Consider the following 230,686-nt stretch of genomic DNA (forward strand, 5'->3'; position numbering starts at 1 on the left):
AACTGCATACGGCGATTGCCCAACTTTCCGGCACGGAGCTGGAATCCAAAGGGATGGCGTTTGCACTGCATTATCGTCAGGCACCGCAGCATGAAGACGCCTTATTGACGTTAGCGCAACGTATTACTCAGATTTGGCCGCAAATGGCATTACAACAGGGAAAGTGTGTCGTCGAGATTAAACCGCGAGGCACCAGTAAAGGGGAGGCTATTGCTGCATTTATGCAGGAAGTTCCCTTCATCGGCCGGAAGCCGGTGTTTCTGGGCGATGATTTAACCGATGAATCTGGCTTTGCGGTTATTAATCGACTGGGGGGAATGTCAGTAAAAATTGGTACAGGCGCAACTCAGGCATCATGGCGGCTGGCGGGCGTGCCGGATGTCTGGGGCTGGCTTGAATTGATAACCAACGCATTACAAAAACAAAAAAGAGAAAATAACAGGAGTGATGACTATGAGTCGTTTAGTCGTAGTATCTAACCGAATTGCACCACCAGACGAGCACGCCGCCAGTGCCGGTGGCCTTGCTGTCGGCATACTGGGGGCACTGAAAACTGCAGGTGGACTGTGGTTTGGCTGGAGTGGCGAAACAGGGAATGAGGATCAGCCGCTAAAAAAGGTGAAAAAAGGAAATATTACCTGGGCCTCTTTTAACCTCAGTGAAAAAGATCTCGACGAATACTACAACCAATTCTCCAATGCCGTTCTCTGGCCGGCATTCCATTACCGACTCGATCTGGTGCAATTTCAGCGTTCAGCGTGGGAAGGCTATTTACGCGTGAATGCGTTACTGGCAGACAAATTACTGCCGCTGCTGGAAGATGATGACATTATTTGGATCCACGATTATCACTTGTTGCCATTTGCGCAGGAATTACGTAAACGCGGCGTGAACAATCGCATCGGTTTCTTCCTGCATATTCCTTTTCCGACACCGGAAATCTTTAATGCGCTACCAATTTATGACACATTGCTGGAACAGCTTTGTGATTATGATTTGCTGGGGTTTCAGACAGAAAACGATCGTCTGGCGTTCCTGGATTGCCTTTCCAACTTGACGCGGGTCACGACACGTAGCTCGCGCAATCACACGGCCTGGGGCAAAGCATTTCGTACAGAAGTTTACCCGATTGGTATTGAACCGGATGAGATTGCTAAACAGGCTGCCGGGCCGCTACCGGCAAAACTGGCGCAATTAAAAGCGGAACTGAAAAATGTGCAGAATATCTTTTCTGTCGAGCGGCTGGATTATTCCAAAGGTTTGCCAGAACGTTTTCTTGCTTATGAAGCGCTGCTGGAAAAATATCCGCAACATCATGGTAAAATTCGTTATACCCAGATTGCGCCGACCTCGCGTGGTGATGTGCAAGCGTATCAGGATATTCGTCATCAGTTGGAAAATGAAGCCGGGAGAATTAACGGTAAATATGGGCAATTAGGCTGGACGCCGCTTTATTATCTGAATCAGCATTTTGATCGTAAATTATTGATGAAAATCTTCCGCTATTCCGATGTCGGGTTAGTGACGCCGCTGCGTGATGGGATGAATCTGGTCGCAAAAGAGTATGTCGCCGCTCAGGATCCTGCAAATCCGGGCGTACTGGTACTTTCTCAGTTTGCCGGTGCGGCAAACGAACTGACGTCAGCGCTAATTGTTAACCCATACGATCGTGATGAAGTCGCGGCGGCGCTCAATCGGGCGTTGAGCATGTCGCTGGCGGAACGTATTTCCCGCCATGCAGAAATGCTGGAAGTTATTATCAAAAACGATATTAAACACTGGCAGGAGTGCTTTATCCGCGACCTAAAGCAGGTAGTACCGCGAAGCGCGGAAAGTCAGCAACGCGATAAAGTCGCTACCTTTCCAAAGCTGGCGTAAGTGGAATTAATCCCCTTTAAGTGGAACTAACAGCACATCAACCTCACTTGAGGCAATCACACTTTTCGCTGAGCAGGACGCTCGCGAAAAGAAACTGTGATTATGGTTACCGCAAATCACCAAATCGAACTTATGTTTACGGCATACTGCCAGAATATGTTCGCTTAACTCTCCGTAAGCAATAAATGTCTCTTCTACCGGATATCCCGCATCCTGAATTAATTTATCAAGAAAGTTTTGTGTTTCTTCCTGCATCACGCTGCGTAAATCTTCAAGCATCGGCGCGGCTAATTGATTGAACATTTCCGGGTCGGAAGCGAGAGTGATTAAACTTATGCGCCCATTTACCGGACGGGCGATAGAAACCGCTTTTGCTAACAGTTGCTGACTTTCTGGTGAGACAGCAACAGCAACAAGAATATTGGTATAGCTCATAACCTGCTCCTTATTCTGTGAACTTCAGGTGTTATTACAGCTTTACTCTGAATGAGGTACTGATGCAATAACAACTCAGTCAAAACAGTAAATATTAGGCTGGTTATTAGTAAGTGAAGCTAATTAATAACGTGTAGTTATCACATGATTACAGATGAGGTTATAAAAACTAAAATTATCAATTCCCCGCATAGAACAAATGGATAATATTTATAGAACATTGTTGTAACATATGAGGTGTTCCCGGATTTATTTTCACTTGAAGAAACTCATGTTATGTAACTCTCTGTTTGAAAATAAGTTATAGGAGGTGAATATATTTATTTTATATGTAGCAGGTGGTTATTTACGGTGATTTATATTAACAGTGCGCAACATCATCATTTTATCTACCCACTTCATTTTTGAAGCCAGGCAAGCTGAAAAACTTTTTAACAGAATGAAATATGACCAAAACAAAAGTATGACTTATACATTAATGTTAAGTAATTGATTGTTTTGTGTGAACTGAGTCACACATTATCGAAAATCGCAACACCGCTCCGTTGTATGTGTGAGTGGTGACGAGTACAGTTGCGTCGAATTAGGAAAAATCTTAGATAAGTGTAAAAAACACTGTTCTCTGTAAGGGATTGTTTCATCTCTTACACTGCCTGTGTGTTTTTTCGTTGATCGCAACTATTCCATTGTTCTTTACTTTTTACCGGGATTTCCCGGCGACATCACGGGGTGCGGTGATACCGCATAAAAATAAAGTTAGTTATTCTGGATGGGAATAATGCATACCTCCGAGTTGCTGAAACATATTTATGACATTAATTTGTCATATTTACTTCTTGCACAACGTCTGATCGTTCAGGACAAAGCGTCCGCCATGTTTCGTCTCGGTATTAATGAAGAAATGGCAACAACGTTAGCGACGCTGACTCTTCCTCAAATGGTTAAACTGGCAGAAACCAATCAACTGATTTGCCATTTCCGCTTTGACAGCCACCAGACTATTAATCAGCTAACGCAGGATTCCCGCGTTGACGATCTCCAGCAAGTTCATACCGGCATCATGCTATCTACGCGTTTGTTGAATGATGTTAATCAGCCCGAAGAAGTGCTACGTAAAAAAAGGGCCTGACAATGAGCGAAAAAAGCATTGTTCAGGAAGCCCGGGATATTCAACTGGCAATGGAGTTGATCACCCTTGGCGCTCGTTTGCAGATGCTGGAAAGTGAAACACAATTAAGTCGTGGACGGCTGATCAAACTCTATAAAGAACTGCGCGGAAGCCCCCCACCGAAAGGCATGTTGCCATTCTCCACCGACTGGTTTATGACCTGGGAACAAAATGTTCATGCGTCGATGTTTTGTAATGCATGGCAGTTTTTACTGAAAACAGGGTTATGTAACGGCGTCGATGCAGTGATCAAAGCCTATCGTTTATACCTCGAACAGTGCCCGCAAGCCGAAGACGGTCCGTTACTGGCGTTGACCCGTGCCTGGACACTGGTGCGATTTGTTGAAAGTGGTTTACTACAACTTTCCAGTTGCAAATGTTGCGGCGGTAATTTTATCACCCATGCCCATCAGCCTGTTGGCAGCTTTGCCTGCAGCTTATGTCAACCGCCATCACGTGCGGTAAAAAGACGTAAACTTTCTCAAGACCCTGCCGATATTATCCCTCAACTGCTGGATGAACAGAGAGTACAGGCTGTTTAACTCACACGATGTGGCGAAACACTCCAGCAGCGGTAAGTGATTGCCGCTGCTTTTTTTTCCCAACGGTAAGTTAGCGTCTGACGACTGAACATCCTGTCATGGTCAACAGTGAAAGGATGATGTCGTGCTTATCTTATTAGGTTACCTGGTTGTTCTCGGTACAGTTTTCGGCGGTTATTTGATGACCGGCGGAAGCCTTGGAGCACTCTATCAACCCGCTGAACTGGTGATTATTGCCGGTGCAGGTATTGGGTCGTTTATTGTCGGTAACAACGGTAAAGCAATCAAAGGCACGCTCAAAGCGCTGCCGTTACTGTTTCGCCGCTCCAAATACACCAAAGCGATGTATATGGATCTGCTGGCACTGCTTTACCGACTCATGGCGAAATCGCGACAGATGGGCATGTTTTCGCTGGAGCGCGATATTGAAAACCCCCGCGAAAGCGAGATCTTCGCCAGTTATCCCCGCATCCTCGCGGATACCGTTATGCTTGATTTTATCGTTGATTATCTGCGCCTGATCATCAGTGGCCATATGAATACCTTCGAAATCGAAGCGCTGATGGATGAAGAAATTGAAACCCACGAAAGCGAGTCGGAAGTTCCCGCTAACAGCCTGGCGCTGGTCGGTGACTCGCTCCCGGCATTTGGTATTGTCGCGGCAGTGATGGGGGTGGTTCACGCGCTGGGATCGGCTGACCGGCCTGCCGCCGAACTGGGGGCGCTGATTGCTCATGCGATGGTGGGGACTTTCCTCGGTATCTTACTGGCTTACGGATTTATTTCCCCACTGGCGAGTGTTTTGCGCCAGAAAAGCGCAGAGACCAGCAAAATGATGCAATGCGTCAAAGTCATACTGCTTTCTAATCTGAACGGTTATGCACCGCCAATTGCCGTTGAATTTGGTCGTAAAACGCTCTACTCCAGTGAACGGCCATCGTTTGTTGAGCTGGAAGAACACGTTCGCGCGGTAAAAAATCCGCAACAGCAGACGACAACCGAGGAAGTATGAAGAATCACGCGCATCCAATAATTGTCGTCAAACGACGCAAAGCAAAAAGCCACGGCTCGGCGCATGGATCGTGGAAGATTGCTTATGCTGACTTTATGACCGCGATGATGGCTTTTTTTCTGGTGATGTGGCTGATCTCCATTTCCAGCCCAAAAGAGCTGATTCAGATAGCGGAATATTTCCGCACGCCGTTGGCGACTGCGGTAACGGGTGGTGATCGCATTTCTAATAGCGAAAGCCCAATTCCCGGCGGCGGTGATGATTACACTCAGAGTCAGGGAGAAGTGAATAAGCAGCCGGACATTGAAGAACTGAAAAAACGCATGGAGCAAAGTCGGTTGCGGAAATTGCGTGGCGATCTCGACCAGCTTATAGAGTCAGACCCGAAACTACGGGCGCTGCGTCCACATCTCAAAATCGATCTGGTACAGGAAGGTTTACGCATTCAGATTATCGACAGCCAGAATCGCCCGATGTTTAAAACCGGCAGTGCTGACGTCGAACCCTATATGCGCGACATTCTGCGGAGTATTGCGCCAGTGCTGAATGGTATTCCTAACCGTATCAGTCTCTCCGGTCATACCGATGATTTCCCTTACGCCAATGGTGAGCAAAGCTACAGCAACTGGGAGCTTTCTGCCGAACGCGCTAATGCGTCGCGCCGTGAGCTAATGGTGGGGGGGCTGGCTGATGGCAAAATTCTGCGCGTCGTCGGCATGGCGGCGACCATGCGTTTAAGCGATCGCGGACCTGATGATGCTGTCAACCGTCGAATCAGTCTGCTGGTCCTGAACAGACAGGCCGAGCAGGCCATTTTGCATGAAAACGCTGAAAGCCAGAATGAGCCGGTAAGTGTACTGGAAAAAACTGGGGGCGCTCCGCAGGTCAGTGTTCCCACAATGCCATCAGCCGAACCGAGGTGACAGCGTGAGCATGGATATAAGCGATTTTTATCAGACATTTTTTGATGAAGCGGACGAATTGTTGGCCGATATGGAGCAGCATCTGCTGGATTTGCAGCCAGAAGCGCCAGATGCCGAACAATTGAATGCTATCTTTCGTGCGGCCCATTCCATCAAAGGAGGGGCAGGAACTTTTGGTTTTACCGTGTTACAGAAAACCACGCATCTGATGGAAAACCTGCTCGATGAAGCCAGACGCGGTGAGATGCAGCTTAATACCGACATTATCAATCTGTTTTTGGAAACGAAAGATATCATGCAGGAACAGCTCGACGCTTATAAACAGTCGCAAGAGCCGGATGCCGCCAGCTTCGATTATATCTGCCAGGCCTTGCGTCAACTGGCATTAGAAGCGAAAGGCGAAACGGTGCCCGCAGTGACCCGGTTAAGTGTGGTTGCCAAAAGTGAATCGCAAAATGAGCAGAGTAACAGTGAGTCGCCGCGACGAATTATCCTTTCACGCCTGAAGGCGGATGAAGTCGATCTGCTGGAAGACGAACTGGAGCAGTTGACCACATTAACTGACGTGGTTAAAGGTGCGGATTCATTATCTGCAACAATGTCGGGAGATATTGCGGAAGACGACATTACCGCCGTGCTCTGTTTTGTGATTGAAGCCGATCAGATTGCCTTTGAAGCGGTAGAGCCTGCACCAACAGTATCGACCCCGCCAGTGCTGGAACTGGCCGCAACAGAAGCGCCAGCCGGACGCGTAGAGCGGGAAAAAACGACGCGCGGTAGCGAATCGACCAGCATCCGTGTGGCGGTAGAAAAGGTTGATCAACTGATAAACCTGGTCGGTGAACTGGTCATCACCCAGTCAATGCTCGCTCAGCGCTCCAGTGAACTGGACCCGGTAAATCATGGGGATTTGATTACCAGCATGGGGCAGTTACAACGTAACGCCCGTGATTTGCAGGAATCGGTGATGTCGATTCGTATGATGCCGATGGAATATGTCTTTAGCCGCTATCCGCGGCTGGTGCGCGACCTGGCGGGTAAACTCGGCAAACAAGTAGAACTCACGCTTATAGGCAGCTCCACCGAACTCGACAAGAGTCTGATAGAACGCATTATCGATCCGCTGACCCACCTGGTACGCAACAGCCTTGACCACGGTATAGAACTGCCGGAAAAACGCCTCGCCGCAGGTAAAAATAGCGTCGGAAATTTGATCCTGTCTGCCGAACATCAGGGCGGTAACATCTGCATCGAAGTGACCGACGATGGCGCGGGACTAAATCGTGAGCGGATTCTGGCAAAAGCCGCCTCGCAAGGGCTGCCTGTCAGCGACAACATGAGCGACGACGAAGTGGCGATGTTGATATTTGCTCCGGGTTTTTCCACGGCGGAGCAGGTTACCGATGTTTCCGGGCGTGGCGTCGGCATGGATGTCGTTAAACGCAATATCCAGGAGATGGGCGGCCATGTCGAAATCAAGTCGAAGCCGGGCACAGGTACAACGATCCGCATTTTACTACCGCTGACACTGGCGATCCTCGACGGTATGTCCGTGCGCGTTGCTGATGAAGTTTTCATTCTGCCGCTGAATGCTGTCATGGAATCACTGCAACCCCGTGAAGTCGATCTGCATCCGCTGGCAGGTGGCGAGCGGGTACTTGAAGTGCGTGGTGAATATCTGCCAATAGTCGAACTGTGGAAAGTGTTTAATGTCGCTGGTGCGAAAACTGAAGCCACCCAGGGGATTGTCGTGATCCTGCAAAGTGGTGGTCGTCGTTATGCCTTGCTGGTGGATCAATTAATTGGTCAACACCAGGTGGTGGTGAAAAACCTTGAAAGTAACTATCGCAAAATTCCTGGAATATCCGCCGCAACAATTCTTGGCGACGGAAGCGTAGCACTGATTGTTGATGTCTCAGCCTTGCAGGCAATAAACCGCGAACAATGTATGGCGAACACCGCCGCCTGATTGAGTAAAAAGGTAATAAATATGACCGGTATGACAAATGTAACAAAACTGGCCAGCGAACCGTCAGGCCAGGAATTTCTGGTATTTACCCTTGGTGATGAAGAGTACGGCATAGACATTCTGAAAGTGCAGGAGATCCGTGGTTACGACCAGGTCACGCGGATTGCGAATACGCCAGCGTTTATCAAAGGCGTCACTAACCTGCGCGGCGTCATTGTGCCAATTGTCGACTTACGCATTAAGTTCAGCCAGGTCGATGTGGACTATAACGACAACACAGTCGTGATCGTCCTGAATCTTGGCCAGCGCGTGGTCGGCATAGTGGTTGACGGCGTATCGGACGTTCTTTCGTTGACGGCGGAACAAATTCGCCCGGCACCGGAATTTGCCGTGACGCTTTCCACTGAATATCTTACGGGACTGGGCGCGCTGAGTGACCGCATGCTGATTCTGGTTAATATCGAAAAACTGCTAAATAGTGAAGAGATGGCGCTGTTAGATAATGCGACCGCAGACGTCGCGTAATTTCGCGTTCAGCAATAAATAAAGGCAGAACCCGATGATGCGCACATCGGGTTTTTTATTTTAAGTCATCTCTCTACGATTGATCTAAGCAATAAAGTTTCCCACCTTCCTGCCGATAACGGGATCAACTTGTTTTCAGGAAGGTGCCTTATGATTAACCGTATCCGCGTAGTTACGCTGCTGATGATGGTGCTGGGGGTATTTGCACTGTTACAGCTCATGTCCGGCAGTCTGTTTTTTTCTTCGCTGCACCATAGCCAGCAAAGCTTTGTGGTTTCCAATGAACTACGGGAACAACAGGGCGAGTTAACTTCAACCTGGGATCTCATGCTACAAACGCGCATTAACCTGAGTCGTTCAGCGGTGCGGATGATGATGGATCCATCCAATCAACAAAGTAGTGCAAAAATTGAATTGCTTGATAGCGCCAGGAAAACGTTGGCGCAGGCGGCTGTTCATTATAAAAAATTCAAAAGCATGGCACCGTTACCCGAAATGGCTGCCGCCAGTAGTCATATTGATGAAAAATACAAAAATTACCACACGGCATTAACTGAACTGATTGATTATCTTGATTATGGTAACACCGGAGCCTATTTTGCCCAGCCAACCCAGGGAATGCAAAATGCGATGGGAGAGGCTTTTGGGCAGTACGCCCGTAGCAGCGAAAAATTGTACCGCAATATCGTTGTCGACAATGCCAGTGATTACCGTTTTGCCCAGTGGCAACTGGCCGTTATCGCGCTGGTGGTGGTACTGATTCTTCTGGTGGCATGGTATGGCATTCGCCGCATGTTGCTTAACCCGCTGGCAAAAATCATTACCCACATCCGTGAAATTGCGGGTGGTAACCTGGCGAATAACCTGGCCATTGCTGGACGCAGTGAAATGGGCGAGCTGGCGCAGAGCGTTTCGCATATGCAACGTTCTCTGACTGATACAGTCACCCACGTGCGCGAAGGTTCAGATGCCATCTACGTTGGTACGCGTGAAATTACTGCAGGTAATACCGATCTCTCCTCCCGAACTGAACAGCAGGCCTCGGCACTGGAAGAGACTGCTGCCAGCATGGAACAACTCACCGCCACGGTGAAACAGAACGCCGATAATGCCCGCCAGGCCTCGCAACTGGCGCAAAGTGCCTCCGACACTGCCATGCACGGCGGTAAAGTGGTGGATGGCGTGGTGAAAACCATGCACGAAATTGCTGACAGTTCGAAGAAAATTGCTGACATCATCAGCGTTATCGACGGTATTGCTTTCCAGACCAATATACTGGCGCTGAACGCCGCCGTAGAAGCTGCCCGTGCCGGTGAACAGGGACGTGGTTTTGCCGTGGTTGCGGGTGAAGTGCGTAATCTTGCCAGCCGTAGCGCCCAGGCGGCAAAAGAGATTAAAGCCCTGATTGAAGACTCAGTATCCCGCGTCGATACCGGTTCGGTGCTGGTTGAAAGCGCCGGAGAGACGATGACCAACATCGTTAATGCGGTTACGCGCGTTACCGACATTATGGGGGAAATTGCTTCAGCCTCCGATGAACAGAGCCGTGGCATTGATCAAGTGGCGCAGGCCGTGTCGGAAATGGATCGTGTGACTCAACAGAACGCCTCGTTGGTGCAGGAGTCAGCCGCTGCAGCCGCCGCGCTGGAAGAGCAGGCCAGTCGTTTAACGCAGGCAGTATCCGCGTTTCGTCTGGCTGCCAGCCCGCAATCCCAAAAACCACCGCTTCAATCCCGGCCAGCCAGTGAAAAACCACCAACACAACCACGCCGGCATATCGCTGAACAAGCTCCAAACTGGGAAACATTTTGATGGCTATTTACTCAAGCACCATTGTTGCCAGATTGATCAGATGATGCAACAGAACGTCGCGCGTATCGTCTCTGATGGCGCTATTTACAAGTGGTTATACGACACAATCGGCGCAGTTACAGGCTGTGCCAGTGGTTTCCTGAAGTGACTGAGAAGGCGCTATGACATCATCTCTGCCCTGTGGGCAAACGTCTTTATTGTTACAGATGACCGAGCGCCTCGCGCTTTCCGACGTTCATTTTCGGCGGATAAGTCAATTGATCTACCAACGTGCGGGGATCGTTCTGGCCGATCACAAACGTGACATGGTCTACAACCGGCTGGTACGCCGTTTGCGTTCGCTGGGACTGGCAGATTTTGGGCATTATCTGAATATGCTGGAATCTAATCAGTGCAGCAGCGAGTGGCAGGCATTTATTAACTCATTGACGACCAACCTGACGGCATTTTTTCGTGAAGGGCATCATTTTCCGCTGATCGCAGCTCATGCCCGCCGCTGTTCTGGGGAATATCGCGTATGGAGTGCAGCGGCATCGACAGGCGAAGAACCGTACAGCATTGCGATGACGCTGGCGGACACATTGGGCACTGCGCCCGGACGCTGGAAAGTCTTTGCCAGTGATATCGATACCGAAGTCCTGGAGAAAGCTAAAAGCGGCATTTATCGCCATGAAGAGCTGAAAAACCTGACGCCACAACAACTCCAGCGTTACTTCATGCGCGGCACGGGACCGCATGAAGGGCTGGTGCGCGTGCGTCAGGAACTGGCGAATTATGTCGATTTTTCGCCGCTGAATTTGTTGGCGAAACAGTACACCGTACCGGGGCCGTTTGATGCGATCTTCTGCCGTAACGTCATGATCTACTTTGATCAAACGACTCAACAGGAGATTTTGCGTCGCTTTGTACCGCTACTTAAGCCCGACGGATTGCTGTTTGCGGGTCACTCTGAAAACTTTAGCCATCTTGAGCGCAGCTTCACGTTGCGAGGTCAGACGGTGTATGCGCTAAGTAAGGAATAACGATGAGCAAAATCAGGGTGTTGTCTGTCGATGATTCGGCATTGATGCGCCAGATCATGACGGAAATCATCAACAGCCATAGCGACATGGAAATGGTTGCGACGGCTCCTGATCCGCTGGTCGCGCGTGATTTGATTAAGAAATTCAACCCTGATGTGTTGACGCTGGACGTTGAAATGCCGCGGATGGATGGGCTGGATTTCCTCGAAAAATTAATGCGTTTGCGACCAATGCCGGTGGTGATGGTTTCTTCTCTGACCGGCAGAGGTTCCGAAGTCACGCTGCGCGCGCTTGAGTTAGGGGCGATAGATTTTGTCACCAAACCACAACTGGGTATTCGCGAAGGAATGCTGGCGTATAGCGAAATGATTGCCGAAAAGGTACGAACGGCGTCAAGAGCGAGCCTGGCCGCGCATAAACCGTTATCGCCACCGGCAACGCTGAAGGCTGGCCCGCTGTTGAGTTCAGAAAAATTGATTGCAATTGGTGCCTCAACGGGCGGAACAGAGGCGATTCGTCACGTACTGCAACCGTTGCCACTTTCCAGCCCGGCGCTGTTAATCACTCAGCATATGCCGCCCGGTTTCACCCGCTCTTTTGCTGACCGACTTAACAAGCTGTGTCAGATCGGCGTTAAAGAGGCTGAAGACGGTGAACGCGTCTTACCGGGACATGCCTATATCGCGCCGGGCGATCGGCATATGGAACTGGCGCGCAGTGGCGCGAACTATCAAATCAAAATTCACGATGGCCCGGCGGTTAACCGTCATCGGCCTTCGGTAGATGTGTTGTTCCATTCTGTTGCCAAACAGGCGGGGCGTAATGCTGTTGGGGTGATCCTGACGGGCATGGGTAACGACGGCGCGGCGGGAATGTTGGCGATGCGTCAGGCGGGGGCATGGACCCTCGCGCAAAACGAAGCAAGCAGCGTGGTTTTCGGTATGCCGCGTGAGGCCATCAATTTGGGGGGCGTCTGCGAAGTGGTCGATCTTAGTCAGGTAAGCCAGCAAATGCTGGCAAAAATCAGTGCCGGACAGGCGATACGTATTTAAATCAGGAGTGTGAGATGGCGGATAAAGAGCTTAAATTTTTGGTTGTGGATGACTTTTCCACCATGCGACGCATTGTGCGTAACCTGCTGAAAGAGCTGGGATTCAACAATGTTGAGGAAGCGGAAGATGGTGCCGATGCTCTCAACAAGTTACAGGCGGGCGGTTATGGGTTTGTGATCTCCGACTGGAATATGCCGAATATGGATGGTCTGGAACTGCTGAAAACCATTCGTGCTGATGGCGCGATGTCGGCGTTACCGGTGTTGATGGTGACCGCAGAGGCGAAGAAAGAGAACATTATCGCCGCAGCACAAGCGGGGGCCAGTGGCTATGTGGTTAAGCCATTTACCGCCGCGACGCTGGAGGAAAAACTCAACAAAATCTTTGAGAAACTGGGCATGTGAGGATGCGATTATGATGCAACCATCAATCAAACCGGCTGATGAACATGCCGCTGGCGATATCATTGCGCGCATTGGCAGCCTGACGCGTATGTTGCGTGACAGTCTGCGGGAGCTTGGACTGGATCAGGCGATAGCTGAGGCCGCTGAAGCCATCCCCGATGCCCGCGATCGTTTGTACTACGTCGTGCAGATGACTGCCCAGGCTGCGGAGCGTGCGCTGAACAGTGTTGAGGCGTCACAGCCACATCAGGATGAAATGGAGAAGTCGGCAAAAGCATTAACCCAACGCTGGGATGCCTGGTTTGCCGATCCGATTGACCTTGCCGATGCCCGTGAACTGGTGACCGATACGCGGCAATTTCTGGCGGATGTGCCTGTTCATACCCGTTTCACCAATGCGCAACTGCTGGAAATCATGATGGCACAGGATTTTCAGGATCTCACCGGCCAGGTGATTAAACGGATGATGGATGTGATACAGGAGATTGAACGCCAGTTGTTGATGGTGCTGCTGGAAAACATTCCGGAACAGGATGCGCGTCCGAAGCGTGAAAGCCAGAGTCTGCTTAATGGGCCACAGGTTGATAGCAGCAAAGCGGGTGTGGTAGCCAGCCAGGATCAGGTCGACGATTTGTTGGATAGTCTCGGTTTTTAATTTGTATTGCCTGATATGACGTGACCCGTCGTATCAGGCGGCCGGATGAGACGTTTACACCGCATCCGACAAACGCGGCACCACGCCTGATGTGCTGCGGTAAAAGCCCTAAATCCCGCCTGTTTTGCCCCTTACTCTAACCATTGAACGCTTTCCGCTCTGGCATTATTCACGCTTATCACTATTTCCAGGATTGGCGACGTGTCTGACGAGAGCGACGACAAAACAGAAGCCCCCACACCTCACCGACTTGAAAAAGCACGGGAAGAGGGACAGATCCCGCGCTCCCGTGAGCTAACCTCACTGCTGATTTTGCTGGTGGGCGTGTGTGTTATCTGGTTTGGTGGCGCGTCTCTGGCTCACCGGTTGTCTGGGATGCTCTCCGCCGGGCTGCATTTTGATCACAACATCATCAATGACCCCAACCTAATCCTGGGGCAGATTATTCAGTTAATCAGAGAAGCCATGTTGGCTCTGTTGCCGCTGATTAGCGGCGTGGTGCTGGTGGCACTCATTTCGCCAGTCATGTTGGGTGGTTTGGTATTTAGCGGCAAATCATTACAGCCGAAGTTTTCCAAACTCAATCCGTTACCAGGTATTAAACGCATGTTCTCAGCGCAAACCGGCGCAGAGCTGCTGAAAGCGATACTGAAATCCACTTTGGTCGGCAGTGTGACTGGTTTTTATCTCTGGCATCACTGGCCGCAGATGATGCGCTTAATGGCGCAGTCGCCCATTACTGCAATGGCTAACGCGATGGATGTTGTGGGATTGTGCGCGCTTTTAGTGGTGCTTGGGGTCATCCCAATGGTGGGATTTGACGTCTTTTTTCAAATATTCAGCCACCTGAAAAAGCTGCGTATGTCACGGCAGGACATTCGTGATGAGTTCAAACAAAGCGAAGGCGATCCCCATGTTAAAGGGCGAATTCGTCAGATGCAGCGAGCTGCGGCGCGGCGTCGGATGATGGCCGATGTGCCGAAAGCGGACGTCATTGTTAACAACCCAACTCACTACTCAGTGGCATTGCGATATGACGAAAACAAAATGAGTGCGCCGAAAGTGGTCGCCAAAGGTGCAGGGCTGGTAGCACTGCGCATTCGTGAAATTGCCGCTGAAAATAACGTCCCGACCCTTGAAGCACCGCCGCTGGCGCGTGCGCTGTATCGACATGGCGAAATAGGCCAACAAATTCCAGGCCAACTATACGCCGCTGTGGCAGAAGTACTGGCCTGGGTCTGGCAACTGAAACGCTGGCGTCTGGCCGGTGGGCAACGCCCTGTACAACCCACACATCTTCCGGTGCCGGAAGCCCTGGATTTTATCAACGAGAAACAGCCCCATGAGTAATCTGGTCGCAATGCTGCGCCTACCCGCAAACCTGAAATCGACACAATGGCAGATCCTTGCCGGACCGATTTTGATCCTGTTGATCTTGTCGATGATGGTGCTGCCACTGCCCGCATTCATTCTCGACCTGCTGTTTACCTTCAATATTGCCCTGTCGATCATGGTGTTGCTGGTGGCGATGTTTACCCAGCGCACGCTCGAGTTTGCCGCGTTCCCGACCATCCTGCTGTTTACCACGCTGTTGCGTCTGGCGCTCAACGTGGCTTCAACCCGTATCATTTTGATGGAAGGTCATACTGGTGCGGCGGCGGCGGGGAAGGTCGTTGAAGCGTTCGGTCACTTCCTCGTTGGCGGTAACTTTGCAATCGGCATTGTGGTATTCGTCATCCTCGTGATCATCAACTTTATGGTTATCACCAAAGGTGCCGGGCGTATTGCGGAAGTGGGGGCGCGCTTTGTTCTCGACGGTATGCCGGGTAAACAGATGGCGATTGATGCCGACCTCAACGCCGGATTGATTGGTGAAGATGAGGCGAAAAAACGTCGTTCCGAAGTGACCCAGGAAGCCGATTTTTACGGCTCAATGGACGGGGCGAGTAAGTTTGTTCGTGGTGATGCTATTGCCGGGATCCTCATCATGGTCATTAACGTCGTCGGCGGATTGCTGGTCGGCGTGCTGCAACATGGCATGAGCATGGGCCATGCGGCAGAAAGTTATACGCTGTTGACCATCGGTGATGGCCTGGTGGCGCAAATCCCGGCGCTGGTTATTTCTACCGCTGCGGGGGTCATCGTCACGCGTGTCAGCACCGATCAGGATGTTGGCGAGCAGATGGTGAATCAGCTTTTCAGTAACCCCAGAGTCATGTTGTTAAGTGCCGCAGTACTGGGGTTACTTGGTCTGGTGCCAGGAATGCCAAACCTGGTATTTTTACTGTTCACGGCGGGACTGCTGGGGCTGGCGTGGTGGATCCGTGGACGCGAACAAAAAGCGCCTGCCGAACCGAAGCCGGTAAAAATGGCGGAGAATAATGCCGTTGTTGAAGCGACGTGGAACGATGTGCAACTGGAAGACTCGCTGGGAATGGAGGTGGGGTATCGGCTGATCCCGATGGTTGATTTTCAGCAGGATGGCGAGTTGCTGGGGCGTATTCGCAGTATTCGTAAGAAATTTGCCCAGGAGATGGGCTTTCTGCCACCGGTGGTGCACATTCGCGACAATATGGATCTGCAACCTGCCCGTTATCGTATCCTGATGAAAGGCGTTGAAATTGGTAGTGGCGATGCCTATCCGGGGCGCTGGCTGGCGATCAACCCGGGGACAGCCGCCGGAACATTACCCGGCGAAGCGACGGTCGACCCGGCGTTTGGTCTGAATGCTATCTGGATCGAAAGCGCGCTAAAAGAACAGGCGCAGATTCAGGGATATACCGTGGTTGAGGCCAGCACGGTGGTCGCAACGCATCTTAACCACCTCATTAGCCAACATGCCGCCGAACTGTTTGGTCGTCAGGAGGCGCAGCAGTTACTGGATCGCGTCGCCCAGGAGATGCCAAAGCTAACGGAGGACTTAGTTCCTGGCGTCGTCACGCTCACCACGCTGCACAAGGTGCTACAAAACCTGCTTGATGAAAAAGTGCCGATTCGCGATATGCGCACCATCCTCGAAACGCTGGCGGAACATGCGCCCATCCAGAGCGATCCACATGAATTAACCGCCGTCGTCCGCGTGGCGCTTGGTCGGGCGATTACCCAGCAATGGTTTCCCGGTAAAGATGAAGTTCACGTTATTGGCCTGGACACGCCGCTGGAGCGTTTGCTGTTACAGGCATTGCAGGGCGGGGGCGGGCTGGAGCCTGGACTGGCGGATCGTTTGCTGGCACAAACTCAGGAGGCATTATCCCGTCAGGAGATGCTGGGCGCGCCGCCAGTGCTGTTGGTGAACCATGCGCTGCGGCCATTATTATCTCGTTTTCTGCGCCGTAGCCTGCCGCAACTGGTGGTGCTTTCGAATCTCGAACTCTCTGATAACCGCCAAATCCGTATGACGGCGACGATTGGCGGCAAATAATGAGGAGCTTATTAGCTATTTTGTTGTTTCCTATGCTTGTGCAGGCTGCCGGGGAGGGCATGTGGCAGGCAAGTAGCGCGGGCGTGACGCTAAATCATCGTGGTGAATCGATGTCGTCAGCGTCTCTGACTTCGCGACAACCGGTTTCAGGATTGGTGACGCTGGTGGCCTGGCGTTATCAGCTTATCGGCCCGACACCTGTAGGGCTGCGCGTGCGCTTGTGTTCGCTATCTCGTTGTGTCGAATTAGACGGGCAGAGCGGGAGTACGGTGGCATTTACCGGCGTACCTGCGACAGAACCGTTGCGCTTTATCTGGGAAGTTCCAGGCGGTGGGAGGTTAATTCCGCCGCTGAAGGTGCAGCGTAATGAAGTGATTGTGAATTATCGGCGGTGATAAAAAAGCCGATGTCCGTAACTGCGACATCGGCCTTTGACACATAACGCGATTACATACGCTCTACAGTCTCAATACCCAGCGTATCCAGACCCAGTTTCAGCGTCTTCGCGGTCAGTTGTGCCAGTTTCAGACGGCTGTTACGCACTTCTTCGTTTTCTGCGCTGAGGATCGGGCAGTGCTCGTAGAAGCCAGAGAACAGACCAGCCAGATCGTACAGGTAAGCACACATCACGTGCGGTGTACCTTCACGGGCAACCACCGTGAGGGTTTCTTCAAATTGCAGCAGGCGAGCGGCCAGTTGCGCTTCACGATCCTCACGGATGACAACCGGAGCCGCAGCCAGTTGATCTTCGTTAATTTCCGCTTTACGGAACACGGACAGCACACGGGTGTAGGCATACTGCATATACGGCGCAGTGTTACCCTCGAACGCCAGCATGTTGTCCCAGTCGAAGATGTAGTCGGTAGTGCGGTTTTTGGAGAGATCCGCGTATTTCACCGCGCCGATACCGACCGCATTGGCCAGTTTTTCCAGCTCGTCGGCTGGCATATCCGGGTTCTTCTCAGCCACCAGACGACGCGCGCGTTCCAGTGCTTCATCCAGCAGATCTGCCAGTTTCACCGTACCGCCAGCGCGGGTTTTGAATGGTTTACCGTCTTTACCCAGCATCATGCCGAACATGTGGTGTTCCAGCGGTACGGATTCTGGTACATAACCTGCTTTGCGTACGATTGCCCATGCCTGCATCAGGTGCTGATGCTGACGAGAGTCGATGTAATACAGCACGCGATCGGCATGAAGAGTTTCATAACGATACTTCGCACAGGCGATATCGGTAGTGGTGTAGAGATAGCCACCATCTTTCTTCTGAATGATAACGCCCATCGGCTCGCCTTCCTTGTTCTTGAACTCATCAAGGAATACAACGGTCGCGCCTTCACTTTCTACTGCCAGACCTTTGGCTTTCAGATCTGCCACGATACCCGGCAGCATCGGGTTGTAGAGGCTTTCGCCCATCACATCATCGCGAGTCAACGTTACGTTCAGACGATCGTAAGTGATCTGGTTCTGCGTCATGGTGATGTCGACCAGTTTGCGCCACATTTCGCGGAAGTATTCGTCACCGCTTTGCAGTTTTACCACGTAGTTACGTGCACGTTCGGCAAACTCTTCATCTTCGTCGTAATGCTTTTTCGCATCGCGGTAGAAACCTTCGAGATCTGCCAGCTCCATTTCACCGGCGTTTTCCTGCTGCTGTTTTTCCAGCCACGCAATCAGCATACCGAACTGGGTGCCCCAGTCACCGACGTGGTTAGCGCGAATTACGTTGTGACCGAGGAACTCCAGGGTACGCACAGCCGCGTCACCAATGATGGTGGAACGCAGATGCCCTACGTGCATCTCTTTTGCCACGTTTGGCGCGGAGTAGTCCACCACAATGGTCTGTTTTTCTGGTGTAGCAACACCGAGACGATCGGACGCCAGCGCCTGCTGAACATGTTCAGCCAGGAATACCGGATCAAGGAAAATGTTGATAAAACCTGGGCCGGCGATCTCAACTTTACTGGCGATACCGTTAAGATCCAGATGAGTCAGCACCTGCTCTGCTAATTGTCGCGGTGCCATACCCAGTTTTTTAGCAACTGCCATCATGCCGTTAGCCTGATAGTCGCCGAACTGAACTTTTGCTGACTGACGAACCTGCGGTTCGCAATCCGCAGGCGCGCCTGCCGCAATCATGGCCTGACGGACTTTTTCTGAGAGAAGAGCCTGAATATTCACCGGAATACCTTACATTGATGAAGCGAGCGAGAATTGCCCGCACCAGTTAAAGAAATTAGGGCGGGAGTATACTGCAAATGGCTGTTTTCGTCAGCAACGTGCGCGTGGCGTATTGCCGTTTTCACTATTGCACCGGGGACTGCGCGAAATCAGCAGTTGGTTGGCGCAGGGCAACAAGGTAAATTAACGCTTTTGCTGAAAGACGAAGAGTGATTATGGCTAACTGGCAATCTGTCGACGAGTTGCAGGATATTGCAACGGATTTACCGCGATTTATCCACGCATTAGACGAACTTTCCCGTCGTCTGGGGCTGGATATTACTCCGCTGAATGCCGATCACATTTCCTTGCGTTGTCATCAAAACGCCACCGCTGAACGCTGGCGTCGTGGGTTTGAACAGTGCGGCGAACTCCTGTCAGAAAATATGATCAATGGCAGACCGATTTGCCTGTTTAAATTGCATGAACCGGTACAGGTTGCTCACTGGCAGTTTTCGATAGTTGAGTTACCGTGGCCTGGGGAAAAACGTTACCCGCACGAAGGCTGGGAACATATCGAAATCGTTCTGCCTGGTGATCCAGAGACACTGAACGCCCGTGCACTGGCATTACTTTCTGATGAAGGGCTTAGTCAGCCGGGGATCTCGGTTAAAACCAGTTCGCCAAAAGGTGAGCATGAGCGATTACCCAATCCAACGCTGGCCGTCACCGACGGTAAAACCACGATTAAGTTTCATCCGTGGTCCATTGAAGAGATCGTCGCCAGTGAGCAGTCGGCGTAATTAAGGAGTAAAAATGGCATTACTGGAAATTTGCTGTTACAGCATGGAGTGCGCGCTGACGGCGCAGCAAAACGGTGCCGACAGAATAGAGCTGTGTGCGGCACCGAAAGAAGGTGGCTTAACGCCGTCGCTGGGCGTGCTGAAGTCTGTGCGTCAGCAGGTTACTATCCCTGTGCATCCGATTATCCGTCCTCGCGGTGGCGATTTTTGCTACAGCGACGGCGAGTTTGCCGCCATTCTTGAGGACATCCGCACAGTACGCGAATTGGGATTTCCTGGACTGGTGACGGGGGTTCTGGATGTTGACGGTAATGTCGATATGCCACGAATGGAAAAAATAATGGCGGCTGCCGGTTCGCTGGCCGTCACTTTTCATCGCGCCTTCGATATGTGCGCTAACCCTTTAAATGCACTGAATAATCTTGCGAAATTAGGCATTGCCAGGGTGCTGACATCGGGGCAAAAATCAGACGCGCTGCAAGGTTTATTAAAAATTATGGAACTTATTGCCTATGGTGATGCTCCAATCATCATGGCCGGAGCTGGAGTTCGTGCAGAAAACCTGCACCACTTCCTCGATGCCGGAGTGCTGGAAGTCCATAGCTCCGCGGGAGCGTGGCAAGCCTCACCGATGCGTTATCGTAATCAAGGATTGTCCATGTCATCAGATGCACTCGCGGACGAGTATTCGCGTTATGTCGTAGACGGGGCGGCGGTTGCTGAAATGAAAGGAATCATTGAACGCCATCAGGCCAAATGATTTTTACCGTTGCATCATGTCGCCCAATATGATGCTTGCTCGTACCAGGCCCCTGCAATTTCAACAGGGGCCTTTTTTTATCCTTGATCAGTATAAAAAATGAACCTGAAGGCAAAGACAAAATGGCGTGGCTGATCAGGCGCATAAGAAGTAAATAGCGCCCGGAAACGGGCGCTAAATTGCAGATAAAGTGTGCTTTATTCATGCCGGATGCGGCGTGAACGCCTTATCCAGCCTGCAAATTTGTGCAAATTTAACATATTGCAGGAGACGGGTAGGCCTGATAAGCGTAGCGCATCAGGCGGTTTTGGCGTTTGTCATCAATCCAGCGCTCGGAAACGGGTTACGGCTTACGCGCAATCAACACCGCGCGTTTAGGCGCAGGATAGCCTTCTACCGTTTTACTCGGATCATGCGGGTCGAGGAAATCAGACAAAGACTCGGTGACCATCCACTCGGTGCGGCGCTGCTCTTCTGTCGTCGTGACGCTCACGTCCGCAATGCGGATATCAACAAACCCACACTTCTTCAGCCAGTTTTTCAGCGCCAGTGCTGATGGAATGAAATAGACATTACGCATTTGCGCGTAACGATCGCCTGGCACCAGTACTGTGTGCTCATCGCCATCAACAATCAGCGTTTCCAGCACCAGTTCGCCTTCATTCACCAGTTGATCTTTTAACTGCCACAGATGTTCCAGCGGTGAGCGGCGATGGTACAGCACGCCCATCGAAAAGACGGTATCAAAGGCTTTCAGCGCCGGAAGTTGTTCAATACCTAACGGCAGCAGATGCGCGCGCTGATCGTTACCTAACAACTTACGCACCGCTTCGAACTGGCAGAGAAAAAGTTGCGTAGGGTCAATCCCCACCGCCAGATGCGCGCCTGCGCCAATCATGCGCCACATGTGATAACCGCTGCCGCAGCCAACATCGAGGATCGTGCGCCCGGTCAAATCAGAGAGATGCGGCAGAACACGATCCCATTTCCAGTCAGAACGCCATTCGGTGTCGATGTTAACGCCATACAGCGAGAACGGCCCTTTACGCCACGGCATCAGGTTGCGCATCAGTGTTTCAATGCGTTTAATCTGCCCGGCACTCAGCGGCTCTTTGCTTTCCGCCGTTACGCTATGCAGTAAATCAAGACGATACGGTTTAATTTCGGGCAGAAATTCCACCGCATTGGACCACTGTTTAAACAGACCGTGCTGCTGTTCACGTTGCCAGTTGGCAATCTGTGCAGGGAGGGTTTCCAGCCAGTGCGAAAGATGATTTTTGGCAATCAGAGAATAAAAGTTACCAAAGTCGATCATGCAGCGTCCTCTGCTTTCAATGCCACCAGTGAGCCAAAGTTAAAGCACTGGAACCATAACTCGCTATGTTCAAATCCGGCTTTATGCAGGCGTGCTTTATGGGTTTCCACAGAATCGGTCAGCATCACGTTTTCTAACATGCTGCGTTTTTGGCTGATCTCCAGCTCGCTGTAACCGTTGGCGCGTTTAAAATCGTGGTGCATGTTGAACAGCAGTTCACCGACTTTGGCATCTTCGAAACTGAATTTTTCCGAAAGCACCAGCGCACCGCCAGGATTCAGTCCTTGATAAATTTTATCCAGTAATGCCTGACGTTCAGAAGGCTCAAGGAATTGCAGGGTAAAATTCAGTACCACCATCGACGCGTTTTCAATGGCAATATCGCGAATATCACCCTCGATTACTTCTACAGGTGTTGGCGCTTTATAGGCGTCGATATGGCGACGGCAGCGTTCAATCATCGCCGGGGAGTTGTCGATGGCGATAATTTTACAATTATCATGATGAATATTGCGACGCACCGAGAGCGTCGCCGCGCCCAAAGAACAGCCCAGATCGTAAACCTGCGTACCAGGTTGTACGAAGCGTTCGGCCAACATGCCAATCATTGAAATAATATTGGAATAGCCGGGAACGGAACGCTGGATCATATCCGGGAAGACTTCGGCTACCCGTTCATCAAAGGTCCAGTCGCCCAGTCTGGCGATAGGGGCAGAAAATAACGTGTCGCGGTGAGACATAACGTAAAAATCCGGGAAAAAGAAAGTGGCGTATTGTGCGCTAACGCAGGGAGAAAACCAACTCCCAGGGCATATACCAAAGATTCGCCAGCACCATCAGCAACAGCGCACACCAGGTGGCGCTCATGCCGGAACGCCGCCAGCGAAACAGACGGTGATGAAAACCGTAATAATGCATCAGACGCCCGGCAAGCAGAACAATGCCGCAAATATGTACCATCCAGGTTTCTGCGCCATTCATTTCCATAAACAGCATCAATACAATCGCGATGGGAATATATTCCACCGCGTTACCGTGAATGCGAATGGCGCTTTGCAGTTCGCTAAAACCGCCGTCACCATAGGCAACGCGATATTGCATTCGCAGGCGAACAACATCAAAAGAGAACTTCATTAATAACAACGCACCTAAAACGGCATATAGCGCGCTTACCATACAAACTCCCTTTAAAATGGCCGATGGCTCCTGTCTATGATAGGTGGCAATTTCAGAAAAGAGAAGATTGCTGTGGAATAGCCGGAACTGCTCCGATCTCTGGAAGTGTCTTACGTAAGTCTTCCCAAAGGGTATGTACCAGTTCCGGTGCCTGGGCAATATCTGGCGTATGTAAAAAAAGATAAGGCGTGGTGGTCTGGTGCCACTGTGCTAATTTTTGTAACCAGACCTGAAATAATTCCCGATTTTGCGTCATATCATCGCTGCCGATAAAACGGATCAGTGGGTTTGTCGCTGTTAATACGGCATGAACCGGAACTTTGGGCTTTTTCCGTTGCGCGTCGCGAATGGCTTCATTATGCGGACGCGCTGCATGAACCGGACGGCTGTCTAAAATCACCCGATTAACGCCGCGCTGATGCAAACCGCGATTAAGCGTTTGTTCCTCTACCTCTTTGGCAAAAAACAGCGGATGACGAACTTCCACACCATAGGTAAATTCGCGAGGAAGGGAATCGAGAAAGTGCCACAGTGCAGACAGATCCCGGGGGCCAAATGTGGCGGGCAGTTGCAGCCAGTATTGCCCAATGCGCGGCGCTAACGGTGACATGCGGGTTAAAAATTCTGCTACTAAATCATCGCAATGTCGCAATGCAGCCTGGTGCGAAATGGTCGCCGGAAATTTAAAACAAAAACGAAAATCATCGCTGGTTTGCTCGCGCCAGCGCAGAACCACTTCCGGCTTTGGCAGAGCATAAAGGGTCGTGTTGCCCTCCACGCAGTTAAAATGGCGGGCGTACTCTTCCAGGCTGGAGATCCCCAACCGCACCCATTTTGGATGCGACCATTGCGGCAGACCGATATAAATCATAACGCGTTGAGGATCTCTTCCACGCGACGCACACGAGCAATGCGCGGGTAGATATGGTTGATGCTGTTGTTGTGCTGTTCGGTACTGGCGGCGCTACAGGCGTCTTCAGCGATCACCAGATTAAACCCTAACTCCCACGCGTTACGGGCGGTGGACTCAACGCCGATATTGGTTGAAATCCCACACAAGACAATGGTGTCAATGCCACGACGGCGTAATTGCAACTCCAGATCCGTACCGTAAAACGCACCCCATTGACGTTTAATGATTTCAATATCGCTGTCAGTTGCACCTAACGCCGCAGGATGCCGCCACCAGTTCTCCGGCAACGTTTTGGCAGGCGAAGGCGCATCAACCGGCTGTTTCAATGCTTCGGCATAATCGGCAGACCAGCCGACGCGCACCAGAAATACGGACTGTCCGTTTGCGCGAAATTTCGCCGCCAGTTTTCCGGCGCGATTAACAACATCTTCGGCAGTATGTGGGCCACCGGCAAAAGGCAAAATGCCTTCCTGTAAATCAATCACCACCAGCGCAGTGGTTTTAGCATTAAGCTCAAGCATGATCTCTCCTGATAAAACAAAATCGTACCTCTCACCTTAATGCGATTAGCCGATGGCAGGATGACAAATTTTGTTAATTTTTATGTGTTCAGGCAACACCTTTATAGCAAACAAGGGTAGAGTCTGATTCCAGGCCTGATATAAAGTGGTAACGAGTCGTTCCAGAGCGGGCCAGGCTCTTACGGTGCGGCAGAATTTCCAGTATAATAGCCGCCTTTTTTCATTCAGTTGTGACATACAGCTAACGCTGCGACTTAGGTCACCTGCGCAGCAGGGGACATCCGCCGGCAGCTAAGTTAAGGGATATCTCATGCGTACAGAATATTGTGGACAGCTCCGTTTGTCCCACGTGGGGCAGCAGGTGACTCTGTGTGGTTGGGTCAACCGTCGTCGTGATCTTGGTAGCCTGATCTTCATCGATATGCGCGACCGCGAAGGTATCGTGCAGGTATTTTTCGATCCGGATCGTGCGGACGCGTTAAAGCTGGCCTCCGAACTGCGTAATGAGTTCTGCATTCAGGTAACGGGCACCGTGCGTGCGCGTGACGAAAAAAATATCAACCGCGATATGGCGACCGGCGAAATCGAAGTGCTGGCGTCTTCGCTGACCATCATCAACCGCGCAGACGTTCTGCCGCTTGACTCTAACCACGTCAACACCGAAGAAGCGCGTCTGAAATACCGCTACCTCGACCTGCGTCGTCCGGAAATGGCTCAACGCCTGAAAACGCGCGCTAAAATTACTAGCCTGGTGCGCCGTTTTATGGATGACCACGGCTTCCTCGACATCGAAACTCCGATGCTGACCAAAGCGACGCCGGAAGGCGCACGTGACTACCTGGTGCCGTCTCGTGTGCACAAAGGTAAATTCTACGCGCTGCCGCAGTCTCCGCAGTTGTTCAAACAGTTGCTGATGATGTCCGGTTTCGACCGCTACTATCAGATCGTTAAGTGTTTCCGTGACGAAGACCTGCGTGCTGATCGTCAGCCTGAATTTACCCAGATCGATGTGGAAACTTCGTTCATGACCGCGCCGCAAGTGCGTGAAGTCATGGAAGCCCTGGTACGTCATCTGTGGCTGGAAGTGAAGGGCGTAGATCTGGGCGATTTCCCGGTAATGACCTTTGCGGAAGCTGAACGCCGTTATGGTTCTGATAAACCGGATCTGCGTAACCCGATGGAACTGACCGACGTTGCCGACCTGCTGAAATCCGTTGAGTTTGCGGTATTCGCGGGGCCAGCGAACGATCCGAAAGGTCGTGTTGCTGCTCTGCGAGTTCCGGGCGGGGCATCGCTGACCCGTAAGCAGATCGACGAATACGGTAACTTCGTCAAAATCTACGGCGCGAAAGGTCTGGCTTACATCAAAGTCAACGAACGCGCGAAAGGTCTGGAAGGTATCAACAGCCCGGTAGCGAAATTCCTCAACGCTGAAATCATCGAAGCCATCCTGGATCGTACCGCCGCACAAGATGGCGATATGATTTTCTTCGGTGCCGACAACAAGAAAATTGTTGCCGACGCGATGGGCGCACTGCGTCTGAAAGTCGGTAAAGATCTTGGCCTGACCGACGAAAGCAAATGGGCACCGCTGTGGGTTATCGACTTCCCGATGTTTGAAGACGATGGCGAAGGCGGCCTGACGGCAATGCACCATCCGTTCACCTCACCGAAAGACATGACTGCCGCCGAGCTGAAAGCGGCACCGGAAAATGCGGTGGCGAACGCTTACGATATGGTCATCAATGGTTACGAAGTGGGCGGTGGCTCTGTGCGTATCCATAATGGTGATATGCAGCAGACGGTGTTTGGCATTCTGGGTATCACCGAAGAAGAACAGCGCGAGAAATTCGGCTTCCTGCTCGATGCCCTGAAATATGGTACGCCGCCGCACGCAGGTTTGGCATTCGGTCTTGACCGTCTGACCATGCTGCTGACCGGCACCGACAACATCCGTGACGTTATCGCCTTCCCGAAAACAACGGCGGCAGCGTGTCTGATGACTGAAGCCCCGAGCTTTGCCAACCCGACTGCACTGGCTGAGCTGAGCATTCAGGTTGTCAAGAAGGCTGAGAATAACTGATATGAATAAAATACACGAAATCATTTGCGGTGCATCGAGGCGGCAACTGAGTGAACTCCCATGAGCATAGATAACTATGTGAATGGGATGAGCGAAAGCAGCCAACGAAGAGGCAGCGTGAAGGATAAAGTGTATAAGCGTCCCGTTTCGATCTTAGTGGTCATTTACGCACAAGATACGAAACGGGTGCTGATGTTACAGCGGCGTGACGATCCTGATTTCTGGCAGTCGGTAACCGGCAGTGTGGAGGAGGGTGAAACCGCGCCGCAAGCTGCTATGCGCGAAGTAAAGGAAGAGGTCACCATTGATGTTGTTGCTGAACAACTGACCTTAATTGACTGTCAGCGCACGGTAGAGTTTGAAATTTTTTCACATTTGCGTCATCGCTATGCGCCGGGCGTGACGCGTAATACGGAATCATGGTTCTGTCTTGCGCTACCACACGAGCGCCAGATTGTTTTTACTGAACATCTGGCATACCAATGGCTTGATGCGCCCGCTGCGGCGGCGCTTACTAAGTCGTGGAGCAACCGACAGGCGATTGAACAATTTGTAATTAACTTAGCCTGAGAAGGCGTATACACAAAATCCTTCGAGCTGTATCAAGGTGGTAAACGAGAGCCGCTAACGCAGGCAGCCTGAAGGATCAAGTGTATAGTTATTTTGGAGATATTTTTATGGCAGGTCATAGTAAATGGGCCAACACCAGACATCGTAAAGCTGCGCAGGATGCTAAGCGCGGTAAAATCTTCACTAAAATCATTCGTGAGCTGGTGACCGCAGCTAAACTGGGTGGTGGCGATCCGGATGCTAACCCGCGTCTGCGTGCTGCCATTGATAAAGCACTGTCTAACAACATGACCCGTGACACCCTGAACCGCGCAATTGCACGTGGTGTGGGCGGTGATGATGATGCGAACATGGAAACCATCATCTACGAAGGTTACGGTCCTGGCGGCACTGCAATCATGATTGAATGTCTCTCTGACAACCGCAACCGTACCGTTGCTGAAGTGCGTCACGCATTCAGCAAATGTGGTGGCAACCTCGGTACTGACGGTTCCGTGGCTTATCTGTTCAGCAAAAAAGGTGTGATCTCCTTCGAGAAAGGTGACGAAGACACCATTATGGAAGCGGCGCTGGAAGCAGGTGCTGAAGACGTTGTGACCTATGATGACGGCGCGATTGACGTTTACACCGCATGGGAAGAGATGGGTAAAGTACGCGACGCTCTGGAAGCGGCAGGTCTGAAAGCAGATAGCGCGGAAGTATCTATGATCCCGTCAACCAAAGCTGATATGGATGCAGAAACCGCACCGAAACTGATGCGTCTGATCGATATGCTGGAAGACTGCGACGACGTGCAGGAAGTTTACCATAACGGTGAGATCTCTGATGAGGTTGCAGCGACCCTCTGATGAGGCCGGCTAAACAACAAAACGGAGACGCGTGATGGCGATTATTCTCGGCATTGACCCGGGTTCACGCGTTACCGGTTACGGCGTTATCCGCCAGGTGGGCAGACAACTGTCCTACCTGGGTAGCGGATGCATACGCACCAAAGTGGATGATTTACCGTCTCGTCTGAAGCTCATTTATGCGGGCGTGACGGAAATCATCACCCAGTTCCAGCCAGATTATTTCGCAATCGAACAAGTCTTTATGGCGAAGAACGCCGATTCTGCCCTGAAACTGGGGCAGGCGCGTGGTGTGGCGATTGTGGCAGCGGTGAATCAGGAATTGCCGGTATTTGAGTATGCCGCTCGCCAGGTAAAGCAAACCGTGGTGGGTATTGGCAGTGCCGAGAAAAGCCAGGTGCAGCATATGGTTCGCACCTTGCTGAAACTTCCCGCTAACCCGCAGGCAGACGCCGCTGATGCGCTGGCAATTGCCATCACCCACTGCCATATCAGTCAGAATGCGATGCAGATGAGCGAATCGCGGCTGAATCTGGCTCGCGGGCGACTGCGTTAAATTATACTGCCTCGGTCAGTTCAGGCTGAGGCGTATCTACTCCTTCGGCATGAATCAACACCAGACCCGGATGATGCCACAAACTCGCTGGCGTTACGGTTTTTCGCGCCCACGGAATTGAGCCTAAAAACCAGAATTTCCAGAAAGTAAGTTTTGCATGTGGATTGCTGTGTAATAACTCTTCAAAAGTTTCTATCTCGCCTACCGGAATACATAATGCTTCTTTATAAATATCAAAGACAAACTTTGAGCAGAACTGGCGAGATGACTCATATTTAAACCCGGTGTGATAGAGCTTGCGCAGTCGAGAGGGAACCTGTTCTATCAGCCTTTGTTTTTGCTGTTCTGTCAGCCCTGCACCTAATCGCTTTACGGCATAGCGTTGGTGAGAAGAACGTTTAATAAAATGGGACAGTGTGGTGATGGTGGAGAGGGGAACACGGCTTTCTGCGACCAGAAAATCATCGCCGTCATGACCGATAATGATCCCGACGTGATTACTCCAGCAATTCGATGCGGCAGAAATTTGGCCGAATAATGCGGCACCTATACATGTAAATACAATATCACCAGTTTCATATTCAGCAGGATAATTAATATTCACTTTATCATTCCATCGAAATAAATTTGAATATGTTTAATAACATAAAATCTTTTTTATCGCAGGTATAGTCAAGTTTATTTTTTTTTGGTCTTTTACCTGAATATTTAATATATAAAATATTTGCTTTCAATATGACCTGGAGAATGAATTATGCAGTGACAATTCTCCGTTCATCGAGACGCCTCGCAATTTTTCTGCATCCTTCGCTGGATATCTATCCAGCATTTTTTTATCATACAGCATTATCTTTGATTCATTACGCAGGAGCGTCATGTGATAGGCAGGCTGAGAGGCATCATTCTGGAAAAACAACCCCCGCTGGTGTTACTTGAAGTGGGCGGCGTAGGCTATGAAGTGCATATGCCGATGACCTGTTTTTATGAACTCCCTGAAGCGGGCCAGGAAACGATAGTCTTCACCCACTTTGTAGTACGTGAAGACGCGCAGTTACTGTACGGTTTTAACAATAAGCAAGAACGCACGCTGTTTAAAGAACTGATTAAAACCAACGGTGTGGGGCCGAAACTGGCACTGGCGATCCTCTCTGGTATGTCAGCGCAGCAGTTTGTTAATGCCGTTGAGCGTGAGGATCCTGCAGCACTGGTGAAATTACCTGGCATAGGTAAAAAAACTGCCGAACGGCTGATTGTTGAAATGAAAGATCGCTTTAAAGGCCTGCACGGCGATCTGTTTACACCGGCTGCCGATCTGGTGTTGACCTCACCGGCAAGCCCGGCAACCGACGATGCCGAGCAGGAAGCGGTTGCTGCGCTGGTGGCGCTGGGCTATAAACCACAAGAAGCCAGCCGCATGGTGAGCAAAATCGCTCGTCCTGATGCCAGCAGTGAAACATTAATTCGCGAAGCCCTGCGCGCCGCGTTATGAGGTAAAGGATGATTGAAGCAGACCGTCTGATTTCTGCCGGTACGACCTTGCCGGAAGATGTGGTAGATCGCGCTATTCGCCCCAAATTACTGGAAGAGTATGTTGGTCAGCCGCAGGTCCGTTCGCAGATGGAGATTTTCATCAAAGCGGCGAAACTGCGCGGCGATGCCCTCGATCATCTATTGATTTTTGGTCCTCCTGGCCTGGGAAAAACCACGTTAGCCAACATCGTTGCCAATGAAATGGGCGTCAATTTACGCACAACGTCTGGTCCGGTACTGGAAAAGGCGGGTGACCTGGCGGCAATGCTGACCAACCTTGAACCGCACGATGTGCTGTTTATTGATGAGATCCATCGTCTCTCGCCAGTCGTGGAAGAGGTGCTGTATCCGGCGATGGAAGATTACCAGTTGGATATTATGATTGGTGAAGGCCCGGCAGCGCGTTCGATAAAAATCGATCTACCACCGTTCACCCTGATTGGCGCGACCACGCGTGCTGGCTCATTGACATCGCCATTGCGTGACCGTTTCGGTATAGTGCAGCGCCTGGAGTTTTACCAGGTGCCTGATCTGCAATATATCGTCAGTCGTAGCGCACGGTTTATGGGGCTTGAGATGAGTGACGATGGCGCACTGGAAGTCGCTCGCCGGGCGCGAGGTACGCCACGTATCGCTAATCGTTTGCTGCGTCGTGTGCGTGATTTTGCCGAAGTGAAGCATGATGGCACCATCTCGGCAGATATCGCCGCCCAGGCGCTGGATATGCTTAATGTCGATGCAGAAGGTTTCGATTATATGGATCGCAAGTTATTGCTGGCGGTAATCGATAAATTCTTCGGTGGTCCGGTTGGCCTGGATAACCTGGCTGCAGCTATTGGCGAAGAGCGTGAAACCATTGAGGATGTGCTGGAACCTTATTTGATTCAGCAAGGCTTTTTGCAGCGTACACCGCGCGGGCGTATGGCGACAGTGCGGGCGTGGAACCACTTCGGGATTACACCGCCAGAAATGCCGTAGAGCGGATAAAGCGTTAACGTCGCATCTGGCATTGAATTATTGACAGGATGAATCGATACAGGCGCTCCCGCAGGAGCGCCTGATTGATTAGCGACCAAACAGGTCACGTTTTTTCGCTTTAAATGGCTGGGAAATCACCACCAGCACTGCGACAATCAGGTAAGCAACAAAAATACCGAGCAACCACTGCGGCATATCCAGACCTAAAAACTCCCACTGACGCTCAGCGCAATCACCAGAGGCGACAAACACTTGTGGCACCCATTTATCCAGCGGCAGCCAGTCTGGGAAGCGAACCATGAAATCACAGGTCATAAACGGCGAAGGATAGAGCTGGAGCATGGTGTGTTCGTAAGTTAACTGCACACCACGAAACGCGCTATACAACCAGATAATCATCGCCACATAACGCAGCGGCGTTTTCGGGGCGATAGCGCCAATCAACGCGGCACCCAGAACACCGAATAACGCGCAGCGTTCATAAATACAGAGCACGCAAGGTTTCAATAACATCACATGCTGGAACCACAGCGCCGTCAGTTCCAGTGCCAGAGCGGTAAGCGCCATTAACAACCACGCACCCCGCCCCTGTGAACATTGGTTCAAAAATCGCAACATAATAATTTCCCTGCAATATGCATCGAATGCGCAGTTTAAACCAATTCATTCGTTGCGCCACCAGGAGGGAGTAAAAATAGGATGTAATTGAACAATTATCGGGCGGAAAGGCAAACCGGGCATGAATATGCCCGGTAAGTTGTTATCAAAGCGTTGCTATCCACCCCATTTGCATAAACCATTCAGTTACAGGGGCAAGAGTAAACTCTACGCAGAGTAGCCCGACGAGGGTCAGTACGAGGGTGTAGGGCAGAGCCATCCATACCATGCGGCCATAAGAAAGACGTATCAATGGCGCGAGAGCGGAGGTTAACAGGAACAAGAACGCAGCTTGTCCGTTCGGCGTGGCGACGGATGGCAGGTTGGTCCCGGTGTTAATGGCGACGGCCAGCAGTTCATATTGCTTCATACTGATAGCGCCGCTCTCCATTGCTGCTTTGGCTTCGTTGATATAAATCGTTCCCACAAAGACGTTATCCGAAATGGAAGACAGCAAACCGTTGAAGATATAGAACAGCGATAGCTGGGCGTGTTCTGATGACTGCAATACAAACTGGATAATTGGGGAGAACAGTTGTTGGTCGATAATCACCGCAACTACCGAGAAAAAGACCGTCAACAGTGCAGTGAATGGCAGAGATTCGGTGAAGGCTTTGCCGATAGCATGTTCATCAGTGACACCGGTCAGTGATGTAGTCAGAATAATGACAGACAAACCAATCAGGCCGACTTCCGCCAGATGCAACGCCAGCGCGGTGACCAGCCAGACGCCGATAATCGCCTGGACAATCAGGCGAATTTTATCCTGACGTGTACGCTGGTTACGGCTTTGATCGTCAAACTGCTGCAGCACTTCGCGGACTTTCTCCGGCAGCGTTTCACCGTAGCCAAACCAACGCATTTTCTCCACTAACAGGCAGGTTAACAAACCACAAATCAGAACCGGGACGGTTACCGGTGACATGCGCAGGAAGAAATCGCCAAAATGCCAGCCAGCAGCTTTCGCAATAATCAGGTTTTGCGGTTCACCGACCATGGTCATCACACCGCCTAATGCAGTACCGACACCCGCGTGCATCATCAGGCTACGCAGAAAACCACGGAACTGCTCCAGCACCACTTTGTAATGCTTGTCGATATGGCTGTCGTCTTGCAGATCGGTATCTTCGGCACGGGAAGAAGCCACTCGGTGATAAATACCATAAAAACCCACCGCAACGCTGATCACCACGGCCACTACGGTTAAGGCATCCAGGAACGCGGAGAGAAACGCAGCCGCCACACAAAAAGAGAGCGATAACAGCATCTTGGAGCGAATGCTTAACAGCAAGCGGGTAAAGATGAACAGCAATAGCTGTTTCATAAAATAGATACCCGCCACCATAAACATCAGTAGCAGCAAGACTTCAAGATTCGCCGCCACCTCTTCACGGACGTGCTCCGCGCTGGTCATGCCTATGAATACCGCTTCGATAGCCAACAGGCCGCCAGGCAGTAGCGGATAGCATTTGAGCGCCATCGCCAGGGTGAAAATAAATTCCGCTACCAACAGCCAGCCAGCAACAAAAGGGCTGATGAGGAAAATTAACGGGTTAACAATTAAGAAAATAATGAGGGCAAGTTTGTACCAGTCAGGTGACTGGCCCAAAAAATTGCGCCATAACGCGCGGCCCCAGGAGATCTCCATGATGGTTTCCCTTACCTTACAAATAATAAATGATGTTTTTATGTTAGAACGCAAAGCTTAACGGCCAGGCAGGAGTGAGGCAAGTCTTGATAGTCAAGCGGAAAGAGATGCGGAAAATGAAGCCCTGATCCCTTTTTTCTTCTTTTTGTCTGCTATCAGCGTAGTTAGCCCTCTGGTATGATGAGTCCAACTTTGTTTTGCTGTGTTATGGAAATCTCACTATGGTCATTAAGGCGCAAAGCCCGGCAGGTTTCGCGGAAGAGTACATTATTGAAAGTATCTGGAATAACCGCTTCCCACCCGGGACTATTTTGCCCGCAGAACGTGAACTTTCAGAATTAATTGGCGTAACGCGTACGACGTTACGTGAAGTGTTGCAGCGACTGGCACGAGATGGCTGGTTGACTATTCAACATGGCAAGCCAACGAAGGTGAATAATTTCTGGGAAACCTCCGGTTTAAATATCCTTGAAACACTGGCGCGACTCGACCACGAAAGTGTGCCGCAACTTATTGATAATTTGCTGTCAGTGCGTACCAATATTTCAACTATTTTTATTCGCACCGCGTTTCGTCAGCACCCTGATAAAGCGCAGGAAGTGCTGGCAACCGCCAATGAAGTGGCCGATCACGCCGATGCTTTTGCTGATCTGGATTACAACATTTTCCGCGGTCTGGCGTTTGCCTCTGGCAACCCGATTTACGGCCTGATCATTAACGGGATGAAAGGGTTGTACACGCGCATTGGTCGTCACTATTTTGCTAATCCGGAAGCGCGCAGTCTGGCGCTGGGTTTCTACCACAAGCTGTCGGCATTGTGCAGTGAAGGCGCGCACGATCAGGTTTACGAAACGGTGCGTCGCTATGGGCATGAGAGTGGCGAGATTTGGCACCGGATGCAGAAGAACTTGCCAGGTGATTTAGCCATTCAGGGGCGATAATCCATCCAGACTGATGACAAACGCGTAATTGCCTGATGCGCTATGCTTATCAGGCCTACGTTGTTCTTGCAATATATTGAATTTTCGATACTTTGTACGCCCCATCAGGCAAAAATGAGTCCTCCTCAAATGAGGAGGACTTTTTACAGATTTCCCATTCTTGGCGGGCAACGTTCCAGCAACTCGACGCTGCCATCTTCGTTTTGCTGCTCCAGCGTCACATCAAATCCCCACAAACGATGCACATGTTTCAGCACCTCTTTACGTCCCCGATCCAGCGGAGCGCGGTTATGCGGAATGTAGCGTAGAATCAGCGAACGGTCGCCGCGCAAATCCACGTTCCAGATCTGAATATTCGGCTCCAGATTGCTTAAGTTATATTGCGACGATAATCGGTTACGGATCTCCCGATAACCTTCCTCATTATGAATGGCAGAAATTTCCAGATAATTATGCCGATCATCATCCAGCACGGTGAAGAAGCGGAAATCACGCATTACCTTCGGTGACAGGAATTGACTGATAAAGCTCTCATCTTTGAAATCACGCATCGCGAAATGCAGCGTTTCCAGCCAGTCAGAACCGGCGATATCCGGGAACCAGTATTTGTCTTCTTCCGTTGGTGACTGACAAATCCGCTTAATATCCTGGAACATGGCGAATCCGAGGGCATACGGGTTAATGCCGCTGTACCACGGGCTGTTATACGGTGGCTGGAAGACCACATTGGTGTGACTATGCAAGAACTCCAGCATAAAGCGTTCGGTCACTTTCCCTTCATCGTACAGATGGTTAAGGATGGTGTAGTGCCAGAAGGTGGCCCAGCCTTCGTTCATCACCTGAGTCTGTTTTTGCGGATAAAAATACTGGCTCACCTTACGCACAATGCGCAGGATTTCACGCTGCCATGATTCCAGCAGTGGGGCATTTTTCTCCATAAAATAGAGCAGGTTTTCTTGTGGTTCGGAAGGATAGCGGCGCGCTTCGGCAACGGTTTTCTCTTCTTCGCGTTTCGGCAGGGTACGCCAGAGCATATTGACCTGACTTTGCAGATACTCTTCGCGGCTTTTCTGCCGGGCTTTCTCCTCTTGCAGCGAGATTTTTTGCGGGCGTTTGTAACGATCCACTCCGTAGTTCATCAGCGCATGGCACGAGTCCAGCAGCTTTTCTACCTCATCAACGCCATAACGTTCTTCGCACTCGGTAATGTATTTGCGGGCGAAAATCAGGTAATCGACAATCGAACTGGCATCGGTCCAGCTACGGAATAAATAATTGTTTTTGAAGAAAGAGTTATGGCCGTAACAGGCATGCGCCATCACCAGCGCCTGCATGGTAATGGTGTTCTCTTCCATCAGGTAAGCGATACACGGGTTAGAGTTTATGACAATTTCATAGGCCAGCCCTTGTTGGCCATGCTTATACAGGCGCTCAGTTTCGATAAACTTCTTACCAAATGACCAGTGCGGATAGTTAATCGGCATACCGACGCTGGAGTAGGCATCCATCATCTGTTCTGAGGTGATCACTTCAATCTGGTGCGGGTAGGTATCCAGCCGATAGAGTTTCGCCACCCGGTCTATCTCTGCCAGATAAATATCCAGCAGCTCGAACGTCCAGTCGGGTCCATCGCTCAAACGTGTGGTGTCCTTATTCATAGAATCGATCGTCGCCATACGCGCACCTCATTGTTGTCGGTACTCTCTGTGTGGAGGACCTCATTTCAAGCATAGAACACCCGTTAAAAACCGCGTCGCCGGAGAATTTTTTTCTTTGCGATTTCTTATTATCGTAGTGCCAATAATCAGCCTCTGAACGGAATTTTCTGCTGGATAAAAAGCACCTTCAGCAGGAGACACCAAAGACGGCATATTCCCACAGCGTCAGGGAGATGTGAGCCAGCTCACCATAAAAAAGCCATATGTTGAATAATATTTTCATCTAGGTTATCAAGATGTAATTAGATTATTGTTCTTTTACTGTATCTACCGTTATCGGAGTGGCTATGCGAGTTGTCATACTGGGAAGTGGTGTGGTAGGCGTTGCCAGCGCCTGGTATTTAAATCAGGCAGGACATGAGGTCACCGTTATTGATCGGGAACCGGGAGCAGCCCTGGAAACCAGCGCAGCAAATGCCGGGCAAATCTCGCCTGGTTATGCGGCACCGTGGGCGGCGCCAGGTGTGCCGTTGAAGGCGATTAAATGGATGTTTCAGCGCCATGCACCGCTGGCGGTTCGTCTCGACGGTACGCAATTTCAGTTGAAATGGATGTGGCAAATGTTACGTAACTGCGACACCAGCCACTACATGGAAAACAAAGGACGGATGGTGCGCCTGGCGGAATACAGCCGTGATTGCCTGAAAACATTACGTGCTGAGACTAACATCCAGTATGAAGGGCGGCAGGGCGGGACGCTGCAACTGTTCCGTACCGAACAACAATATGAAAACGCGACTCGCGATATTGCCGTTCTGGAAGATGCTGGTGTGCCGTACAAACTACTGGGATCCAGCCGTCTGGCGGAAGTGGAGCCAGCGCTGGCCGAAGTGGCACACAAACTCACCGGTGGCCTGCAACTGCCCAATGACGAAACCGGCGATTGCCAGCTCTTTACCCAGAATTTAGCGCGAATGGCGGAACAGGCGGGGGTTAAATTCCGCTTTAATACGCCAGTCGATCAACTGCTTTGCGACGGTGAGCAGATCTATGGCGTGAAGTGTGGTGATGAAGTGATTAAGGCCGATGCGTATGTGATGGCATTTGGTTCTTACTCGACAGCGATGCTCAAAGGCATTGTTGATATTCCGGTCTACCCGCTGAAAGGTTACTCGCTGACCATTCCTATTGCACAAGAAGATGGTGCGCCGGTGTCCACTATTCTCGATGAAACCTACAAAATTGCCATTACACGTTTCGATAATCGCATCCGTGTCGGCGGAATGGCGGAAATTGTTGGCTTTAATACTGAACTGCTACAGCCGCGCCGTGAAACGCTGGAGATGGTGGTTCGCGATCTCTATCCGCGCGGCGGTCATGTTGAGCAGGCCACGTTCTGGACGGGGCTACGCCCGATGACGCCAGATGGCACGCCGGTTGTGGGGCGTACACGCTTTAAAAATTTGTGGCTGAATACCGGTCACGGCACGCTCGGCTGGACGATGGCTTGCGGTTCTGGTCAGTTGTTAAGCGATCTGCTCTCTGGTCGCACGCCCGCTATTCCGTATGAGGATTTAAGCGTGGCGCGCTACAGCCGTGGATTTACGCCATCGCGCCCGGGTCATTTACATGGCGCGCACAGCTAAGGACGCGAGATGACCAGACCGATACAGGCCAGCCTCGATCTGCAGGCATTAAAGCAGAATCTGACCATTGTTCGCCAGGCCGCGCCGCATGCGCGTGTCTGGTCGGTGGTAAAAGCCAACGCGTATGGTCACGGTGTCGAGCGTATCTGGAGCGCGCTCGGGGCCACCGATGGCTTTGCATTACTTAATCTGGAAGAGGCGATAACGTTACGTGAGCGCGGCTGGAAAGGGCCGATCCTGATGCTGGAGGGATTTTTCCATGCTCAGGATCTGGAAATTTATGACCAGTACCGGCTGACCACCTGTGTACACAGCAACTGGCAGCTCAAAGCGTTGCAAAACGCGCGACTAAAGGCACCGCTGGATATTTATCTTAAAGTGAACAGCGGGATGAATCGGCTGGGCTTCATGCCTGAGCGCATGCTTACCGTCTGGCAGCAATTGCGGGCGATGGCGAATGTTGGCGAAATGACGCTGATGTCGCATTTTGCCGATGCGGAGCATCCTGATGGGATTTCTACGGCGATGGCGCGTATTGAGCGAGCAGCAGAAGGACTGGAGTGTCGGCGTTCGTTGTCTAACTCGGCGGCAACCCTGTGGCATCCGGAAGCGCATTTTGACTGGGTTCGACCAGGCATTATTTTGTATGGTGCTTCGCCGTCCGGTCAGTGGCGGGATATTGCCAATACTGGATTACGTCCGGTAATGACATTAAGCAGCGAGATTATTGGTATCCAGACACTAAAAGCAGGAGATCGTGTGGGCTATGGCGGTCACTATACCGCGCGCGATGAGCAGCGAATTGGCATTGTCGCCGCCGGATACGCCGATGGTTATCCGCGTCATGCGCCAACCGGTACACCTGTTTTAGTGGACGGAGTACGCACCATGACGATAGGGACAGTCTCGATGGATATGCTGGCGGTTGATTTGACGCCTTGCCCGCAGGCGGGAATTGGTACGCCGGTTGAGCTGTGGGGCAAGGAGATCAAAATTGATGATGTCGCCGCCGCTGCCGGAACGGTAGGCTATGAGTTGATGTGCGCGCTGGCGTTACGCGTGCCAGTTGTGACGGTGTAACTTGCTGTTAGCCGGATAAGACGCACAGCGTCGCATCCGGCGATACAAACTACATCAAATTTTAGATTCGGCTTCGTCCTCTGCCACCCGAACGCCGATCTTCAACACGGCATTATCTTCTTTCTCAGCCACCGTCCAGATCATCCCGGCAAACTCCACCTGGTCACCGACAACCGGTGCCGCGCCTAACAACTGCTGAACAATTTCACCCAGTGTTTGCTGTTTATCGCGATATTCCCGGCCGTCTTCCAGACCATATATCAGCGCCACATCAGCATATTTGGCGCTGGCTTCGAGAATGAAGTCACCAAAGAAGCGTTGATCCAGCGCGACTGGCGGCGACTGGCTGAACAGTTTACCGAGCGCCGGAAGATCGCGCTCCCGACCAATTACACACAGCACATCGCCTTCGCGCAGTCGGGTGCTGCCGGTGGGATGAAGCAACTGGTTATCACGAAACAGTGCCGCAATACGCGTCTCTTTTGGCATATGCAGATCGCGCAGTGCCGCACCCACGCACCATTTATCGGCACTTAACTGATAAACAAACTGCTCCCACGGGTTTTCCGGGTGAATATCCAGGCCAACGCGTGATACAGGACGTCCGACGGGCGGAACCACGACTTTGGCTTTTTTCGCTGCCCACGAGAGTGATGTTCCCTGTAATAGCAGTGAAACCAGCACCACGAAGAAGGCGACGTTAAAGAACAAGCGCGCATTTTCCAGCCCCGCCATCATCGGGAATACTGCCAGAATGATCGGCACCGCGCCGCGTAATCCCACCCAACTGATAAACACCCGTTCGCGCAGATTGAAGCCGCGGAACGGTAATAATCCGGCAAATACCGACAGGGGACGGGCGAAGAAAATCATCCATGCGGACAATATGAGCGCCGGAATGGCAATAGGCAGCAGGTCGCTCGGATTAACCAACAGGCCGAGCACGAGGAACATGGCGATTTGTGCCAGCCAGGCGAGGCCGTCGAAATTTTGCAGAATGCCGTAGCGGTTGCGAATCGGGCGATTACCCAGCAGAAAACCGCACAGATAAACTGCCAGAATACCGCTGCCTTCCAGCGCCGTGGTTAAAGAGAAAATCAGGATACCGCCGCTTAATGCCAGCAATGGATACAAGCCCGCAGGCAGAGCAATGCGGTTAATCATTTGCAGCAGTAAATAACCACCGCCAAGACCGATCACAATTCCCAGCCCAAATTGCTGCAGAATATCGACAACGAACATCCAGCTAATAGTGCTTTCATGATGCTGGATCATCGCAATCAAGGTAATCGTCAGAAAGACGGCCATCGGATCATTGCTGCCGGATTCTATCTCCAGCGTTGAGCCAACACGTTCGTTAAGTCCCTTGCCGCCAAGCAGAGAAAAGACCGCTGCGGCGTCGGTGGAGCCGACAATGGCACCGATTAATAAGCCTTCAATCAAATCAAGATTAAACAACCACGCCGCCATCATGCCGGTTAAACCGGAGGTGATAAGCACGCCGACTGTCGCCAGTGAAAGCGCCGGACCTAATGCAACGCGAAATGAGCTGGCCTGGGTTCGCATCCCGCCGTCGAGCAAAATAATTGCCAGCGCCAGATTACTTACCATGTAGGCAAAAGGATAATTATCAAACGGAATGCCGCCGACGCCATCGACGCCCGCCAACATGCCAATCGCCAGGAAAATAACCAGAATCGGAATGCCAAGGCGGGAAGAAAATGAACTAAGTAAAATACTACTGGTGACAAGGATGGAGCCTAAGATGAAAAGGCTAATGATTGTTGCGGCATCCAACGGTCGGTTACTCCTGATTACGCTGTCTCGTACTATAAACCCTACCATATTCACGGCAGAAACAGCGTTTTACTTGGCCCTGAAGCGTGATTTTTTTACGCTTTCAGAACAGGATGACCGCTTATTGTCATCCGTGTGCCTCTTTTATCGTTATTGAGTATGGCATGTGCGCCCAACGGCAGTGTAACCGTGCGTTGTTCATGACCAAAATCGAGGCCGGTGATGAGTGGGATCGACAGACGAGAGCGCAAGAACGCGTAAACTGACTCCAGGTTGTAACCCGCGTCATAATCATTTGGCGCGCTGCCACTGAAACTACCGAGAATGATCGCGCTCTGACGATGTAAAATACCTGCGTGATAAAGCTGTAACAACATGCGCTCGACGCGGAAAGGATGCTCGTTGATATCCTCCAGCACCAGAATGCCGTTCTCGATTTGCGGCATCCAGGGCGTACCAATCAGCGAAATCAACATCGCGAGGTTGCCTCCCCACAACGTGCCTTCGCTCTGACACGCCGGGCCTTCCCCTTGCCATTCAATGGCGAACGTTTCATTACGTAACGCCAGCCAGAAATGGTGCTCGGTAAAGGCGTTCAACTCATCCGCGCCAAAATTCGCCACCAGCATCGGTCCGCTAAAGGTGATGACATTGCCTTGCGCCAGAAGAGCGCACTGAATGGCCGTAAAATCGCTATGCCCGCAGATGAGCAACGGATCATGTTGTTGGCGAGTTACCAGTGCCTGCCAGTCAATGTCTGCCAGTAAGCGACTGGCACCGTAACCGCCGCGTACTGCCAGTACGATAGTGTTGGGTGACGTCAGCCTGGCAAGGGCATTGATATCCTCCAGTCGCTCCGTTTCCGTACCAGCAAAACGCTCACAGCGTCGGGCAATGACCTCTACGTTATTGACCTGATGACCTGCATCCGTCAGGCGTTGAATACCGCGCTGCGCGGCGTGCTGATTAATGCAGTAACCCGACGGGGCGATTAAGTGAAACTGAGACATGGCAATTCCTTGCTGACAACAGAAACGAATTGTATATCATGCCGCTTAGGTGTGCTGTTGTCACCTCAACGGCGATTCCAGGCTATAAGGATAGATGAAGTGAAATTGAGATGGTTTGCCTTTTTGATTGTGTTATTAGCGGGTTGTTCATCTAAGCATGACTACACGAACCCGCCGTGGAACGCGAAAGTTCCGGTACAACGTGCAATGAAGTGGATGCCAATAAGCCAGAAGGCCGGTGCGGCCTGGGGTGTCGATCCACAATTGATCACGGCGATTATCGCTATTGAATCGGGCGGTAACCCAAACGCGGTCAGTAAGTCGAATGCGATTGGTCTGATGCAGTTGAAAGCCTCAACGTCCGGACGTGATGTTTACCGCCGCATGGGGTGGAGTGGCGAACCGACAACCAGCGAACTGAAAAACCCGGAGCGCAATATCTCAATGGGGGCGGCTTACCTGAATATTCTGGAAACCGGCCCGCTGGCAGGAATTGAAGATCCGAAGGTACTGCAATATGCACTGGTGGTGTCATACGCCAACGGAGCTGGCGCGCTGTTACGGACTTTCTCATCAGATCGGAAAAAGGCGATCAGTAAAATCAACGATCTGGACGCTGACGAGTTCCTCGAGCATGTAGCGAAAAATCACCCCGCACCGCAGGCACCGCGCTATATCTACAAACTCGAGCAGGCACTGGATGCGATGTAACTCAGTCGCGTATTTTGTCTGCTTTCTCCCGGGCTTCCCGTTCGAGTGAGAAAATAATTCGCTGTAATTGCCGCTCCACCGTCGGGCCGACGTTAAGAAAACGAAAGCTCAGACGGGGAGTGGAGATGGTTTCATTTTTGCCATCAATCAATTTGCGTTCGCTGATAGCCAGTAACTGGGCGTCAAAGTGAAAAACTCCCCATTGTCCCATGTTGACCTCAATCTGTGCGAAGCGCATGCCTTCGTGCAATCCGGCTGGTTTTTCCGTTTCCAGCAATGCGCCCATGCCACCTAACGATAAATCATACAGGCGAAAACGTAACGTACTGTTATCTGCCAGTTTGGTCTGGCAATAATAAGGCGGATGAAGTGGGGCGGAGATGCGAAAATATCGGCGTCGTTGTACAAACCATAAGGCGGGAGGGAGTGTGGTGATGAACGCAGGAAGCTGCAAATACTCACTTTGCTGTAATTGTTCAACAGTAAACTCGACTTTCGCCCCCTGAGTTTCGGCGGTAATAGTAATGTGCTGCGCTTTAAGCGCTGCATTATTGTCTTCTGGTTGACTGCCGTGATCCAGCACCAGTTTATCAGGGCTTATTGCCAGTATTTTGCTGATCAACTGACCGCCTGACCAACTGATACGCAAGGGAACAGCGGCTTTGTGCAAATCGCGTAAAATGCCCAGGACTGCTAACGGATTTTGTTTCAGGAACTGCTCATGGTAATGACTCACGCGGAAAAACTCCTGACCGACAAACTGTCTTTGGTTTATCGGTAGTGATTAACAAAACTTAATACAAATGCGTGAATATTTTTTACACGTTGTTCTTAAATCAACCGACAGACGCCAGCATCGATCCAGCCCTTGCCTATACTTAGAGCGTTGACGTAAACATTTTCTGCGTCCGATTCATCGAAACGAGGGCCTGAACATGGGAATTATTGCCTGGATTATTTTTGGCCTGATAGCCGGCATTATCGCCAAGCTGATCATGCCAGGGCGTGATGGTGGTGGATTTTTCCTGACCTGTATTCTCGGGATAGTCGGTGCGGTTGTCGGCGGCTGGCTGGCGACCATGTTTGGCATTGGCGGTTCCATCAGCGGTTTTAATTTGCACAGCTTCCTGGTGGCGGTGGTCGGCGCTATCCTGGTTCTGGGGGTATTTCGCCTTCTGCGAAGAGAATAAGATTTTCATAAGGCGGATAGCGGTGCTGACGCCGCTATCCGCTTTCAAATCAGAACGTATACTCCACACCTGCCCAGAAATTACGCCCTTCTTCAATAAACCCTTCGCTGTAGGCATATTTCGTATCAAACAGGTTATTGACGGACGCATTGACGCTGAAGCCATGACCTAAGGCGTAATCGGCACGAATGTGGGTCACCGCAAAACCGGCGGCTTTTTGTGAACCGTCGCTGTTGCTGTAACTGGAAGAACGCGCCTCTTCCGACAGCGTTACGCTTAACGGCTCCCACGGTTTGAGTGTCATCCATGCAGTCATTGTCTGTGTCGGCAGATCGGTTATCTTGCCGATATCTTTGCGTTTGGCATCGGCATGAATCAGAGCGTAGCTCAATCCTACATCCAGTACATTGCTGATTTTCCCCTTAATACCGGCATCCAGGCCACTGTAATCTACCGTGCCGCTGTTCTGGTTTTGAATGGTATCGGCATCGATATTGTGTGAAAGGATGGCGTCACTTACCCGGTTATAGTAAACGCTGACTTCAAATCCCCAGGCGCGGGTGAAAGCGCCATTCCAGGTTAAATCCACTCCGCGAGCGCGTTCTGGCTTAAGTTGTGGATTAACAATGGCTATCTGGTTATACGCCGGTTTGGACGTGGTATAGCGTTCTTTCAGTGTCGGGAAGCGCGTGCGGTCATAGTATGAAAGCGCCAGCGTGTCTTCATTGGCAAAGTGGTATTTCCCCATCACCTGCCAGTTAAAAGCTGACTGATTGTTGTCGTCATAATGGGTGATGCTGCCATCTTTTTCGTGTTTTTTCGCTTCTACGCTATCACGCCAGTCATAGCTGATCCCGGCCACAACATCCAAATTATCAGCAGCAGCCCATTGATATTCACTGGCGAGCGACCAGGTACGATCTTCATAGCGATCGTAAGCGGCGTGAGGTGCACCTTTTTCCCGGTGTACGTCATCCTTCCAGTTAACGGCAAACGACAGCAGATCGTTTTCACGTACATCGGCCGCCAGTTGTAATCCGGCACCATCGCTGTAATCGGAATAGTGACTATAGCTACCGTTTTTACTTTTCAGATCGGCCAGCGAGTTGTACATCATGAGCGTATTTTCAAAGGTGTCGCGATACAGCCGGCTTTTCAGGGTAAAACGGTCGTTTAGCTGTGTGGTTCCCTGATAGTAAAAACTTTCTTTGTCATACTCCGGCCACTGCCAGTAGCGTGACTTTTGGCCACTGTTTCCGCTGTATGGCGGGTTGTCTTTTTCGCCATCCTGCTTAATGTAAGTCAGCGTGTATTCATCGTTTTCACGCGGTGTAAAACCGAGCTTCACAATGCCGCGTTTGTCATCGGCAGATGAGTTAATCATCTTGCCGTGCTTGCCTGCAATATCATTATTAACACCGTGTGGCAGGCCGAGAAAATCCTGTTTTAGCTGGCTGCCGCTGACTTGCAAGTATCCCAGATCGCTGCTGGCGGCAAATGAAGCGTGCATATCGTAGGCGTTGTCCTGACTACGGCTCCATCCCTGACGATATCCCAGACTCGCTTCCAGCGGTTTGGTCGGTTTCTGAGTGGTGATGTTTATGGAACCCCCCATCTGATTAGGTCCCTGTAGCAGTGAGGAATACCCTTTGGAAACTTCGACCGCGCCCAGATTGTTGGTTAAAATCCGCGCCAGATCGAGGTTACCATCATAGGGAACATAAATGGGGACGCCGTCGAAATAGACCGGCACCTGACGGCTATCAAAACCACGAACTTTGACCTGTTCTTCGTTGCGGCTGCCTGATTTTTGCAGCACCACGCCGGGAACGACACTTAATGCCTGAGCAACATTTTGTTTATCCAACTCCTTTATGGTGGGTTGATCGAGAATGGTGGTCGTCGTCGATGATACAGGGCTGGACCATACAGTCAGTGTATCGCTCTCTTGAGCTGCTACGGCCTGCTGGGCAAGTGCAATTGATAATGCTGTGCAGAGATAATGTTTTTTGAATCTCATAAAATAAATTCCGTTTAATAAAGAATTAAAAAGAGGCTTTGGGTTTCAGACTGACTTTGATATCAGCCGGTGCCGCGTAATAAGGCGCGGAGGTAATAAACAGTCGGATGCCACAATCGAGGTAATTTTTGAGAGTTGTCAGATTAATTCCACCCGTCAGAGCCAGCGTGCAGTGAGGAGCCAGTGACGGTGCTTTTTGCGCAATTTCCGTTGCCTGCTGCGGACTAAATTTGTCGAGCTGAAGTACGTCTGGTTGCGCGCGTAACGCGGCAATTGCCTCTTCAGGCGTATCGGCTTCAACAACGATTTTCTTCTCCGGTGCGTGGCGACGTAACTGAGCGATTGCGCCCGACCAGTCCTGCTTGTCGGCAAGAAAATGACGGTGGTTGGCAAACAATAATATGGTCTCCGCACATCCGGCACGGTGAATCAATCCCCCTGCGGCCAGAATTGCCTGCGCTGCCAGTAAACGGGTGCCGGGGATCGCTTTTCTGGTGCAGGCAATATTGCCATCGGAATAACGTTCGCGAAGCAGCATCAACATTTGAGCGAGATAATCAGACACGCCGCAACTCCACTCCAGCACGTTCTGGACTGCTTTCCACCCCTGATGAAGTGCTGCGGCATTGCCATGTGCCCGGATTAGACGCTGACCCGGGTTCGCTAGTGAACCGTCGCTGACAGCATCATCGATGGTTAATCCCAGCGTGGTTAACATCTTGCAAGCCACCGCCACGCCACTGACGCAGCCGCCCTGGCGGTGAAAAAAATCAATAACACCAGGCTGTTCACCGATGCCTAATGCACGTGTGGTCAGGTCACCTCCCTGGATATCCTCCAGAAGTAACGCATCGATTTGTGCCTGAGAAATGAAAATCATCGCAGTGCCTCCTGTGGCACGCTGTCCCACCAGATGAGTGCCCAGTCGCGGCTGGCAGGGGCGAGGGCGCGAGCATCCTGTTGTTGATACCAGCGATATAACCGTTCGCGTTCATCGTCGTTAAGCGTGCCGAGACTCCAACTGACGTTCTGCTCAAAACGTTCCCAGGTACTGTTATCCTGTTGGCAATTTTGCCCACGGATAAAATCAACGTGCGCATAAATTCCCATCTGATACAGCACGTTAAGTGCAAAGATATAGTTGGGTAATTCGATCACTTCCCGACCTGCCGCCCGCTGGATGGCAGGGGAGACGAACGAGGTACTGACAAGATGGGTGGTATAGACGCGTAACCGTGCCTGATTATTCAGTTTGGTCATCGCCTGGCGCATGTCAGCCACCAGCGTGGATCGGGAAGCCACGGCAATATCGCAGCGTGGCAGGTCACTCCAGTCCTCTTCCCAGGCGCGTTGGATCCAGTGGACATTGTCGGCCTTCATCGCGGCGGCGCGACGGGCGGCAACGTTCAGCATCCCCTGACTGTAATCAACGCCATAAACGGTAGTGACTTTATCAGCCAGTGCCAGTGACACAGTGCCCGGTCCACAGCCCATATCGAATAAGGAATTTGCGCCCTGCAGGTCAATTTTAGCGATCAGTTGTTGCAGATAGCTGTCCGTTGGCGAGGCGCAATTCTCGGCCATTTTTTCCGCCCGTTGATCCCAGTGATCTGGCGTTTTTTCTGTTCGGTGAGCCAGCTTTAATTGCTGAAGATAAAGGTCTGCAAAATCAATATCATCAATGAGCATGATTGTTCCTTAGCGTTTAATGGCAGAGAGGTGATGATGAATCTGGGCGGCGGAAACCCGATACAGGGCTGCCAGTTTGTCCATTGTCAGTTGTTCAGCCGGTAAGCCTTGTGTTACGCGTCCATCTGGCTCAACCCGGATAACGCTGTCGGCAATGGCGTTAGCATGTAGCGGATGATGGGTCGACATCAGCATCGTCATTCCGTTATTTTTTAGCTGCGCCAGGGTGTCCAGCAGTTGGATCTGATGACCAAAATCGAGGCTGGAGGCAGGTTCATCCAGTAACAACAAGCGTGGTTGCTGAAGCAGGGCGCGGGCGATTAATGCCATCTGGCGTTCACCGCCGCTAAGGGTATTCCAGCGCCTTGTCGCCAGATGCGAAATACCCAGCTTTTCCAGTTGCTCTGTGGCTTTCAGGCGTTCTTGCTTACCGGGGACGGAAAACGTCCCCATTATTGGAGTCAGTCCCATTAACACCATGTCCAGTACACTGAAAGCAAAAACACCGTCGTGCGCTTGCGGCACCCAGGCAATAGCTTGCGCGCGCTGGTGATGGCTAAGTTTCTGAACAGGTACGCCATCCAGCAAAATCTCGCCACCTGACAATGGAATCACGCCAAGAATGGTGCGCATCAGCGTAGTTTTACCGCAGCCATTGGCTCCCAGCAGGCAACAAATTGATCCCTGAGACAGGTTGAAGGAAACGTCGTGTAGCACCGGATGGCGGGAGTAACCCAGAGAAGCATGACGGACGGCAAGCAAAGTCACTGGCGACCTCCGCGTAACAACAACAGCAGAAAAAATGGTGCACCAACAAAAGCGGTCAGAATGCCGAGCGGGATTTCTGTTGTCCCAATGCTTCGCGCCAGTGTGTCGGTGAGCAGAAGCAGAATGGCACCTGTAGACATCGCCACAGGCAATAGTTGCTGATGGTTGTGACCAGTCAACAAGCGGGCAATATGTGGGACGACGAGGCCGATCCAACCAATAATTCCTGCTATTGCCACTGTGCTGGCGGTGATTAGCGTGGCGCAGATAATCAACCCTAACCTCAGGCGCGCAACATTCAGCCCCAGCGAGCTGGCTTCATCGTCGGAAAGTGTGAGTAAATTCATGCGCCAGCGGAGGAAAAACAGGGGCAGGGAGCCAATTAGAATGATCGGCGCAGCGTAGTAAAGATCACGCAAGGTTACGGTGGACAGCCCTCCCAGCAACCAGAAGGTTATTGAAGGTAACTGGGTGTAGGGATCGGCCAGAGTTTTTATTAGCGAAATTCCGGCTCCGCATAGCGTACCCAGCGCAATACCGACCAGTACCAGAGTTAAGACCGGATCGTGGCGGGTAACCCGGCGTGTAATCAACCAGACACCCGCGACGACCAACAGTCCGCCGCAAAACGCGTACAGTTGGATGTAAACAATCGATAATCCCCACAGGATTGCCGCGCAGGCTCCGAGTCCGGCACCCGCGGAGACACCCAGAATATCTGGTGAAACTAAGGGATTACGGAACATACCCTGATAGGTGGTTCCCGCCCCCGCCAGCGCAGCGCCCAGTAACAGCGCAGCAAGAATGCGCGGTACGCGGATTTGCCAGAAGACAATGTGTTCCTGCACTGGGACATCTTCTTGACGAAGAATGAGCGCCAGCAACTGCTGCATATCGAGATGATAAGCCCCACTTACGGCAGCAAAAGTGATGCTGATGGCTGCCAGCAGCAAAAGCAAAATAAACCCGTTCACTGTTCTCATTAGCTCACCACCATTTTTTGATAGTCGGCGTCACTTAATGTGCAATGCCAGAACAGTTGGGCGTAACGCTGCATATCATCTTTAAACTGGCTGTTGACTACGGGATCGAGCCAGGCATGCAATCGGCGTAACCCCAAAAGGCGATTGATTCCTGGTGGGGCATCCAGCCAGCCAAAGGGCAAACCAGTTAAAAATAAGATGCGTCGTTCCGCGACAGCTTTTACCCCCTGCCAGAGCGTGTCGTTACGGATAAAGTCAGCAGTGACGGGATCCTGAACCAGAATAATATCCGGCTGCCAGCGCAGCAGGTTTTCCATGGATACTTGCGCCAGCCCATGACGATCGGCAATTTGTGCAACATTGTGCAGACCTAATAATTCTGCCGCCTCAGTATGCAACGAACCTTGTAAACCTGTTTCCAGCCCCCGGGCACCACGCGCGGCATAAAAGCGAATGTTGGCAGCGGGCGAGGCGGCGAACGCCTGAGCTTCACGAACGAAACGGTTGGCGAGACTGGCTTGTTCTGCGGCGCGGTTTTCTTCGCCTAACGTTTTGCCCAGTGTTGTTAACTGTTCTGCGGATTGCTCCAGTTTCCCGTTAAGCAATAACCAGGGGATTTGTGTCTGCTCGCTAACCTGCCGGGCCTGGGAGATCCAGGTGTCATCTGTATTGCCGCAATCAACGACCAGATCGGGCTGCAATGCCATCAGCCCTTCCATCGAGAGCGAACTGGCGCGCCCGGCAAGCCGCCCAAGTTTAGGTAAATGGCGAATCGCCGGGGGTAATGGAATAGCCGCTTCGCGGGCAAAGTCAAAGGAAGAAAAACCGACCAGTTTTTCCGGAGCGACAGCCAGCAAAAGCAGATCCGCAGGCGCACCAGCGCTGACTGTGCGCGTAATCTTTTTGCGTCGGGGAGCATCGGTGAGGCCCAGAATTTAACGGGTTGTGCAAAGGACGGCAAATGATACAGGAGCAGGGTGGATGCAAGAGCCTGCGTAAACATCCGTCTGGTTAGTGGCATGAGTAATATCCTGACAATCAAAACCGCTATATATTTACATATATATCGATAAAGATCATGTTTGATATCAAGATTTATTTAAAGAAACAGATTGGTCTGCTTATTTGCTAAACAGCATTTTGTTTAACAAGAAAAATTATCAGGGAGAATGGGAGACAGACAAAAATATAAATAGAATCGTAATGATTAATAAATTGATAATGCAAGATTTAACGCTTGCTCTGATATAAGACGGCTAAGGTATAGAACGTATAATGAGCGATTTTTGATATTTCATGGAAAAAATGGGCAATGCCAATTTAATGTGCGGAATGACATTGCCCGATATACAGTAAATTTAAGGCGTAGGTTCCGCCTCTTTTTGTTTAACCGGCGGTGTTGTTGATTTACTGAGTGGGCGACTTGCCGGAACGTTGTCACACGGTTGCGCTTTCGGGCAGATCAAATCCAGCATTTTCAGCGTCACGCCGTTGGTCCAGCCAAAGCCATCCTGCAACGGATATTCGCCACCGCCGCCACCTGTTCCGGTGGTGCTGACATCATATTTTTCGACCAGCTTTTTCTCCCGGTCATAAGTGTGTTGAACATTGGTCAGGAAATTCCAGCTAATATCCATCGCCACCTCATTTTGCCCGTAGTTTTGTAATCCTTCGGTAGCAACCCATTGCAACGGTGCCCAGCCATTTGGCGCATCCCATTGCTGTCCACTTCTCACCGAGGTGGTGTTCAGTCCGCCAGGTTGCAGCAGATGCGTTCTGGTCGCCGTTGCCATTTTGCTGGCACGATCTTTCGCCGCAGCGTTGACATACAGCGGGAACAGGGCGGCGGCAGTTAACTGATTGCGTACTTTATGGCTCTTCAGATCGTAATCGGCATACCAGCCTTGCTGGTCGTTCCACAGGTATTTTTCGATCCCTTGCTGACGGGCATTGGCTAATGTTTCATATTGACTGGCCATCGCGTTATCCCCGGCGGCTTTACTGGCGCTGGCGAGAATTTTTTCCATTTTATACATCAGACTATTAAGATCGACCGGCACAATGCTGGTGGTGCGCAAGGTATTTAACTGCTGTGGATTATCCATCCAGCGCGAGCTGAAATCCCAGCCAGATGCGGCGGCGGAACGCAGGTCGCGATAGATTTCCGTAGCGGGGCGACCGGGATTGCTTTTGGCTGTGGCGATATCTTCCACCCACGATTCCGGACGCGGTGTATCGCGGTCGTCCCAGTAGCGGTTAAGGATAGTGCCATCCTTGAGCTTTACAACGCGTTTTTCCTGTTGCCCGGCTTGCAGGTTTTCAACGCCGTCCATCCAGTAAGCATATTCTTTTTGCAGTTGCGGCAGATACTGTTTCAACGCTGCATCGCCTTCATGTTGTGCCAGTAACTCCACCATCAGGGCAAAGAAGGGTGGTTGTGAACGGCTCAAATAATAGCTGCGATTACCGTTTGGAATATGTCCGTAAGTGTCTATTTCATAGCCAAAATTCGCCACCATATCCGCAACTTTATCCCAGTGACCGCTTTCAGCAAGCCCCAGCATAGTGAAGTAGCTGTCCCAGTAATATACTTCCCGGAAACGCCCCCCCGGCACGACATAGGGTTTCGGCAACGGCAGCAGAGAGTCCCATTTTTCGGTGCTTTCGGTTGTGCGGGTTAATACCGGCCAAAGCCCATCAATATGTTCACGTAGCGACTGTCCCTTTGGTGGGATGTGTTTCTCGCCTTCTTTTGGCAGGGAGAAATTGACTTTCACGAAGTGACGCAAATCAAACCCGCTCTGGTTCTGTTGCATCCGGTAATCAGCGAGGATCATCAGCGGATCGCTGTTTGGCACGGCGTCGGCAAAGGTTTTTTGATCCGGAAAAAGTTTGGCGTTTTGTACATCGTCAAACAACGGTCCCAACAAAATATCAGGCGATTGTGGTGTGACGGCAATTTCTTCCGCCTGTGCCGATAGCGCGGCAAAACACAAAAAAAGTGTGGTGGGAATTAACGCCATTCTTTGTGGATGACGAGGGACACGTGGTTTCATCAATCATTCTCCTTTGGCGATACCGAACAAAACGGTATTCAAGTATCAGAAAACCTTAGTTCAGGATCGCCGTAAGGACATGATTGAAATCTTATTCTGCGAACTGACAGACAAATCTGACGGAGAATCTAATTTAACTCTGATGCCTGAAGCGTTGTGCTTTTACATCCAGGGTTAATGTCTCTTCAGGTTGTAGCGCATACAGTTTCTCGCCCTGCTGACAAACCCAGCCAATGCCCAGTTCACGGGCAATTAAGGCGCTGTGGGATACCGGGCTTCCGGCGCTAAGACAGATGCCTTTAACGACAGTCGGGTCCAGTTGCAACATGGTGGAAGGGTAAATATTCTCCGCCAGTAAAATAGTCGGCGCGCTAAATTGCGGCAGTTCTTCTTTCGTCTGTGTCAGGTGGAGCAGGGTACGATGCAGAAGATCGTCTACATCAATATAGCGAGCTTGCAAATATTCATCATCAAGCTGCTGATATTGCTGGCTAAGTTCTTTAAGAACCTGCTGCCAGGCATATTCTGCTGTGCAGTGTTCATGCTGAAGGAGTTCGCTTGCCGCCGCCAGTAGCTCAGGATCGTCTAACAGAGTATGGTGGCCGGAAAAGATCGCGGCGATATCGTCGAGCCCGTTTGCCTCTGCCTTTGCCGATAAGGCCATCAAATCTAACAATGTGAAGTCAATCGCCTGGCGTAATCGTTCCTGTTCTTGTTCCGCTGTCAGAGTTGATTTCGCCTGCACTGTGCATAAAACCGGTTGATAATAGAAGGCTTTACCCGTGACAGGAGGGACTGGGCGCAGAGTCGGTGGCGCTATCTCTTCCGTTTCACCAAAGTTATCTTCAGCCAACTGGCGGAAAGCGGCCAGCGCCTCTTCAGCTTCAGGCCCTTTCACAATCAGGCGCAGAGTATCGTTATAGCGGACTTGTAACAGCGCAATCTGGTTAATACTTTCCGGCGTGACGCATTTACCGTTTTTCTCCAGCAACATGTCCGCATTAAATACCGATAAGGTATAGACCAGTCGGGAGGCCGGGCGCACGTGGAGGCCGTTACGGTTTTTAATCACCACCGCCAGAGAACGAGCTTCTTCATCGTGCGGAGGGCATATGTCAGAGATTTCACTGTCGGATGACGGTAAACCCAGTTGTTCGCGTTTGGCTTCCAGCGCATGCATTGCGTCATGGATAACCTGGTTGATATCCGCACCTGACGCCGCGCTGACCGTCGCAGCCAGCGTCCCTTCAACCAACGGTGCGGCGCACAACCGTACTTTTGCGGCGATCTCTGGCGCAAGCAATTCCAGTGCGGTTTCTGCACTCAATAACGCGCTCCCCATATCCATCATGACCAGCACATGGTCGGCATCGGCAACGGATTCGATGGCTTCCATCACTTTGACGGCATCGGTGCCGATGGGATTTTGTGGATCATCAATCCCCGCGGCAACGGCGATTTTACAACTATCGCTCATCAGCATCTGACGGGCTAATTCACCAACACCTTCTCCCAGTCGGGCGCTATGTGAAACTATGACCAGGTTTACCATCACCAATTCCTTACTCTTTCGCGGCTAAAGCCAGCATTTTCATCATAAACATCACGGAGGTCGCGCCAGGATCCTGGTGACCGATACTGCGTTCACCGAGGTAACTGGCACGGCCTTTGCGGGCTTGCATCGTAATCGTGCTTTGTGCAGCGGATTCAGCGACGCTGCTGGCAGCGTCGAGCGCCGCCGGAACAGAGAGATTTTGCTCGCAGGACTGACGTAACGACTCAACCACCGGCACCCAGACATCGCACATGGTCTTATCGCCGGGCTCGGCTTTTCCCCGGCTGATTACGCCATCCGCACCATCGCGGAACATCTGATAAAGCTCTTCCAGCGTCAGGCTTTGTCGTGCCTGAGTTACCTGTGCGGCGCGAATAAAAAACGTACCGAACAGCGGACCACTGGCACCGCCGACGCTGGAAAGCAACGTCATACCGGTATTTTTGAGGATGAAACCAATATCCTTGTCCTCGATGGCGGGTAGTTTCTCCACCACTTTGCTAAAGCCACGATTCATATTCAGCCCGTGGTCAGCGTCACCAATTTCACGGTCAAGGCTGGTGAGATAATCGCTCTCTTTGCTGAAAATTTCTCCACAGCGAGTGAGCCAGTTAACAATCTGTGTTCTGCTCAGTGACATCATCATCTCCTTATTTACCCCAGTTGAGTGCCGGGGTATGGACCGGGGCGTCCCATAGTGCCAGCATTTCGTCATCAACTTTCAGTAAGGTGATAGAAAAGCCGGACATATCCAGTGAGGTGCAGTACGCGCCAATTAAATTACGCTCGATAGTCAAACCCGCTTGCTGACAACGCGTGGTCAGGCGGTTATAGACGCCGTATAGCTCAGAAAGCGGTGTGGCACCAAGATTGTTGACCAGTGCAATCACCCGATCGCCAGACTGTAGCGGCTGTTTGGTTTGCGTCTGTTCCAGCCAGTTTCCTTGTTGATAATCCCAGAAACGCAGCGTGCGATGATATGCGCCATTTTCCAGCAGGGTATCGAACATTTCATCGACGGTTTGATTAAGGGAAGAGAAGGGGCGACGGTCAATACCTGGTTCACCATGAATGCCAACGCCAAACTCCATCTCATTATCCGCCAACGTAAAAGACGGTTTGCCTGCGGCAGGAACGGTACAGGCACCGAGGGCGATACCAATTGAGTGACCCTGATTATTCAACTTACGCCCCAGTTCTGCACAGGCGTCCAGTGAGTCGCCACGTTCCGCCGCCGCACCCACCAGTTTTTCAATTAATACCGTGTTGGCAACGCCGCGCCGCCCGGCGGTGTAAAGACTGTCTTTCACCGCAACGTCGTCATCGACAACCACTGTGGTGACTTTTACGCCGCTGTCGTGCAGTAATTCTGTTGCTGTTTCGAAGTTAAGAATATCGCCGGTGTAATTTTTGATAATCAGCAGCACACCTTCGCCGCCATCAATTTGCATGGCACATTCAAAGATTTTGTCTGGCGTCGGAGAGGTGAATATTTCGCCAGGACATGCCCCCGAGAGCATTCCCTGGCCGATATAACCGCAGTGCATCGGCTCGTGTCCGCTGCCGCCGCCCGACAGTAGAGCGACTTTTCCTGCAACGGGTGCATCAGCTCGGGTGACATACAGTGGGTCCTGATGCAGCGTCAGCGAAGGATGGGCTTTCGCCAGCCCTGCCAGTTGTTCGTTCAGTACGTCTTGCACATCATTGATCAATTTTTTCATTATTTTGCTCCAGCATTTACGGTAGGGCATGGATGATGTTCAACGATACGGCGACCACTGACTGCCGATGAATCCATTGTGCATCAGGCAAGGGAAAAGAAAATTAACCCAAATTGCGTTTCATAATGGAACATATGCTTTAATGAATGTTTCATATTGAAACTTGGATGTGTCTTAATACTAAAAATTGCGAGCCGGAACACCTTTTGTCATAAGTGAGCGGAATATGAATGGCAGTTTTAACGACGATAGCCGGGGGCTTTCTCCCTTAATTGCAGCCTCCTGGGAGCGATGCTGTAAGCTGATGAAACGGGAGTTATGGAGCAAACCGCACCAGGCACAGGGCGTAACATTTGCTTCTATTTGTCGGCGTAAAAAGGCGATGCTGACGCTCGGGCAAGCGGCGCTGGAAGATGCCTGGGAATATATGGCACCCCGAGAGTGCGCCCTGTTTATCCTTGATGAAACGGCCTGCATTCTTAGCCGTTATGGGGATCCGCAGACGTTGCGCCAGCTCAGTCTGCTGGGATTCAGCGACGGTACATATTGTGCTGAAGGGATCATTGGCACTTGTGCATTATCGTTAGCGGCTATCTCCGGTCAGGCTGTGAAAACGAAGGCCGATCAACATTTTAAGCAGATGCTTTGGGATTGGGCATTTTGTGCAACGCCACTGTTTGACAGCAAAGGGCGATTGACGGGGACGATAGCCCTGGCGTGTCCGGCTGAACAATCAACGGCAGCCGATTTGCCGTTGACGCTGGCAATTGCTCGCGAGGTGGGGAATTTACTGCTGACGGACAGTTTGCTTGCTGAAACTAATCGGCATTTAAATCAGCTTAACGCCCTGTTAGAAAGTATGGACGATGGGGTGATTAGCTGGGACGAGCAGGGTAATTTGCAATTTATCAATGCTCAGGCGGCGCGTGTTTTGCGTCTGGACGCGACGGCAAGTCAGGGCAAGGCGATCACTGAACTGTTAACGTTACCCGCCGTTTTGCAACAGGCAATAAAACAGGCGCATCCGCTCAAACATGTGGAAGCGACCTTTGAAAGCCAGCATCAGTTTATTGATGCGGTCATTACCCTTAAACCGATAATAGAAACGCAGGGAACCAGCTTTATTCTGTTGCTGCATCCGGTGGAACAGATGCGGCAATTGATGACCAGTCAATTAGGTAAAGTTAGTCATACATTTGCCCATATGCCGCAGGACGATCCGCAAACCCGCCGCTTGATTCATTTTGGCCGTCAGGCGGCGCGCAGCAGTTTTCCTGTTCTACTTTGTGGGGAAGAGGGCGTTGGTAAAGCCCTGTTAAGTCAGGCAATTCATAATGAAAGCGAGCGGGCAGCAGGGCCTTATATCGCCGTCAATTGCGAGTTATACGGTGATGCGACGCTGGCGGACGAGCTTATTGGCAGCGATCGCCCGGAGAACGAAAATGGTCGCCTGAGTCGGCTGGAACTGGCGCACGGCGGCACGTTGTTTCTTGAAAAAATTGAATATCTGGCAGTGGAGTTACAGTCTGCTTTATTACAGGTTATCAAGCAGGGGGTTATCACGCGGCTGGATGCGCGGCGTTTAATACCGATTGATGTCAAAGTCATTGCTACAACGACCGCGGATCTGGCAATGCTGGTGGAACAAAATCGCTTTAGCCGGCAACTTTATTACGCGCTGCATGCGTTTGAAATTACTATCCCGCCGCTGCGTATGCGGCGCGGCAGTATTCCGGCGTTGGTGAATAACAAGCTGCGCAATCTCGAAAAACGTTTCTCAACCCGCCTGAAAATTGATGACGATGCGCTTGCCCGCCTGGTTTCTTGTGCATGGCCCGGCAATGATTTTGAACTGTACAGCGTCATCGAGAACCTTGCCCTGAGCAGCGATAACGGGCGAATTCGCATCAGTGATTTGCCTGAACATCTGTTTACCGAACAGGCGACAGATGATGTCAGCGCCACACGTCTTTCAACCAGTCTGTCATTTGCGGAAGTCGAAAAAGAGGCAATTATTAATGCAGCTCAGGTTACGGGCGGACGTATTCAGGAAATGTCTGCATTACTGGGGATTGGTCGCACTACGCTGTGGCGAAAAATGAAGCAACATGGCATTGATGCGAGTCAGTTCAAACGCCGTGGATAGTGGGAGAGTATGTACTCTCCCGTCTATGACTTACTAATTAATAGCGACTATGACCAGGGCTGCCATGATTTGGCCCACCATTTGAGGGGGGCATTGGCTTACCGGAGGCCGCAGGGCCACGAGGGCCATCGCTGTGGCGGTGATGATGGTGAGGAACACAAGCACTTAACAGGCTGGCGAAGACAATTGCTAACAGGCTGAAGGTAAATGTTTTTTTCATGACAAACTCTTGAACGGTTAATGCACTGTGATTGTTATCACATAAAAGCCATATTGTTAATATTGCCAGGAGTCTGATTATGAATTTCGGTAACTCAGAATTGGAAGTAGCAGCGTAGCAGGTAAAAAAAAAGCCATTATGTGCAACTCACATAATGGCTCATTATTAACCGCTCGGGTATTACGCGGAATTAGACGTTGAACAGGAAGTTCATCACATCGCCATCTTTAACGATGTAATCTTTACCTTCTGCACGCATTTTGCCCGCTTCTTTCGCGCCTTGTTCACCTTTGTAAGTGATGAAATCTTCAAACGAGATGGTTTGTGCACGGATAAAGCCTTTTTCAAAATCGGTGTGGATTTTGCCAGCAGCCTGCGGAGCCGTTGCACCAACCGGAATGGTCCATGCGCGCACTTCTTTCACCCCAGCGGTGAAGTAAGTTTGCAGATTCAGCAGTTTATAACCAGCACGGATCACACGGTTCAGACCCGGCTCTTCCAGTCCCAGTTCCTGCATAAACTCGTCACGTTCTTCGTCGTCCAGTTCGGCAATGTCTGCTTCAACAGCAGCACAAACCGGAACCACGATAGAGCCTTCTTTCGCCGCAATCTCACGCACCTGGTCAAGATACGGGTTGTTTTCAAAACCGTCTTCGTTGACGTTGGCGATGTACATCGTCGGTTTCAGAGTCAGGAAGCTCAGGTAACGAATAGCCGCTTTCTCTTCTGCGCTTAAATCCAGCGCGCGCAGCATACCTGCGTTTTCTAGCTGTGGCAGACATTTTTCCAGAACCGCCAGTTCGGCTTTCGCGTCTTTATCGCCACCTTTGGCCTTCTTCTGTACGCGATGAATTGCACGTTCACAGGTGTCGAGATCCGCCAGTGCCAGTTCGGTATTGATAACGTCAATATCGTCCGCCGGGTTAACTTTGCCGGAAACGTGGATGATATTGTCATTTTCAAAGCAACGAACAACGTGGCCGATCGCTTCGGTTTCACGGATGTTGGTCAGGAACTGGTTACCCAGACCTTCACCTTTCGACGCGCCTTTTACCAGACCGGCGATATCGACAAATTCCATGGTGGTGGGAAGCGTGCGCTGCGGTTTTACGATTTCAGCCAGTTGATCCAGGCGTGGATCGGGCATTGGTACGACGCCGGTGTTCGGCTCGATGGTGCAGAATGGAAAGTTGGCCGCTTCAATACCGGCTTTGGTCAGCGCGTTGAACAGGGTAGATTTCCCGACGTTGGGCAAACCGACGATACCGCATTTGAATCCCATGATTTAAATCACCTTAATATCTTAATAATCAACCTGTTATCGTAAACAGATTGTAGAAATGGAAATAACTTTGCCTATTATACACGGCACTCGGCAAAAATGCCGCAGACAACGACTTATTGCGCTTTAAAGGCGTGCAATCGGTTCGTTGCTTTGGTCAGGCCATCTGTAAACCACATTTCAGTACAACGTGCCGCTTCGTCGATGGCGTCATCAATTAACTTCTGTTCACTAACAGGTGGTTTGCCTAACACAAAGCCGACAACTTTGTTTTTATCGCCCGGATGACCAATTCCGATGCGTAAACGGTGAAAGTTAGGGTTATTACCTAATTTACTGATGATGTCTTTCAGTCCATTGTGACCACCGTGGCCACCGCCCAATTTAAATTTGGCGACGCCAGGAGGCAGATCCAGTTCGTCGTGGGCGACCAGAATTTCATCCGGGTTAATGCGGAAAAAACTGGCCATCGCTGCGACTGCTTTGCCGCTGAGATTCATAAATGTAGTCGGGACTAACAGGCGGACATCTTCTCCTCCGAGAGTCACTCGTGAGGTATAACCGAAGAATTTAGCTTCTTCCCGTAGAGGGGCGCGTAAACGCTCCGCCAGTAAGTCAACGAACCAGGCACCAGCATTATGTCGCGTTGCTGCATATTCAGCGCCGGGGTTCGCCAGGCCGACAATCAATTTAATCGTCACGTTTTTTGTCCTGAGTGAGTACATAACTGGCGCGTAGTTTACTGGTTGCGGCCCCGCTTGACAAAAAACAGCGCCTTATATGCTGACAACACAATAATTGCCTCTACAGACTATTAGAAAGTCAGGGTGTTCAGATGGTTATTTGTAAAGTTTTGTTGAAATAAAGGGGGTAATTGTGATCACACCCGCACATAAGCCACAGGGTGTTGTCTATACTTTACACATAAGGATGAGGGGTATTCCCTGTTACAACCCAGAAAGTTCCGGAGGTGACATATGAAACGCAAAAACGCTTCGTTACTCGGTAACGTGCTCATGGGGTTGGGTCTGGTGGTGATGGTGGTTGGCGTGGGGTATTCAATCCTCAACCAGTTACCACAGTTTAATATGCCCCAGTATTTCGCACATGGTGCAGTGCTGAGTATTTTCGTCGGTGCCATTCTCTGGCTGGCGGGTGCCCGTGTTGGTGGGTATGAACAGGTGTGCGACCGTTACTGGTGGGTTCGCCACTATGACAAACGTTGCCGCCGTAGCGATAATCGTCGTCATAGCTAATGTATAATGCAGTTTACTGACCAGTCAGTTTGTGCTGACTGGTCAATTTAATGCCTTTCTTACAGATCAGCCATCGCTGCGCTGCGATTCGGGAAGAACGCCAGGCGTCCCGGAATCGGTTGAATACCGGATCGAGCCATTGTGCGCAGAGGCTGAAATTCCACGTTACACACGCGCAGTTCACACCCTTCAGGCAGTCGCTTCACAAAACGCTGGAACGCATCAAGACCACCGGCATCAAGCACCGGAACGGCATCCCACTTCAGAATAACAATTCGTTTTCCTTCCAGACGTGATTCCAGTTCAGTGAACAGACCTTCAGCCGCAGCGAAAAACAGCGGGCCGATAACACGCAGAACCAGTACATCGTCAGGCACGTCTACTGCTACCGGAGCCAGGCGAGTCATACGGGCGATACGGCGCATAAACAGCAGCGATGCCAGCACGATCCCTACGCTGATGGCAATAACCATATCAAACAGCACGGTCAGTGACATGCACAGCAGCATGACGATGATGTCATCCTTCGGCGCATGACGCAGCAAATCGACTACTTTATGCGCTTCACTCATGTTCCACGCCACCATCAGCAGCAGGGCAGCCATGGCGGAAAGCGGCAGCCAGGAAAGCAGCGGTGCCAGTACCAGCAGGGCAAGAATAACCAGAATAGAGTGAATTACCGCCGAGATGGGGGAAGTCGCCCCGGCACGGACGTTAGCGGCAGAACGCGCGATCGCGGCTGTAGCGGTAATACCGCCAAAGAATGGGGCAATGATATTCCCCAGCCCCTGGCCGACCAGCTCACTATTCGCTTTGTGTTTCGTTCCGGTCATACCATCCAGTACCACAGCGCAGAGCAGAGATTCAATCGCCCCGAGCATTGCCATTGAGAATGCTGCAGGCAGAAGAGTGCGAATGGAGTCCCAGCTTAGCGTGAATTCTGAATTGGGCAGATCCCACGGTAGCACCAACTGCGGCAGCAGTTGCGGGATACCGTTACCCTGGGAGCCATCGGCCAGAACGTAGTGGAATTGCGAGCCGATGGTAGCAACATGCCCGCCGAGCAGGTTAACAATTCCCATCACCGCACAACCGGCCAGCAATGCTGGAAGGTGACCAGGTAAACGGATGCCCAGGCGCGGCCAGAAAATCAGGATCCCAAGCGTAACAATACCAATTGCGGCATCACCCACGTTAATCGTCGGCAGCGCCATAAATAATGCGCCAACTTTTTGCAGATAATGTTCCGGGACATGAGCCATTTGCAGACCGAGAAAATCTTTAATCTGCATCGTACCGATGGTGATCCCGATACCCGAGGTGAAGCCTAAGGTAACGGAAACCGGAATATACTCAATCAGGCGACCAAAGCGTGCCAGCCCCATCAGGATCAAAAAGATCCCAGACAACAATGTCGCAACCAGCAGGCCTGCCAGTCCAAACTGTTGCGAAACAGGATAGAGAATTACCACAAATGCCGCAGTCGGACCGGAGACGCTAAAGCGCGACCCACCCGTCAGAGCAATGACAATCCCTGCAACAGCAGCGGTGTATAAACCGTACTGTGGAGCTACGCCACTGCCAATTGCTAACGCCATCGCCAGCGGAATAGCAATAATCCCGACGGTAATCCCGGCAATCAGGTCACGGGTAAACCGTGCGGCAGTGTATTTTTCTTTCCAGCAAGCGTCGATCAGAGCGCGGAAAGGCATCACATGTGAGGAGAATATTTTGTTCACAATAATGTTTCATCCGTGAGCGCATCATCTGTCAACTAAATGGCAGGTGAAGGAGGCATAGGTCATACAAATGGATATTACAGACAAAAAAACCCGCCGCAGCGGGTCTTTGAGCCGGGTTCGATTAATGTTCGAACATAGCAGAGATCGATTCTTCGTTGCTGATACGACGAATCGCTTCGGCCAGCATACCTGACAGGGTCAGAGTACGCACGTTCGGCAGTAATTTGATTTCATCGCTCAGCGGAATAGTATCGCAGACAACGACTTCATCAATTACAGAGTTACGCAGGTTGTTCGCCGCGTTGCCAGAGAAGATCGGGTGAGTCGCATACGCAAATACACGTTTAGCACCACGTTCTTTCAGCGCTTCAGCAGCTTTACACAGCGTACCGCCAGTGTCGATCATGTCATCGACCAGTACGCAGTCACGACCTGCAACGTCACCGATGATATGCATCACCTGGGAAACGTTCGCACGCGGACGACGTTTATCGATGATTGCCATATCGGTATCGTTCAACAGCTTAGCGATAGCGCGGGCACGCACAACGCCGCCGATGTCCGGAGAAACCACAATCGGGTTATCCAGATTCAGCTGCAGCATGTCTTCCAGCAGGATCGGGCTACCAAATACGTTATCAACCGGAACGTCGAAGAAACCCTGAATCTGTTCAGCGTGCAGATCCACTGTCAGCACACGGTCAACACCGACGCTGGAGAGGAAGTCTGCAACCACTTTCGCAGTGATTGGTACACGAGCGGAACGGACGCGACGGTCCTGGCGCGCATAGCCAAAGTAGGGGATAACAGCGGTGATACGACCTGCGGAAGCACGACGCAGGGCATCAACCATAACGACTAATTCCATCAGGTTGTCGTTAGTAGGGGCACAAGTGGACTGGATGATGAAAATATCACCACCGCGTACATTTTCGTTGATTTGTACGCTGACTTCGCCGTCGCTAAAGCGACCTACAGCGGCGTCGCCGAGTGAAGTGTACAGGCGGTTGGCAATACGTTGTGCTAGTTCCGGGGTGGCGTTACCAGCAAAAAGCTTCATATCAGGCACGAGAAGAACCTCAGGCATGCGTCCATTGGTGGAAAGAATCTGCCGAAAACTGTGCGGGCCAGGCAATATTCTTTCCAGGCGGTGTATTAAAGAGCGCGATGCAACGTCTGGAACAAGGTGACGTTGTCACCGAAACTCAGCTTGCCCGGCTTAAAGCATGGCTCTGTGCAATGGGGAAAGGTTGACGCCTTTCGCCACAAAGCCATTGAGCCATTCCGGGGCTTGCTCTAGCACCTGGCGGGCTTCAGACTCTGTATCAAATTCAGCAAAGACACAGGCCCCTGTCCCAGTCAGGCGCGACGGGGCGTATTCTAACAGCCAGGAAAGCACCGCATCAACCTCGCGAAAACGTTTTCTTGCGATAACCTCGCAATCATTGCTAAATTCACATTTTAGCAACGTTTCTATTGACCTTTTCGGCGTGTTGCGCGGGAGTTCGGGATCTTTAAAAATTACCGGTGTCGGAATACTCACACCAGGGTGCGCTACCAGATACCATTTTTCTGGCGGTTCCACCGGTGTTAATATTTCGCCAACGCCTTCGGCAAAAGCAGCATGACCACGCACAAAGACAGGCACATCAGCGCCCAGCGTCAGCCCCATTTTCGCCAGCTCCTCGATGCTGAGTCCACATTGCCAGAGATGATTTAACGCCACCAGAACAGTCGCGGCATTGGATGAACCGCCGCCCAGACCACCGCCCATCGGCAAACGCTTGTCAATACTGATATCTGCACCGCTTCCCGCCGGAAGACGCCCGCTGGCGGCTGCTGTTTTCATCAGCAAGCGTGCCGCGCGAACAATCAGGTTATCTTCGTTTTCCACGCCTTCAACGGGCGTTAACAGGCGAATTTCCCCATCGTCACGAAGTTCAATGTTGATGGTGTCGCCGTAATCAAGAAACTGAAACAGCGTTTGCAACGTGTGGTAGCCGTCCGCACGCTGACCGGTAATGTATAAAAACAATTAAGTTTTGTCCGGAGAAGGCCACTGAGTCCGCATTATTTCACTATCCAGTTATCCATTTTTAACTTGATGCGCTGACCGCCGTCGGTGAGCTCCATATTGGCAGGCATCGCTGGTTGCGTTTTAGTGTCATAACCACCGTATACCACTTTCCAGTTTTTGCCGTTCTGGCTGTAGGTGATTTCACTCAGGCGATATTGATCGTCCAGTTTGTAGTCGGTCGCGTCTCCCGGCAAACCTAAAATCCACTGACGCAGACAATTGAGCGGTATTGGCATCCCGGTCAATTTGCCTATCATCTCTTCGGCATCATCAGCGGTGTAGCGCTGGCCTTTGTTATCCACTAACTGCACGTTACCTGGTTGCGCATTCAGCTCCAGCTCGGTGCTGCCCAATGGGTTAGTCAGCAGCAGACGGTAACGATCCTGACCGGTTTGCTGCCAGAAAAAGCGGGCGTAGACTTTCTGTTGATCGGAAATATAAGCAAACGCACCGCGAGTCTGATACTGATTAAGATTACGAACGTCTTGCTGATGCTGACGCCACTGTGGTGAATCCGGGCTTTTGCCTGGACCTTTGGGCGTGGTAACGGAACAGGCAGTGAGCACGAGGGCTGCCAGCGGTAGCAGGCGGATAAGACGAAAATCGGGCAGGGGCATAATGATGACAAGTCCTTGAGATACGTTGCAGTTATAACCCTTAATGCTAGCGTTACCGTCCGCTATCGTCTATGTTCAAGTTGTCTTAATTGCCAGAATCTAACGGGTTTCGGCAATTACTCCAAAAGGGGGCGCTCTCTTTTATTGATCCCGCGCATCCTGTATGATGCGAGCAGACTAACCATATCAACGTTGGTATTATTTCCCGCAGACATGACCCTTTTAGCACTCGGTATCAACCATAAAACGGCACCTGTATCGCTGCGAGAACGTGTATCGTTTTCGCCGGATAAGCTCGATCAGGCGCTGGACAGCCTGCTCGCGCAGCCGATGGTGCAGGGCGGCGTGGTGCTGTCGACGTGTAACCGCACAGAACTTTATCTTAGCGTTGAAGAACAGGATAACCTGCAAGAGGCGCTTATTCGCTGGTTGTGCGATTACCATAATCTTAATGAAGAAGATCTGCGTAATAGCCTCTACTGGCATCAGGATAACGATGCGGTTAGCCACTTAATGCGTGTCGCCAGTGGTCTGGATTCACTGGTTCTGGGCGAGCCGCAAATTCTCGGCCAGGTGAAAAAAGCGTTTGCCGATTCGCAAAAAGGCCATATGAAGGCGAGCGAACTGGAGCGCATGTTCCAGAAATCTTTTTCTGTAGCGAAACGCGTTCGTACCGAAACAGATATTGGTGCCAGTGCCGTGTCTGTCGCTTTTGCGGCTTGTACACTGGCGCGACAGATCTTTGAATCACTCTCTACGGTGACGGTATTACTGGTGGGGGCGGGCGAAACTATTGAGCTGGTGGCACGTCATCTGCGCGAACATAAAGTGCAGAAGATGATTATCGCCAACCGTACTCGCGAACGAGCACAAATTTTGGCAGATGAAGTTGGCGCGGAAGTGATTGCATTGAGCGACATCGATGAACGTCTGCGTGAAGCCGATATCATCATTAGTTCTACCGCCAGCCCATTGCCGATCATCGGTAAAGGCATGGTGGAGCGTGCATTAAAAAGCCGTCGCAATCAACCGATGCTGCTGGTGGATATTGCCGTTCCGCGCGATGTCGAGCCGGAAGTCGGCAAACTGGCGAACGCCTACCTTTACAGCGTTGATGATCTGCAAAGCATCATTTCGCACAATCTAGCACAGCGTAAAGCTGCCGCCGTGGAGGCGGAAACCATCGTCGCTCAGGAAGCCAGCGAATTTATGGCGTGGCTGCGTGCACAAAGCGCCAGTGAAACCATTCGCGATTATCGCAGTCAGGCAGAGCAGGTTCGCGATGAGTTAACCGCCAAAGCGTTAGCGGCTCTTGAACAAGGCGGCGACGCGCAAGCCATTATGCAGGATCTGGCATGGAAACTGACTAACCGCCTGATCCATGCGCCAACGAAATCACTCCAACAGGCCGCCCGTGACGGGGATAACGAACGCCTGAATATTCTGCGCGACAGCCTCGGGCTGGAGTAGCAGTACATCATTTTCTTTTTTTACAGGGTGCATTTACGCCTATGAAGCCTTCTATCGTTGCCAAACTGGAAGCCCTGCATGAACGCCATGAAGAAGTTCAGGCATTGCTGGGTGATGCGCAAACCATCGCTGACCAGGATCGTTTTCGCGCATTATCTCGTGAATATGCGCAGTTAAGTGATGTTTCGCGCTGTTTCACCGACTGGCAACAAGTGCAGGAAGATATCGAAACCGCACAGATGATGCTCGACGATCCAGAAATGCGTGAGATGGCGCAGGATGAACTGCGCGAAGCGAAAGAGAAAAGCGAGCAACTGGAACAACAACTTCAGGTTCTTTTGCTGCCAAAAGATCCTGATGACGAACGCAACGCCTTCCTCGAAGTGCGCGCCGGAACCGGCGGCGATGAAGCCGCGTTGTTTGCTGGCGATCTGTTCCGCATGTACAGCCGCTACGCGGAAACCCGTCGCTGGCGTGTGGAAATCATGAGCGCCAGTGAGGGTGAACATGGTGGTTATAAAGAGATCATTGCTAAAATCAGCGGCGATGGTGTGTATGGTCGGTTGAAATTTGAATCCGGTGGTCATCGCGTGCAGCGTGTCCCTGCCACGGAATCGCAGGGGCGGATCCATACTTCTGCTTGTACCGTTGCTGTAATGCCGGAACTGCCAGAAGCGGAACTGCCAGATATCAACCCGGCGGATTTGCGCATTGATACTTTCCGCTCTTCAGGAGCGGGAGGTCAGCACGTTAACACCACCGATTCGGCAATCCGTATTACCCACTTGCCGACCGGCATCGTTGTTGAATGTCAGGATGAACGTTCACAGCATAAAAACAAAGCGAAGGCGCTTTCAGTGCTCGGTGCTCGCATCCATGCGGCGGAAATGGCAAAACGCCAGCAGGCGGAAGCCTCGACCCGCCGTAACCTGCTGGGGAGTGGCGATCGCAGCGACCGTAACCGTACCTATAACTTCCCACAGGGGCGCGTCACCGATCACCGTATCAACCTGACGCTCTACCGTCTGGATGAAGTGATGGAAGGTAAGCTGGATATGCTGATTGAACCGATTATTCAGGAACATCAGGCTGACCAACTTGCGGCGTTGTCCGAGCAAGAATAATGGAATATCAACACTGGTTGCGCGAAGCAATAAACCAACTTCAGGCGAGTGAAAGCCCGCGGCGCGATGCTGAAATTTTGTTGGAACATGTTACCGGCAAGGGACGCACTTACATTCTCGCCTTTGGTGAAACGCACCTGACTGACGAGCAACGAGAGCAACTCGACGCGCTGCTGGCGCGTCGTCGCGCCGGTGAACCCGTTGCTCATTTAACCGGTGTGCGTGAATTCTGGTCGTTGCCGTTGTTTGTTTCGCCAGCGACTTTGATTCCTCGTCCGGACACCGAATGTCTGGTAGAACAGGCGCTGACACGCTTGCCTGAACGGCCTTGTCGCATTCTCGATCTTGGTACTGGCACCGGGGCGATAGCCCTGGCATTGGCCAGTGAACGCCCGGATTGTGATGTTACGGCGGTTGACCGAATGCCTGATGCAGTTGCCCTTGCAAAGCGCAATGCACAGCATCTGGCGATTAAAAATATCCATATCCTGCAAAGCGACTGGTTTAGTGCACTTGACGAGCAGCAGTTTGCGATGATTGTTAGCAATCCACCGTATATCGACGAGCAGGATCCACATCTTCAACAAGGCGATGTCCGCTTTGAGCCGTTGTCGGCGCTGGTTGCGGCAGACAGCGGTATGGCTGATATCGTTCACATCATCGAACAGTCGCGTAATGCACTCGCATCCGGCGGATTTCTGCTTCTGGAACATGGCTGGCAGCAGGGCGAAGTGGTGCGGCAGGCATTTATGCAGGCGGGTTATCGTGATGTCGAAACCTGTCGTGACTACGGTGATAACGAGCGCGTGACGCTTGGTCGCTATTATCGATGACAAGTTTCAACACGCTGCTTTGCGTTCATCTCATCAGTATCGTGCTTTCTGTCGGCTTTTTAGCCCTGCGTTTTTGGTTACGCTACCAGGAGCATTCACTGGCATTTGCTCGCTGGACGCGAGTATTGCCGCCAGTTATTGATACAGTGTTATTGTTCAGCGGCGTTGCGCTGATGGCTAAAGCGCACATCCTGCCATTTTCCGGGCAGGCACAATGGCTGACTGAAAAGCTGTTTGGAGTTATCATTTATATCGTTTTGGGTTTTATTGCTCTCGATTACCGTCGGGTGCACAGTCAGCAGGTGCGCATTATTACCTTCCCGCTGGCGCTGGTGGTGCTGTACATCATCATTAAACTCGCCACCACAAAAGTACCGTTACTGGGGTAAGTCATGAGATCGTTAGCTGATTTCGAATTTAATAAAGCGCCGCTGTGCGAAGGCATGATCCTGGCTTGCGAAGCAATCCGCCGCGATTTTCCCTCGCAAGATGTATACGACGAACTGGAGCGTCTCGTTAGTCTGGCGAAGGAAGAAATTAACCAGCTTCTACCTTTAGAAGAGCAGTTGGAAAAATTGATCGCGCTGTTTTACGGCGAATGGGGGTTTAAAGCCTCACGCGGTGTTTATCGCCTCTCCGATGCTTTATGGCTTGACCATGTGTTGAAGAACAGGCAGGGCAGTGCGGTATCGTTAGGTGCCATTTTGTTGTGGGTCGCTAATCGTCTCGATTTGCCGCTACTGCCGGTGATTTTCCCGACGCAGCTTATTTTGCGCATTGAATGTTCGGATGGCGAAATTTGGCTGATTAACCCTTTTAACGGTGAATCGTTAAGCGAACATATGCTGGATATATGGTTAAAGGGAAATATCAGCCCATCTGCGGAACTGTTTTATGAAGACCTGGATGAAGCAGATAACATTGAGGTTATCCGCAAGCTGTTGGATACGCTGAAAGCATCACTGATGGAAGAAAACCAGATGGAACTTGCATTACGCACCAGCGAAGCCTTGTTACAGTTCAACCCGGAAGATCCGTATGAAATTCGCGATCGCGGGTTGATTTACGCGCAACTGGATTGCGAACACGTTGCGTTGAATGATTTAAGTTATTTCGTTGAACAGTGTCCGGAAGACCCGATCAGCGAAATGATCCGTGCGCAAATTAATAACATCGCGCATAAACATATTGTGCTGCATTAATTAATCGACATTTTACTTAAGATTAAGGCGATCCTATGAAACAAAAAGTGGTTAGCATTGGCGACATCAACGTAGCAAATGACCTGCCGTTCGTGCTGTTTGGCGGTATGAACGTGCTGGAATCCCGCGATCTGGCGATGCGCATTTGCGAGCACTACGTAACCGTGACCCAGAAATTGGGTATCCCTTACGTGTTCAAAGCCTCTTTTGACAAAGCCAACCGCTCCTCCATCCACTCTTATCGTGGGCCGGGCCTGGAAGAAGGGATGAAAATCTTCCAGGAGCTGAAGCAAACTTTTGGCGTAAAAATTATCACCGACGTTCACGAGCCAAGCCAGGCACAGCCTGTTGCTGATGTTGTGGATGTGATTCAGCTACCGGCGTTTCTTGCTCGCCAGACCGATCTGGTGGAAGCCATGGCGAAAACTGGTGCGGTAATTAACGTCAAGAAACCACAGTTTGTCAGCCCAGGCCAGATGGGTAACATCGTTGATAAATTCAAAGAAGGCGGCAACGAAAAAGTTATTCTTTGCGATCGTGGCGCTAACTTCGGTTATGACAACCTGGTTGTCGATATGCTGGGCTTCAGCGTAATGAAGAAAGTGTCTGGCAACTCGCCGGTAATTTTCGACGTTACCCACGCACTGCAATGCCGCGATCCGTTTGGTGCAGCTTCCGGTGGTCGTCGTGCCCAGGTGGCCGAACTGGCACGTGCCGGTATGGCAGTAGGTCTGGCTGGTTTGTTTATTGAAGCGCATCCGGATCCGGAACATGCGAAATGCGATGGTCCATCCGCGCTGCCGCTGGCGAAACTGGAACCATTCCTCAAGCAGATGAAAGCAATTGATGAGCTGGTTAAAGGTTTCGAAGAACTCGATACCAGCAAGTAATCTTTTTGCTTAAAAACAAAAACCTTAGCGTTTTGGCTGCACCCCAAAAGTTGGACACCCAACTGATTAAGGTGCAGTTTTTTATGGCCAAAGGATACAAAAAAGGCCGCAGGTTGTTACTCCTGCGGCCGGTTTCGGGCGCATATTGCCATCACGGCAGCCTGACACCCGTCTTCACCTTATTTCCGGTTACGCCACCAGCCGACAATCGCTGCGGTGATAATTCCCGCAAGGATCGGTGCTGCCAGGTCGTGCCAGAAAGTCATGGCAAACTGCGCGAGCGTCATATAGCCGCCTTTTTGTTGTAATGACAACGTTTTGCGGCTATTCTTGAGGTGTCTGGTTTCAAGATTAGCCCCCGTTCTGTTGTCAGGTTTGACCTCTCAACGTGCGGGGGTTTTCTCTTTCCAGCAACCAATGCCGCCAGGGATAAAGCCCCCACAACATTGCGCCTCACCGGATAACTCCGGCTTGGCGTGGATACTACACTTCAAATCTTCTTTACTTCACCCCTGAAACGTTCGTAATGAAGAGTACATTCCGGATTTTCACCAACTGTTGCAGTGATTTCGTGCAAGCGGTGGCACAGGCTCGCAATTCTGATTAATGAATTACTCAGGAAGGTCAAAAGAGATGAAACACGGAGGGATTTTTCTTATCTCCCCCGATCTCTGTCATCAGGGGAGATATCAATGTCAGGCAAATATCGTAATCAAATAGGCGGCAAACAGAGCCAGATGCGCTGCGCCGTTGAGGACGTTAGTACGCCCGGTGGAGAATGAGATATGACACAGTACTAAAGAGGCCACCATCACCACCATCTCCGGTGCACCAAGAGCAAACTGCAATTCGTTGCCCGTCAGAAAGGCGATCAGCGTCACGACAGGTACGGTCAGCGAAATTGTCGCTAATACCGAACCAAAGAACAGATTCATCGCACGCTGGACCTGGTTGTTTAATACGGCTTTTAACGCCCCTAAACCTTCCGGCGAAAGAATCAACAGTGCCACCAGGAAACCGGTAAAGGCCACCGGGGCATTCATGCTGGTGAGGAGCGTTTCCAGTGGGCTGGCGTTCATTTTGGTGACTGCAATCACCGCTATCAGATGGATAATCAACCAGACAGCATGCCACAGACTGCTATGGGCAGACGGTTTGCCGTGGTGCGGATCGTCATCATCGCTGTCATCCTCGTGCTCATAGACAAACAGACTCTGGTGCGTTTTGGTCTGAATCAGCAAAAATACGCCGTACATTGCCGCGGAAATTAAAGCCACCAGTAACGCCTGACCGGTTGAGAAATTCGCCGCAGGCAGAGCCATCGGGAATACCAGCACAATAATTGCCAGCGGAAACAGGGCGATCAAATACTGTTTAATACCAAACAGATTCATATATTGGGTGGCAAATTTGCGTCCGCCCAACAGTAATGAAAAACCAACCAGCCCACCGGTAACAATCATAATGATTGAATAGAGCGTATCTCGCATTAACGTCGGCGCGGCATCGCCGGTCGCCATTAAGGCTGAGATCAGACTGACTTCAAGAATAACCACGGAAAGGCTAAGAATAAGAGAACCATAAGGTTCACCCAGGCGATGCGCTAATACGTCAGCATGACGGACAACACTAAAGGCACTGCTTAAAATACCAATAAGCGCAAGAAGGTTGATGGCAATGACCACTGGTAGTGTCTGAGCGCTTCCCCACAGGAACAGCACCACCAGCGCCAGAACCGGGAAAATAAGCGAGGTCTCCTTGTGGCGGGTTTTTACCGCCTCGTGAGCATTTGTCATTATGGTTATCCCTTTGCAGATGAATTTGTCGGAAATGTAATAAATCGGTGGAAAAAATAACAGAAAGTGTCTGGATATCGGTAACATTTTACGAAATTTTACCCCGCTGCCGCTTTTTTACTCTTTGGGGGATAAAAATAATCAACGCGTTTAGCCAATGTTTGTATTAGCGTCTCTTAAGAAGATTCTAACGTGGGAATTCTTATACGCTGGCAAGCGTGGGTATTGTTGACCACACTTAAAGTTCACCTTTAAAAAGGAGTCAATAATGCCGTATAAAACAAAAAGCGATCTGCCAGAAAATGTAAAACACGTTCTACCGTCTCATGCCCAGGATATCTATAAAGAGGCATTCAACAGCGCCTGGGATCAATATAAAGATAAAGAAGATCGGCGTGATGACGCCAGTCGTGAAGAGACAGCGCATAAAGTGGCCTGGTCCGCAGTGAAACATGAATATGCCAAAGGGGATGATGATAAATGGCATAAAAAAGAGTAATCCCCGGAGATGAACTAAAGCTATTCGTGCGGCGTCGCCTTGCAAGTGGTCTGAGAAATGCATATTGTCCCGAGAGTGGTTTCAAAATGAGCAGTAAAAATGTCCGGAAGACACCAATAAGTTGTCGCAAGGAAGTATGCAGTGGCGGAGGTATAAGGTGATAACGCGTGATTTCTTAATGAATGCCGATTGTAAAACGGCATTTGGTGCCATTGAAGAATCACTCTTATGGTCAGCAGAACAACGGGCGGCCTCGCTGGCGGCGACGCTGGCTTGCCGTCCTGATAACGGACCGGTGTGGATCTTCGGCTATGGGTCGCTGATGTGGAATCCGGCGCTGGAGTTTATCGAGTCGTGTACCGGTACGCTGGTTGGGTGGCACCGGGCGTTTTGCCTGCGTCTGACCGCGGGGCGCGGGACAGTGCACCAGCCGGGACGGATGCTTGCCCTGAAAGAGGGCGGTCGCACCACAGGGGTGGCGTATCGCTTACCGGAAGGGTCGCTCGAGCAGGAACTGACTTTGCTGTGGAAGCGGGAGATGATTACTGGCTGTTATCTGCCAACCTGGTGCCAGCTTGATCTTGATGACGGGCGCACAGTAAACGCACTGGTATTTATTATGGATCCACGGCATCCAGAATATGAATCCGACACTCGTGCTCAGGTCATCGCGCCGTTGATTGCGGCAGCGAGCGGTCCGCTGGGAACCAACGCACAATACCTGTTTTCACTGGAACAAGAGCTTATCAAGCTGGGGATGCAGGATGACGGGTTAAATGATTTGCTGGTGTCGGTGAAAAAACTGCTGGCGGATAATTTTCCGGATGGTGTGTTACGGCCAGGATTTGCCTGATGAAACATCTGTCATAGTGGGGCGTCGGACGCCCCGCCAGACATTAAAATGTGAGCACTTTATCGGCTGCCAGCGTCCATTGCGCCAGTTCGACCAGAGTGCCAATTTCAACCCCGTCAATCAGCGGAAGTGGGCTGATGCCGCGACCATCGGTGCAGGTCTTGCACAGTTTCACGGGTACATTTTGCGCCGTGAGGATCTCCAGCATTTGCTGAATATTGTAGCCTTCCCCTGGTTTTTGTCCGCGCAATCCGGCAGTGACCGCATCAGACATCAGAAACAGACGCAGATCCAGGTCGCTCTTCTGCTCTCGTAGCGCAATGGCCAGCCGCAGGCTGTTAAATAAGGATTCACTCCCGTAGGGGGCTCCATTGGCAACGATCACGATTTTTTGCATTATTCACTCCTGTATTCAGAGAATTAGACTTTCTATTTATATCTTACTGTTTTTGTGCTGTCTGACTAATTTGCCGCATTTTTAGGATTTTCCATAAAGCGTGAGAAAGTACGAGAAAAGTTACCAGTAATCGTTATTCTATAAAGTAATGAGTGTTCATTTTTATCGGAAACTACTGACGTTTTGAGCCGTATCGTCTTTCGTGTTATCCCGCTTTTTTTACTCTTGCTGCTGGCAGGCGGTATGGCTGATGCACAGCCATCCTTTGAGCAGCAATCGGCAAATCCTTTTGATAACGATAATGATGGTCTGCCGGATTTAGGAATGGCACCGGAAAATCATGACGGTGAAAAACACTTCGCTGAAATTGTGAAAGATTTTGGTGAAACCAGTATGACTGATAACGGTCAGGATACAGGCGAACAAGCGAAAGCCTTTGCGCTGGGAAAAGTCCGTGATGCGCTTAGCCAGCAGGTTAATCAGCATGTAGAATCCTGGCTTTCGCCGTGGGGGAACGCCAGTGTTGACGTCAAAGTGGATAACGAAGGACATTTCACCGGAAGTCGGGGAAGCTGGTTTGTACCGTTGCTGGATAACGAGCGCTATCTCACATGGAGCCAGGTTGGACTGACCCAGCAGGACGATGGTCTGGTAAGTAATCTTGGCGTGGGTCAACGCTGGAAGCATGGCTCGTGGTTGATGGGATACAACACGTTTTATGACAACTTGTTGGATGAAAATCTTCAGCGGGCAGGCTTTGGTGCTGAAGCCTGGGGAGAATATCTGCGCCTGTCGGCAAATTATTATCAGCCTTTTGCCTCATGGCGTGAACAGACAGCTTCGCTTGAGCAACGTATGGCGCGCGGTTACGATCTGACCGCCCGAATGCGAATGCCGTTTTACCAACATATCAACACCAGCGTCAGCGTCGAACAATATTTTGGCCAGAGTGTTGATCTGTTTAACTCTGGCACGGGGTATCACAATCCAGTTGCCTTGAGTCTGGGGCTAAATTACACACCTGTGCCACTCGTCACAGTGACCGCCCAGCATAAACAAGGCGAAAGTGGAGAACGCCAAAATAACCTCGGACTGAATATTAACTACCGTTTTGGCGTGCCGCTCAATAAACAACTGTCTGCTGGTGAAGTTGCGGAAAGTCAGTCGCTGCGCGGTAGTCGCTATGACAATCCGCAGCGAAATAATTTGCCGGTTATTGAGTATCATCAGCGTAAAACTTTAACGGTGTTTCTGGCGACGCCGCCCTGGGATCTTAAACCCGGCGAATCTGTACCGCTGAAATTACAAATCCACAGTCGTTACGGTATTCGCCAATTGATCTGGCAGGGAGATACGCAGATGTTAAGTCTGACGTCGGGAGCAACTGCCAACAGTACGGATGGCTGGACGCTGATCATGCCGGACTGGCAGAGCGGGGAAGGGGCGAGCAATCACTGGCGATTGTCGGTGGTGGTGGAAGATAACCAGGGACAGCGTGTCTCCTCCAATGAGATCACGCTAACGCTTGCCGAACCTTTCGATGCGATGGCAAAGGACGAACTGCGCTGGGAACCATAATCAGAAAATACGTTCCTGATGCACCCATACCGCGGCTTCCACACGAGATTTGAGCTTCATTTTTTTCAGCATGTGCTTCACATGTACTTTTACCGTGCTTTCTGTGATGTCCAGGCGGCGGGCAATCATCTTATTCGGTAAGCCCTGAGCAATCAGCTTCAAAATATCGCGCTCGCGCGGCGTTAACTGGTTGACGTCGCGTTCAGTAGTCGCGCGGTTAGCACGCAGGCTGGCGGCCAGAACGGGGGTTAACGCCTCGCTTAATACCATTTCGCCAGCAGCAGCCTGATGTAACGCTTTCAACAGATCTTCCGGCTCCATATCTTTTAACAGATAGCCATCTGCGCCGCGTTTCAGGGCGGTGACCACGTCCTCTTCATGGTTAGAGACGCTGAATACCACAATGCGACCGGATAAAGATTTTTCACGCAGTTTATCCAGCGTTTCCAGACCGTTCATGCCGGGCATATTCAGATCAAGCAGAATCAGATCCGGATCGAGAGATTCCGCCAGTTCAATACCCTGCTCGCCATTACTTGCTTCGCCAACCACGGTGATATCGGGGGCCATGCTGATAAGCTGTTTTACGCCAGTTCGCAGCATCGGGTGATCGTCGATCAGCAGGATAGTAGCCGGTTCCTGATTACTCATGGGTATCTCCTTGGACGTCTGTGAAATTTTTTTCGGGAATAAAAGTGACCACCACTTCGGTGCCACCTGATTCACGACGGCGGACGCGGCAGTCGCCACGCAGACTTTGCGCACGGTCACGCATAATTATCATGCCGTAGTGATTGCTGCGGATGGCATTTTCAGGCACTCCGCAGCCGTTATCCTGGACGGTCAGTTTGACCTGATTATCGTTTTGCGCCACTGTTACCACGACCTCGCTCGCTTGCGAATGTTTGAGGGCGTTACTTAATGCCTCACGGGCAATTTGCAACAGATGGATTGCCTGATGCGAAGGCACCAGGCGCGGTGGCAATTGGTAATCCAGCTTCACCGGAAAGCCAAATTTTGCGCTGTATTCTTCACAACTTGCTTCCAGTGCCGGGCGTAACCCCGGTTCGGTGAGCTGTAAACGGAATGTGGTGAGCAGCTCACGCAACTGCGCCCAGGAAGCATTCAGTTCGTTACGGATCTGGCTTAACAGGTCGCGGCTGCTTTCTGGCAGCGCGTCGCCTTGCATCTGTAAACAACTCACCTGCATCTTCATGCAAGAGAGAGATTGGGCAATAGAATCATGCAGTTCGCGCGCAATGGTGGCACGCTCTTCCATCACGATCAACTGCTGCTGGCGTTCCTGATGGCGATCCAGTGCCAGAGTGGCGGTTAATTGCTCAACCAGCGTATCCACCAGTTGCTGTTGATCATGGCTTAGATGGCGGCCCTGCGGCAGAGTCGCCAGCAAAATTCCGTACTGCATATGAGAATCGGTCAGTCGCCATTTCAGGGTCGTGCCGCGATCGCCAACAGGTAATACGCCGCGCGGGCAGAGTTGGCAGCCTTTGTCGTCGCAGGTCATATCCGACTGGCAGGTGAACTCCTGATGGTTCTCTTCATCTTCAGTGTCATACACCCGCAGTTCGATATCACGCAGTAGGGTTAAATTTTGTAAGCCGTTGAGTACGGGAGACAGGCGTTCACACAGCGGGGCGCGAGAATGCAAACGACGGTTAGCCTGCCACAAAAAAGAGAGTATCTGATTTTTATGTTCCAGACCGGCGGTTTTTTCCCGTACTCGCTGCTCAAGTACGGCATAACTCTCCGCCAGTTCCGCAGACATATTGTTCAGCGCTGTTCCTAACATCGCCATTTCATTGCGACCGCTGATATGTGCCCGCTGGCTAAAATCACGGTGACTTACCGCACTCGCCATCGCCAGCAATTGCCGCCACGGTTGCAGCAGTCGCGCTCGCAGCCAGATAATGGTGAAGACCAAGAGCAATGTCATAAACACCGCCATTACCCGGTGGACCATCACTACCGTCTCAATGCGCATTTCAGTGGTGTGATCAAAACCTGAGACTAACTGATCCAGCCCGGCAACAAACTGACTGACGTCTGCCGATACGGTTTCTCTGGTTTGCGCACGTAATAGTCCTGGAACGAGTTCATTGCGCCAGTACTCCTGCAAACTTTTTAGTTGTTCCTGTTGCCCGTCGCGTTCTGCGGCACGGCTTAATTCTGGGCTAAAGGCGGTTTGCTCCATCTCTTTTAGCAACGGCGTGTCTTTCTCGCTTAATGGCACCGCTGCCAGCAGGCGGTAACTTTGCATACGCAGCGATCCTGCTTTGTTGATGGCATGAGCGCTGCCCTGAACGCCTTGCACCAGCCAGCCAGAAACCGCCATCCCCGCCAGTCCAATAGCGGTAGAAAGCAAAACAATAAGCGCAACCTGATTGACCAGGGTGAGCGGAGAGAGACAACGTTTAAGCATGTAAACCTCTTCCTTCAGGCTTTGAATGAGCAATAACCTTAATGAATGTGATGATACATTCTGAAATGGCATTATTCTCAGCTATTGGCTGAAGTATACCCATACCCGGAAAGAGTTACTCCTTATTTGCCGTGTGGTTAGGCGTTTTACATCAGTAAGGGTAGGGATTTTACAGCGCCGTGAAAAATCTCATAATTTTTATGAAATCTCTGTACTCACTATGGGTAATGATAAATATCAATGATAGATAAAGTTATATTGTCGTTTGATTTATATCAAATTACCTTTAGCTACAGCCACTAAGGTGGCAGACATCGAAACGAGTATCAGAGGTGTCTATGAGTCACTCATCCGCCCCCGAAAGGGCTACTGGAGCTGTCATTACAGATTGGCGACCGGAAGATCCTGCGTTCTGGCAACAACGCGGTCAACGTATTGCCAGCCGCAACCTGTGGATTTCCGTTCCCTGTCTGCTGCTGGCGTTTTGCGTATGGATGTTATTCAGTGCTGTCGCGGTGAACTTACCGAAAGTCGGCTTTAATTTTACGACCGATCAGCTATTTCTTTTAACCGCACTACCTTCGGTTTCTGGCGCATTATTGCGGGTGCCATACTCCTTTATGGTTCCAATCTTCGGTGGGCGTCGCTGGACGGCGTTTAGTACTGGTATTCTGATTATTCCTTGTGTCTGGCTGGGTTTTGCCGTGCAGGATACCACTACGCCATACAGCGTATTTATCATCATTTCTCTGCTGTGCGGCTTTGCTGGCGCGAACTTCGCTTCCAGTATGGCAAACATCAGCTTCTTCTTTCCGAAGCAGAAACAGGGTGGCGCGCTGGGCCTGAATGGTGGTCTGGGTAACATGGGCGTCAGCGTTATGCAGTTGGTTGCTCCGCTGGTGGTATCACTGTCGATTTTTGCTGCATTTGGTAGCCAGGGCGTAACACAACCGGATGGCAGCGAATTGTATCTGGCTAACGCCTCCTGGATATGGGTGCCGTTCCTCGCCATCTTCACCATTGCGGCGTGGTTTGGCATGAACGACCTTGCTACCTCGAAAGCCTCCATCAAGGAGCAGTTGCCGGTACTCAAACGGGGTCATCTGTGGATTATGAGCCTGCTGTATCTGGCGACTTTCGGCTCCTTCATCGGCTTCTCTGCGGGTTTTGCCATGCTGTCAAAAACGCAGTTCCCGGATGTGCAGATTCTGCACTACGCCTTCTTCGGACCGTTTATTGGCGCACTGGCACGTTCTGCGGGGGGGGCTCTATCTGACCGTCTCGGCGGCACTCGTGTAACGCTGGTGAACTTTGTCCTGATGGCGATTTTCAGCGGCCTGCTGTTCCTCACCTTACCGACTGACGGGCAGGGCGGAAGTTTCATGGCGTTCTTCGCGGTCTTCCTCGCGCTGTTCCTGACGGCGGGGCTGGGGAGTGGTTCCACCTTCCAGATGATTTCCGTGATTTTCCGTAAACTGACGATGGATCGCGTGAAAGCAGAAGGTGGTTCTGACGAACGCGCTATGCGTGAGGCAGCAACCGACACTGCAGCGGCGCTGGGCTTTATCTCTGCCATTGGTGCTATCGGTGGCTTCTTTATCCCGAAAGCGTTCGGTAGCTCACTGGCATTAACGGGTTCGCCAGTCGGTGCAATGAAAGTATTTTTGATTTTCTATATCGCCTGCGTGGTAATTACCTGGGTGGTATATGGTCGGCATTCTAAAAAATAAATCGTAATATTTGATTATCCTTTGCGCGGCGTAATGTCGCGCTTTTTTTATTTGTCATTTAGTTACAACATACTTTCAGAGGGATAATTATTTCAACGGCGTCATTAAGCATCATTAATATGTCATCCATGGGGGATACTCCTTAATACCCACCTGTATAAAAATCCGAAGCGTTTAAATGTGCTTAGATGTAAAAGTTATTAACTTACAATATGTTAGGTGAAACATTTTAATTACCCCAAAGGGGTATATTAGGAAATTACTTTATTTTTCATCCCCTCCACACTTGATCGTTATCAATTCCCACGACGTTTCAGAGCGTTACCTTCATTTTAAACATTAGCAATGTCGATTTATCAGAGAGCCGACAGGCTCCCACAGGAGAAAACCGATGAGTAAATTCCTGGACCGGTTTCGCTACTTCAAACAGAAGGGTGAAACCTTTGCCGATGGGCATGGCCAGCTTCTCAATACCAACCGTGACTGGGAGGATGGATATCGCCAGCGTTGGCAGCATGACAAAATCGTCCGCTCTACCCACGGGGTAAACTGCACCGGCTCCTGTAGCTGGAAAATCTACGTTAAAAACGGTCTGGTGACCTGGGAAACCCAGCAGACTGACTATCCGCGTACCCGTCCGGATCTGCCAAACCATGAACCTCGCGGCTGCCCGCGCGGTGCCAGCTATTCCTGGTATCTCTATAGCGCCAACCGCCTGAAATACCCGATGATGCGCAAACGCCTGATGAAAATGTGGCGTGAAGCGAAAGCGCTGCATAGCGATCCGGTTGAGGCATGGGCTTCTATTATTGAAGACGCCGATAAGGCGAAAAGCTTTAAGCAAGCGCGTGGACGCGGTGGTTTTGTTCGTTCTTCCTGGCAGGAAGTGAACGAACTGATCGCCGCGTCTAACGTTTACACCATCAAAAACTACGGTCCGGACCGTGTTGCTGGTTTCTCGCCAATCCCGGCAATGTCGATGGTTTCTTACGCATCGGGTGCCCGCTATCTCTCCCTGATTGGCGGTACTTGCTTAAGCTTCTATGACTGGTACTGCGACCTGCCTCCAGCTTCTCCGCAAACCTGGGGTGAGCAGACTGACGTGCCGGAATCTGCTGACTGGTACAACTCCAGCTACATCATTGCCTGGGGTTCTAACGTTCCGCAGACCCGTACTCCAGATGCTCACTTCTTTACCGAAGTGCGTTACAAAGGCACCAAAACCGTTGCCGTAACGCCTGACTATGCTGAGATCGCTAAATTGTGCGACCTGTGGCTGGCACCGAAACAAGGCACCGATGCGGCGATGGCGCTGGCGATGGGCCACGTAATGCTGCGTGAGTTCCATCTTGATAACCCAAGTCAGTATTTCACCGACTATGTGCGTCGCTACACCGACATGCCGATGCTGGTGATGCTGGAAGAACGCGATGGTTATTACGCTGCGGGTCGTATGCTGCGTGCCGCTGATCTGGTTGACGCGCTGGGCCAGGAAAACAATCCTGAATGGAAAACCGTGGCCTTTAATACGCAAGGCGAAATGGTCGCGCCGAATGGTTCTATTGGCTTCCGCTGGGGCGAGAAGGGCAAATGGAATCTGGAGCAACGTGACGGCAAAACCGGCGAAGAAACCGAACTGCAACTTAGCCTGCTGGGTAGCCAGGATGAGATTGCTGAAGTGGGCTTCCCGTACTTTGGCGGCGACGGCACTGAACACTTTAACAAAGTGGAACTGGAAAACGTTCTGCTGCACAAACTGCCGGTGAAACGCCTGCAACTGGCTGATGGCAGCACCGCGCTGGTGACTACGGTTTATGACTTGACGCTGGCAAACTATGGCCTGGAACGTGGTCTGAACGACGTCAACTGCGCAACCAGCTATGACGATGTGAAAGCCTACACTCCGGCCTGGGCTGAGAAGATCACCGGTGTCTCACGTTCGCAAATTATCCGTATAGCCCGTGAATTTGCTGACAACGCTGATAAAACGCACGGTCGTTCGATGATTATCGTTGGTGCCGGTCTGAACCACTGGTATCACCTCGATATGAACTATCGTGGTCTGATCAACATGCTGATTTTCTGCGGTTGTGTCGGTCAGAGCGGCGGCGGCTGGGCACACTACGTAGGTCAGGAAAAACTGCGTCCGCAAACCGGCTGGCAGCCGTTGGCGTTTGCTCTTGACTGGCAGCGTCCGGCACGTCATATGAACAGTACCTCTTATTTCTATAACCACTCCAGCCAGTGGCGTTATGAAACCGTCACGGCGGAAGAGCTGCTGTCACCGCTGGCGGATAAATCCCGTTATACCGGCCACATGATCGACTTTAACGTGCGTGCTGAACGTATGGGCTGGCTGCCATCTGCTCCGCAGTTAGGCACTAACCCGCTGACCATCGCACGTGAAGCAGAAAAAGCCGGGATGAATCCGGTTGACTATACGGTGAAATCCCTGAAAGACGGTTCCATTCGTTTTGCTGCGGAGCAGCCGGAAAACGGCAAAAACCATCCGCGTAACCTGTTCATCTGGCGTTCTAACCTGCTGGGTTCTTCCGGTAAAGGTCACGAGTTTATGCTCAAGTACCTGCTGGGGACGGAACATGGTATCCAGGGCAAAGATCTGGGGCAGCAGGGCGGAGTGAAGCCGGAAGAAGTGGACTGGCAGGACAACGGTCTGGAAGGCAAGTTGGATCTGGTGGTGACGCTGGACTTCCGTCTGTCGAGCACCTGTCTCTACTCCGACATCATTTTGCCGACTGCAACCTGGTACGAAAAAGACGACATGAATACTTCGGATATGCATCCGTTTATTCACCCGCTGTCTGCGGCGGTCGATCCGGCCTGGGAAGCGAAAAGTGACTGGGAAATCTACAAAGCCATCGCGAAGAAATTCTCCGAAGTGTGCGTTGGTCATCTGGGTAAAGAAACCGACATCGTCACGCTGCCGATCCAGCACGATTCTGCCGCTGAACTGGCGCAGCCGCTGGATGTAAAAGACTGGAAAAAAGGCGAATGCGACCTGATCCCAGGTAAAACCGCACCGCACATTATGGTCGTAGAGCGCGATTATCCGGCAACTTACGAACGCTTTACCTCTATCGGTCCGCTGATGGAGAAAATCGGCAACGGTGGTAAAGGTATCGCCTGGAACACCCAGAGCGAGATGGATCTGCTGCGTAAGCTCAACTACACCAAAGCGGAAGGTCCGGCGAAAGGCCAGCCGATGCTCAACACGGCGATTGATGCGGCAGAAATGATCCTGACGCTGGCACCAGAAACCAACGGTCAGGTGGCCGTGAAAGCCTGGGCGGCACTGAGTGAGTTTACTGGTCGTGACCATACGCATCTGGCGCTGAATAAAGAAGACGAGAAGATCCGCTTCCGCGATATTCAGGCACAGCCGCGTAAAATTATCTCCAGCCCGACCTGGTCTGGTCTGGAAGATGAACACGTTTCTTACAACGCCGGTTACACCAACGTTCACGAGTTGATTCCGTGGCGCACGCTCTCTGGTCGCCAGCAGTTGTATCAGGATCATCAGTGGATGCGTGATTTCGGTGAAAGCCTGCTGGTCTATCGTCCGCCGATCGACACCCGTTCGGTGAAAGAAGTGATGGGGCAGAAATCCAACGGTAATCCGGAAAAAGCCCTCAACTTCCTGACGCCGCACCAGAAGTGGGGGATCCACTCCACTTACAGCGACAACCTGTTGATGCTGACCTTAGGTCGCGGTGGCCCGGTGGTCTGGCTGAGCGAAGCTGATGCGAAAGAGCTGGGTATTGCCGATAACGACTGGATTGAAGTCTTCAACAGCAACGGTGCGCTAACTGCCCGTGCGGTTGTCAGCCAGCGTGTTCCGGCAGGGATGACCATGATGTACCACGCGCAGGAACGTATCGTTAACTTGCCTGGTTCAGAAATCACCCAACAGCGTGGGGGCATCCATAACTCGGTCACCCGTATTACGCCGAAACCGACGCATATGATCGGTGGCTATGCCCATCTGGCATACGGCTTTAACTACTATGGCACCGTAGGTTCTAACCGCGATGAGTTTGTTGTAGTGCGTAAGATGAAGAACATTGACTGGTTAGATGGCGAAGGCAATGACCAGGTACAGGAGAGCGTAAAATGAAAATTCGTTCACAAGTCGGCATGGTGCTGAATCTCGATAAGTGCATCGGCTGCCACACCTGTTCAGTTACCTGTAAAAACGTCTGGACCAGCCGCGAAGGCGTGGAGTACGCGTGGTTCAACAACGTTGAAACCAAGCCGGGTCAGGGTTTCCCGACCGACTGGGAAAACCAGGAAAAATATAAAGGCGGCTGGATCCGTAAAATCAACGGCAAACTGCAACCGCGCATGGGTAACCGCGCCATGTTGTTGGGTAAAATCTTCGCTAACCCGCATCTGCCGGGGATCGACGATTATTACGAGCCGTTCGATTTTGACTATCAGAACCTGCATACCGCGCCGGAAGGCAGCAAATCGCAGCCGATTGCTCGTCCGCGTTCGCTGATTACTGGCGAACGGATGGCGAAAATCGAAAAAGGGCCGAACTGGGAAGATGACCTGGGCGGCGAATTTGACAAACTGGCGAAAGACAAGAACTTCGACAACATCCAGAAGGCGATGTATAGCCAGTTCGAAAACACCTTCATGATGTATCTGCCGCGCCTGTGCGAACACTGTCTGAACCCGGCATGTGTGGCGACCTGCCCGAGCGGTGCGATCTACAAGCGTGAAGAAGATGGCATTGTTCTGATCGATCAGGATAAATGCCGTGGCTGGCGTATGTGCATCACCGGATGCCCGTACAAAAAAATCTACTTCAACTGGAAGAGCGGTAAGTCTGAGAAATGCATTTTCTGTTATCCGCGTATTGAAGCGGGTCAGCCGACCGTGTGTTCAGAAACCTGCGTGGGTCGTATCCGTTATCTCGGCGTGCTGCTGTACGATGCGGACGCTATTGAACGTGCAGCCAGCACCGAGAACGAGAAAGATCTCTACCAGCGCCAACTGGAAGTGTTCCTCGATCCGAACGATCCGAAAGTCATTGAGCAGGCAATTAAGGACGGTATTCCGCTGAGTGTTATTGAAGCGGCACAGCAGTCGCCGGTTTATAAAATGGCGATGGAGTGGAAGCTGGCGCTGCCGCTGCATCCGGAATATCGCACGCTGCCGATGGTCTGGTACGTTCCGCCTCTGTCACCGATTCAGTCTGCGGCAGATGCGGGCGAACTGGGTAGCAATGGCATTCTGCCAGACGTTGAAAGTCTGCGTATCCCGGTTCAGTATCTGGCGAATCTGCTGACCGCCGGTGATACCCAACCGGTGCTGCTCGCGCTGAAACGTATGCTGGCAATGCGTCATTACAAACGAGCTGAAACCGTTGACGGTAAAGTCGATACCCGTGCGCTGGAAGAGGTCGGTCTGACCGAAGCTCAGGCGCAGGAGATGTACCGTTATCTGGCGATTGCTAACTATGAAGATCGCTTTGTGGTGCCGAGCAGCCATCGTGAACTGGCGCGGGAAGCTTTCCCGGAGAAAAATGGCTGCGGTTTTACCTTTGGTGACGGTTGCCACGGCTCAGATACGAAATTTAATCTGTTCAACAGCCGCCGTATCGATGCCATCGACGTGACCAGCAAAACGGAGCCGCATCCATGATCGAACTCGTGATTGTTTCGCGCCTCCTTGAATATCCGGATGCTGCCTTGTGGCAGCATCAACAAGAGATGTTTGAGGCTATTGCCGCGTCGGAAAACTTACAGAAAGAAGATGCCCATGCGCTGGGCATTTTCCTGCGTGATTTAACCGCGCTTGATCCGCTGGATGCGCAGGCGCAGTACAGCGAACTGTTTGACCGTGGTCGCGCCACATCGCTACTGCTGTTCGAACATGTTCATGGCGAATCCCGCGATCGTGGCCAGGCAATGGTTGACCTGTTGGCGCAGTACGAGCAGCACGGCTTGCAGCTAAATAGCCGTGAATTGCCGGATCATCTGCCGCTGTATCTGGAGTATCTGGCGCAGTTGCCGAAAAGCGAAGCGGTAGGGGGCTTGCAGGACATTGCGCCGATTCTGGCGTTGCTGAGTGCTCGTCTGCAACAGCGTGAGAGCCGCTACGCGGTGTTGTTTGATTTGCTGCTCAAACTGGCGAATACCGCTATCGACAGCGACAAAGTGGCGGAAAAAATTGCCGATGAAGCACGCGATGATACGCCGCAGGCGCTGGATGCCGTCTGGGAAGAAGAGCAGGTTAAGTTCTTTGCTGACAAAGGCTGCGGTGATTCGGCAATCACTGCCCATCAACGTCGCTTTGCGGGTGCCGTCGCGCCGCAATATCTGAATATCACCACCGGAGGACAGCACTAATGCAATTCCTGAATATGTTCTTCTTTGATATCTACCCGTACATTGCAGGGGCGGTCTTCCTGATTGGTAGCTGGCTGCGCTATGACTACGGGCAGTACACCTGGCGCGCGGCGTCCAGCCAGATGCTGGATCGCAAAGGGATGAACCTGGCGTCGAACCTGTTCCATATCGGGATTCTGGGGATTTTTGTCGGTCACTTCCTCGGTATGCTGACGCCGCACTGGGTTTACGAAGCGTGGCTGCCGATTGAAGTGAAACAGAAAATGGCGATGTTTGCTGGTGGTGCCAGCGGCGTGCTGTGCCTGATTGGTGGTGTGCTGTTACTGAAACGCCGTCTGTTCAGCCCGCGCGTGCGTGCAACCACTACCGGAGCAGACATCCTGATCCTGTCACTGTTAGTCATCCAGTGTGCGCTGGGTTTGCTGACCATTCCATTCTCCGCTCAGCATATGGACGGTAGTGAGATGATGAAACTGGTTGGTTGGGCGCAGTCAGTAGTGACCTTCCACGGTGGCGCTTCTCAACACCTCGACGGCGTGGCGTTTATTTTCCGTCTGCACCTGGTGCTGGGGATGACTTTATTCCTGCTGTTCCCGTTCTCGCGTTTGGTACACATCTGGAGCGTACCGGTAGAGTATTTGACGCGTAAGTATCAGTTGGTGCGTGCTCGCCACTAAGCCAGAAAAATAAGTCGTCTGGCGCAAAATGGCAAAGTGCCTGATGCGCTGCGCTTATCAGGCCTACGAGAATTCTGCAATATATGGAATTAGCTCATTTTTGTAGGCCTCACGCCGCATCCGGCATAACGCAGAGTACGTTGTCAGCCTGCTGAAATTGCCAGTTACACACTGTCAATTTTTTCGGATTGTAGGGAAACGTATCCCACCTCTATGATATGTCCCCCTGGAGCAGTGAAGGAGCACTGACCGTGGATCGACCTAATCAACCGACGATCTCCGCGGCGTTAAAAATAATCGCCACGGGGATCGCCTTACCACCGAATAAAATCACTTCTCAACAACTGGATGTTCAGCTAAATAAACCTGCGGGCTATGTTGAGCGACGTTCCGGCATTTGCTGGCGTTATTTCGCCAGTAACGACGCCAGTCAGGCCGAACTGGCAGCAGAAGCTTTGCATAATGCGTTGTCGACTGCTGCGTTAAAACCGTGTGATATTGATCTGTTAATTTGTGCGTCAGCCGTTGCTGTACAGGCATTACCCTGTAGCGCAATTCATATTCTCAAAGCCGCAGCCATGCCTGCAGGCATTGCCGGGTTTGATATCAACAGCAGTTGCGTTAGCTTTATTTCTGCACTGGAAGTGGCTGCCGGATTATTAAACAGCGGAGCATATCGGCGGATCGCCATCGTTTCGGCGGATATCGCTTCACGCGGTATTGACTGGAACCATGAAGAATCGTCATTAATTTTTGGTGATGGTGCGGCGTGCGCGATTGTTGAGCGGGGCAATGGTCGCAGCGGGATTATTGCCAGCCTGATCGAAATGTACCCCGAAGGCAGCGAACTATGTGAAATACGCGCTGGCGGCACGCGGTGTAATCCACGCTCAGGCGTCAGTAACAGCGACTTTCTTTTTCATATGCAGGGGAAACCGCTGTTTCGTTTTGCCTCTTCGCTTATTGAAGATTATTTTTCGCGCTTACTGCAAAAAAGCGACCTGCGACTGAGTGATATCGGCACGGTCGTTCCTCACCAGGCCAGTCATCTATCCCTTGAACATATGCGAAAACGGCTGCAAGTGCCGGGACCCGCGCTCGTCGATGTCTACCGTTTCTACGGCAATCAGGTGGCGGCCTCTATACCCACAGCGCTGCATGAAGCGGTGATTAGCGGTCGTTTCACTGCAGGTAGACCTGCGATGTTGATTGGCACGGCAGCAGGATTAACACTGGCTGGTCTGGTGCTTTTACCGTGAAGATCCTCGTGACGGGGGCAACCAGCGGCCTGGGGCGAAATGCCGTGCAATATTTGTTGCAATCGGGTGTGTCGGTAGTGGCGACAGGGCGAAATTGCGAGGTCGGTAAAAATCTGACAAGCGCAGGCGCACAGTTTGTGGCTCTCGATTTAACCCTGGCAACTGAGGATGATTGCGCACGGCTGGTAGAAGGCTGCGATGCTGTCTGGCACTGTGCGGCGAAGTCTTCGCCCTGGGGCAACAAAACGGCATTCTGGCTCGCCAATGTCAAAGCGACCCACACTCTGGCACAGGCGGCAGGCAGGCTGAGGATCCCCCGGTTTATCCATATCTCTACGCCTGCGGTTTACTTTGATTTTCAACATCACTATGACTTGCAAGAAACCTATCTTGCGCGAGCATTCTCCAGCCATTACGCCCGCAGTAAATACGCCGCTGAGCAGGCTATTGCCAGGGCAGTAGCTCAATATCCTGCCACGAGGTTTATTCTTTTGCGTCCCCGTGGTTTGTTTGGCCCTCATGACCAGGTGATTGTTCCCCGTCTGATGCAGCAACTGCAACAGGGCGGCGGCTGCTTACGTTTGCCGCGGGGTGGTGAAGCGTTACTGGATCTCACTTTCGTGCAGAACGTGGTGTATGCCATGCAACTGGCAACGCAGGTTGCAGGCTTACGCTCGGGCAGTATTTACAACATCAGCAATCATCAGCCGCAGAAATTATCTGTAATGCTTGACGCCTTGCTGCACCAGCAATTGGGCTTGAGCTACCGAATTGCTGCCGTTCCCTGGCCATTGCTTTCTGTGGTTGCGCGAGGCCTGGAACTGTACGGGAAATGCGTTAATCAGGAACCTGTCATCACACGTTACAGCGCCGGAACACTCTGTTTTGATATGACGCTGAGTGCGCAAAAGGCCATTACAGAGCTGGGATATCACCCGCGCTTTTCGATGGAACAAGGTATTGCAATCACGGGACAATGGCTGAGGGAACATGGCAAAAATAACCGCATTTGAAACGGGCTGGTGTACACATATTGGCTGTATTGCGCTGAAAGGGGCAGGGCTGAAAGTGTGTAAATTCCCCGCCCGTGCGTGGCTGCTGGAAGCGGGTGAGAAACGCTGGCTGTGGGACACTGGCTATTCTTCGTGGTTTGCACATTACACGCAAGCCGGCGTATTTCGCTTTTATCGTCAGGTCACTCCGGTATATTTCGATCCGCAACAAGCGCTGGTACGGCAACTCTCCGCACAGGGACTGATGGCGAAAGATGTTGATACGATTATTCTGTCGCATTTTCACGCCGATCATATTGCTGGCCTGCGAGATTTCCCTAATGTCGCCTGCATCTGTTCTGGTGAAGGCTGGCGGCAGGTAAGAACTCTGCGTGGTGTCGCTGCGCTGCGCCAGGCCTTTGTGCCAGGGCTAATCCCGGAGAGTTTTGAGTCCTCACTCCGTTTTATTGAAAGTTTTGAAGCGGTAAGTTTGCCCGCACAACTGGCACCGTTTGAGCATGGTTACTTGCTACCAGAAAGCCGTGGTGAAGTCATTCTTGTACCGCTGCCGGGCCATGCTGCCGGACACATTGGGGCGTTTGTTCTTACTGATGACGGCTGGATTTTACTGGCTGCCGATGCCGCGTGGGCACCTGCTAGCTATCGGGAACTGCGTGGGCCGTCACCGCTGGCGCATCTGGTTATGTCTGACAGCCACGCCTACTACCGCACGCTTGGGCAATTACATCAGCTTTGGCAAAACGGCGCAGTGGATATTCGATTATGCCACGAGGGGGAACTATGATCCCGCTGATGTTGCTCTGGCGCTACTTTCGTACCCGCAGGCTGCATTTTACCGATCGTCAGGCGCTGGAAAACTGGCAGGCAAAAAGGTTGCATTTGTTCCGGCAAAATACCTTGTCTAAAAGTCTGTGGTTTCAGCGTTATCTGGCGTTGCCCTTTAACCAGTGGCCATTGATGGACAAAGCGTTAATGATGACGCATTTCGATGAGATGAATACCGCAGGTTTAAAGCGCGATGAGCTTCTCGCCTGTGCGATGCGCAGTGAGCAGAGCCGTGATTTTAAACCCTGTGTTGGCAAGTTCAGCGTTGGACTTTCATCTGGCACATCGGGGCGTCGTGGGTTTTTTGTCGTTAGCCCACAGGAGCAGCAGATTTGGGCCGCAGGTGTGCTGGCAAAAGTGTTGCCCGATGGATTGTTTGCCAAAGAGCGAGTAGCACTGTTTCTGCGAGCAGATAACAACCTCTATCAAAGTGTGAATAATCGCTGGTTAAGCCTCGATTTTTACGATCTGTTAGCGCCATTCCAGGCGCAAACCAAACGGCTGGAACAACGTTCGCCTACGATCATTGTCGCACCAGCTCAGGTATTACGCGCACTCGCGCTGGCGGTCATTGCGGGAGATCTGACGCTGAAGGTCAAAAAAGTGGTTTCGGTGGCGGAAGTTCTGGAGCCGCAGGACAGGGAATTACTGCGCAGCGTGTTCAGCAATGTGGGCGAAATTTATCAGGCGACAGAAGGGTTTCTCGCTTCTACCTGCCGTTGTGGCACGTTACATCTCAATGAAGAATTTATTCACATTGAACCACAATGGCTGGATGAACGCCGTTTCGTACCGATCGTCACTGACTTTACTCGCACCACACAACCGGTGGTGCGTTATCGACTTGATGACGTGTTGGTGGCAAGCGAACAGCCATGCCCCTGTGGCTGCGCGACAATGGCGATTGCGCGTATCGAAGGGCGGCAGGATGATCAACTGCAACTGCCGACAAGATCTGGTGATGTTCAGACCGTTTTTGCCGATGCCTGTAGTCGTGTGCTGGCGATGACGTTGCCGCTAACAGCCGATTATCGACTGCTACAAACCGGAGCAGCACAGTTGACGTTATTAGCTGATTGCGAACTGCGGATGCTGGTGCATTGTCGGGAGGCGTTGAATGCCTTGTTTATGCGCCAGAATATCGCGGTAGAGCAACTGATATGGTCGCTGGAATCGCAAACTGTGCCCGTTGCTTTTACAGCCAAGCGGCGGCGGATTGTGCGTCAGTGGGGGCGGGAATGAGCAATCTGTTGCGACGCCTGAAACAGATGCTGTTTGGCTGGGGAACTGTTGGGGTTATCTACAACTTTAGCGATCGCCTGCAAGGTGAGGGATGTCAATTAACGCCTTCCGTGATTGATAATCTGATTCCATTTTCCCCTTCAGCCGTGTGGTTGTATCTCTCGTTTTTTCTTGTTGTACCGTTAGGCTATTTATCAACACCACTTTCCCACCTGCGCTGGCTGGCCCGGTCAATGCAACTTTCGGCACTGGCGGCTGGTGTGTTTTATCTTCTCTGGCCCACAACAATGCAATATCCCCCGTTTGTGCAGTCTGGGGTATCTGCGGGTGCACTAAACGGGCTGATAGCGATTGACTCAAGCCAGAACTGTTTCCCTTCTTTACACGCTGCGCTCACTCTGTTGACAGTATGGGCAATAGCCAAAAAGGGGAACCGTTGGCTGACGCTGATGAGCGTGGTTTGGGCGATAGCTATCGCCTTTTCAATTCTGCAATTACGCAGGCATTTATTTATTGATTTAGTCGGTGGCGTGATGTTGGCGTTGATTTGCGGTTGGATAGCTGCGTGGCTGGATATGCGCGACAGGCGAGAAAGGAATATGAATCATGAGTGACTTATTAACCCCTATTATCCTGATGATGTTATTTGTGTTAGTCGAAGCCGGAGTATTGCAAGTATCAGGACGACAGAAAATCGACTGGCTGGACGTTATTTTCAATATCAACTCCGGACATATGATGCTGTGGCTATTTCGCTGCCTGGAAGTGCTCTGCTATAGCCTGGTGGTCAATCACTTTAGCTTTGGGCTGTTTGATAATGCGCCCGTGATCCTGCTGTGGCTGTTTACTTTGCTGGTGTGGGATTTCGGTTTTTACTGGCTACATCGATGGCATCACGAGGTGCGCCCGCTGTGGGCGGTTCATGTAGTGCATCATCAGGGGGAACACTACAACCTGTCATTAGGTGTACGTAACTCGTGGTACTCCTCATTGACCTCAATTCCGTTTTTTATGCTGCTGGCGCTGCTTGGAGTACCACTAAGTGTCTTTCTGGCAGTTTCCATCGCACATTACAGTTGGCAGTTTTTTAACCACAATGCGCTAACGCCGAAACTGGGTTGGCTGGAAAAGGTGCTGATCACGCCTTCTCACCATCGCATCCATCATTTGAATGAAAAACAATATGCCGATACCAATTACGGTGGCACCTTTTTGTTGTGGGATAAACTTTTTGGTTCGTATAGCGCCGGGCCGGATCATGGCAATGTTGCCTATGGCGTAAAAAATAGTCGATTATCCTGTAATCCGATGCGCGAAAGTAATCTGCCTTTTTTACGCTTAATGGGGTTTCACTCTGTTGGCAAAGCGATTGAACGCCGATACCAGAGTTCTCCGTGGGCTGTGGGTGCAGGGGTTATTCTGCTGTTTATGATGGTGCTGGGCTACATCCAGCAATATGGCTATGGCATTGAGTATATTACCAGTGAGCAGGCTGTATTATTCGTGTTACTGGTGGCAGGCTCAGTAGCTCTGGGGGGCATGGGCGATGGACAACGTTGGGGAATGATTTTGTGGTGCTCTGTGACGTTGTCACTGCTTTATTTTATTCTTTATATGTGTTCATGGAGCACTCTGCTCTGGAAGGGATTAGCTGGCGTTTTGCTGGCCCATTGTGTGTTATTCGTGAGTGGTGTGGGGCGTAAGTCGCTAAGGAAACACTATGAACCTGTTTAATCCCAACAGGTTAATCACTTTTCCTGCCGATGATCCGCACCTGGTAAAACAGTTGCAAAAGGGTACGAAAGCGTATCTGGCAAAATCAGGTGATCATCGATATGCCGACGGATGGGCATTCGCCAAAATGGTGACACTGATTATTGCTTGCCTATCCTGTTATTCACTGGCGTTGTCTCAAAGCCAGTGGGTGTTATATCTATTGTGGTATCTGGCGATGATATTTTGCGCCATGTTGTTAGCAGTCAATGTGGTGCATGACGCTTCGCACGATGCATTTTTGCGTGGTAAAAAGGCCAATGCCTGGCTTAATCGGGTGGTTGCTTTTCCGATGGGGCTTGATCCTGACTGCTGGCGGGTGCGCCATGTACGCTTTCATCACGGTTTTACCAATATCGAATTTTACGATCCTGACACCGCAGAAAATGGCATTCTTCGCCAGACGCCATGGCAACGGTGGCGACCTTTTATGCGCCAGCAACATCGCTACTGGCCGCTGGTCGCGGCGCTAACCTTTCCCTGGTATATCTGGGTAGTGGACTGGCTCGATCGTGGAGGGTTCACGCCGGTAACGCCACATCTGGCATTGCGTGGTTTTACTGGCTGGGGGTATTTTTTAGGCGGCAAACTGGCGCATTTCGCCATGTGCCTGCTGCTTCCTTTCTGGCTATTGTCCGATGTGTTTAGTTTTAGGGCTATTCTGCTGATTTATTTGCTCAGTCAAATGCTCGCTTCTCTGATCTTTGTCATGCTGATCATAGGAACACATTGGGCAAAGGGGAATACCCAGTTGCCGCCAGAAGAGGGGAAAATAGCAGTGGGCAGGCTGGCTCATACTTTCGCTACAACCTTTGACTGGACGCCACAACCGGCATCGCTTGGTTATTGGTTGGGCGGGATTAATTTGCATCTTACCCATCATCTTTTTCCCCACTGGAATCATCGCCACTATCCGGCGTTAAGTCGCATTATTGCGGATATCGCAAAGCAGAAGGGGCTGGATTACCAGTTACTGACGTTATCGGATTTGTTGGGGCTACAGCAGCAATTTTTACGGCGAATGGGTGAGAAGCCTAAGAATTGAGATAAGAACTAAGTGATGGTGGTGGGGGAAGGATTCGAACCTTCGAAGTCGATGACGGCAGATTTACAGTCTGCTCCCTTTGGCCGCTCGGGAACCCCACCAGGGGAAAGTAACGCTTGAGATGGTGGTGGGGGAAGGATTCGAACCTTCGAAGTCGATGACGGCAGATTTACAGTCTGCTCCCTTTGGCCGCTCGGGAACCCCACCACGGGGTAATGCTTTTTACTGGCCTGCTCCCTCATTGGGAAGCGGGGCGCATCATATCAAATGACACGCCGCTGTAAAGTGTTACGTTGAGAAAAATGAACTAGTTGCGTAATTTTCATCCGTAACGGATTAAAGGCAACCAGTTCTTTTGGCTGGCGATTAAAGAATAATCGTCCGGTTACCGTAAACAAAAACGCGCTGGGCCAAAACCTGGTAAAGCGCGCGGCTTAATACATTTTTCTCGACATCACGACCTGCCCGCATCATATCTTCAGCAGTGTAAGTATGATCCACATGAATAACGTCCTGCATGATGATTGGACCTTCATCCAGATTGTCATTTACGTAGTGTGCTGTTGCACCAATAATCTTCACCCCGCGCTCATACGCCTGATGGTACGGGCGTGCGCCAATAAATGCCGGCAGGAATGAATGGTGAATATTGATAATCTTATTCGGAAAGCGCGCCACGAACTCCGGCGTTAATACACGCATATATTTCGCCAGCACCACGTAATCAGGCTGATAAGCATCAATAGCATCTGCCATCTTCTGATCGTGTTCGTTACGACTTAATCCTTCATGGCTGACCAGTTCAAACGGGATATCAAAACGCTCCACCAGTGAACGCAAAGTGTCGTGGTTGCCGATGACTGCCGCTATTTCCACATCCAGTCCGCCATAAGTGGCTTTCATCAGCAGATCGCCAAGGCAATGTGCTTCTTTAGTGACCAGAATGACTATCCGACGACGACCGGCGGGAGTGAGCTCACGCACAGAACCTTCCGGCAATGCGCTATCGAGATCCGCCAGCAGGGTGGAATCATTAAATATGCCTTCCAGCTCCGTGCGCATAAAAAAGCGCCCGGTGCGGTGATCAACAAATTCATTGTTCTGCACGATATTTAACTCGTGCTTGTAGCAAATATTAGTAATACGCGCGATCAGACCCTTTTGATCCGGGCAAATGGTACGCAAAACTTTTCGTTGGAGTGAATGCATTGCTGGAAAAACCTTGTTGAGAGTGTTTGCTTAACCGTACCGTCAACCATTATTGGCCGCAGCACTTTTTAAATTTTTTACCTGAACCACAAGGGCAGGGATCGTTGCGGCCAAACTGTGGACGTGTACCGTCAATATAGTACCACTGACCGTTTTCTTTCAAAAATCGCGAACGTTCAATTATCGCTCCTGTTTTACCCTGTTCGGTAAATCGAGCGACAAAACTAACATAACCTACGTCATCACCTTCATGGTATGAGCGCTCAAATACGGTCAGCCCCAACCATTCGGTATGCGCAAATCCGGCCATCAATTCGGTACGCAACGCTGCAGCGCCACAGGATGGATGCCAGGTCTTTATTAAATAATCTGCGTCTTGCATCACAAAAGCGCAGTAACGCGAACGCATGAGATGTTCAGGATCAGGTGCAACCTTTTCACCAGACACATAAGGGTGGCAACATAGGCTATACTCGACAGCACTACCACAGGGACAAAGCTCAGACACAAATAATCTCCCTGGAAACAATAACGGCGTATTAATCGCCTGCGTAGCACTATGTTAACCGAGCAGTAGCGATGTGGCTACGGCTGCATTCCAGGGGAAGCTTGCAGGAATAATGAGAAAGATAAAAATAGGGCTGGCGCTAGGATCCGGCGCGGCGCGAGGATGGTCGCATATTGGCGTCATTAACGCGCTAAAAGAAATGGGCATTGAAATAGATATCGTTGCAGGATGTTCAATCGGTTCGCTGGTGGGCGCAGCCTATGCATGTGATCGCCTGTCCGCGCTGGAAGAGTGGGTCACCTCTTTTAGCTACTGGGATGTTTTACGGCTGATGGATCTCTCCTGGCAGCGTGGCGGATTGTTGCGCGGTGAGCGTGTATTCAATCGGTATCGCGAAATTATGCCGGAAACAGAGATAGAAAATTGTTCACGCCGTTTCGCTGCGGTCGCCACAAATTTAAGTACGGGGAGAGAACTGTGGTTTACCGAAGGCGATCTCCATCTTGCTATTCGAGCATCATGCAGCATTCCCGGCCTGATGGCACCGGTCGCTCATAACGGCTATTGGCTGGTTGATGGCGCAGTTGTTAATCCGATTCCTATTTCCCTCACGCGTGCGATGGGCGCTGATATCGTAATGGCGATTGAGCAGGAAAAAGGCAAACTTGCCGGGCAGGTGGAAACCCTGAACGGAAAACTCAGCGAGCTGGAAAATCTCAAAAGCGACCTTGAAAAAGAGCTGCTTGAGCTGAAACGTCCGGCAGGTGGTGCGCAAAATAAACTGGCCACCGAGCATAAAGAGGCGTTTGTGGGCTTCCTGCGTAAAGGCCGTGAAGACGGTCTGCGCGATCTGGAGCGTAAGGCATTGCAGGTGGGTACCGATGAAGACGGTGGCTACGCCGTGCCGGAAGAACTGGATCGCAACATTCTTAACCTGCTGAAAGATGAAGTGGTGATGCGTCAGGAAGCCACGGTGATCACCGTTGGCGGTTCCGACTACAAAAAACTGGTGAATCTGGGCGGTACGGCTTCCGGATGGGTGGGGGAAACGGATACGCGATCCAAGACTGCCACCTCCAGACTGGAGCTGATTGAACCTCTCATGGGGGAAATTTACGGCAACCCGCAGGCTACCCAGAAAATGCTGGACGATGCCTTCTTCAACGTGGAGGCCTGGATCAACAGCGAGCTGGCAACCGAATTTGCCGAACAGGAAGAAATTGCCTTTACCTCAGGCGATGGCACCAAGAAGCCGAAAGGGTTCCTGGCGTATGAATCCACTGATGAAACCGACAAGGTCCGGGCGTTCGGCAAACTTCAGCATATTGTATCCGGCGAAGCGACCGCGGTGACCGCAGACGCCATTATCAAACTGATTTACACGCTGCGTAAGGCACACCGCACTGGCGCGAAGTTCATGATGAACAACAACAGCCTGTTTGCCATCCGTCTGCTGAAAGACACCGAGGGTAACTATCTGTGGCGTCCTGGGCTGGAACTGGGGCAGCCATCCTCTCTGGCGGGTTACGGTATCGCTGAAAACGAGCAGATGCCGGATATTGCCGCGGATGCGAAAGCCATTGCATTTGGTAACTTCAAACGGGGTTACACCATCGTTGACCGTATCGGCACCCGCATTCTGCGTGACCCGTACACCAATAAACCGTTTGTCGGTTTTTATACCACCAAGCGCACCGGCGGGATGCTGGTCGATTCGCAGGCCATCAAACTGCTGAAGATTGCAGCGGCGTAATCACTCAGGGGCGCGGAACCGCGCCCCCTGTTCTGACGGGTGAAGAATCATGATCCTGAAACAAGATCTGAAATGGTCACCGGACGGTATGCGTGTTGAGGTCATTCGGGCCGGTGAGTATGACGACGGGGCGCTTCCTGCCCGGGTGCAGGAGATTGCACTTCAGGCCGGGTTAGCAGAGCGCGGAACCAGTGCAAAAAGCAGTAAAGCGACAAAAGAGAAAAAAGCCACGACCAGTAAAGAGGGCTGAGTATGCTTCTGACAATGGAAGAGATTAAAGCCCAACTCCGGCTGGATGAGGATTTCGATGCTGATGACCGCCATCTGCAACTACTGGCCTGTGCGGCGCAAAAGCGGACGGAAACGTATCTGAACCGGAAGCTCTATGCACCGGATGAAACCATTCCGGAGAGCGATCCAGACGGGCTGCACCTGCCGGATGATATTCGTCTGGGGATGCTGATGCTTATCAGCCATTTTTACGAAAACCGCTCGTCGGTTACGGAAGTGGAGAAACTCGACATGCCGCAGAGTTTTGGCTGGCTTGTCGGCCCGTACAGGTACTTTCCGCAATGAAAATTCGTCAGGCGCAGACCAGCGCAACCTACATTCTGCCGGACCCCGGTGAACTGAATAAACGCGTCCTGATCCGCCAGCGGGTGGATATGCCCGCGGATAACTTTGGCGTGGAGCCTCAATACCCGGTTACGTTCCGGACATGGGCGAAGGTTATCCAGACCAGTGCCACCACCTGGCAGGAAACCGCGCAGACCGGGGACGCCATCACCCATTACATCACCATTCGTTACCGCCGGGGGATCACCGCTGATTATGAGGTGGTCTGCGGTGACAGTGTGTACCGGGTGAAACGTCAGCGCGATCTGAACGGGGCGCGGCGCTTTCTGCTGCTGGAGTGTACGGAGCTGGGCGAATGTAGGCAGAGTCACGGAGGCAGCAATGGCGACTCCCTTTTTTCACGTTGATGTTCAGCAGCCCGCCGAGATGCGCTTTAACCGCGCCCGTGTCCGGCGGGCGTTTGTCACGATTGGGCAGCGTCATATGCGTGATGCCCGTCGGCTGGTGATGCGCCGTGCGCGGTCGGCACCGGGTGAAAACCCCGGTTATCAGACCGGACGCCTGGCTCGTTCGATTGGTTATATGGTGCCGAGAGCCAGTAAAAAGCGAGCCGGTTTTATGACACGCATTGCCCCTAACCAGCGCAACGGGAAGGGGAACCGGATGATCTCTGGTGACTTCTATCCGGCGTTTCTGTTTTTTGGTGTCCGGGGAGGAGCAAAACGTCGTCGTAGTCATCATCGTGGTGCATCCGGTGGCAGCGGCTGGCGACTGGCTCCACGTAATAATTTCATGGTGGAAACTCTTGAAAAGAACCGCAGCTGGACACGCTATTTTCTGGCGCGGGAATTGCGTAAATCACTGAAGCCGGAGCGACGACACAGATGAAACTGACGCCTGTTATTGCTGCGCTGCGTGCCCGCTGCCCGTATTTTGAAAACCGGGTGGCAGGCGCGGCACAGTTCAAAAATCTGCCGGAGGTCGGAAAGCTGAGACTCCCGGCGGCGTATGTGGTACCGGGTGATGACTCTCCGGGAGAAAACAAAAGCCAGACCGACTACTGGCAGGAGCTGAAAGAGGGCTTCTCCGTGGTTGTCATACTGAGTAACGGGCGTGATGAGCGCGGTCAGTTTGCCTCGTATGATGTGGTGGACGATGTCCGGCAGATGCTCTTTAAGGCCCTGCTGGGCTGGAACCCGGAAGCGTGCGGTAACCCGATTACCTATGACGGCGGCACGCTGCTGGATCTGAATCGTCATGAGCTGATTTATCAGTTCGATTTTTCGGTCATCAGCGAGCTGACTGAAGACGATACCCGCCAGCAGGATGATCTGAACAGTCTGGATGAACTTCAAACGCTGGCGATTGATGTTGATTATCTCGAGCCCGGTAACGGGCCTGACGGCGATATCGAACATCACACCGAAATAACCCTTCCTTCCTGAGGATCCTCATGTTTGTCAAACCTGTTAAAGGGCGGTCAGTGCCTGACCCTGCCCGCGGCGACCTTTTGCCCGCCGAAGGGCGAAATGTTGACGAGAACAACTACTGGCTGCGCCGTGAAGCCGCGGGTGATATCCGGCGCGTGAATAAAAAGGTGAACACCGATGACGATAAGCTTTAACACCATTCCGTCGAATACGCTGGTTCCGCTGTTTTATGCGGAAATGGATAACTCGGCGGCGAATACTGCACAGGACAGCGGAGCATCGCTGCTGATTGGTCATGCCAATAACGGTGCAGAGATTGTTGCCAACAGTCTGGTACTGATGTCGTCGGCAGACTATGCACGCCAGATTTGTGGTGCGGGAAGTCAGCTGGCGCGTATGGTCGAGGCTTATCGCCAGACTGACCCGTTTGGCGAGCTGTATGTGATTGCCGTTCCGGAAGCCACAGGCGCGGCGGCAACGGTTACGCTGACGGTGACCGGGGCGGCAACCGAAACCGGCACGGTGAATGTTTATGTGGGACGTACCCGCGTGCAGGCACCGGTGACCAACGGCGATAACGTCACGACGATTGCCGGCAGTATCAAAGATGCCATTAATGCCGTTCCGACTCTGCCGTTTACAGCTTCATCTTCGGCTGGTGTTGTCACGCTGACCGCGCGTCATAAGGGGTTTGCGGGAATGAAATTCCTGTCAGCCTCAATTACTACGGCTTTGGTGGGGGCGAAGTGCTGCCAGCGGGTGTACAGATTGCCGTGGCGACGGGGACCGCCGGAACGGGCGCTCCGGTTCTCACCGGTGCGGTGGCTGCAATGGCGGATGAGCCGTTTGATTATATCGGTCTGCCGTTCAACGACACGGCCTCCGTTAACACGCTGGTGACCGAGATGAACGATACCAGCGGTCGCTGGAGCTATGCGCGTCAGCTGTATGGTCATGTGTATACGGCAAAGATCGGCACGCTGTCAGAACTGGTGACCGCAGGTGACCAGTTTAACCAGCAGCACATCACCCTGGCGGGGTACGAAAAAGAGACCCAGACGCCTGCCGACGAGCTGGCGGCAAGCCGTACCGCCCGCGCAGCGGTGTTTATCCGCAACGATCCGGCACGTCCCACGCAGACCGGTGAGCTGGTGGGTATGCTGCCTGCGCCGAAGGGGAAACGGTTCACGATGACCGAGCAGCAGACCCTGCTGTCTCATGGCGTGGCAACGGCGTATGTCGAAAGCGGGGTGCTGCGCATTCAGCGTGATGTCACCACGTACAGGAAAAACGCTTACGGGGTTGCGGATAACAGTTACCTCGACAGTGAGACGCTGCATACCAGCGCGTATGTACTGCGCAAACTGAAATCCGTCATTACCAGTAAGTACGGGCGTCACAAGCTTGCCAGTGACGGTACCCGCTTTGGTCCCGGTCAGGCGATTGTCACCCCGGCGGTGATCAAAGGGGAACTGCTGGCAACCTACCGTCAGCTTGAGCGTGCGGGGATCGTGGAAAACTACGAACTGTTTAAGCAGTACCTGGTTGTGGAGCGTGATGCCAGCGATCCGAACCGCCTGAACACGCTGTTCCCGCCTGACTATGTTAACCAGCTGCGTGTCTTTGCCGTGGTTAATCAGTTCCGTCTTCAGTATTCAGAGGAGTCTGCATAATGGCCCGTATCGGGGGAACCTGTTATTTCAAAATTGACGGTCAGCAGCTATCGCTGACCGGCGGCATTGAGGTGCCCATGAACAAAACGGTTAACGATGACATCATCGGCCTGGACGGTTCAGTGGACCGCAAGGAAACTCACCGTGCGCCTTATGTCAAAGGGACCTTCAAGGTGCCGAAGAATTTTCCGGTAAGCAAAATCACCTCGTCTGATGAGATGACCATCACTGCCGAGCTGGCGAACGGTCAGGTCTATGTACTGTCGTCTGCCTGGCTGCACGGCGAAGCGAACCATAATGCCGAAGAAGGCACGGTTGATCTTGAGTTCCACGGTGAAGAAGGGGATTACCAGTAATGAAAGAGCTTGAGTTAAAGAAACCGATTACTGCTCATGGCGAGACACTCTCCGTACTGGAGTTTGATGAACCCACCGGGAAGGATGTCCGCGAGCTGGGGTATCCCTACCAGATGAATCAGGATGAGTCAGTCAGACTTCTGGCGCATGTGGTGTCGAAATACATTGTGCGGCTGGCGAAAGTGCCGCAAAGCTCTGTCGACCAGATGTCTCCGGCAGACCTGAATGCAGCGGCGTGGCTTGTGGCTGGTTTTTTCCTCCAGGCCTGACGGCTGAATACCTCACTGATCGCTTCTTTGACTGCGCCAGCTACTGGCGCATTAATCCTTTCGAATTGCTGAATATGCCGATCAGTGAAATTCCCTTGCTGGTCAGTCAGGCAAACAGGATAGAGCAGGAGAAACGCACACATGGCGGAATTTGAGCTTAAGGCGTTGATCACCGGTGTCGACAGGCTTTCTCCCGCGCTGTCGAAAATGCAAAAGAAAATCCGGGGATTTAAACGCCAGGCGGAAGAAGCGTCACAGGGTGGGCTGGCGCTTGGTGGCGGACTGGCAGCGGGTCTGACGCTTTCCCTGAAATCTTATGCCGATCAGGAAAACGCCGCCACCGGGCTGAAAGTCGCCATGATGGATGCGAATGGCGAGGTTGGAAAGAGCTTTCAGGACATCAATAAACTGGCTATTGGCCTGGGTAACCAGCTACCCGGTACAACGGCTGATTTCCAGAACATGATGCAGATGCTGGTGCGTCAGGGGATCCCGGCAGAAAACATTCTTGGCGGTGTGGGTAAAGCGACAGCTTATCTTGCGGTACAACTGAAAAAAACACCGGAAGCGGCTGCTGAGTTTGCTGCAAAGATGCAGGATGCTACCGGAACGGCGTCAGAAGACATGATGGGGCTGTTCGACACTATCCAGAAGGCGTTTTATCTGGGCGTTGACGATACCAACATGTTGTCCTTCTTCACTAAAACCAGTTCTGTTCTGAAGATGGTGAACAAGGACGGTCTTCAGGCTGCACAGAGCCTTGCCCCCATCAGCGTCATGATGGATCAGATGGGGATGAACGGGGAGTCGGCAGGTAACGCCCTGCGAAAAGTTATCCAGTCCGGATTAAGCGTTAAGAAAATCAGGGACGTCAATAAAATCATGGCCCGCCAGAAACTCGGGGTACAGCTCGATTTTACTGACGGCAAAGGAAGTTTTGGCGGTCTTGATAACATGTTCAGGCAACTGGCAAAGCTGCGAAAACTGACCGACGTTAAGCGAACAGGTGTACTTAAGGCAATATTTGGTGATGATGCCGAAACCCTTCAGGTGGTCAATGCACTAATCGATAAAGGAAAGGATGGCTACGATCAGATCCAGCAGAAGATGAATAAACAGGCCAGCCTGAATAAACGTGTTCAGGCCCAGCTTGGTACGCTGTCCAACCTGTGGGAGGCAATGACGGGGACCGCAACTAACGGCCTTGCGGCTATTGGCGGCGCATTTTCTGGTGACGCCAAAAATATCACGCAATGGCTGGGGGAGTTAGGGGAAAAATTCACGAAGTTTGCGGATGAAAATCCCCGGGTTATTCGCGGCGTCGTCGGGCTTGCTGCCGGTCTTGCGATTCTGAAACTGGGATTGATGGGCGTTGGCGGTGCCATCAGTATTGTCAGCAGGATCATGTCGATGACGCCGATTGGAATGATTGCGACGGCGATAGCCCTGGCTGCGGGATTAATTATCACTAACTGGGATGTTGTCGGACCTTATTTCAAGAAGCTCTGGGAAACCATTGGTCCTTATTTTGAGGCTGGCTGGGAACTTCTGAAGAAGGTTTTTGCCTGGTCGCCGCTGGGGATGGTGATCAATAACTGGGGACCGGTTGTTAAGTGGTTTCAGGATATGTGGGATAAGCTGAAGCCAATTATTGAGTGGTTTACCGACAGTTCCGGTGACACGGTCGATGCCATTAACTCTGCGCAGTGGGGCGCGGGTGCTTATGATGCTTATGGGACGGGAATACCGGCACGGGGATACACACCTTATCAGGCGGTAGATCCGGCTCAGTCAAACAACGCCTCCGGTGCCACAGGCCCGAATCCCTTCATGATTAACAAAGCTTCTGCGCCAAAAGTTGATGGTGAGATCAAGGTCTCTTTTGTGAATTCGCCTCCGGGTATGCGGGTTATGGAAACGCGATCCAGCGGTTTTGATGTCAGCCATGATGTTGGCTATACGCGCTTTGGCTGGTAATGAAAAATTAATCTGTTAATGAGTCCCACTCCGGTGGGATTTTTTATGTACGGAGTTTATATGACGTGGAAAGACAGACTTCAGGACGCGTCATTTCGCGGTGTGCCGTTTAAGGTTGAAGAAGAAAATGCGGGAACCGGTCGTCGTGTGGAAACGCACGAATACCCGAACCGCGACAAACCCTATACCGAAGATTTGGGAAAAGTCACTTTCCGCCCGTCCATCACGGCTTATGTGGTGGGAGATGACTGCTTTGACCAGCGCGATCGCCTGATTGACGCGCTGAATAAACCCGGTCCCGGCACGCTTGTCCATCCGACATACGGTGAGCTGAAAGTCTGTGTTGACGGGGAGGTTCGGGTCAGCACATCGAAGAGTGAAGGGCGTATTGTCCGCTTTGACCTGAAGTTTGTCGAAGCGGGAGAACTCTCTTACCCCACATCAGGTGCGGCGACGGCGCAGACGCTGATGTCATCCTGTTCTGCACTGGATGACTGCATCAGTGACAGCTTCAGTGGTTTCAGTATCGATGGCGTGGCAGATTTTGTGCAGAACGACGTCGTCGGTAATGCCAGCACAATGCTTGGGTATGTTTCTGATGCGATGAAAGTGGTGGATTCTGCCGTATCGGATGCCGCCAGGCTGTTGCAGGGGGATATCTCGGTACTTCTGCCGCCACCATCGTCAGGCAAAAATTTCGTTGAGCAGGTGCAGAAAATGTGGCGTACCGGGAAACGCCTTTATGGTAACGCCAGCGACCTGGTCACCATGATCAAAACGCTTTCCGGTGTCAGCCTCGGCAGCGATCTGCAACCGCGCGGCGTCTGGAAAACGGACAGTAAAACCACCGCCACGGCGACGCAGCAGCGTAACGTGGTTGCCAGCACCCTTCGTACGACCGCAATCAGCGAAGCGGCGTATGCCGTCACCCGATTGCCTGCGCCAACAACTTCCGCGGTGATGCAGAATGCCGCAGATGTCCCGACCGGCAGCAGATACGGTCAGCCAGCCGGGCACAATGTCCGGGCAAAATCAGGTTTAAACTGTTCGCTACTGGATCAGGACTGGTATGAAATGCGCCGTCAGCTTGAGTACAAGCATTTCGGCATGAAGGTCTGATGATTAAGGTTCCGCCAGCATATACAAGCCAGCGTTGCACGTGTTGTGGTTATAGAGCGAAAGAAAGCCGCCTGTCACTAAGTAAATTCGTGTGTCAGGTGTGTGAATATACAGCGAACGCCGATGTAAACGGTGCCGGTAACATTTTAGCGGCGGGGCCCGCTGTACCTGTCTGTGGAGGGATGGAGTAGTCAGGCCATCCGGTTGAAGCCCCCCCACCGAAATGATTCAGGCGATAGCCTGAATATAGCAGAGATCGATATCCTTCAGGGCGTGGAGGATGTCAATAGCCAGAGTCTTGACTACTCTTCATCCAGAAACCTTGTTTATTTGATACCCGGCTGAACATTTCAGAATTCGTTAAGTATATCTGTCTGTTTATAAACTCTTCTGACAGCACTCTTTTTCCATCTTATCACTTTTATTGGGCTCCATTATTAAGCTTACTTTTTCTTATATGGTAAGGTGGAAAACTATTTTTTTGTTGATTATTTGCTGATTATTTTTGATTCTGTTGTTTATTGGCAAGGAGATACTTTTGTTGTTTAGTATTTTTATGTTTTTTATAAAAAGAAATAAGTGTTTTTTGATTGTTGTCAGAGTTTTGTTTTTTTTATTTTCTTTCAGTCTGTTCTGTTCGCTCTCCAAATAACGATCTTTTTTACTATGTTTTCTTTTGTTTTTTGGTGTTTTTATCTGTTTTGATTTGTTTTTTCAGTGTTAATTGTTGTGGTGGTTGTATTTTTTGATTTTAAAGATCGTGCACTTCATGTTTTTCAGCATAAATCGCCATGTTAATCTTATGCGTAAGCAGAATGTTGGTTTTGAGTTGCAAGTACCTGAATTGAGTACTTTACGAGCCGATTTTGTTGGTTTTTGTGGGTTTTTTCAGTGAACGGTCATTGTTTATACCAGTCGAAAGTACATGTCGGTGGGCTATCACCCGGACAGATGCAGGAGCATCACTTTTGGTTATTGGTTGAAATATCACCAATACATAGTGAGAAAGTTATTAATGCACTCAGGGATTTTTTAGTTCTGGGATATACCCGAAGAGAGGCCTGTGAGCGTCATGAGGTTTCGCAGGGGTATTTTTCTGGTGCGCTGAGGCGTTTTCAGATGATTAATCAGGCTGTGATTAAATTAATTCCTTTTTATATACAAAAGGAGTTGCATTCAAAAACTGTAGTTCAGTAAAACACTTTGCTTAATTTTCTTTCTTCAGAAATGGAAGTTTTTTGCTGCCTGTAATTTTCAGGGCAGTTCGCCACTTTAAACTTCTTTTACTGAATAAAAGAGAAATGAGTATTACTTTGATTTTTTGTGTTCGTACGGCTCGGGTATTGGCTGACGTGGTTGCGTTGTTTCAGCGTAACCACACCAGTTATTACAAACTGGGTGATTGACTTTATTATTTTTTTATTAATGGGATTTTTATGAAAATGGTAAAAACAATTATGGCTGGCGCGGTTGCCATGGCTCTGGTTTCTTTTGGTGCAAATGCAAATCAGGGGCAGGGCCAGGTGAACTTTAAAGGGACTGTTATTGATGCGCCGTGCGGTATTGCTCCTGAATCTGCAGACCAGACTATCGACTTTGGTCAGATTTCCAAATCGCATTTGGCTGATGGCGGTACATCCCAGCACAAAAATGTAGATATCAAGCTGGTTAACTGTGATCTTGCGAGCCAGAAAAAAGCTGTAACTATTACTTTCTCTGGTTCATCTGTGGCGAGCGACAAGCTTGAGGAGCTGGGGACTTCTGGTGGAACCGGTACGGCTATCAAGATGTCCACTGCTGCTGGTGACTTTGTGAAGTTTGATGGCTCAACTCCAGCAGGCGTCTATAACCTGAAAGATGGTGACAACACCATGCGTTACAGCGCTTGGGTGCAGAAATCAAGTGCTGATAGCGCAACTGTAACCGAAGGTGACTTTGCTGCTGTAGCCAACTTCAATCTGACCTATAAGTAATTTATTGTTTTCTGGGATTACAACCAGAGATGCCGGGGCGATGCCCCGGCTATTACCGGTAAGAAAGAAGGAATACTGCATGTTCCGGCGCATGATCCTTTCGGTAGCATTTTTCTGGTGCTCGGCTGCTCAGGCTGCTCAGGCTCCTTCCTTTCCTCCGCCGGGGATGACCCTGCCGGAGTACTGGGGAGAGGAGCATGTCTGGTGGCATGGCCGGGCGAGTTTTAAGGGGCAGGTGATTGCTCCGGCCTGCACGCTGGCGATGGAAGATACCTGGCAGGCGATTGATATGGGTGAAACGCCGGTTCGTGACTTACAGAACAGTTTTACCGGACCTGAAAAAAAGTTTCGTCTGCGGTTGCGTAACTGCGAACTTGCAGGAACAGGTAAGCGGGTTTATACGGCGAGCCGTATCCGCATGACCTTTGATGGTCTGCAGGGTGAAACACCTGATAAATTCTCACTGATCGGTCAGGCAGAAGGTATTAATCTGCAGATACTGGATAACCAGGGTTATCCGGCCCGTGTCGGTAAAGTGATGCCACCGTTATTACTGAGCGGAAATGAAGAGGGACTGGATTATACCCTGCGGCTTGTTCGTAATGGTCAGCCGTTAAAGGCGGGGGATTATTATGCCGCATTACGTTTCAGAATGGATTACGAGTAACTGAGTTAATAAAGAATACCAACCGGTAACAGACGGAAGTTTCCCGATATTTAATTAAATATTCCGTCAGAGGAACTGAAATTAAATCCTGCATGCAGGAGGGAATTTTTTTGTCTTTATTTTCGGGAGCAGTCTGTATTAAAGGTGGTGGCTGATAATGAAAAATAAAAATAGTGCCTCTTTTGCTGTTAACAGCATTACATATGCGCTGATGCTTTCCCTGGCAGGCACACCGGCTTATGCCGTCGACTTTAATACAGATGTTCTGGATGCAGCAGACAGACAGAATATTGATTTTTCCCGGTTCTCCCAGGCGGGATATATCATGCCCGGGCAGTACCAGATGGACATTATGGTGAATGACCAGGGCATTTCTCCGTCGGCATTTACGGTGACATTTCTGGAACCGCCGGTTTCCGGCACAGACGGGAAGAAGCCGTTACCACAGGCCTGTCTGACGCCGGAGATGGTCAGCCGGATGGGACTGACAGATGCCTCTCAGGAAAAAGTTACGTACTGGAATGACGGACAGTGTGCAGACTTCAGCCAGTTGCCGGGAGTGGAGGTACGCCCGAATCCGGCAGAAGGGTTGCTGTACATCAATATGCCGCAGGCCTGGCTGGAGTATTCCGACGCTTCCTGGTTACCGCCGTCCCGCTGGGATAACGGTATTCCGGGACTGTTGTTCGACTACAACATCAACGGCACAGTGAACAAACCCTATAAAGGTAAGCAGTCCCGTTCGCTGAGCTATAACGGGACTGCAGGTGCCAACTTCGGTGCCTGGCGTCTGCGTGCGGATTATCAGGGGAACCTGAATCACTCTTCCGGCAGCGGGCAGGGGACGGACAGTCAGTTTACCTGGAGCCGTTTTTACATGTACCGCGCCATCCCGCGCTGGCGCGCAAATCTCACGCTGGGTGAGAACTATATCAGTTCAGAGATTTTCAGCTCCTGGCGCTATACCGGTGCCAGCCTGGAAAGTGATGACCGCATGCTGCCACCAAAACTGCGCGGTTATGCGCCTCAGGTCTCAGGGATTGCGGACACGAATGCGCGCGTCGTGATTTCGCAGCAGGGACGCATCCTCTATGACTCCACCGTGCCGGCAGGTCCGTTCACCATTCAGGACCTGGACAGCTCCGTGCGTGGTCGCCTGGATGTTGAGGTTATCGAGCAGGACGGGCGGAAAAAAACGTTCCAGGTGGACACGGCGTATGTGCCGTATCTGACCCGTCCGGGCCAGATACGTTACAAGCTGGTTTCCGGTCGTTCGCGTAATTATGAACACACCATGGAGGGACCGGTTTTTGCTGCCGGTGAGGCATCCTGGGGTATCAGCAACACATGGTCACTTTACGGTGGCGGTATCGTTGCCGGGGATTACAACGCCCTGGCTGTGGGGCTGGGCCGTGACCTGAATGAGTTCGGTACGGTATCTGCTGATGTGACCCAGTCCGTGGCCCGCATTCCGGGAGAAGAGACGAAGCAGGGGAAATCCTGGCGTCTGAGTTACTCCAAACGTTTTGATGACGTGAATGCGGATATCACCTTCGCGGGTTACCGCTTCTCTGAGCGCAATTACATGACGATGGACCAGTACCTCAATGCCCGTTACCGGAATGATTTCTCCGGAAGGGAGAAGGAAATGTACACCGTCACGCTCAACAAGAATTTCGAGGACTGGAAGACATCGGTCAACCTGCAGTACAGCCACCAGACTTACTGGGACCGCCGGACATCAGACTATTACACACTGTCGGTGAACCGTTATTTCGATGCCTTCGGATTCAGGAACGTCTCCCTGGGGCTGTCCGCATCCCGTTCGAAATACCAGAACCGGGATAACGACTCAGCATTTATACGTCTGTCAGTACCCTGGGGAACCGGTACGGCCAGCTACAGCGGCAGTATGAGCAATGACCGTTACACCAATACGGTGGGATACAGCGATTCCCTGAATGAAGGGCTGAGCAGTTACAGCCTGAACGCCGGTGTGAGCAGCGGTGGTAACCAGCCCTCACAGAGCCAGATGAGCGCGTATTACAACCACAGCAGCCCACTGGCGAGTCTGTCAGCCAATGTTTCTGCTGTTGAGAAGGGGTACTCATCATTCGGCATGAGTGCATCCGGCGGTGCAACGATAACCGCAAAAGGCGCGGCCCTGCATGCAGGGGGCATGAACGGAGGAACCCGTCTCCTGGTGGACACCGATGGTGTCGGAGGCGTGCCGGTTGACGGTGGTCGGGTCTCCACCAACCGGTGGGGAATTGGTGTGGTGACGGATGTGAGCAGCTATTACCGCAACACCACCTCAGTGGACCTGAACAGGCTGCCGGAAGACATGGAAGCCACCCGCTCGGTGGTGGAATCGGTCCTGACGGAAGGGGCCATTGGTTACAGGGAGTTTGAAGTCCTGAAAGGAAGTCGTCTGTTTGCCGTGCTGCGTCTGGCAGACAACAGCCATCCGCCGTTTGGTGCCAGCGTGACAAACGCGAAAGGCCGTGAGCTGGGGATGGTGGCAGACAGCGGTCTGGCCTGGCTGAGCGGGGTGAATCCGGGTGAAACCCTGAATGTCAGCTGGGACGGCCGGACACAGTGTGTGGTGGATATCCCGGCAAAACTGGACCCGGCACAGCAACTGCTGCTGCCCTGCCGCAAGGCGAACTGACGGAACAAGGGGCTGACTGCCGGTTGTCTTCACTGGCCGGCGGTCAGTAACCCGGAACAGGCATAAATCGATAAGCGGACGGTGTTGCACCACAGGTAACACCGGAACCAGAACTGAGAGAAGAAAAGATGCTGAAAATGAAACCGGCGCTGAAAAAAACGCTGATGGCGGTAGCGTGTCTGAGCGCAGTACCTGCAGCCCAGGCAGCTGTCTCCCTGGACCGTACGCGTGCGATTTTTAATGGCGGTGAGAAATCGATGACGCTGAATGTGGCCAATGATAACAAACAGCTTCCGTATCTGGCCCAGGCCTGGATAGAGAATGAGAAGCAGGAAAAAATCACCACCGGGCCGATTGTGGTGACGCCGCCAGTGCAGCGTCTTGAGCCGGGAGCAAAAAGTATGGTCCGTCTGGCCAGCACCCCGGATATCAGCAAACTGCCACAGGACCGGGAGTCTCTGTTCTATTTCAACCTTCGTGAAATTCCTCCGAAGAGTGATAAGGCGAATGTGCTGCAGATAGCCCTGCAGACCAAAATCAAGCTGTTTTACCGCCCGAAAGCCATTGAGGCGAAACCCAATGCAGTCTGGCAGGACCAGCTGGTGCTGAACAAAACCAGCGGAGGTTACCGGATTGAAAACCCGACCCCATATTACGTGACGGTAATTGGTATTGGTGGCAGTGAAAAACAGGCAAAGGAAGGTGAGTTTGATGCAGTGATGCTGGCACCGAAGTCCACGCAGACGGTGAAATCCGGAACATACAGCACGCCGTACCTGAGCTACATCAACGACTACGGCGGACGTCCGGTTCTGCAGTTCAGCTGCAGCGGAGACCGTTGTACGGCGGTAGAAAAAGTAGCACGCAGTCACAGGATTAACCAAAGGTGACCGGAAATGAACAGGACAACAACAGGGCTCTGTCTGAGTGCGCTGCTGGTCAGCTGCAGTATGACCAGTTCGTTGCGGGCTGATGAACTGGTCATGCGGGATAACTTCTTTGTGGCAGATGAGTCCCGTCATCAGTGGGTAAATGAACGTAATGGTCGTACCGGGATGCTGACAGTCAGCGGCGCCCTGCTGTCATCTCCGTGCACACTGGAGACGAATGAGGTGGAGCTGCCACTGCCGGTGCAGAAGGCGGCGGGCGTGACGCGTTATGTGCTGAAACTGAATCTGCAGGGGTGTGGTGACGGTGGCGCAGTGACATCAGCCAGTTCGGTGGCCGGTCGTGACAGTATGATGGTGATGCAGAGAGCCCTTCTGACTGGTGTGGAGGATGGCATGCTGCAGCCGGAGCAGCGGATGGTCAGTACAGGACCTGCTGTTGTGTACGGAGGGGCGAATCAGTTCACCTGGTGGCTGAGCCGGGCACAGCACCAGGCTCTGATAACGGAACCGGATAAGGGAAAACACGCTGTGAACCCGCGTCGCAACAATGCCTTATTGTCTCTGCAACTGGGTTATGAATAAAAGGAGGGGCCGTGAAAAGAATACTCTGTGGGTTATTCAGTACCCTGTTGTCAGTGACATTTTTGTCCGCTCCTGGCTTTGCTTCGGAGCTTGCTTTCAGCGGTAATTTGTTGGATCGCCCCTGTCAGATAGATCCCGCAGAGACATCCCGGGAAGTGACCTTTATGGATACGGCCGCACGTCTTTATTACAGCTGGCCGGGAAAAAGTTATGAAGAGAAGTTCCGTGTGAAGCTGATTAACTGCCATGCCAGTACCATGGGAAAAGCCGTGAAACTGACCTTCAGTGGTACGGAAGAAACTGCACTTCCCGGTTATCTGCAGGTTACAGGTGTAAACCGGGGGCGACTGGGCATTGGCATCATTGACACTGATGGCAGCAGTTTGCTGAAGCTCAATCAGGTTCATAATCGTGGACAGGGAAATAAGGTGGAAGCAGACAGCATTACGCTGAACTTTAAAGCGTTTGTGCAGGCCACTCCGGAGGCTGTCAGAAATAAAACGGTTCAGCCCGGGGATTACTCTTCAACGGTAACGTTTGAGCTTTTATACGAATAAGGAGACAGGAATACCGGTATGAAGAAAATATCATTAACTGTGCTGAGTGCAGTATTTTTGATATCCGCGTCAGCTGTACAGGCAGTGGAAGTTGCCCATAATCTGCAGTTCAGTGGAAATCTGATAATTCCTGACTGTACTGTGAATGACGGTAATCCGATAAAAACAGAGTGGAAGGATGTGGAAATCCAGACGCTGGGGACTGCCAGTACACCGTCGCATGAACAGGAACTGCGTATCCCCGTAAAGTGTCCTTATTCTCTTGGTACGCCGAAAATGACATTGAAAGGGGAGTTTACATCCGTGGAAGGAAAGCAGGGATTGCAGACCAGTAAACGTGATGAGGGACTGCTGATTTTTTTACGCACAAAAACACCGGGTAGCTGGATCACTGGCGAAACCATGCAGATCCAGGACGGGAGTATTACCGGAGATGGTGCAGATAAAATCCTGACCATGTATGCCGCGCTGGGATATTCAAAAAAAATGGAAGATTTGACACCAGGCGAGTTCAGTGCGGGAGCGACGTTAGAAATGCGTTATGAGTAACGGATTTATATGCCAGTCAGAAAATTTTATTTATTCAGGCGCCTGCCGGGTTTTTGGGAAAGTTGTTTTCTGGGACTGTTGTTCTGTCTGACGAATAATGCGCTGGCCGGTGAGGATGAGAATATTCCCGGCATTATGCAGTATATCCGGGAGCAGGAGATGACACAGAATGACGGAGTGTCCCGTCTGCATAACTCCGGACAGGACAGCACATATATTGCCGGCGCGGAGTTAAAGCGTCAGCTTTCCCGGAATGCAGCAGAGCGCCGACAACTGAAGGAAGATAATCGCCAGTTACGTGCAGAACTGAAGGAAATGGAGGCAAAGATAGCAGGGATGCCTGTGGTGGATATGGAGCAGCTTAACTCACCAGAAAAACAGCAGGCTTATGCTGCCGGAGTGATGATGGGCAGGGACATATTATCACTGCAGGCTGCAGATGCTCTGTCGGGCATTACAACAGATAATCGTGTTCTGCTGGCCGGCGTGTGGGATGCGCTGAATCACCGGGAACAGATGAGTGAAAATGTATTGCAGGCTTCGTTGTCACAGGCAGAGCAGAGTATTCATGAAGCCCACCAGAAAACAGCCCTGAAATGGAAGAAAGCAGGTTCTGACTGGCTGAAGTCATTTAAAAAGCAGAAAGGGGTGCAGCAGGACAGAAGTGGCTTCTGGTACCTGATTGAACATGGAGGAGATGGCGGGCTGATTAGTGGCGACAGCACCGTTGTTGACGTGGTTGTCGTGGAGAAACTGACTGACGGTACAGTTGTTGAGGATATGGATGCACGGGGTACGGTCGTCTCCCGGCCTCTGGGCGACTATCCACCATTATTTCGTTCTGCACTATTGTTGCTGAAAAATCATGGAACAATAACTGTGGCAGCCCCGCCGGAGCTGGCTTATGGCGATGCAGGATACCCACCGAAAGTTCCTCCCGGAGCCACAATGATATATACCATTCGTGTTGAAAATGTACGCGAGGAAAAAGTATCCCCGGAGGGGCAGAAACAGGAAAAAACGGCTCAGTCAAATAAGGCAGAAGAGGCCAGGAAATCATGATACTGAATAAATGCAGGCTTATTGAAACAGTGGCCGCCGGGCTGTTATTTGTCTCCGTACAGTCGGTGGCAGTGGATGTACCGGTTAAAATTACAGGGACAATTTTGATTCCTCCATGCAAGGTTAATAAGGGAGAGATGATCGTTGTGGAGTTTGGCGATATTTCTGTGACGGATGTTGCCAATGAACGTAACCGCCGCAAAGTCACAGTTCCTGTTACGTGCGATTATGCACAGGGCAGGGCGTATGTGAAGGTGACGGGTAGCCAGCTTGGCAGTAATACAAATGTGCTGGCTACCGATGTGAGTAATTTTGGTATTGCTCTTTATCAGGGGGACGGGACATCCACACAGCTGATTCTGGGGAACGGAACGAATAACGGTCAGGATTACATTGGTTTTCCGATACAAACCGGGCTTTCCGGTAAAGAGAGAGGAACATTTACTTTTACTGCTATTCCTTTTAAAGAAGGGAGTAAAGAACTGGAAGCGAAGGCATTCACGGCTTCAGCGAACATGAGTATCAGTTATTTTTGATGATGGTTTATCCTGACTGAGTTAAGTAAAAATAGTGCAAAACTAAGACTAATGGTATTTATGTTTTATGTAAGAATTATTTTTATTGAATTTTAAATGAGTAAAGATTAAACATGTAAGTTGTTTTATATCAACTTGTAAGTATGCAGTCGTTATTAGTTTACAGGTAGCGTCGATATATGTTATCGAGAAGAGTGGAGTATGCCATGCCTGAATTATCCATGAATAAAAACAGTGATTAGGGGAGTTATGTTTAAACAAATATTTGCTGCTAGTTGCGTTCTTTTTTCTGTTTGTGGGACTATTAAAATAGCCAATGCTAAGCCGTACTGCAATATACTATGGGCCAATAATATTACGCCTGGGGCTGAACCTTTTAGTATAAATATGGATGGAACAACAGCGGATGTAATAAGAGCCTTCGATATAAATGCAGGGGGAGGGAGTACTGCAATTGTTCAATATGCAGAAGATGAAAATGATAAGGAGGATATTTCAGGTCATAGAAGATACTGGATACAATATCAGACAGAGTGGCAAAATATTAATGGCTTACGATATAGAGTTTTAGATGATAATATGGAGCTTGCTCAAGTGCAGGTTCCTGGTGCAAAAACAGTTGTTACTCCTCATGAAAGAAGAACATGGGTAGGGGGGATCAAGGGCTGTAAGGACGTTGGTTCACAATATGTTTTTGGCTATAAAAAAGTCAGTGGGCTAAAGCTTCAGATTGATCGTGGATCGGCCTTTCCTGGAGTATATAAGATAAGTTTACCTGTTAAGGTCGCTTATGAAGAGAATAAAGGTAATTATCAGGGTGATGCAGGAGGAGGATGGAGAGAGTATGCATCAGCAATGCAATCTTTTCAGGTTATTGATTCTAACAACATATCTATCTCAATAATGAGTAAATGTTCTGTATCAACAAGAGAAATGAATGTGGATTTTAAAGAGATTACTGCTGAACGCGCTTTGTCTGGTATTGATAAGAATACCAGTTTTAATATAACGTGCGATGCACCAACAAAAGTAAAGCTCAGTCTGCAGGGTGGAGGTGTTGATGGGGCAAAAAATAAAACAAAATGTGGTTCTGGTATATGTACTCTTACACTGGATGGCAGTGATGAAAAAATAATAACATTTTCATCAGCAGGATCCAGAACGGTTGACTTGAATACATACTTTAAAACCAATAAGTTATTTTCTGGTGAGTTTTCTGGCTCTATGATTCTTTCAATGGATGTCTTGTAGGAAATATCATAAATATTCGTTTTTATAATATCTATCCGCTGATAGAATTAGGCTAACTAATCTTTTTTCTCTAAGCTGATTGGGTATTCGGAATGAAGATCTCAAGAGTCGTTTTAATATTCTAATTTATGGAGTATGTGGAATGCGTAAAAGTGGGCTAATTTCTCTTTTCTTGTGCATGGTTCTTTCTGGTCCGGTATATGCGCAGAATGGAGCAACATATTCGCTACTGAATAAACCTGTGGAGAGTGCCGTTCAGGATAATGAAACGGTAGCTGAGTTTTTCTCTTTCTATTGCCCCCCCTGTTATGCCTTCTCACAGGATTATGGTATCGACAAAGCTATCCGGAAAAGCCTTCCTCCGGGGAAAAAAATGGTCAAGTATCATACCGGTTTCCTGGGGGAGCTGGGTGAGGAGCTGACCCGGGCATGGTCAGTAGCGATGGTTCTGGGCGTGGAGGATAAGGTGGAACCGTTGTTATTTGATGCTGTACAGAAAACACGGAGACTGAAATCCGCGTCAGACATCCCGGGGATTTTTATTCGTGCAGGAGTTTACCCGGGAGAGTATTCGAAGGCGCTTGCCAGTAAGGAAGTGGCAGAACTGACTGAGAAGCAGAAACGTCTGTTCAGGGAGTACGGTGTGACCGGCACCCCATCCGTATTTATTAATGGCAAATACCGTATTGAAAACAGTGCCTTTCATGCAGACAGCGTGGACGCTTTTCGTGAAAGTTATGTTGCAGCAGTAAAATCACTTTTGAATATGACAAATAATTAAAATATTTAATTTTAACATTATATTATTTTCATACTTATACTGAAAATGTTTGATGGCTCCCTGATATTTACTGAATATTACTTTAGTATGAAAATAAATAAACGAAATACTGAAAACCAGCCCGCAGGCACGAAAAAAGTGGCCGGGACTGGGAAATGAGGTGACAGCCCGCCTGCTGACCGTGACGCGCAAAGGAAAAGTCTGCCATCTGCTGACGTCGATGACGGACGCCATGCGCTTTCCCGGAGGAGAAATGGCGGATCTGTACAGTCATCGCTGGGAAATCGAACTGGGATACAGGGAGATAAAACAGACGATGCAACTGAGCAGGCTGACGCTGAGAAGTAAAAAGCCGGAGCTTGTGGAGCAAGAGCTGTGGGGTGTCTTACTGGCTTATAATCTGGTGAGATATCAGATGATTAAAATGGCGGAACATCTGAAAGGTTACTGGCCGAATCAACTGAATTTCTCAGAATCATGCGGAATGGTGATGAGAATGCTGATGACATTGCAGGGCGCTTCACCGGGACATATACCGGAGCTGATGCGCGATCTTGCAAGTATGGGACAACCAGTGAAATTACCGACAAGAAGGGAAAGGGCCTTCCCGAGAGTGGTAAAGGAGAGGCCCTGGAAATACCCCACAGCCCCGAAAAAGAGCCAGTCAGTTGCTTAACTGACTGGCATTAAGGCCGCCGGGGACGTTTTTTTACCACCGGGACTTCGGACATAACGGTGTTTTCAGTAAGTACGACAGGTACTGTGGAGGCACTCCCGTAAAGACGGGCATCAAGTTCTCGCTCCGACATACCTGCGGGCAGAGGCCATGAAAGGCCAGCCTTGCGGAAGCGCACGAACATACCACAAATTGTTGATTTTGGTACGCCCAGGCGACGTCCGGCCACAATCCGTGGTAAATGTTCTTCAAAGTGAAGACGTAAAGCTTCAGTGATCCAGGTCCGGTATTCCATACGATAGTGTCCATTAAAAATGATGGGCATTATTTTTGTGGAGCCGGAGGAAACAGACCAGACGGTTCAGATGAGGCGCTTACAGAGAACAAGCCAGCCTGGCATGATAATCCTCAATTTTGACTGAATGCCTCATCGTTAAAACAACAAAAGGGAACGTATGTGGATACTGATATTCTGGCTTTCAAACCTCTTCTCAGGCTCATCGAATATGACTCGACAGCCAACACTGGCCCTCCATTTGCAGGAATCTGGCAGCGAAATTTCCCTCCCCTTTTGACTGGACTCTTCTGCTTGTCCTTGCATCCCCCGTTTCTGCTGGCGAAGTGTAATTCAATTTTGTTAGACTTTATTAATAGTTGAGCATGAATATCGCTCAACTATTATATGGATTTATAATAATGACTCTGCTAGTAATTTACTATGCATAGGTGTTCTCTTAAAATCATCATATTCACATGCAAGTCTTAACTCATTTTCAACTCTTTTTGGATTGGTCTTTATAAATGTAACTTCATTTAAATACAACGAAAGAAAATTGGTTATATCATGTCCACGAGACAATGACCACGGAGTCTTGAATTTAATATTTAATGAATTAGCCTCTTCAATCAAATTATCCACATAAAGAGGATAATTAGACCAGGAAGGCATATCTTGCATAAGTAAATCTTCATTAAAAATCACATTTTTCGCATCAAAATAATTTTCCACACTACATCCATTAAATATACTTGAGCGCAAATTTTGTTTGTGTACTGTTATTTCGTCTGCTGCTCGTATTTTACCTATAGCTCTGGTTGCGGCTTCCAATTTTTGTTTAAAAAAATTAAAATCATCGATATTTACATCATATGATATTAATACTTTATTTAAAGCTTTAGTATTTACTAAAAAAGATTCCAGGTCGTTATAATAATATTGACCGGTATTTAAACAATATGAATTGCATAAAAAATGTTCTTTTTCTGGTAAAGGTATTGAATGTATAAGATCCCAATCTAAATCTACACAAAAAAACATAGCTTTTGAGCTACTTAATGATGTTCTTTTATATTTATCATATAATGAATATATATTATCTTTTCCATCTAAGGACACAAATCTAACTTTATTATTTTCTGAAAACCACTGCTTAAAAAACTTTACATCTGACGGCCCTTCTACAGCAATAGTTTTACGGCGTGTTGCACCATATAACATCGATCGTGCTGTGGTTAACACAGTTGAAAGCTTATAATCACTTAGCCTTTTAGTACTCATTTTGATCCTCGAGACGTAAATTATCTGAAAGCTCAATAATTTCAATAGGATTGTATTGATCAGCCAATTCAACTACATTATCCCAATAATCTTCCCCTATTAATATCGGTGAATGAGTTGCTAAAATGACGTCAAAACCATTCATCTTTTTTATCTCGTTGAGTATTTCAATAAATTTTTCTTGCCATTCTGGATGGAATGATATTTCTGGTTCATCAATTAGAACTAAAGAGTCATTACTTGTTTCAAAAACAAGTCGGCCAATTAAAACAATTAGATGTTGTTCACCTGAGGAAAGGCTATCTAAAGCTATCGTATTTTTTTTACCATCAACCATCCGTACATAAAAGCCATCGTCGATCGATGTTTTTATCTCCTTGAACGAAATTAATTTATTGACAGAGGATGAAAATATATCTAATTTTTTTGCTAAAATATCAAGAAGTGACAGCTTTTCAAAAACATCGTCTAAATATGTTTTCAGTACAAGTAGTCCAGCACCACTGTCTGATGTAGTCTTAATATGAGTATTGAATTGTTGTGTTGTTTCAGTATCAGGTATTAAGCCAAGATCGCTATAATGATCTTCTATTTCTTTTAATTTTTGAATCGAATGTAAAACGGATTCTTTAGATGGGTAGTTCCCTTTTGCTAAATAGTTCATAATTCTTGTTGGGAAGTTTGTTTCCTTCTTTCTACCTTCCTCAAATTGGTCTCTTATGGCCCCACCTATTTTTTCCTTAATGTTTTTGGCTATATGATGAACCATAGATTTATCTTCATCACCATTTGATAATCTATTAGTAGAAATAGTGAATACAGCTAATGAAGAAATAACAGACTCCAACCATGATATTTTATTTCCTACTCTTTTTCTGAGAGCTGGATGTTTTTTGTATCTGTTTAAAATATCCTGAAAGTTTACAATGTCACCTTCTCTTTCATCTCTCCATGTTCTAGGTCCCACACGTCGTAAGTATGGGATATATTTTTCGATAATATTAACCCAATGAATGAATTGATTATCATTTAATGGGTCGTTTATCGTATTGCTATTCTCACCGTCAGTTATAATTATATCTTGCTCAGAATTGTCACTTTTTTTTATGATCTGAATAACTTTCCCATAAGATAAATAAAAACGAACCTCTTTGAAACTTTCCCTGAAAAATATAAAAAAATCTCCTTTTGAAAAGGAATCTATCATTTTTAATATTGTTGTTTTACCATAACCATTTGGAGCAGCAATAATTGCTAAACCTTGGTTAATGTTAGAAAGCTCAATTGTATAATCAAATCTATCAAATAATCTGTCTACTTCAAACTTCTCTATTTTCATAGTGAAATCGACCTTTTTATTAGTCCATCATTAATGTTACGATGCAATACTGAATGATATATACACCTCATCAGTATACAATTGAAGAGCTATTTATGCAAAAACATATATGAATCAATCAAATAGTAATGTAAGATCATCTGTGCCTACCACGTTTCGTGGCCCTATTTATTATTCATGAGTTGTAATTAGCTTGTCATTAAAGTCATAAACGCTAATTAACTATATTGTGCTGCGTGAAAACTGGCGGGGTTACAGGGGTGTACTGGCCAGAATTCACGTAGCGCAACTCTCCTCTCTGTGTATTCGTCTCCTTTCTTTGCGATCATCTTTGCCCTGGCATTACCCCAATTCTCCCAAAAACGGCAAACCAGTCCTCAACCCGCGCCATGACTGGCTTAAGACGGGATCCCTGCTGCAAAACGCGCCTTTACGTATTTGGTTTTACCCGCAATAATGCGTGATAAGCAAACAAAAGGATCCGCGTGCTGCGATTTATTGTCGTGGAAGGATCCGGGCGTTCAGGTCAGAATACCTGTATCCATAAACAGTGCGTGTGCTACGTGAAAAATAACTTATGAACAATGTCATTCCCCTGCAGAATTCACCAGAACGCGTCTCCCTGTTACCCATTGCGCCGGGGGTGGATTTTGCAACAGCGCTCTCCCTGAGAAGAATGGCCACCTCCACGGGGGCCACACCGGCCTACCTGCTGGCCCCGGAAGTGAGTGCCCTTCTCTTCTATATGCCGGATCAGCGTCACCATATGCTGTTCGCCACCCTCTGGAATACCGGAATGCGTATTGGTGAAGCCCGGATGCTGACGCCGGAATCATTTGACCTGGATGGTGTAAGACCGTTTGTGCGGATCCTGTCCGAAAAAGTGCGTGCGCGACGCGGGCGCCCTCCAAAAGATGAAGTCCGCCTGGTCCCGCTGACGGATATAAGCTATGTCAGGCAGATGGAGAGCTGGATGATCACCACCCGGCCCCGGCGCCGTGCACCGTTATGGGCTGTGACGGATGAAACGATGCGGAACTGGCTGAAACAGGCAGTGAAGCGGGCCGAAGCTGACGGGGTGCACTTTTCGATTCCGGTCACACCACACACCTTCCGGCACAGCTATATCATGCACATGCTCTATCACCGCCAGCCCCGGAAAGTCATCCAGGCACTGGCTGGTCACAGGGATCCACGTTCGATGGAGGTTTATACACGGGTGTTTGCGCTGGATATGGCTGCCACGCTGGCAGTGCCTTTCACAGGTGACGGGCGGGATGCTGCAGAGATCCTGCGTACACTGCCTCCCCTGAAGTAACGGCACTTCCTTATATAAGCAGTGGTAAGCAGAACAGACATAACATAAGCTGGAGCAGGTAGATAATCTGTAGTGAGTAAACCATGTTTTATGAAGGGAGCGATGCCTCAGCATCAGGTTACGGGGTGACTCACGTAAGGGACTGGCAGATGGCAGCTCAGCTACAGGCAGCACTGCAGGAAACTGAATATAAACTGCAGTGAGCAGACCACTCACTGCACCTGATAATATAAGCTGTAGTCAGTAAAGGAACACTCTTCACTGACTACAGCTTATGTTCAGCGGGATTTGAAGAGTTTTTCCAGGTCATCCAGCGTGATGCCCAGTTTTTCAAGCAGGGCAAGTTTCTCCGCCATCTCCGGACTGACTTTTTCCGCAGGTGAAGGTTGCAACGGATTTTCCTTACTCTCATCATTCGGTGCTTTTAACCGGGGACGCCGGTAGTGAATGCAGAAGAGTTTTGTCCGCCCCCGCTGGATCTCCGTGTAATCAAGATATCCAATCTCGCGCAGCTGCTCCATTGCCCGTCTGACCGTCTGGTTCTGGGAAAATACAGGAGACTTCAGATTGAGGCGTGCACGCAGCCGCGCCAGCGATATCGGTGCCGGATCCCGGGGCAGGCTCTCTATAAAGGTGTAGAGTGCCTGGGCGGACTCCCGTCGCTTCAGGGCATTAATCGCCTTAAGCTGGAGAAGGACTTTTCTGTCAAACTGGTACAGTTCAAACAGGCGGGGATCAGCCTGTAACTGAACAATATCCCGCTCAGTATCGTAGTAGGCTGACTGTACCAGATGGGTGATGTATTCCCGGGTGTGCTTCTCATCGGTACGGGAAAACGAGATCACGGTACCGGCAATGCGCTTCAGGGAAGGGCTGATGCGCTCACGCAGCCTGCGGGATGACTGGCTTGAAGGTATACCACACAGTTTTGCAAACTCAACAAAAGGCAGTTCAACTTTGTCACCAATCACGTTATGGCGGGCAAAGGAATGAATGATCCCCACCCAGGTCTTGAAATCGTTATCCATATCCAGGCGGGGGCCGGTGATCTCAACCTTATCGAATCCCTCAGCACGGGCCAGGGAAAGACGTGTCAGCTCTTCCGTGGCATCAGTACGTGACAGTGTATTTTTTTTACTGTTCTTCAGTGATTTAAGGGTCGGTACAAAGACGCCCAGACGCATCAGCGCCACAGGTTGTACGGTGTTGTTATTGTTTGGTGTCAGTGTCACCAGTTCACCGGACGACTTATCCACCTCGCCGAACAGTTTTTTGATGTCTGAATTTTCGTTTTCCAGAAAGCCTCCAGCCTGTGGACAGTAAAAGAATAAACAGAAAATCGTGTGTCAGAACTCCGCTAACTGACTGAAGAAAAACCTGCAGCCTGTATTTAACAACTGAGTCTGGCGTACTGACCATAGTTTATGTCATTAACTTACTTCAGTATATGGATTACTGAATACAGCTTATCATTAGCATGTTACAGTTTATCAGTAACATGCCACCGCTTATGTGATCGTGGTCCCGGCCCATGAGTGACAAGGTTTGCAGCGATATGGGGATCTTTAATGGATCATTTGTTGATCATTCATGGATCTGTTTACTGGATCGGACCGCCGGATATGTGGATAAATCATTCCGGAAGGACAGCGCACACAACCGTTTTATGAAAGGGCTTCAGGGCGTACCTGCTCACTGTAACTACAGATATATTGCGCTTCCTCGCCGGTTCGCGGGCTTCGCCGGTCACCGGTCTGCGGCGAGCACCGACAACATACAGACAGAAGTCGCCTGATATACCGATAATGTATATATACCCCTCCTATACTGCGTACTCTCTGAGGATGTGCAATGTGATTTATGCAGTGGCGTTCGTCAGGAATGTGTAGTGGATCATAAAATCAGGACACTGGAATAACCTGTTTCCATTTTTCTTCATGCGGCAAGGCGATAAACCACCATTGTTTGTATGAGGTCGATAAACGTTGTAATAAGCATTTATCCACTGATTTATTCGTGTACTGCATGGCAATCACCATAACCACCTTTCGGAAGCCATTCACTTTTAAGGCTGCGAAAGACTCTTTCCATCGGCGAATTATCCAGACAATTCCCTCTGCGACTCATACTTTGCATTACCCCATAACGCCAGAGTAACTTTCTGTATTTATTGCTTTTATACTGAACACTTTGATCTGAATGAAACAGCAGGCGACCATCACGCGGTCGTGTTTCCAGTGCATTACACAAAGCCCTACACACCAACTCAGCATCAGCGGTTAATGAGAGGGCTGAACCGATAATCCGCCGTGAATTATCTCATTCTTTCACTGGCAAGATTATAAACGTCACTGCGCTCACGTTTACCCACAGCTACAACAGCGATAATTAATTGTTCGTCAATCACCTGATAGACCAGGCGAAAACCTGACGCACGTAATTTTATTTTGTAGCAGTCCTTTATCCCGCGAAGTTTTGCGGAAGGAATATGCGGATTGTCACAGCACTTTTTTAGCTTTTTCGCAAACTGTTGCTGAATAGTCTTGTCCATTTTTTGCCACTCTTTCAGCGCATCTTCCCTGAATTTTACCTGATACCTCATAGGTATTTATCCAGGTCTACATCATGCAGCGGTTGGTTGCTGCGTTCGGCTACCAGTTTAACCAGCTCCTGATCGTCTAGGGCATCGAGCATCTTTTCGTACAGCTCTGCGGGTACACAGTAGAAAGCAGGCTGATTACGGTTCAGGATAGCGACCGGGAAACCATCACCGGCGCTGACTGTCGCCATCGGATTTTTCTTCAGCTCGCTGACACTGGCGCTTGTATCACTGAGAATAATGTTAGGCATAGGCCACCTTTCAAGACTATTTAACCAGTCTCAAAGATACTCCTTATATGACCTGTTAACAAGTCTTTTTGTTGTTTTTTATACAGATGGACAGAATCACCTGAATGTCCCGGTAGTGCGGGAATTAAACAAGGGGCGTAAAAAAGGCCGCTTGCGCAGTCTGATGATGGCATTCAGCTCTGATAGAGCCGAACCCACTCGATGATCTCGTTAAGCTGGTCGTTATCCAGTTCCGCGCAGTTCGCAAAAATTGCTTCCGCCACGCGCCCCTGATGCTTTTCAGTCGTGGAACCGATACCCGCCACGCCGCCCATACCTTGTTGTCCGTTGTCAGTAAGGACTTGCCGCCCCGTTGATGTGACAAACTGTTGAGCCTTGATTTCCATCATATTATCCCTGTTTAAGCACTTTGCCGTGGCATCACTATACCAGGGGAGATCTCGCGCTGCCAGCAGAACTGGACGGAATAACCTGAACGTCCATTCTGGCATGGCATCAATGAATGTCCGTTCTGTGCCAGAGGTGGGTGTCACCTACCCGTATCCTAATATAACACTCTGACGCGCCCAACGGTCTTGTCTAACCCCTCGCCTGCTCAGAGACAATGTCTAACTATGCGGTTTGATGTGAATGGTGACTTGCAACGTACGATAATTTAATGGCAATGCAAAATATGTTGTACGTCTTTCATGTTTGTGTACAATGTGATTGAACTTTGTACGCAATATATGGGCAGGGAATCTATCTCAGAGGAAAACTATGAAACGAGATTACGGTAGTGTCGGTACCATAGCGCTCAGAGCAAGTGCTCTACTTCAGGCCATGAGTCGGGATATTGAGGAGCAAAGAAAAGAATTCAATCTGACAGAGTATCATCAAACATATACTCGTAATGCGGTCGCAAAATTGCCGAAGCTGAGCCGACGCATCGTAGAACTGGCCGTTAAAGAAATGGAAGAAAGTGGCTATGAATTTAATAAAAAGCGGGTAGGCAACGTCGAGCAATATGCATTAACAATTCAGAACGTTATTGATATTTACGCTCACCGACAGATACCAAAATATCGCGATGTTCATAAAGAACCTTACGTAATTTTTGTCGTCAACTTGAAAGGTGGGGTTTCAAAAACCGTCAGTACAGTAACGCTGGCGCATGCACTACGAGTACATCCGGATTTGCTGCGTCATGACCTTCGTATCCTTGTGATCGACCTTGACCCGCAGGCGTCCAGCACTATGTTTTTGGACCATACCCATAGTATTGGTACAGTCCTTGAAACTGCCGCCCAGGCAATGCTAAATAATCTCGATGCTGAAACACTGCGAGAAGCGGTTATCCGACCCACTATGATTCCTGGCGTTGATGTCATCCCTGCTTCTATTGATGACGGCTTCGTAGCAAGCCAATGGGAGTCTTTGGTTGCTGAACACCTTCCTGGTTTTAAGCCTTCTGAAGTACTCAGGAAAACCATCATTGACCGTATCGCTGATGATTATGATTTTGTCTTTATTGATACTGGCCCTCATCTTGATCCATTTCTTCTCAATGGCCTGGCGGCGAGTGATTTACTTCTCACCCCTACTCCCCCGGCGCAAGTTGATTTCCATTCAACTCTCAAATATTTGACTCGTTTACCTGAAATGCTAGAACGTTTGGAAGAAGAAGGCGTTGAGCCCCGCCTGAGTGCGAGCATAGGGTTTATGTCCAAAATGACCAGTAAGCGCGATCACGAAACTTCCCATAGCCTGGCTCGTGAAGTGTATGCGAGTAATATTCTTGACTCATCGCTTCCGAGACTGGACGGGTTCGAACGATGTGGTGAATCTTTTGACACTATCATCAGTGCTAACCCTGTTTCATATCCTGGAAGTGCAGAGGCATTGAAAAAAGCTCGTACCGAAGCGGAACGATTTACTAAAGCCGTTTTTGACCGCATTGAATACATTCGGGGAGCATCTAAATGAAAAAGGTTTTAGCTCGAGGGCGAGTTCTCGGCAATAGCAATTCAGAGTTCGCTCGCATGCTTGAAGGTGACGGAGAGATCAAAACGTTTACTCTTAAGTCTGGGAAACAAGCAAAATTCATTAAAACGGTTGTATTAAGCGGAGATATAGAATCTAAAACGTTCGTTGATGCATCTGTTAATGGACGCGATCAGACTATGCTTTCGCGTGAGTCAGTTAGTGACATAACTCGTACGATTAAACTTCAGCAATTTTTTCCGGCTATTGGTCGGGAAGTAGATGGACGAATTGAAGTATTAGACGGTACGCGTCGTCGCGCTGCCTGTATCTATAACAACGTAAAATTCGAAATACTGGTTACAAAAGACAGTATTGATATTGCCGACGCGAGACAACTTGCAAAAGATATACAGACAGCCAGAGAGCATAGCCTCCGAGAACTAGGAAAACGCCTTGAAGTTACTTATGGGGCAAGTATGACAAAAGAAGAGATCGCTCAGGCTGAAAGCATCTCTCCGGCAAAAGTAACACGCGCATTTCAGGCGGCATCAGTACCGGATGAAATGATCTCTGTATTTCCGGTAATCAATGATATTTCGTTGTCGGACTATCAATTTTTGTTGAAACTGTCTGAAAAGGCAACCAACAAAAAAATGTCAGTGGAAGAGTTTATGGATAGAGTTCGCCAAAAACTGATGGCTTTACCCGACTATCCAACAATTGAGAAAAGCAAAATCCTGGCGGTCTTCAGGTCTGAAGGAAAATTGCTTACAGACCGGCCTGTAAAAACAGTTGAAACTGAGAAGTTGAAAGAGTTTTCTGATCGTAACCAATTTGCCAGAAAGAAGACTGACCCCAGAAAGCGTCTTGTTGTTTATGAGTTCTCCCGCATATCTAATGAGGTGCAGTTAGAAATCGATGAGGCTATAAAAAACATTCTAAGAAAACTGCCTGAATAGGGTATGCCGGGTTAATATCAGGATGCTAAATGGCATCCTTTTTTTGCAATTTTCACCACGCTTTTTTCATGCTTATTTCACTGAATATAAAGTATTTTTTTTAATTCTTTCATAGTGAAATCACCATAAATTTCTTTTTTTCAAAGTCTGGCGACCGGTAGTTCGTTCCAGCGGGTAGTGTATGCCGGTGACAACATCTCACGCTTTATCTGCCTTTCTGGCGCAATGCCTCGGCCTGCAAACCACACTTTCCCCAGACCGGAATGGTTAATGCTGTCCACGACTTTCAACGGCTGGTTACTGTTGCTCCGGGGAGCAGTCACTTATGTGGCCGCCGTGTCGTGTGCTGGCGGTGCCGCGGAATATGTGAACAACGGAGGAAATCCCATGCAGTATGCAAAATCTGTCATTCTGAACGTTGAAGAAATCGACCGTCTGTCTTTTCTGCCTTACCTGTTTGGCAACGATTTTCTGTATGCCGAGGCATCTGTGTACGCGCTGGCGAAAAAAATGATGCCGGAATATGAAGGCGGATTCTGGCACTTCATCCGCCTGCCGGACGGTGGCGGTTACATGATGCCGGATGGCGACCGTTTTCATCTGGTCAACGGTGAAAACTGGTTTGACCGTACGGTCAGCGCCGATGCCGCAGGCATCATTGTGACAGCTGCGATACTGTGGCAAAGTGCGGGTCAGTTCATTGAGTGTTGAGCCGAGATAGGCCAGCATAAGCACCATCGCCATTACGATGATGGTCATTAAAATCGACACCGCCAGTACGCGCGGTACTCGCCAGCGAACCATGCGTTGTACCAGCGGGTTAAGAATGACTGCGATAAATAGGGCGAGGATAAAGGGGACGATGATATCGGCGGCAAACCGGATACCGCAGAGAATAATGACCAGCATTCCCAACATAATGACGATTTTTAGGCCATTGAGCGTGATGATCGGCTTTGCCATGTTTATCCCCGTTTTTTTCTTCGCGAATAATATTTTTTCTGCGGCATTATAACGAAAATCAAACTACTCAGGTAAAGATATGAAAATGTTTTGAGTTAATTCTTAAGCTATGATACAAATCAGGCGTGTACAACTACCGAGGACAATTATCATCCGCGATGACGAGAAGCAACACTGCGGATAATTGTAATATTATGGACAATTTGTTCAGGACGTTATTTTCTACATTTACCCATCTTCGTACCTCATCCAGCATCTTGCTCGCAGGCGAGCAACACTGGCGCAACGCGCTTTAGTCCTTTCTTCTGTCAAAGCTGGCGCTCTGCGCTGGACTGAATACTTTTCTTTGGTTTCGCTGAATTCAGCGAACATTAAAATAATTCTCTTGCAGGGGAAGGACGATGTATATTTATTGGGCTTTATTAGGTCTGGCTATTGCCACAGAAATTACCGGAACGCTGTCAATGAAATGGGCGAGCGTCAGTAACGGTAACGGTGGATTTATTTTAATGCTGGTGATGATTTCACTGTCATATATATTTCTTTCTTTCGCCGTGAAAAAAATAGCGCTTGGTGTGGCTTATGCTCTGTGGGAAGGCATCGGTATTTTATTTATTACGCTATTTAGCGTTCTGTTATTCGATGAAAGCTTATCGCTGCTAAAAATTGCCGGGTTAACAACCCTGGTTGTCGGGATTGTGTTGATTAAATCTGGTACACGCAAAGTACGTAAACCCTCGCTGGAGGTGAACCGTGGCGCAGTTTGAATGGGTTCATGCCGCCTGGTTGGCACTGGCAACTGTGCTGGAAATCATGGCTAACGTCTTTTTGAAATTTTCTGACGGCTTTCGCCGCAAAGTTTATGGCTTGCTCTCGCTGGCGGCGGTGCTTGCTGCCTTTAGCGCGCTTTCGCAGGCCGTTAAAGGGATCGACTTGTCTGTAGCCTATGCATTGTGGGGTGGGTTTGGTATTACCGCCACTTTAGCTGCGGGGTGGATCTTGTTTGGTCAACGTTTAAATCGCAAAGGCTGGGTTGGCCTGATCTTGCTATTGGCCGGAATGATCATGGTGAAACTCGCCTGATGACCACGCTGCCCGACAATGCGGGCAGCGTTTGAACATTATTGCCGGGTCAGTTCTTCTAACTTGTCGCGAAAACCGGTGACAGAAATGGCCCGGTTATCGGCGCGCCAGCGATCTTTCGCTGCAGGAGCTGAACTTTGCACACCAATTAACTGCCAGCCGTCATCAGTATGCAGCATCAGTGGCGAACCGCTGTCACCCGGCAGGGTATCGCACTGATGCGACATCACCGAGGTTTGCGCCCAGCCAGTCACTTCGCAATTTTGATGGCTGTATAAGGTATCAAGATGATCTTCGGGATACCCCGCCTGAGTCACTTTACGACCAGCCGCTTTTAATGCGGCGGTAAGCGCGGCTTTATCTCCCTCAAATAATGGCAACGGCGTAATGCCAGAAGGGGGATTGCGCAGCACAATCAAACCGAAATCCCACGGCGCGGCTGCGGGCGGGACAATCCAGCCATCACCATCAGCCTTTAACCGTTTCCCTAGCGTCGGATCAACACGACCTTCAATATCGTGGATCTCATAGCGCCATAGCCCTTTATTCGAAACAAAACGCAGCGCAATTGCTTTGTCTGGTTTACCTTTTGGTGGCGTTAATAAACAGTGGCCCGCAGTTAATGCGAGATTAGGGGCAATCAGCGTCGCCGTACATAAATTGCCGCTGGCCGTTTCCAGTTGCCCAACCGCATCCCACGGCGATTGGGTCGTGTTATTTACCGGTACACGATCATCATGACCAAAAAATAGGGTGCTGACCTCATCATGAGCCGATTTAGGATCGTCCGGTTTATCCGCAAACACAAATGCAGATGTCAGACTAATTGCACCCAGTACTACAGCAATGGTTGTACGCATATCACACTCTGGCGAGTAATTATGATTATTAAAAGCAAACCCTCGTAAATACTATAGACGGGACGGGATGAAAGTGGGAGTAAAATCAGATAACTACGCTCAGGAAAGATAAAAACGGGCGGCAATCAGCGCACATAAAATAAGGATGATAAGAATGAACTCAAAGCGATAACGGCCCACCATAGTACCCTCCGCTAAAGGCGGTGCTAAACGTTACCCGCTTAGCACCGTAATTTTCAGGCGCGAGGGGGCGCGCCACTATTGCTGTCGAAAACTTATGCGGCTGGCTGTGCTGCAGGTTTTGTCGGTTGTTGCTGGCTGTGTTTTTTGCTGTGCTTTTTGGCGGCCTGTGCTTTTTGCTCAGGTGCTTTCTGTTCAGTTTTTGCTTTTTTATGATGTTTTTTAGCCGCTTGCGCTTTCTGGGCGGGCGCTGCTTTATGCTGTTTTTTATGATGAATGGTTTTTGCAGGTGCTGCTTTGGTAGCAGCAGTCGGAGCAGGCGTGGTCGCAGTCTCTGCGGCAAAGGCAGCAGAAGAGAGACCCATAGCAGCGGCAACAACCAGAGCTAATACTTTTTTCATTGTCATACCCTCAATTTGGTTTTTTATGCAACCCCACTGCGGGGCCGATGTAATGACTATATCTCTGGAAATAGCAGGCTTCCGTGAGTGGTTGGTTTCGGCATGTAACGATATGTACAAAGCGAGTAGCGATGACGTGAGAAATAATAACGCATTGTGACTTAAGGAGATTTTCCCACCAATATCGGTAGTATTGATTGACTTAACTTTTTCATTACCTATAAATTGGTAGAATCACCGTGTATTAACAATAAATGACACACAGCAAAATGAATCCGTTTATTTGGGTGCTTATTATCCTGATGGCGTTAGATGCACTGCGGGAAATGGCCGGCACTTCGTCTATTTTGGGATGGTTATTAACGTTGAGTTGAGCAGACAATAAGCCCGGACAGGTTTTAACTCAGTCCGGGCTTATTTTTCAGGCGTGCAGGCGATGATGTAAACGTGTTCCGACCAGAATAGCGACCACCAACATCACGGCAATAAATGCACCGACGCCGTTCCAGCCATAGTTATGCCAGAAGACGCCACCTAATGTCCCTGCAATACTTGAACCCAGATAGTAACAAAATAGATACAGCGAGGAAGCCTGGCCTCTGGCGCGTTTAGCACGTGGGCCAATCCAGCTACTGGCGACAGAGTGAGCGGCAAAGAATCCTGTAGAGAAAAGCATCATACCGGCAAAAATCAACCACAGTGGGTTGAACAATGTCAGGAGAAGGCCAAAAAGCATGACACCTGTCGAAAATAACATCACCGGACCACGACCGAAGCGGGTAGTCATGGTGCCTGCTTTTGGCGAACTCCAGGTGCCAGTCAAATAGACTAGCGATAATAAGCCAACCACGGCCTGACTGACATGCCAGGGGGGAAGCATCAACCGATAACCAATGTAATTAAACAGAGTGACGAACGACCCCATCAGCAAAAAACCTTCGACGAATAATAAGGGTAATCCCTGATCACGGCAGTGCAGACGGAAGTTAATAAACAGCGTTTTTGGGCGCAACGAGGATGGGCGGAAATGGCGTGACTCCGGGAGGATTTTCCAGAACATTAACGCTGAGGTCAGAGCGAAACAGCCAATAACCGCCAGAGCAATTCGCCAGTTAAAGAAGTCAGTAAATACCCCGCTGATTAAGCGCCCACTCATACCGCCAATTGAGTTGCCGCTGATGTACAGCCCCATTGAAAATGCCACAAAACTGGGGTGGATCTCTTCGCTAAGGTAGGTCATGCCAACGGCAGCTACGCCGCTTAACGACAGACCAATCAAGGCGCGCATAATCAAAATACCGTGCCAGCTAGTCATCATCGTCGAAAGTAACGTGCAGATGGAGGCCAACAGTAGTGCCGTCACCATCACCGGCTTGCGACCTATGGCATCGGAAAGTGGGCCAGTAAATAGTAAACCAATGGCAAGCATGATCGTTGAAATTGACAGTGAAATACTACTGTTAGCAGGCGTTAAGCCAAATTCTTGCGAAAGCACCGGAAGAATAGGCTGCACACAATAAAGAAGCGCAAAGGTTGCCAGCCCGGCCGAGAATAGAGCTAGAGTAACACGCATAAATTGCGGCGTACCGCGTTTAATGAATTCGTTTGTCCGGGAAAGGTTTTTCTTGTCAGTGTCACTTGCCGGAGTGCCATCAACAGTTGTAGTACGACTCACTTGAAATCCTTGCTAAATATGCCCGTGATGTGGGATTAGGAATAGATTAGGAAAATCGAATTGTTATGTCTAATATATTAATAGTCTCAAATAAGATGTTTAAAATATGAATATTGAATTGCGCCACCTTCGTTACTTCATTGCTGTTGCGGAAGAGCTGCATTTTGGTCGCGCTGCTGCCCGACTGAATATTTCACAACCGCCGCTAAGCCAGCAGATTCAGATACTGGAGCAACAAATTGGCGCGCGACTGCTGGCACGAACCAATCGCAGCGTAATGCTGACGGCAGCAGGGAAGCAGTTCCTTGCTGATAGTCGGCAAATCCTGTCTATGGTGGATGACGCTGCCGCTCGCGCTGAACGCCTGCATCAGGGAGAGGCGGGAGAGTTACGCATTGGCTTTACCTCATCAGCGCCATTTATTCGCGCAGTATCTGATACCTTATCGCTGTTTCGTCGCGAATTTCCTGATGTTCATTTGCAGACACGCGAGATGAACACCCGCGAGCAAATAGCACCCCTTATCGAAGGGACGCTGGATATGGGGTTGCTACGAAATACTGTGTTGCCGGAGACGCTGGACCACGCGGTCATTGTGCATGAACCACTTATGGCGATGATCCCGCATGATCATCCTTTGGCCAATAAATCGAATGTAACGCTGGCAGAACTGGCAAAAGAACCCTTTGTTTTTTTGATCCGCACGTAGGGACGGGGCTGTATGATGACATTCTCGGCCTGATGCGACGTTACAATCTCACCCCAGTCATCACCCAGGAAGTCGGCGAGGCGATGACTATCATCGGCCTGGTTTCCGCGGGTCTTGGCGTTTCGATTTTGCCCGCATCTTTCAAACGCGTACAACTCAATGAAATGCGTTGGGTATCTATTGCGGAAGAGGATGCGGTTTCTGAGATGTGGCTGGTTTGGCCAAAACATCATGAACAAAGCCCGGCAGCACGTAACTTTCGTATTCAGCTACTGAATGCTCTCTGATGAGGAAAAATTCAGCAAAAAATCCCGAAAAATGTGCTGTCAATCACATGGCTAAGTAAAAATTTGACGTTACGCATTGAAGTGCTTCACCATAGCCTACAGATTATTTCGGAGCGCGAAAATATAGGGAGTATGAGGTGGTTGCTGAAAACCAGCCGGGGCACATTGATCAAATAAAGCAGACCAACGCAGGTGCTGTATATCGCCTGATTGATCAGCTTGGTCCCATTTCGCGTATCGACCTTTCTCGCATGGCGCAGCTCGCGCCAGCCAGTATTACCAAAATTGTCCGCGAAATGCTTGAAGCGCACCTGGTGCAAGAGCTGGAAATTAAAGAGGCTGGAAACCGTGGCCGTCCGGCGGTGGGGTTGGTAGTAGAAACGGAAGCCTGGCACTATCTTTCTTTGCGTATTAGTCGTGGCGAGATTTTTCTTGCACTGCGTGATTTAAGCAGCAAGTTGGTGGTGGAAGACTCGCTGGAGTTGGCGCTGCAGGATGAATTACCGCTGTTGGATCGCATCATTACTCATATTGATCAGTTTTTTATTCGCCATCAGAAAAAACTCGAGCGCCTGACTTCTATTGCCATTACCATGCCGGGAATTATTGATACGGAAAATGGTATTGTACATCGTATGCCGTTCTACGAGGACGTAAAAGAGATGCCGCTCGGTGAAGCGCTTGAGCAGCATACCGGTGTACCGGTTTATATTCAGCATGATATCAGCGCATGGACGATGGCCGAGGCCTTGTTCGGCGCATCCCGCGGAGCGCGCGATGTGATTCAGGTGGTTATCGATCACAATGTGGGAGCGGGTGTGATTACCGATGGTCATCTGTTACACGCAGGAAGCAGTAGCCTTGTGGAGATAGGCCACACTCAGGTCGACCCCTATGGAAAACGCTGTTATTGCGGTAACCACGGCTGCCTGGAAACCATCGCCAGTGTTGACAGCATTCTTGAACTGGCGCAATTACGTTTGAATCAATCCATGAGTTCGATGTTACACGGACAGCCGTTAACCGTGGACTCATTGTGCCAGGCGGCACTGCGGGGCGATCTGCTGGCAAAAGATATTATTACCGGTGTGGGGGCGCATGTTGGGCGCATTCTTGCCATCATGGTGAATTTATTTAACCCACAAAAAATACTGATTGGTTCGCCGTTAAGCAAAGCGGCAGAAATCCTGTTCCCTGTCATTTCTGACAGCATCCGTCAGCAGGCGCTTCCTGCCTACAGCCAGCACATTAGCGTCGAAAGCACTCAGTTTTCTAATCAGGGGACGATGGCGGGAGCCGCATTGGTAAAAGACGCTATGTATAACGGTTCTTTGTTGATTCGTCTGTTGCAGGGTTAACATTTTTTAACTGTTCTACCAAAATTTGCGCTATCTCAAATTGGGGCAGGAAAGCATAACTTAGACTTCCAAAGTTGAATTATTTTCCTGGCTTATATTTGTGAAGCATAACGGTGGAGTTAGTGATGCTGAAGCGTTTCTTTATAACAGGTACAGACACTTCTGTAGGGAAAACGGTGGTTTCCCGCGCATTGCTACAAGCGTTAGCCTCCCAGGGAAAAACGGTTGCGGGGTATAAACCCGTAGCGAAGGGGAGCAAAGAGACACCCGATGGGCTACGTAATAAAGATGCCCTGGTGTTGCAGAGTGTTTCATCTATTGAACTGCCTTATGAAGCAGTCAATCCCATTGCGTTAAGCGAAGAAGAAAGTAGTGTGGCGCACAGTTGCCCGATCAATTACACCCTCATTTCAAATGGTCTGGCTAACCTGACGAATAAAGTCGACCATGTGGTGGTCGAAGGCACTGGCGGCTGGCGTAGTCTGATGAATGACCTGCGTCCGCTCTCTGAATGGGTGGTTCAGGAGCAGCTACCGGTGTTGATGGTGGTGGGCATTCAGGAAGGCTGTATTAACCATGCGCTTCTGACCGCACAGGCGATTGCGAACGATGGTCTTCCGCTCATTGGCTGGGTGGCTAACCGTATCAACCCAGGGTTAGCACATTACGCTGAAATCATAGATGTATTGGGTAAAAAACTCCCGGCACCGCTCATTGGCGAACTGCCTTATTTGCCGCGCGCAGAACAGCGTGAACTGGGGCAATACATCCGCTTACCCATGCTGCGCAGTGTGTTGGCGGTAGATAGAGTCACGGTGTAACGTCCGCGACGTTACTGACGCAATCACACAAGCAATTAATAAACCGGGGAGTAGCTGATACTCCCCGGTCATTTCGCATATCATCAATGTCGACATAATTGGCGCATGCGTGGTTGCAGCCAGTAGTGTTGCCATCCCGGTTAGCCCGAGTAACAGCGTAATTTCTTCTCCGCCAGGAAGCCATAACCCCAGGCTACGACCATACAGCATACCAATAGCCAGTCCGATAAATAGTGTTGGCGTAAACACACCGCCTGGCGCGCCGGAACCACTGCTGGCCAGCACGGCAAAAAGTTTGCAAAGAAAGATCCCTGCAATGACCGTAAGCAGTGGCGGGGCAGTTAAAAAGGATTGTACCGTACTATAGCCGTTGCCCCACACAGCCGGTGTGAGCAGGGAAAGCAGTCCCACGATCAAACCTCCCAATGCCAGTTGCCAGGGGGGCGCAAGTTTGAGATTAACAAAGCCCCGATGACTGGCGTTCATTAGCTTTAAAAACAGTGGACCGCACAGTCCCATCAGTACACCAGTACTAATAATCAGCGCATAGTCACGGGTCTTAACTATTACTGAGAGTTGCACGCTGTAGAGCAAAGCATCGCTATTATTAAGAAGATGGCTGACAAGCAGTGCCACTACGGCGGAAATTACCACCGGACCGAGAGAGGCCAGCATCATGGTGCCAAACAGCACTTCAGCAATAAACAAACTTCCGGCAAGCGGGGCGCGATAGGCCGCAGCCATCCCCGCAGCAGCGCCACAGGCAATCCACAATTTCCACTCTTCACGCGGTGTAAGACGTTGTGCAAACCAGGAGGCGGCAAGCGCTGCCAACAGGATCATCGCACCTTCACGTCCAATGGCACTGCCGCTCGTCACCACCAGCAAAGACGCGAAAGATTTGACCAGACTGGTGGCATAATCAAACTGCCCATCGGTTTGTAATGCCTCCATATAATCGGTAGGCGCGTGAGGGCGTTGTTGCGTGAATTTCTGCCATCCCATCAGCAATAGACCTGCTGCCAGTCCGCCAAGTGCCGGAGTTAGCAGGCGACGCCACGGCGAAAGGTTCATGGCAGCATTAACCAGACTTCCGGAATCATTGTTCAGGAACAACCACTCCAGCAACAGCATCGCATGATGAAACCCTGCGACGGCAAGAGCCGCGAGAATACCGATCACCGTCGCAATAAACAGACGGCGGAACATGGTGCGTAGATCCGGGTAGATGTGTAGATGATGCATGAGCAGAAATGGCAAATTAAACACAGGCATCTATTTTGCGGGAAAAGGGGTCTGGAGCAAAAGCTGTATGTGCTTTATGAGAAATTAATCGTGACGTTGTCACTTATTTTATCCGAAAGGCGTGCAGTTACCGCCTTTCGGTCATACTAACGATTATTCAACGAAACAGAGGCTTAACCGCGACAGGAATTAACAATTGTGACTGCCATTGTGCCAGTGTTAAACGGGCCAGCTCACCGAGTGAGCGATAAAAAGGGTGTTCTGCTTTTTCGATAAACACCTCAAGGAAACGTGTCGACCACGGTAAAAGGTGCCACGCCAGCAATTCTTCGCACTCGGTCTGGCGACCGTTCTCTGCCAGCCATGCTGCCATCAATAGCAGTGAACCAAAATGATCTTCCGGTTCGTTTTGTTTCATTTCAAACTGAATGCCTTTTTCGCGCATCCATTGACGGAGCGCCAATGTAGAATCGCCAAACAGCACCGATTCGCGATCCAGCCAGACAGATCCCCACGGCGGTGACGGTAGCGCATACGGGCCGACAAACAGCCGTTGCCAGGCCTGATTACGCGACTCTTCACACTCTTCCTTAAAAGTCGTTACCAGCGGTGCTAATGACGTTTGTGACAAGGGCCACTGGGTATCCCAGCCGTCGCCGGTTAACGCAGAAACCAGCGGAGAGGCTTCTGCACTCTCTGGAGCGTAATAAAACAGCGCGCCCAGCACGCGCGCCGCGACAGAAAAATTATCTTGTTGTGAAAAATGCGTCATTCTTATCATCCTGAAACGTGCGGGGTAACCCGCACTAATTTGTTAACCTGCGACGGCCATTCCGACGGTCATATGCAGGCCATAAAAGAGCGCACGCCCGATCATCTCGCCATCAGGTATGAGGATTCATTCCCGCACAAACCCGGCAAGGGTTATGGCGTGGATTAGTGAACACAGCCTGCATCTTAGACCAGTGCATAACAATACCACACGCGCCAGACCTGGACGTAGACCTGATAAGACGCGTAAGCGTCGTATCAGGCAGCCACAGGTTTATTGCTGCGGTTCGGCAGGGCCACTATCATGGGTTGGTTGAGAGTGGGCAGAAACATTACCGCTGGTGGTGCGGGTATAGAGAATTTTATGCGTGTCGTTGGCACAATGCCCGACGACCTGTGAATCAGGCTGATCAACCTGATCATTCGGCACAATACTTAAAGTGAAGCTGCTTTCCGGGACGCCGTTATTGATAATGCGCTGTGAAATATCGCTTTTTATACGCTCACAAGAATCCGACGCGGCGAGCACTGTGGATGAGGCCAGGGCGAGCAGAAGTGCGGCACTACAGGCGACGTTTTTCATCATTGGCTCCTTACATGAATATTACTACCTAAGCATAGCATTTCACGTGTAAATTACTGTATTTGCTACTATGATTGAGAATCATCTTTACTGTCAGGTGACTGATGTGAATGCCAAATTACTGCCATGTTTGCTCGCGATAACGCTTACAGGATGTGACCGCACAGAAGTAACGCTCTCTTTTACGCCAGAGATGGCCAGTTTCTCTAATGAATTCGATTTTGATCCGCTGCGTGGTCCGGTTAAGGATTTCACTCAGACATTAATAAATGAGCAAGGGGAAGTAACGAAGCGCGTTTCAGGTACTTTATCGGAAGAAGGCTGTTTTGATTCTCTCGAATTGCTGGATCTGGAGAATAATACTGTAGTTGCCCTGGTGTTAGACGCAAATTATTACCGTGATGCACAGACGCTGGAGAAGCGAGTACGTTTACAGGGGAAATGTCAGTTAGCGGAATTACCTTCCGCAGGGGTGAGTTGGGAAACCGATGATAATGGCTTCGTGGTTAAAGCCAGCAGTAAACAGATGAAGATGGAGTATCGGTATGATGGCCAGGGGTATCCGCTGGGTAAAACGACAATAAGCAACGACAAAACGTTATCTGTCACCGCGACACCGTCAAAGGATCCGATCAAAAAACTCGATTATACGGCCATTACTTTGCTGAATAATCAACAGGTTGGTAATATCAGGCAGACCTGTGAATATGACAGCCACGCCAATCCGGTGGACTGCCAATTAATCATTGTGGATGAGGGGGAAAAACCCGCTGTCGAACGGGTTTACACCATCAAAAATACCATTGATTATTATTAATGCTATTGCGCGGTCGGTTTCAGTAGAGTCTGCCCCTGCGTTTTATGTTCCGCCAGATACTGATGCTGGAATATGCACATGCGAATGGCATTGCGATATTGACCGTTAATAAAGAATTCATGCATCAGTTCACCTTCGACCGTAAAACCGAGCTTACGGTAAATATGAATCGCTTTTTCATTCTCTTTATCGACGATCAGATAAAGTTTATAGAGATTAAGAACAGTGAAGCCATAATCCATCGCTAATGTCGCGGCGCGGGTTGCCAGACCTTTACCCTGGTATTCCGGGGAGATGATTATCTGAAATTCAGCGCGGCGATGGACATGGTTAATTTCCACCAGCTCCACCAGACCGGCTTTTTCGCCATCACATTCCACGACGAAACGGCGTTCACTCTGATCGTGAATATGTTTATCGTACAGATCAGAGAGTTCAACGAAGGCTTCGTAGGGTTCCTCAAACCAGTAACGCATTACGCTGGCGTTATTGTCGAGTTGATGCACATAGCGTAAATCTTCACGCTCCAGCGGACGTAGCTTAACACTGTGGGCGCTTGTCATAACGTGTCCTTACATTCCTTATATCAATAACAGGTTAGGGGATGATTACGCGGCCAGTACGACGGTCCAGACAGCGTAAAGTATTCGGCTCCCAGTAGGCATTAATGTTGGCACTCTGCTCACATTTATCGCGGTTATCGAATGCGGCGTCAGCTTTATCCCATTCTTTCTCGGTGCGTTTGTTGACTTTCTGACGCAGATTACGCGTGTCATTCCATTGCTCTTTTTCCATCGCCGCCTGCTGGCGACTCTGTGCGCTGTCGCCAGATTCAATCACCAGTTTGTTAGTTTCTGCATGAGTAGTTGCGCTAAATGCCAGTGCGCAAGGCAGCAGAAAAGCGAGCAGGCTGAGTTTTTTGCAGAGAGTGATATTCATGATTCATTCCTTGTATGAATGATTAAAGGCGATTTTACACGATCCACTGTGAACACGAAACGTAACAGAAGGATGTATATGTTGATGATATTATGTCGCCCTATAAATATACATGATGTCAATAAGTGACAAAGATGATTAAAACAACGTTACTGTTTTTTGTTACTGCCCTGTGTGAAATCATGGGTTGCTTTTTACCCTGGTTATGGCTGAAACGAAATGCCAGCGTCTGGCTGTTGGTTCCGGCGGGGATTTCCCTGGCGCTGTTTGTCTGGCTGTTAACGTTACATCCCGCAGCAAGTGGGCGAGTTTATGCGGCTTATGGTGGCGTTTATGTCTGTACGGCGTTGATTTGGCTGCGTGTGGTGGATGGGGTGAAGCTCAGTCTCTACGACTGGACAGGCGCGATAATTGCGCTTTGCGGTATGTTGATTATTGTTGCTGGCTGGGGACGTGCCTGATTTTTCTGGTCTATAAGATATTTTATTATCAATGACATACGCGTTTTCAGGGCACTGAAAAACAATAAGCTTTGACTATTTTTAGAACTATTCATGGCGCAAATATGCGCTTTTTTTTGTGATCGTTCTGGCTTTTTTTGATCTTCATACTTGTATGGTAGTAGCTCAGTTGCGTAGATTTCATGCATCACGATAAGCGATGCAAGGAATAGAACATGAAGATTGTAGGGGCTGAAGTTTTTGTTACCTGTCCGGGGCGTAATTTCGTCACCTTAAAAATCACCACCGAGGACGGTATTACCGGTCTTGGTGATGCCACTCTCAACGGACGCGAGCTTTCCGTTGCGTCCTATTTGCAGGATCACCTGTGTCCGCAACTTATAGGCCGCGATGCCCACCGTATCGAAGATATCTGGCAGTTTTTCTATAAAGGCGCTTACTGGCGTCGCGGTCCGGTGACTATGTCGGCCATTTCAGCCGTTGATATGGCGCTATGGGACATTAAAGCCAAAGCTGCCAACATGCCGCTTTACCAGTTACTCGGCGGCGCGTCTCGCGAAGGGGTGATGGTCTATTGCCATACCACCGGTCACAGTATTGATGAGGCACTGGATGATTATGCCCGTCATCAGGAACTGGGATTCAAGGCCATCCGCGTGCAGTGCGGTATTCCTGGCATGAAAACGACTTACGGTATGTCCAAAGGAAAAGGGCAGGCCTATGAACCTGCAACCAAAGGGCAGTGGCCAGAAGAGCAGTTGTGGTCAACGGAAAAATATCTCGACTTCATGCCAAAACTGTTCGACGCGGTACGTAACAAGTTTGGTTTTGATGAACATTTGCTGCATGACATGCATCATCGCTTAACGCCTATTGAAGCGGCGCGCTTTGGTAAAAGCATTGAAGATTTTCGCATGTTCTGGATGGAAGATCCGACCCCCGCAGAAAACCAGGAGTGTTTCCGTCTGATTCGCCAACATACCGTCACGCCAATTGCGGTGGGTGAAGTATTCAATAGCATTTGGGACTGCAAACAGCTCATTGAAGAGCAACTTATCGACTATATCCGTACCACGCTGACCCATGCAGGCGGCATTACCGGTATGCGTCGGATTGCGGATTTTGCTTCGCTTTATCAGGTGCGCACAGGCTCACACGGCCCTTCCGATTTGTCACCAGTCTGCATGGCTGCGGCTTTGCACTTTGACCTGTGGGTGCCGAATTTTGGCGTACAAGAATACATGGGCTACTCAGAACAAATGCTCGAAGTGTTCCCGCACAACTGGAGCTTCGATAACGGCTATATGCATCCGGGTGACAAGCCAGGTATTGGCATTGAGTTCGATGAAAAGCTGGCGGCGAAATATCCCTACGAACCTGCTTATCTGCCAGTCGCACGTCTGGAAGATGGCACGTTATGGAACTGGTAAGGTAAAAAACTTGCGACATGGATGTTGATTATTCCTCAATCCTACAAAGGTATATTTTTATGGTTAGTTCCGTCGATATAAAAAATGAAATCAAAAATACACCTGTCGTTCGACGTGTTGCGTCGGCTTCAGCGATTGGTACTGCTGCTGAATACTACGATTTTTTTGCTTATGGCACAGCGGCAGTATTATTTTTCGGTCATTTATTTTTCCCCAGTGATGATCCTTTAATTAGTACACTGGCCGCGTTTGCCACATATGCTGTTGGCTTTCTTGCTCGACCTCTGGGAGGGATTGTATTTGGGCATATAGGTGATAAAGTCGGAAGAAAAAAAGCATTGGTTATTACGATCTTAATTGTTGGATTGGGCACTTTTTGCATTGGGTTACTACCAACCTATGAAGAGATCGGTATATGGGCTCCGGCATTATTAATATTTATACGAGTCTTACAAGGTTTTGGGGTTGGAGGCGAACAGGCTGGTGCTGTATTGATGACTGCTGAATATGCTGAGCCCAAACGACGTGGTTTTTTTGCCAGTTGGGTTCAGATTGGTGCTCCAGTAGGCTTTTTACTTCCGATGGCATTATTCGCAATACTCAATGCGACGTTAACTCCAGAAGCGATGATGGACTATGGTTGGCGTATTCCATTTTTATTGAGCCTGTTACTTGTAATCGTAGGATTATTTATTCGTTTAAAAATTGATGAGTCTCCTGTATTTGCTCAAATTAGGGAAACAAAAGCAGAGGAGTCTCGCCCTCTAATTGAAGTTATACGTGATTATCCTGGCATTGTAGCAAAAGGCGTTTGCGCAAAACTGATTGAAGCCTGTACATTCGCGATGTTTACTGTAATTGTATTGGCTTACGGGAAAGCTAACAATCTGGATGCTAATATTTTAATGGAGACGATGATTGTCGCCGTCATTATAGAAGTGTTCGCAATTCCTTTAATGGGGGCGCTTTGTGACAAGATTGGTCGTAAACCTGTTTATATTATGGGCGCTTTATTACAAGTTATCATGATTATTCCTTTTTTCCTGGCTATCAATCAAGATAACTTCTGGCTAACACAGTTGGTAATGATAATTGTCATTAGTTTTGGTCATAGCATGTGTTATGCACCGCAGGCATCTTTTTTCCCTGAGTTATTCCCAACCCATATTCGGTGCAGTGGTATTGCTCTAATTTGGCAATTAGGTTCATTAATAGGTAGCGGAGTATTGGGGTTGGTTGCAGTAAAAATCCTTCAGGTTACCGGTGGTCATTATTATGGCATGGCTATTTATGTGATTGTTCTTGGTGTTATTTCTATTGGTGGTTTGATTCTGATGCCAGAAACTGCGCCACGAAAATTAAAATCAGAATATCAGGAGTGGGCAAAGCATTAATATAAATTATTCAAGGTGACAAGTGTCACCTTGATTTTTATGAGGCATGTAAGCGTTTTATTGTTAAATGTGTAAAGCAGAATTACATATAGTCAAGAATATTATTGACAATTAGGATATGGGATCATGGGAAATAATTTGTTATCAGCGAAGGCTACGCTTCCTGTCTATGAGCGTAATAATTTGATACCTCGAATTGTTCATTTAGGTTTTGGCGCATTTCATCGCGCGCATCAAGGCGTGTATGCCGATATTCTTGCCGCTGAACATTTCAGTGACTGGGGATATTATGAGGTCAACTTAATCGGCGGGGAACAGCAAATCGTCGATCTAAAGCAGCAAGATAATCTCTATACCGTTGCGGAGATGTCCGCAGATGCCTGGACTGCTCGTGTCATTGGCGTAGTGAAAAAAGCGCTGCATGTGCAAATCGACGGTTTGGAAGCGGTACTGGCTGCCATGTGTGAACCGCAAATTGCTATTGTCTCCCTGACAATTACGGAGAAAGGTTATTTCCACTCACCGGCGAGCGGCCAGTTAATGTTGGATCACCCAATGATCGTCGCTGATCTGAACAATCCTCACCAGCCCAAAACGGCACCAGGGGTTATCGTCGAGGCGTTGGCACGACGTAAAGCGGCAGGGTTACAGGCATTTACGGTGATGTCGTGCGATAACATGCCTGAGAATGGTCATGTTATGCGTGACGTTGTCACTTCTTATGCGCGTGCTGTCGACGAAAAACTGGCGCAATGGATTGTAGAAAACGTGACTTTCCCATCGACAATGGTGGATCGCATTGTACCCGCGGTCACGGCAGAAACACTGGATAAAATCGAACAACTCGCCGGTGTGCGTGATCCGGCAGGTGTTGCCTGTGAACCTTTCCGCCAGTGGGTGATTGAAGATAACTTTGTTGCCGGACGCCCGGAATGGGAAAAAGCGGGAGCCGAACTGGTTAGTGATGTACTGCCATATGAAGAGATGAAACTGCGTATGCTCAACGGCAGCCATTCCTTCCTGGCTTATCTGGGATATCTGGCGGGTTATCAGCATATTAATGATTGTATGGAAGATGATAATTATCGCCGTGCAGCGCTTACATTAATGTTGCAGGAACAGGCACCGACGCTGAAAGTGCAGGGGGTGGATCTGCAAGATTATGCTAACCGATTGATTGAGCGCTACAGTAACCCTGCTTTACGCCATCGAACCTGGCAGATTGCGATGGATGGTAGTCAGAAACTGCCACAACGTATGCTGGATTCTGTGCGCTGGCATTTGGCGCATGGCAGTTCATTTAATCTCCTGGCGCTTGGTGTCGCGGGTTGGATGCGTTATGTCGGCGGTGTAGATGAGCTGGGTAATCCAATTGAGATCAGCGACCCGTTATTGTCTGTGATCCAGCAGACCGTACAAAATAGTGAGGAAGGGAAAGAACGCGTGCGGGCATTGATAGCGATTGAGGCGATCTTTGGTAACGATTTGCCGAACAATGCTTTATTCACAGATAAAGTAACAGAGGCGTATTTGTCTTTATTGACTGAAGGCGCGAAAGCAACCGTGGCAAAATATACCGTGGCGTAAAAACAGCAATGCCGCCATCGGCGGCATTCACACGCTTAGTTCATGCCGAGACGAATCAGGTCCAGAGGCGCGAGTTTTTCATCACAACCTTCAACAACCACGGTTTTTCCGCGGCGGATTTGCTCTGCGGTCAGACCTTCAGTATCAATCGACAGGATCTTGCCAGTGTGACCGGTGCCGCTAACCATAACACGGCTGCCAGTGGTGATTGCGTTACGGTTACGATCGTAGGTCGTCATAGGTGTTTTCTCCTTTCTGATTTACAGTCGAAGCCCACGTAACGGGCGCAATATAAATACTCCTGTCGAGTGAATATTTTTTTGTTTATGATCAAGTTCACATCTTTTTTGATGCTTGCATGAACCAGAAGAAGGGAATGGAGTCTCATCCCGGGTGGGATGAGAGGACATGAATTACTCTTCGCTAAACCAGTCGCTGTTTTCCTGGCGGATTTGCTGCACGGATTCACTTATTTCCTGCAAATGCAGTGTCATTGCTTTTTCTACCGCAGTGACATCATGCTTTTGTAGCGCAGTAAAAATATCCATGTGTTGGCGCAGCAACATATCTGGTGGCGAGACGTGGTCAAAACTCATATAGCGTACCCGGTCAATGGTCGCTTTCAGGTTTTCAATGGTGTCCCACGCGAGTTGACAGTCGGCAATCTGCGTCAGGATTTGGTGGAAGTTATCATCAAGTTCAAAAAAATCATCCAGTTGTTTGCGTTCAATGGCTATACGTTGCTGGTGGAGATTTTGCTCAAGCAGGTAGCACTGGCTATCGGTAATCATGGTCGCCGCTCTGCGGACTACGGCGCACTCAATGGCCTGGCGGATAAAACTACCGTTGCGTACCTGAGTCATGGAGATTTTATTGACGTAGCTGCCACGTTGCGGGCGAATTTGAATCAGGCCATTTTCCGCCAGCTTAATGAAGGCTTCACGAACTGGCTGGCGCGACACATTGAAACGAACAGAAACTTCTTTTTCCGATAACGGCGTACCCGGTGCAATCAGACAATGCACAATGTCGCGACGGAGAATACGATAAATCTGTTGATTGACTGGTTGCGTGGGATTGAGTTGTGTTTCGACGGTCATTCGTTCTTGCTTTTGAGTGGGTTAACTGAGCAAGTCTACCACTTTTTTGTGACAAACAATAACCCGGCGGTTAGGCCGGGTATAAAAATTAATGGCGATGGATATTCAGTCCGGCATAGCTCTGGGTAACTGGCATCATTTCCAGAGTATTGATGTTAACGTGAGCCGGGAGAGTCGCCACCCACCAGACGGCTTCACAGACATCTTCTGGCGTCAGCGCAACGGTGTTTTGATAGGTTTTTTCCGCTTTACCGTCATCGCCTTTAAAGCGGACATTGGAAAATTCAGTACCGCCGACCAGACCTGGCTCGATGTCAGTGACACGAACCGCAGTGCCATGCAGGTCAGTACGCAGATTCAGGCTGAATTGACGAACGAATGCTTTTGTTGCGCCATAAACGTTGCCACCAGCATATGGCCAGCTACCTGCCGTTGAACCAATGTTAATAATATGACCACGATTACGCTCAACCATGCCAGGCAGCACGGCACGCGTCATATACACCAGGCCTTTATTGTTGGTATCAATCATTGTTTCCCAGTCTTCGACACTGGCTTTATGTGCAGGTTCCATACCCAGCGCCAGCCCGGCGTTATTCACCAGAATATCAATGTCACGCCAATCGGCAGGAAGCGATTCCATCATCTCTTCAATAGCGGCGCGATTACGAACATCGAGCTGGGCGATATAAAGGTTATCGCCCAGCTCGTCTTTTAACTCCTGCAACCGCTCCTGGCGTCGACCCGTAGCGATAACTTTATGGCCTTGTTGAATAAAACGACGAGTAATGCATTCACCAAAACCTGCCGTTGCTCCAGTTACTAAAACGATCATCTCACTGTTCCTCAACGCTTTTGTGTGTCCCTTAACATAGCACGTGATGCTTAAGAGCAGGTAATACTGGTTTGCACTCCGTTACCAGTCAGCCTACGCTATGGGACACCTCGCGTTCAGGAGAAGAAAATGACAACAATGAACCCTTTCCTTGTGCAAAGCACACTGCCGTATCTGGCTCCCCGTTTTGATCAAATTGCAGATCATCACTATCGTCCGGCTTTCGATGAGGGGATGCGGCAAAAGCGGGCTGAGATTACCGCTATCGCGATCAACCCGCAGACACCTGATTTCACTAACACGATTTTGGCGCTGGAACAGAGCGGTGAATTGCTTACCCGCGTCACCAGCGTCTTTTTTGCCATGACAGCGGCGCATACCAACGATGAGTTACAGCGTCTTGATGAACAGTTTTCCGCCGAACTGGCGGAACTGGCTAATGATATCTATCTGAACGGCGAATTATTCGCGCGGGTGGATGCAGTCTGGCAGCGCCGCGGATCCCTGGGGCTTGATAGTGAATCCATTAGACTGGTTGACGTTATTCATCAGCGTTTTGTCCTTGCCGGAGCCCAACTTGAAGATGCGGATAAAGCAAAATTAAAAGTGCTGAACACCGAAGCCGCGACGCTGACCAGTCAGTTTAACCAGCGCTTATTAGCTGCGAACAAATCCGGTGGAGTGGTGGTTGACGATATTCAGCAACTGGCAGGCATGAGTGAGCAAGAGATTGCCCTGGCGGCCGGGGCGGCTCGCGAGAAAGGTCTGGATAACAAATGGCTTATCCCGCTGCTGAACACTACGCAACAACCGGCGCTTGCGGAACTCCGCGATCGTTCCACACGTGAAAAACTGTTCACTGCAGCCTGGACGCGTGCGGAAAAAAACGATGCCAACGATACCCGCGCTATCATTCAACGGCTGGTGGAGATCCGCGCACAACAGGCAACATTACTTGGCTTCCCTCATTATGCCGCATGGAAAATAGCCGACCAGATGGCAAAAACGCCAGAAGCGGCACTCAACTTTATGCGGGAAATTGTTCCGGCGGCGCGTCAGCGTGCGAGCGATGAATTAGCGTCTATTCAGGCGGTTATCGGAAAACAGCAAGACGGTTTTAGCGCACAGCCGTGGGACTGGGCGTTTTACGCCGAACAGGTACGTCGTGAGAAATTCGATCTTGATGAGGCGCAACTCAAACCTTATTTTGAATTAAACACGGTACTGAATGAAGGGGTATTCTGGACCGCCAATCAGCTTTTCGGCATTAAGTTTGTCGAACGGTTTGATATACCGGTATATCACCCGGATGTGCGGGTCTGGGAAATCTTTGATCATAACGGTGTTGGACTGGCGCTATTTTACGGTGACTTCTTCGCCCGTGATTCAAAAAGTGGCGGCGCGTGGATGGGTAATTTTGTCGAGCAATCTACGCTCAATGAAACGCGCCCGGTAATTTATAACGTTTGCAATTATCAAAAACCAGCCGCTGGTGAGCCTGCCTTGTTGCTGTGGGATGACGTTATTACCTTATTCCATGAGTTTGGACATACATTGCATGGTCTGTTTGCCTGCCAGCGTTATGCCACGCTTTCCGGCACCAATACGCCGCGTGATTTTGTTGAATTTCCGTCGCAAATCAACGAACACTGGGCAACGCATCCGCAGGTGTTCGCCCGCTATGCCCGACATTATCAAACCAGAGAAGCCATGCCGGAAACTCTGCAACAGAAAATGCGCAATGCCAGCCTGTTCAATAAAGGCTATGAGATGAGCGAACTGCTTAGTGCTGCGCTTCTCGATATGCGTTGGCACTGTTTGCAAGAGAATGAGGCGATGCAGGATGTGGACGATTTCGAACAGCGGGCGCTGGTGGCGGAAAATATGGATCTTCCTGCTGTACCGCCACGTTATCGCAGCAGTTATTTCGCCCACATTTTTGGCGGCGGATATGCGGCGGGTTACTACGCGTATCTGTGGACGCAAATGCTGGCAGACGATGGTTATCAGTGGTTTGTTGAGCAGGGCGGATTAACGCGTGAAAATGGGCAATATTTTCGCGAGGCAATCCTCTCTAAAGGCAACAGCGAAGATTTAGAACGTCTGTATCGTCAATGGCGCGGTAAGGCACCACAGATTGCACCAATGTTGCAACATCGCGGGCTGGATGTTTAACTCTCCCATATTGCCCCGGACTGATTCCTGCCCGGGGCAATATATACTATGTTATTCATTTCTGTTTTTAGTTTCCCACTGCTATGTCTGGAATTGTTATTCGGTATCTCCGTACATTTGTAGAATTATAATACTGCCAGATGCTCTAATCCATCTGGCCATTGTTTTCCCCCCTTCGGCATAATCAGTATTATATCTTCTGGCTTAAATTGAACCTGTTTTGCCAGATTTAATTATTTTTTTCTGCGTATTTTGTTTTAAATCACGCGGTTATGTTTTTATCCATTAGTAAATATTTTTCTATGGAATTGTTGACATAAGTTTTCTTTTCTCCCGTTACAATAGAACGCACAAGGAACTGTGAAAAAGGAGTGGCAATGATCAAGAAGACAACGGAAATCGATGCCATCTTGTTAGATCTCAATAAGGCTATTGATGCCCATTACCAGTGGCTGGTGAGTATGTTTCACAGCGTGGTAGCGAAAGATGCCAGTAAGCCAGAAATTACAGATAACCATTCTTATGGGCTGTGCCAGTTTGGTCAGTGGATTGATCATCTGGGGCCACTCGATAACGATGAATTACCTTACGTTCGGCTAATGGATTCTGCGCATCAGCATATGCATATCTGCGGACGGGAGTTAATGCTGGCTATTGTTGAAAATCGCTGGCAGGAAGCGCATTTTGACGCATTTCAGGACGGGTTACTTTCTTTTACCGCGGCATTAACCGATTACAAAATTTACCTTTTAACTATTCGTAGCAATATGGATGTTCTGACTGGCTTACCCGGTCGTCGGGTTCTTGATGAGTCCTTTGATCATCAATTACGCAATGCTGAGCCGTTGAATCTCTATTTAATATTGCTGGATATAGACCGATTTAAATTGGTTAATGATACCTACGGGCATTTAATAGGCGATGTGGTATTACGCACGCTGGCAACTTACTTAGCTACCTGGACGCGTGATTACGAAACGGTTTATCGCTATGGCGGCGAAGAATTTATCATCATCGTCAAAGCTGCTAATGATGAAGAGGCATGCCGTGCCGGAGTTCGTATTTGCCAGTTAGTCGATAACCATGCAATTGCACATTCTGACGGGCATATCAACATAACCGTGACCGCTGGAGTCAGCCGGGCATTTCCTGAAGAGTCGCTGGATGCGGTAATCGGAAGAGCAGACAGAGCAATGTATGAAGGTAAGCAGACCGGAAGAAACCGCTGCATGTTTATTGATGAACAGAGCGTGATTACTCGAGTTTAAACATCGTTTAACATTCATTGAGAAACGTGATGCTACTGTGTCAGCGATCCGCTACCAGTGCAGGAAAATGCCTGTTAGCGTAAAAGCAAAACACAAATCAATCCATGCAAGCATTCACCGCCGGTTTACTGGCGGTTTTTTTTCGCCGTCAGAAAAATCAGGCCCCTTGTACACAACTGTAACAAGGGGCCGGTTAGGTGAGGGATTATCTCCGTTCATTAGTCATCCCATTTGTGGCTGAAATACGCGGCCAGAAAACCAGAAAATAAAATTATTCCCAGTACGGCGATAAAAACATTCATATTACCCAGCATTATTTGCCTCCGTTTATGGTGTGGTGTATTTCCTCGCTTACCTTAATTTTCATCTCAATGAGGAAGATATTAGCAGAGGTAACCTAAACGAAGGCTGAATTAGGTGGTTAATGTGATGGTGGTCGGTTGTTTTTCCGATATTGTGAAGGGGATAATAAAAAACGCTGGTGAAAATGATGACGCAGTAACGCTGAATGACTAAACCCCGTCAGCTCGGCAATTTTATCGATGTTAAAAGCCGAATTTTGCAGATAATCCTGTACGCGTATTAATCGCCGTTGTCGCAGGAAAATAATCCGCAGCGCCGTACCACACTGGCACGGCTCGTCCGTCAACAAAGCACCGGCTGCCCCCACGTTCTGGTGCGAATACCTTTTAACATCAGCATCCACGCCGCAATGATCACCAACGCTAAGATGACAAACAGCGAGGAAGGCGGCATGGTAGTGAGCACGATACCACTCACCAGTGGATTTATCGCTGCGCCAAGCCAGCCTAATGACTGGGCGGAAAAATAACTGGCTTTCATCCCCGGCGGCGCAATATGGTCAATCAACATGTACTCACCAGGGGCATAAATGATCTCACCGAGGGTAAATACCGCGGCTGAAATTCCCCAAAGTAGCAGGCTGTTGCCGGAAAAGATAAACCCGATCAGACCGACGACAAAACAGAGGGTGCCCACCGTCATTAATGCGCGAATGTTGGTCGGATTAATGCGACGACCCACGGAATATTGCAACGTAACCACCATCGCAGCATTAACCGGAAGAACAACCGCGACCACCTTTTCGGCAAAATCGCCATCAGCAATCACCATCACATATTGTGAAATGCACGAGGCAAAAGCACCGCTCACGAAAGAAGCAAGAAAAGCAGAGCAGGTGAACCACAGCAGAGCTTTATCCTGTAACAAAACTTTTGGCGACCAGACGCTACCCGCCTCTGTGGCGATGATTTTCTCGCTGCGCTTTACCCAAATTTGAATGAAAAGCATGGGGAACGCGGAACAGATGGCGGCCAGCCAAAAGGGCAGATTGATGCTTTGCATCACCAATAGCGTGCCGAGCGGTGGGCCGATGGTCCAGCCAATGTTGAGCATGGTGTAGTTGATCGAGAAGATCTTCGTTTTGCTGGTGGATGAAAGATTATCGGCAAACCAGGCTTTCAACACGGTAGCAAAAACGGAATAGGCGCAGTTGATGAGAGCAAAGAACAGCACCACCAGCGTTACGCTGTCCACCAGGGGAATGGCGATAAAACCGCTGGCGAAGGCGGTAATTGCCAGTAACATATAACGTTTCTTGTCGAACTTATCCGCCAGAATGCCAAATCCAAGGCTAAAAACCACGCCGATGGTTAGTGCAATTGTCATCGCATAACCGATCAGATCGACTCCCAGACCGTACTGGCGACTCAAATAAATGGTCATAAACGGTAGCGTGGCACCCCGTCCGATGGTTAATAACAACGATGAGGCGAGAAGGGCGCAGGTAGAGCGTCTCAGGGATAAGTTCATTTGGCTGTCCGGCGGTGCATTTTGTTATGTTTTGTTTTCGAGATGTAAAGAAATAGCATGGCAAAAATCCGAAGTATAGCGACTTATTTGCCATTAATGCCGTCGGAAACGATGGCTAACGAATCAACTGTTAAAGAAAAGTAAATTCAGCTAAGTTGATTGCTTACAAAAGATGAAAATTCAGAGGCGGTAGAATGTCGCGAAAAGATGGGTTATTGGCGCTACTGGTTGTGGTGGTGTGGGGGCTTAATTTTGTGGTCATCAAAGTGGGACTTCACAACATGCCACCGCTGATGCTGGCCGGTATGCGCTTTATGCTGGTCGCTTTCCCGGCTATCTTTTTTGTCGCACGGCCGAAAGTACCGCTGAATTTACTGCTGGGGTATGGTTTAACCATCAGTTTTGCGCAGTTTGCCTTTCTCTTCTGCGCCATTAACTTCGGTATGCCGGCTGGACTGGCCTCGCTGGTATTACAGGCTCAGGCGTTTTTTACTATCGTGCTTGGCGCGTTTACTTTCGGTGAGCGACTGCATGGCAAACAACTGGCGGGGATCGCCTTAGCGATTTTTGGTGTACTGGTGTTAATCGAAGATAGCCTGAACGGTCAGCATGTAGCGATGCTCGGCTTTATGTTGACCCTGGCGGCAGCATTTAGCTGGGCGTGTGGCAACATCTTCAATAAAAAGATCATGTCGCATTCATCGCGTCCGGCGGTGATGTCGCTGGTGATATGGAGTGCATTAATTCCCATTATTCCGTTCTTTGTCGCTTCACTCATTCTCGATGGTTCTGCAACCATGATTCACAGCCTGGTCACTATCGACATGATCACCATTTTATCTCTGATGTATCTGGCGTTTGTGGCGACAATTGTCGGTTATGGGATCTGGGGGACGCTGCTGGGTCGCTATGAAACCTGGCGTGTTGCACCGTTATCGTTACTGGTGCCGGTAGTTGGTCTGGCAAGTGCGGCATTATTGCTGGATGAACGATTAACGGGTCTGCAATTTTTCGGTGCGGTGCTGATAATGGGTGGGCTGTATATCAATGTGTTTGGTTTGCGCTGGCGTAAAGCAGTGAAGGTGAGAGGCTAATAAGCCCCGATATCCCGGGGCCAGAATTAATTACATGGTGTGTTGATTATAATAAGGCACGCCCAGCGCATCCGACTTATCACTGCCTGTCCCCATGTGATTTAAATCGAAAGGGGGTTGTTCCTGCGATGGAGGAACAATCACTTCATCGCCGCAGGGAGTAACGACCGGCTGCGTAGTTTGTTCCGCAAATCCCTGCGCGGAAAAGAGAATAAGCGCGGTTGCTATTGCGGATAAAAGTGGTTTCATGATTGCCTCAAGTGACGTTGTCACGTTTTAACTAACTATTGTAATGATTCAACGGATGTAAAAAGCGCGATTCGCCCTGTATATTCGCCATCCGATATTTATGCGGCGGAACATCAAAATAGTTTTTGAAGGTGCGGGTCAGGGTTTGCTGGGACTCGAAACCATAACGTTCTGCCAGATAGAGTATTGGCTCGTTACTTTCTTTCAGCTTTTGCGCGATTTCCGTCATTTTACGGCTGCGGATGTATTGACCTAATGAATGGCCAGTTTCTTTTTTAAACATCCGTTGCAGGTGCCATTTGGAGTAACCTGAACGCTCTGACACTTTTTCCAGTGACAGTGGTGATTCCAGGTTGTCCTCGATCCAGTCCAAAATGCTATGAATAGTAATAGCGTCAGTATTGCGTCTGGACATCGTCATACCTCTTTTTTTGTTTACGGCAGGACTTTCTTAAGCAAATGCTCAAGCGTTGCCACTTCGTCCGCCGTCAGGTTTTTTGTTAATTCTTGATGCAGGTCCTGGCCAACTAATTGATGGCATTGTTCACATATTGCCGCGCCGCTGGCGGTGAGCTTTACCAGCACGCCGCGCTTGTCATTCGGGTTAGGCAACCGTTCCACCCAACCTTTACAGACCAGGCGATCCAGCATACGGGTCAGTGCTCCCAGGTCGACCGACAACACTTTTTTCAGCTCGACCGGTGTAATGCACGCTGCGCAGCGGATAGAGCAGAGCACCTTAAACTGTGCCGCAGTGATATCCAGCGGTGACAGATAATCGTTAAGCAGACGGTCTTTCTTCTGATTAACCATATAGATTAAGCGACCCAATGGGATGATTTCATTGAACAGGTCGCTGGTACTTTTCACATTAGTTGCCCTGGCAAGTAATTAGTTGCGGGGGATAATATTGCCCAGGCAAGTATAAGTCAAATGAATGGGTTGGCAGATGCCACGTTTTGCTAAATCGGTTCAAGTTTTGGTCAGCGCAATGCAAGGAAAGTTAAAGAGTGAAACTTTCTCCTTGTTTACCCTTTATACTTTTCGCTGATAACTAAGAGACACAGGATAACAATCACCAATGTTAGATTTGTTTAAAGCGATTGGTCTGGGGCTGGTGGTGTTACTGCCGTTAGCTAACCCGCTTACTACCGTAGCGTTGTTTCTCGGTCTGGCAGGCAACATGAACAGTGCCGAACGTAATCGCCAGTCGTTGATGGCCTCAGTGTATGTATTTGCCATCATGATGGTGGCGTATTACGCCGGGCAACTGGTGATGGATACCTTCGGCATTTCGATTCCCGGTCTGCGGATTGCAGGCGGACTAATCGTTGCGTTTATCGGTTTTCGTATGCTCTTTCCACAGCAAAAGGCAACGGACTCTCCGGAGGCAAAAAGTAAATCGGAAGAACTGGAAGATGAACCCAGCACCAATATTGCTTTTGTGCCGCTGGCAATGCCAAGTACCGCCGGGCCGGGAACCATTGCGATGATCATTAGCTCGGCGTCCACTGTGCGTCAGAGCTCAACTTTCGCGGACTGGGTACTGATGGTTGCGCCGCCGCTGATCTTTTTCCTGGTGGCGGTCATTTTATGGGGAAGTCTGCGTAGCTCTGGTGCCATTATGCGGCTGGTGGGCAAGGGAGGAATTGAAGCGATCTCCCGCCTGATGGGGTTCTTACTGGTTTGTATGGGTGTGCAGTTTATTATTAACGGCATCCTGGAAATTATTAAAACTTACCATTAAAAAAGGCCCGAATGGGCCTTTGAGACTGATAACAAAAGCAAAATTGCCTGATGCGCTACGCTTATCAGGCCTGACCTCTGCAATGTATTGAATTTGCGTGGTTTTGTAGGCCGGATAAGGCGTTCCCGCCGCATCCGGCACCGCGTTCGGGCCTTCCAATTATCGTGTCTGTTCTTCGAGTGCCACAGGCCAGCGGCGGAATATTATGATCGACCATATCAATGCGGCGAGTGCCGGAACTGCGCCCACATAACCAATCATCGACATCGACCAGTGCAGACTGACCTGATTACCCACCAGCGCCCCGGCACCAATGCCAATATTAAATATCCCGGAGAATAGCGCCATCGCAACGTCGGTGGCATCCGGTGCCAGCGCCAGCACTTTAACCTGCATCCCAAGCCCGATGATCATCATCGCGATCCCCCAGAAAATGCTCAGTACGCCGAGGTGTATCTCGCTACTTGCCGAAGGTAACAGTAACGCCAGGCACACCAGCAACAGCGCAATCGCAGCACTGACCAGAATAGATGCATACTGGTTACCAAGCTTACCGAAAATCAGGCTACCAATAATGCCCGCGCCACCGAGCATCAACAGCAATGCCGTGGCAAAGTTGGCGCTGAATCCCGCAACGTTTTGCACAAAAGGTTCGATATAGCTGTATGCCGTGTAATGGGCGGTAACGACCACCACAGTCAGCAAATAAATGCTTATCAATGCCGGGCGGCGGAACAGTTGCGGAAGGCTTTTTAATGAGCCGGAATGTTCGCTGGGCAGTAATGGCAGTAGCTTGATGAGGCACAGAAGGGTAAGAAGCGCCCCGATACCGATCGCGAGGAATGTCGTTCGCCAGCCGAAATATTGCCCCACAATGCGCCCGATAGGTAAACCTAATACCATTGCCAGTGCTGTGCCGGTGGCAATTAAACTCAATGCCTGCGCTCGCTTTCCGGCGGGTGCCATACGGATCGCCAGTGACGCCGTAATCGACCAGAAAATAGCATGAGCGAAAGCTACGCCAATACGGCTGATCACCAGAACAGTAAAACTCCACGATAAAAACGACAGGATGTGGCTGGCGATAAACACCACAAACAGGCAGATCAGCAACTTGCGGCGTTCGACCTGGCTGGTCATTAGCATAAAAGGCAGTGACATTAGCGCCACTACCCACGCATAAATGGTCAACATGATACCGACTTGTGCGGTTTGCATATGGAAGCTTTGCGCAATGTCAGAAAGCAGACCAACAGGAACAAATTCAGTGGTATTGAAGATAAAGGCGGCGACTGCCAGCGTAACTACCCGTAGCCACGCCACTTTGCGGGAAACAATATTCGTTGTCATAACAGATTATCGGGTGAGTTGCGAAAAGGTAATGAAATGATCTTAAAACGGTTAATGATCTGAATACAATGACTTTGTGACCTGTGTCGCGTTTTGCCGCTTCATGTTGTGCCAACTACTGCGTGAGTGGCAGGTACAACATACAGAGCAGAAAATTTTTTCATCATGCTTAGTCTGGCACATCCAGCAGCTCAATAAATGCCTCAAGCGGACGTGTTTTCGCACCGCGACGCCAGACCAGCCAGGTTGTTAACCAACGCCATTGCTCACCTAACGGCCAGGCTTCAACCTGATGATGCCCTGGCATACTTTCCAGCATAGAGCGAGGGATAAGCGCAATGCCTGCACCCGCGATAACACAAGCCAGCATGCCGTGATATGACTCCATCTCATGAATAGTCCCCGGCGCTGCGCCGTCAGCATGAAACCAGCGCTCAAAATGGCGGCGATACGAGCAATTGGCACGGAAGGCATAAATGTTACAGCCATTAACCTGACTGGCGCGGGTTACTGGCATATGCCCTTGTGGCGTGACGATCATCAACTCCTCGCGGTAAACCGGTATCCCGTCGATGGCAGTATGGCTGATTGGCCCATCGATAAATGCCGCATTCAGTTTCCCCTCCAGTACACCGTCCAGCATGGTGCCGGATGGGCCGGTAGAGAGTGAAAACTGAATTTTAGGGTAGCGACGGTTAAATTCAGCCAGCGTTGCCGGAATACGCACAGCGGCGGTGCTTTCCAGCGACCCGAGAGAAAACAGACCTTGCGGCTCATCGCCAGCTACAACGTTCCGCGCCTCATCCACCAGCGCGAGAATTTGTTGGCTATAGCGTAAAAAATTATGCCCGGCGGGAGAAAGCCGTAACCGCTGATTCTCGCGAATAAACAGTTCAACGCCGAGTTCTGTTTCCAGTTGGCGTATACGGGTCGTGAGATTAGAAGGTACACGATGCACTTTTGCCGCAGCCTGGGTAATGCTGCCTGCCTCAGCAACGGCGTTAAACATCTCCAGTTGGGTTAGATCCATAGTATTCTCAATTCGTGAATAAGTGGCTTAATATTATTCATTTTAAAGTAAGAGTAAATCTGCGTATCTTTTTACCCTGACTCATGAAGGAGATACCCCGATGACCATCACTCCGGCGACCCATGCCATTTCGATAAATCCAGCCAATGGTGAACAACTTTCTTCACTGCCGTGGGCTGGTGCTGACGATATTGAAAACGCTCTTCAGCTTGCGGCGACAGGCTATCGCGACTGGCGCGAGACGAGCATAGATTACCGGGCGAAGAAACTGCGTGATATCGCTAAGGCTCTGCGTACGCGTAGCGAAGAGATGGCGCAAATGATCACCCGTGAAATGGGTAAGCCCATCAAACAGGCGCGTGCCGAAGTGGTGAAATCAGCGAATTTGTGCGACTGGTATGCAGAGCATGGCCCGGCAATGCTGAAAGCTGAACCTACACTGGTTGAGAACCAGCAAGCGGTCATTGAATATCGCCCAATGGGGACAATCCTTGCGGTTATGCCGTGGAACTTCCCGTTATGGCAGGTTATGCGCGGTGCTGTTCCTATCATTCTTGCGGGTAACAGTTACTTACTTAAACATGCGCCGAATCTGTCAGGTTGTGCACAGTTAATTGCCCAGGTATTTCAAGATGCCGGTATCCCACAAGGCGTATATGGTTGGCTGAATGCTGACAACGATGGTGTCAGCCGGATGATTAAAGACCCGCGTATTGCAGCGGTCACGGTGACCGGCAGTGTCCGTGCGGGAGCGGCTATTGGCGCACAGGCCGGCGCAGCGCTAAAAAAATGCGTACTGGAACTGGGTGGTTCGGATCCGTTTATTGTGCTTAACGATGCCGATCTGGAACTGGCCGTGAAAGCTGCGGTTATCGGACGTTATCAGAATACCGGGCAGGTATGTGCGGCGGCAAAACGCTTTATCATCGAAGAGGGAATTGCTTCGGCATTTACCGAACGTTTCGTAGCGGCTGCAGCGGCGTTAAAAATGGGCGATCCACGTGACGAAGAGAACGATCTCGGCCCGATGGCACGTTTTGATTTGCGTGATGAGCTACATCATCAGGTGGAAAAAACACTGGCGCAGGGGGCGCGTTTGTTACTGGGCGGAGAAAAGATGGCAGGGGAAGGTAACTACTATCCGCCAACGGTTCTGGCTAATGTCACCCCCGAAATGACGGCGTTTCGTGAAGAGCTTTTTGGCCCCGTTGCCGCAATCACCATAGCAAAAAATGCGGAACATGCGCTGAAACTGGCTAATGACAGCGAGTTCGGTCTTTCTGCGACGATCTTTACCGCTGACGAAACACGAGCCAGACAGATGGCAGCACGTCTGGAATGCGGTGGCGTGTTTATCAATGGTTTTTGCGCCAGCGATGCGCGAGTCGCCTTTGGTGGTGTGAAGAAGAGTGGTTTTGGTCGTGAGCTTTCCCATTTCGGTTTACATGAGTTCTGTAATATCCAGACGGTGTGGAAAGACCGGATCTGACGTCACATATTTAGCTCTGTTATACTCGCAGGTCTTTTCAGACCTGCGAGCAAGGAGCAGAGTGTGGCTGTCGCCATGGATAATGTAATTTTAGAAAACATCTTGCGGCAAGTGCGGCCGCTAATTGGTCAGGGTAAAGTCGCAGATTATATTCCGGCACTGGCAACCGTCGATGGCTCCCGCCTGGGAATTGCCATTTGTACCGTTGATGGGCAGCTTTTTCAGGCCGGAGACGCGCAAGAACGTTTTTCCATTCAATCTATTTCCAAAGTGCTCAGTCTCGTTGTCGCTATGCGTCATTACTCCGAAGAGGAGATCTGGCAACGCGTCGGCAAAGATCCGTCTGGATCGCCGTTCAATTCCCTGGTGCAACTGGAAATGGAGCAGGGCATTCCACGCAATCCGTTTATTAATGCCGGTGCGTTGGTCGTCTGCGATATGCTGCAAGGGCGGTTAAGCGCCCCGCGGCAGCGTATGCTGGAAGTGGTGCGCGGCTTAAGCGGCGTGTCTGATATTGCCTACGATACGGTGGTGGCGCGTTCCGAGTTTGAACATTCTGCGAGAAATGCGGCGATCGCCTGGCTGATGAAGTCGTTTGGTAATTTCCATCATGATGTAACTACCGTTCTGCAAAACTACTTTCATTACTGCGCACTGAAAATGAGTTGTGTTGAGCTGGCGCGGACGTTTGTCTTTCTGGCGAATCAGGGGAAAGCTTTTCATATCGATGAGCCAGTAGTGACGCCGATGCAGGCACGGCAAATTAATGCGCTGATGGCAACGAGCGGAATGTACCAGAACGCGGGTGAATTCGCCTGGCGAGTGGGGCTTCCGGCGAAATCTGGCGTTGGCGGCGGTATTGTTGCGATCGTCCCGCATGAAATGGCTATCGCGGTATGGAGCCCGGAACTGGATGATGCGGGCAACTCTCTTGCCGGTATCGCAGTACTTGAACAATTGACGAAACAATTAGGACGCTCGGTTTATTAATGCAGTCACTTGATCCACTCTTCGCGCGTTTATCCCGTTCAAAATTTCGCTCCCGCTTTCGTTTGGGTGTGAAAGAGCGTCAGTATTGTCTGGAGAAGGGCGCGCCGGTTATAGAACAACATGCGGCGGATTTTGTCGCTAAGCGTCTTGCTCCGGCATTACCGGCGAACGATGGTAAGCAAACCCCCATGCGTGGGCATCCGGTGTTTATCGCTCAGCACGCCACCGCGACCTGTTGCCGTGGTTGTCTGGCTAAGTGGCATAACATTCCGCAGGGTGTTTCGTTAAGTGAGGAACAACAACGTTATATCGTGACGGTTATCTACCACTGGCTGGTTATACAGATGAATCAGCCATAAGAATGGTGGTAAAAGCCAAAAGATCATCTGACTGATATCTTTCCTTGTCGCCGCTGTCAGCGAACATGCTATCCTTTATGAGAATTTACTTATTGCGTTGAGATAATTGCCATCCGCAATTGTATGGACAGATAATTAATGTATGTACACCCCATATCCACTTTCCGTTTGTTCCAGGAAGGTCATCTGCTACGTAATAGCATTGCAATTTTTGCGCTAACGACGCTGTTCTATTTTATTGGTGCAGAGCTACGCCTGGTTCATGAACTCTCTCTTTTCTGGCCGCTCAATGGTGTAATGGCGGGGGTATTTGCCCGCTATGTCTGGCTTAATCGTCTGCATTACTATGCTATCTGTTACGTGGCAATGCTGGCTTATGATGCCATGACCACCGAATGGGGGCTGGTCTCGCTGGTTATTAATTTATCCAATATGATGTTTATTGTGACCGTTGCTCTGTTGGTGGTACGGGATAAGCGTCTGGGGAAAAATAAATATGAACCAGTAAGTGCCTTACGGTTATTTAATTACTGTCTGATTGCCGCTTTATTATGTGCCATCGTCGGCGCGATTGGTTCGGTCAGTATTGATAGTCTTGATTTCTGGCCTTTGCTTGCTGACTGGTTTAGTGAACAATTCTCAACAGGCGTGTTGATTGTTCCTTGTATGCTGACGCTGGCAATTCCGGGAGTATTACCGCGTTTTAAAGCAGAGCAGATGATGCCTGTCATTGCGCTGATCGTGTCGGTCATTGCCTCAGTGGCGATTGGCGGTGCAGGGAGTCTGGCATTTCCGCTGCCGGCATTAATCTGGTGTGCGGTGCGCTATACGCCACAGGCTACGTGTCTGTTGACCTTTATCACCGGAGCGGTAGAAATCGTGCTGGTGGCTAATTCGGTGATTGATATCGCCGTCGGTTCGCCGTTCTCGATTCCGCAAATGTTTTCCGCTCGTCTGGGCATTGCCACGATGGCCATTTGCCCAATTATGGTTTCTTTTAGCGTGGCGTCGATTAATTCACTGATGAAGCAAGTTTCTCTGCGTGCCGACTTTGATTTTCTGACACAGGTGTACTCACGATCCGGTCTTTATGAGGCGCTGAAAAGTCCATCGCTGCAACAGACACAACATCTGACCGTCATGCTGCTTGATATCGACTATTTCAAAAGCATTAACGACAACTATGGTCATGAATGTGGCGATAAAGTCTTAAGCGTATTTGCTCAGCATATTCAGAAAATTGTGGGCGATAAAGGGCTGGTGGCGCGGATGGGGGGAGAAGAGTTTGCCGTTGCTGTACCTTCAGTGAATCCCGTCGATGGTCTATTGATGGCGGAGAAAATCCGCAAAGCTGTCGAACTTCAACCTTTTACCTGGCAACAAAAGACGCTCTATCTTACGGTCAGCATCGGTGTCGGTAGTGGATGTGCTTCATACAGCACACTAACTGATGACTTCAATAAATTGATGGTTGAAGCTGATACGTGTCTCTATCGCTCGAAAAAAGATGGGCGTAACCGCACCAGCACCATGCGTTATGGTGAGGAAGTTGTCTGACAGCTTTATTATTTTTCCGCTGTTTCAGAATAATGTGTTCTACCACTCTGGCGGTTGAATAAATACCGTCAGAACCATGATCTGCGCCACATTTTTCTCTTAAACCTGCTAATTAATCACCACGAGTTGATCAAAACAGGGGTTCAGCGTATTAAAGTTTGCTAATCTGTTATACCAATTCAAGCAGGTTGTATGACTAATCAAAAGGGAACCCATTGTGAAAACACTAAATCGTCGCGATTTTCCCGGTGCACAGTATCCAGAACGTATCATTCAGTTTGGTGAAGGTAACTTTCTGCGCGCCTTTGTTGACTGGCAAATTGATCTCCTGAATGAGCACACCGATCTGAATTCTGGTGTGGTCGTTGTTCGTCCGATTGAAACTTCATTCCCGCCGTCACTTAGCACTCAGGATGGTTTGTACACCACCATTATTCGTGGCCTGAATGAGAAGGGCGAAGCAGTCAGCGATGCGCGTTTGATTCGTTCTGTAAACCGTGAAATTAGCGTCTACGGTGACTACGATGAATTCCTGAAGCTGGCGCACAATCCGGAAATGCGTTTCGTCTTCTCTAACACCACCGAAGCGGGCATCAGCTATCATGCGGGCGACAAATTTGATGATGCGCCAGCGGTAAGCTATCCGGCAAAACTGACGCGTTTGCTGTTCGAACGTTTTAGTCATTTCAACGGTGCGCTGGATAAAGGTTGGATCATCATTCCGTGTGAACTGATTGATTATAATGGTGATGCGCTGCGTGAACTGGTGCTGCGTTATGCGCAAGAGTGGCAGCTACCGGAAGCGTTTGTTCAATGGCTGGATAAAGCTAACAGCTTCTGTTCTACGCTGGTGGACCGTATCGTTACCGGTTATCCGCGTGATGAAGTAGCGAAACTGGAAGAAGAACTCGGTTATCACGATGGTTTCCTCGATACCGCTGAACACTTTTACCTGTTTGTGATTCAGGGACCGAAATCCTTAGCGTCTGAATTGCGTCTGGATAAATATCCGCTCAACGTACTGATTGTTGACGATATTAAACCGTATAAAGAGCGCAAAGTAGCAATCCTTAATGGCGCTCACACCGCGCTGGTGCCGGTGGCGTTCCAGGCTGGGTTGGATACTGTAGGCGAAGCGATGAACGATGCAGAAATCTGTGCATTCGTTGAAAAAGCCATTTATGAAGAGATTATTCCGGTACTGGATCTGCCGCGAGATGAGCTGGAATCTTTCGCCAGTGCAGTCACCGGGCGTTTCCGTAACCCGTACATTAAGCATCAGTTGCTGTCCATTGCGCTCAACGGTATGACCAAGTTCCGTACCCGCATCCTGCCGCAGTTGCTGGCAGGGCAGAAGACGAATGGTAAACTCCCGGCTCGTCTCACTTTCGCGTTAGCGGCACTGATTGCATTCTATCGCGGTGAGCGTAACGGTGAAACCTATCCGGTGCAGGATGATGCTCACTGGCTGGAGTGTTATCAGCAATTGTGGAGTCAGCATCGTGATCGTGTCATCGACACCCAGGCGCTGGTTGCTATTGTGTTGGCAGAAAAAGACCACTGGGAGCAGGATCTGACGCAAGTGCCTGGTCTGGTAGAGCAGGTGGCCAATGACCTGGATGCGATTCTGGAAAAAGGGATGCGCGAAGCTGTACGTCCGTTGTGCTAATAATTGCATTATTTTGTAAGCCGGATAAGGCATTTATGCTGCATCCTGCCACACTTTTCCAACTAACTGAAATCACTAGCTAGTTGGAGGCGCTGATAAGCGCAGCGCATCAGGCAATTAACGGCGCAATCTCTGAACCCGGTTTCGGCCGGGTTTGTTATTATGCATTATTAGTTACAACATCCTATATGCACCTTATCATAACCAGGTGCCACATGTCGCATCTGTGATTGTTGTAGTCTTGTAGGTAATTTGTAAATTGACACTTGAGAACGTGATCGCAATCACGTTTAATAGGGCGACTTTTCCATGTTTGAAGATAATCATGATTGTTCGCCCACAACAACACTGGTTGCGCCGTATTTTTGTCTGGCACGGTTCAGTATTATCCAAAATATCCTCGCGCTTGCTACTCAACTTTCTTTTTTCTATCGCGGTTATTTTCATGCTGCCCTGGTATACGCATCTGGGCATCAAATTTACCCTCGCGCCGTTCAGCATTCTCGGTGTTGCTATCGCCATTTTTCTGGGGTTTCGTAATAACGCGGGGTACGCTCGTTATGTTGAAGCGCGCAAACTGTGGGGACAGTTGATGATTGCCTCACGGTCATTATTGCGTGAAGTAAAAACGACGTTGCCCGATTCAGCAAGCGTAAAGGAGTTTGTCCGGCTACAAATTGCCTTTGCTCACTGTTTACGCATGACATTACGCAAACTGCCACAGGCAAAAGTGCTGGCACATTACCTCAATGAAGAAGATCTTCAGCGGGTGCAGGCTACAAACTCCCCAGCTAATCATATTTTGCTGATGATGGGGAAGTGGTTAGCTGTTCAGCGCCGGAATGGGCAACTTTCTGACATTCTATTTATTAGTCTGAACGATCGGCTCAATGATATTTCTGCGGTGCTGGCAGGATGTGAGCGCATCGCATATACACCAATTCCTTTTGCTTACACACTCATTTTGCATCGTACCGTTTACCTGTTTTGCATCATGCTACCGTTCGCGCTGGTCGTGGATCTGCATTACATGACGCCTTTTATCTCAGTACTGATTTCCTACACCTTCATTTCGCTTGATTGTCTGGCGGAAGAGTTAGAAGACCCGTTCGGTACAGAAAACAATGATTTACCGCTTGATGCCATCTGCAACGCTATTGAAATTGACCTGTTGCAGATGAACGATGAAACGGAGATCCCGCCGAAGATTCTTCCCGACCGCCATTACCAGTTGACGTAACAATTACTCTGTTCGCCGGGCAACAATGAACAAGCGCGGAAATGCCAGCAGTATTTGACCATCCTCCTGCAGTGGATACTGCTCTTCCAGCATCTGATGGTAGCGCGTAAGAAAATGCTGCTGTTCACTCTCAGTCAGATCCTGCAACCACGGGCGTAATCCGGTGGCGGTCACCCAGTCAATAATCGCCTGGTGAGATGGCATCTGGTGATAGTAGGTGGTTCGCCAGATATCAACCTCACATGCGGTTTCACTCAGAATATCGTAGTAAGCATGAACGCCTGCCAGTGGTTCGCGTCCACGATCCGGATAATGCTGCTCCCAGGCGACTTCGCGCATTAATACATGTGTCGGCTCCAGCCAGTTGTCCGGCATTTGTACCGCCAGTACGCCATGCGGATTGAGTAACGACACAAGATGTGGAAACAGTTCGTAATGATCAGGCAACCATTGCAACGAGGCGTTGGCGAAAATCAGATCGAATGCGTGATCCGGTTGCCAATTGCGGATATCTACTTCAACAAACTGACATTCTGGCAACACTGCACGCGCTTCAGCAATCATCGCCGGAGACGAATCAATGCCAGTAATTTTTACCATTGGCCAACGTTGATGTAGCAGGGCGGTGCTGTTGCCTGGGCCGCAGCCGAGATCGGCTATTTGCCGGACGTTTTCCAGAGGAACTCTGGCAAGCAGTTCTACCGCTGGTCGCGACCGTTCGGCGGTGAAGTGCAAATATAAAGAGGGGTTCCAGTCAGCCATTTTTTTACTCCCGTCAGCGCGTTAACCCAAGTGTAGATAAAATTGATGAATTCGCCTCACGTCATCAATCCACCGAACACGCGCATTAAATCAAGGATACCTAAAAGTGATTGACTACGTGCTGCTCAAGATTCATCAGAGATATTTATTAATCAATAAAATATTAGAGCCTAACGGGGTAGGGAAGAGTAAATTTCGCATAAAATCAATTTAAAACAAATAAAGCCTCCTTCTTGTTGTTTTTATTCATTTCATATAAATATATTAACATGCAATATATTCAAAATTAATATCTATCTGTGGATAGTGAATAATCACAAAGTGACTTTTTTTTGATACCCTTAGGACAGGAACCAGGTTTGAAGTTTTTTGTGTGAAACTCCTGGCATTTTGGACGCTAACTCTATCGGATATAGCGATATAAAATATGACGAGAAAATTTGCATTCAACATTATATATATCATCGATGTTTTAGGTGATGAAGATCTTGACTCCTCGAGTGACATCAAAATTAACACCAATAGACCAGATGATATAACACTTAAAAGCAATACCGCTTCAAAACTATTTAAATCGATCTCAAGCTTGAAAGTCCCCATCCCCATTGTGTTTGTTAAGATCCATAATATCCCCATGCTAATATCTTTCTTTAAGGAGCTGGAAAAAGGAGTCATAAAAAAAGGTTTAATTCCGATAGTGCATTTTGAGTGTCATGGCTCACCCGATGAGGGAATGTTTTTCCCTGGCATTAAAAAGTATATATCCTGGAGTGAGATGAATGATCTATTTTTAATGATAAACAAACATACAATGAATAATCTACTCGCCATAGTCGCTGGATGTGATAGTTTCAAATCAACAGAAAACATTGACTTTGCAAAAGGAAGTCCTTATGGCTGCTATATTGGCGCAAATAAAGTTACCGACGCAAGCATAATTAGTAGGTTTAAGGATTTTTACCGTTATATCTTTATATATAACGATTTCGATGGGGCTTGTGATCTTTTAGGTTCCGATTTTTCTATGGTTTTTTCATATGATATCTGTATGCAAAGATTCTTACTTCCGTTAGTTTTAAGTTATTTCGGAGAAGATAAAAAAGAGTTTGTTGAGTATACAATCAACCGCCTAATAGACAATGGGCAGCAGGGGTCTATAGGTGAAATAAGAAAATTAGCAAAATACAGGTTAAAGCATATTGATAAATATTATGAACGTTCTGGCGTTCAATTTTTACATGGGCAAAGACCGCTTGCATTTACGGAATTAAAACGCATTGCGCTTGATCTTAAGGACAACCTCAGTGACGAGGCTAAATTCAATATCGAACTGAGGAATGCCATTAAATTGAAAAGAAATATAATCATGGGAAAAGGCGCCTGATCCCGAAGTGCCAGACTTGCCGCGAGTGTACATCAAGAATGGTGAGATCGCTGTGATGAGGCTTGTAATGCAGCTTAAATCAGCAACCTCAAATGGCACGTCAGCGCCGTTTTTTAAATCCTCCATTTTATCCGCGATCGGGGATATCGCAGTATTTATCCCGTAGAGCGGATAAAATGCGTTTACAGATTGACTTTATCCTCACTAAAGGATAAAACTGAAAATATCCCCTAAAGCGGATAAAATTCTTGTGGATGTATGGCATGATGAGCTTTCCGATGATCTATAGCCCAACGCAATTAGCAAATGCAATGAAACTGGTTCGTCAGCAAAATGGCTGGACGCAGAGCGAGCTGGCGAAAAAAATCGGCATAAAACAGGCGACTATTTCCAATTTCGAAAATAACCCTGACAACACCACACTAACGACATTTTTTAAGATATTACAGTCACTTAATCTCTCGATGACGCTATGCGACACGAAAAATGACTCGCCAGAATCAACCGATCAGCAAGATCTGGAGTGGTAATGCCAAAACTTGTCACGTGGATGAACAACCAGCGGGTAGGCGAGTTGACGAAGCTGACCAACGGTGCCCATACCTTTAAGTATGCGCCGGAGTGGTTGGCCAACCGTTATGCCAGGCCATTGTCGCTTTCGCTGCCATTGCAGAGGGGGAATATCACCTCTGATGCCGTATTTAACTTCTTCGATAACCTGTTACCCGATAGCCCGATTGTACGCGACCGCATCGTTAAACGTTATCATGCTAAATCCAGGCAACCGTTTGATTTATTGTCAGAAATAGGGCGAGATAGCGTTGGCGCCGTGACGTTATTACCAGAAGACGAAACCGTGACGCGCCCAATAATGGTATGGGAAAAGCTTACTGAAGCCAGACTTGAAGAAGTATTAACGGCTTATAAAGCAGATATCCCGCTAGGCATGATTAGGGAGGAAAATGACTTTCGCATCTCGGTTGCTGGCGCGCAGGAGAAGACTGCGCTGCTCAGAATGGGCAATGACTGGTGCATTCCGAAAGGAATAACGCCGACGACGCATATCATTAAATTGCCGATTGGTGAAATCAGACAGCCCAATGCGACGCTCGATCTCAGTCAGAGTGTTGATAATGAGTATTACTGTCTGCTGCTGGCAAAAGAATTCGGGTTGAATGTTCCCGACGCAGAAATCATTAAAGCGGGAAGGGTGCGCGCGTTAGCGGTCGAACGCTTTGACAGGCGCTGGAATACTGAACGAACGGTTTTACTTCGCTTGCCGCAGGAGGATATGTGTCAGACATTCGGTTTACCTTCATCGGTGAAATATGAATCTGACGGAGGCCCAGGCATCGCGCGGATCATGGCTTTTTTGATGGGGTCCAGCGAGGCGCTTCGCGATCGTTATGATTTTATGAAATTCCAGGTATTCCAGTGGTTGATTGGCTCGACAGACGGCCATGCGAAAAATTTCTCAGTGTTTATCCAGGCCGGTGGCAGTTATCGACTCACGCCATTTTACGACATCATTTCAGCATTTCCGGTATTGGGTGGCGCGGGAATACATATCAGCGATCTCAAACTGGCAATGGGGCTTAACGCATCCAAAGGCAGAAAAACGGAAATCGATAAAATATATCCGCGACATTTTTTGGCGACAGCAAAGGCACTGAAATTCCCGGAAGTGCAGATGCATGAAATCCTGAGTGACTTTGCCAGAATGATTCCCGCAGCATTGGATAACGTGAAGGCTTCATTACCGGCAGATTTTCCGGAGAACGTGTTGACGGCAATTGAAACCAATGTGTTGAGGTTGCACGGTCGGTTAAGCAGAGAATATGGAATTAAGTGAGATATGGGGTTTGGCCGGTTTTAGCGAGCAAGACAATCTCGACCGCGAAAAATGAGTCCGGTGAAGTACCGGCAGCATCCTGGGATCACAACATAACAGCCCAGGGAAACCTAGCCGCGCAACATTAGAATATTGCAGTTATAACCTTGGTGCGCATAATGTATATTATGTTAAATGAATAGTATCAGAATGCACTCAGCCACTGTGGCCACCTCATAGCGTGATGTTCATGACACCTCCCCCATGTTATTGGCCAAAACCACTTTTATGGCATTCACGATTACCCGGCAAAATGAAGATGCACTATCAATCGTTTGTTTAGCCTCGGGCATTTCTGTTTTTGATATACTCAAAGTCATTGTCGCAAGGAAAATGTGCAAAGTGACTAAAGATAAATGGAGAATGTTATGATCAGGCAGAAGATTTTACAGCAGCTCCTGGAGTGGATTGAGTGCAATCTCGATCACCCTATCTCAATCGAAGATATCGCACAGAAATCTGGCTACAGTAGACGCAATATTCAACTTCTGTTCAGAAACTTCATGCACATGCCCCTGGGATCATACATCCGCAAACGAAGACTTTGTCGGGCAGCCATTCTTGTCAGACTTACAGCTAAATCAATGCTTGATATTGCACTATCTTTGCATTTTGATTCACAGCAGTCATTCAGCCGCGAATTTAAAAAGTTGTTTGGATGTTCTCCCAGAGAATATCGACTCCGTGACTTTTGGGATCTCACCAACATCTTGCCTCCTTTATTAACGCGTCAGTACCAAAAGACTGATTGCAGATTAATCAATTTACCTGAGACACGTATTTGGGGTAATTCATTTAAATATGACATTGAAATCTCTAACAAACCACCAGATGAAGAAGTAAAACTGCGGCGTAATCATTTATCCAGATGTCTTCAGAATTTGAAGACGGATATCTATTACGTCTCAACATATACACCATCTACAAAATCGGTAGATTTGCTCACAGTTGAAACCTTCGCCGGTACAGTATGCGACCATGCGGATACGGAGATGCCAAAGGAATGGATAACGGCTGGAGGGCTTTATGCCTCTTTCCGCTATGAAGGAGATTGGGAGTATTATGCGAGCTGGGTGCGGAACCTCTATCTGATAGAACTGCCTGCCAGGGGGTTAGTCAGAGTAAACGGTTGTGATATCGAACGTTTTTACTGCAATGAAACTTTTGTAGAAAAGAATAACAACTATGTTGTTTGCGAAATTTTTATCCCCGTTCGCCCGGCTTAGCCTGTATCTATATCTCATTGAGGATTACCCTACCCTGCTACTGTCTAATCAGTATCAGGGTAGGTGTTCAGTAAATAATGGCGTTGTGTGTGTCAACGCCATTATTCTTTATTACAGCGAATTTTTCATTCCTGGAGAAATTATTTTATTGCCTCCTCACCTTCTTCAGTAGCAGCCTCCACTGCGTTAATTGTCACCGTCACTGGCTGCATTTCGTACCCACCATACGTCAGAGTGTTGAATGTGAATGTATATACCCCTGGCTTAGTAGTACTGAATTTACGCGTGATTTTTCCGCTCACAAAATGATCGGCTTTCGATGGCAGGAACTGGTAATCATCCTCCGTCACCCCTTCCGGAGCCTGAATGTCGACCCACATACTCCCCCCAACAGGGTTGCCTGCCGACATCAGAGAGATCTCCAGTGTTGCGGTCGCCACCCCGTCTGCCACCAGAGACTCTACTCGTTCAGGAGAGACCGCAAGTACCGCATTTTTATCATCCGCGACGAATCTGGATTCGGCTGTTTTCGTCGATACCTGACCGTCAGTCCGATTCACTTTCGCGGTTAGCGTATATATCGCCGCTTTAGTGGTAGAGGCGGTGAATACAGCCTGCCCCTGCTCATTGGTTGTTGCAGTCCCGTTCGGCTCCAGGTCTAACGTTGCTGGCTCGGCGCTCAGCGTCACTTCACTATCTTTCACGATATTGTTATTGGCATCAGTAACCGTGACTTTATAAGTCTGTTTGGCTTTACCATCTGCCAGTGCGCGGTTGCCAATCACCTCAATGTTCGAGATGGTTGCCGTAGCCTTGTCGGCCACAAACGTGATGCTCTGCGCATCCGAAGTCTGGTCATTTCCTGCCGTGGCTGTGATTGCATACGTTCCTGCAACCACAGAAACAACACGCAGCTCGGCTTTACCTTCATCGTTAGTCTTCACCCAGGTACTCTCGTCATTAAGCGGTGTGACGCCCCGGGGAAGATTAAAGGCGACCATAGTTCCGGGAACAGGGTTGCCGTGTTTATCCTCAACAGTTGCCGTCAGCGTAAAGGCATCATTGCCGTTTGCTGCTTTTTGGGCGGTATCAACCTGAAGGCTTGCCTGGCCAGTTTTGGCATCCGCTTTGAACTTCACCGTGGCAGTCTTCTGGGAGTTTTTCACCGAAGCCGTGATTTTGTGTTCCCCGGCAACGGTTGATATCAGCTCAATATCGGCTTTACCTGCAGCATTCGTTGTTACCTTATTCCCCGTCTTACTGCTCACTCCCTCCGGCAGAGTCAGCGTTACAGTTTGATCCTGCAACGGGTTACCATAGGAATCCGTTACGGTCAGAGTAACCTTGTTGGCAGACTGTCCATCAGCCAGTTGGTTATCAACATTCACTGAAATATCGTGAATGTTAGCCTCAGATGCGTTACCCACAACGTTCAGCAGTAGCGGTTGCGAAGCAGCATCTTTGCCATTCACCCGCGGCCAGATAACCAGTTGGCCGGCTGCAGAGCCTATAGTTAACGTCGTAACATAAGTGCCATCACTTTGTTCCGTCCAGGCTCCTGCCGAAGGTTGCTCCGTCCCTGTGCTGGCTGCGCCACTAATTTCTGGAGCATCAGGTTTCAGACCTCTGACTGGGTTACCGTTCGCATCCTTCGCCGTGAAGATCAGTTGTGTCGTTGTTTTGATCATCGGGGCATCGTTATCAGCTACGAACGTGGAGTTCACTAATGACATCTCCCCGGCGGCAATGGTGACAGAAACCGCCTGTTTCAGAGCGTCAGAGCCATCAACTCGCGGCATGATAGTCAGCTCACCAACTCCCGTTGCGCCAGCAGTCAGCACCGCCGTATAGGTTCCATTGCCCTTATCCGTCCACTGACTGACGGATGGACGCTGCTGGTTGATGTTGTATGCATCACCACCAAATTGTGGTGTTTCAGGCGTAATGCCGGTGATTGCGTTGCCGTATTTATCCGTCATCGTCAGCGTCAGTGTGACGCTTTCACCAACGGTAATCGACGTTTTCGATACCGTCATTTCCGCGTGGTCAACCGAAACAGTACCCGCTTTAACATTAATCGGAGTTGCCTTTGCTGTAGCGTTTTTGCCATCAATCTGCGGCATAATGTTCAACGCGCCTGCCCGTGTTCCCGAACGCAGAATAGCCGTGTATTCGCCGTTGCCTTTATGGCTCCAGCCTGTAACCGAACTACCAGACGCGGCATCACCGGAAAGCGATACACCAAGTTTAGCAGTGTCGATATCGGTAAGCGCATTTCCAAACTGATCTCTGGCGGAGAAAGTCAGTTCCGTTGTGCTTTCAACAGCAAGAACGCTATCTTTTACCGTCAACGTTGAGTTAGAAACCGCCTGATCCCCCGCAACAACGGTCAACTGCGCAGCGTCGGTGGCTGCTGGCTGGCCGTTGAATAGCGGCATGATGTGAAGATCACCCGTCTTTCCGCCGGTAGTCAGCGTAGCAACATAGGAACCGTCGCCTTTCTCAGTCCAACTGGAAACGGTCGCTCCTTCAGACGCGGCACCCGTCAGACTTGCTGACAGGGAAAGACCGCTGATAGCGTTACCATGCGCATCTTTTGCCACAAGCGTCACTGTCGTGCTTTCCCCTGCTTTAATGCGATCCGCTGCAACGGATACTTTCGACTGGCCTGAAGATAAAGCATCAGCTACCACAGTCACTTTAGCCGCATTAGCTGCTGCATCCTGACCGTTGATCTTCGGCATAACAATTAATTCACCCGCCGTAGTACCCAGAGAAATTTGCGCGATCCACGTCCCGTCGCCATTATCCGTCCAGCCTGAGACTGAAGAACCCGCAGCGGCTGCACCCGTTAATGACGGTGTATCTGGAGTAAGGCCGGTCACTGGGTTGTCATAGGCATCTTTTGCCGCCCAGGTTACCGTAAGCGTGCCGCCAACCACCGGTTTATCCGGGTTCAGAGTGATGGTTGAGCGCGCTGCATCAAGCGGTCCGGCAACAAACTTCAGCGTTTGTTGTAACGTGCCCAACTGATACTGCTCGCTAAAGGCACGCACAACAATGTTTCCGGCACGGGTCGAAGAAACCGTGGCGCTGTAGACCCCCGGCTTTATCTCCGAAATGGTGCCAATGGTAACACCGCTGTTGTCCTGTGGAACAAAGCGCAAACGGCTGGCTTCTCCCTCCACCGGGTTGCCATCGGTATCCACCGCAGTAAGCGTCAACGTGTAAGATTTCTGACCATCGGCAATCACATCACCTGACGTCTCATTCACACTCAGAGTCGATTTTGTCACATCCATCATAGTGGCACGCAGTTCAGCCGTGACGGTTTTGCTCATGCCATCAACGCTCACAGTAATGGTTGCTTCACCTGATTGCGTACCGGTGGTGAAGACGGACTTGTACACCCCGGCTTCTGTTTCGGTGATCTCACCCAGTGTTGGCTGTGCCTGTGATTTAGCGGACTTAAGGGCCCGCGTTACGATGTTTCCGGCAGGTTTAAACGTCAGTTCAGTTTTGATCTGATCTTTCATGCCCGTGATTGGCTGTCCCTCGGCGTCTCGCAGAGACAGAACCAGCGGCTTTTGCGCACTCCCGTTAGCAAGCATTTGGATACGGCTCTGGCCATCAAGCGTTAACGTAGTACGATCGGCGCTCATACCCGCTCCGGTAATGACCACCGCTGTCTGCACGCGTTTCGAGGCATTGCCTTTGTTATCGTATGCGACCGCAGAGATCGCGTAATAATTGTCTTTGCCTGCACGATAAGCCGGGAGCGTCACTTGCCACTGGTTACCCTGACCGGTAATTTTACCGCCTGCGGCCAGCAAAGACGGCGCTTCCCATTGCACATTTTTCAGGCCGTGAGTTGCTTTGCTGACCACGAGGCCAAGAGACACCGTCTGCCCGCCCTTACCTTCAATACGGTCTGGCAAGGCAATACGGATCACCTCAGCTTTGCGATACTCAAGAACGATATTGTTATTACGTTCAACCAGATCATAGCGGCTGCCTGCCAGTACCCGACGCTCGCGAATGCTATCCGTATCGAGTTGTTTCTCCAGAGGTTCGCCAATCCGGTAGTTAACTTCCAGGCCAAAGCGAGTGTCATTCTGACCGCTCTTGCCCTGTTTGTGCTCTGCACTCAGTGTCAGAAGAGGCACTGGCGTATAGTTCACCTCGGCAGAAATGGCATGTGGATCTTTCTGGCGTTTATCTTTACCAAACAGACCTACCTCATCGCCATAATACTGTTCATACATCAGGCTTGCGCCAAGCTGCGGCCAGGCCGGTAAATAGCCCTCGGCGCGGATATCCCAACCATTAGCCGGACGCTCCTGATAATCCTCAATATCCGGCGATTTTTTCCAGCCAGATGCCCGGATATAACCGTTGGCGCTCAGTTTCAGATAATCGCGCCAGTATTCCGCACCAACACCAATGCGGGTATGGCTACGGGATAAATCATGATCGATAAATGTGTTCAGCCCCGCCATCCAGTCATTGCCTGAAAAATGACGCCAGCCGAAACCAATATTTGACTGAGTACGATCGTCGGTACGATGTATTGCCCCCTGAGTGAACAGCATATCTGTCGGGGTATCATAAATTGGATAAAGCATTTCCAGCGAAGAGTCCTTCAGCGAGAAATCTTTATCGGCATTCAATTTGACTCGAGCCGTACCATATTTGCCAAGCCACTCCTGGATTTCCTGAGTAGCCTTCGCTGTGGCCATTCCGGTAACAAAATTGCGTGTCGCATCGCTATCCGGCTGACTGCTTAAAAATTTACCGGCATTCGCGGCAAACGACGCGATGTTTTTGTCTGCATTATTGTCAGTAGCAACCGCAGTATTTTCCGTACTTAGACGTGGCAGAGCCGCATTATGCGCTCGCGCCGTCATTGTCGGTGTAAAGGTAACAGCCAGTGGGAAAAGAACCTGAATAGAGATGTTTGCCCACGCCACGCAGTGGGCCAGGGCTGAATAACGAAAACGTGGTTGTTTATAAGCCTTTTTTAAACGTGACATTGAGATAATTTCCTGATGAACGAATTAACGAACATAAGCAAACGCAAATAAAACGTTTGCTTGTCAGAAAAACCGGGTATTTCCCGGTTTCCTTTTCCGCAGAAAAGGAAATACCTTTATGAAAGAAAGCGCATCGTCACCCTGAATATTCAGTGGTTGCGACTACTCGCCGGATGACAGGGCCGGGATTATATTTTTGTTTGTGAGTGCAAATTTAGCTTTTTGTGCAAGCCGTAAAATATATTCTTACGTTCTATTTTTTGCTAAAAAATCGCAGCAACTTCATTATTTAAACAGCGTGAGATGAAATATTTTTGTGGTAGAGCTAATTTGGCTTTTATTGATAGAAACATATTTCACAGTGATAAGGAGATAAAATAGCAAGAACATTTAAATTATAAAATAAAAGCATGCGTTAGAACGCTTAATTAATAAAGTATCTATAAGCGCACCCCTTTTTATCTTCCCGACGCATCAGTTTATATTGTGATGAACATCACAACTTTATGCACCGGAGTGGAAAGTTGCAATAAAAAATATGAAGCAATAATGTTTGCATTGCGCTCGACGCCAAAAAATATCCAATCTTTTCAATATGATAGTTATTTGGCAATCAGAATTTACTTAGTTAACATCTTTCATTTGTCAACCAATTATGGCCTTTAGTTTGCTTATTTTTAGTCAAATCTACTGTCCCTTAATGTGACTTACTTCACTTACATTCACTTATTTTTCTTCGTAAAATTACTTTGGAATTAAGTACAATAAAAAGAGGAAATTTTATGACGTCTGCACTAAAAAAAAGTGTTGTGAGCACATCTATATCCTTAATACTGGCATCAGGTATGGCCGGATTCGCGGCTCATGCAGCAGAAGATGTAAAACTGAAAGCAACAAAAACTAACGTGGCTTTTTCGGATTTTACGCCAACTGAATACAGTACCGAAGGAAAGCCGAATATTATCGTACTGACCATGGATGATCTTGGGTATGGACAACTACCGTTTGATAAAGGGTCTTTTGATCCAAAAACAATAGAAAACAGGGAAGTTGTCAATACCTACAAAATAGGTATTGATAAAGCCATCGAAGCGGCTCAAAAATCAACGCCAACTCTTCTTTCTTTAATGGATGAAGGTGTACGTTTTACTAATGGTTATGTCGCTCACGGTGTTTCTGGTCCATCCCGTGCTGCAATTATGACGGGCCGAGCGCCTGCCCGTTTTGGTGTTTACTCCAATACCGATGCTCAGGATGGTATTCCCCTGACAGAAACTTTCCTGCCCGAATTATTCCAGAATCATGGCTATTACACCGCGGCTGTGGGTAAATGGCATCTGTCTAAAATCAGTAATGTCCCGGTTCCGGAAGATAAACAAACCCGTGACTATCATGACAACTTCACCACATTCTCCGCGGAAGAATGGCAACCACAAAACCGCGGCTTCGATTACTTTATGGGGTTCCATGCAGCGGGAACAGCCTATTACAACTCACCTTCGCTGTTCAAAAATCGTGAACGCGTACCTGCAAAGGGTTATATCAGCGATCAGTTAACGGACGAAGCAATTGGTGTTGTTGACCGGGCTAAAGCACTCGACCAACCATTTATGCTTTATCTGGCTTATAACGCGCCGCATCTGCCGAATGACAATCCAGCACCGGAGCAATATCAGAAGCAATTCAATACCGGTAGCCAAACTGCAGATAATTACTACGCATCGGTTTACTCCGTCGATCAAGGTGTAAAACGGATTCTCGAACAGTTGAAGAAAAATGGTCAGTACGACAACACCATTATTCTCTTTACGTCTGATAATGGTGCGGTCATCGATGGCCCACTACCGCTAAATGGTGCGCAAAAAGGCTATAAGAGTCAGACTTATCCTGGCGGAACGCATACGCCGATGTTCATGTGGTGGAAAGGAAAACTTCAGCCAGGAAATTATGACAAGTTAATTTCTGCTATGGATTTCTACCCTACTGCTCTGGATGCTGCCGATATCAACATTCCAAAAGATCTTAAACTGGACGGCGTTTCATTACTCCCGTGGTTGCAAGATAAGAAGCAAGGCGAACCCCATAAAAACCTGACCTGGGTAACGTCCTACTCTCATTGGTTTGATGAGGAAAATATTCCATTCTGGGATAATTACCATAAATTTGTCCGCCATGAGTCAGATGATTATCCTCACAATCCGAATACCGAGGACTTAAGCCAGTTCTCTTATACGGTGAGAAATAATGATTACTCTCTTGTCTATACCGTGGAAAATAACCAGTTAGGTTTGTACAAACTCACCGATCTACAACAAAAAGAGAATCTCGCTGCTGCTAAACCACAAGTTGTTAAAGAGATGCAAGGTGTGGTAAGCGAGTTTATCAACAGCAGCCAACCGCCGCTTAGTCAGGTGAATCAGGAGAAGTTTAACAATATTAAGAAAGCACTTAGCGATGCCAAATAACTAACCCCTTATGCGGCGGAGATTTTCCGCCGCCTTATTGAGTGAGATAGCAATGCACGTTACAGCCAAGCCCTCCAGTTTTCAATGTAATCTCAAATGTGATTACTGTTTTTATCTTGAAAAAGAGTCGCAATTTAGTCATGAAAAATGGATGGATGACAGCACTCTGAAAGAGTTCATTAAACAATACATTGCTGCCTCAGGTGATCAGGTCTATTTTACCTGGCAAGGCGGCGAACCTACTCTCGCGGGTCTTGATTTTTTTCGTAAGGTTATTCACTACCAACAACGCTATGCTGGGGGAAAAGGTATTCATAATGCGTTACAAACCAATGGTATTTTATTGAATAATGAATGGTGCGCCTTTCTCAAAGAGCATAAGTTTCTGGTCGGTATTTCAATTGATGGCCCGCAAGAATTACATGATCGTTACAGACGCAGTAATTCTGGTAATGGGACATTTGAAAAAGTCATGACGGCAATTGATCGTCTGAAGAAGTATAAGGTTGAGTTTAATACGCTAACTGTCATTAACAATATTAACGTCCAACATCCTCTTGAGGTTTATAACTTTTTAAAATCTATCGGTAGTAAGCATATGCAGTTTATAGAACTACTGGAGACGGGGACACCGAATGTAGATTTTACGGGCAATGGTGAGAATACGTTCAGTATCATCGATTTTTCTGTTCCACCCACCGCCTATGGCAAGTTTATGTCAGCTATTTTTATGCAGTGGGTTAAAAATGATGTTGGTGAAATATTCATTCGCCAGTTTGAAAGTTTTGTCAGCCGTTTTCTGGGAAATGGGCATACTAGCTGTATTTTCCAGGAGTCATGTAAAGACAATCTGGTAGTGGAAAGTAATGGTGATATTTATGAATGCGATCATTTTGTCTACCCGCAATATAAAATTGGCAACATCAATAACGCTGCACTAAAAACGATGAAAAGCGTGCAGTTGACTGCACAAAAAAAGTTGATATCAAAAAAATGCCAGCAATGTGTTTACAAGCCAATTTGTAATGGTGGTTGTCCTAAACATCGCATCACAAAAGTGAATAATGAGGTAGTATCGTACTTCTGTGAAGGTTATAAAATCCTATTTACAACTATGGTGCCATATATGAATGCAATGGTTGAACTCGCTAAAAATAAAGTCCCCCTTTATCACATTATGGATGTCGCAAAACGAATGGAGAGTAATAAATAATACTCCTGCATTCACTCCGGTCATATCATCCTTCTTACGACTTCAGCAGAACACCCGGCACAGACTCAGGCCGGGGGGTTCAGCCATCATTATCTGTTGTTCTGGAGGAGCGTCTTCAGACATGCTTTTGCAATACTCTTGATAATCAAGGGCATGAAAGTAACCAGTACAACAATAATTATCAATACATATCATATAGTTACAGACACTTAAGTAAATTTCATCAGTAAATCATTGCTATAGCCAATCATTGGGTGGCACAATCAAATTTCGTTAATGATAATTGTTCCCATTACCATTTGTATGCTAATTGCAAAGTACCTCTGCTTGCTGAAGCCTTTTTGGCTACGTAAGAATAATAAAACTTCAGTATTATTAATCATTATTATCCTCGCCATGATCCTTGGCGTGGTTAAAATTCAGGTCTGGTTGAATGACTGGAACAATGATTTTTTCAATGCGCTAAGCCAGAAAGAAACCGATAAACTTTGGCAGCTTGTCCTGTGGTTTCCTGCTCTGCTGGGGATCTTCGTATTAATATCCGTTAACAAAACATGGTTAATTAAACTACTGACTATTCGCTGGCGCGAATGGTTAACAGATTACTACCTCAATCGTTGGTTTACAGATAAAAACTACTACTTCACACAGATCTACGGCGAGGATAAGAATACCGATAATCCTGACCAACGTATCGCTGAAGATATCCTTCTATTGATCAGCAAAACACTTAGCCTTTCATTCGGATTCATTCAGTCACTGAGTATGCTGATTACCTTCACCGTTATTCTGTGGCAAAGCGCGGGGACACTCTCATTCACGGTTGGTGGAACGGAGTGGAATATCCAGGGTTATATGGTTTATACCGTCGTGCTCATTGTTATTGGTGGCACGTTGTTTACCCATAAAGTGGGTAAACGTATCCGCCCGCTTAATGTGGAGAAGCAACGTAGCGAAGCGACTTTTCGAACTAACCTTGTGCAGCATAATAAGCAAGCGGAGTTAATTGCATTAAGCAATGCTGAAACGCTGCAACGTCAGGAGTTGAGCGACAATTTTCATACAATAAAAGACAACTGGCACCGTTTAATGAATCGTCAGCGTTGGCTTGACTATTGGCAGAATGTTTATTCACGCTCGCTTAGTGTTCTCCCCTACTTTCTATTGCTACCGCAGTTTATCAGCGGGCAGATCAATTTAGGTGGGCTGATGAAATCACGTCAGGCATTTATGTTGGTATCCAACAATCTGAGTTGGTTTATTTATAAATACGATGAACTTGCAGAGCTGGCAGCGGTTATCGATCGGTTGTATGAATTTCATCAACTTACTGAACAGCGCCCGACAAATAAACCCAAAAATTGCGATCATGCCGTTCTGGTTGCTGATGCCAGTATCCGTACCCCCGATAATAAAGTCATATTAGAAAACCTGAACTTTCATGTTTCTCCAGGTAAATGGCTACTGCTGAAAGGATACTCTGGTGCGGGAAAAACAACGCTGCTTAAAACATTATCCCACTGCTGGCCGTGGTTTAAAGGTGATATTTCTTCTCCTGCAGACAGTTGGTATGTGTCACAAACGCCGTTAATCAAAACCGGCTTACTGAAAGAGAACATTTGTAAAGCACTTCCGCACCCTATAGACGATGAGCCGTTGAGCGAGGTGTTGCATCAGGTTGGGCTGGGTAAATTGGCTACGCGCATTAATAACCACGATCGTTGGGGAGATATTCTTTCCAGCGGCGAAAAACAACGTATTGCGCTGGCTCGGTTAATTTTACGACGTCCGAAATGGATATTTCTCGACGAAACAACGTCACATCTGGAGGAGCAAGAGGCTATCCGTTTACTGCGTTTAGTGCGCGAAAAATTACCTGAAAGCGGTGTGATTATGGTGACCCATCAGCCTGGTGTTTGGGATCTGGCGGATGATATTTGTGACATTAGCGCGGTTTTATAAAAACGATAAATGCCCTGCTATACGGAGATAAAAATAAATGAAGCGAGTTCTTATTTCTGGCGTCATTTTATGTGGCGCTGGCGCTGATATGGCGCAGGCCGTCGACGACAAAGACAAGTATATGCCTGTTTTTGAAGAGATGACAGTCTATGCCCCTGTCCCTGTGCCCGTAAACGGTAACACGCATTACACCAGTGAAAGCATCGAGCGTTTACCGGCAGGTAATGGCAATATCAGCGATTTATTAAAAACAAACCCAGCGGTGCGTATGGATTCAACGCAAAGCACCTCGTTGAATCAGGGGGAGATCCGCCCGGAGAAAATATCCATTCACGGTGCATCGCCCTACCAGAATGCCTATTTGATTGATGGTATTAGCGCCACCAATAACCTGAACCCGGCGAATGAATCGGATGCCAGCAGTGCAACCAATATTAGCGGGATGTCACAGGGTTATTATCTTGATGTCAGCTTACTGGACAATGTCACGCTTTATGACAGTTTTGTTCCGGTTGAATTTGGTCACTTTAATGGTGGGGTGATAGATGCAAAGATCAAACGCTTTAATGCTGATGATGACAGCGTAAAGCTGAGTTATCGCACAACGCGTTCGGACTGGTTAACGTCTCATATCGATGAGAATAACAAGAATGCATTTAACCAGGGGGCTTCAGGAAGTATTTATTATTCTCCCGACTTTAAAAAGAACTTTTACACCTTGTCATTTAATCAAGAACTCACTGATAACTTTGGCGTGACTGCTGGTTTCTCTCGCCGCCAGTCTGACATTATCCGCGCAGATTATGTTTCGAATGACGGTATTGTTGCAGGTCGGGCGCAGTATAAAAACGTTATCGATACAGCATTAAGTAAATTTACCTGGTTTGCCAGTGAGCGTTTTACCCACGATTTAACCTTTAAATATACCGGTTCTCGCCGGGATTATAATACCAGCACCTTCCCCGAGTCTGACCGCGAAATGGGCAACAAATCTTATGGCCTGGCATGGGATATGGACACACAACTCGTATGGGCCAAACTGCATACCACTGTCGGCTGGGATCATATCAGTGACTATACCCGTCACGACCATGACATTTGGTACACCGAACTCTCATGCACATATGGTGATATTACAGGACGTTGCACCCGTGGCGGGCTGGGGCATATTTCGCAGGCTGTTGATAATTACACCTTCAAAACACGACTTGACTGGCAAAAAGTTGAAGTGGGCAATTTCTCGCATCAGCCTTACTTCGGTGCGGAATACATCTATTCCGATGCATGGACTGAACGCCATAATCAGTCTGAATCTTATGTAATTAATGCCGCAGGAAAGAAAACTAACCATACCATTTACCATAAAGGTAAAGGTAGCCTTGGAATTGACAACTACACGCTGTACATCGCGGACCGTATTAGCTGGCGCAATGTGTCGCTGATGCCTGGCGTGCGTTATGACTATGACAACTACCTGTCAAACCACAATATCTCTCCCCGCTTTATGACGGAATGGGATATTTTCGCTGATCAAACCTCAATAATTACCGCCGGATATAACCGCTATTATGGCGGAAATATTCTCGATATGGAGTTACGAGACATCCGTAATAGTTGGACAGAATCAATTTCAGGCAATAAAACTCTCACCCGTTATCAGGATTTGAAAACACCCTATAATGACGAACTGGCAATAGGTTTGCAGCAAAAGATCGGTAATAACGTTATTGCGCGGGCAAACTATGTTTACCGTGAGGCGCATGATCAAATCAGTAAAAGTAGTCGTACCGACAGCACAACGAAAACAACGATTACTGAGTATAACAATGACGGTAAAACTAAAACCCATTCGTTCAACGTGAGTTTTGAACTGACAGAACCTCTGCATGTCAGCCAGGTGGCTATTAATCCGCAAATTGTCTTCAGCTATATCAAGAGCAAAGGCAATTTGTCATTGAATAATGGTTATGAAGAGAGCAATACCGATGATAACAAGGTAGTTTACAACGGTAAACTTGTCTCTTATGACAGCGTCCCGGTGGCGGATTTTAATAACCCGTTAAAGATTTCCTTAAATATGGATTTCACTCATCAACCAAGCGGACTGGTGTGGGCGAATACACTGGCCTGGCAAGAAGCACGCAAAGCTCGCATCATTCTGAGTAAGACGAACGCGCAATACATCAGCGAATATTCAGATTACAAGCAGTACGTTGACGAGAAACTGGATAACAGCCTGACCTGGGATACCCGTTTATCCTGGACACCCCAATTTCTTAAGCAGCAAAACCTGACGATTAGCGCCGACATTCTGAATGTGCTGGATAGCAAAACCGCTGTTGATACAACAACCGCCGGTGTGGCGACTTACGCCAGCGGTCGTACTTTCTGGCTTGATGTCAGCATGAAATTTTAAAACTTCGGATTTTACTTTACCGGGTAAATTCACCTGGTTTTCGCATGGAGATGATTATGAGAAACCTCTGTTTCTTACTGACTTTAGTGGCAACACTGTTGTTGCTTCCTGGACGACTTATTGCCGCGGCATTACCACAGGATGACAAGTTAATTACCGGGCAACTGGAAAATGGCTTGCGATATATGATCTATCCACATTCACACCCTAAGGATCAAGTGAATTTGTGGCTGCAAATTCATACCGGTTCATTGCAGGAAGAGGACAACGAGCGCGGCGTGGCGCATTTTGTTGAGCATATGATGTTTAACGGTACAAAAAGCTGGCCTGGTAATAAAGTCATCGAAACTTTTGAATCGATGGGGCTGCGTTTTGGCCGCGATGTTAATGCCTATACCAGCTATGACGAAACGGTGTATCAGGTAAGTTTGCCAACAACGCAGAAACAAAATTTGCAAAAAGTGATGGCAATCTTCAGTGAATGGAGCAATGCCGCCACCTTTGAAAAACACGAAGTAGACGCTGAACGTGGCGTAATTACCGAGGAATGGCGCGCGCATCAGGATGTTAAATGGCGCACATCTCAGGCGCGTCGCCCTTTCCTGTTGGCAAATACACGCAATTTAGACCGTGAACCGATCGGTTTGATGGATATTGTCGCAACGGTCGCGCCGGAACAACTGCGCCAATTTTATCAACGCTGGTATCAGCCGAATAATATGACCTTTATCGTCGTTGGTGATATCGACAGTAAAGAAGCGCTGGCGTTGATAAAGGAAAATTTAGGTAAACTTCCGGCAAACAAAGCGGCTGAAAATCGCGTATGGCCAACGGAAGCAGAAAACCGCCGGCGCTTTAATATCATTAATGATAAAGAAAATCGGGTGAACGGTATCGCACTCTATTATCGCATGCCAATGGTTCAGGTGACCGATGAACAAAGCTTTGTCGAACAGGCAGAATGGAGCATGTTGGTTCAGTTGTTTAATCAGCGATTACTGGAACGGATCCAGTCCGGTGAGTTGAAGACTATTTCCGGTGGCACCGCGCGCAGTATTAAAATTGCGCCTGATTATCAGTCGCTGTTTTTCCGTGTAAATGCGCGGGACGATAATATGCAGGATGCTGCGAATGCATTAATGGCAGAACTGGCAACTATCGACCAACATGGTTTTTCCGTTGCAGAGCTTGATGATGTAAAAGCCACCCGTCTGACCTGGCTGAAAAATGCGGCTGAGCAACAGGCTGAACGCGATCTGCGGATGCTGACCAGCCGCCTGGCATCCAGCTCGTTAAATAATACGCCATTCCTTTCACCGGAAGAGACATACCAGCTTTCTAAACGCCTGTGGCCACAAATTACCGTGCAAAGCCTGGCGAAAAAATGGCAGCAATTAAGAAAGAACCAGGACACATTTTGGGAACAAATGGTCAACAATGATACTGCAGCCCAAAAAGCATTATCTCCTTCAGCCATTACGGCGCTGGAAAATGAATATGCCAACAAGAAACTGGCGGCTTATGTCTTCCCTGGCAGAAATTTATCTTTAACGGTAAACGCTGATCCGCAAGCAAAAATAACCAGCCAAAAAAGACTGGCTGAAAATCTGACGTCACTGACCCTTTCTAATGGCGCAAACGTCATTCTGGCAAAATCTACGGGCGAAGAAGAAAAGCTGCAAATTATTGCCGTCTCTGATAAAGGCGATTTGAGTTTCCCTGCGGGACAAAAATCACTTATTGCGCTGGCAAATAAAGCCGTTAGCGGTAGCGGAGTTGGCGATCTCTCCTCTTCCAGCCTGAAACGCTGGAGCGCAGAAAACTCAGTGACCATGAGCAGTAAAGTCAGTGGCTTGAATACACTACTGTCTGTTAGCGCACGGGCTAATAATCCTGAACCCGGTTTTCAGTTAATTAACCAGCGGATCACCCGCAGCACAATTAACGACAACATTTGGTCATCGTTACAAAATGCTCAAATTCAAGCGTTGAGAACGCTCGATCAACGCCCGGCAGAGAAATTCGCTCAGCAGATGTACGAAACACGCTATGCCGATGAGCGCACGAAATTACTGCAAGAAAAACAGATTGCACAGTTTTCTGCCGCAGACGCATTGGCTGCCGATCGTCAGTTGTTTTCTTCCCCAGCAGATATCACTTTTGTGATTGTCGGTAATGTGGCAGAAAACAAACTCCTGCCGTTAATTACGCGTTACTTAGGATCAATCAAACGTTCTGATTCAGCATTGGCAGCAGGTAAACCATTAACCCGCGCGACGGATAACGCGGCTGTTACTGTAAAAGAACAAAATGAACCTGTAGCACAAGTTTCACAGTGGACGCGGTATGATCCCCGGACACCTATTAACCTGGCGACACGCATGGCACTGGATGCATTCAACGTCGCATTGGCAAAAGATCTGCGGATAAATATTCGTGAACAGGCATCCGGAGCATACAGCGTTTCTTCTCGTCTCTCGGTTGATCCTAAGGCCAAAGATATCAGCTATTTGCTGGCTTTCACCTGTCAACCTGAACGTCATAGCGAACTGTTAACATTGGCGAATAAGGTAATGACTAAACGTCTGACTAAAGGGATCAGTCAGCAAGAGCTGGACGAATATCAGCAAAATATTCAACGCAGCCTCGATATTCAGCAAAATAGCGTTCAGCAATTAGCGAACACTATTGTGAATAGTATTATTCAATATGATGATCCTGCTGTGTGGATGACGCAGGAGAAAGTGTTAAAGAATATGACTGTGGAAAATGTTAATGCTACAGTTAAAGAATATCTGAGTAAACCCGCGAATACCTACACTGGAGTATTGCTGCCAAAATAATAACTTACCCCCGCCAACTTTGTTGGCGGGGTATTCTGTATAATTAACGTGTTTGTTTGACAACCTTTGAAAGTTTTTCAAAAAATTAACCGCGAACTAATAATGATATTTTAAAGGCCAATTTTTATGTGATAATTTCGGAGGGTAATAGAACGGACTAAAATAACAATAAAAAGAGTGATGTTATCATTGATTATCTTCCTATCTTATTGTTTTTACTTGTCAAAATAAAAAATCCATTTTCAAACAACAAAATAAAATTAGGATTTTGTTATTTGAAACCGAGGCCTTTACGCTTGCTTACTTTATCAATAAATCCTACTTTTTTTAATGCGTTCCAATCATTTTAAGGAGTTTGAAATGGATAAGAAGCAAGTAACGGATTTAAGGTCTGAACTACTCGATTCACGTTTTGGCGCGAAATCTATTTCCACTATCGCGGAATCGAAACGTTTTCCGCTGCATGAAATGCGCGATGATATCGCCTTCCAGATTATCAATGATGAATTATACCTGGATGGCAATGCCCGACAAAACCTCGCCACATTTTGTCAGACCTGGGACGATGAAAATGTTCATAAGCTGATGGATCTGTCGATCAATAAAAACTGGATCGATAAAGAAGAATATCCGCAGTCCGCAGCAATTGATCGCCGATAACATTTGACGCAATGCGCAATAAAAGGGCATCATTTGATGCCCTTTTTGCACGCTTTCGTACCAGAACCTGGCTCATCAGTGATTTTCTTTGTCATAATCATTGCTGAGACAGGCTCTGTTGAGGGCGTATAATCCGAAAAGCGAATACGCGTTTCGATTTGGTTTGCCTCGCGATCGCGGGGTGAAAATGTTTGTAGAATACTTCTGACAGGTTGGTTTATGAGTGCGAATACCGAAGCTCAAGGAAGCGGGCGCGGCCTGGAAGCGATGAAGTGGGTCGTTGTGGTGGCATTGCTCCTGGTGGCAATTGTCGGCAATTACCTTTATCGCGACATTATGCTGCCGCTGCGTGCGCTGGCCGTAGTAATTCTGATTGCTGCAGCGGGTGGTGTCGCGCTGTTAACGACAAAAGGTAAAGCAACCGTTGCTTTTGCCCGTGAAGCGCGTACCGAAGTCCGTAAGGTCATTTGGCCGACTCGCCAGGAAACATTGCACACCACGCTGATTGTGGCTGCGGTTACCGCAGTAATGTCACTGATCCTGTGGGGACTGGATGGTATTCTGGTTCGCCTGGTATCCTTTATCACTGGCCTGAGGTTCTGAGATGTCTGAAGCTCCTAAAAAGCGCTGGTACGTCGTTCAGGCGTTTTCCGGTTTTGAAGGCCGCGTAGCAACATCGCTGCGTGAGCATATCAAATTACACAACATGGAAGAGTTGTTTGGCGAAGTCATGGTCCCGACTGAAGAAGTCGTTGAGATCCGTGGCGGTCAGCGTCGCAAAAGCGAACGCAAATTCTTCCCTGGCTACGTCCTCGTTCAGATGGTGATGAACGATGCGAGCTGGCACCTGGTGCGCAGCGTACCGCGTGTGATGGGCTTCATCGGCGGTACTTCCGATCGTCCGGCGCCAATCAGCGATAAAGAAGTCGATGCGATTATGAACCGCCTGCAGCAGGTTGGTGATAAGCCGCGTCCGAAAACGCTGTTTGAACCAGGTGAAATGGTTCGTGTTAATGATGGTCCGTTCGCTGACTTCAACGGTGTCGTTGAAGAGGTTGATTACGAGAAGTCTCGTCTGAAAGTCTCTGTTTCTATCTTTGGTCGTGCGACCCCGGTAGAACTGGACTTCAGCCAGGTTGAAAAAGCCTAACACAGCGATCAAAAAAGCGGCGATTAAATCGTTGCACAAGGCGCGAGATTGGAATACAATTTCGCGCCTTTTGTTTTTATGGGCCTTGCCCGTAAAACGATTTTTTATATCACGGGGAGCCTCTCTGAGGCGCTATTACCCAACTTGAGGAATTTATAATGGCTAAGAAAGTACAAGCCTATGTCAAGCTGCAGGTTGCGGCTGGTATGGCTAACCCGAGTCCGCCAGTAGGTCCGGCTCTGGGTCAGCAGGGCGTAAACATCATGGAATTCTGCAAAGCGTTCAACGCAAAAACTGATTCCATCGAAAAAGGTCTGCCGATTCCGGTAGTTATCACCGTTTACGCTGACCGTTCTTTCACTTTCGTTACCAAGACTCCGCCGGCAGCAGTTCTGCTGAAAAAAGCGGCTGGTATCAAGTCTGGTTCCGGTAAGCCGAACAAAGACAAAGTGGGTAAAATTTCCCGCGCTCAGTTGCAGGAAATCGCGCAGACCAAAGCTGCCGACATGACCGGTGCCGACATTGAAGCGATGACTCGCTCCATCGAAGGTACTGCACGTTCCATGGGCCTGGTAGTGGAGGACTAAGAAATGGCTAAACTGACCAAGCGCATGCGTGTTATCCGCGAGAAAGTTGATGCGACCAAACAGTACGACATCAACGAAGCTATCGCTCTGCTGAAAGAGCTGGCGACTGCTAAATTCGTAGAAAGCGTGGACGTTGCTGTTAACCTCGGCATCGACGCTCGTAAATCTGACCAGAACGTACGTGGCGCAACTGTACTGCCGCACGGTACTGGCCGTTCCGTTCGCGTAGCCGTATTTACCCAGGGCGCAAATGCTGAAGCTGCTAAAGCTGCAGGCGCTGAGCTGGTAGGTATGGAAGATCTGGCTGATCAGATCAAGAAAGGCGAAATGAACTTTGACGTTGTTATTGCTTCTCCGGATGCAATGCGCGTTGTTGGCCAACTGGGCCAGGTTCTGGGTCCGCGCGGCCTGATGCCAAACCCGAAAGTGGGTACTGTAACGCCGAACGTAGCTGAAGCGGTTAAAAACGCTAAAGCTGGCCAGATCCGTTACCGTAACGACAAAAACGGCATCATCCACACCACCATCGGTAAAGTGGACTTTGACGCTGACAAACTGAAAGAAAACCTGGAAGCTCTGCTGGTTGCGCTGAAAAAAGCAAAACCTACTCAGGCGAAAGGCGTGTACATCAAGAAAGTTAGCATCTCCACCACCATGGGTGCAGGTGTTGCAGTTGACCAGGCTGGCCTGAGCGCTTCTGCAAACTAATGCCTTTACGTGGGCGGTGATTTTGTCTACAATCTTACCCCCACGTACGTTAACGAAAGTTAGCGGCTAAAAAGATTTGTTCGTTGGAGCCTGGCCTAATCCAGGCCTCCGTCGAAGACCGCAGGTGTTTCGTAAGAGACTTAATACCCTGCGTAGACGGTGACAGAACGCTAAGATTATTCTTTTATATTCTGGCTTGTTTCTGCTCACCGTAATTAAGACGCTCTCTCCGTTTGGAGGAGTGAAGTGAGTTCCAGAGATTTTCTCTGGCAAACATCCAGGAGCAAAGCTAATGGCTTTAAATCTTCAAGACAAACAAGCGATTGTTGCTGAAGTCAGCGAAGTAGCCAAAGGCGCGCTGTCTGCAGTAGTTGCGGATTCCCGTGGCGTAACTGTAGATAAAATGACTGAACTGCGTAAAGCAGGTCGCGAAGCTGGCGTATACATGCGTGTTGTTCGTAACACCCTGCTGCGTCGTGCTGTTGAAGGTACTCCGTTCGAGTGCCTGAAAGATGCGTTTGTTGGTCCGACCCTTATTGCATACTCTATGGAACACCCGGGCGCTGCTGCTCGTCTGTTCAAAGAGTTCGCGAAAGCGAATGCAAAATTTGAGGTCAAAGCCGCTGCCTTTGAAGGTGAGCTGATCCCGGCGTCTCAGATCGACCGCCTGGCAACTCTGCCGACCTACGAAGAAGCAATTGCACGCCTGATGGCAACCATGAAAGAAGCTTCGGCTGGCAAACTGGTTCGTACTCTGGCTGCTGTACGCGATGCGAAAGAAGCTGCTTAATCGCAGTTATCTGTTTAACGCATTCGCTTACGTATAAACTTATTCTGATATTCAGGAACAATTTAAATGTCTATCACTAAAGATCAAATCATTGAAGCAGTTGCAGCTATGTCTGTAATGGACGTTGTAGAACTGATCTCTGCAATGGAAGAAAAATTCGGTGTTTCCGCTGCTGCTGCTGTAGCTGTAGCTGCTGGCCCGGTTGAAGCTGCTGAAGAAAAAACTGAATTCGACGTAATTCTGAAAGCTGCTGGCGCTAACAAAGTTGCTGTTATCAAAGCAGTACGTGGCGCAACTGGCCTGGGTCTGAAAGAAGCTAAAGACCTGGTAGAATCTGCTCCGGCTGCTCTGAAAGAAGGCGTGAGCAAAGATGACGCTGAAGCACTGAAAAAAGCTCTGGAAAGAAGCTGGCGCTGAAGTTGAAGTTAAATAAGCCAACCCTTCCGGTTGCAGCCTGAGGAATCAGGCTGATGGCTGGTGACTTTTTAGTCACCAGCCTTTTTGCGCTGTAAGGCGCCAGTAGCGTTTCACACTGTTTGACTACTGCTGTGCCTTTCAATGCTTGTTTCTATCGACGACTTAATATACTGCGACAGAGCGTCCGCTCTGTGTAAATCGCAATGAAATGGTTTAAGCGTGATAGCAACAGGCATTGCGGAAAGTATCCATTTTCCGGTCAACAAAATAGTGTTGCACAAACTGTCCGCTCAATGGACAGATGGGTCGACTTGTCAGCGAGCTGAGGAACCCTATGGTTTACTCCTATACCGAGAAAAAACGTATTCGTAAGGATTTTGGTAAACGTCCACAAGTTCTGGATGTGCCTTATCTCCTTTCTATCCAGCTTGACTCGTTTCAGAAATTTATCGAGCAAGATCCTGAAGGGCAGTATGGTCTGGAAGCTGCTTTCCGTTCCGTGTTCCCGATTCAGAGCTACAGCGGTAATTCCGAGCTGCAATACGTCAGCTACCGCCTTGGCGAACCGGTGTTTGACGTCCAGGAATGTCAAATCCGTGGCGTGACCTATTCCGCACCGCTGCGCGTTAAACTGCGTCTGGTGATCTATGAGCGCGAAGCGCCGGAAGGCACCGTAAAAGACATTAAAGAACAAGAAGTCTACATGGGCGAAATTCCGCTCATGACTGACAACGGTACTTTTGTTATCAATGGTACTGAGCGTGTTATCGTTTCCCAGTTGCACCGTAGTCCGGGCGTCTTCTTCGACTCCGACAAAGGTAAAACCCACTCTTCGGGTAAAGTACTGTATAACGCGCGTATTATTCCTTACCGTGGTTCCTGGCTGGACTTCGAATTCGATCCGAAGGACAACCTGTTCGTACGTATCGACCGTCGCCGTAAACTGCCTGCGACCATCATTCTGCGTGCCCTGAACTACACCACTGAACAGATCCTCGACCTGTTCTTCGAAAAAGTTATTTTCGAAATCCGTGATAACAAGCTGCAGATGGAACTGGTGCCGGAACGCCTGCGTGGTGAAACCGCATCTTTTGACATCGAAGCTAACGGTAAAGTGTACGTAGAAAAAGGCCGCCGTATTACTGCGCGCCACATTCGCCAACTGGAAAAAGACGACGTAAAACTGATCGAAGTCCCGGTTGAGTACATCGCAGGTAAAGTAGTTGCTAAAGACTATATTGATGAGTCTACCGGCGAGCTGATCTGCGCAGCGAACATGGAGCTGAGCCTGGATCTGCTGGCTAAGCTGAGCCAGTCTGGTCACAAGCGTATCGAAACGCTGTTCACCAACGATCTGGATCACGGCCCGTATATCTCTGAAACCTTACGTGTCGACCCAACTAATGACCGTCTGAGCGCACTGGTAGAAATCTACCGTATGATGCGTCCTGGCGAGCCGCCGACTCGTGAAGCCGCTGAAAGCCTGTTTGAGAACCTGTTCTTCTCCGAAGACCGCTATGACCTGTCTGCGGTTGGTCGTATGAAGTTCAACCGTTCTCTGCTGCGTGAAGAAATTGAAGGTTCTGGTATCCTGAGCAAAGACGACATCATTGATGTTATGAAAAAGCTCATTGATATCCGTAACGGTAAAGGCGAAGTCGATGATATCGACCACCTCGGCAACCGTCGTATCCGTTCTGTTGGCGAAATGGCGGAAAACCAGTTCCGCGTTGGCCTGGTACGTGTAGAGCGTGCGGTGAAAGAGCGTCTGTCTCTGGGCGATCTGGATACCCTGATGCCTCAGGACATGATCAACGCCAAGCCGATTTCTGCAGCAGTGAAAGAGTTCTTTGGTTCCAGTCAGTTGTCTCAGTTTATGGACCAGAACAACCCACTGTCTGAGATTACGCACAAACGTCGTATCTCCGCACTCGGCCCAGGCGGTCTGACCCGTGAACGCGCAGGCTTCGAGGTTCGAGACGTACACCCGACTCACTACGGTCGCGTATGTCCAATCGAAACCCCTGAAGGTCCGAACATCGGTCTGATCAACTCCCTGTCCGTGTACGCACAGACTAACGAATACGGCTTCCTTGAGACTCCGTATCGTAAAGTAACCGACGGTGTTGTAACTGACGAAATTCACTACCTGTCTGCTATCGAAGAAGGCAACTACGTTATCGCCCAGGCGAACTCCAACCTGGATGAAGAAGGCCACTTCGTAGAAGATCTGGTAACCTGCCGTAGCAAAGGCGAATCCAGCTTGTTCAGCCGCGACCAGGTTGACTACATGGACGTATCCACCCAGCAGGTGGTATCCGTCGGTGCGTCCCTGATCCCGTTCCTTGAACACGATGACGCCAACCGTGCATTGATGGGTGCGAACATGCAACGTCAGGCCGTTCCGACTCTGCGTGCTGATAAGCCGCTGGTTGGTACTGGTATGGAACGTGCTGTTGCCGTTGACTCCGGTGTAACTGCGGTTGCTAAACGTGGTGGTGTCGTTCAGTACGTGGATGCTTCCCGTATCGTTATCAAAGTTAACGAAGACGAGATGTACCCGGGCGAAGCAGGTATCGACATCTACAACCTGACCAAATACACCCGTTCTAACCAGAACACCTGTATCAACCAGATGCCTTGCGTGTCTCTGGGTGAGCCGGTTGAGCGTGGTGATGTGCTGGCTGATGGCCCGTCCACCGACCTCGGTGAACTGGCGCTCGGTCAGAACATGCGCGTAGCGTTCATGCCGTGGAATGGTTACAACTTCGAAGACTCCATCCTCGTATCCGAGCGTGTTGTTCAGGAAGACCGTTTCACCACCATCCACATCCAGGAGCTGGCGTGTGTGTCTCGTGACACCAAGCTGGGGCCAGAAGAGATCACCGCTGATATCCCGAACGTGGGTGAAGCTGCGCTCTCCAAACTGGATGAATCCGGTATCGTTTACATTGGTGCGGAAGTGACCGGTGGCGACATTCTGGTTGGTAAGGTAACGCCGAAAGGTGAAACCCAACTGACCCCAGAAGAGAAACTGTTGCGTGCGATCTTCGGTGAGAAAGCGTCTGACGTTAAAGACTCTTCTCTACGTGTACCAAACGGTGTATCCGGTACGGTTATCGACGTTCAGGTCTTTACTCGCGATGGCGTAGAAAAAGACAAACGTGCGTTGGAAATCGAAGAAATGCAGCTCAAACAGGCGAAGAAAGACCTGTCTGAAGAACTGCAGATCCTCGAAGCGGGTCTGTTCAGCCGTATCCGAGCTGTGCTGGTAGCCGGTGGTGTTGAAGCTGAGAAGCTCGACAAACTGCCGCGCGATCGCTGGCTGGAACTGGGCCTGACCGACGAAGAGAAACAAAATCAGCTAGAACAACTGGCTGAGCAGTATGACGAACTGAAACACGAGTTCGAGAAGAAACTCGAAGCGAAACGCCGCAAAATCACCCAGGGTGACGATCTGGCACCGGGCGTGCTGAAGATTGTTAAGGTATATCTGGCGGTTAAACGCCGTATCCAGCCTGGTGACAAGATGGCAGGTCGTCACGGTAACAAGGGTGTAATTTCTAAGATCAACCCGATCGAAGATATGCCTTACGATGAAAACGGTACGCCGGTAGACATCGTACTGAACCCGCTGGGCGTACCGTCTCGTATGAACATCGGTCAGATTCTGGAAACCCACCTGGGTATGGCTGCTAAAGGTATCGGTGACAAGATCAATGCCATGCTGAAACAGCAGCAGGAAGTCGCGAAACTGCGCGAGTTCATCCAGCGTGCCTACGATCTGGGCGCTGACGTTCGTCAGAAAGTTGACCTGAGTACCTTCAGCGATGAAGAAGTGATGCGCCTGGCTGAAAACCTGCGCAAAGGTATGCCGATCGCAACGCCGGTATTCGACGGTGCGAAAGAAGCGGAAATTAAAGAGCTTCTGAAACTTGGCGACCTGCCGACTTCTGGTCAGATCACCCTGTACGACGGCCGCACTGGTGAACAGTTCGAACGCCCGGTAACCGTAGGTTACATGTACATGCTGAAACTGAACCACCTGGTCGACGACAAGATGCACGCGCGTTCTACCGGTTCTTACAGCCTGGTTACTCAGCAGCCGCTGGGTGGTAAGGCACAGTTCGGTGGTCAGCGTTTCGGGGAGATGGAAGTGTGGGCGCTGGAAGCATACGGCGCGGCATACACCCTGCAGGAAATGCTCACCGTTAAGTCTGATGACGTGAACGGTCGTACCAAGATGTATAAGAACATCGTGGACGGCAACCATCAGATGGAACCGGGCATGCCAGAATCCTTCAACGTATTGTTGAAAGAGATTCGTTCGCTGGGTATCAACATCGAACTGGAAGACGAGTAATTCTCGCTCAAACAGGTCACTGCTGTCGGGGTAAAACCCGGCAGCGGATTGTGCTAACTCCGACGGGAGCAAATCCGTGAAAGATTTATTAAAGTTTCTGAAAGCGCAGACTAAAACCGAAGAGTTTGATGCGATCAAAATTGCTCTGGCTTCGCCAGACATGATCCGTTCATGGTCTTTCGGTGAAGTTAAAAAGCCGGAAACCATCAACTACCGTACGTTCAAACCAGAACGTGACGGCCTTTTCTGCGCCCGTATCTTTGGGCCGGTAAAAGATTACGAGTGCCTGTGCGGTAAGTACAAGCGCCTGAAACACCGCGGCGTCATCTGTGAGAAGTGCGGCGTTGAAGTGACCCAGACTAAAGTACGCCGTGAGCGTATGGGTCACATCGAGCTGGCTTCTCCGACTGCGCACATTTGGTTCCTGAAATCGCTGCCGTCCCGTATCGGTCTGCTGCTCGATATGCCGCTGCGTGATATCGAACGCGTACTGTACTTCGAATCCTATGTTGTTATCGAAGGCGGTATGACCAACCTGGAACGTCAACAGATCCTGACTGAAGAACAGTATCTGGATGCGCTGGAAGAGTTCGGTGATGAATTCGACGCGAAGATGGGTGCGGAAGCTATTCAGGCACTGCTGAAGAGCATGGATCTGGAGCAAGAGTGTGAAACTCTGCGTGAAGAGCTGAACGAAACCAACTCCGAAACCAAGCGTAAAAAACTGACCAAGCGTATCAAACTGCTGGAAGCATTCGTTCAGTCTGGTAACAAGCCAGAGTGGATGATCCTGACCGTTCTGCCGGTTCTGCCGCCAGATCTGCGTCCGCTGGTTCCGCTGGATGGTGGTCGTTTCGCGACTTCTGACCTGAACGATCTGTATCGTCGCGTCATTAACCGTAACAACCGTTTGAAACGTCTGCTGGATCTGGCAGCGCCGGACATCATCGTACGTAACGAAAAACGTATGCTGCAGGAAGCGGTTGATGCCCTGCTGGATAACGGTCGTCGCGGTCGTGCGATCACCGGTTCTAACAAGCGTCCTCTGAAATCTTTGGCCGACATGATCAAAGGTAAACAGGGTCGTTTCCGTCAGAACCTGCTCGGTAAACGTGTTGACTACTCCGGTCGTTCTGTAATCACCGTAGGTCCATACCTGCGTCTGCATCAGTGCGGTCTGCCGAAGAAAATGGCGCTGGAGCTGTTCAAACCGTTCATCTACGGCAAGCTGGAACTGCGTGGTCTTGCTACCACCATCAAAGCTGCTAAGAAAATGGTTGAACGTGAAGAAGCTGTCGTTTGGGATATCCTGGACGAAGTTATCCGCGAACACCCGGTACTGCTGAACCGTGCACCGACTCTGCACCGTCTGGGTATCCAGGCATTTGAGCCGGTACTGATCGAAGGTAAAGCTATCCAGCTACACCCGCTGGTTTGTGCGGCATATAACGCCGACTTCGATGGTGACCAGATGGCTGTTCACGTACCGCTGACGCTGGAAGCCCAGCTCGAAGCGCGTGCGCTGATGATGTCTACCAACAACATCCTGTCTCCGGCGAACGGCGAACCAATCATCGTTCCGTCTCAGGACGTTGTGCTGGGTCTGTACTACATGACCCGTGACTGTGTTAACGCCAAAGGCGAAGGCATGGTGCTGACTGGCCCGAAAGAAGCTGAGCGTATTTATCGCGCTGGCCTGGCCTCTCTGCATGCGCGCGTTAAAGTGCGTATCACCGAGTATGAAAAAGATGCTAACGGTGAATTAGTCGCGAAAACCAGCCTGAAAGACACGACCGTTGGCCGTGCCATTCTGTGGATGATTGTACCGAAAGGTCTGCCTTACTCCATCGTCAACCAGGCGCTGGGTAAAAAAGCAATCTCCAAAATGCTGAACACCTGCTACCGCATTCTCGGTCTGAAACCGACCGTTATTTTTGCGGACCAGATCATGTACACCGGCTTTGCATATGCAGCGCGTTCCGGTGCATCTGTTGGTATCGATGACATGGTCATCCCGGAGAAGAAACACGAAATCATCTCCGAGGCAGAAGCAGAAGTTGCTGAAATTCAGGAGCAGTTCCAGTCTGGTCTGGTAACTGCGGGCGAACGCTACAACAAAGTTATCGATATCTGGGCTGCGGCGAACGATCGTGTATCCAAAGCGATGATGGATAACCTGCAAACTGAAACCGTTATTAACCGTGACGGTCAGGAAGAGAAGCAGGTTTCCTTCAACAGCATCTACATGATGGCCGACTCCGGTGCGCGTGGTTCTGCGGCACAGATTCGTCAGCTTGCGGGTATGCGTGGTCTGATGGCGAAGCCGGATGGCTCCATCATCGAAACGCCAATCACCGCGAACTTCCGTGAAGGTCTGAACGTACTCCAGTACTTCATCTCCACCCACGGTGCTCGTAAAGGTCTGGCGGATACCGCACTGAAAACCGCGAACTCCGGTTACCTGACTCGTCGTCTGGTTGACGTCGCGCAGGACCTGGTGGTTACCGAAGATGATTGTGGTACTCATGAAGGTATCATGATGACCCCAGTTATCGAGGGTGGCGACGTTAAAGAGCCGCTGCGCGATCGCGTACTGGGTCGTGTAACTGCTGAAGACGTTCTGAAGCCGGGTACTGCTGACATCCTCGTTCCGCGCAACACACTGCTGCACGAACAGTGGTGTGACCTGCTGGAAGAGAACTCTGTCGACGCGGTTAAAGTTCGTTCTGTTGTATCTTGTGACACCGACTTTGGTGTATGTGCGCACTGCTACGGTCGTGACCTGGCGCGTGGCCACATCATCAATAAAGGTGAAGCTATCGGTGTTATCGCGGCACAGTCCATCGGTGAACCGGGTACACAGTTGACCATGCGTACGTTCCACATCGGTGGTGCGGCATCGCGTGCGGCTGCTGAATCCAGCATCCAGGTGAAAAACAAAGGTAGCATCAAACTCAGCAACGTGAAGTCGGTTGTGAACTCCAGCGGTAAACTGGTTATCACTTCCCGTAACACCGAACTGAAACTGATCGACGAATTTGGTCGTACCAAAGAAAGCTACAAAGTGCCTTACGGTGCGGTACTGGCGAAAGGCGATGGCGAACAGGTTGCTGGCGGCGAAACCGTTGCAAACTGGGATCCGCACACCATGCCAGTTATCACTGAAGTAAGCGGTTTTGTTCGCTTTACTGACATGATCGACGGCCAGACCATTACTCGTCAGACCGACGAATTGACCGGTCTGTCTTCGCTGGTTGTTCTGGATTCTGCAGAGCGTACCGCAGGTGGTAAAGATCTGCGTCCGGCACTGAAAATCGTTGATGCTCAGGGTAACGACGTTCTGATCCCAGGTACTGATATGCCTGCGCAGTACTTCCTGCCGGGTAAAGCGATTGTTCAACTGGAAGATGGCGTACAGATCAGCTCTGGTGACACTCTGGCGCGTATTCCGCAGGAATCTGGCGGTACTAAAGACATCACCGGTGGTCTGCCGCGCGTTGCAGACCTGTTTGAAGCTCGTCGTCCGAAAGAGCCGGCAATCCTGGCTGAAATCAGCGGTGTCGTTTCCTTCGGTAAAGAAACCAAAGGCAAACGTCGTCTGGTTATCACCCCGGTAGACGGCAGCGAACCGTACGAAGAGATGATTCCGAAATGGCGTCAGCTCAACGTGTTCGAAGGTGAACGTGTAGAACGTGGTGACGTTATTTCCGACGGTCCGGAAGCACCGCACGACATTCTGCGTCTGCGTGGTGTTCATGCTGTTACTCGTTACATCGTTAACGAAGTACAGGACGTATACCGTCTGCAGGGCGTTAAGATTAACGATAAACACATCGAAGTTATCGTTCGTCAGATGCTGCGTAAAGCCACCATCGTTAACGCAGGTAGCTCCGACTTCCTGGAAGGCGAACAGGTTGAATACTCTCGCGTCAAGATCGCAAACCGCGAACTGGAAGCGAACGGCAAAGTGGGGGCAACTTACTCCCGCGATCTGCTGGGTATCACCAAAGCGTCTCTGGCAACCGAGTCCTTCATCTCTGCAGCATCGTTCCAGGAAACTACACGTGTCCTGACCGAAGCCGCTGTTGCAGGTAAACGTGATGAACTGCGCGGTCTGAAAGAGAACGTTATCGTTGGTCGTCTGATCCCAGCCGGTACGGGTTATGCGTATCACCAGGATCGTATGCGCCGCCGTGCCGCAGGTGAGGCTCCGGCTGCACCGCAGGTGACTGCAGAAGACGCATCTGCCAGCCTGGCAGAACTGCTGAACGCAGGTCTGGGTGGTTCTGACAACGAGTAATCGTTAATCCACAAATAACTTAAAAACCCGCTTCGGCGGGTTTTTTTATGGGTTTAGTTCAGAATTCATATAGTTAACCAGAAATATTAAGAAAGGCAGGGCGAAACGAGGAAGAAGCTTTTCGCCCTGGACAACATTCCTGCTGACGGCACTACCATAAAAAAACGGAAGACTTTCAACAAGTTTCCGTTTTCCATCTTTCGTAACTGCTCGGAATAAATTTATGCTCTTACATTCAGTCTCAAAAGCGTTGCGAGGCGCGTCCCAGATAGCTGTCCCAGTCTTTCCATACCGGCTGCAAGCCTTGGGCGGTCAACGCGGCGGCAACAACTTCTGGCCTGCGATCGTCGTGCGGTGAGAATTGTTCCAGTTCAGGGTGACCGTCGGCATAGCCACCTGGCTGCGTTTTCGAGAAGGCGCTGACGTTATTTATTGCCAGCGGAATAACGCGATCGCGAAACCACGGTGATTCCCGCGTGGAGAGTGAGAGTTCAATCTCCGGCGCAAACAGGCGGAAGGAGCAGATGGTTTGCACTAGCTGGCGTTCATCCATAATCGACGCTGGTTCAATGCCGCCAGTACATGGCCGCAACCGTGGGAAGGAGACAGAGTAGCGGCTTTGCCAGTAATGCTGTTGCAGCCACAGCAAATGCTCGGCAACCATGTAGCAGTCAACGCGCCAGTTGTCGGAAAGGCCGATTAGCGCGCCAAGGCCTATCTTATCAATCCCCGCACGACCCAGTCGGTCTGGTGTTTCCAGTCGCCAGAAGAAGTCCTGTTTTTTCCCTTTCAGATGATGGCGGGCATACGTCGCCTCGTGATATGTCTCCTGATAAACCATTACCCCATCCAGACCAAGTTGCTTTAACTCGGCGTATTCCGCTTCTGTCAGTGGTTGTACTTCCATCTGTAGCGAAGAGAACTGTTCACGCAGGATAGGAAGGTGGCGACGAAAGTAATCCATCCCTACTTTCGCCTGATGTTCACCGGTGACCAGCAACAGATGCTCAAAGCCCATTGCCTTAATAGCGGCGCTTTCCCTGGAGATGTCTGCTTCATCCAGCGTTTTGCGCTTGATGCGATTGCTCATGGAAAATCCACAATAGGTGCAGTCGTTAGCACAAAGATTAGAAAGATAGAGCGGGACGTAGAAGTTGACGGTATTGCCAAATCGTTGGCGTGTCAGACGTTGCGCCCGTTGGGCCAGTGGTTCCAGATAATCACTGGCGGCAGGCGAGAGCAATGCCATCATGTCGTCGCGGGTAAGTGACGGCGCATTTAGCGCCCGCTCTACGTCAGCGGCCGTTTTACTGTTGATGCGCAGACGGATGTCGTCCCAGTCCAGTTCTCGCCAGCGATTGCTGAAGGTTTTCATGCTGAAACCTCCAGAAATCCGGTCAGTGGGCTGGTGGCATGAGCAAAGCTACTTCGGCTGCCAGGCCCAGCCTGACGCGCCAGCAGGCCAGCTTCTACTGCCAGACGAAATGCTTTTGCCATGTTGATGGGATCGTCCGCGACGGCAATCGCTGTATTTACTAATACGGCGTCGGCCCCCATTTCCAGCGCCTGCGCGGCATGACTCGGAACGCCGATGCCCGCATCAACCACCACCGGAACCGTGGCTTGCTGGATAATAATCTCCAGCATGGCGCGGGTTTCCAGTCCCTGATTAGAGCCAATTGGTGCGCCGAGCGGCATTACCGCCGCGCAACCGACTTCTTCCAGACGTTTGCACAATACCGGATCGGCACTGCAGTAGGGCAGCACGACAAATCCCTGCTGCACCAGTGTTTCGGCGGCTTTCAGGGTTTCGATGGGATCGGGCAACAACCAGCGGGCGTCAGGGTGAATCTCCAACTTCAGCCAGTGTGTGCCTAACGCCTCACGTGCCAGGTGAGCAGCGAAAATGGCTTCTTCTGCTGTTTTCGCCCCGGAAGTATTCGGCAGCAGCGTCACACCCGCAGCGATAAGCGGATCGAGGATAGCGTCGTTGTGCTGGCGCAAGTCGACGCGTTTCATTGCCAGCGTCACCAGTTGACTGCCGGAAGCGCGGATCGCCTCCACCATCAGTTGCGAAGAGGCGAATTTCCCGGTGCCGGTAAACAGATGTGAATCAAACGTTTTGTCCGCAATACGTAACATCTCACCCCCCTGCAATAACCTGAAAAAGCAGGATCTGGTCGCCATCCTGCACGATATGTTGCGCCCATTGCTCGCGCGGGACGATTTGTTGATTAATCGCCAGCGCTGCGCCCGCTTGTTGTTGATTGAGTTGCTCCAGCAGCTCGTGAACAGTTTGTCCGGCGGCGAACTGCATCGGTTGATCGTTAAACAGGATCTGCATTGCATCCTCCACATACAGGGCATTCTGTGGCGCGGCGCAACGCCAGGCTGCGCCACTGGTTCGATTTACCGTCGAACAAACGGAGTTCTCCCGCAGGTGTCTCTATATCGCTTAATAACTTAATTGCTTCCAGTGCCTGCAAAGTACCCATAACCCCGACCACCGGGCCAACCACGCCCGCCGTGCGGCAGTTGCGTTCAGGCTCCAGGTTATCCGGCCACAGACAGCGATAACACCCCTGTTCCCAGGGTGGCGTCAGTACCATCAACTGACCACCAAAACCGACCGCGCTGGCGGTGATAAGCGGCGTGTTGAGTGCCACGCAGGCGGCGTTAATCTCCTGGCGAGTCGCCATATTGTCGGTACAGTCGAGCACCACATCGGCTTGTGCTACCGCATCTTTTAAGGCATGACCCGTTAGCCGTTGTTGTAATGCCATCAGTTGAATATCGGGATTCAATTGCGTCAGTCGCTGTTGGCAGACCTGCGATTTCGGGCGGTCGATATCTTCAGTGGTAAAGAGGATTTGCCGCTGCAGATTACTCAAATGCACATCGTCGTCATCTGCCAGCACCAGAGTTCCGATACCAGCGCCAGCCAGGTACAGCGCAGCAGGCGTACCCAGCCCGCCAAGGCCGATAATCAGCACCTGGCTGTCGAGCAGTTTTTGCTGGCCTTCAATGGCGATGTCATCGAGCAGGATTTGGCGGCTATAACGCATAAAATCACGGTCATTCATCGCCAACTCCTGCAATTTCCAACAACTGAGCTGTTGCCGCACGCCAGTCTGTCGCCTGGGTAATGGCACTGACGACGGCGATGCTACCGACACCCGTCGCCATCACCGCAGGTGCGCGCGCCAGACTGATACCGCCAATCGCCACGGTGGGATAATCAGCCAGGCGCTCAATGTGCCGAGCCAGTTGCGCCAGCCCCTGCGGCGCGGAAGGCATCTGTTTGGTTTGCGTGGGGAACACATGCCCCAGCGCGATATAAGAAGGGCGTGCTGCCAGCGTGACGTCGATTTCCATGTCATCATGGGTCGAAACGCCCAGCCGCAGGCCTGCCGCGCGGATAGCGGCGAGATCGGTGGATTGCAAATCTTCCTGCCCCAGATGGACACCATACGCCTGATGCCTGATCGCCAGTTGCCAGTAATCGTTGATAAACAGTCGTGCGTTATAGCGGTGACCCAGTTCAATTGCCGCTACGACATCAGCTTCCACCTCTTCATCGCGCTGATCTTTAATGCGTAGCTGGAGGGTGCGCACGCCCGCGTCCAGCATGCGTTCGATCCACTGCACACTGTCCACTACTGGATACAGCCCTAAACGAAAAGGTACACGAGGAAAATCAGGCTGATACATCATGCTTCCTCCTTACGCAGGTAGATTTCTCCGCCTCTGGCGCGGAAGTTCTCCGACATATCCGCCATTCCTACTTCAATGGTTTGCGCGGCGGCATAATCGCGCACTTCCTGGCTGATTTTCATCGAGCAGAATTTCGGTCCACACATCGAGCAGAAATGGGCGACCTTGCCAGACTCTTGCGGCAGGGTTTCATCGTGGTAAGCGCGGGCGGTAAACGGATCGAGGGCCAGATTAAACTGGTCTTCCCAGCGAAATTCGAAACGGGCTTTCGACATGGCGTTATCGCGAATTTGTGCGCCCGGATGCCCCTTTGCCAGGTCGGCGGCGTGGGCGGCAATCTTATAGGTGATAAGTCCCTGCTTAACGTCTTCTTTATTGGGCAGACCCAGGTGCTCTTTTGGCGTTACGTAGCAGAGCATCGCGCAGCCAAACCAGCCAATCATCGCTGCGCCAATCCCCGAAGTGAAATGGTCATAGCCCGGCGCAATGTCGGTAGTCAGCGGCCCGAGGGTATAGAATGGTGCTTCGTGGCAGTGCTCTAACTCCTCGGTCATATTGCGGCGAATCATTTGCATCGGCACATGCCCGGGGCCTTCAATCATCACCTGCACGTCATATTCCCAGGCGATTTTGGTCAGTTCGTCCCAGCGTATGCAGCTCGGCAAACTGTGCTTCATCGTTAGCATCCTGAATCGAACCGGGACGCAGGCCATCGCCCAGCGACAGCGAAACGTCATAAGCGGCGCAGATTTCACAAATTTCGCGGAAGTGTTGATAGAGGAAGTTTTCCTGATGATGGGAGAGGCACCATTTCGCCATAATCGAACCGCCGCGCGACACAATACCGGTCAGACGTTTAGCGGTCATTGGCACGTAGCGCAGGAGAACGCCCGCATGAATCGTGAAGTAATCCACACCTTGCTCGGCCTGTTCCAGCAGCGTGTCTCGGAACGTTTCCCAGGTAAGATCTTCAGCGATCCCGTTAACCTTTTCCAGCGCCTGATAGATCGGCACAGTACCGATCGGCACCGGGCTGTTGCGCAAAATCCACTCGCGGGTTTCGTGAATATAGCGACCGGTAGAGAGATCCATCACAGTATCCGCTCCCCAGCGCGTGGACCACACCAGTTTTTCCACTTCTTCTTCAATGGAAGAGGTGACCGCTGAGTTGCCGATATTGGCATTCACTTTCACCAGAAAGTTGCGACCAATGATCATTGGCTCAGATTCCGGATGATTGATATTGGCGGGGATAATGGCGCGTCCGGCAGCGACTTCGTCACGGACAAACTCCGCGGTGATATTTTCCGGCAGGCGAGCACCAAAGCTCATACCCGGATGCTGGTGGCGCAAAACTTCGCTACGGATGCGCTCGCGCCCCATGTTCTCGCGAATGGCGATGAACTCCATCTCCGGCGTGATGATGCCCCGGCGGGCGTAGTGTAACTGCGTAACGCGATGGCCTGCTTTGGCGCGTTTTGGCGTTAATACGCCGCTAAAACGCAGTTCATCGAGGCCGTCATCCGCCAGTCGCGCTTTAGTGTAATCGGAACTGCGAACGGTGAGTGCTTCAGTGTCGCCGCGTGCATCGATCCACGGCTGGCGCAGTTTTGCCAGCCCTTGCTGTACGTTAATCGCGATTTGCGGGTCGCCATACGGGCCGGAGGTATCGTAGACCGGAATCGCTTCATTTTCTTCGTACTGTGGCTGTTCTTTGCTGCCGCCGATTAGCGTCGGGCTAAGCTGGATCTCACGCATCGGCACGCGCACGCCAGGATGTGTGCCGGTGATGTAAATCCGTTTTGAGTTGGGAAAGGCGGTGCCTTCCAGGGTATCGATAAAATGTTGGGCCTGGGCGCGTTGCTCGCGGCGGGTCAGTTTTGTTGCAGACATAGCTCATTCCAAAAGTTAAGGACGTGGCTTGTCAGACGACGGATGAAGCAAGAGATGATCGCCGCAAAGGCGATGCAATAGCAGATTAACTCTTGTTCCCTTCGCAGGTATTAGCCTGATCAGGTTCCGCGGATCCCGAATGAACGGTCTCAGCCAGTTAAGGCACTCCGACAAGAAATTAGCCCCGCAAACGGGGCGTTGAATGTAAATTACGCGTTAACAGCGCATAACTCAAGCAAGATGTTTGAGGCGGGCAGCGTCAAGCACCAGCAGAATTAGCTTATCTTCCAGCACAAAGCGTGCTTCCAGCGCTTCACCGATGTCAGATAAAACCTGTTGAAACTCAAGATAATTATCATGATCTATGGCGGTTTCCAGACTGGAATCGTAGTAATCCATAATCTGCTGCGTGTTGGCTTCCAGTTGCGGCCAAATCTTCGCGGCGCGAGCGAGCTGCCCGTTGCCTTCCAGTTTATGCAGAATGCGCTCATAAATACTGAAATGCCCGGCAGAAAGGTAATCGACCAGACTCTGGCAAAAATCATCAAGGGCTTTTTCGTTTAGCCTCATGTACGATTCTTTGCCAGGCTTAATGCCAACCAAATTGTAGTAAGCCACGAGCAGATGCTTACGTACATGTAGCCAGCGATCAACCAGTTTGTTACTTCCTCTGACGTGTTCCGTCAGGTTATCGAGCTGGTTAAGCATGATTGACTCCGCAAGTTTGTCTTCAAAAACTGCTCAGTGAGAATGTAAAAAACATGTTAAACATGCCAGTGAAGCAAAGGTAGTGCAAGAGCTATGGATCGTATAATTGAAAAATTAGATCACGGTTGGTGGATAGTCAGCCATGAGCAAAAATTATGGTTGCCGAAGGGAGAATTGCCATATGGCAAAGCGGCAAATTTTGATCTTGTGGGTCAGCGCGCACTGCAGATAGGCGAATGGCAAGGAGAACCTGTTTGGCTGGTACAACAGCAGCGTCGCCATGATATGGGCTCGGTGCGCCAGGTTATTGATCTGGACGTCGGGCTGTTTCAATTAGCCGGACGCGGCGTGCAACTGGCGGAGTTTTACCGTTCGCATAAATACTGCGGATATTGCGGGCATGAAATGTACCCAAGCAAAACCGAATGGGCGATGCTGTGCAGCCACTGCCGTGAGCGTTACTACCCACAAATCGCTCCCTGCATTATCGTTGCCATCCGTCGCGATGATTCGATCCTACTTGCCCAGCATACCCGGCATCGTAACGGTGTCCATACGGTACTCGCCGGATTTGTCGAAGTCGGAGAAACCCTCGAACAGGCGGTCGCGCGGGAAGTGATGGAAGAGAGTGGCATCAAAGTCAGGAATTTGCGTTATGTGACCTCTCAGCCGTGGCCGTTTCCTCAGTCGCTGATGACTGCGTTTATGGCGGAGTATGACAGTGGTGACATCGTGATTGATCCGAAAGAACTGCTGGAGGCGAACTGGTATCGCTACGACGATTTACCATTATTGCCACCACCGGGCACTGTGGCGCGCCGTCTGATAGAAGATACGGTGGCGATGTGTCGGGCAGAGTATGAGTGATGATACACTGACCGCCTGACGCACTAAGGAACAGCCAAAATGACCGAACTCAAAAACGATCGTTATCTGCGGGCGCTGCTGCGCCAGCCCGTTGATGTCACTCCAGTATGGATGATGCGCCAGGCGGGTCGCTACCTACCGGAATATAAAGCTACTCGCGCTCAGGCGGGCGATTTTATGTCGTTGTGCAAAAACGCCGAGCTGGCGTGCGAAGTCACCTTGCAGCCGCTACGTCGCTATCCGCTGGACGCGGCGATTCTGTTTTCCGATATTCTCACCGTTCCGGATGCAATGGGGTTAGGACTCTATTTTGAAGCCGGAGAAGGCCCGCGATTCACCTCGCCAGTCACCTGTAAAGCAGACGTCGATAAACTGCCGATTCCGGATCCGGAAGATGAACTGGGTTACGTGATGAACGCAGTACGTACCATTCGTCGCGAACTGAAAGGCGAAGTACCACTAATTGGTTTTTCCGGCAGCCCGTGGACGCTGGCGACCTACATGGTGGAAGGCGGTAGTAGCAAAGCTTTCACCGTGATCAAAAAAATGATGTATGCCGATCCGCAAGCGCTGCATGCGCTACTCGATAAATTGGCGAAAAGCGTCACCCTGTACCTGAACGCGCAAATCAAAGCCGGTGCGCAAGCGGTGATGATTTTCGACACCTGGGGCGGCGTGCTCACCGGACGTGACTATCAACAGTTCTCGCTCTACTACATGCATAAAATTGTCGATGGGTTGCTGCGTGAAAACGACGGCCGCCGTGTGCCGGTAACACTGTTTACCAAAGGCGGTGGACAGTGGCTGGAAGCGATGGCGGAAACTGGTTGCGATGCGCTGGGTCTCGACTGGACAACGGATATCGCTGATGCGCGCCGCCGCGTGGGTAATAAAGTCGCGTTGCAGGGCAATATGGACCCATCGATGCTGTATGCGCCGCCAGCCCGCATTGAAGAAGAAGTGGCGACAATTCTTGCCGGTTTCGGTCATGGTGAAGGTCATGTCTTCAACCTTGGTCACGGCATTCACCAGGATGTACCGCCAGAACATGCCGGTGTCTTTGTGGAGGCAGTACATCGGTTGTCCGAACAGTACCACCGTTAAGGAGTGATTATGGATCTCGCGTCATTACGCGCTCAACAACTTGAACTGGCCTCTTCTGTGATCCGCGAGGATCGACTCGATAAAGATCCTCCGGATCTGATCGCCGGAGCCGATGTTGGGTTTGAGCAGGGCGGAGATGTGACGCGAGCGGCGATAGTGCTGCTGAAATATCCCACTCTTGAGCTGGTGGAGTATAAAGTGGCTCGCATCGCCACCACCATGCCTTACATTCCTGGTTTTCTTTCCTTCCGCGAATATCCTGCGCTGCTGGCAGCGTGGGAGATGCTGTCGCAAAAACCGGATTTAGTGTTTGTCGACGGTCATGGGATCTCGCATCCGCGTCGTCTTGGCGTCGCCAGTCATTTTGGCTTATTAGTCGATGTGCCAACCATTGGCGTGGCGAAAAAACGGCTATGCGGTAAATTCGAACCACTCTCCAGCGAACCGGGCGCACTGTCGCCGTTGATGGACAAAGGCGAGCAACTGGCCTGGGTCTGGCGTAGCAAAGCGCGCTGTAATCCGCTGTTTATTGCTACTGGTCATCGGATCAGCGTGGATAGCGCGCTGGCGTGGGTACAACGCTGCATGAAAGGCTATCGTCTGCCAGAACCAACGCGCTGGGCGGATGCTGTGGCCTCGGAACGTCCGGCGTTCGTGCGCTATACAGCAAATCAGCCCTAATTCAGGTAAACTGCGGATAATTTCCGTATTTGAGAACTCAACATGTTACAAAACCCGATTCATCTGCGCTTGGAGCGCCTGGAAAGCTGGCAGCACGTTACTTTTATGGCCTGCTTATGCGAACGCATGTACCCCAATTACGCCATGTTCTGCCAGCAAACCGGCTTCGGTGATGGGCAGATTTACCGTCGCATTCTTGATCTCATCTGGGAAACGCTGACTGTCAAAGACGCAAAAGTGAATTTCGACAGTCAACTGGAGAAATTTGAGGAAGCTATCCCTTCAGCAGATGATTTCGATCTGTACGGTGTTTATCCGGCAATCGATGCCTGCGTGGCGTTAAGTGAACTGGTTCATTCGCGTTTGAGTGGCGAAACACTGGAACACGCTGTGGAAGTCAGTAAGACTTCCATCACCACCGTTGCGATGCTGGAAATGACCCAGGCTGGTCGCGAAATGAGCGATGAAGAGCTGAAAGAAAACCCGGCCGTTGAGCAAGAATGGGACATTCAGTGGGAAATATTCCGACTTTTAGCCGAGTGCGAAGAACGCGACATTGAGCTGATAAAGGGCCTTAGGGCAGACCTGCGTGAGGCGGGTGAGAGCAATATTGGTATAATTTTTCAGCAATAAGACCAGAAAACGTGAATTAACGCCTGATTTGTCGTACCTGGAGTCTTCCCTTTCGCCCCCCGTCTGGTCTACATTTGGGGGGCGAAAAAAAGTGGCTATCGGTGCGTGTATGCAGGAGAGTGCTATTCTGGCATTTCCGTCGCACTCGATGCTTAGCAAGCGATAAACACATTGTAAGGATAACTTATGAACAAGACTCAACTGATTGATGTAATTGCAGAGAAAGCAGAACTGTCCAAAACCCAGGCTAAAGCTGCTCTGGAGTCCACTCTGGCTGCAATTACTGAGTCTCTGAAAGAAGGCGATGCTGTACAACTGGTTGGTTTCGGAACCTTCAAAGTGAACCACCGCGCTGAGCGTACTGGCCGCAACCCGCAGACCGGTAAAGAAATCAAAATCGCCGCAGCTAACGTACCGGCATTTGTTTCTGGCAAGGCACTGAAAGACGCAGTTAAGTAAGATTGCGTGGCAGTGAACAGTTTTAACGAAGGGGTGGTTTCACCCCTTTTGTCTTTCTGGCGTCGCACATTGATGCTGGCAGGCGTGCTGTTTCTCTCTGCCTGTAGCCACAACTCTTCACTTCCCCCTTTTACCGCCAGTGGGTTTGCCGAAGACCAGGGTGCAGTGCGCATCTGGCGAAAAGACAGCGGCGATAATATCCATCTGCTTGCCGTGTTCAGTCCGTGGCGCAATGGCGATACCACTACCCGTGAATACCGCTGGCAGGGCGATAACCTCACGCTTATCAATATCAACGTTTACAGCAAACCGCCGGTGAATATCCGCGCACGCTTTGACGAGCGCGGTGACCTGAGCTTTATGCAACGTGAATCCGACGGGCAAAAGCAGCAGCTTTCTAACGATCAAATCGATTTATACCGTTATCGTGCAGACCAGATCCGCCAGATTAGCGACGCCTTACGTCAGGGGAGAGTGGTACTGCGTCAGGGACGCTGGCATGCGATGGAACAGACTGTGACTACCTGCGAAGGGCAAACCATTAAGCCTGATTTAGATTCGCAGGCGATAGCGCATATCGAGCGCCGCCAGAGCCGCTCTTCTGTTGATGTGAGCGTGGCATGGCTGGAAGCGCCCGAGGGTTCACAATTACTGTTAGTGGCAAACTCTGACTTTTGTCGCTGGCAACCCAACGAGAAGACGTTCTGATTTACCAGTGGCCCATACCCATATGGCCGCCACCACCTCCGCAGCCACCGTAACCCATGCCCATTCCGACACCGCGTGGAATACCCGCTTCAGCCATCGCAATATCCCGTTTAACTCGCAATTCATCTAATGACTGACGTAAAGTCTCCATCTCTTTGGCGACCGCGTTAATTTTGCTGCTATCCGGTGGATTAGCGGCTAACAGGGCGTTGTATTCATAACGCTTCGTCACCAGTTGTTGTTGCAGCGCGCTGCTTTGGGCGTAAAAGTCATTATGGATTTTCTGCCACGCAGTTTGTTGTTCGCTGGTCAAAGGCGCTGCATTTTGCTGCCACATACCGTGTCCGCCGTGGGCAAATGCAGTTGTTGAGCCTATCGCCATTGCTGAAAACGCCATCATCACCAGGGCAATCTTCGTGTTCCGTTTCATGGTTAATCCTCCAGTGGTTGTCTTACTTTACGTATTGCATCTTTCGTGCCAACGATGAAACACCGATGTAACGGGCAATCTGGCGCGGTTAGCGAGTAAAAATGACCCGCTTGTGGTGGGTAGCGAGTCATTTTTACTCATTGAAAGATAAGCGTTTGTGTTACAGCGCAGAGTAGGGGGCAATAAAAGATGGCATGATTTGTGCTGTCAAAAAGGGATGAACAGGCAAAGAAGAAGATGCGTTTTATGCAACGTTCTAAAGACACATTAGCCAAATGGTTAAGCGCGATCCTCCCCGTAGTCATTGTTGGGCTGGTGGGATTGTTTGCGGTGACGGTGATTCGCGATTATGGGCGGGCAAGCGAGGCTGACCGCCAGGCATTACTGGAAAAAGGTAATGTGCTCATTCGCGCTCTGGAGTCAGGAAGTCGCGTAGGGATGGGGATGCGAATGCACCATGTGCAGCAACAGGCACTTCTGGAAGAGATGGCAGGCCAGCCAGGGGTGTTGTGGTTTGCGGTCACCGATGCGCAGGGCATTATCATTCTTCACAGTGACCCAGAAATGGTCGGGCGTGCACTCTATTCGCCTGATGAAATGCGGCAGTTAAAGCCAGAGGAAAACTCCCGCTGGCGACTGCTTGAGGACGCGGAAAAAACGCCTGCGCTTGAGGTCTATCGTTTGTTTCAGCCCATGTCAGCCTCCTGGAGGCATGGGATGCATAATATGCCGCGCTGTAACGGCAAACCTGAGCCACAGGCAGATGCACAACAGGCTATTTTTATCGCTGTTGATGCCAGTGATCTGGTTGCAACCCAGATTGGGGAGAAGCGCAATACCCTGATTATTCTCTTTGCTCTGGCGACGGTATTGCTGGCGAGCGTGTTGTCATTCTTCTGGTATCGCCGTTACCTTCGCTCGCGCCAGTTATTGCAGGATGAAATGAAGCGCAAAGAGAAGCTGGTGGCGCTGGGGCATCTGGCGGCAGGCGTCGCCCACGAAATCCGTAACCCACTTTCATCGATTAAAGGACTGGCGAAATATTTTGCCGAGCGCACGCCCGCGGGGGGCGAAGCGCATCAACTGGCGCAGGTGATGGCGAAAGAAGCCGACCGTTTGAATCGCGTGGTGAGCGAACTGCTGGAACTGGTCAAGCCAACGCACCTTGCTTTGCAGGCGGTGGAGCTCAATACCCTGATTAACCATTCATTACAACTGGTGAGCCAGGACGCTCAGAGTCGTGAGATACAGTTGTGCTTTAACGCTAACAACGGGTTGCCGGAAATTCAGGCCGACCCGGACAGACTGACTCAGGTACTGTTAAATCTTTATCTCAATGCTATTCAGGCTATTGGTGAGCATGGCGTGATTAGTGTGACGGCAAGTGAAAGCGGCAATGGCGTGAAAATTAACGTTACCGACAGCGGTAAGGGAATTGCGGCAGATCAACTGGAGGCTATCTTCACCCCGTACTTCACCACCAAAGCCGAAGGCACCGGGCTGGGGCTGGCGGTTGTGCATAATATTGTTGAACAACACGGTGGTACAATTCAGGTCGCCAGCCAGGAGGGGAAAGGTGCAACATTCACCCTCTGGCTTCCGGTGAATATTAATCGTAAGGACCCACAAGGATGAAGCACGATAACATCGATATTCTGGTGGTGGATGATGACATTAGCCACTGCACCATCTTGCAGGCATTGCTACGTGGCTGGGGCTATAACGTCGCGCTGGCGAACAGCGGGCGACAGGCGCTGGAGCAGGTGCGGGAACAGGTTTTTGATCTTGTGCTTTGCGATGTGCGAATGGCGGAGATGGACGGCATCGCCACGCTGAAAGAGATTAAAGCGTTAAATCCGGCAATTCCGGTGCTGATTATGACCGCTTACTCCAGCGTCGAGACGGCGGTAGAAGCGCTGAAAACCGGGGCACTGGATTATCTCATCAAGCCGCTGGATTTCGATAACTTGCAGGCAACGCTGGAAAAGGCGCTTGCTCATACGCAGATTGTCGCTTCTGAAACGCCTACCGTGCTAGCCAGCCAGTTTGGGATGGTTGGGAAAAGCCCGGCGATGCAACACTTACTCAGTGAAATAGCCCTCGTCGCACCATCGGAAGCCACGGTGTTGATCCACGGCGATTCTGGCACCGGCAAAGAGTTGGTTGCCAGAGCAATTCACGCCAGTAGCGCACGTAGTGAAAAACCGCTGGTAACGCTCAACTGTGCGGCACTCAACGAATCCTTACTGGAGTCCGAATTGTTCGGTCATGAAAAAGGGGCGTTTACCGGTGCCGATAAACGGCGGGAAGGGCGCTTTGTTGAGGCGGACGGCGGCACGTTGTTTCTCGATGAAATTGGCGATATTTCTCCAATGATGCAGGTTCGTCTGCTGCGTGCCATTCAGGAGCGTGAAGTCCAGCGTGTTGGCAGCAACCAGACTATTTCTGTCGATGTCCGGCTGATTGCCGCGACCCATCGCGATCTTGCCGCAGAGGTGAATGCCGGGCGTTTTCGCCAGGATCTCTACTATCGACTGAACGTGGTGGCGATTGAAGTGCCGGCGCTACGTCAACGGCGGGAAGATATTCCTCTGTTGGCAGATCATTTTCTGCAGCGCTTTGCTGAACGTAATCGCAAGGCGGTAAAAGGCTTTACGCCGCAGGCGATGGATCTGCTAATTCACTACGACTGGCCGGGGAATATTCGTGAACTGGAAAACGCAGTGGAACGGGCGGTGGTGCTACTGACCGGGGAATATATTTCCGAACGCGAGCTGCCGCTGGCGATTGCCAGTACGTCGATTCCGCTGGTGCAAAGTCAGGATATTCAGCCGCTGGTGGAAGTGGAAAAGGAGGTGATTCTGGCGGCGCTGGAGAAAACGGGCGGCAACAAAACCGAAGCCGCCCGCCAGTTAGGGATCACGCGCAAAACGCTATTGGCAAAACTGTCGCGTTAGTTCTGCTCGCGTTCGATGGCGCGCCAGCCGATATCTTTCCGGCAGAAGCAATCATCCCAGTGGATATCGGTCATTAAGGCATAAGCGCGTTTCTGCGCTTCTGCCACGGTATGACCCAGCGCGGTGACGCACAGTACGCGCCCGCCGCTGGTGATCACCTGCTCGTCATCTGCCAGTTTCGTACCCGCATGGAACACTTTGCCGTCTTCCGCTTCTTCCAGCGGCAGGCCGTGGATCACATCGCCGGTGCGGTAATCCCCTGGATATCCACCCGCAGCCATCACCACGCCGAGAGAAGCACGTTCATCCCACTCGGACGTTTTCTCGTCCAGCTTGCCTTCACAGGCCGCCAGGCAGAGTTCAACCAGATCGGACTTCATGCGCAGCATAATCGGCTGGGTTTCCGGATCGCCAAAGCGGCAGTTAAACTCGATAACCTTCGGATTACCCTGTTTGTCGATCATCAAACCCGCGTAGAGAAAACCGGTGTAGGTGTTGCCTTCCGCCGCCATGCCTTTTACGGTTGGCCAGATGATGCGTTCCATCGTGCGCTGATGAACTTCATCGGTCACCACTGGCGCAGGAGAGTAAGCACCCATCCCGCCGGTGTTCGGCCCGGTATCTTTATCGCCTACGCGTTTGTGATCCTGGCTGGTGGCCATTGGCAGCACATGTTCGCCGTCCACCATCACGATAAAGCTCGCTTCTTCGCCGTCGAGGAACTCTTCGATCACAATGCGATGACCCGCGTCGCCAAAAGCGTTGCCCGCCAGCATATCGTGAACAGCCGCTTCAGCTTCTTCCAGTGTCATCGCCACGATAACACCTTTCCCGGCGGCCAGACCGTCCGCTTTGATAACGATCGGTGCGCCTTTCTCACGCAGATACGCTAATGCAGGTTCTACTTCGGTGAAGTTCTGGTATTCCGCCGTAGGGATCTTATGGCGGGCCAGGAAATCTTTAGTAAATGCTTTCGAGCCTTCCAGTTGTGCGGCACCTGCGGTTGGGCCGAAGATTTTCAGCTCAGCGGCGCGGAAGGTATCAACCACGCCTTTCACCAGCGGTGCTTCCGGGCCGACGATGGTTAGGTCGATCTTTTCGTTTTGCGCGAAATCCAGCAGCGCCGGGATATCGGTCACGCCGATAGCGACGTTTTGCAGCGCAGGTTCCAGCGCCGTTCCCGCATTACCTGGTGCGACAAATACGGTCTCAACCAGCGGCGATTGCGCCGCTTTCCAGGCCAGCGCGTGTTCGCGCCCGCCGTTACCAATCACTAATACTTTCATCTGTCGCTCCATTAATGGCGGAAGTGGCGCATGTCGGTGAAGAGCATCGCAATACCGTGCTCGTCGGCGGCAGCAATCACTTCGTCATCGCGGATAGAACCGCCAGGCTGGATTACGCAGGTCACGCCCGCAGCGGCGGCGGCATCAATACCGTCGCGGAACGGGAAGAACGCGTCAGAAGCCATCGAGGAACCTTTCACTTCCAGACCTTCATCGGCGGCTTTAATACCGGCGATTTTCGCGGAGTACACGCGGCTCATCTGGCCCGCGCCAATCCCGATGGTCATATTGTTTTTGGCATAGACGATGGCGTTGGATTTCACGAACTTCGCCACCTTCCAGCAGAACAGCGCATCACGTAGTTCCTGCTCGGTCGGCTGGCGTTTAGTCACCACGCGCAGTTCTTCTGCGCCAACCATGCCCAGATCGCGATCCTGAACCAGCAAACCGCCATTCACGCGTTTGAAATCGAGGCCCGGAACACGCTCGCCCCACTGACCACAGGTCAGGACGCGCACGTTCTGTTTGGCGGCGGTGATTTTCAGGGCTTCTTCGCTGGCGGACGGCGCAATGATCACTTCAACAAACTGACGGGAGATAATAGCCTGCGCGGTTTCAGCATCCAGCTCACGGTTAAAAGCGATAATGCCGCCGAATGCGGAGGTTGGGTCGGTTTTATACGCGCGATCGTAAGCATCAAGGATCGTGCTGCTGATGGCGACACCGCAGGGGTTAGCGTGCTTCACAATCACACAGGCTGGCTCCGCAAATTCTTTCACGCATTCCAGCGCCGCATCGGTATCAGCGATGTTGTTATAGGAAAGGGCTTTACCCTGAACCTGGATTGCGGTGGCAACGGAGGCTTCTTTCACATTCTCTTCTATATAGAAGGCAGCTTGCTGGTGGCTGTTTTCACCGTAGCGCATATCCTGCTTCTTAATGAAGTTCAGGTTAAGTGTGCGCGGGAAGCGGCCAGCCGCTTCTTTACTCTCGCCGTGATAAGCCGGAACCATGCTACCGAAGTAGTTGGCGATCATGCTGTCATAGGCGGCGGTATGTTCGAAGGCTTTGATGGCGAGGTCGAAACGGGTATTGAGAGTCAGAGAACCTTCGTTGGCATCCATCTCTTCAATAATAGCGTCATAGTCGCTGCTCTTAACAACGATAGCGACATCTCTATGATTCTTGGCGGCGGAGCGCACCATGGTTGGGCCGCCGATATCGATGTTCTCAACCGCATCTTCCAGTGAGCAGCCTTCACGGGCCACGGTCTGGGCGAATGGGTACAGGTTAACGACCACCATATCGATAGGTTGGATCTGATGTTCTTCCATAATGGCATCGTCCTGACCGCGACGGCCCAGAATACCGCCGTGCACTTTTGGATGCAGGGTCTTCACGCGTCCATCCATCATCTCCGGGAAACCGGTGTAATCGGAAACTTCGGTCACCGGCAGGCCTTTTTCTGCTAACAGACGGGCAGTGCCCCCTGTAGACAGCAGCTCCACACCGCGTGCAGAAAGTGCCTGGGCGAATTCGACGATACCGGCTTTGTCAGAAACACTGAGCAGAGCGCGGCGGACTGGACGACGTTGTTGCATGGTAAATCCCCTGGATTTGACTATTACAGAGAGCGTTAGCTGAATTTTTCGCAAAAAACTCAGCTAACGCCCCTAACGGGGCATCTTTATTTTTCGCCAGCATTGTAACGAAAACGTTTGCGCAACGCTCGCGAATTTTTTTGTTTCGATGGTGATCTCGATTTTGATTGCCATTAGCGGTTCAGGAATACAGAAATAACGCTGATGATTGTGGATAACTCTGTGTGTAAAAAGGTATAAAGCGGGGTTTTGCTGGGGAATGCAGCAGTCAGTCATTTTTTTGCAATTTTTCTATTGCGGCCTACGGAGAACACCCTATAATGCGCCTCCATCGACACGGCGGATGTGAATCACTTCACACAAACAGCCAGTTCCAATCATAAAGCCTCTGCAAGCTCTGGAGCCTTTATTACAGCGCGTGGGTATTGATGTCTCAGTTGACCAACTGGCGCATTACATTGACCCGAACGCGGCGATGACGTTGCTGACCAACTTACTGACGCAGTTATCTAACGCCATGTCATCAATATTTTTATTGCTGTTGACGGTGCTGTTTATGCTGCTCGAAGTTCCGCAACTGCCCGGCAAACTCCAGCAAATGATGGCACGTCCGGTCGAAGGAATGGCGGCGATTCAGCGCGCGATTGACAGTGTGTCGCATTACCTGGTGCTGAAAACGGCCATCAGCATCATCACCGGACTGGTCGCCTGGGCGATGCTCGCAGCACTGGACGTTCGCTTTGCTTTTGTCTGGGGATTGCTGGCCTTTGCGCTTAATTACATTCCTAATATTGGTTCGGTCCTTGCGGCTATTCCCCCTATCGCCCAGGTACTGGTGTTTAATGGTTTCTACGAAGCGTTGTTGGTGCTGGCGGGATATCTGCTGATTAATCTGGTCTTCGGTAATATTCTGGAACCACGCATTATGGGACGCGGATTGGGGCTTTCCACACTGGTGGTCTTTTTGTCGTTAATTTTTTGGGGATGGTTGTTAGGACCGGTGGGGATGCTGCTTTCGGTGCCGTTGACGATTATTGTCAAAATTGCGCTTGAACAAACAGCGGGAGGTCAAAGCATCGCCGTGCTGTTAAGCGATCTCAAGAAAGAGTAACGGCCTCCGCAGAGGCCGTTGAGGTTACAGTGCTTTCAGAATCGCATCCACGCTGGCTTTGGCGTCACCAAACAGCATGTGGGTGTTTTCCTTGAAAAACAGCGGGTTTTGCACACCAGCATAGCCGGTGTTCATCGAACGTTTAAAGACAATCACGTTCTGCGCTTTCCACACTTCCAGTACCGGCATTCCGGCAATTGGGCTTTTCGGATCGTCCTGCGCCGCCGGGTTAACCGTATCGTTCGCACCAATTACCAGCACGGTATCGGTATCAGCAAAGTCATCGTTGATCTCGTCCATTTCCAGCACGATGTCATACGGCACTTTCGCTTCTGCCAGCAATACGTTCATATGCCCAGGCAAACGCCCCGCAACCGGGTGAATACCGAAACGCACGTTGATACCGCGGGCACGCAGTTTCTCGGTGATTTCTGCCACCGGATATTGCGCCTGCGCGACTGCCATGCCGTAACCTGGGGTGATGATCACTGAATGCGAATTTTTCAGCAGTTCCGCCGTCTCTTCCGCCGTAATTTCGCGATGTTCACCCACTTCCTGATCGTCGCCGGTAGAGGAACCATCGGTGCCGAAACCACCCGCAATGACGCTGATAAAGGAACGGTTCATCGCCTTACACATGATGTAAGAAAGGATTGCCCCCGAAGAACCGACCAGCGCACCGGTCACAATCAGCAAGTCGTTGCTGAGCATAAAGCCCGCGGCCGCTGCCGCCCAACCAGAGTAAGAGTTCAGCATCGACACCACCACTGGCATATCTGCGCCACCGATGGAAGCCACTAAATGCCAGCCGAAGACCAGTGCAATGGCGGTCATTATCAGCAATGCCAGAACTTGCAGGCCAACGCTTTCGGTGCGGACAAACACAATCAGCAGCAGGAAGGAAACGACCAGAGCAGCCAGATTCATTTTGTGACGGTTTGGCAGCATCAGCGGTTTAGACGAAATTTTGCCGCACAACTTACCGAATGCCACGACCGAGCCGGTGAAGGTCACCGCACCAATGAAGATACCGAGGAATACTTCCGTCAGGTGAATGTTGGCCAGAATCGGAGCCATATCCGCATCGTGATGCAGATAGCTATTAAAACCAACCAGCACCGCCGCCAGCCCCACAAAACTATGCAGGATCGCCACCAGTTCCGGCATTTCAGTCATTTCGACCTTCTTCGCCAGACGGATACCAATTGCGCCACCGATGACCATCGCCAGCAAGATCCAACCAACATTGCCAGTATCCGGCCCCAAAATAGTAGCGATTAACGCAATCGCCATCCCGGCGATACCGAAGTTGTTACCCTGGCGAGAGGTTTCATGTTTCGAAAGCCCGGCCAGGCTGAAGATAAACAGGATCGCGGCAACAATGTATGCAGCTGTAACTAATCCTCCAGACATATGTTACCCCTTAGTTTTTGCGGAACATTTTCAGCATACGCTGAGTCACGGTGAAGCCACCGAAAATATTAATGCTGGCTATAAGCACCGCGATAAAACTAAGGAAGCTAACCCAGCCGCCCTGGCCAATCTGCAACAGTGCTCCGACAACAATAATCCCTGAAATCGCGTTGGTGACCGACATCAGCGGCGTATGTAGCGCGTGCGATACATTCCACACCACGTAATAGCCCACAACGCACGCCAGCGCGAACACGGTGAAATGCCCGAGGAACTCTTTTGGTGCAACATTTGCCAGCCAACCGAAGAGGATGATTGCCAACGCCATCAGGGCGTATTTACGCCACGGTGAACAGGTGCATTTTTCCTCCGCTTTGACTTCCGGTGCGGCTTTCTGTGTCGTCTGTGGCTGGGCTGAAACCTGAATCGGCGGTGCCGGCCAGGTAATTTCGCCAGCACGAATCACGGTCACGCCGCGAATCACTACATCATCAAAATCAACAGTAATGTTGCCGTCTTTCTCCTTGCACAACAGCTTCAGCAGATTGACAAGGTTGGTGCCGTAAAGCTGTGAGGATTGTGTTGGCAGACGCCCCGGAAGATCGGTATAACCAATCACTTTGACGCCATTTTCCGTAGTGAAGATTTCACCCGGCACGGTGTATTCACAGTTACCGCCGTTTTGTGCGGCCAGATCGACAATCACACTGCCCGACTTCATGGAGTCAACCATTTCGCGGGTAATCAGTTTCGGTGCCGGTTTACCTGGAATAAGCGCGGTGGTCACAATGATATCGACCTCTTTTGCCTGCGCAGCAAAGAGTTCCATTTCTGCCTTGATGAACGCTTCCGACATCACTTTGGCATAGCCATCGCCGCTGCCTGCTTCCTCTTTGAAATCCAGTTCGAGGAATTCCGCGCCCATACTTTGAACTTGTTCTTTCACTTCCGGGCGGGTATCAAACGCACGCACAATCGCACCGAGACTGTTTGCCGCACCAATGGCCGCGAGACCCGCAACACCCGCACCAATCACCATCACTTTTGCCGGAGGCACTTTACCTGCCGCGGTGATTTGCCCGGTAAAGAAACGCCCAAACTCATGCGCCGCCTCAACAATGGCGCGATAGCCGGCGATGTTCGCCATCGAACTTAACGCGTCCAGTGATTGCGCGCGTGAGATACGCGGTACGGAGTCCATCGCCATCACGGTGACGTTACGTTCCGCAAGCTTTTGCATTAGCTCCGGATTCAGCGCAGGCCAGATAAAACTCACCAGCGTTGTTCCTGGATTCAGTAACGCAATTTCATCATCTAACGGCGCATTGACCTTCAGAATGATATCTGACTGCCAGACGTTATTCCCTTCTACTATTTCAGCGCCCGCTTGCACAAACGCTTTATCGTCAAAACTTGCCAGTTGACCCGCGCCGCTCTCTACCGCGACGGTAAAACCCAGTTTCAGCAACTGCTCCACTGTTTTGGGCGTTGCTGCAACACGGGTTTCATTGGTTAACCGTTCTCTTGGTATTCCAATTCGCATGATATTCCCTTCCATCGGTTTTATTGATGATGGTTTGCCTGTGTCAGGAACCACACAAGCCGCTCATATACGAGCTAAATGTTACTCCGTTAAAATAAATTAGTAACAAACGCCCTATAACGTACTGAAAATAATGCTTGCGATCTAGCGCCAAAAATCACTATTTCGGCGTTAACTCGAAAAATATTAACGATTCAGCCTTGATAGTGAGATAAACACCATAGAACAACGGATAAAGGGCGATAATTGTCTCCAATAGCCAGGTAAAACATGAGATCACCCCGGTGCAAACTGTCACTTAACATTAAATTAACTTATACAATTCAGCCGTTTCAGCCGTTGTATGTTGCTACGGTTACTTTTTAATCACAGATGGTTATTCGATCAGGTTTAAAATCAAATCAGGAAGTCTGATATGAAAAATCACGCAGACAGTTACACCGTTTAAATGCAATAATCAGCCACGTTTCTCGTTAATAACAATACCAGTACCTGGTTTGCGCAAGGCGAAGGATTATTTTTATGAAGCTTAAGAACACCCTCCTGGCGTCGGCACTGCTTTCTGCTACGGCATTCTCCGTTAACGCAGCAACAGAACTGACACCGGAGCAAGCGGCAGCGGTTAAACCTTTTGATCGTGTAGTGGTTACCGGACGTTTCAATGCCATTGGCGAGGCGGTGAAAGCCGTTTCCCGTCGTGCTGATAAAGAAGGTGCAGCCTCCTTTTATGTTGTCGACACGTCAGATTTCGGTAACAGCGGTAACTGGCGAGTGGTTGCCGATCTCTATAAGTCTGATGCTGAAAAAGCAGAAACCGAAAAAAATCGCGTGATTAACGGTGTGGTTGAACTGCCAAAAGACCAGGCCGTTCTGATTGAGCCGTTTGACACTGTCACCGTCCAGGGCTTCTACCGTAGCCAACCGGAAGTGAATGACGCCATCACCAAAGCGGCGAAAGCAAAAGGCGCATACTCTTTCTACATCGTTCGCCAAATCGATGCCAACCAGGGCGGTAACCAACGCATTACAGCGTTCATCTATAAAAAAGATGCTAAGAAACGTGTAGTCCAAAGCCCGGATGTGATCCCGGCAGACTCCGAAGCCGGACGTGCAGCCCTGGCTGCCGGTGGCGAAGCCGCGAAGAAAGTTGAAATCCCGGGTGTTGCCACTACCGCATCACCAAGTTCCGAAGTTGGTCGTTTCTTCGAAACTCAGTCCTCAAAAGGCGGACGTTACACTGTCACGCTTCCTGGCGGCACTAAAGTCGAAGAACTGAACAAGGCAACCGCAGCGATGATGGTGCCGTTCGACAGCATTAAGTTCTCAGGTAACTACGGTAACATGACCGAAGTCTCCTACCAGGTTGCTAAACGTGCCGCGAAGAAAGGTGCGAAGTATTACCACATCACCCGCCAGTGGCAGGAACGTGGTAATAATCTGACTATCAGCGCAGACCTGTATAAATAACTATTCAGTATCCCAATGAGGCGGCTTTATGCCGCCTTTAGCATTTTTAGTCACAAATTTCCCCGTGACCATTGCATGCAGACACATCTCTTCGTAAAATCCCGCGCTTCAGTGGCAAACACCATTTTTATGCGTCCTGCCCTAATATTTATTCTTTTGAACACCTTTTAAACACTGGATATCGATGGAAAAGAAACTGGGACTGAGCGCACTCACCGCGCTGGTATTAAGCTCAATGCTGGGCGCAGGTGTTTTCAGTCTGCCACAAAATATGGCCGCGGTTGCCAGCCCGGCAGCACTGCTCATCGGTTGGGGCATTACTGGCGCTGGCATTTTATTACTCGCCTTTGCCATGCTGATCCTGACACGCATTCGTCCCGATCTTGACGGCGGCATCTTTACCTATGCTCGTGAAGGTTTTGGCGAACTCATTGGTTTCTGCTCCGCATGGGGATATTGGCTGTGCGCGGTTATCGCTAACGTCTCCTATCTGGTGATCGTCTTTTCTGCATTGAGTTTCTTCACCGATACGCCGGAACTGCGCCTGTTTGGCGATGGCAACACCTGGCAATCGATCGTCGGTGCATCCGCACTTTTGTGGATTGTTCACTTTTTGATCCTGCGCGGTGTACAGACCGCTGCCAGCATTAACCTGGTGGCAACGCTGGCAAAATTGTTACCATTGGGACTGTTTATTGTACTGGCGCTGATGATGTTCAAACTGGACACCTTCAGACTCGACTTCTCTGGCCTTGCACTTGGTGTACCGGTGTGGGAACAGGTGAAAAACACCATGCTGATCACCCTGTGGGTATTCATTGGTGTGGAAGGTGCGGTGGTGGTTTCTGCGCGTGCGCGTAATAAACATGATGTCGGCAAAGCGACACTCCTGGCGGTACTTTCCGCGCTGGGCGTTTATTTACTGGTCACTCTGCTTTCGCTGGGCGTGGTTGCGCGTCCTGAACTGGCGGAAATTCGTAACCCGTCTATGGCGGGCCTGATGGTGAAAATGATGGGGCCGTGGGGCGAGATTATCATCGCTGCCGGATTGATCGTTTCCGTTTGTGGCGCATATTTAAGTTGGACCATTATGGCGGCAGAAGTCCCCTTCCTGGCAGCGACCCATAAAGCATTCCCGCGCATTTTTGCCCGCCAGAACGCACAGGCTGCGCCATCCGCCTCGCTGTGGCTGACCAACATCTGCGTGCAAATTTGTCTGGTGCTAATCTGGCTGACCGGTTCCGATTACAACACGTTGCTAACCATTGCCTCAGAAATGATTCTGGTGCCCTATTTCCTTGTTGGCGCGTTCTTGCTGAAAATCGCAACCCGCCCGCTGCATAAAGCGGTAGGTGTCGGTGCCTGCATTTATGGCTTATGGTTATTGTACGCCTCTGGTCCAATGCACCTGTTGTTGTCCGTCGTTCTGTATGCGCCGGGGTTGCTGGTATTCCTGTACGCGCGTAAAACGCATACACATGATAATGTTCTGAATCGTCAGGAAATGGTACTGATTGGCATGCTGTTAATTGCCGCAGTTCCGGCGACCTGGATGCTGGTGGGATAACGTTCGTCCCATCGTTGGATAGCAAAGGAGATAACGATGGGTAATACCCAGCCCTTGCCAATATTAATCACTGGCGGAGGCCGTCGCATCGGCCTCGCCCTCGCCTGGCATTTCATTAATCAAAAGCAACCGGTGATTGTCAGCTATCGGACGCACTATCCTGCCATTGATAGCCTGATTCAGGCGGGAGCACAGTGTATTCAGGCTGATTTTTCGACGAATGATGGCGTGATGGCGTTTGCCGATAAAGTATTAAAAAGCACCCACGGCCTGCGTGCCATTTTGCACAATGCCAGCGCGTGGATGGCAGAAAAACCAGGTACGCCACTGGCTGACGTGCTGGCCTGCATGATGCAAATCCACGTTAATACCCCATACCTTCTTAACCACGCTCTGGAAAGATTACTGCGTGGTCACGGGCACGCCGCCAGCGATATTATTCACTTCACCGATTATGTGGTGGAACGAGGCAGCGACAACCATATCGCCTATGCAGCAAGCAAAGCAGCCCTGGATAATATGACCCGCTCATTTGCCCGCAAGCTGGCACCGGAAGTGAAAGTAAATTCTATTGCACCGTCGCTGATCCTGTTTAATGAACATGATGATGCTGAATATCGCCAACAGGCGCTGAATAAATCGCTGATGAAAACCGCGCCTGGCGAGAAAGAGGTGATCGATCTGGTCGATTACTTGCTCACCAGTTGCTTTGTTACCGGGCGCAGTTTCCCGCTTGATGGAGGTCGACATCTGCGTTAATGCAGTTTCATCCAGCAAATAATCAGCACCCATGCGCTTAGTCCCCAGCACACCACAGAACCTACAAAAGCCGCGGGCAAGCGCATGATTCCAGTGAAATACCACAGCGACGCCAGATAAATAAAATAAGGAATGATCGACCACATACTGAAAATGATGGTTGCGCGTAAGGCTTCAATGCCGCGTTCGCTGGCAACAATATAATGCGCGATGAGCGCAAAGGTTGGGAAAAGCGGGATCAGCCCGGCTATGTAGTAATTTTTCGTTTTTGCTAATACACCAATCAACACCACCACCAGCGCACCAAGCGCGGCTTTGATTACCAGCCCCATCTTTTTACCTTAACACTTCCATAACAAGTCCTTAGTAGAATACCTGATGCAAACTTGTTTAGAAACGATTGATAGTAAGTAAAAACGGTGCAGTGTATTGTGACGTTTTTATATCTACCGTGAATAATATGAACACTATCGTATTTGTGGAAGATGACGCAGAAGTTGGTTCACTGATTGCCGCATACCTGGCGAAACATGATATGCAGGTAACCATAGAACCTCGCGGCGACCATGCAGAAGAAACGATCCTGCGGGAAAATCCGGATCTGGTGCTACTCGATATCATGCTACCAGGCAAAGACGGCATGACTATCTGTCGCGATTTAGGTTCTAAGTGGTCCGGACCAATCGTTCTGCTGACCTCCCTCGACAGTGATATGAACCACATTCTGGCGCTGGAAATGGGTGCCTGCGACTATATTCTCAAAACGACTCCTCCTGCAGTTCTGCTGGCTCGGCTACGTTTACATTTGCGTCAGAATGAGCAAGCGACGCTGACCAAAGGCATTCAGGAAACGCCTCTGACGCCCTACAAAGCATTGCATTTCGGCACGTTGACCATCGACCCTATTAACCGCGTAGTCACCCTTGCTAACACTGAGATTTCACTCTCTACCGCCGATTTCGAACTGCTCTGGGAATTAGCCACTCATGCGGGGCAAATTATGGATCGCGATGCGTTGTTGCGAAATTTACGCGGCGTCAGTTATGACGGTCTGGATCGTAGCGTGGACGTGGCTATTTCGCGGTTAAGAAAAAAACTGCTCGATAACGCTGCTGAACCGTATCGTATTAAAACTGTGCGTAACAAAGGCTATCTTTTTGCGCCCCATGCATGGGAATGAGCGATGAAAAAACTGTTTATCCAGTTTTATCTTTTACTGTTTGTCTGCTTTCTGGTGATGTCCCTGCTGGTTGGACTGGTGTACAAATTTACCGCCGAACGCGCGGGCAAACAGTCGCTGGATGATTTGATGAACAGTTCGCTGTACCTGATGCGTAGCGAGTTGCGGGAGATCCCCCCGCACGACTGGGGAAAAACGCTGAAGGAGATGGATTTAAATCTCTCTTTCGATCTGCGCGTCGAACCCTTGAGTAAGTATCATCTCGATGAAATTTCCATGCACCGACTGCGTGGCGGTGAGATTGTTGCTCTGGATGATCAGTACACTTTTTTGCAACGCATCCCACGCAGCCACTACGTGCTGGCCGTCGGTCCCGTTCCTTATCTCTATTACCTCCATCAAATGCGTTTGTTGGATATCGCGCTGATTGCCTTTATTGCCATCTCTCTCGCCTTTCCAGTGTTTATCTGGATGCGTCCGCACTGGCAGGACATGTTAAAACTGGAAGCAGCGGCGCAACGATTTGGCGATGGCCATCTCAATGAACGCATTCACTTTGATGATGGTTCGAGCTTTGAACGACTGGGCGTAGCATTTAACCAGATGGCGGACAATATCAATGCATTAATTGCCAGCAAAAAACAGCTTATCGACGGGATTGCTCACGAACTGCGAACGCCGTTAGTGCGCCTGCGTTATCGGCTGGAGATGAGCGATAACCTGAGTGAAACAGAGTCTCAGGCTCTGAATCGTGATATCAGCCAACTGGAAGCCTTGATCGAAGAACTGCTGACCTATGCCCGATTAGACCGCCCGCAAAATGAGTTGCATCTTAGCGAGCCAGACCTACCGTTATGGCTGTCAACACATCTGGCCGATATCCAGGCTGTTAACCCCGACAAAACGGTACGGATAAAAACGCTCATGCAAGGTCATTATGCGGCGCTGGATATGCGCTTAATGGCGCGCGTGTTGGATAACTTGATCAATAACGCCCTGCGCTACTGCCATTCAACCGTAGAAACCAGCCTGTTACTGGCAGGAAACAGAGCGACATTAATTGTCGAAGATGATGGGCCAGGAATAGCCCCACAGGATCGCGAGCATGTCTTTGAACCCTTTGTGCGTCTCGATCCTAGCCGTGACCGTTCAACCGGCGGTTGTGGGTTGGGACTGGCGATTGTCCACTCTATTGCACTGGCAATGGGCGGCACGGTTAACTGTGACTCCAGCGAACTGGGTGGTGCCCGCTTCTCGTTTAGCTGGCCGTTATGGCATAACATCCCGCAATTTACCTCTGCCTGACATTACGCGCACGGTGGTCAAGTTACCGCCGTTGTGTTATATAATAAGTATGTTGTAACTAAAGTGGTGATTTTATGGCTCGTTACGATCTCGTTGACCGACTCAATACTACCTTTCGTCAGATGGAGCAAGAACTGGCCGCGTTTGCCGCTGAGCTTGAGCAGCACAAGTTGCTGGTTGCCCGCGTGTTCTCTTTACCGGAAGTCAAAAAAGCGGATGAGCATAATCCGCTGAATTGCATTGAAGTTAAGCAACATCTCGGCAAAGAGGCGCAGGCGCTGGCACTACGTCATTTCCGCCATTTGTTTATTCAGCAACAGTCCGAAAACCGCAGCAGCAAGGCCGCTGTTCGTCTGCCTGGCGTGTTGTGTTATCAGGTCGATAATCTTTCACAAGCGGCGCTGGCAAGTCATATTCAGCGCATCAATCAACTCAAAACCACTTTTGAACATATCGTCACGGTTGAGTCAGAACTCCCCACGGCGGCGCGTTTTGAATGGGTACATCGTCATTTGCCGGGACTGATTACCCTTAACGCTTACCGCACGCTCACGGTTCTTCACGATCCTGCCACTTTACGTTTTGGCTGGGCGAATAAGCATATCATTAAGAATTTGCATCGTGATGAAGTACTGGCTCAACTGGAAAAAAGCCTGAAATCACCACGCAGCGTCGCGCCGTGGACGCGCGAGGAGTGGCAAGGAAAACTGGAGCGTGAGTATCAGGATATCGCCGCCCTGCCGCAGGATGCGAAATTAAAAATCAAACGTCCGGTGAAGGTGCAGCCAATTGCCCGTGTCTGGTATAAGGGAGATCAAAAACAGGTACAACATGCCTGCCCTACGCCGCTTATCGCGTTGGTTAATCGGGATAATGGTGCTGGTGTGCCGGACGTTGGCGAGCTGCTAAATTATGATGCCGACAATGTGCAGCACCGTTACAAACCCCAGGCGCAGCCGCTTCGCTTAATCATTCCACGGCTGCACCTGTATGTTGCAGATTAACGCCCGACTTTCATACTGCCGACCATCTGTTCTGGTCGTACCCAACTATCAAACTCGGCTTCGCTAAGATACCCCAACGCAAGGGCTGCGGCTTTTAAAGTCAGCCCTTCTTTGTGTGCTTTTTTAGCGATCTCAGCGGCTTTGTCATAGCCAATGTGGGTGTTGAGCGCAGTCACCAGCATTAGCGACTCATTGAGCAATTGATTGATTCGCTCACGATTCGGCTCAATTCCCACTGCACAATGTTTGTTAAAACTTTCCATGCCATCCGCCAGTAAGCGCACCGATTGCAGGAAATTGTGGATCACCATCGGGCGGAAGACGTTCAGTTCGAAATTACCGGAAGCGCCACCGATGTTGATCGCCACGTCGTTTCCCATCACCTGACAGCAAAGCATGGTTAACGCTTCACACTGCGTTGGGTTCACTTTCCCTGGCATGATTGAGCTGCCCGGCTCGTTTTCCGGAATTGAGATTTCGCCAATGCCACAGCGAGGGCCTGAAGCCAGCCAGCGGACATCGTTCGCAATTTTCATCAGTGACGCCGCCAGCCCTTTCAACGCGCCATGAGCCTGAACCAGTGCATCGCAGGTCGCCAGTGCTTCAAATTTGTTCGGAGCAGTAACAAACGGCGCACAGGTAATTACCGAAAGCTCATCCGCTACGCGACGGGCATATTCCGGATGGGTATTCAGCCCCGTCCCTACCGCTGTACCGCCCAGCGCCAGTTCCGCCACATGCGGCAGGCTGTATTCAATATGTTTGAGATTATGCTCCAGCATCGCTACCCAGCCGGAAATCTCCTGGCCCAGTGTCAGCGGCGTGGCGTCCTGCAAGTGGGTACGACCAATTTTGACGATATCGGCAAATGCGCGCGATTTCTCATTCAGCGTTTGTGTCAGTGTTTTAAGCTGCGGGATGAGTTGCTTGCGTAGCGCCAGCAGCGCCGCAACGTGCATTGCTGTCGGAAAGACATCATTTGAACTTTGGCTTTTGTTCACGTCGTCGTTAGGGTGAATTTTACGTTCCATTCCGCGCACGCCACCGAGCAGTTCGCTCGCCCGATTGGCCAGCACTTCGTTCATATTCATGTTGCTTTGCGTGCCGGAACCCGTCTGCCAGATAGCCAGCGGAAATTCATCGTCATGCTGTCCCGCCAGCACTTCATCCGCTGCCTGACGGATAGCACTCGCTTTCTCTTCAGAGAGTAAACCTAAATCTTCGTTAACTTTTGCCGCTGCACGCTTAGTCAGCGCCAGCGCATGAATCAGTGAGGTGGGCATTTTCTCCGTGGAAATACGGAAATGCTCCAGCGAGCGTTGAGTTTGTGCGCCCCACAGCTTATCTGCCGGGACATCGATCGCACCCATCGAATCTTTTTCGCTGCGTACTGTATTCATGGCCTGCTCCTCACCTGATTAATTTTTTCTTTTCTGTTTTGCTTTCGTTAAGCAACTTTTAGCTCACTCATTATTTACTATTTGGTAACAAATGTTTGGTCTTTCGTGCCATGTAAAAAAGCCGCCCCGAAGTAAAGGGCGGCTCAGATTGTTTGCAAAGTACGCTTTGTTCATGCCGGATACGGCGTGAACGCCTTATCCGCCCGCTTATTTCACGCAGCGGGTACACTGCGTGAGTTGAATCTGCTGGAAGAAGTCATTCCCTTTATCATCAACAAGGATAAATGCCGGGAAATCTTCCACTTCAATTTTCCAGATAGCTTCCATACCCAGTTCCGGATATTCAACACATTCCAGGCTCTTAATACTGCCCTGCGCCAGCACTGCTGCCGGGCCGCCGATACTGCCAAGGTAAAAGCCACCATGTTTTTTACAAGCATCGGTCACCTGCTGACTGCGATTACCCTTCGCCAGCATGATCATACTGCCGCCCTGCGCTTGCAGTTGATCGACGTAAGAATCCATCCGTCCGGCGGTCGTTGGGCCAAGAGAGCCGGAGGCATAACCTTCTGGCGTTTTTGCCGGACCAGCATAGTAAATCGGGTGATCTTTGATGTATTGCGGTAACCCTTCGCCGTTGTCCATGCGCTCTTTCAGTTTGGCGTGGGCAATATCACGACCGACAATAATCGTGCCGTTCAGCGACAAGCGGGTAGAAACGGGATACTGCGACAACTGTGCGAGGATCTCTTTCATCGGACGATTAAGGTCAACGCGCACCGCTTCGCCTTCCCCTGCTTTACGCAATTCTTCCGGGATATATTTGCCTGGATTATGTTCCAGTTTTTCGATCCAGATCCCCTGACGATTGATTTTCGCTTTGATATTACGGTCAGCAGAACAGGAAACGCCCATACCAACCGGACAGGATGCGCCGTGGCGTGGCAGACGAATCACGCGGATATCATGGGCAAAATATTTACCGCCAAACTGCGCCCCCAGACCAAGATTTTGCGCTTCAATCAGCAACTCTTTTTCCAGCTCCACATCACGGAACGCCTGACCGTGCTCATTCCCTTCCGTTGGCAGCTCGTCATAGTATTTAGCGGAAGCCAGTTTTACTGTTTTAAGGTTAGTTTCCGCAGATGTACCACCGATCACGAAGGCAATGTGATACGGAGGACACGCCGCCGTGCCCAGCGTACGCATTTTCTCAACCAGATAATTTTTCAGTTTCCCTGGCGTCAGTAACGCTTTGGTTTCCTGATAGAGATACGTCTTGTTTGCTGAACCGCCACCTTTGGCGATACAGAGGAATTTATACTCGTCGCCATCAACAGCATAAAGATCGATCTGCGCTGGCAGGTTGGTGGCAGTATTCACCTCTTTATACATATCCAGCGCTGCGTTTTGCGAGTAGCGCAGGTTATCTTCGATATAGGTGTTATAGACACCGCGCGCCAGCGCCGCTTCATCACCACCACCGGTCCATACACGCTGCCCTTTTTTACCGACGATTATCGCGGTGCCGGTATCCTGGCAGGTTGGCAGAACGCCTTTTGCGGCGATGTCGGAGTTACGCAGGAATTGCAGCGCCACATATTTGTCGTTTTCGCTGGCTTCCGGGTCGCGCAGGATATCGGCCACTTGCTGCTGGTGAGCCGGACGCAGCATAAATGACGCATCATGAAACGCCTGACGCGCCAACAAAGTTAACGCTTCTGGCGCGACTTTCAAAATCTCCTGCCCTTCAAATTCAGATACGCTAACGTGTTCGCTGGTCAGCAGGTAGTACTCGGTATCATCTTTTTTGAGTGGGAAAGGAGCCTGATAATGAAAGGGTTTGTTTGACATTGTTCTCTCACTTACTGCCTGGTTTGGTTATGCTCTGGGCGGGTGTTCCATTGCCCTGTTAAAAGCGAGTTACATTATCCTACACACTTTTTTAACAAAAACTGAGACTAGTACGACTTTTTGCGGCTCCAGGTTACTTCCCGTAGGATTCTTGCTTTAATAGCGGGATTAATTTCCACATTCAAACAGGGATTGATCATGCAAAAACTTATTAACTCAGTGCAAAACTATGCCTGGGGAAGCAAAACGGCACTGACTGAACTTTATGGCATGGAAAATCCATCCAACCAGCCGATGGCTGAATTGTGGATGGGCGCACATCCGAAGAGCAGTTCACGTGTGCACAATGCCGCCGGAGATATCGTTTCACTGCGTGATGTGATTGAGGGTGATAAATCAACTCTGCTGGGAGATGCCGTTGCCAGGCGCTTTGGCGAACTGCCTTTCCTGTTCAAAGTGTTATGCGCAGCCCAGCCGCTCTCCATTCAGGTTCATCCAAATAAACGCAATTCTGAAATCGGTTTTGCCAAAGAAAATGCCGCCGGCATTCCAATGGATGCCGCCGAGCGTAACTATAAAGATCCTAACCACAAGCCAGAGCTGGTTTTTGCCCTGACCCCTTTCCTCGCGATGAACGCGTTTCGTGAGTTTTCCGAGATTGTTTCCCTGCTCCAGCCCGTCGCGGGCGCGCATCCGGCGATTGCTCATTTTTTACAGCAGCCCAATGCCGAACGTTTAAGCGAAC

210 protein-coding genes, 2 tRNA genes, 18 pseudogenes and 1 riboswitch (2 of these 231 cut by a window edge) are annotated in these 230,686 nt (G+C 50.0%); of the genes and pseudogenes, 140 read left to right on the forward strand and 90 right to left on the reverse strand.

Annotated elements, in window-relative coordinates; translation table 11 throughout:
• Together otsB and otsA are read left to right on the forward strand one after the other, a co-directional pair.
• Nucleotides 1-479: the 3' portion of a trehalose-phosphatase gene (otsB, locus tag ESM_RS0100650; RefSeq protein WP_000138763.1), read on the forward strand. It extends 325 nt beyond the left edge of the window; only the last 479 of its 804 coding nucleotides appear in the window; its start codon lies off the left edge, out of view; its stop codon occupies nt 477-479.
• Nucleotides 454-1,878, forward strand: a complete 1,425-nt coding sequence (gene otsA, locus ESM_RS0100655; protein ID WP_001516559.1) for an alpha,alpha-trehalose-phosphate synthase — start codon at nt 454-456, stop codon at nt 1,876-1,878. The genes otsB and otsA overlap by 26 nt, the downstream gene beginning before the upstream one ends.
• A 6-nt stretch (nt 1,879-1,884) precedes the next feature.
• Here otsA and uspC read toward each other — a convergent pair whose 3' ends face one another.
• Nucleotides 1,885-2,313 (reverse strand): universal stress protein UspC, encoded by a 429-nt coding sequence (gene uspC, locus ESM_RS0100660; RefSeq protein WP_000122662.1) that lies wholly within the window; start codon nt 2,311-2,313, stop codon nt 1,885-1,887.
• Between the two features lie 778 nt (nt 2,314-3,091).
• Between uspC and flhD the strand changes: the two genes are divergently transcribed.
• From flhD to flhE, 14 genes are all read left to right on the forward strand, one after another.
• Nucleotides 3,092-3,442: a flagellar transcriptional regulator FlhD gene (flhD, locus tag ESM_RS0100665; protein ID WP_001516558.1), complete on the forward strand. Its 351-nt coding sequence runs from the start codon at nt 3,092-3,094 to the stop codon at nt 3,440-3,442.
• A 2-nt stretch (nt 3,443-3,444) separates the two neighbouring features.
• A complete protein-coding gene (gene flhC, locus ESM_RS0100670; RefSeq protein ID WP_001291590.1) occupies nt 3,445-4,023 on the forward strand; it encodes a flagellar transcriptional regulator FlhC in 579 nt (192 codons plus the stop codon).
• 124 nt (nt 4,024-4,147) lie between these two features.
• Nucleotides 4,148-5,035 (forward strand): flagellar motor stator protein MotA, encoded by an 888-nt coding sequence (motA, locus tag ESM_RS0100675; protein ID WP_000906344.1) that lies wholly within the window; start codon nt 4,148-4,150, stop codon nt 5,033-5,035.
• Nucleotides 5,032-5,958: a flagellar motor protein MotB gene (gene motB / locus ESM_RS0100680; RefSeq protein WP_000788500.1), complete on the forward strand. Its 927-nt coding sequence runs from the start codon at nt 5,032-5,034 to the stop codon at nt 5,956-5,958. The genes motA and motB overlap by 4 nt, the downstream gene beginning before the upstream one ends.
• Before the next feature lie 4 nt (nt 5,959-5,962).
• Nucleotides 5,963-7,927: a chemotaxis protein CheA gene (gene cheA / locus ESM_RS0100685; protein WP_010375671.1), complete on the forward strand. Its 1,965-nt coding sequence runs from the start codon at nt 5,963-5,965 to the stop codon at nt 7,925-7,927.
• Between the two features lie 21 nt (nt 7,928-7,948).
• The gene (cheW, locus tag ESM_RS0100690) at nt 7,949-8,452 is read left to right on the forward strand and encodes a chemotaxis protein CheW (RefSeq protein WP_000147305.1); all 504 of its coding nucleotides are present in this window, start codon (nt 7,949-7,951) and stop codon (nt 8,450-8,452) included.
• Between the two features lie 150 nt (nt 8,453-8,602).
• The gene (tar, locus tag ESM_RS0100695) at nt 8,603-10,264 is read left to right on the forward strand and encodes a methyl-accepting chemotaxis protein II (protein WP_001516556.1); all 1,662 of its coding nucleotides are present in this window, start codon (nt 8,603-8,605) and stop codon (nt 10,262-10,264) included.
• A 161-nt stretch (nt 10,265-10,425) separates the two neighbouring features.
• A complete protein-coding gene (gene cheR / locus ESM_RS0100700; RefSeq protein WP_000204353.1) occupies nt 10,426-11,286 on the forward strand; it encodes a protein-glutamate O-methyltransferase CheR in 861 nt (286 codons plus the stop codon).
• A gap of 2 nt (nt 11,287-11,288) precedes the next feature.
• Nucleotides 11,289-12,338, forward strand: coding sequence for a protein-glutamate methylesterase/protein glutamine deamidase (gene cheB / locus ESM_RS0100705; RefSeq protein WP_000036407.1), 1,050 nt, complete (start codon nt 11,289-11,291; stop codon nt 12,336-12,338).
• A gap of 14 nt (nt 12,339-12,352) precedes the next feature.
• Nucleotides 12,353-12,742, forward strand: a complete 390-nt coding sequence (cheY, locus tag ESM_RS0100710) for a chemotaxis response regulator CheY (RefSeq protein ID WP_000763855.1) — start codon at nt 12,353-12,355, stop codon at nt 12,740-12,742.
• A 10-nt stretch (nt 12,743-12,752) separates the two neighbouring features.
• Nucleotides 12,753-13,397: a protein phosphatase CheZ gene (gene cheZ / locus ESM_RS0100715; RefSeq protein ID WP_000983595.1), complete on the forward strand. Its 645-nt coding sequence runs from the start codon at nt 12,753-12,755 to the stop codon at nt 13,395-13,397.
• 201 nt (nt 13,398-13,598) lie between these two features.
• Nucleotides 13,599-14,747 (forward strand): flagellar biosynthesis protein FlhB, encoded by a 1,149-nt coding sequence (gene flhB, locus ESM_RS0100720; protein ID WP_001278913.1) that lies wholly within the window; start codon nt 13,599-13,601, stop codon nt 14,745-14,747.
• Complete coding sequence (flhA, locus tag ESM_RS0100725; protein ID WP_000067990.1) at nt 14,740-16,818, forward strand: flagellar biosynthesis protein FlhA; 2,079 nt, start codon at nt 14,740-14,742, stop codon at nt 16,816-16,818. Before flhB ends, flhA begins: the two co-directional genes overlap by 8 nt.
• Nucleotides 16,818-17,213: a flagellar protein FlhE gene (gene flhE / locus ESM_RS0100730; RefSeq protein ID WP_001257156.1), complete on the forward strand. Its 396-nt coding sequence runs from the start codon at nt 16,818-16,820 to the stop codon at nt 17,211-17,213. Before flhA ends, flhE begins: the two co-directional genes overlap by 1 nt.
• A gap of 52 nt (nt 17,214-17,265) precedes the next feature.
• On the opposite strand, the gene argS is transcribed toward flhE, so the two are convergent.
• Nucleotides 17,266-18,999, reverse strand: coding sequence for an arginine--tRNA ligase (argS, locus tag ESM_RS0100735; protein WP_001025346.1), 1,734 nt, complete (start codon nt 18,997-18,999; stop codon nt 17,266-17,268).
• Between the two features lie 215 nt (nt 19,000-19,214).
• Between argS and ESM_RS0100740 the strand changes: the two genes are divergently transcribed.
• Together ESM_RS0100740 and cutC are read left to right on the forward strand one after the other, a co-directional pair.
• Nucleotides 19,215-19,781, forward strand: coding sequence for a VOC family protein (locus ESM_RS0100740; RefSeq protein ID WP_001516550.1), 567 nt, complete (start codon nt 19,215-19,217; stop codon nt 19,779-19,781).
• 13 nt (nt 19,782-19,794) lie between these two features.
• Nucleotides 19,795-20,541, forward strand: a complete 747-nt coding sequence (cutC, locus tag ESM_RS0100745; protein ID WP_001185711.1) for a copper homeostasis protein CutC — start codon at nt 19,795-19,797, stop codon at nt 20,539-20,541.
• Here cutC and ESM_RS1000000128230 read toward each other — a convergent pair.
• From ESM_RS1000000128230 to ESM_RS0100770, 6 genes are all read right to left on the reverse strand, one after another.
• On the reverse strand, nt 20,516-20,746 hold the full coding sequence (locus ESM_RS1000000128230; RefSeq protein WP_138922586.1) for a hypothetical protein: 231 nt from the start codon (nt 20,744-20,746) through the stop codon (nt 20,516-20,518). The two genes, cutC and ESM_RS1000000128230, sit on opposite strands and share 26 nt — an antisense overlap.
• Before the next feature lie 138 nt (nt 20,747-20,884).
• The gene (gene cmoB / locus ESM_RS0100750) at nt 20,885-21,856 is read right to left on the reverse strand and encodes a tRNA 5-methoxyuridine(34)/uridine 5-oxyacetic acid(34) synthase CmoB (RefSeq protein WP_000564751.1); all 972 of its coding nucleotides are present in this window, start codon (nt 21,854-21,856) and stop codon (nt 20,885-20,887) included.
• A complete protein-coding gene (gene cmoA, locus ESM_RS0100755; protein ID WP_000019599.1) occupies nt 21,853-22,596 on the reverse strand; it encodes a carboxy-S-adenosyl-L-methionine synthase CmoA in 744 nt (247 codons plus the stop codon). The genes cmoB and cmoA overlap by 4 nt, the downstream gene beginning before the upstream one ends.
• Before the next feature lie 40 nt (nt 22,597-22,636).
• Nucleotides 22,637-23,032, reverse strand: coding sequence for an MAPEG family protein (locus ESM_RS0100760; protein WP_000252971.1), 396 nt, complete (start codon nt 23,030-23,032; stop codon nt 22,637-22,639).
• 52 nt (nt 23,033-23,084) lie between these two features.
• The gene (locus ESM_RS0100765; protein ID WP_000639250.1) at nt 23,085-23,903 is read right to left on the reverse strand and encodes a DUF72 domain-containing protein; all 819 of its coding nucleotides are present in this window, start codon (nt 23,901-23,903) and stop codon (nt 23,085-23,087) included.
• On the reverse strand, nt 23,900-24,466 hold the full coding sequence (locus tag ESM_RS0100770; protein ID WP_000891641.1) for a hydrolase: 567 nt from the start codon (nt 24,464-24,466) through the stop codon (nt 23,900-23,902). Before ESM_RS0100770 ends, ESM_RS0100765 begins: the two co-directional genes overlap by 4 nt.
• A gap of 310 nt (nt 24,467-24,776) precedes the next feature.
• Here ESM_RS0100770 and aspS point away from each other — a divergent pair, with 310 nt between their 5' ends.
• The 4 genes from aspS to ruvC all read left to right on the forward strand — a co-directional run bounded on the left by aspS (nt 24,777) and on the right by ruvC (nt 28,523).
• Entirely contained in the window at nt 24,777-26,549 is a 1,773-nt protein-coding gene (gene aspS, locus ESM_RS0100775) for an aspartate--tRNA ligase (protein WP_001258665.1), read from the forward strand.
• A 117-nt stretch (nt 26,550-26,666) separates the two neighbouring features.
• A complete protein-coding gene (nudB, locus tag ESM_RS0100780) occupies nt 26,667-27,119 on the forward strand; it encodes a dihydroneopterin triphosphate diphosphatase (protein WP_010375688.1) in 453 nt (150 codons plus the stop codon).
• Nucleotides 27,120-27,226: 107 nt separating this feature from the next.
• On the forward strand, nt 27,227-27,967 hold the full coding sequence (locus ESM_RS0100785) for a YebC/PmpR family DNA-binding transcriptional regulator (protein WP_000907234.1): 741 nt from the start codon (nt 27,227-27,229) through the stop codon (nt 27,965-27,967).
• A gap of 34 nt (nt 27,968-28,001) precedes the next feature.
• Complete coding sequence (gene ruvC / locus ESM_RS0100790; protein WP_001516546.1) at nt 28,002-28,523, forward strand: crossover junction endodeoxyribonuclease RuvC; 522 nt, start codon at nt 28,002-28,004, stop codon at nt 28,521-28,523.
• A 1-nt stretch (nt 28,524) separates the two neighbouring features.
• Here ruvC and ESM_RS0100795 read toward each other — a convergent pair whose 3' ends face one another.
• Nucleotides 28,525-29,127: a YebB family permuted papain-like enzyme gene (locus tag ESM_RS0100795; RefSeq protein WP_001024955.1), complete on the reverse strand. Its 603-nt coding sequence runs from the start codon at nt 29,125-29,127 to the stop codon at nt 28,525-28,527.
• A gap of 273 nt (nt 29,128-29,400) precedes the next feature.
• Here ESM_RS0100795 and ruvA point away from each other — a divergent pair, with 273 nt between their 5' ends.
• On the forward strand, nt 29,401-30,012 hold the full coding sequence (ruvA, locus tag ESM_RS0100805) for a Holliday junction branch migration protein RuvA (protein ID WP_000580346.1): 612 nt from the start codon (nt 29,401-29,403) through the stop codon (nt 30,010-30,012).
• A gap of 8 nt (nt 30,013-30,020) precedes the next feature.
• A complete protein-coding gene (gene ruvB / locus ESM_RS0100810; protein WP_000568526.1) occupies nt 30,021-31,031 on the forward strand; it encodes a Holliday junction branch migration DNA helicase RuvB in 1,011 nt (336 codons plus the stop codon).
• An 87-nt stretch (nt 31,032-31,118) separates the two neighbouring features.
• Here the strand turns inward: ruvB and dsbB are convergent, their stop codons facing one another.
• Nucleotides 31,119-31,649, reverse strand: coding sequence for a disulfide bond formation protein DsbB (gene dsbB / locus ESM_RS0100815; RefSeq protein ID WP_000943467.1), 531 nt, complete (start codon nt 31,647-31,649; stop codon nt 31,119-31,121).
• A gap of 145 nt (nt 31,650-31,794) precedes the next feature.
• Nucleotides 31,795-33,336: a Na(+)/H(+) antiporter NhaB gene (gene nhaB / locus ESM_RS0100820; RefSeq protein WP_000406379.1), complete on the reverse strand. Its 1,542-nt coding sequence runs from the start codon at nt 33,334-33,336 to the stop codon at nt 31,795-31,797.
• A 221-nt stretch (nt 33,337-33,557) separates the two neighbouring features.
• Here nhaB and fadR point away from each other — a divergent pair, with 221 nt between their 5' ends.
• Nucleotides 33,558-34,277 (forward strand): fatty acid metabolism transcriptional regulator FadR, encoded by a 720-nt coding sequence (gene fadR, locus ESM_RS0100825; protein WP_001516543.1) that lies wholly within the window; start codon nt 33,558-33,560, stop codon nt 34,275-34,277.
• 143 nt (nt 34,278-34,420) lie between these two features.
• Here the strand turns inward: fadR and ESM_RS0100830 are convergent, their stop codons facing one another.
• On the reverse strand, nt 34,421-35,953 hold the full coding sequence (locus ESM_RS0100830; RefSeq protein WP_000190867.1) for a SpoVR family protein: 1,533 nt from the start codon (nt 35,951-35,953) through the stop codon (nt 34,421-34,423).
• 329 nt (nt 35,954-36,282) lie between these two features.
• On the opposite strand from ESM_RS0100830, the gene dadA reads away from it, so the two are divergent.
• From dadA to ESM_RS1000000129575, 3 genes are read left to right on the forward strand one after another with little or no spacing between them, the layout of a single operon-like run.
• Nucleotides 36,283-37,581: a D-amino acid dehydrogenase gene (gene dadA, locus ESM_RS0100835; RefSeq protein WP_001266919.1), complete on the forward strand. Its 1,299-nt coding sequence runs from the start codon at nt 36,283-36,285 to the stop codon at nt 37,579-37,581.
• 9 nt (nt 37,582-37,590) lie between these two features.
• Entirely contained in the window at nt 37,591-38,661 is a 1,071-nt protein-coding gene (gene dadX, locus ESM_RS0100840) for a catabolic alanine racemase DadX (protein WP_000197889.1), read from the forward strand.
• A gap of 42 nt (nt 38,662-38,703) precedes the next feature.
• Nucleotides 38,704-38,850: a hypothetical protein gene (locus ESM_RS1000000129575; protein ID WP_420870958.1), complete on the forward strand. Its 147-nt coding sequence runs from the start codon at nt 38,704-38,706 to the stop codon at nt 38,848-38,850.
• Here ESM_RS1000000129575 and ESM_RS0100845 read toward each other — a convergent pair.
• Both ESM_RS0100845 and ldcA read right to left on the reverse strand, forming a co-directional pair.
• Nucleotides 38,788-40,506: pseudogene (locus tag ESM_RS0100845) on the reverse strand (potassium/proton antiporter); the annotation flags it as partial. The gene ESM_RS1000000129575 and the pseudogene ESM_RS0100845 overlap by 63 nt on opposite strands.
• Before the next feature lie 47 nt (nt 40,507-40,553).
• The gene (gene ldcA / locus ESM_RS0100850; RefSeq protein WP_000077266.1) at nt 40,554-41,468 is read right to left on the reverse strand and encodes a muramoyltetrapeptide carboxypeptidase; all 915 of its coding nucleotides are present in this window, start codon (nt 41,466-41,468) and stop codon (nt 40,554-40,556) included.
• 99 nt (nt 41,469-41,567) lie between these two features.
• Here ldcA and emtA point away from each other — a divergent pair, with 99 nt between their 5' ends.
• Entirely contained in the window at nt 41,568-42,179 is a 612-nt protein-coding gene (gene emtA, locus ESM_RS0100855) for a membrane-bound lytic murein transglycosylase EmtA (RefSeq protein WP_001516541.1), read from the forward strand.
• 1 nt (nt 42,180) lies between these two features.
• Here emtA and ycgR read toward each other — a convergent pair whose 3' ends face one another.
• On the reverse strand, nt 42,181-42,915 hold the full coding sequence (ycgR, locus tag ESM_RS0100860; protein ID WP_000020127.1) for a flagellar brake protein YcgR: 735 nt from the start codon (nt 42,913-42,915) through the stop codon (nt 42,181-42,183).
• Between the two features lie 199 nt (nt 42,916-43,114).
• On the opposite strand from ycgR, the gene ESM_RS0100865 reads away from it, so the two are divergent.
• The gene (locus ESM_RS0100865; protein WP_000511315.1) at nt 43,115-43,369 is read left to right on the forward strand and encodes a GlsB/YeaQ/YmgE family stress response membrane protein; all 255 of its coding nucleotides are present in this window, start codon (nt 43,115-43,117) and stop codon (nt 43,367-43,369) included.
• Nucleotides 43,370-43,418: 49 nt separating this feature from the next.
• Here the strand turns inward: ESM_RS0100865 and ESM_RS0100870 are convergent, their stop codons facing one another.
• The 10 genes and pseudogenes from ESM_RS0100870 to dhaK form a co-directional block, all read right to left on the reverse strand.
• Nucleotides 43,419-45,389: a TonB-dependent receptor plug domain-containing protein gene (locus ESM_RS0100870; RefSeq protein WP_001211197.1), complete on the reverse strand. Its 1,971-nt coding sequence runs from the start codon at nt 45,387-45,389 to the stop codon at nt 43,419-43,421.
• A 25-nt stretch (nt 45,390-45,414) separates the two neighbouring features.
• On the reverse strand, nt 45,415-46,269 hold the full coding sequence (gene modD, locus ESM_RS0100875; protein ID WP_000576285.1) for a ModD protein: 855 nt from the start codon (nt 46,267-46,269) through the stop codon (nt 45,415-45,417).
• The gene (locus ESM_RS0100880) at nt 46,266-47,078 is read right to left on the reverse strand and encodes a class I SAM-dependent methyltransferase (protein ID WP_000903986.1); all 813 of its coding nucleotides are present in this window, start codon (nt 47,076-47,078) and stop codon (nt 46,266-46,268) included. Before ESM_RS0100880 ends, modD begins: the two co-directional genes overlap by 4 nt.
• Before the next feature lie 9 nt (nt 47,079-47,087).
• Nucleotides 47,088-47,846, reverse strand: coding sequence for an ABC transporter ATP-binding protein (locus ESM_RS0100885; RefSeq protein WP_000173307.1), 759 nt, complete (start codon nt 47,844-47,846; stop codon nt 47,088-47,090).
• A complete protein-coding gene (locus ESM_RS0100890) occupies nt 47,843-48,829 on the reverse strand; it encodes a FecCD family ABC transporter permease (RefSeq protein WP_001261268.1) in 987 nt (328 codons plus the stop codon). Before ESM_RS0100890 ends, ESM_RS0100885 begins: the two co-directional genes overlap by 4 nt.
• Nucleotides 48,829-49,850: pseudogene (locus tag ESM_RS0100895) on the reverse strand (iron ABC transporter substrate-binding protein). The gene ESM_RS0100890 and the pseudogene ESM_RS0100895 overlap by 1 nt, the downstream one beginning before the upstream one ends.
• Before the next feature lie 337 nt (nt 49,851-50,187).
• Complete coding sequence (locus ESM_RS0100900; protein WP_000804567.1) at nt 50,188-51,885, reverse strand: alpha,alpha-trehalase; 1,698 nt, start codon at nt 51,883-51,885, stop codon at nt 50,188-50,190.
• 133 nt (nt 51,886-52,018) lie between these two features.
• Nucleotides 52,019-53,437 carry a dihydroxyacetone kinase phosphoryl donor subunit DhaM gene (gene dhaM / locus ESM_RS0100905; protein WP_001516535.1) on the reverse strand — a complete coding sequence of 473 codons (1,419 nt, stop codon included), beginning with the start codon at nt 53,435-53,437 and terminating at the stop codon, nt 52,019-52,021.
• A 10-nt stretch (nt 53,438-53,447) separates the two neighbouring features.
• Nucleotides 53,448-54,080, reverse strand: a complete 633-nt coding sequence (gene dhaL, locus ESM_RS0100910; RefSeq protein WP_001516534.1) for a dihydroxyacetone kinase subunit DhaL — start codon at nt 54,078-54,080, stop codon at nt 53,448-53,450.
• Between the two features lie 10 nt (nt 54,081-54,090).
• The gene (dhaK, locus tag ESM_RS0100915; protein WP_000733746.1) at nt 54,091-55,161 is read right to left on the reverse strand and encodes a dihydroxyacetone kinase subunit DhaK; all 1,071 of its coding nucleotides are present in this window, start codon (nt 55,159-55,161) and stop codon (nt 54,091-54,093) included.
• A gap of 226 nt (nt 55,162-55,387) precedes the next feature.
• Here dhaK and dhaR point away from each other — a divergent pair, with 226 nt between their 5' ends.
• Nucleotides 55,388-57,307 carry a dihydroxyacetone kinase operon transcriptional regulator DhaR gene (gene dhaR / locus ESM_RS0100920; RefSeq protein WP_001014478.1) on the forward strand — a complete coding sequence of 640 codons (1,920 nt, stop codon included), beginning with the start codon at nt 55,388-55,390 and terminating at the stop codon, nt 57,305-57,307.
• Nucleotides 57,308-57,344: 37 nt separating this feature from the next.
• Here dhaR and ESM_RS01000000123630 read toward each other — a convergent pair whose 3' ends face one another.
• The 3 genes from ESM_RS01000000123630 to pth all read right to left on the reverse strand — a co-directional run bounded on the left by ESM_RS01000000123630 (nt 57,345) and on the right by pth (nt 59,510).
• The gene (locus ESM_RS01000000123630) at nt 57,345-57,527 is read right to left on the reverse strand and encodes a hypothetical protein (protein ID WP_016248797.1); all 183 of its coding nucleotides are present in this window, start codon (nt 57,525-57,527) and stop codon (nt 57,345-57,347) included.
• A 190-nt stretch (nt 57,528-57,717) separates the two neighbouring features.
• On the reverse strand, nt 57,718-58,809 hold the full coding sequence (gene ychF, locus ESM_RS0100925; RefSeq protein WP_000505858.1) for a redox-regulated ATPase YchF: 1,092 nt from the start codon (nt 58,807-58,809) through the stop codon (nt 57,718-57,720).
• 116 nt (nt 58,810-58,925) lie between these two features.
• Nucleotides 58,926-59,510 (reverse strand): aminoacyl-tRNA hydrolase, encoded by a 585-nt coding sequence (gene pth / locus ESM_RS0100930; protein WP_000152932.1) that lies wholly within the window; start codon nt 59,508-59,510, stop codon nt 58,926-58,928.
• A 276-nt stretch (nt 59,511-59,786) separates the two neighbouring features.
• Here pth and ychH point away from each other — a divergent pair, with 276 nt between their 5' ends.
• A complete protein-coding gene (ychH, locus tag ESM_RS0100935; protein ID WP_000823886.1) occupies nt 59,787-60,065 on the forward strand; it encodes a stress-induced protein YchH in 279 nt (92 codons plus the stop codon).
• Nucleotides 60,066-60,124: 59 nt separating this feature from the next.
• Here ychH and dauA read toward each other — a convergent pair whose 3' ends face one another.
• The 4 genes from dauA to lolB all read right to left on the reverse strand — a co-directional run bounded on the left by dauA (nt 60,125) and on the right by lolB (nt 64,501).
• Nucleotides 60,125-61,804: a C4-dicarboxylic acid transporter DauA gene (gene dauA / locus ESM_RS0100940; RefSeq protein WP_001033338.1), complete on the reverse strand. Its 1,680-nt coding sequence runs from the start codon at nt 61,802-61,804 to the stop codon at nt 60,125-60,127.
• 124 nt (nt 61,805-61,928) lie between these two features.
• The gene (prs, locus tag ESM_RS0100945; RefSeq protein ID WP_001516529.1) at nt 61,929-62,876 is read right to left on the reverse strand and encodes a ribose-phosphate diphosphokinase; all 948 of its coding nucleotides are present in this window, start codon (nt 62,874-62,876) and stop codon (nt 61,929-61,931) included.
• 150 nt (nt 62,877-63,026) lie between these two features.
• Nucleotides 63,027-63,842, reverse strand: a complete 816-nt coding sequence (gene ispE / locus ESM_RS0100950; RefSeq protein ID WP_000480563.1) for a 4-(cytidine 5'-diphospho)-2-C-methyl-D-erythritol kinase — start codon at nt 63,840-63,842, stop codon at nt 63,027-63,029.
• A gap of 35 nt (nt 63,843-63,877) precedes the next feature.
• On the reverse strand, nt 63,878-64,501 hold the full coding sequence (gene lolB, locus ESM_RS0100955) for a lipoprotein insertase outer membrane protein LolB (RefSeq protein ID WP_001130685.1): 624 nt from the start codon (nt 64,499-64,501) through the stop codon (nt 63,878-63,880).
• A 213-nt stretch (nt 64,502-64,714) separates the two neighbouring features.
• Here lolB and hemA point away from each other — a divergent pair, with 213 nt between their 5' ends.
• The 6 genes from hemA to kdsA are packed head-to-tail and all read left to right on the forward strand — an operon-like array spanning nt 64,715 to nt 70,020.
• Nucleotides 64,715-65,971 carry a glutamyl-tRNA reductase gene (hemA, locus tag ESM_RS0100960; RefSeq protein WP_001516527.1) on the forward strand — a complete coding sequence of 419 codons (1,257 nt, stop codon included), beginning with the start codon at nt 64,715-64,717 and terminating at the stop codon, nt 65,969-65,971.
• Between the two features lie 41 nt (nt 65,972-66,012).
• Entirely contained in the window at nt 66,013-67,095 is a 1,083-nt protein-coding gene (gene prfA, locus ESM_RS0100965; RefSeq protein WP_000804714.1) for a peptide chain release factor 1, read from the forward strand.
• Nucleotides 67,095-67,928 carry a peptide chain release factor N(5)-glutamine methyltransferase gene (prmC, locus tag ESM_RS0100970; protein ID WP_000456440.1) on the forward strand — a complete coding sequence of 278 codons (834 nt, stop codon included), beginning with the start codon at nt 67,095-67,097 and terminating at the stop codon, nt 67,926-67,928. The genes prfA and prmC overlap by 1 nt, the downstream gene beginning before the upstream one ends.
• Nucleotides 67,925-68,317 carry an invasion regulator SirB2 gene (gene sirB2, locus ESM_RS0100975; protein WP_000200357.1) on the forward strand — a complete coding sequence of 131 codons (393 nt, stop codon included), beginning with the start codon at nt 67,925-67,927 and terminating at the stop codon, nt 68,315-68,317. Before prmC ends, sirB2 begins: the two co-directional genes overlap by 4 nt.
• 3 nt (nt 68,318-68,320) lie before the next feature.
• On the forward strand, nt 68,321-69,130 hold the full coding sequence (sirB1, locus tag ESM_RS0100980; protein ID WP_001257034.1) for an invasion regulator SirB1: 810 nt from the start codon (nt 68,321-68,323) through the stop codon (nt 69,128-69,130).
• A 35-nt stretch (nt 69,131-69,165) separates the two neighbouring features.
• Entirely contained in the window at nt 69,166-70,020 is an 855-nt protein-coding gene (kdsA, locus tag ESM_RS0100985; RefSeq protein ID WP_000811071.1) for a 3-deoxy-8-phosphooctulonate synthase, read from the forward strand.
• Between the two features lie 179 nt (nt 70,021-70,199).
• On the opposite strand, the gene ESM_RS0100990 is transcribed toward kdsA, so the two are convergent.
• Both ESM_RS0100990 and chaA read right to left on the reverse strand, forming a co-directional pair.
• Nucleotides 70,200-70,307, reverse strand: coding sequence for a type I toxin-antitoxin system toxin Ldr family protein (locus ESM_RS0100990; RefSeq protein WP_000170963.1), 108 nt, complete (start codon nt 70,305-70,307; stop codon nt 70,200-70,202).
• 408 nt (nt 70,308-70,715) lie between these two features.
• Nucleotides 70,716-71,816: a sodium-potassium/proton antiporter ChaA gene (gene chaA, locus ESM_RS0100995; RefSeq protein WP_010375735.1), complete on the reverse strand. Its 1,101-nt coding sequence runs from the start codon at nt 71,814-71,816 to the stop codon at nt 70,716-70,718.
• A gap of 268 nt (nt 71,817-72,084) precedes the next feature.
• Here chaA and chaB point away from each other — a divergent pair, with 268 nt between their 5' ends.
• Together chaB and chaC are read left to right on the forward strand one after the other, a co-directional pair.
• Nucleotides 72,085-72,315, forward strand: a complete 231-nt coding sequence (gene chaB / locus ESM_RS0101000) for a putative cation transport regulator ChaB (RefSeq protein WP_001146437.1) — start codon at nt 72,085-72,087, stop codon at nt 72,313-72,315.
• Between the two features lie 157 nt (nt 72,316-72,472).
• A complete protein-coding gene (gene chaC, locus ESM_RS0101005; RefSeq protein WP_016248767.1) occupies nt 72,473-73,168 on the forward strand; it encodes a glutathione-specific gamma-glutamylcyclotransferase in 696 nt (231 codons plus the stop codon).
• Nucleotides 73,169-73,211: 43 nt separating this feature from the next.
• Here chaC and ychN read toward each other — a convergent pair whose 3' ends face one another.
• Nucleotides 73,212-73,565, reverse strand: a complete 354-nt coding sequence (ychN, locus tag ESM_RS0101010) for a DsrE/F sulfur relay family protein YchN (protein ID WP_001169672.1) — start codon at nt 73,563-73,565, stop codon at nt 73,212-73,214.
• A gap of 183 nt (nt 73,566-73,748) precedes the next feature.
• Here ychN and ESM_RS0101015 point away from each other — a divergent pair, with 183 nt between their 5' ends.
• A complete protein-coding gene (locus ESM_RS0101015; RefSeq protein ID WP_000087125.1) occupies nt 73,749-75,143 on the forward strand; it encodes a YchO/YchP family invasin in 1,395 nt (464 codons plus the stop codon).
• On the opposite strand, the gene narL is transcribed toward ESM_RS0101015, so the two are convergent.
• Together narL and narX are read right to left on the reverse strand one after the other, a co-directional pair.
• Entirely contained in the window at nt 75,144-75,794 is a 651-nt protein-coding gene (gene narL, locus ESM_RS0101020) for a two-component system response regulator NarL (protein WP_000070491.1), read from the reverse strand.
• Entirely contained in the window at nt 75,787-77,583 is a 1,797-nt protein-coding gene (gene narX / locus ESM_RS0101025) for a nitrate/nitrite two-component system sensor histidine kinase NarX (RefSeq protein WP_000918090.1), read from the reverse strand. Before narX ends, narL begins: the two co-directional genes overlap by 8 nt.
• A gap of 338 nt (nt 77,584-77,921) precedes the next feature.
• Here narX and narK point away from each other — a divergent pair, with 338 nt between their 5' ends.
• From narK to ESM_RS0101085, 12 genes are all read left to right on the forward strand, one after another.
• Complete coding sequence (gene narK, locus ESM_RS0101030; protein WP_000019812.1) at nt 77,922-79,313, forward strand: nitrate transporter NarK; 1,392 nt, start codon at nt 77,922-77,924, stop codon at nt 79,311-79,313.
• Between the two features lie 391 nt (nt 79,314-79,704).
• Complete coding sequence (locus ESM_RS0101035) at nt 79,705-83,448, forward strand: nitrate reductase subunit alpha (RefSeq protein ID WP_000032963.1); 3,744 nt, start codon at nt 79,705-79,707, stop codon at nt 83,446-83,448.
• Nucleotides 83,445-84,983, forward strand: coding sequence for a nitrate reductase subunit beta (gene narH, locus ESM_RS0101040; protein WP_000702663.1), 1,539 nt, complete (start codon nt 83,445-83,447; stop codon nt 84,981-84,983). The genes ESM_RS0101035 and narH overlap by 4 nt, the downstream gene beginning before the upstream one ends.
• A complete protein-coding gene (gene narJ, locus ESM_RS0101045) occupies nt 84,980-85,690 on the forward strand; it encodes a nitrate reductase molybdenum cofactor assembly chaperone (protein WP_000571675.1) in 711 nt (236 codons plus the stop codon). Before narH ends, narJ begins: the two co-directional genes overlap by 4 nt.
• A complete protein-coding gene (gene narI / locus ESM_RS0101050; RefSeq protein ID WP_001160120.1) occupies nt 85,690-86,367 on the forward strand; it encodes a respiratory nitrate reductase subunit gamma in 678 nt (225 codons plus the stop codon). The genes narJ and narI overlap by 1 nt, the downstream gene beginning before the upstream one ends.
• A 251-nt stretch (nt 86,368-86,618) precedes the next feature.
• A complete protein-coding gene (locus ESM_RS0101055) occupies nt 86,619-87,626 on the forward strand; it encodes a 3-oxoacyl-[acyl-carrier-protein] synthase III C-terminal domain-containing protein (protein ID WP_010375753.1) in 1,008 nt (335 codons plus the stop codon).
• The gene (locus tag ESM_RS0101060) at nt 87,623-88,639 is read left to right on the forward strand and encodes an NAD-dependent epimerase/dehydratase family protein (RefSeq protein WP_000699365.1); all 1,017 of its coding nucleotides are present in this window, start codon (nt 87,623-87,625) and stop codon (nt 88,637-88,639) included. The genes ESM_RS0101055 and ESM_RS0101060 overlap by 4 nt, the downstream gene beginning before the upstream one ends.
• Entirely contained in the window at nt 88,617-89,423 is an 807-nt protein-coding gene (locus ESM_RS0101065; RefSeq protein ID WP_001074136.1) for an MBL fold metallo-hydrolase, read from the forward strand. The genes ESM_RS0101060 and ESM_RS0101065 overlap by 23 nt, the downstream gene beginning before the upstream one ends.
• A complete protein-coding gene (locus ESM_RS0101070; protein ID WP_000612539.1) occupies nt 89,420-90,706 on the forward strand; it encodes a F390 synthetase-related protein in 1,287 nt (428 codons plus the stop codon). Before ESM_RS0101065 ends, ESM_RS0101070 begins: the two co-directional genes overlap by 4 nt.
• Nucleotides 90,703-91,320: a phosphatase PAP2 family protein gene (locus ESM_RS0101075; protein ID WP_010375759.1), complete on the forward strand. Its 618-nt coding sequence runs from the start codon at nt 90,703-90,705 to the stop codon at nt 91,318-91,320. The genes ESM_RS0101070 and ESM_RS0101075 overlap by 4 nt, the downstream gene beginning before the upstream one ends.
• Nucleotides 91,313-92,440 (forward strand): sterol desaturase family protein, encoded by a 1,128-nt coding sequence (locus ESM_RS0101080; RefSeq protein ID WP_001281649.1) that lies wholly within the window; start codon nt 91,313-91,315, stop codon nt 92,438-92,440. The genes ESM_RS0101075 and ESM_RS0101080 overlap by 8 nt, the downstream gene beginning before the upstream one ends.
• Nucleotides 92,427-93,524: a fatty acid desaturase family protein gene (locus ESM_RS0101085; RefSeq protein WP_001048213.1), complete on the forward strand. Its 1,098-nt coding sequence runs from the start codon at nt 92,427-92,429 to the stop codon at nt 93,522-93,524. Before ESM_RS0101080 ends, ESM_RS0101085 begins: the two co-directional genes overlap by 14 nt.
• 16 nt (nt 93,525-93,540) lie before the next feature.
• Here ESM_RS0101085 and ESM_RS0101090 read toward each other — a convergent pair.
• The 4 genes from ESM_RS0101090 to ESM_RS01000000123640 all read right to left on the reverse strand — a co-directional run bounded on the left by ESM_RS0101090 (nt 93,541) and on the right by ESM_RS01000000123640 (nt 95,241).
• A tRNA-Tyr gene (locus ESM_RS0101090) sits at nt 93,541-93,625 on the reverse strand.
• 21 nt (nt 93,626-93,646) lie between these two features.
• Nucleotides 93,647-93,731: transfer RNA gene (locus ESM_RS0101095), tRNA-Tyr, on the reverse strand.
• A gap of 159 nt (nt 93,732-93,890) precedes the next feature.
• The gene (gene purU, locus ESM_RS0101100) at nt 93,891-94,733 is read right to left on the reverse strand and encodes a formyltetrahydrofolate deformylase (protein ID WP_000555861.1); all 843 of its coding nucleotides are present in this window, start codon (nt 94,731-94,733) and stop codon (nt 93,891-93,893) included.
• A gap of 49 nt (nt 94,734-94,782) precedes the next feature.
• A complete protein-coding gene (locus ESM_RS01000000123640; RefSeq protein WP_001516512.1) occupies nt 94,783-95,241 on the reverse strand; it encodes a YchJ family protein in 459 nt (152 codons plus the stop codon).
• 112 nt (nt 95,242-95,353) lie between these two features.
• On the opposite strand from ESM_RS01000000123640, the gene rssA reads away from it, so the two are divergent.
• The 26 genes and pseudogenes from rssA to ESM_RS0101240 form a co-directional block, all read left to right on the forward strand.
• On the forward strand, nt 95,354-96,994 hold the full coding sequence (gene rssA, locus ESM_RS01000000123650; RefSeq protein ID WP_010375766.1) for a patatin-like phospholipase RssA: 1,641 nt from the start codon (nt 95,354-95,356) through the stop codon (nt 96,992-96,994).
• Between the two features lie 49 nt (nt 96,995-97,043).
• Complete coding sequence (locus ESM_RS0101120; RefSeq protein ID WP_000601365.1) at nt 97,044-97,244, forward strand: hypothetical protein; 201 nt, start codon at nt 97,044-97,046, stop codon at nt 97,242-97,244.
• A 2-nt stretch (nt 97,245-97,246) separates the two neighbouring features.
• Complete coding sequence (locus ESM_RS0101125; protein ID WP_000927715.1) at nt 97,247-97,570, forward strand: head-tail connector protein; 324 nt, start codon at nt 97,247-97,249, stop codon at nt 97,568-97,570.
• Nucleotides 97,567-97,977, forward strand: coding sequence for a phage head closure protein (locus ESM_RS0101130; RefSeq protein WP_000702403.1), 411 nt, complete (start codon nt 97,567-97,569; stop codon nt 97,975-97,977). Before ESM_RS0101125 ends, ESM_RS0101130 begins: the two co-directional genes overlap by 4 nt.
• Nucleotides 97,952-98,458, forward strand: a complete 507-nt coding sequence (locus ESM_RS0101135; RefSeq protein ID WP_000224835.1) for a hypothetical protein — start codon at nt 97,952-97,954, stop codon at nt 98,456-98,458. The genes ESM_RS0101130 and ESM_RS0101135 overlap by 26 nt, the downstream gene beginning before the upstream one ends.
• Nucleotides 98,455-99,015: a phage tail terminator protein gene (locus ESM_RS0101140; RefSeq protein WP_000779292.1), complete on the forward strand. Its 561-nt coding sequence runs from the start codon at nt 98,455-98,457 to the stop codon at nt 99,013-99,015. Before ESM_RS0101135 ends, ESM_RS0101140 begins: the two co-directional genes overlap by 4 nt.
• An 8-nt stretch (nt 99,016-99,023) precedes the next feature.
• Complete coding sequence (locus ESM_RS01000000123655; protein WP_000497751.1) at nt 99,024-99,194, forward strand: DUF2635 domain-containing protein; 171 nt, start codon at nt 99,024-99,026, stop codon at nt 99,192-99,194.
• Nucleotides 99,178-100,673: pseudogene (locus tag ESM_RS01000000123660) on the forward strand (phage tail sheath subtilisin-like domain-containing protein). The gene ESM_RS01000000123655 and the pseudogene ESM_RS01000000123660 overlap by 17 nt, the downstream one beginning before the upstream one ends.
• Complete coding sequence (locus tag ESM_RS0101155) at nt 100,673-101,029, forward strand: phage tail tube protein (protein ID WP_000090993.1); 357 nt, start codon at nt 100,673-100,675, stop codon at nt 101,027-101,029. The pseudogene ESM_RS01000000123660 and the gene ESM_RS0101155 overlap by 1 nt, the downstream one beginning before the upstream one ends.
• On the forward strand, nt 101,029-101,298 hold the full coding sequence (locus ESM_RS0101160) for a phage tail assembly protein (protein WP_000661054.1): 270 nt from the start codon (nt 101,029-101,031) through the stop codon (nt 101,296-101,298). The genes ESM_RS0101155 and ESM_RS0101160 overlap by 1 nt, the downstream gene beginning before the upstream one ends.
• 141 nt (nt 101,299-101,439) lie before the next feature.
• The gene (locus ESM_RS0101165; RefSeq protein ID WP_000807198.1) at nt 101,440-103,275 is read left to right on the forward strand and encodes a phage tail tape measure protein; all 1,836 of its coding nucleotides are present in this window, start codon (nt 101,440-101,442) and stop codon (nt 103,273-103,275) included.
• Nucleotides 103,276-103,335: 60 nt separating this feature from the next.
• Nucleotides 103,336-104,247, forward strand: a pseudogene (locus tag ESM_RS01000000123665) (DNA circularization protein); the annotation flags it as partial.
• A 4-nt stretch (nt 104,248-104,251) separates the two neighbouring features.
• Nucleotides 104,252-104,585: pseudogene (locus tag ESM_RS1000000126000) on the forward strand (zinc ribbon domain-containing protein); the annotation flags it as partial.
• Between the two features lie 700 nt (nt 104,586-105,285).
• Complete coding sequence (locus tag ESM_RS0101180) at nt 105,286-105,591, forward strand: adhesin biosynthesis transcription regulatory family protein (RefSeq protein ID WP_010375782.1); 306 nt, start codon at nt 105,286-105,288, stop codon at nt 105,589-105,591.
• Between the two features lie 245 nt (nt 105,592-105,836).
• Complete coding sequence (locus ESM_RS0101185) at nt 105,837-106,367, forward strand: fimbrial protein (protein WP_024257647.1); 531 nt, start codon at nt 105,837-105,839, stop codon at nt 106,365-106,367.
• Between the two features lie 79 nt (nt 106,368-106,446).
• On the forward strand, nt 106,447-107,034 hold the full coding sequence (locus ESM_RS0101190; protein WP_000489808.1) for a fimbrial protein: 588 nt from the start codon (nt 106,447-106,449) through the stop codon (nt 107,032-107,034).
• A gap of 157 nt (nt 107,035-107,191) precedes the next feature.
• A complete protein-coding gene (locus tag ESM_RS0101195; RefSeq protein ID WP_000791980.1) occupies nt 107,192-109,705 on the forward strand; it encodes a PapC/FimD family outer membrane usher protein in 2,514 nt (837 codons plus the stop codon).
• A 128-nt stretch (nt 109,706-109,833) separates the two neighbouring features.
• The gene (locus ESM_RS0101200; RefSeq protein ID WP_000916501.1) at nt 109,834-110,595 is read left to right on the forward strand and encodes a fimbrial biogenesis chaperone; all 762 of its coding nucleotides are present in this window, start codon (nt 109,834-109,836) and stop codon (nt 110,593-110,595) included.
• Nucleotides 110,596-110,601: 6 nt separating this feature from the next.
• Nucleotides 110,602-111,177 carry a pilus-assembly fibrillin subunit gene (locus tag ESM_RS0101205; RefSeq protein WP_001082395.1) on the forward strand — a complete coding sequence of 192 codons (576 nt, stop codon included), beginning with the start codon at nt 110,602-110,604 and terminating at the stop codon, nt 111,175-111,177.
• An 11-nt stretch (nt 111,178-111,188) separates the two neighbouring features.
• Nucleotides 111,189-111,734 carry a fimbrial protein gene (locus tag ESM_RS0101210; RefSeq protein WP_237708208.1) on the forward strand — a complete coding sequence of 182 codons (546 nt, stop codon included), beginning with the start codon at nt 111,189-111,191 and terminating at the stop codon, nt 111,732-111,734.
• 18 nt (nt 111,735-111,752) lie between these two features.
• Nucleotides 111,753-112,283, forward strand: coding sequence for a fimbrial protein (locus tag ESM_RS0101215; RefSeq protein WP_000724211.1), 531 nt, complete (start codon nt 111,753-111,755; stop codon nt 112,281-112,283).
• Between the two features lie 159 nt (nt 112,284-112,442).
• Nucleotides 112,443-113,345: an FKBP-type peptidyl-prolyl cis-trans isomerase N-terminal domain-containing protein gene (locus ESM_RS01000000123675; RefSeq protein ID WP_158217321.1), complete on the forward strand. Its 903-nt coding sequence runs from the start codon at nt 112,443-112,445 to the stop codon at nt 113,343-113,345.
• Nucleotides 113,342-113,881 (forward strand): fimbrial protein, encoded by a 540-nt coding sequence (locus ESM_RS0101225; protein WP_000602603.1) that lies wholly within the window; start codon nt 113,342-113,344, stop codon nt 113,879-113,881. Before ESM_RS01000000123675 ends, ESM_RS0101225 begins: the two co-directional genes overlap by 4 nt.
• Before the next feature lie 249 nt (nt 113,882-114,130).
• A complete protein-coding gene (locus tag ESM_RS0101230; RefSeq protein ID WP_010375790.1) occupies nt 114,131-115,132 on the forward strand; it encodes a PapG chaperone-binding domain-containing protein in 1,002 nt (333 codons plus the stop codon).
• 142 nt (nt 115,133-115,274) lie between these two features.
• Nucleotides 115,275-115,913, forward strand: a complete 639-nt coding sequence (locus ESM_RS0101235) for a DsbA family protein (protein WP_001232111.1) — start codon at nt 115,275-115,277, stop codon at nt 115,911-115,913.
• 109 nt (nt 115,914-116,022) lie between these two features.
• Nucleotides 116,023-116,589 (forward strand): annotated as a pseudogene (locus tag ESM_RS0101240) (transposase); the annotation flags it as partial.
• A 13-nt stretch (nt 116,590-116,602) separates the two neighbouring features.
• Here the strand turns inward: ESM_RS0101240 and ESM_RS01000000123680 are convergent.
• The 3 genes and pseudogenes from ESM_RS01000000123680 to ESM_RS0101255 all read right to left on the reverse strand — a co-directional run.
• Nucleotides 116,603-116,914 (reverse strand): annotated as a pseudogene (locus ESM_RS01000000123680) (IS66-like element accessory protein TnpA); the annotation flags it as partial.
• A gap of 363 nt (nt 116,915-117,277) precedes the next feature.
• The gene (locus ESM_RS0101250; protein ID WP_000105167.1) at nt 117,278-118,147 is read right to left on the reverse strand and encodes a hypothetical protein; all 870 of its coding nucleotides are present in this window, start codon (nt 118,145-118,147) and stop codon (nt 117,278-117,280) included.
• A complete protein-coding gene (locus ESM_RS0101255; protein WP_000687636.1) occupies nt 118,137-119,486 on the reverse strand; it encodes an AAA family ATPase in 1,350 nt (449 codons plus the stop codon). Before ESM_RS0101255 ends, ESM_RS0101250 begins: the two co-directional genes overlap by 11 nt.
• Nucleotides 119,487-119,751: 265 nt before the next feature.
• On the opposite strand from ESM_RS0101255, the gene ESM_RS01000000123690 reads away from it, so the two are divergent.
• On the forward strand, nt 119,752-119,943 hold the full coding sequence (locus ESM_RS01000000123690; protein WP_085947955.1) for a serine/threonine protein kinase: 192 nt from the start codon (nt 119,752-119,754) through the stop codon (nt 119,941-119,943).
• A 120-nt stretch (nt 119,944-120,063) separates the two neighbouring features.
• The gene (locus tag ESM_RS0101260) at nt 120,064-120,804 is read left to right on the forward strand and encodes a tyrosine-type recombinase/integrase (RefSeq protein WP_001066934.1); all 741 of its coding nucleotides are present in this window, start codon (nt 120,064-120,066) and stop codon (nt 120,802-120,804) included.
• A 278-nt stretch (nt 120,805-121,082) separates the two neighbouring features.
• Here the strand turns inward: ESM_RS0101260 and ESM_RS0101270 are convergent, their stop codons facing one another.
• The 5 genes and pseudogenes from ESM_RS0101270 to ESM_RS0101290 form a co-directional block, all read right to left on the reverse strand.
• Complete coding sequence (locus tag ESM_RS0101270) at nt 121,083-122,060, reverse strand: RepB family plasmid replication initiator protein (RefSeq protein WP_000361614.1); 978 nt, start codon at nt 122,058-122,060, stop codon at nt 121,083-121,085.
• Nucleotides 122,061-122,705: 645 nt separating this feature from the next.
• A pseudogene (locus ESM_RS1000000126015) lies at nt 122,706-123,117 on the reverse strand (DDE-type integrase/transposase/recombinase); the annotation flags it as partial.
• 1 nt (nt 123,118) lies between these two features.
• Nucleotides 123,119-123,406 (reverse strand): type II toxin-antitoxin system RelE family toxin, encoded by a 288-nt coding sequence (locus tag ESM_RS0101280; protein WP_001270422.1) that lies wholly within the window; start codon nt 123,404-123,406, stop codon nt 123,119-123,121.
• Nucleotides 123,403-123,654 (reverse strand): type II toxin-antitoxin system Phd/YefM family antitoxin, encoded by a 252-nt coding sequence (locus tag ESM_RS0101285; RefSeq protein ID WP_001132895.1) that lies wholly within the window; start codon nt 123,652-123,654, stop codon nt 123,403-123,405. The genes ESM_RS0101280 and ESM_RS0101285 overlap by 4 nt, the downstream gene beginning before the upstream one ends.
• Nucleotides 123,655-123,827: 173 nt before the next feature.
• A complete protein-coding gene (locus ESM_RS0101290; RefSeq protein ID WP_000402945.1) occupies nt 123,828-124,040 on the reverse strand; it encodes a hypothetical protein in 213 nt (70 codons plus the stop codon).
• Between the two features lie 373 nt (nt 124,041-124,413).
• On the opposite strand from ESM_RS0101290, the gene ESM_RS0101295 reads away from it, so the two are divergent.
• Both ESM_RS0101295 and ESM_RS0101300 read left to right on the forward strand, forming a co-directional pair.
• Nucleotides 124,414-125,619 (forward strand): AAA family ATPase, encoded by a 1,206-nt coding sequence (locus ESM_RS0101295; RefSeq protein ID WP_000817642.1) that lies wholly within the window; start codon nt 124,414-124,416, stop codon nt 125,617-125,619.
• Complete coding sequence (locus ESM_RS0101300) at nt 125,616-126,578, forward strand: ParB family protein (RefSeq protein WP_000756325.1); 963 nt, start codon at nt 125,616-125,618, stop codon at nt 126,576-126,578. Before ESM_RS0101295 ends, ESM_RS0101300 begins: the two co-directional genes overlap by 4 nt.
• Nucleotides 126,579-126,718: 140 nt before the next feature.
• Here the strand turns inward: ESM_RS0101300 and ESM_RS1000000126030 are convergent.
• Nucleotides 126,719-126,892: pseudogene (locus ESM_RS1000000126030) on the reverse strand (DUF4113 domain-containing protein); the annotation flags it as partial.
• Between the two features lie 73 nt (nt 126,893-126,965).
• On the opposite strand from ESM_RS1000000126030, the pseudogene ESM_RS1000000128760 reads away from it, so the two are divergent.
• Nucleotides 126,966-127,247, forward strand: a pseudogene (locus ESM_RS1000000128760) (antirestriction protein); the annotation flags it as partial.
• On the opposite strand, the pseudogene ESM_RS1000000126035 reads toward ESM_RS1000000128760, so the two are convergent.
• Nucleotides 127,245-127,541 (reverse strand): annotated as a pseudogene (locus ESM_RS1000000126035) (AI-2E family transporter); the annotation flags it as partial. The pseudogenes ESM_RS1000000128760 and ESM_RS1000000126035 overlap by 3 nt on opposite strands.
• Before the next feature lie 125 nt (nt 127,542-127,666).
• Between ESM_RS1000000126035 and ESM_RS1000000129580 the strand changes: the two are divergent.
• The 3 genes from ESM_RS1000000129580 to mdtI all read left to right on the forward strand — a co-directional run bounded on the left by ESM_RS1000000129580 (nt 127,667) and on the right by mdtI (nt 128,624).
• Nucleotides 127,667-127,837: a protein YdgV gene (locus ESM_RS1000000129580; protein WP_085947940.1), complete on the forward strand. Its 171-nt coding sequence runs from the start codon at nt 127,667-127,669 to the stop codon at nt 127,835-127,837.
• Between the two features lie 105 nt (nt 127,838-127,942).
• Nucleotides 127,943-128,308 (forward strand): multidrug/spermidine efflux SMR transporter subunit MdtJ, encoded by a 366-nt coding sequence (gene mdtJ, locus ESM_RS0101315; protein ID WP_000276139.1) that lies wholly within the window; start codon nt 127,943-127,945, stop codon nt 128,306-128,308.
• Entirely contained in the window at nt 128,295-128,624 is a 330-nt protein-coding gene (gene mdtI / locus ESM_RS0101320) for a multidrug/spermidine efflux SMR transporter subunit MdtI (RefSeq protein ID WP_000046672.1), read from the forward strand. The genes mdtJ and mdtI overlap by 14 nt, the downstream gene beginning before the upstream one ends.
• A gap of 38 nt (nt 128,625-128,662) precedes the next feature.
• Here the strand turns inward: mdtI and ESM_RS0101325 are convergent, their stop codons facing one another.
• The 3 genes from ESM_RS0101325 to asr all read right to left on the reverse strand — a co-directional run bounded on the left by ESM_RS0101325 (nt 128,663) and on the right by asr (nt 130,065).
• Nucleotides 128,663-129,484, reverse strand: coding sequence for a trypsin-like serine peptidase (locus tag ESM_RS0101325; protein WP_001260827.1), 822 nt, complete (start codon nt 129,482-129,484; stop codon nt 128,663-128,665).
• A 99-nt stretch (nt 129,485-129,583) separates the two neighbouring features.
• Complete coding sequence (locus ESM_RS01000000123715; protein WP_000233090.1) at nt 129,584-129,667, reverse strand: hypothetical protein; 84 nt, start codon at nt 129,665-129,667, stop codon at nt 129,584-129,586.
• A 92-nt stretch (nt 129,668-129,759) separates the two neighbouring features.
• Complete coding sequence (gene asr / locus ESM_RS0101335) at nt 129,760-130,065, reverse strand: acid resistance repetitive basic protein Asr (RefSeq protein WP_000756318.1); 306 nt, start codon at nt 130,063-130,065, stop codon at nt 129,760-129,762.
• Between the two features lie 269 nt (nt 130,066-130,334).
• Between asr and ESM_RS1000000129585 the strand changes: the two genes are divergently transcribed.
• On the forward strand, nt 130,335-130,439 hold the full coding sequence (locus ESM_RS1000000129585; protein ID WP_212632918.1) for a KPN_01571 family protein: 105 nt from the start codon (nt 130,335-130,337) through the stop codon (nt 130,437-130,439).
• A gap of 47 nt (nt 130,440-130,486) precedes the next feature.
• On the opposite strand, the gene ESM_RS0101340 is transcribed toward ESM_RS1000000129585, so the two are convergent.
• Complete coding sequence (locus tag ESM_RS0101340; protein WP_000091861.1) at nt 130,487-131,740, reverse strand: MFS transporter; 1,254 nt, start codon at nt 131,738-131,740, stop codon at nt 130,487-130,489.
• A 106-nt stretch (nt 131,741-131,846) separates the two neighbouring features.
• Here ESM_RS0101340 and ESM_RS01000000123720 point away from each other — a divergent pair.
• The 3 genes and pseudogenes from ESM_RS01000000123720 to bioD all read left to right on the forward strand — a co-directional run bounded on the left by ESM_RS01000000123720 (nt 131,847) and on the right by bioD (nt 134,915).
• Nucleotides 131,847-132,736, forward strand: a pseudogene (locus ESM_RS01000000123720) (LysR family transcriptional regulator).
• Between the two features lie 137 nt (nt 132,737-132,873).
• Nucleotides 132,874-134,094, forward strand: coding sequence for a sugar metabolism global transcriptional regulator Mlc (gene mlc, locus ESM_RS0101350; protein ID WP_000225254.1), 1,221 nt, complete (start codon nt 132,874-132,876; stop codon nt 134,092-134,094).
• Nucleotides 134,095-134,219: 125 nt separating this feature from the next.
• Nucleotides 134,220-134,915 carry a dethiobiotin synthase gene (gene bioD, locus ESM_RS0101355; protein ID WP_000919218.1) on the forward strand — a complete coding sequence of 232 codons (696 nt, stop codon included), beginning with the start codon at nt 134,220-134,222 and terminating at the stop codon, nt 134,913-134,915.
• Here the strand turns inward: bioD and clcB are convergent.
• The 4 genes and pseudogenes from clcB to ESM_RS0101370 form a co-directional block, all read right to left on the reverse strand.
• Nucleotides 134,868-136,160, reverse strand: coding sequence for a voltage-gated ClC-type chloride channel ClcB (gene clcB / locus ESM_RS0101360; protein ID WP_071985624.1), 1,293 nt, complete (start codon nt 136,158-136,160; stop codon nt 134,868-134,870). The genes bioD and clcB overlap by 48 nt on opposite strands.
• Nucleotides 136,161-136,317: 157 nt before the next feature.
• Entirely contained in the window at nt 136,318-136,932 is a 615-nt protein-coding gene (gene dmsD / locus ESM_RS0101365; protein ID WP_000148720.1) for a Tat proofreading chaperone DmsD, read from the reverse strand.
• A 42-nt stretch (nt 136,933-136,974) separates the two neighbouring features.
• Nucleotides 136,975-137,058: pseudogene (locus ESM_RS1000000128945) on the reverse strand (hypothetical protein); the annotation flags it as partial.
• A gap of 147 nt (nt 137,059-137,205) precedes the next feature.
• On the reverse strand, nt 137,206-137,514 hold the full coding sequence (locus tag ESM_RS0101370; protein WP_000799836.1) for a DUF1161 domain-containing protein: 309 nt from the start codon (nt 137,512-137,514) through the stop codon (nt 137,206-137,208).
• Nucleotides 137,515-137,620: 106 nt separating this feature from the next.
• On the opposite strand from ESM_RS0101370, the gene ESM_RS0101375 reads away from it, so the two are divergent.
• Complete coding sequence (locus ESM_RS0101375; protein ID WP_085947941.1) at nt 137,621-138,331, forward strand: YnfC family lipoprotein; 711 nt, start codon at nt 137,621-137,623, stop codon at nt 138,329-138,331.
• Nucleotides 138,332-138,333: 2 nt separating this feature from the next.
• Here ESM_RS0101375 and speG read toward each other — a convergent pair whose 3' ends face one another.
• Together speG and ESM_RS0101385 are read right to left on the reverse strand one after the other, a co-directional pair.
• The gene (speG, locus tag ESM_RS0101380) at nt 138,334-138,894 is read right to left on the reverse strand and encodes a spermidine N1-acetyltransferase (RefSeq protein WP_000199502.1); all 561 of its coding nucleotides are present in this window, start codon (nt 138,892-138,894) and stop codon (nt 138,334-138,336) included.
• Nucleotides 138,895-138,928: 34 nt separating this feature from the next.
• Nucleotides 138,929-139,270, reverse strand: coding sequence for a DUF1283 family protein (locus ESM_RS0101385; protein ID WP_001027860.1), 342 nt, complete (start codon nt 139,268-139,270; stop codon nt 138,929-138,931).
• Nucleotides 139,271-139,404: 134 nt separating this feature from the next.
• Between ESM_RS0101385 and ESM_RS0101390 the strand changes: the two genes are divergently transcribed.
• From ESM_RS0101390 to ESM_RS0101405, 4 genes are all read left to right on the forward strand, one after another.
• Nucleotides 139,405-139,731 carry a YnfA family protein gene (locus ESM_RS0101390; RefSeq protein WP_001516354.1) on the forward strand — a complete coding sequence of 109 codons (327 nt, stop codon included), beginning with the start codon at nt 139,405-139,407 and terminating at the stop codon, nt 139,729-139,731.
• A gap of 215 nt (nt 139,732-139,946) precedes the next feature.
• Complete coding sequence (gene rspA / locus ESM_RS0101395) at nt 139,947-141,161, forward strand: starvation-sensing protein RspA (protein ID WP_000706280.1); 1,215 nt, start codon at nt 139,947-139,949, stop codon at nt 141,159-141,161.
• A gap of 59 nt (nt 141,162-141,220) precedes the next feature.
• The gene (locus tag ESM_RS0101400) at nt 141,221-142,555 is read left to right on the forward strand and encodes an MFS transporter (protein ID WP_000255059.1); all 1,335 of its coding nucleotides are present in this window, start codon (nt 141,221-141,223) and stop codon (nt 142,553-142,555) included.
• A 126-nt stretch (nt 142,556-142,681) separates the two neighbouring features.
• Complete coding sequence (locus ESM_RS0101405) at nt 142,682-144,142, forward strand: mannitol dehydrogenase family protein (protein WP_000527834.1); 1,461 nt, start codon at nt 142,682-142,684, stop codon at nt 144,140-144,142.
• Nucleotides 144,143-144,177: 35 nt separating this feature from the next.
• On the opposite strand, the gene ydfZ is transcribed toward ESM_RS0101405, so the two are convergent.
• The 3 genes from ydfZ to ydfG form a co-directional block, all read right to left on the reverse strand.
• Nucleotides 144,178-144,381: a putative selenium delivery protein YdfZ gene (gene ydfZ / locus ESM_RS0101410; RefSeq protein ID WP_000214710.1), complete on the reverse strand. Its 204-nt coding sequence runs from the start codon at nt 144,379-144,381 to the stop codon at nt 144,178-144,180.
• A gap of 174 nt (nt 144,382-144,555) precedes the next feature.
• Nucleotides 144,556-145,242: a GntR family transcriptional regulator gene (locus ESM_RS0101415; RefSeq protein WP_000215557.1), complete on the reverse strand. Its 687-nt coding sequence runs from the start codon at nt 145,240-145,242 to the stop codon at nt 144,556-144,558.
• Between the two features lie 88 nt (nt 145,243-145,330).
• The gene (ydfG, locus tag ESM_RS0101420) at nt 145,331-146,077 is read right to left on the reverse strand and encodes a bifunctional NADP-dependent 3-hydroxy acid dehydrogenase/3-hydroxypropionate dehydrogenase YdfG (RefSeq protein ID WP_000636576.1); all 747 of its coding nucleotides are present in this window, start codon (nt 146,075-146,077) and stop codon (nt 145,331-145,333) included.
• Nucleotides 146,078-146,206: 129 nt separating this feature from the next.
• Here ydfG and dcp point away from each other — a divergent pair, with 129 nt between their 5' ends.
• Nucleotides 146,207-148,252, forward strand: coding sequence for a peptidyl-dipeptidase Dcp (dcp, locus tag ESM_RS0101425; RefSeq protein WP_000210381.1), 2,046 nt, complete (start codon nt 146,207-146,209; stop codon nt 148,250-148,252).
• Nucleotides 148,253-148,629: 377 nt separating this feature from the next.
• Complete coding sequence (gene dgcZ, locus ESM_RS0101430; protein WP_000592792.1) at nt 148,630-149,520, forward strand: diguanylate cyclase DgcZ; 891 nt, start codon at nt 148,630-148,632, stop codon at nt 149,518-149,520.
• A gap of 114 nt (nt 149,521-149,634) precedes the next feature.
• Here dgcZ and mgtT read toward each other — a convergent pair whose 3' ends face one another.
• From mgtT to ydeE, 4 genes and pseudogenes are all read right to left on the reverse strand, one after another.
• The gene (gene mgtT / locus ESM_RS1000000128950; protein WP_214678605.1) at nt 149,635-149,739 is read right to left on the reverse strand and encodes a protein MgtT; all 105 of its coding nucleotides are present in this window, start codon (nt 149,737-149,739) and stop codon (nt 149,635-149,637) included.
• A complete protein-coding gene (mgtS, locus tag ESM_RS0101435; RefSeq protein WP_000901364.1) occupies nt 149,739-149,834 on the reverse strand; it encodes a protein MgtS in 96 nt (31 codons plus the stop codon). The genes mgtT and mgtS overlap by 1 nt, the downstream gene beginning before the upstream one ends.
• 107 nt (nt 149,835-149,941) lie before the next feature.
• Nucleotides 149,942-150,124 (reverse strand): annotated as a pseudogene (locus ESM_RS1000000129590) (helix-turn-helix domain-containing protein); the annotation flags it as partial.
• A gap of 41 nt (nt 150,125-150,165) precedes the next feature.
• Nucleotides 150,166-151,353: an efflux MFS transporter YdeE gene (ydeE, locus tag ESM_RS0101440; RefSeq protein ID WP_001054142.1), complete on the reverse strand. Its 1,188-nt coding sequence runs from the start codon at nt 151,351-151,353 to the stop codon at nt 150,166-150,168.
• Between the two features lie 194 nt (nt 151,354-151,547).
• Here ydeE and eamA point away from each other — a divergent pair, with 194 nt between their 5' ends.
• Nucleotides 151,548-152,447, forward strand: a complete 900-nt coding sequence (eamA, locus tag ESM_RS0101445) for an O-acetylserine/cysteine exporter (protein ID WP_000087186.1) — start codon at nt 151,548-151,550, stop codon at nt 152,445-152,447.
• Nucleotides 152,448-152,477: 30 nt separating this feature from the next.
• Here eamA and marB read toward each other — a convergent pair whose 3' ends face one another.
• The 3 genes from marB to marR are packed head-to-tail and all read right to left on the reverse strand — an operon-like array spanning nt 152,478 to nt 153,566.
• Nucleotides 152,478-152,696: a multiple antibiotic resistance protein MarB gene (marB, locus tag ESM_RS0101450; protein ID WP_000803534.1), complete on the reverse strand. Its 219-nt coding sequence runs from the start codon at nt 152,694-152,696 to the stop codon at nt 152,478-152,480.
• Nucleotides 152,697-152,727: 31 nt separating this feature from the next.
• Nucleotides 152,728-153,111, reverse strand: coding sequence for an MDR efflux pump AcrAB transcriptional activator MarA (gene marA / locus ESM_RS0101455; RefSeq protein ID WP_000091195.1), 384 nt, complete (start codon nt 153,109-153,111; stop codon nt 152,728-152,730).
• Nucleotides 153,112-153,131: 20 nt separating this feature from the next.
• Entirely contained in the window at nt 153,132-153,566 is a 435-nt protein-coding gene (marR, locus tag ESM_RS0101460; protein ID WP_000843428.1) for a multiple antibiotic resistance transcriptional regulator MarR, read from the reverse strand.
• A gap of 211 nt (nt 153,567-153,777) precedes the next feature.
• Between marR and marC the strand changes: the two genes are divergently transcribed.
• Nucleotides 153,778-154,443: an NAAT family transporter MarC gene (marC, locus tag ESM_RS0101465; RefSeq protein WP_000885037.1), complete on the forward strand. Its 666-nt coding sequence runs from the start codon at nt 153,778-153,780 to the stop codon at nt 154,441-154,443.
• Between the two features lie 159 nt (nt 154,444-154,602).
• Here the strand turns inward: marC and ydeA are convergent, their stop codons facing one another.
• Both ydeA and ptrR read right to left on the reverse strand, forming a co-directional pair.
• Nucleotides 154,603-155,793 (reverse strand): L-arabinose MFS transporter, encoded by a 1,191-nt coding sequence (gene ydeA, locus ESM_RS0101470; RefSeq protein ID WP_000210461.1) that lies wholly within the window; start codon nt 155,791-155,793, stop codon nt 154,603-154,605.
• 169 nt (nt 155,794-155,962) lie between these two features.
• Nucleotides 155,963-156,823, reverse strand: coding sequence for a putrescine utilization regulator PtrR (gene ptrR / locus ESM_RS0101475; RefSeq protein WP_000366488.1), 861 nt, complete (start codon nt 156,821-156,823; stop codon nt 155,963-155,965).
• Between the two features lie 100 nt (nt 156,824-156,923).
• On the opposite strand from ptrR, the gene sad reads away from it, so the two are divergent.
• The 6 genes from sad (at nt 156,924) to ESM_RS0101505 (ending at nt 164,127) form a co-directional block, all read left to right on the forward strand.
• Complete coding sequence (sad, locus tag ESM_RS0101480) at nt 156,924-158,312, forward strand: succinate-semialdehyde dehydrogenase (protein ID WP_000156605.1); 1,389 nt, start codon at nt 156,924-156,926, stop codon at nt 158,310-158,312.
• 63 nt (nt 158,313-158,375) lie between these two features.
• Entirely contained in the window at nt 158,376-159,302 is a 927-nt protein-coding gene (gene glsB / locus ESM_RS0101485; RefSeq protein ID WP_000257432.1) for a glutaminase B, read from the forward strand.
• Nucleotides 159,302-159,661, forward strand: coding sequence for a DUF4186 domain-containing protein (locus ESM_RS0101490; RefSeq protein WP_001191034.1), 360 nt, complete (start codon nt 159,302-159,304; stop codon nt 159,659-159,661). Before glsB ends, ESM_RS0101490 begins: the two co-directional genes overlap by 1 nt.
• 138 nt (nt 159,662-159,799) lie before the next feature.
• Nucleotides 159,800-161,218 carry a sensor domain-containing diguanylate cyclase gene (locus ESM_RS0101495; RefSeq protein ID WP_000289276.1) on the forward strand — a complete coding sequence of 473 codons (1,419 nt, stop codon included), beginning with the start codon at nt 159,800-159,802 and terminating at the stop codon, nt 161,216-161,218.
• A 217-nt stretch (nt 161,219-161,435) separates the two neighbouring features.
• Nucleotides 161,436-162,887 (forward strand): tagaturonate reductase, encoded by a 1,452-nt coding sequence (gene uxaB / locus ESM_RS0101500; protein ID WP_000854610.1) that lies wholly within the window; start codon nt 161,436-161,438, stop codon nt 162,885-162,887.
• A gap of 325 nt (nt 162,888-163,212) precedes the next feature.
• A complete protein-coding gene (locus tag ESM_RS0101505; RefSeq protein ID WP_001516366.1) occupies nt 163,213-164,127 on the forward strand; it encodes a bestrophin family protein in 915 nt (304 codons plus the stop codon).
• Nucleotides 164,128-164,130: 3 nt separating this feature from the next.
• On the opposite strand, the gene tam is transcribed toward ESM_RS0101505, so the two are convergent.
• On the reverse strand, nt 164,131-164,889 hold the full coding sequence (gene tam / locus ESM_RS0101510; protein ID WP_000796279.1) for a trans-aconitate 2-methyltransferase: 759 nt from the start codon (nt 164,887-164,889) through the stop codon (nt 164,131-164,133).
• Nucleotides 164,890-165,316: 427 nt separating this feature from the next.
• Between tam and ESM_RS0101515 the strand changes: the two genes are divergently transcribed.
• From ESM_RS0101515 to ESM_RS0101530, 4 genes are all read left to right on the forward strand, one after another.
• Nucleotides 165,317-166,273, forward strand: a complete 957-nt coding sequence (locus ESM_RS0101515; RefSeq protein WP_000197006.1) for a hypothetical protein — start codon at nt 165,317-165,319, stop codon at nt 166,271-166,273.
• A gap of 263 nt (nt 166,274-166,536) precedes the next feature.
• Nucleotides 166,537-166,803, forward strand: a complete 267-nt coding sequence (gene hipB, locus ESM_RS0101520) for a type II toxin-antitoxin system antitoxin HipB (protein ID WP_001516368.1) — start codon at nt 166,537-166,539, stop codon at nt 166,801-166,803.
• Nucleotides 166,803-168,125 (forward strand): type II toxin-antitoxin system serine/threonine protein kinase toxin HipA, encoded by a 1,323-nt coding sequence (gene hipA / locus ESM_RS0101525; protein WP_001125477.1) that lies wholly within the window; start codon nt 166,803-166,805, stop codon nt 168,123-168,125. Before hipB ends, hipA begins: the two co-directional genes overlap by 1 nt.
• A gap of 407 nt (nt 168,126-168,532) precedes the next feature.
• Complete coding sequence (locus tag ESM_RS0101530) at nt 168,533-169,390, forward strand: helix-turn-helix domain-containing protein (protein WP_010375879.1); 858 nt, start codon at nt 168,533-168,535, stop codon at nt 169,388-169,390.
• Between the two features lie 140 nt (nt 169,391-169,530).
• Here ESM_RS0101530 and ESM_RS0101535 read toward each other — a convergent pair whose 3' ends face one another.
• Nucleotides 169,531-174,423: an invasin domain 3-containing protein gene (locus tag ESM_RS0101535; protein ID WP_000088669.1), complete on the reverse strand. Its 4,893-nt coding sequence runs from the start codon at nt 174,421-174,423 to the stop codon at nt 169,531-169,533.
• 782 nt (nt 174,424-175,205) lie between these two features.
• Here ESM_RS0101535 and ESM_RS0101540 point away from each other — a divergent pair.
• The 14 genes and pseudogenes from ESM_RS0101540 to rpoC all read left to right on the forward strand — a co-directional run bounded on the left by ESM_RS0101540 (nt 175,206) and on the right by rpoC (nt 198,297).
• Nucleotides 175,206-176,888 carry a sulfatase-like hydrolase/transferase gene (locus tag ESM_RS0101540; protein ID WP_024257652.1) on the forward strand — a complete coding sequence of 561 codons (1,683 nt, stop codon included), beginning with the start codon at nt 175,206-175,208 and terminating at the stop codon, nt 176,886-176,888.
• A 52-nt stretch (nt 176,889-176,940) separates the two neighbouring features.
• A complete protein-coding gene (locus ESM_RS0101545; RefSeq protein ID WP_000558514.1) occupies nt 176,941-178,101 on the forward strand; it encodes an anaerobic sulfatase maturase in 1,161 nt (386 codons plus the stop codon).
• Nucleotides 178,102-178,377: 276 nt separating this feature from the next.
• Complete coding sequence (locus tag ESM_RS0101550; protein WP_010375887.1) at nt 178,378-180,063, forward strand: ABC transporter ATP-binding protein/permease; 1,686 nt, start codon at nt 178,378-178,380, stop codon at nt 180,061-180,063.
• 37 nt (nt 180,064-180,100) lie between these two features.
• On the forward strand, nt 180,101-182,479 hold the full coding sequence (locus tag ESM_RS0101555; protein ID WP_000832510.1) for a TonB-dependent receptor plug domain-containing protein: 2,379 nt from the start codon (nt 180,101-180,103) through the stop codon (nt 182,477-182,479).
• A gap of 56 nt (nt 182,480-182,535) precedes the next feature.
• Nucleotides 182,536-185,322 carry a M16 family metallopeptidase gene (locus ESM_RS0101560; RefSeq protein WP_001244962.1) on the forward strand — a complete coding sequence of 929 codons (2,787 nt, stop codon included), beginning with the start codon at nt 182,536-182,538 and terminating at the stop codon, nt 185,320-185,322.
• Nucleotides 185,323-185,682: 360 nt separating this feature from the next.
• A pseudogene (locus tag ESM_RS0101565) lies at nt 185,683-185,979 on the forward strand (pyridoxal-dependent decarboxylase); the annotation flags it as partial.
• Nucleotides 185,980-186,201: 222 nt separating this feature from the next.
• Nucleotides 186,202-186,585: a preprotein translocase subunit SecE gene (secE, locus tag ESM_RS0101570; RefSeq protein WP_001275702.1), complete on the forward strand. Its 384-nt coding sequence runs from the start codon at nt 186,202-186,204 to the stop codon at nt 186,583-186,585.
• A gap of 1 nt (nt 186,586) precedes the next feature.
• A complete protein-coding gene (gene nusG / locus ESM_RS0101575; RefSeq protein ID WP_001287521.1) occupies nt 186,587-187,132 on the forward strand; it encodes a transcription termination/antitermination protein NusG in 546 nt (181 codons plus the stop codon).
• A gap of 158 nt (nt 187,133-187,290) precedes the next feature.
• Nucleotides 187,291-187,719, forward strand: coding sequence for a 50S ribosomal protein L11 (rplK, locus tag ESM_RS0101580; protein ID WP_001085926.1), 429 nt, complete (start codon nt 187,291-187,293; stop codon nt 187,717-187,719).
• A 3-nt stretch (nt 187,720-187,722) separates the two neighbouring features.
• Nucleotides 187,723-188,427 carry a 50S ribosomal protein L1 gene (gene rplA, locus ESM_RS0101585; RefSeq protein WP_001096679.1) on the forward strand — a complete coding sequence of 235 codons (705 nt, stop codon included), beginning with the start codon at nt 187,723-187,725 and terminating at the stop codon, nt 188,425-188,427.
• 292 nt (nt 188,428-188,719) lie between these two features.
• Nucleotides 188,720-189,217, forward strand: coding sequence for a 50S ribosomal protein L10 (gene rplJ / locus ESM_RS0101590; protein ID WP_001207201.1), 498 nt, complete (start codon nt 188,720-188,722; stop codon nt 189,215-189,217).
• 66 nt (nt 189,218-189,283) lie between these two features.
• Nucleotides 189,284-189,650: pseudogene (gene rplL / locus ESM_RS01000000123730) on the forward strand (50S ribosomal protein L7/L12).
• Nucleotides 189,651-189,968: 318 nt separating this feature from the next.
• On the forward strand, nt 189,969-193,997 hold the full coding sequence (gene rpoB, locus ESM_RS0101600; protein ID WP_001314338.1) for a DNA-directed RNA polymerase subunit beta: 4,029 nt from the start codon (nt 189,969-189,971) through the stop codon (nt 193,995-193,997).
• Between the two features lie 76 nt (nt 193,998-194,073).
• On the forward strand, nt 194,074-198,297 hold the full coding sequence (rpoC, locus tag ESM_RS0101605) for a DNA-directed RNA polymerase subunit beta' (RefSeq protein WP_000653962.1): 4,224 nt from the start codon (nt 194,074-194,076) through the stop codon (nt 198,295-198,297).
• Nucleotides 198,298-198,538: 241 nt separating this feature from the next.
• Here rpoC and thiH read toward each other — a convergent pair whose 3' ends face one another.
• From thiH to ESM_RS0101640, 7 genes and pseudogenes are all read right to left on the reverse strand, one after another.
• Nucleotides 198,539-199,672, reverse strand: a complete 1,134-nt coding sequence (thiH, locus tag ESM_RS0101610; RefSeq protein WP_000847549.1) for a 2-iminoacetate synthase ThiH — start codon at nt 199,670-199,672, stop codon at nt 198,539-198,541.
• A complete protein-coding gene (thiG, locus tag ESM_RS0101615; protein WP_000944086.1) occupies nt 199,669-200,439 on the reverse strand; it encodes a thiazole synthase in 771 nt (256 codons plus the stop codon). Before thiG ends, thiH begins: the two co-directional genes overlap by 4 nt.
• A gap of 1 nt (nt 200,440) precedes the next feature.
• Nucleotides 200,441-200,641, reverse strand: coding sequence for a sulfur carrier protein ThiS (gene thiS, locus ESM_RS0101620; protein ID WP_001166252.1), 201 nt, complete (start codon nt 200,639-200,641; stop codon nt 200,441-200,443).
• Nucleotides 200,625-201,380, reverse strand: a complete 756-nt coding sequence (gene thiF, locus ESM_RS0101625; RefSeq protein WP_001517536.1) for a thiazole biosynthesis adenylyltransferase ThiF — start codon at nt 201,378-201,380, stop codon at nt 200,625-200,627. Before thiF ends, thiS begins: the two co-directional genes overlap by 17 nt.
• Nucleotides 201,373-202,008 carry a thiamine phosphate synthase gene (thiE, locus tag ESM_RS0101630; RefSeq protein ID WP_010375901.1) on the reverse strand — a complete coding sequence of 212 codons (636 nt, stop codon included), beginning with the start codon at nt 202,006-202,008 and terminating at the stop codon, nt 201,373-201,375. The genes thiF and thiE overlap by 8 nt, the downstream gene beginning before the upstream one ends.
• A pseudogene (gene thiC, locus ESM_RS01000000123735) lies at nt 202,008-203,904 on the reverse strand (phosphomethylpyrimidine synthase ThiC). The gene thiE and the pseudogene thiC overlap by 1 nt, the downstream one beginning before the upstream one ends.
• A gap of 79 nt (nt 203,905-203,983) precedes the next feature.
• Nucleotides 203,984-204,084, reverse strand: a riboswitch (TPP riboswitch).
• Nucleotides 204,085-204,135: 51 nt separating this feature from the next.
• Nucleotides 204,136-204,612, reverse strand: coding sequence for an Rsd/AlgQ family anti-sigma factor (locus ESM_RS0101640; RefSeq protein ID WP_000934291.1), 477 nt, complete (start codon nt 204,610-204,612; stop codon nt 204,136-204,138).
• A gap of 93 nt (nt 204,613-204,705) precedes the next feature.
• On the opposite strand from ESM_RS0101640, the gene nudC reads away from it, so the two are divergent.
• From nudC to ESM_RS0101670, 6 genes are all read left to right on the forward strand, one after another.
• Nucleotides 204,706-205,479: an NAD(+) diphosphatase gene (nudC, locus tag ESM_RS0101645; RefSeq protein WP_000373924.1), complete on the forward strand. Its 774-nt coding sequence runs from the start codon at nt 204,706-204,708 to the stop codon at nt 205,477-205,479.
• 39 nt (nt 205,480-205,518) lie between these two features.
• Nucleotides 205,519-206,583 (forward strand): uroporphyrinogen decarboxylase, encoded by a 1,065-nt coding sequence (gene hemE, locus ESM_RS0101650; RefSeq protein WP_000137657.1) that lies wholly within the window; start codon nt 205,519-205,521, stop codon nt 206,581-206,583.
• Nucleotides 206,584-206,592: 9 nt separating this feature from the next.
• Complete coding sequence (gene nfi / locus ESM_RS0101655; RefSeq protein ID WP_000362400.1) at nt 206,593-207,264, forward strand: deoxyribonuclease V; 672 nt, start codon at nt 206,593-206,595, stop codon at nt 207,262-207,264.
• A gap of 42 nt (nt 207,265-207,306) precedes the next feature.
• On the forward strand, nt 207,307-207,897 hold the full coding sequence (locus ESM_RS0101660; RefSeq protein WP_000940106.1) for a YjaG family protein: 591 nt from the start codon (nt 207,307-207,309) through the stop codon (nt 207,895-207,897).
• 186 nt (nt 207,898-208,083) lie between these two features.
• Nucleotides 208,084-208,356, forward strand: coding sequence for a nucleoid-associated protein HU-alpha (gene hupA / locus ESM_RS0101665; RefSeq protein WP_001044513.1), 273 nt, complete (start codon nt 208,084-208,086; stop codon nt 208,354-208,356).
• Nucleotides 208,357-208,368: 12 nt separating this feature from the next.
• Nucleotides 208,369-209,064, forward strand: coding sequence for a DUF1481 domain-containing protein (locus tag ESM_RS0101670; RefSeq protein ID WP_010375907.1), 696 nt, complete (start codon nt 208,369-208,371; stop codon nt 209,062-209,064).
• A 1-nt stretch (nt 209,065) separates the two neighbouring features.
• Here the strand turns inward: ESM_RS0101670 and zraP are convergent, their stop codons facing one another.
• On the reverse strand, nt 209,066-209,494 hold the full coding sequence (zraP, locus tag ESM_RS0101675; RefSeq protein WP_000828219.1) for a zinc resistance sensor/chaperone ZraP: 429 nt from the start codon (nt 209,492-209,494) through the stop codon (nt 209,066-209,068).
• A 237-nt stretch (nt 209,495-209,731) separates the two neighbouring features.
• On the opposite strand from zraP, the gene zraS reads away from it, so the two are divergent.
• Together zraS and zraR are read left to right on the forward strand one after the other, a co-directional pair.
• Complete coding sequence (zraS, locus tag ESM_RS0101680; RefSeq protein ID WP_001211947.1) at nt 209,732-211,129, forward strand: two-component system sensor histidine kinase ZraS; 1,398 nt, start codon at nt 209,732-209,734, stop codon at nt 211,127-211,129.
• Nucleotides 211,126-212,451, forward strand: a complete 1,326-nt coding sequence (gene zraR / locus ESM_RS0101685) for a sigma-54-dependent response regulator transcription factor ZraR (protein ID WP_000679878.1) — start codon at nt 211,126-211,128, stop codon at nt 212,449-212,451. The genes zraS and zraR overlap by 4 nt, the downstream gene beginning before the upstream one ends.
• Here the strand turns inward: zraR and purD are convergent.
• On the reverse strand, nt 212,448-213,737 hold the full coding sequence (purD, locus tag ESM_RS0101690) for a phosphoribosylamine--glycine ligase (protein ID WP_000866793.1): 1,290 nt from the start codon (nt 213,735-213,737) through the stop codon (nt 212,448-212,450). The genes zraR and purD overlap by 4 nt on opposite strands.
• An 11-nt stretch (nt 213,738-213,748) precedes the next feature.
• A complete protein-coding gene (gene purH, locus ESM_RS0101695; RefSeq protein WP_001187579.1) occupies nt 213,749-215,338 on the reverse strand; it encodes a bifunctional phosphoribosylaminoimidazolecarboxamide formyltransferase/IMP cyclohydrolase in 1,590 nt (529 codons plus the stop codon).
• Between the two features lie 376 nt (nt 215,339-215,714).
• On the opposite strand from purH, the pseudogene tqsA reads away from it, so the two are divergent.
• Nucleotides 215,715-216,449: pseudogene (tqsA, locus tag ESM_RS01000000123740) on the forward strand (AI-2 transporter TqsA); the annotation flags it as partial.
• Between the two features lie 24 nt (nt 216,450-216,473).
• Here the strand turns inward: tqsA and pntB are convergent.
• The gene (gene pntB / locus ESM_RS0101705; RefSeq protein WP_000014047.1) at nt 216,474-217,862 is read right to left on the reverse strand and encodes a Re/Si-specific NAD(P)(+) transhydrogenase subunit beta; all 1,389 of its coding nucleotides are present in this window, start codon (nt 217,860-217,862) and stop codon (nt 216,474-216,476) included.
• 10 nt (nt 217,863-217,872) lie between these two features.
• On the reverse strand, nt 217,873-219,405 hold the full coding sequence (pntA, locus tag ESM_RS0101710) for a Re/Si-specific NAD(P)(+) transhydrogenase subunit alpha (RefSeq protein ID WP_010375913.1): 1,533 nt from the start codon (nt 219,403-219,405) through the stop codon (nt 217,873-217,875).
• A 522-nt stretch (nt 219,406-219,927) separates the two neighbouring features.
• On the opposite strand from pntA, the gene ydgH reads away from it, so the two are divergent.
• The 3 genes from ydgH to folM all read left to right on the forward strand — a co-directional run bounded on the left by ydgH (nt 219,928) and on the right by folM (nt 223,198).
• Nucleotides 219,928-220,872, forward strand: a complete 945-nt coding sequence (ydgH, locus tag ESM_RS0101715; RefSeq protein WP_000769336.1) for a DUF1471 family protein YdgH — start codon at nt 219,928-219,930, stop codon at nt 220,870-220,872.
• Between the two features lie 184 nt (nt 220,873-221,056).
• Complete coding sequence (locus ESM_RS0101720) at nt 221,057-222,439, forward strand: amino acid permease (protein WP_000412361.1); 1,383 nt, start codon at nt 221,057-221,059, stop codon at nt 222,437-222,439.
• A gap of 36 nt (nt 222,440-222,475) precedes the next feature.
• Nucleotides 222,476-223,198, forward strand: a complete 723-nt coding sequence (folM, locus tag ESM_RS0101725; RefSeq protein WP_000528572.1) for a dihydromonapterin reductase — start codon at nt 222,476-222,478, stop codon at nt 223,196-223,198.
• On the opposite strand, the gene ESM_RS0101730 is transcribed toward folM, so the two are convergent.
• A complete protein-coding gene (locus ESM_RS0101730) occupies nt 223,195-223,530 on the reverse strand; it encodes a GlpM family protein (RefSeq protein ID WP_000524883.1) in 336 nt (111 codons plus the stop codon). The genes folM and ESM_RS0101730 overlap by 4 nt on opposite strands.
• Before the next feature lie 128 nt (nt 223,531-223,658).
• On the opposite strand from ESM_RS0101730, the gene rstA reads away from it, so the two are divergent.
• From rstA to tus, 3 genes are all read left to right on the forward strand, one after another.
• Nucleotides 223,659-224,378 carry a two-component system response regulator RstA gene (gene rstA, locus ESM_RS0101735; protein WP_001092496.1) on the forward strand — a complete coding sequence of 240 codons (720 nt, stop codon included), beginning with the start codon at nt 223,659-223,661 and terminating at the stop codon, nt 224,376-224,378.
• Nucleotides 224,379-224,381: 3 nt separating this feature from the next.
• On the forward strand, nt 224,382-225,683 hold the full coding sequence (gene rstB / locus ESM_RS0101740) for a two-component system sensor histidine kinase RstB (RefSeq protein WP_000732531.1): 1,302 nt from the start codon (nt 224,382-224,384) through the stop codon (nt 225,681-225,683).
• A 74-nt stretch (nt 225,684-225,757) separates the two neighbouring features.
• Nucleotides 225,758-226,687 (forward strand): DNA replication terminus site-binding protein, encoded by a 930-nt coding sequence (tus, locus tag ESM_RS0101745; RefSeq protein ID WP_000135173.1) that lies wholly within the window; start codon nt 225,758-225,760, stop codon nt 226,685-226,687.
• Here the strand turns inward: tus and fumC are convergent.
• Both fumC and fumB read right to left on the reverse strand, forming a co-directional pair.
• A complete protein-coding gene (gene fumC, locus ESM_RS0101750) occupies nt 226,684-228,087 on the reverse strand; it encodes a class II fumarate hydratase (protein ID WP_001099077.1) in 1,404 nt (467 codons plus the stop codon). The two genes, tus and fumC, sit on opposite strands and share 4 nt — an antisense overlap.
• A 207-nt stretch (nt 228,088-228,294) precedes the next feature.
• A complete protein-coding gene (gene fumB / locus ESM_RS0101755) occupies nt 228,295-229,941 on the reverse strand; it encodes a class I fumarate hydratase (protein WP_000066630.1) in 1,647 nt (548 codons plus the stop codon).
• Nucleotides 229,942-230,139: 198 nt separating this feature from the next.
• Between fumB and manA the strand changes: the two genes are divergently transcribed.
• Nucleotides 230,140-230,686 carry the start of a mannose-6-phosphate isomerase gene (gene manA, locus ESM_RS0101760; RefSeq protein ID WP_001170632.1) on the forward strand. The gene runs 629 nt beyond the window's last position, so only the first 547 of its 1,176 coding nucleotides appear in the window; its start codon is at nt 230,140-230,142; the stop codon falls past the right edge of the window.

It is taken from the genome of Escherichia sp. TW09308 (genome assembly GCF_000208565.1).
Classification (GTDB): Bacteria; Pseudomonadota; Gammaproteobacteria; order Enterobacterales; family Enterobacteriaceae; genus Escherichia; species Escherichia marmotae.

What these genes read in the sequence shown, in the direction of transcription:
- otsA (WP_001516559.1), top strand. Translation starts at nt 454, where the DNA reads ATGAGTCGTTTAGTCGTAGTATCTAACCGAATTGCACCACCAGACGAG.
- uspC (WP_000122662.1), bottom strand. Translation starts at nt 2,313, where the DNA reads ATGAGCTATACCAATATTCTTGTTGCTGTTGCTGTCTCACCAGAAAGT.
- flhD (WP_001516558.1), top strand. Translation starts at nt 3,092, where the DNA reads ATGCATACCTCCGAGTTGCTGAAACATATTTATGACATTAATTTGTCA.
- flhC (WP_001291590.1), top strand. Translation starts at nt 3,445, where the DNA reads ATGAGCGAAAAAAGCATTGTTCAGGAAGCCCGGGATATTCAACTGGCA.
- motB (WP_000788500.1), top strand. Translation starts at nt 5,032, where the DNA reads ATGAAGAATCACGCGCATCCAATAATTGTCGTCAAACGACGCAAAGCA.
- cheW (WP_000147305.1), top strand. Translation starts at nt 7,949, where the DNA reads ATGACCGGTATGACAAATGTAACAAAACTGGCCAGCGAACCGTCAGGC.
- tar (WP_001516556.1), top strand. Translation starts at nt 8,603, where the DNA reads ATGATTAACCGTATCCGCGTAGTTACGCTGCTGATGATGGTGCTGGGG.
- cheR (WP_000204353.1), top strand. Translation starts at nt 10,426, where the DNA reads ATGACATCATCTCTGCCCTGTGGGCAAACGTCTTTATTGTTACAGATG.
- cheB (WP_000036407.1), top strand. Translation starts at nt 11,289, where the DNA reads ATGAGCAAAATCAGGGTGTTGTCTGTCGATGATTCGGCATTGATGCGC.
- cheY (WP_000763855.1), top strand. Translation starts at nt 12,353, where the DNA reads ATGGCGGATAAAGAGCTTAAATTTTTGGTTGTGGATGACTTTTCCACC.
- cheZ (WP_000983595.1), top strand. Translation starts at nt 12,753, where the DNA reads ATGATGCAACCATCAATCAAACCGGCTGATGAACATGCCGCTGGCGAT.
- flhA (WP_000067990.1), top strand. Translation starts at nt 14,740, where the DNA reads ATGAGTAATCTGGTCGCAATGCTGCGCCTACCCGCAAACCTGAAATCG.
- flhE (WP_001257156.1), top strand. Translation starts at nt 16,818, where the DNA reads ATGAGGAGCTTATTAGCTATTTTGTTGTTTCCTATGCTTGTGCAGGCT.
- ESM_RS0100740 (WP_001516550.1), top strand. Translation starts at nt 19,215, where the DNA reads ATGGCTAACTGGCAATCTGTCGACGAGTTGCAGGATATTGCAACGGAT.
- cutC (WP_001185711.1), top strand. Translation starts at nt 19,795, where the DNA reads ATGGCATTACTGGAAATTTGCTGTTACAGCATGGAGTGCGCGCTGACG.
- ESM_RS1000000128230 (WP_138922586.1), bottom strand. Translation starts at nt 20,746, where the DNA reads ATGAATAAAGCACACTTTATCTGCAATTTAGCGCCCGTTTCCGGGCGC.
- cmoB (WP_000564751.1), bottom strand. Translation starts at nt 21,856, where the DNA reads ATGATCGACTTTGGTAACTTTTATTCTCTGATTGCCAAAAATCATCTT.
- cmoA (WP_000019599.1), bottom strand. Translation starts at nt 22,596, where the DNA reads ATGTCTCACCGCGACACGTTATTTTCTGCCCCTATCGCCAGACTGGGC.
- ESM_RS0100760 (WP_000252971.1), bottom strand. Translation starts at nt 23,032, where the DNA reads ATGGTAAGCGCGCTATATGCCGTTTTAGGTGCGTTGTTATTAATGAAG.
- ESM_RS0100765 (WP_000639250.1), bottom strand. Translation starts at nt 23,903, where the DNA reads ATGATTTATATCGGTCTGCCGCAATGGTCGCATCCAAAATGGGTGCGG.
- ESM_RS0100770 (WP_000891641.1), bottom strand. Translation starts at nt 24,466, where the DNA reads ATGCTTGAGCTTAATGCTAAAACCACTGCGCTGGTGGTGATTGATTTA.
- aspS (WP_001258665.1), top strand. Translation starts at nt 24,777, where the DNA reads ATGCGTACAGAATATTGTGGACAGCTCCGTTTGTCCCACGTGGGGCAG.
- ESM_RS0100785 (WP_000907234.1), top strand. Translation starts at nt 27,227, where the DNA reads ATGGCAGGTCATAGTAAATGGGCCAACACCAGACATCGTAAAGCTGCG.
- ruvC (WP_001516546.1), top strand. Translation starts at nt 28,002, where the DNA reads ATGGCGATTATTCTCGGCATTGACCCGGGTTCACGCGTTACCGGTTAC.
- ruvB (WP_000568526.1), top strand. Translation starts at nt 30,021, where the DNA reads ATGATTGAAGCAGACCGTCTGATTTCTGCCGGTACGACCTTGCCGGAA.
- dsbB (WP_000943467.1), bottom strand. Translation starts at nt 31,649, where the DNA reads ATGTTGCGATTTTTGAACCAATGTTCACAGGGGCGGGGTGCGTGGTTG.
- nhaB (WP_000406379.1), bottom strand. Translation starts at nt 33,336, where the DNA reads ATGGAGATCTCCTGGGGCCGCGCGTTATGGCGCAATTTTTTGGGCCAG.
- fadR (WP_001516543.1), top strand. Translation starts at nt 33,558, where the DNA reads ATGGTCATTAAGGCGCAAAGCCCGGCAGGTTTCGCGGAAGAGTACATT.
- ESM_RS0100830 (WP_000190867.1), bottom strand. Translation starts at nt 35,953, where the DNA reads ATGGCGACGATCGATTCTATGAATAAGGACACCACACGTTTGAGCGAT.
- dadA (WP_001266919.1), top strand. Translation starts at nt 36,283, where the DNA reads ATGCGAGTTGTCATACTGGGAAGTGGTGTGGTAGGCGTTGCCAGCGCC.
- dadX (WP_000197889.1), top strand. Translation starts at nt 37,591, where the DNA reads ATGACCAGACCGATACAGGCCAGCCTCGATCTGCAGGCATTAAAGCAG.
- ldcA (WP_000077266.1), bottom strand. Translation starts at nt 41,468, where the DNA reads ATGTCTCAGTTTCACTTAATCGCCCCGTCGGGTTACTGCATTAATCAG.
- ESM_RS0100865 (WP_000511315.1), top strand. Translation starts at nt 43,115, where the DNA reads ATGGGAATTATTGCCTGGATTATTTTTGGCCTGATAGCCGGCATTATC.
- ESM_RS0100870 (WP_001211197.1), bottom strand. Translation starts at nt 45,389, where the DNA reads ATGAGATTCAAAAAACATTATCTCTGCACAGCATTATCAATTGCACTT.
- modD (WP_000576285.1), bottom strand. Translation starts at nt 46,269, where the DNA reads ATGATTTTCATTTCTCAGGCACAAATCGATGCGTTACTTCTGGAGGAT.
- ESM_RS0100880 (WP_000903986.1), bottom strand. Translation starts at nt 47,078, where the DNA reads ATGCTCATTGATGATATTGATTTTGCAGACCTTTATCTTCAGCAATTA.
- ESM_RS0100890 (WP_001261268.1), bottom strand. Translation starts at nt 48,829, where the DNA reads ATGAGAACAGTGAACGGGTTTATTTTGCTTTTGCTGCTGGCAGCCATC.
- ESM_RS0100900 (WP_000804567.1), bottom strand. Translation starts at nt 51,885, where the DNA reads ATGAAACCACGTGTCCCTCGTCATCCACAAAGAATGGCGTTAATTCCC.
- dhaM (WP_001516535.1), bottom strand. Translation starts at nt 53,437, where the DNA reads ATGGTAAACCTGGTCATAGTTTCACATAGCGCCCGACTGGGAGAAGGT.
- dhaL (WP_001516534.1), bottom strand. Translation starts at nt 54,080, where the DNA reads ATGTCACTGAGCAGAACACAGATTGTTAACTGGCTCACTCGCTGTGGA.
- dhaK (WP_000733746.1), bottom strand. Translation starts at nt 55,161, where the DNA reads ATGAAAAAATTGATCAATGATGTGCAAGACGTACTGAACGAACAACTG.
- dhaR (WP_001014478.1), top strand. Translation starts at nt 55,388, where the DNA reads ATGAATGGCAGTTTTAACGACGATAGCCGGGGGCTTTCTCCCTTAATT.
- ESM_RS01000000123630 (WP_016248797.1), bottom strand. Translation starts at nt 57,527, where the DNA reads ATGAAAAAAACATTTACCTTCAGCCTGTTAGCAATTGTCTTCGCCAGC.
- ychF (WP_000505858.1), bottom strand. Translation starts at nt 58,809, where the DNA reads ATGGGATTCAAATGCGGTATCGTCGGTTTGCCCAACGTCGGGAAATCT.
- ychH (WP_000823886.1), top strand. Translation starts at nt 59,787, where the DNA reads ATGAAACGCAAAAACGCTTCGTTACTCGGTAACGTGCTCATGGGGTTG.
- lolB (WP_001130685.1), bottom strand. Translation starts at nt 64,501, where the DNA reads ATGCCCCTGCCCGATTTTCGTCTTATCCGCCTGCTACCGCTGGCAGCC.
- hemA (WP_001516527.1), top strand. Translation starts at nt 64,715, where the DNA reads ATGACCCTTTTAGCACTCGGTATCAACCATAAAACGGCACCTGTATCG.
- prfA (WP_000804714.1), top strand. Translation starts at nt 66,013, where the DNA reads ATGAAGCCTTCTATCGTTGCCAAACTGGAAGCCCTGCATGAACGCCAT.
- prmC (WP_000456440.1), top strand. Translation starts at nt 67,095, where the DNA reads ATGGAATATCAACACTGGTTGCGCGAAGCAATAAACCAACTTCAGGCG.
- sirB2 (WP_000200357.1), top strand. Translation starts at nt 67,925, where the DNA reads ATGACAAGTTTCAACACGCTGCTTTGCGTTCATCTCATCAGTATCGTG.
- sirB1 (WP_001257034.1), top strand. Translation starts at nt 68,321, where the DNA reads ATGAGATCGTTAGCTGATTTCGAATTTAATAAAGCGCCGCTGTGCGAA.
- kdsA (WP_000811071.1), top strand. Translation starts at nt 69,166, where the DNA reads ATGAAACAAAAAGTGGTTAGCATTGGCGACATCAACGTAGCAAATGAC.
- ESM_RS0100990 (WP_000170963.1), bottom strand. Translation starts at nt 70,307, where the DNA reads ATGACGCTCGCGCAGTTTGCCATGACTTTCTGGCACGACCTGGCAGCA.
- chaA (WP_010375735.1), bottom strand. Translation starts at nt 71,816, where the DNA reads ATGACAAATGCTCACGAGGCGGTAAAAACCCGCCACAAGGAGACCTCG.
- chaB (WP_001146437.1), top strand. Translation starts at nt 72,085, where the DNA reads ATGCCGTATAAAACAAAAAGCGATCTGCCAGAAAATGTAAAACACGTT.
- ychN (WP_001169672.1), bottom strand. Translation starts at nt 73,565, where the DNA reads ATGCAAAAAATCGTGATCGTTGCCAATGGAGCCCCCTACGGGAGTGAA.
- narL (WP_000070491.1), bottom strand. Translation starts at nt 75,794, where the DNA reads ATGAGTAATCAGGAACCGGCTACTATCCTGCTGATCGACGATCACCCG.
- narX (WP_000918090.1), bottom strand. Translation starts at nt 77,583, where the DNA reads ATGCTTAAACGTTGTCTCTCTCCGCTCACCCTGGTCAATCAGGTTGCG.
- narK (WP_000019812.1), top strand. Translation starts at nt 77,922, where the DNA reads ATGAGTCACTCATCCGCCCCCGAAAGGGCTACTGGAGCTGTCATTACA.
- ESM_RS0101035 (WP_000032963.1), top strand. Translation starts at nt 79,705, where the DNA reads ATGAGTAAATTCCTGGACCGGTTTCGCTACTTCAAACAGAAGGGTGAA.
- narH (WP_000702663.1), top strand. Translation starts at nt 83,445, where the DNA reads ATGAAAATTCGTTCACAAGTCGGCATGGTGCTGAATCTCGATAAGTGC.
- narJ (WP_000571675.1), top strand. Translation starts at nt 84,980, where the DNA reads ATGATCGAACTCGTGATTGTTTCGCGCCTCCTTGAATATCCGGATGCT.
- narI (WP_001160120.1), top strand. Translation starts at nt 85,690, where the DNA reads ATGCAATTCCTGAATATGTTCTTCTTTGATATCTACCCGTACATTGCA.
- ESM_RS0101065 (WP_001074136.1), top strand. Translation starts at nt 88,617, where the DNA reads ATGGCAAAAATAACCGCATTTGAAACGGGCTGGTGTACACATATTGGC.
- ESM_RS0101070 (WP_000612539.1), top strand. Translation starts at nt 89,420, where the DNA reads ATGATCCCGCTGATGTTGCTCTGGCGCTACTTTCGTACCCGCAGGCTG.
- ESM_RS0101075 (WP_010375759.1), top strand. Translation starts at nt 90,703, where the DNA reads ATGAGCAATCTGTTGCGACGCCTGAAACAGATGCTGTTTGGCTGGGGA.
- ESM_RS0101080 (WP_001281649.1), top strand. Translation starts at nt 91,313, where the DNA reads ATGAGTGACTTATTAACCCCTATTATCCTGATGATGTTATTTGTGTTA.
- ESM_RS0101085 (WP_001048213.1), top strand. Translation starts at nt 92,427, where the DNA reads ATGAACCTGTTTAATCCCAACAGGTTAATCACTTTTCCTGCCGATGAT.
- purU (WP_000555861.1), bottom strand. Translation starts at nt 94,733, where the DNA reads ATGCATTCACTCCAACGAAAAGTTTTGCGTACCATTTGCCCGGATCAA.
- rssA (WP_010375766.1), top strand. Translation starts at nt 95,354, where the DNA reads ATGAGAAAGATAAAAATAGGGCTGGCGCTAGGATCCGGCGCGGCGCGA.
- ESM_RS0101120 (WP_000601365.1), top strand. Translation starts at nt 97,044, where the DNA reads ATGATCCTGAAACAAGATCTGAAATGGTCACCGGACGGTATGCGTGTT.
- ESM_RS0101125 (WP_000927715.1), top strand. Translation starts at nt 97,247, where the DNA reads ATGCTTCTGACAATGGAAGAGATTAAAGCCCAACTCCGGCTGGATGAG.
- ESM_RS0101130 (WP_000702403.1), top strand. Translation starts at nt 97,567, where the DNA reads ATGAAAATTCGTCAGGCGCAGACCAGCGCAACCTACATTCTGCCGGAC.
- ESM_RS0101135 (WP_000224835.1), top strand. Translation starts at nt 97,952, where the DNA reads ATGGCGACTCCCTTTTTTCACGTTGATGTTCAGCAGCCCGCCGAGATG.
- ESM_RS0101140 (WP_000779292.1), top strand. Translation starts at nt 98,455, where the DNA reads ATGAAACTGACGCCTGTTATTGCTGCGCTGCGTGCCCGCTGCCCGTAT.
- ESM_RS01000000123655 (WP_000497751.1), top strand. Translation starts at nt 99,024, where the DNA reads ATGTTTGTCAAACCTGTTAAAGGGCGGTCAGTGCCTGACCCTGCCCGC.
- ESM_RS0101155 (WP_000090993.1), top strand. Translation starts at nt 100,673, where the DNA reads ATGGCCCGTATCGGGGGAACCTGTTATTTCAAAATTGACGGTCAGCAG.
- ESM_RS0101160 (WP_000661054.1), top strand. Translation starts at nt 101,029, where the DNA reads ATGAAAGAGCTTGAGTTAAAGAAACCGATTACTGCTCATGGCGAGACA.
- ESM_RS0101165 (WP_000807198.1), top strand. Translation starts at nt 101,440, where the DNA reads ATGGCGGAATTTGAGCTTAAGGCGTTGATCACCGGTGTCGACAGGCTT.
- ESM_RS0101185 (WP_024257647.1), top strand. Translation starts at nt 105,837, where the DNA reads ATGGTAAAAACAATTATGGCTGGCGCGGTTGCCATGGCTCTGGTTTCT.
- ESM_RS0101190 (WP_000489808.1), top strand. Translation starts at nt 106,447, where the DNA reads ATGTTCCGGCGCATGATCCTTTCGGTAGCATTTTTCTGGTGCTCGGCT.
- ESM_RS0101195 (WP_000791980.1), top strand. Translation starts at nt 107,192, where the DNA reads ATGAAAAATAAAAATAGTGCCTCTTTTGCTGTTAACAGCATTACATAT.
- ESM_RS0101200 (WP_000916501.1), top strand. Translation starts at nt 109,834, where the DNA reads ATGCTGAAAATGAAACCGGCGCTGAAAAAAACGCTGATGGCGGTAGCG.
- ESM_RS0101205 (WP_001082395.1), top strand. Translation starts at nt 110,602, where the DNA reads ATGAACAGGACAACAACAGGGCTCTGTCTGAGTGCGCTGCTGGTCAGC.
- ESM_RS0101215 (WP_000724211.1), top strand. Translation starts at nt 111,753, where the DNA reads ATGAAGAAAATATCATTAACTGTGCTGAGTGCAGTATTTTTGATATCC.
- ESM_RS01000000123675 (WP_158217321.1), top strand. Translation starts at nt 112,443, where the DNA reads ATGACACAGAATGACGGAGTGTCCCGTCTGCATAACTCCGGACAGGAC.
- ESM_RS0101225 (WP_000602603.1), top strand. Translation starts at nt 113,342, where the DNA reads ATGATACTGAATAAATGCAGGCTTATTGAAACAGTGGCCGCCGGGCTG.
- ESM_RS0101230 (WP_010375790.1), top strand. Translation starts at nt 114,131, where the DNA reads ATGTTTAAACAAATATTTGCTGCTAGTTGCGTTCTTTTTTCTGTTTGT.
- ESM_RS0101235 (WP_001232111.1), top strand. Translation starts at nt 115,275, where the DNA reads ATGCGTAAAAGTGGGCTAATTTCTCTTTTCTTGTGCATGGTTCTTTCT.
- ESM_RS0101250 (WP_000105167.1), bottom strand. Translation starts at nt 118,147, where the DNA reads ATGAGTACTAAAAGGCTAAGTGATTATAAGCTTTCAACTGTGTTAACC.
- ESM_RS0101255 (WP_000687636.1), bottom strand. Translation starts at nt 119,486, where the DNA reads ATGAAAATAGAGAAGTTTGAAGTAGACAGATTATTTGATAGATTTGAT.
- ESM_RS0101260 (WP_001066934.1), top strand. Translation starts at nt 120,064, where the DNA reads ATGAACAATGTCATTCCCCTGCAGAATTCACCAGAACGCGTCTCCCTG.
- ESM_RS0101280 (WP_001270422.1), bottom strand. Translation starts at nt 123,406, where the DNA reads ATGAGGTATCAGGTAAAATTCAGGGAAGATGCGCTGAAAGAGTGGCAA.
- ESM_RS0101285 (WP_001132895.1), bottom strand. Translation starts at nt 123,654, where the DNA reads ATGCCTAACATTATTCTCAGTGATACAAGCGCCAGTGTCAGCGAGCTG.
- ESM_RS0101290 (WP_000402945.1), bottom strand. Translation starts at nt 124,040, where the DNA reads ATGGAAATCAAGGCTCAACAGTTTGTCACATCAACGGGGCGGCAAGTC.
- ESM_RS0101295 (WP_000817642.1), top strand. Translation starts at nt 124,414, where the DNA reads ATGAAACGAGATTACGGTAGTGTCGGTACCATAGCGCTCAGAGCAAGT.
- ESM_RS0101300 (WP_000756325.1), top strand. Translation starts at nt 125,616, where the DNA reads ATGAAAAAGGTTTTAGCTCGAGGGCGAGTTCTCGGCAATAGCAATTCA.
- mdtJ (WP_000276139.1), top strand. Translation starts at nt 127,943, where the DNA reads ATGTATATTTATTGGGCTTTATTAGGTCTGGCTATTGCCACAGAAATT.
- ESM_RS0101325 (WP_001260827.1), bottom strand. Translation starts at nt 129,484, where the DNA reads ATGCGTACAACCATTGCTGTAGTACTGGGTGCAATTAGTCTGACATCT.
- ESM_RS01000000123715 (WP_000233090.1), bottom strand. Translation starts at nt 129,667, where the DNA reads ATGGTGGGCCGTTATCGCTTTGAGTTCATTCTTATCATCCTTATTTTA.
- asr (WP_000756318.1), bottom strand. Translation starts at nt 130,065, where the DNA reads ATGAAAAAAGTATTAGCTCTGGTTGTTGCCGCTGCTATGGGTCTCTCT.
- ESM_RS1000000129585 (WP_212632918.1), top strand. Translation starts at nt 130,335, where the DNA reads ATGAATCCGTTTATTTGGGTGCTTATTATCCTGATGGCGTTAGATGCA.
- bioD (WP_000919218.1), top strand. Translation starts at nt 134,220, where the DNA reads ATGCTGAAGCGTTTCTTTATAACAGGTACAGACACTTCTGTAGGGAAA.
- clcB (WP_071985624.1), bottom strand. Translation starts at nt 136,160, where the DNA reads ATGCATCATCTACACATCTACCCGGATCTACGCACCATGTTCCGCCGT.
- dmsD (WP_000148720.1), bottom strand. Translation starts at nt 136,932, where the DNA reads ATGACGCATTTTTCACAACAAGATAATTTTTCTGTCGCGGCGCGCGTG.
- ESM_RS0101370 (WP_000799836.1), bottom strand. Translation starts at nt 137,514, where the DNA reads ATGAAAAACGTCGCCTGTAGTGCCGCACTTCTGCTCGCCCTGGCCTCA.
- speG (WP_000199502.1), bottom strand. Translation starts at nt 138,894, where the DNA reads ATGACAAGCGCCCACAGTGTTAAGCTACGTCCGCTGGAGCGTGAAGAT.
- ESM_RS0101385 (WP_001027860.1), bottom strand. Translation starts at nt 139,270, where the DNA reads ATGAATATCACTCTCTGCAAAAAACTCAGCCTGCTCGCTTTTCTGCTG.
- ESM_RS0101390 (WP_001516354.1), top strand. Translation starts at nt 139,405, where the DNA reads ATGATTAAAACAACGTTACTGTTTTTTGTTACTGCCCTGTGTGAAATC.
- rspA (WP_000706280.1), top strand. Translation starts at nt 139,947, where the DNA reads ATGAAGATTGTAGGGGCTGAAGTTTTTGTTACCTGTCCGGGGCGTAAT.
- ESM_RS0101400 (WP_000255059.1), top strand. Translation starts at nt 141,221, where the DNA reads ATGGTTAGTTCCGTCGATATAAAAAATGAAATCAAAAATACACCTGTC.
- ESM_RS0101405 (WP_000527834.1), top strand. Translation starts at nt 142,682, where the DNA reads ATGGGAAATAATTTGTTATCAGCGAAGGCTACGCTTCCTGTCTATGAG.
- ydfZ (WP_000214710.1), bottom strand. Translation starts at nt 144,381, where the DNA reads ATGACGACCTACGATCGTAACCGTAACGCAATCACCACTGGCAGCCGT.
- ESM_RS0101415 (WP_000215557.1), bottom strand. Translation starts at nt 145,242, where the DNA reads ATGACCGTCGAAACACAACTCAATCCCACGCAACCAGTCAATCAACAG.
- ydfG (WP_000636576.1), bottom strand. Translation starts at nt 146,077, where the DNA reads ATGATCGTTTTAGTAACTGGAGCAACGGCAGGTTTTGGTGAATGCATT.
- dcp (WP_000210381.1), top strand. Translation starts at nt 146,207, where the DNA reads ATGACAACAATGAACCCTTTCCTTGTGCAAAGCACACTGCCGTATCTG.
- dgcZ (WP_000592792.1), top strand. Translation starts at nt 148,630, where the DNA reads ATGATCAAGAAGACAACGGAAATCGATGCCATCTTGTTAGATCTCAAT.
- mgtT (WP_214678605.1), bottom strand. Translation starts at nt 149,739, where the DNA reads ATGAACGGAGATAATCCCTCACCTAACCGGCCCCTTGTTACAGTTGTG.
- mgtS (WP_000901364.1), bottom strand. Translation starts at nt 149,834, where the DNA reads ATGCTGGGTAATATGAATGTTTTTATCGCCGTACTGGGAATAATTTTA.
- ydeE (WP_001054142.1), bottom strand. Translation starts at nt 151,353, where the DNA reads ATGAACTTATCCCTGAGACGCTCTACCTGCGCCCTTCTCGCCTCATCG.
- eamA (WP_000087186.1), top strand. Translation starts at nt 151,548, where the DNA reads ATGTCGCGAAAAGATGGGTTATTGGCGCTACTGGTTGTGGTGGTGTGG.
- marB (WP_000803534.1), bottom strand. Translation starts at nt 152,696, where the DNA reads ATGAAACCACTTTTATCCGCAATAGCAACCGCGCTTATTCTCTTTTCC.
- marA (WP_000091195.1), bottom strand. Translation starts at nt 153,111, where the DNA reads ATGTCCAGACGCAATACTGACGCTATTACTATTCATAGCATTTTGGAC.
- marC (WP_000885037.1), top strand. Translation starts at nt 153,778, where the DNA reads ATGTTAGATTTGTTTAAAGCGATTGGTCTGGGGCTGGTGGTGTTACTG.
- ydeA (WP_000210461.1), bottom strand. Translation starts at nt 155,793, where the DNA reads ATGACAACGAATATTGTTTCCCGCAAAGTGGCGTGGCTACGGGTAGTT.
- ptrR (WP_000366488.1), bottom strand. Translation starts at nt 156,823, where the DNA reads ATGGATCTAACCCAACTGGAGATGTTTAACGCCGTTGCTGAGGCAGGC.
- sad (WP_000156605.1), top strand. Translation starts at nt 156,924, where the DNA reads ATGACCATCACTCCGGCGACCCATGCCATTTCGATAAATCCAGCCAAT.
- ESM_RS0101490 (WP_001191034.1), top strand. Translation starts at nt 159,302, where the DNA reads ATGCAGTCACTTGATCCACTCTTCGCGCGTTTATCCCGTTCAAAATTT.
- ESM_RS0101495 (WP_000289276.1), top strand. Translation starts at nt 159,800, where the DNA reads ATGTATGTACACCCCATATCCACTTTCCGTTTGTTCCAGGAAGGTCAT.
- ESM_RS0101505 (WP_001516366.1), top strand. Translation starts at nt 163,213, where the DNA reads ATGATTGTTCGCCCACAACAACACTGGTTGCGCCGTATTTTTGTCTGG.
- tam (WP_000796279.1), bottom strand. Translation starts at nt 164,889, where the DNA reads ATGGCTGACTGGAACCCCTCTTTATATTTGCACTTCACCGCCGAACGG.
- ESM_RS0101515 (WP_000197006.1), top strand. Translation starts at nt 165,317, where the DNA reads ATGACGAGAAAATTTGCATTCAACATTATATATATCATCGATGTTTTA.
- hipB (WP_001516368.1), top strand. Translation starts at nt 166,537, where the DNA reads ATGATGAGCTTTCCGATGATCTATAGCCCAACGCAATTAGCAAATGCA.
- hipA (WP_001125477.1), top strand. Translation starts at nt 166,803, where the DNA reads ATGCCAAAACTTGTCACGTGGATGAACAACCAGCGGGTAGGCGAGTTG.
- ESM_RS0101530 (WP_010375879.1), top strand. Translation starts at nt 168,533, where the DNA reads ATGATCAGGCAGAAGATTTTACAGCAGCTCCTGGAGTGGATTGAGTGC.
- ESM_RS0101535 (WP_000088669.1), bottom strand. Translation starts at nt 174,423, where the DNA reads ATGTCACGTTTAAAAAAGGCTTATAAACAACCACGTTTTCGTTATTCA.
- ESM_RS0101540 (WP_024257652.1), top strand. Translation starts at nt 175,206, where the DNA reads ATGACGTCTGCACTAAAAAAAAGTGTTGTGAGCACATCTATATCCTTA.
- ESM_RS0101545 (WP_000558514.1), top strand. Translation starts at nt 176,941, where the DNA reads ATGCACGTTACAGCCAAGCCCTCCAGTTTTCAATGTAATCTCAAATGT.
- ESM_RS0101550 (WP_010375887.1), top strand. Translation starts at nt 178,378, where the DNA reads ATGATAATTGTTCCCATTACCATTTGTATGCTAATTGCAAAGTACCTC.
- ESM_RS0101555 (WP_000832510.1), top strand. Translation starts at nt 180,101, where the DNA reads ATGAAGCGAGTTCTTATTTCTGGCGTCATTTTATGTGGCGCTGGCGCT.
- ESM_RS0101560 (WP_001244962.1), top strand. Translation starts at nt 182,536, where the DNA reads ATGAGAAACCTCTGTTTCTTACTGACTTTAGTGGCAACACTGTTGTTG.
- secE (WP_001275702.1), top strand. Translation starts at nt 186,202, where the DNA reads ATGAGTGCGAATACCGAAGCTCAAGGAAGCGGGCGCGGCCTGGAAGCG.
- nusG (WP_001287521.1), top strand. Translation starts at nt 186,587, where the DNA reads ATGTCTGAAGCTCCTAAAAAGCGCTGGTACGTCGTTCAGGCGTTTTCC.
- rplK (WP_001085926.1), top strand. Translation starts at nt 187,291, where the DNA reads ATGGCTAAGAAAGTACAAGCCTATGTCAAGCTGCAGGTTGCGGCTGGT.
- rplA (WP_001096679.1), top strand. Translation starts at nt 187,723, where the DNA reads ATGGCTAAACTGACCAAGCGCATGCGTGTTATCCGCGAGAAAGTTGAT.
- rplJ (WP_001207201.1), top strand. Translation starts at nt 188,720, where the DNA reads ATGGCTTTAAATCTTCAAGACAAACAAGCGATTGTTGCTGAAGTCAGC.
- rpoB (WP_001314338.1), top strand. Translation starts at nt 189,969, where the DNA reads ATGGTTTACTCCTATACCGAGAAAAAACGTATTCGTAAGGATTTTGGT.
- thiH (WP_000847549.1), bottom strand. Translation starts at nt 199,672, where the DNA reads ATGAAAACCTTCAGCAATCGCTGGCGAGAACTGGACTGGGACGACATC.
- thiG (WP_000944086.1), bottom strand. Translation starts at nt 200,439, where the DNA reads ATGTTACGTATTGCGGACAAAACGTTTGATTCACATCTGTTTACCGGC.
- thiS (WP_001166252.1), bottom strand. Translation starts at nt 200,641, where the DNA reads ATGCAGATCCTGTTTAACGATCAACCGATGCAGTTCGCCGCCGGACAA.
- thiF (WP_001517536.1), bottom strand. Translation starts at nt 201,380, where the DNA reads ATGAATGACCGTGATTTTATGCGTTATAGCCGCCAAATCCTGCTCGAT.
- thiE (WP_010375901.1), bottom strand. Translation starts at nt 202,008, where the DNA reads ATGTATCAGCCTGATTTTCCTCGTGTACCTTTTCGTTTAGGGCTGTAT.
- ESM_RS0101640 (WP_000934291.1), bottom strand. Translation starts at nt 204,612, where the DNA reads ATGCTTAACCAGCTCGATAACCTGACGGAACACGTCAGAGGAAGTAAC.
- nudC (WP_000373924.1), top strand. Translation starts at nt 204,706, where the DNA reads ATGGATCGTATAATTGAAAAATTAGATCACGGTTGGTGGATAGTCAGC.
- hemE (WP_000137657.1), top strand. Translation starts at nt 205,519, where the DNA reads ATGACCGAACTCAAAAACGATCGTTATCTGCGGGCGCTGCTGCGCCAG.
- nfi (WP_000362400.1), top strand. Translation starts at nt 206,593, where the DNA reads ATGGATCTCGCGTCATTACGCGCTCAACAACTTGAACTGGCCTCTTCT.
- ESM_RS0101660 (WP_000940106.1), top strand. Translation starts at nt 207,307, where the DNA reads ATGTTACAAAACCCGATTCATCTGCGCTTGGAGCGCCTGGAAAGCTGG.
- hupA (WP_001044513.1), top strand. Translation starts at nt 208,084, where the DNA reads ATGAACAAGACTCAACTGATTGATGTAATTGCAGAGAAAGCAGAACTG.
- zraP (WP_000828219.1), bottom strand. Translation starts at nt 209,494, where the DNA reads ATGAAACGGAACACGAAGATTGCCCTGGTGATGATGGCGTTTTCAGCA.
- zraS (WP_001211947.1), top strand. Translation starts at nt 209,732, where the DNA reads ATGCGTTTTATGCAACGTTCTAAAGACACATTAGCCAAATGGTTAAGC.
- zraR (WP_000679878.1), top strand. Translation starts at nt 211,126, where the DNA reads ATGAAGCACGATAACATCGATATTCTGGTGGTGGATGATGACATTAGC.
- purD (WP_000866793.1), bottom strand. Translation starts at nt 213,737, where the DNA reads ATGAAAGTATTAGTGATTGGTAACGGCGGGCGCGAACACGCGCTGGCC.
- purH (WP_001187579.1), bottom strand. Translation starts at nt 215,338, where the DNA reads ATGCAACAACGTCGTCCAGTCCGCCGCGCTCTGCTCAGTGTTTCTGAC.
- pntB (WP_000014047.1), bottom strand. Translation starts at nt 217,862, where the DNA reads ATGTCTGGAGGATTAGTTACAGCTGCATACATTGTTGCCGCGATCCTG.
- pntA (WP_010375913.1), bottom strand. Translation starts at nt 219,405, where the DNA reads ATGCGAATTGGAATACCAAGAGAACGGTTAACCAATGAAACCCGTGTT.
- ydgH (WP_000769336.1), top strand. Translation starts at nt 219,928, where the DNA reads ATGAAGCTTAAGAACACCCTCCTGGCGTCGGCACTGCTTTCTGCTACG.
- ESM_RS0101720 (WP_000412361.1), top strand. Translation starts at nt 221,057, where the DNA reads ATGGAAAAGAAACTGGGACTGAGCGCACTCACCGCGCTGGTATTAAGC.
- folM (WP_000528572.1), top strand. Translation starts at nt 222,476, where the DNA reads ATGGGTAATACCCAGCCCTTGCCAATATTAATCACTGGCGGAGGCCGT.
- ESM_RS0101730 (WP_000524883.1), bottom strand. Translation starts at nt 223,530, where the DNA reads ATGGGGCTGGTAATCAAAGCCGCGCTTGGTGCGCTGGTGGTGGTGTTG.
- rstA (WP_001092496.1), top strand. Translation starts at nt 223,659, where the DNA reads ATGAACACTATCGTATTTGTGGAAGATGACGCAGAAGTTGGTTCACTG.
- rstB (WP_000732531.1), top strand. Translation starts at nt 224,382, where the DNA reads ATGAAAAAACTGTTTATCCAGTTTTATCTTTTACTGTTTGTCTGCTTT.
- tus (WP_000135173.1), top strand. Translation starts at nt 225,758, where the DNA reads ATGGCTCGTTACGATCTCGTTGACCGACTCAATACTACCTTTCGTCAG.
- fumC (WP_001099077.1), bottom strand. Translation starts at nt 228,087, where the DNA reads ATGAATACAGTACGCAGCGAAAAAGATTCGATGGGTGCGATCGATGTC.
- fumB (WP_000066630.1), bottom strand. Translation starts at nt 229,941, where the DNA reads ATGTCAAACAAACCCTTTCATTATCAGGCTCCTTTCCCACTCAAAAAA.